Here is a 224,945-nt window from a genome sequence, read left to right as displayed (position 1 = left end):
GACAACCGCAACGTCGCGCGCATGTCGCTGCTGCTCGCGGGTCTGCCGAAGGACGTGCCGGGCTCGACGGTCAACCGTCTGTGCGGCTCGGGCATGGATGCGGTCGGCATCGCCGCGCGCGCGATCAAGTCGGGCGAGGCCGCGCTGATGATTGCCGGCGGCGTCGAAAGCATGAGCCGCGCGCCGTTCGTGATGCCCAAGGCGACCAGCGCGTTCTCGCGTCAGAACGAGGTCTACGACACGACGATCGGCTGGCGTTTCGTGAACCCGCTGATGAAGAAGCTGTACGGCGTCGACTCGATGCCGGAAACCGGCGAAAACGTCGCGACCGACTACAACATCAGCCGCGCCGACCAGGACGCATTCGCGCTGCGCAGCCAGCAGAAGGCGGCGCGCGCGCAACGCGACGGCACGCTCGCGCAGGAGATCGTCGGCGTGACGATCGCGCAGAAGAAGGGCGATCCGATCACGGTCATGCAGGACGAGCATCCGCGCGAAACGAGCCTCGAAACGCTCGCGAAGCTGAAGGGCGTCGTGCGTCCGGACGGCACGGTGACGGCCGGTAACGCATCCGGCGTGAACGACGGCGCGGCGGCGTTATTGCTTGCCAATGAAGAGACCGCGAAGCGTTTCGGCCTTACGCCGCGCGCCCGCGTGCTCGGTGCGGCCACCGCCGGCGTCGAGCCGCGCGTGATGGGCATCGGCCCGGCACCCGCCACGCAGAAGCTGCTCGCGCGTCTGGGCATGAAGATCGACCAGTTCGACGTGATCGAACTGAACGAAGCGTTCGCCTCGCAAGGTATCGCGGTGCTGCGCGCCCTCGGCGTCGCCGACGACGATCCCCGCGTGAACCCGAACGGCGGCGCGATTGCGCTCGGCCACCCGCTCGGCATGAGCGGCGCGCGTCTGGTGACGACCGCGACGTATCAGCTGCAACGCACGCAGGGCCGCTTCGCGCTGTGCACGATGTGTATCGGCGTCGGCCAAGGCATCGCGATCGCGATCGAGCGCGTGTGATGCGTGAGCTGGTTTAGCGCGAGCTTCGGTCTCCGCGCAAGCTGAATAGTGAGAAGCAGAAGGGCCGGCGTCGAGACACGCCGGCCCTTTGTTTTGATCGCGCCTTGTTGCGTCGGGCGCAGGCGTTATGACGCCGCTTCGACGGTCAGATGCATGACCTCATGCACCGGCGCGAGCCGCGCGCGGATCGTCTCGGCCGTAACGCCGCCATGCGTGCGCACACTGACGATCGCCGCTCGCGCCTCCGGGCCGATCTGCCAGACGTGCAGGTCGGCGATCTCGGCGTCGCCGTGCGAATCCAGGATTTCGCGGATTTCGCCGGCCACGTGCTCGTCGGTTTTGTCGAGCAGCACGCCGGCCGTGTCGCGCATCAGCGTCCATGCCCAGCGCGCGATGACGATCGATCCGACGATGCCCATCAGCGGGTCCAGCCAGACCCACCCGAGATAGCGGCCGGCCAGCAGGGCCACGATCGCCAGCACCGAGGTCAGCGCATCGGCGAGCACGTGCACGTAGGCGGAGCGCAGGTTGTTGTCGGACCCATGCGCATGGCCGTGATGATGGTGATGATGGTCGTGATCGTGATGGCCATGGTGCGCATGGCCGCCCGACAACAGCAGCGCGCTGACGATGTTCACGACCAGCCCGATCGCCGCAATCGCCGCGGCCTGCCCGAACGCGACACCGGTGGGATGAACGAGCCGGACCGCCGATTCGATGCCGATGCCAAGCGCCACCAGAGCGAGAATCAACGCCGAAGCGAAGCCGGCAAGCTCGCCCACTTTTCCCGTTCCGAAACTGAACGCGCGGTTTGCCGAGTTGCGTCTCGCGAACGAATACGCGAGCGCGGCAATCCCGAGCGCGCCGGCATGCGTCGCCATGTGGAAGCCATCGGCGAGCAGCGCCATCGAGCCGGTCACGTAACCGGCCCGCGATTTCGCCGATCATCATGACAACGGTGAGCGCGACGACGGAGCGGGTCCGGCGCGCTTTTTCGTCGTGCGAGCTGCCGAGAAACGAGTGCTCGTGTTTGCGGATCTGATTTTCAGTCATACGGAACTTACTTCGAATAGCGGCGGATTGCGCCGATCAATGCATCAACTCCCTTCTTGCGCTGGCTGGCCGTCAGGTCCGGATGCGCGACATGCTCGCGCGCGTGCGCCTCGACGATCTCGTCGAGCAGGCCGTTCATTGCGCCGCGGGTCGCGGCCACCAGGTGCAAGACTTTCTCGCAATCGGCGTCCGACTCCAGTGAACGCTCGATAGCCTGAACCTGGCCCGCGATGCGACGAACGCGCTTCAATAAGCCGTCTTTGTGTGTGCTCAGATGTGCCATACATATACCCCCTATAGGTATATAGGATAGCACGGTACTGAGATGGCGTTTCTGATGGCTGTCGGCGGCCATGCCGATGCATACGTCGGCAAATCGTTCGCGTCATACTGTTGGCCGTGGATGTCCTGTAGGCGCAGCGTTCATGATGCCGGGCACGAATGCTGCGTAGCACGAAGCGATTGCGCTCGACGCGCATGACCGACCGTCAAGCCGTATCGATACCTTGCATGAGGAGAACACGGATGAAAACAGCGACGATAGCTGCAGCATTGGTCATCGCGGTGGTGGTCGCGGCCCCGCCGGCGCGAGCGCAGGACGACATGGCGAGCACCGCGCAAGCGATGCTCGGCGCGGCGCAGCCGGTGCATATGACGGCGGAGATCGTCGCCATCGATGCGGGCAACCGCTCGCTGACATTGAAGGGCCCGCATGGCGACGTCGCGATCGTACTCGTCAGCCAGCAGGTCGCCGGTTTCGATCAGCTGAAGATCGGCGATCGCGTCGACGTGCTGTACAAGAATGCGTTGCTCACCAAGGTCGACAAGGCAAGCAGCGCGGGCAAGGGGATTCGCGAGCGGGTCGACCGGCGGAGCTATGCGCCGGCGTCGGGCGGGTACGAGTCGGCGCGGCAGACCGAGGTGCTCGCCACCGTGCTGAAGATCGATCGCAAGCAGCGCCTCGTGACGCTGCGCGGCGCGTATCAGACCCAGACCTTCGAAGCCGCGCCCGATGTCGATCTGAGCGACGTGAAGGTCGGCGACACCGTGCATGCGGCGTTCGTGTCGGCCGCCGCGGTGCAGGTGACGCCGGTCGGGCAGTGAGCGGCTGGGGCCGCAGTCCATTGCGGCGGCCGCATCTGTTTCGCAATCTATGTCGAAATATGTCGCGGCTCCCGCCGAATGCCCGCAAAGCCTTGCCTGGCGAGCCCGCGTCGCGGCGAAACAGCGCGACATATCTTCCGTGATGATTTCCGCGGTGGGTCCTTCTATAGTCCGTTCGTCGCCACGCGGCAGTGACGCAAGTGGCCTGAATCCAGCAAGGACATACCGTGAAAAATCGTTCATTCGCAGGTTCCGACAGGGTCTGCGCCAGCATGGCACGAGGCGCGCTGCGCAAGGTGGTGCTCGGCGCGGCCGCCGCCGTGCTCGCGCTCGGCAGCGCATCGGCGTTCGCGTGGTCGGGTCACGGCACCGCGTACACGTCGCGCGGCGTCTATAACGGTGCGCACTACGGCTCTTGCGGCGGCGGTAGCTGCTCGCATGCGGGCAGCGTGGCCGGCCCCTATGGCGGCGTCGCGAGCAACACTGGCACGGTCACGCGCACGGCGCCTGGCCAGTTCTCGAACTCGGGTACCGCGACGGGCCGCTACGGCAACTCGGTGCAGCACTCGGGCGACACCAACTGCGCGGGCGGCTCCTGCTCGCATAGCGGCACGCTGACCGGTCCCGACGGCAAAACGGCGACAACGTCCGGCGACGTGACGCGCACCGCGCCGGGCCAGTATTCGTCGTCGGGCTCGATCACCGGATCGAACGGCAATACGGTCAATCATTCTGCGTCGACGAATTGCGCGGGTTCGACCTGCGCGCGCTCGGGCACGGTGACGGGTCCGGACAACAACAACGTCTATCACTCAGGCACTGCGACGCGGGTCGCGCCCGGCGTCGTGACGACTTCGACGAGCGTGACCGGCACGCAAGGCCACACGGTGACGTCGAGCGGTACGGTGGTAACAGGCGGCGTGGTGGTCGCGGGCGGGACCACGACGGCGACGGGTACGACCGTGGTCGTTGCGCCGAAGCCGGTGGTGGTCGCGCCGCCTCCGCCGGTCGTCGTGCCGGCTCCGGTCGTGTACGTGCCGCCGCCGGTCGTGGTGACGCCTCCGCCGGCCTATGTTCCGCCGCCGATGGTGGTCGTGGCGCCGCCCCCGCCGCCGACCGTCTACGTCGCGCCGCGTCCCGTGTATGTCGCGCCGCGGGCTGCGGTCTGGGTGCCGGGCCATTGGGTCGGGCGCGTGTGGGTGCCGGCGCATTGGGCCTGACGATGAGCGCGGCGATGAGGATCAGAACCTGCGTTGAATCGTGGCGCTCACGTCGCGCCGCGCGGTGCGACGCGATGTGCGAAATGGCGGGCTCGTGTCCACCGTCTGCTGAGGCCGTGCGTCACTCGCGAGCGCAAAGGGCTGCGCGGGGCGCGCTGCGCAAAACGGTCGCGCTCGCGACGATCGTCGTGGCGACGTTGCTGGCGATCAACGCAGTCATCGACGCCGGCGACGCTAACGACGGCCTTCGCGCGAACCCCGCCGCCGCTGCGGCGAGCGACTGTTCCGCGCGCTACGCCGCGTTGCTCGATCTGGCCGAACTCGCGCGGCGTGACGGCAAATCGTCCGAGGTGGTCGTGCGTGGCTTGAGCCAGCAGAACGGGGCAATGAGCGAGTGCATACCTGCAGGTCGGGTCAGGCCTGCACCGCCATTACATTGAACGCGGCCGCGTCGGATCGCATTCCAGAAAAGTCGCGCCGGGGATCGGATTGAACACGTAGGCGTCGATGGGCTCGAATCCCAGCGATGCGTAGAGACCGAGCGCCGCTTGCATCGTCGGCAGCCTGTCGAGACGCATGCGGCGATAGCCCGGCACCAGATGCGTGGCAGGCGCAGGGCACAACACGTCGCATCTCAGGCAAGCGCCACCACCACGACTGAGCATAGGCGACTTCGCCGATGAATTCGATGCCGGTGAGCACAAAGCCGTTAGGCCCCATCCAGCTTAATTCAACTTCGTGCAGCGGCGGTAGTGGTGGCCGGTCCGCCGCGCCCGACTGGAAGCGGGCAGTGTGCAGATGGATCATGCGACGGGTCGGGTCATTGAACGCGCAGCGGAAACCGGATCTCGAACGTGGTCCCCACGCCCTCGCGCGACGCAAACTCGATCTGCCCATCGAGCACGCGGCATACCTCCCTGACGATCGCGAGCCCGAGCCCCGTGCCCGGAATCTCGTCGCAAGCCGCGCGCTCGAACTCATCGAATACGCGCTCCGCGTCGGCGGGCGCAATGCCGACGCCGGTGTCGGAGACGCGAATCGCCCAGTGTTCGGCGCCATGCATGGCGAACCGGATTTCGACTTGCCCCGACTTCGTGTACTTGATCGCGTTGGTCAACAGATTGACCGCGATCTGCTTGAGCTTCAGCCGGTTCGACGTGACGACCGGCAGCGCCGCGTCGAACGCGCTGCGCAACGCAAGCCCTTTCGCCTCGATCGACGGTCGCGTCGACGCGACGAGTTCGTCGAAGAGTTCGCGCAAATCGACGTCTTCGAGCACGAGCGGCGCAGAGTCTCCGAGCACGACCGAGTACTCGACCATCTGGTCGACCAGTTGCTTCATGTCGGCGGTCTGACGGTTCGCGAGTGTCAATGCGGTATCGGCTTTCGACGGCGCTCGCTCGATCAGTTGCAGCGCGACCGAAAACGCGTTGAGGAAATTGCGCAGATCGTGCACGACGCTGCGCGTGATCTGCATCCGCGATTCATTTAGGTCGCCGACCAGCCGTTGCTCGAGCGTCAATTCGTGATTCGCGCGTTCGAGCCGTCCCGTGTATTCGTCGATCTTGCGATCGCGCTCGGCGACCACTTCCTTGATCGACTCATACCTGACCACGCTGAATGCTTCGGCGATCAGGCGGCGCGCGCGGCTCTCGTGACGGCGCGTGCACGTCCGGTCGCGTTCGACGAACTCTTCGAGCGCTTCGAAGAGCACCTGCTCAAAGAGGTCCAGTTCGCGCACCAGCTCTTCGCTCCGGTAGCCCTGCTGCCAACGGACCTTGCCGTGCTTCTTCGCGTCGCGTTCGATCGACGTTTCGACGCGCTCGAGATCTTCTGCATCGAGCGCCCGGCACAGCTCGTCGAGAATATCCGGCAGATGGTCGGCCAGTTGCCGATAAGTGAGCTTGCCCGCTTCGACGAGATCGGCGTCGGCGGAGACGGCATGCATCCATTGCCGCGTCAGCCCGCCCCGTTCCGCGCGGATGAAGTTGGCGAAGTTGCGCAGCGGGCTCACGCGTCTGTCGGTCATCACGCGTCTCTCGGTCATGATGGATACCGGAATGGAGTTTCTACAACATACAACGCGCGAACGGTTCGAACGCCTCGATTTGCGCGGGCATCGCAAACCTGTTTCGCTGCCGATCGGCCAGTCCACCCGATGTGCGCCGGCAACCCGCGTCATTATCCGCGCAATTGCCGTTCGTGGAACACCTCTTGCGAGACTTTGATCAGACGAGAAGGCAAATTTTGTCCGCAGAACATGATGTATTCGATATTGCTGGTCGACGACGAACCGGAAATTCTAGCCGCATGGCGGCTGATTCTGGAGAGCGAAGGGTATGAGGTGAGGTGTGCGAGCAACGGCGCCGAAGCACTCGCTTGTGTCGTCGCTCACGTTCCCGACCTGATTGTTAGGACTGGATGATGCCGGTCATGGACGGCGCGGAGTTGTGCCGCCGTTTGAAATCGATGCCGCGATCTGTCAACGTACCGATTTTGCTCCATACCGCGGTGCCGCCTTCGAACAGCGATGCGAAGTACTGCAGCGCATGTCTGCTGAAGCCGATCGGCGCGGATCTCTTTCTGACCACGATCGCGCAGCTCTGCGCGCCACGGTGCTGATATGGCACGCATTGCCGCGTTCACCGTCGTGTGATGACGTCAACGCCGTGCCACGTCATCGACCCGGACGCTTGCTGAGTCGGCTTTCAGAAAATCGACGAAGGCTCGCAGCGGCGCGGGCACATGACGATGGCCCGGATAGTAAAGAAAAGGCCCTGAAAAGCGCTGCCACCACGGTTCGAGAATCGCTTCGAGCGCGCCGCTGTCGAGATGCGGGCGCAGCATGTCTTCGAACAGGTGAATGATGCCGAGGCCCGCGACCGCGCCGCTGACCGCGAGGTCGATCGCGGCGCCGGGCCGCACCAGCAGCGGTCCTGTCGGATTCAATTGCAGCAGCTCGCCGTCGCGCTCGAAGTACCAGGTCGGCATCGCGCCGCTGGCGAATTGCCCGCGCAGGCAGGCATGCGCGAGCAATTCGCCGGGATGGTGCGGACGGCCGTGCGCGTCGAGATACGCGGGCGACGCGGCGGTCGCGAAACGCTGCACGCGCGCGCCGATCGGCACCGCGATCATGTCCTGCTCGAGGCGTTCATCGTAGCGAATGCCCGCATCGCAACCGATCGACAGCACATCGACGAAACCATCCTCGACCACCACTTCGACGCGAATATCCGGGTACTGCTTCAGAAAGCGCGCAAGCACGTCGGGCAGCACGATGCGCGCGACGCTCGACGGCACGTTGAGCTTCAATGTGCCGGTCGGCTTGTCGCGAAAGCCGTTCAGCACGTCGAGCGCCGCTTCCATTTCGCCGAACAGCGGCGTCAGCTTCTCGATCAGACGCAGCCCGGCTTCGGTCGGCGCGACGCTGCGCGTGGTGCGGTTCAGGAGCCGCAGCCCGAGTTTCGTTTCGAGGCGCCGCACCGCGACGCTAAGACTCGACGCCGACACGCCGCTCACGCGCGCCGCGTCGCGAAAGCCGCCGGCGCGGGCGACGGAAACGAAGGCGGCCAGATCATTCAGTTCCATGACGATTGATTGTGCAGAATTTTGAACAACCCGTACACGTTAGACCGCTTTATTCAACAACGCAATTACGGCGATACTGCCGCTCACCACTTCACAAGGAGATCGTCATGCCGAACTTCAGCTCCATCGACACTTTCGCACTAGCCGGCCGCCCGGTGCGGCGTATGGGCTATGGCGCGATGCAGCTGGCCGGCCCCGGCGTGTTCGGGCCGCCGAAAGACCGCGACGCGGCGCTCGCGGTACTGCGTGAGGCGGTCGCGTCGGGCGTCGACCACATCGATACCAGCGATTTTTACGGGCCGCACGTGACCAATCAGTTGATCCGCGAGGCGCTCCACCCGTATCCACGCGATCTGACGATCGTGACGAAGGTGGGCGCGGTGCGCGACGGCGCCGGCGCCTGGCTGCCGGCGCAGGAGCCCGCCGACATCGAGCGCGCGGTGCATGACAATCTGCGCAACCTCGGGCTCGACGCGCTCGACGTGGTCAACATGCGCGTGATGGGCAACGTGCACGAGCCGAGCGAGGGCTCGATCGAAAAGCAGGTCACGGCGCTTGCCGAGCTGCAGCAGCGCGGGCTCGTGCGTCATGTCGGCCTGAGCAACGTGACGGCCACGCAGATTGCCGAGGCGCAGCGCATCACGAAGGTCGTGTGTGTGCAGAACCACTACAACCTCGTGCATCGCGATGACGATGCGTTGATCGATTCGCTCGCGGAGCAGGGCATCGCCTACGTGCCGTTTTTCCCGCTGGGTGGCTTCACGCCGATTCAATCGTCCGGGCTGTCGGAGCTTGCGCGCAAGCTCGAGGCGACGCCGATGCAGGTCGCGCTTGCCTGGCTATTGCATCGGGCACCTAACATTCTGCTGATTCCGGGCACGTCTTCGGTGACTCATCTGCGTGAAAACTTGGAGTCGGCGCAGTTGAAGCTCAACGACGAGGCGCTCGATCGACTGGATGCGCTCGGCGCTGAAAAGGGCTGATTACACCGATGCCGCGATGAACTCCCGCAACCATTGATGCGCGGGATCGCGATGCACCCGCTCGTGCCATAGCATCGCCATCTCGTAGCCCGGCACCTCGACGGGCGGTTCGACCATCCGCAGCGCGTCCGTGCCGCGCACGAGACGCGCGGGCAGCATCCCCACGAGATCCGTGCTCGCGAGCACCGACTGCATGAACAGAAAGTGCGGCACCGACAGCACGACCTTGCGCGCGAGTCCCACCTTCGCGAGCGTCTCGTCGGTGACGCCGAAAAAGCCGCCGCCATCGGGCGACACGATCACGTGTTCGAGCTTGCAGAACTGCGCGAGGGTGGGCCGGCGCTTCAGCTCGGGATGACCCGCGCGGCCGACCAGTACGTAGCGCTCGGCAAACAGCACGCGACGGCGCAAGCCTTCGGGCGCGCCTTCGCTCGTATGAAAGCCGATATCGATATCGCCCTGTTCGGCCTGGCGAGCGAGCCGCGGCGGCACCGCCTCGACGATCGCGAGACGCGTGTCGGGCGCCACCGCGCGCAAGCCCGCGAGCATCGGCAGGATGATCGTCGACTCCGCGTAGTCGGTTGCGGCGATGCGCCAGGTTTGCGTCGCCGCGGCCGGATCGAATGGACTGGTTGGCGCGACCGCGCGCTGCAGTGCGTCGAGCGCTTCGCGCAACGGCTCGCGCAGTGCCTGCGCTTTCGCGGTGGGCCGCATGCCGCGCGGTCCCGGCAACAGCAGCGGATCGCCGAATACGTCGCGCAGTTTCGCCAGATGCACGCTGACCGACGGCTGAGAGAAGTTCAGCCGTTCAGCGGCGCGGGTCACGTTGTGCTCTTCGAGCAGCACGTCGAGCGTGACCAGCAGGTTCAGGTCGAGTGTTCTGAGATTAACCACAGCGATACCTGACATATTGGGAATTCATTTCCAATATACCTCGGCGATGCCTATCGTGACTGTTTTCAGCCACGAAGGTCCCATCATGAACGTTCTCATCATCTATGCGCACCCCGAACCGAAATCGTTGAACGGTTCGCTGAAGGACTTCACTGTCCGCCATCTCGAACGCGCCGGCCATACGGTGCAGGTGTCCGATCTGTACGCGATGAACTGGAAAGCGTCGCTAGACGCGCACGACACCAGCAAGCGTCACAGCGGCGAGCGTTTCTTCGCGTCGCTAGAATCGAAGCATGCGTTCGAGAACGGCTTGCAGAGCGAGGATATCGCGCGTGAGCAGGACAAGCTGAAGTGGGCCGATGCGGTGATCCTGCAGTTTCCGCTGTGGTGGTTCTCGATGCCGGCGATCATGAAGGGCTGGGTGGAACGTGTCTATGCGTACGGTCTCGCGTATGGCGTCGGCGAGCATTCCGATGCGCGCTGGGGCGAGCGTTATGGCGAGGGCCGTTTCGCGGGCAAGCGCGCGATGCTGATCGTCACGGCGGGCGGCTGGGAGTCGCACTACAGCGCACGCGGCATCAACGGTCCGATCGACGACGTGCTGTTCCCGATCCAGCACGGTGTGCTGTATTACCCCGGCTTCGAGGTATTGCCGCCGTTCGTCGTCTATCGCACGAGCCGCGTCGACGAGGCGAAGTATGCCGCGGTCAGCGAGGCGCTCGGGCGACGGCTCGACACGCTGTGGACGGCCGCGCCGATCGCGTTCCTGCCGCAGAACGGCGGCGCGTATGAGATTCCGGCGCTCACATTGCGGGACGATCTGGCGCCGGGGCGGGTGGGGTTTGCCGCGCACGTCGAAGATGCGGGCGCAGAGACGGCAACTGAAGCCGATGAGGCGACCGAAGCCTGACTGGATCGTATGTTTCGCTGAAATTTGGTTGTAAGTCGCCATTGCTACAGTCGTCGACGGACATAGGCCGAGGCATGCCGGGGCGCTCTTCTTCGGATGCCTGACGAACGTAACAGCCGGAAGCAAGCGCAAGGGGCGACCCACCATGAATCCAGTCCATACGTTCTGGCTCATTCTGATGCTGATCGCATCGCCGGCGTGGGCGTTCCAGTCGCGCGTCGTCACGATTCCGAGCGCGGCGATGCATCGTACGTTCGACGCCACCATCGTGCTGCCCGATCGATACGCGCGTGGCAACCAGGCCGCGCGCTTTCCGGTCGTCTACGTGCTGCATGGCTCGGGCGGCGATTACACGGACTGGACCGCGAATTCGCATATCGGCAAGCTCGCCGACCGCTATCACGTGATCCTCGTGATGCCCGACGGCGGCCGCGACAGCTGGTACATCGATAGCCCGGTCGATCCGCGCAGCCGCTATGAAACCTACGTGGGTACGGAAGTGGTGGCCTATATCGACAGCCATTTCCGCACGATCGCGACGAAGCAGGCGCGCGCTATCACGGGTTCGAGCATGGGCGGCTTCGGTGCGCTACGCATCGCGCTCGACCGGCCCGACGCGTTCGGCGCGGCGGGAAGCATCAGCGGTGCGGTGGACCCGCGCGGGAGCGAGGACGAGCCCGGCATCGAGCGGGTGTTCGGCGATCCGATGCAATATGCGGACTTCTGGAACAGCAAGGCGATCGTCGTGAGTGCGGAGGATTTCGGCCGCGACCATATCGCGCTGACGATCGATTGCGGGGTGAACGACTCGCTCGTGCAGTCGAACCGGCTGCTGCACGAGCGGCTCGTCGAACTCGGCGTGCCGCACGATTACGCCGAGCGGCCCGGCGGCCATACGTGGAAGTACTGGTCGAACGCGGTCAAATATCAGGTGCTGTTCTTTGCCGGCACGTTCAGGCAGGCGGCGCGCGGAATGCGTGACGCGCGCGCCGCGGCCGCGGCCTGACGGCGGACGGCTATCCGCGTCAATCGATTCCGTGAAACACCGCGTCGTCCGGTCCCAGGTAGACCGGCGGGCGCCACGCGGCATCGCGCATCGAATGCTGGACCTGTTTGTCGACGCCGAGCAGCACCGCGAAAATCGCCATCCGCACCGGAATGCCGTTGTCGGTCTGCCGGAAAATCGCGAGCCGCGAATCGTGGTTGAGATCGGTGCTCAAATCGTTCGCGCCGGGCCGGCTGTCGCGCGGCAGCGGGTGCATGATCAGCGTGTCGGCGCCGCACACGCTATCGACGAGCGCCTGGTTGATCTGGAAGTCGGGCGTGTAGCCTTCGAACGATTCGTCGGTGAAGCGCTCCTTCTGGATGCGCGTCGCGTATACGACGTCGGCGCCGCGCAAGCCAGTGCGCAGGTCGTGCGTCTGTTCGATCACGTGAGCGTTGCGCGAAATCTGCTCGATGATATAGCCCGGCAATTCGAGCATCGGCGGCGAAATCAGCGTGAACTTGATGCCGCGATAGAGCGCCAGCAGCTTCACGAGCGAATGCACGGTACGTCCGTACTTGAGGTCGCCGACCAGCGCGATGTGCGCGCCGTCGACGATCTTGCCGAGCCGCGAGAACTCGCGCTGGATCGTGTAGAGATCGAGCAGCGCCTGGCTCGGATGCTCGCCGGGACCGTCGCCGCCGTTGATCACCGGCACGTTGGTCGCGCGCGCGAATTCGGCCACCGAGCCTTGCTCCGGGTGGCGGATCACCAGCGCGTCGACATAGCCGCTCATCACCCGGCTCGTGTCGTAGATCGATTCTCCCTTCGCCATCGACGAAAACGTGAAGCCGGTCGTGTCGCACACCGAGCCGCCGAGCCGGCAGAACGCCGCGCCGAAGCTCACGCGGGTACGCGTGCTCGCCTCGAAGAACAGATTGCCGAGCACCGCGCCTTCGAGCACGCGCGAGATTTTGCGGCGCCGGGCGATCGGCTGCATGATGTCGGCGACGCGAAAGAGCGCCTCGACCGAGTCGCGCGAAAACTGATCGACCGACAGCAACTGCGGCTTGCCCTCGAACAGAATCTGGTTTGCGAGCGATTGCGAGTCTACGCTTTGCGTATATCCTTCGCCCGGCTCCGTGTTCGCGACGATCTCCGACACGAAACGCTCGACGATTTCCGGCATCGCCCGCGATTCCTGCGAGTCGTCCGGCAGCAGCCACGTGTCCAGCGCCCTGCGCGACACGCCGATGCGGTTCGCGAACGTATCGCGCGTCATGTTCAGGCGACGCATCGCATCGCGTAGGAAGGCTTGTTGCGGAACGCTCATGAGGGCACCTGTCGCAAAAGTGGGGTCGGCGAGAGTTAGGTAGCAAAACGCGTTAATGTACGCGGTGCGTATATTAGTTTCCGGCGCGTAGAAGTCAAGCGTTTTCCTCCGCGAGCTGGTTCGACGGCCCTCGCAGGACGGCATCGCCCTGCATCCGCGAATTCAGGCGATCAAGGATTGCGCCGGTTCGCTCGACACGACGCTCGCGCTGATTCGCGACGGCCGTCTGCAAGTGCTCGCGGGCAACGACCTCGAGCTCTTCTCGACGGTGTGCGCGGGTGGAAGTGGGGCGATCGCGGCGTCGGCGCATTGGCGGCCCGAGCGTTTCGTCGCGCTTTATCGCGCGTTGACGGACGGGAAGCTCGACGAAGGACGACGCATTTTTCACGCGCTCGTGCCGCAAATCCAACTCGCGTTCGCGGAACCGAATCCCGCGCCGGTGAAGGCGCTGCTCGCGGCGAGGGGATGGGTGCGCAACGAATTGCGTTTGCCGATGACGCGTGCGAGCGAGGCATTGACCGAACGGCTCGCGGCGTTGGGGGAGACGCTGCTCAGATAGAGACTCCGCTTGCGGCCATCATTCTGCCGCGGAGCATTGCGCCGAAGTCGTCGGCGTTGATCGGCTTGCCGAGCAGGTAGCCCTGCACTTCGTCGCACATCATCGAGCACAGCTTGTCGAGCTGCGATTGGGTTTCGACGCCCTCGGCGACCACGTCCATTTCGAGCGAGTGCGCGAGCGCGATGATCGCCGACACGATCGCGCTACCCGCGGCGCCGTTCGCGTCGAGACCGTTGATGAAGAAGCGATCGATCTTCAGTTGCTTCACCTGGAAGCGCTGCAGATACGCGAGGCTCGAATAGCCGGTGCCGAAGTCGTCGATCGAGATGTCGAAGCCGCTCGCGTGAAACGCGCGGATTACTTCGACGGTGCGCGCGGCGTCCTGCATCGCTACGGTCTCGGTGATTTCGAACATGATCTGTTCGCACGCGACGCCCTCGCTCCTGACGATGTCGAGGATCGTCTCGACGAGGTCAGGTTGCAACAGCTGACGCGGCGACAGGTTGATCGCCACCTTCATCGCCGGCAGGCCCTGTTCGATCCAGCCGCGAATGCGCCGGCAGGTTTCGCGCACGACCCAGTAGCCGATCTGCACGATCTGCCCGGAGCGCTCGGCGACCGGGATGAATTCGGCCGGCGTCAGCGCGCCCATCTCCGGATCGTGCAGGCGGATCAGCGCCTCGGCGCCCGCGAGCGCGTCGCCGCCGCGCTGGAACTTCGGCTGGAACAGCAGCGAGAAACGATCATTCGCGAAGGCGTCGTGCAGCACTTGCTGGATCCGCAGCGTGCGCGTGGCGGCCTCGTTCATGCTGCGCTCGAAGAAGCGGTAGGTGCCGCGGCCGGCGCGCTTCGCTTCGTACATCGCGGCGTCCGCGTGCTGGAGCAGCGTCTCGACGCTGTCGCCATCGCGCGGATAGAGCGCAATGCCGATGCTCGGCATCACCTGCAGCGGTTGTTCGTCGCTCCACGTGCCCTGGCGCATCCGGTGAAGCACGCCGTCGGCGAGCGCGGCCGCGTCGTCGCCGCACGTAAGGTGTTCCGTGAGCACGACGAACTCGTCGCCGCCGAGCCGCGCGACGGTGTCGCTCGAACGCACGCATTGCTGCAGGCGTTGCGCGAATGCGGACAGCACCGCGTCGCCGGCCGAGTGACCCAGCGAATCGTTGATCGTCTTGAAGCCGTCGAGATCCATGAACAGCACCGCGAACGCCGTACGCTGACGGCGCGCGCCGCTGATTGCGCGTTCGATCCGCTCGGTCAGCGTCGCGCGGTTCGGCAGGCCCGTCAGCGCGTCGAGCGTCGCGAGCCGCACGATCTGGCCGTTCAGCCGCGTCACCGCGCCGAGCAGGAAGGTGGTGCGCACGTCGAAGCGCGACAGCATCAGCGTGACGATCAGCACCGCGAACGTGAGCAGGATCACCGAGGTGGCGAGCCATTGCGCGTTCATGTCTTTGGCCGCGCCGCAGATCGCGCCCGGCGCGAAGTCGGCGGCGGCCATGCCGGTGTAGTGCATGCCGCTGATCGCGACGCCCATCACCAGCGCCGCGGCGAGACGTTTGCGCGCGATATGGCGCTCGTCTTCGTTGCTGAGCGCGCGCGCCATCCACAGCGCGGCGCTCGACGCACCGATCGCGATCGCGATCGAGGCCGCGAACCATGCCGGCTGGTAGTGGATCGCGGGCGCCATGCGCAGCGCCGCCATCCCGGTGTAATGCATGCCGGCGATAGCGATCCCCATCGCCACGCCGCCCATCAGCAGCCGGACCGGCGTCAGGCGCTGCTGGGTCGTCAGCGAGAGCGCCAGGTACGAAGCGCCGATCGCGAGGGCCAGCGAGCAGGCGGTCGTCGCCGGGTCGTAGCCGAGCGGGATAGGCAGCGAGAACGCGAGCATCGCGACGAAGTGCATCGACCAGATGCCGACACCGAGCGCGAACGCGCCGCCGAGCCGCCATGCATGCCGCCGGCGCGTGGAGCCGAGCAGGAAGATGCGGCCCGTCAGATCGAGCGCGGTGTACGACGCGAGGGTCGCGACCGCGAACGAAATCGCGACGAGCCAGAAATTATATGAACTCTGCATATTATGTCCGCCGGGAAGAGTCCGGCTGGACATGTTATCGGCACTTTTCCGACTTTTGTTTAACTTATTTGCGATTTGCGAACAGGGGGCAAAGCCGACGCGCGGACGGCGCCGGATGCCGCGCTGGAACGCGTGTCGGATTGCGAGTCACGCTATGCGTCAGAGCGTGGATCGGACGGCGGATCGGCGTCCGCGCGGCTCAGTTGGAAGCCTTCGTCCAGCCAGCCGGTGACGCCGCCCGCCATCAGCTTGACGGGCCGCCCCAACTGGGCGAGCCGTAGTGCGCCGCGCGCCGCGCCGTTGCAGTGCGGGCCCGCGCAGTAGGTAACGAACAGCGTGTCCGGCGCATAAACCGCGAGCTTCGACGCGACGATCTTGCCGTGCGGCAGATTCAGCGCGCCCGGCACGTGGCCCTGCGCGAACAGCGCGGGACTGCGCACGTCCAGCAGCACGAAGCCGGGCGCGCCGCTCGCGAGCGCGGCGTGGACGTCGGAGCAATCGGTTTCGAAGCGCAGCGACGTCTGGAAGTGCGCGAGCGCGGCGGCGCTGTCGGCAGCGGGGATTGCGGTGACGGCGTTCGGGACGGTGGTGAGGTTGTCGTGAGTCATGGCAAGCAGGGGTGAGTTGATCGGGTGGTGGGGCGGCGCGTTTCAGGAACGGTCGATTGTGACGAGCGGCGGGTCGCCCGGTAAGTGGCGTGATCGTCAATCTTCGGTAACATTGCGCCATGCACAATCATCTCGTCGTCGCGCTGGCCTACGACCGTCTCTGCACCTTCGAATTCGGCTGCGTGACCGAACTGTTCGCACTCGAACGTCCTGAACTCGGTGTACCGTGGTATCGCTTCGCGGTCTGTGCGAGCGAGCCCGGTCCGATCCGCGCGGCGGGCGGCATCACGCTGGCCGCGCCGTACACGCTGAAGCTGCTCGCGAGCGCCGACACGATCGTGATTCCGGGTTGGCGCGATGCCGACGAGGTGCCGCCGGCCGCGCTGCTGCGCAAGCTTCGCGCGGCTTATGAGCGCGGCGCGCGGCTCTGCTCGATCTGCTCGGGCGTCTTCGTGCTCGCGGCGGCCGGCGTGCTCGACGGCAAGACCGTGACGACCCACTGGCGCTACGCGGACAAGTTGCAGCAGCGCTATCCGCAACTGCGTGTGCAGCCCGACGCGCTCTATGTCGATGAAGGGCAGGTGATCACGTCGGCGGGATCGGCGGCCGGGCTCGACATGCTGCTGCATCTGGTGCGGCGCGATCATGGCGGCGCGGTTGCGAATCGCGTCGCGCAACGGCTCGTGGTGCCGCCGCATCGCGAGGGTGGCCAGGCGCAGTTCGTGCCGCGCCCAATGCCGCACGACGAAAGCGGACGTATCGCGAAGCTGATGGACTGGGTGCGCAGCCATGCGGCCGAGCCGCATACGCTGCGCTCGCTCGCCGGGCGCGCGGCGATGAGCCCGCGCACGCTGCAACGGCAGTTCCGCGACGCGACCGGCATGGCGCCTTATGAATGGCTCATCAGGGAGCGCGTCGCGCTTGCGCGCGAGTTGCTCGAAGCCGCGACGCCGCTGCCGATGGCGCGCGTCGCCGAGCTGGCTGGGTTCGGGTCGGAGGAGTCGTTGCGGCGGCATTTTCGCCGGATCGCGTTGACGAGTCCCGGGGCGTATCGGCGCAGGTTCGGTGGGGAGGGGTGAGTCCAGCAGATCGTAAGCACAATGGATGCGACACATTGATGACATTGGACATCTATTCGAACCAACATTGCGCGTTCGTCAGCAACAGGACCCGCATTGAATTCGCGGCACGCTCCGAGGTCACAGCAGCAGGCATGGAGCTCACGTCGAGCTCGCTCATTGAACGGAACCCGCTATGCCCGATATCGCAAAGATCATCGCCAACTTCAACGCCGGGCGGGACCCCGAACGACTCGCGATGAAATACAAAGCCATGCGCGGCTCGCCGTTCGTGTTTCTGCGCGGCACCTGCCATCTGTTCTATGCGCGTCTGCCGCGCGCGAACGTACTCGACGACGCGCCGCACGTGTGGATCTGCGGCGACATGCACCTCGAAAATTTCGGCAGCTACAAGGGCGACAATCGCCTCGTCTACTTCGACAACAACGACTTCGACGAAGCCTGTCTCGCGCCGGTTCCGTACGAACTCGTGCGTCTGTTGACGAGCGTGCTGGTCGGCGCGGCCAACCTGAAGCTGAGCCGCGCTGAAGCGCTCGCGCTGTGCCACACCGCGCTCGATGCCTACGGCGCCGCGCTCGCCTACGGCAAGTCGCGCTGGATCGAAGCGGAGACCGCGACCGGCATGGTGCGCGATCTGTTCGTCGCACTCGCAAGCCGCACGCGTGCCGCGCATCTGGACCGGCGCACGGTGCTCAAGGGCAAAACGCGCATGCTGAAGATCGACGGCAAGAAAGCGCTGCCCGTCAGCGGTGAACGGCGTGCCGCGGTCGCGCAGTTCATGCAGCAGTTCGCGGTGACGGAGCCGAATCCCGAGTTCTATCGCACGCTCGATGTCGCGCGCCGCATCGCGGGGACGGGCAGCCTCGGTGTCGATCGCTATGTGATTCTGGTCGAGGGCAAGGGCTCGCCCGATGGCAACTATCTGATCGATTTGAAAGAGGCGCTGCCGTCATCGGTGAGTGCGCACGTGACGGCGACGCAGCCGAAGTGGCAGACCGAGGCGCAGCGTGTCGTCGAAGTGCAGCGGCGCAATCAGGCGGTCTCGCAGGCCTTTTTGCACGCGGTGGAATTCAACCAGCGCTCCTATGTGCTGCGGAGTTTGCAGCCATCGGAAGATCGCGTCGTGCTTGCCGGCTGGGACGGCAAGCTGCCGCGGCTCGAGGCAGTGATCAACAGCATGGCCGAGTTGAGCGCGTGGGCGCATCTGCGCAGCGGAGGGCGGCAGAAGTCGGCGATCGCGGACGATCTGATCGCGTTTGGCAGTCGGCGCGATTGGCAACTGCCGTTGATCGATCTTGCGACGCAGTGTGAGGCGCAGGTCGCGGCGGACTGGAAGGCTTATTGCGAAGCTTATGATCGGGGAACCTTCGAGACGAGCGGCACGGGCAACTGAAGCGTTGCATTGGAGGGCCGGCGCGGGCATCAGGGCTGCGGACGGCGTCGCGTTGATCGGCGGCGATCGATGACGACCGGGGAAGTTGCGCGGGTCATGACCGCTCGCGATTGACGAAGCGGGAAGCGGAGCAGGATCACATGTGCGCGGGCCGTACGATCCGCGCGTCGAAAGTCGCGTTGTCTCATACGTGCCCCAGCACCTTCCACCAAAGCGGTCCAACGACCAGCCAGGCCACCATGTAAAACAGGCTCATCAAAAATCCCGCCTTCCACCATTCGCCCTGGGTCACGTAGCCCGCGCCGAACATGACGGGACCGGAGCCGATGCCATATTGCGTCAGGCAACCGTTCACATTGCTCAGAATGCCGAGCGAGACGGCGGCGACGAAGGGCGGGACGCCGGCGGCGACCATCAGTGCCATGGAGAGCGGAAACAGCGCGCTGATATGCGCGGTGGCGCTGGCGAAAAAGTAGTGAATGTAAACGTAGATCGCCGCCACCAGCATATAGACCGCCAGCATCGGAAAGCCCGCGAGATGCGCGCCGAATTCCTTGCCGAACCAGCTCACCATGCCATATTCGTTGAGCTTGGAGGCCAGCATGATGAGCAGACCGATCCAGATCATCGTGTCCCAGGCGGACTTCTCGTTCAGCGCGTCCTGCCAGGTCAGCACGCCGCTGATGAACAGCAACGAAACGCCGATCGCCGCCGCGAGCGTCGCGCCGACGCCGAGATCGTCGCCGAACACCCACAGCACCAGCAAGCCGACGAAGATGCACGCCATGATGATTTCTTTGACCGAGATGGGCCCCATCGTCGTGAGCTCTCGTTGCGCGAGGTCGGTGGCATCGGGGGTGCGTCTGACCTGCGGCGGGGCGATCCACAGCATGGCGATCGGAATCACGGCGAGGCACAGCAGACCGGGGATCGACGCCGCCACCGCCCAGTCGAGCCAGCTGATCGACACGCCCTGGTCCGCGGCCAGCCTGACCGCCAGCGGATTGCCCGCCATTGCCGTGATGAACATGCCCGCCGTGATGATGTTCGCGTGGAAGGCGCAGAGAATCAGGTAGCGTCCCACCTTCACGCGTGATTCTGGATCGTCGGCGTGACTGCCCAGCACGTCGGAAATGGCTCGCGTGATCGGCAACATCACGCCGCCCGCGCGCGCGGTGATGCTCGGCATCGCGGGGGAGATCACCAGTTCGGTCAACACGAGCCCGTAGCCGAGCCCGGTCGTTCGCTTTCCCAGCAATCGCATGAACAGAAGCGCGATCCGGCGGCCAAGGCCGGTCTTGATCACGCCGCGTGAAATGAAAAACGCGAGCATGACGAGCCATACGAGGTCGGTGCCGGTGGATTTGGTGACGTCGGCGAACGACAGAACGCCGACGAGCACGCCAATGGTCGAGCCGATGATGGCAACCACCGACATCGGCAGCGGGGCGGTCATGATGCCGGCAATGGTCGCGACGAACACGGCGAACATATGCCACGCCTTCGGCTGGAGCCCGGCGGGCGCGGGCAGAAACCACAGCACGACGCCGACCGCGATCGGTACCAGATATTTCCAGACGCCGGCCGGCAGTCCGACCGAGGGCTTCGGCGTGGCGGGAGGCGAGCTGGTGGGCCGTGAAACCTTGGCAGGTGTAGGAGCCATGATGGACCTCGTGCCGGCGTGGTTGGGTATTTTGGAGTGCGCGGGAAGGCGTCACCGCTCGTGGAGCACGCTCTCCGTCGCGTCCTTGACGATGCGCGCGCTACCTAGCAAGGTCTCGCGCTCGATAGGGTCGAGTTCCGGATAGGCGATCAACCGCGCGCCCGCGCCATTGACGACCATTGGCAGCGACACGCACACGTCCGGTACGCCTTCCACTTCGGGCTGAACGATGCCAACCGTGAGGATCAGATCGGTGTCGTGCACGATGGCCTCGCAGATCCTTCCTATCGCGCTGGCGATGCCGTAATGGGTGGCGCCTTTGCCTTCCTTGATGAGCTTCGCCGCCTCGTGGACGGAGCGCAGGATCAGATCCCTGCTGGCGGGGCCCAGTTCCTTGCCGTTCCGCGTCAGGAAGGTTTCGAGGGGCATGCCGCAGACCGTTGCGGCGGACCACTGGATCACGGCCGATTCGCCGTGCTCGCCGAGCACATAGGCGTGAATCGCGGAGGCCACCACGCCGAGCCGCTCGGACAGCAGGGAGCGCAGCCGCCCGGTGTCGAGCGAGGTGCCCGTGCTGATGACGCGCTCGCGCTCGCAGCGCAGTTGGTCGTAAACGGCGCCGGTCAGCACGTCGCACGGGTTGGTCGCGATCAGATAGATGGCTTCGGGCGCGAGCGGCGCGATCCGCCCGACGATTTCGATCGCGATGTCCGCATTGGTTCTGGCAAGGTGCAGTCGAGTCTCGCCGGGTTTGACGCCGGCGCCGGCCGTGATCACGACGATGTCGGCGTCACGCGCGTCTTCGTAGTCCCCTGCGCGAAAACGGCTGTGCCCCCAGAATGCCGCGGCGTGGGCGAGATCGAGAACCTGTCCCTCAGCGCGCACTCGCGCGACATCGATGATGACGACTTTCGCGCTCGGAATGGCCAACGCCACGAACAGCGCTGCCGATCCCCCGACCAGCCCCGCGCCGACGATAACGATCTTGGCCTGCCGCATAGCGAACCTCGTCAAGTTCGGGCTTCAGCCCCCTCGGGGCATAGTCGCACGCGTGCGTTTGTCATCAATCGGACCTTGGTCCTACACGGCCGCGGCGCGTTTTTTCACGCGCTCCGCTCAACCCATTGACTCCGCCAATCCGGTGCCTCGAACGGATCCGCAAAATACTGCGTCTCGTGGACGACCTTGCCTTCGCGGAACTCCATCACGCTGACCGTGTAAGCGATGCGCCCCTGATAGTTGATCGTGTACTCGGTGATCCACAGATTGCCCTCGCCTTGAATGCGCCTGATTGCGAATCCCGATGGCTTGCCGGGATGATGGCCGCGCAGCGCCTGCAAATTGGTTCGTCCATGAATTCGCTCGCCCGATTGGGGATAGTCGCAGATCGCATCGTCGGCGTAGATAGCGTGTTCGGCGTCGAGATCGCCGTCCGCCGACGCTCGCCAGTGTGCGTTCAAGGTTTCACGTATCGCTTCTTCGTTCATGGAGCGCCTCCAGAGCCGGGTGTTGCAGTCGACCAGCCGCGCGTGGCCGTCGCGTTGAAATTTCGCCGCCAGCGCATAGTCTGCGCCATAAAATCCCTGGCCCAACCGTTGCTGGAAGTACTCTCCCAGACGTGCAAAAAATGTCTGGCGCCTGCAGGGATTGCTCGCCGAGCAGTCCGGTCATTCGGACTGCCGGCCTGCGCGCGAGGGCCGGGACATCCGTTTGCCGTCTCCTTTGTTGCGGAGTCTCCGAAGAGAAGGCGAGCGCTCGGTGAGCATTGGCGACATCTGTTGCTCCGCCCGCCGCGCGTTCGCGAACTGCTGCCTGGATTCAACCGGCGTCATGTCCTTGGCGGCTTTGAATTGCCGGTTGAAATTCATGTATATCGCTTCGCTGCCGGGCTGCGCGAAGAACGATGCGTATCTGAAGCGGCAACTGCCGAGCTTTCTCGAAGGCAGGAGCCCGCCGGATTTTCCGGCCGATCATTTCGAAGTCGATTTCGTCGGCCGCGCGACGCCAGACGATCTCACCGAGCCTGGCCGTGCGCAAATGGGCTTCGACTTGTGACCGGAAAGGGCATGGCCGCGTCTGGATCGGGAGCAGAACTTGCTGCGCCTTCAGCATGGCAACGACCTAAGGAGGACCGGCCATGGCAACCACACCGAACAAGGACGAAAACCCGATCCGCCCGGATCAGTCCGACGTCGTGCAGACGGATCTGCCCGACCTCGGTCCATCGCAGGACCCGGATGAGCCGCCGCTCGATCCCGACATCGACCCCGATCGCGAGGACGACGAGCCATAGACGAGCGCCTTCGCCCCGATAAAAAAGAATCGAAGCGAAATGCGGGCGTTTCTGATAACCGCGGCATTTCCCCACATGGCGGAATTGCCGCGCGAGTCCGGTTTTGCCATGAGTGCCGCGCATAGCGAATTCAACGGAGACGGAGGTTTGCCCGGAGCGATGCGCTCCGTGACAGCCTCGCTGACGGCGCGTCTCCGCGCGCACAAAAAGATGCACGCGAGCGACACGCGCCAGAGCTGCCAAACAGAAACGTTTGAGCGCGGCGTGTCCCTGAGCCGCTACAACTGACTCTCGATCGCGGCTTTATCGATGACCGACCAGACTTGCTGGATCTTGCCGTCACCAAACTCGTAGAAGACGTTCTCGGAAAACTCCACCCGTTTTCCTTGCACGGGAAGCCCAAGTAACATGCCGATGGGTGTGCAGTCAAAATGCAATCGGCTTGCGATATGTGGCGGCTCGCAAACCAGCATCTGAATCTCGAAGTGCAGGTCCGGAATTTCGCGGAAGTCTCTTTCCAGCATCTCGCGATAGCCCGACAAACCGATTCGTTGGCCGTTGTACCTCACGTCTTCGCCAACGAAGTCTCGCAGCTTTGACCAGTCCTGCGTGTTCAGGCAGGCGATATAGGCGCGGTAGAGTTCCGACAGATCGAGTTCGCTCATCGCAATCGTCTTCCATGCTTCAGTGGATAAGCCGATTGTCGGCGATCCGAGACTTTGCGTTGCACGGCTGCCAGGGATTTTCGTCGGAAGCCGCAACTATCCGTTGCGGTCGGACAACCTCGATGCGCGCCGCATCACCCTCGCACGCGTGCCAGAAACCCCTCCAGACAAACCCGGATTGCTGCGCCGATTTCCCCGCTGCTATCGTTCGCTGGACAGTGTGGAAGCGCTTCCACTTAAGCGTTCACAGTAAGTCTGGACGCCAGCGCCTCGAGCTCCACCACACCCGGTTCAACGACCTCATTGGCAGGAGAGAATCCGTGGTAAACGACGCATCTGCAGTCACCGACGCCGCCCGTCCAACCGCTCACGGCGAACCGCATTCCGATCCATTCACACCGCCCGCCGATTCGTCGCTGTGGCGCCAGGATTTCCTGCTCGGCGCGGCCACCGCGTCGTATCAGATCGAAGGCGCGGTCAACGAAGACGGCCGCCTGCCGTCGATCTGGGACACGTTCTCGGCCACACCGGGCAAGGTGTTGGCCGGCGACACCGGCGCCGTCGCGTGCGATCACTACCATCGCTGGGAACAGGACGTCGACCTGCTCGCGGGCCTCGGCCTCGAAGCGTACCGGCTGTCGACCGCATGGCCGCGTGTGATGGACGAAAACGGCACGCCGAACCGCAAGGGGCTCGACTTCTACAAGCGCCTGCTCGGACGGCTCAAAGAGAAGAACATCACGACTTTCGTCACGCTTTATCACTGGGACCTGCCTCAGCATCTCGAGGATCGCGGCGGCTGGCTCAATCGCGAAACCGCGTACCGTTTCGTCGATTACGCGGATCTGATGAGCCGCGAGCTGCACGGCCTCGTCGATGCGTGGGCGACGCTCAACGAGCCGTGGTGTTCGGCGTACCTCGGCTACGGCAACGGCCATCACGCGCCGGGACTCTCGAACCTGCGTTTCGCCGCACAAGCCATGCATCATCTGCTGCTCGCGCACGGTCTCGCGATTCCGGTGCTGCGCGCGAACGACCCGCGCTCGCACAAGGGCATCGTCGCGAACGTCGGGCGCGGCACGCCGAATAGCGACAGCGCCGCCGACCGTCGCGCGGCCGAGCTGTTCGAAGTTCAGCACAACGCGTGGATTCTCGATCCGCTGTTCAAGGGCGAGTATCCGCAAGACCTGTTCGAGTTGTGGCCAGGCAGCGAGCCGCTCGTGCTCGAAGGCGACATGCAGACGATCAATACGCCGCTCGATTTTCTCGGCATCAACTATTATTTCCGCACCAACGTGGCGAGCGATGGCGGGCACGGTTTCAAGGAGGTGCCGCTCGAGGGTGTCGAGCGCACGCAGATGGGCTGGGAGGTTTACCCTGACGGTCTTCGCGATCTGTTGACCGGTTTCAGGAATACCTATGCCAATCTGCCGCCGATCTACATCACCGAGAACGGCATGGCATCGGACGACAAGGTGATCGACAGCCGCGTCGAGGACACGCAGCGCATTTCGTTCCTGAAGCGCCATCTCGCCGCGGTCGATCAGGCGATCAAGGCGGGCGTCGACGTGCGCGGCTATTTCCTGTGGTCGCTGATGGACAACTTCGAGTGGGCTTTCGGCTATGAGCGGCGCTTCGGCATCGTGCACGTCGACTACCAAACGCAGAAGCGTACGGTCAAGCGCAGCGCGGAGCTGGTGTCGAAATTCCTCGAAGATCGCAACGCGCAAGCGCAATAAACACAATTAAAACGACGCAGCAACGATGTAAAGCTGGGTGGAGCTGGAAGGTATTTCGACTTGACACACGGGCACTGAGCCTGGAGGAGACGGAATGAACAGCAACAGAATGGTCTTGCGAGGCGTAGTTGCGGCACTGGCGCTGTATGGCGTCGTCGCGCATGCGGAACCGCTCAAGGCTAACGTGATTCACTGGTGGACCTCGGGCGGCGAGTCGGCCGCGATTCGGCAGTTTGCCGTCGCGTACGACAAGGCCGGCGGCCAATGGGTCGACAATGCAGTCGCCGGCGGAGATCAGGCGCGTGCCACCGCGATCAACCGGATCGTCGGCGGCGATCCACCCACCGCCGCCCAGTTCAATACGTCGAAGCAGTTTCACGATCTGATCGACCAGGGACTCCTGAATAACGTCGACGACGTCGCCGCGAAAGAAAACTGGAATGGCATTTTCCCGCAGTCGATTCTCGACAGTATCCGTGTGAAGGGCCATTTCTACGCGGCGCCGGTCGACATTCATATGCCGGCGTGGTTCTTCTACTCGAAGCCGGTGTTCCAGAAAGCGGGCATCGCGAGCGAGCCAAAAAGCTACGACGAATTCATCGCCGATCTCGGCAAGCTGAAGAGCGCGGGCGTGATTCCGCTCGCGTTCGGCGGCCAGCCGTGGCAGGAGAAGATCACGTTCGACGCGGTGCTCGCCGATGTGGGCGGCCCGGACCTGTACATGAAGATTTATCGCGATCACGATCAGACCGCGGTCAACTCCGATGCGTTCAAGAAGGTGCTCGTGTCGTTCAAGCGGCTGCACGATTTCGTCGATCCGGGCTCGCCTGGCCGCAACTGGAACGACGCGACCGCGCTCGTGACTTCGGGCAAGGCCGGCGTTCAGATCATGGGCGACTGGGCGAAGGGCGAGTTCGTCGCGGCGAATCAAACGGCGGGCAAGGACTTCGGCTGCTTCCCGGGCTTCGGTCCGCGTTCGCCGTATCTGGTCGCGGGCGATGTCTTCGTGTTCCCGAAGACCGACAGCGCGGCGGCGATCAAGGCGCAGAATCTGCTCGCCACGGTGATGACCTCGCCGTCCGCGCAGGTCGCGTTCAGCGCGAAGAAGGGCTCGATTCCGATCCGGTCTGACGTCGACGAAAGCAGCCTCGACATCTGCGCCAAGGAGGGCATCGCGATCATGAAGGACAAGTCGCGCCAGTTGCCGAATCCGGAAATGCTGCTGTCGCCCGATACGCAGGGTGCGCTGACTGACGTCGTGACGAACTTCTGGAACAAGAACGAGTCCGTCGACGACGCGCAGAAAGCGTTCGCCAGCGCCTTGAAGGGCTAGGCCTCGCCATGCACGCGCTCAAGCTGCCAGCCGAGGGTTCGAAACCACTGGACAAGTCGCACCCCAAACCGCGAAACAAGCCGCTGAACCGGCGGTTTTCGATCGCGGTCTGGCTGGCCTTGCTGCCGATGCTCCTGACCGTCGTGTTCACGTACCTGGGCACGATGGTCTGGACCGCGCGCGTGTCGCTCAGCAATTCGCACACGTTTCCGTCGAACGACTTCGTGGGCTTCACGCAGTACGTGCGGCTCTTTCACAACGACCGCTGGTTGACGTCGCTGCAGAACATCGTGATCTACGGCGCGTGTTTCATCATCGCGTGCATGGTGATCGGCTTGCTGCTGGCGATCTTTATCGATCAGCGCGTGGTCGCGGAAGGCGCGTTGCGCACGGTGTTTCTGTATCCGTACGCGATGTCGTTCGTCGCTACCGGGCTCGTCTGGCAATGGATCCTGAATCCCGCGCTCGGCGCGCAGCAGGTGCTGCGCAATCTCGGCTTCGCGCATGCGCGCTTCGACTGGATCGTCGATCAGGACTGGGTCATCTACACGATCGTGATCGCGACCGTGTGGCAAGCTTCGGGCCTCGTGATGGCGCTGCTGCTCGCGGGCCTGCGCGGCATCGACGAAGAGTTGTGGAAAGCCGCGCGCATCGACGGTATTCCACGCTGGCGCGTGTACGCGAGCATCGTGGTGCCGATGCTCGGACCGTCGATCTCTACCGCGTTCGTGCTGCTGTTCGTGATGGTCGTGAAGCTGTACGACGCGGTAGTCGCGATGACGCAGGGCGGCCCCGGCACCGCGAGCGAAGTGCCGGCCAAATTCATCATGGACTATCTGTTCGGGCGCGCGAACATCGGCCTTGCGTCGGCCGCATCGATCGTGCTGCTCGCGACGGTGCTGGCGGTTCTCGCGCCGTTCTTCTATGCACGCAGCCGTGCGGCGCTGCGCGGGGAGAGAGGATGAACACGCTCGATTCCACGCTCAAAGGCGGCATGCCGCATCGCGCGCGCACGCGGCCCCGCCGCTCGGCGTTTTCGCCGGCACGCCTGGGCATCTACGCGTTTCTGCTCACCGCGGCGGCGTTCTTCCTGCTGCCGCTCTACGTGATGCTGGTCACGTCGGTCAAACCGATGAGCGAGATCCGCCTCGGCAATCTGCTCGGCTTGCCGATGCATTTCACGCTCGACGCGTGGAGCGCCGCATGGCAGTCGGCCTGCACCGGGCTCGATTGCAACGGCATTCGCGTCGGCTTCTGGAACTCGGTGCGTATCGTCGTGCCAAGCACGGTGCTGTCGATCATGGTCGGCGCGGTGAACGGCTACGCGCTGTCGTTCTGGCGGCCGCGCGGCGCGGGTCTGCTGTTCGGCGTGCTGCTGATCGGCGCGTTCATTCCAGTGCAGGTAATGATCTATCCGCTCGTGCGCGTGCTCGCGAGCGTGCATCTGTTCAGCTCGCTGCCGGGCATCGTATTGATTCATACGATGTTCGGCATGCCGGTGATGACGCTGCTGTTCCGCAACTACTACGCGTCGATTCCGCAGGAGCTGTTCAAGGCCGCGCGCATCGACGGCGGCAGCTTCTGGCGCATCTTCTTTCAACTGATGCTGCCGATGTCGACGCCGATCATCGTCGTCGCGCTGATCATGCAGGTCACGAACATCTGGAACGACTTCATTCTGGGCCTTGTGTTCGCTGGCACGAAGAATCTGCCGATGACGGTGCAGTTGAACAACATCATCAACACGACGACCGGCGAGCGGCTCTACAACGTCAATATGGCGGCGACCATTCTGACGTCGCTGGTGCCGCTCGCGGTTTATTTCATTTCGGGCCGCTGGTTCGTGCGCGGCATCGCGTCGGGCGCCGTCAAGGGGTAGGGCATGGCAAACATGGCTAATACGATCGATGCAGCTGGCGTGCCGGGTGCGAGCGCGGACGCTGACTCCGACGCCGCGGCGCTCACGCATCGCGCCAATGTGGCGGTCCGCAATCTGACGATTCGCCTCGGTTCGAACACGGTGATCGAGAACCTCGATCTCGACGTGCTCGCCGGCGAGTTCGTCGTGCTGCTGGGACCGTCGGGTTGCGGCAAGTCCACGCTGTTGCACAGCATCGCAGGATTGATCGATGTCAGCGACGGCAGCATCGAGATCGCCGGCGAGGACATGACGTGGGCCGATCCGAAGGATCGCCGCATCGCGCTGGTGTTCCAGTCGTACGCGCTGTATCCGACCATGAGCGTCGAGCGCAACCTGTCGTTCGCGCTGCGCATCAACGGCACGCCGAAGGCGGAAATCGCGCGGCGTGTCGCCCGCGCGTCAGAGATGCTGCAACTGGGGCCGTTGCTCAAGCGCAAGCCGTCGCAGTTGTCGGGCGGACAGCGGCAGCGCGTCGCGATCGGCCGCGCGATCGTGCGCGAGGCCGACGTGTTCCTGTTCGACGAGCCGCTGTCGAATCTCGACGCGAAGCTGCGCACCGAACTGCGCCGCGAACTGAAGCAGCTGCATCACAGTCTGGGCGCGACGATGATCTACGTGACGCACGACCAGGTCGAGGCGATGACGCTCGCGACGCGCATGGCCGTGATGCGCGGCGGCGTGATCCAGCAGTTCGGCACGCCGGCTGAGGTCTATGCGCGGCCGGACAATCTGTTCGTGGCGACCTTCCTCGGCTCGCCGGCGATGAATTTGCTGAAGGGCGCGCTCGAGACGCGCGACGGCGCGCTTCACTTTTGCACTGGGCAGGTGCGGATCGACGTGTCGGCGTACGCGTTCAAGGGGGCGCCCGCGCAGGGCGTGCGCTGCGTACTCGGCGTGCGCGCCGAAGACGTGCATATCACGGAAGGCCCCAGCCAGCGCGCGAAAGTTTCGCTAATGGAGCCGATGGGCAACCACCGCGTGATCTGGCTCGACTATCATGGCGAACAGATCGCGTCGATCGATCAGACAAAAGCGCCGATTGCGGAGGATGACACCGTGGCGTTCTCGTTCGACGCCGCGCATGTCTCGCTATTCGACGAAGCGAGCGGCGCGCGCTTATAACGCCGCGGCGCGTCACGCGCAAAGCGGCTCGTCGAGACAGGCTTGATGGAGAACCGCGTGGCAACACTTAAGGACGTCGCGGAACTGGCCGGCGTGGGCATGTCGACCGCCTCACGAGCCATTTCCGGCAAGGGACCGATTTCCGCCGATGCCGCGGCGCGCGTGAAGGCGGCGATCGAGGCGCTGAATTTCCGCCCGTCGTCGATCGGCCGGGCGATGGCGACGCGGCAGCTCGGCATCATCGGCATCTTCGTGCCGACCTTCTTTGGTTCCTACTACGGCACGATCCTGAAGCAGACCGACACCGAGCTGCGTGCGGTGGGGCGCCATGTCGTGGTCGCGACCGGTTGCGGCGAGGTGTCGCCGCGCGAGCAGGCGATCGAGGCAGTGCGCTTTTTGATCGGCCGCGACTGCGATGGCGTGGTCGTGATCAGCCACGATCTGCACGACGAAGACCTGATCATGCTGCATGGCATGCATCCGAAGATGGTGTTCCTGAATCGCGCGTTCGAGCAGTTGCCCGAGGCGTCGTTCAGCGCGGATCATCGGCGCGGCGGCGAACTCGCGGCGCGCACGCTGCTCGATCACGGGCATCGCGACATCGCGGTGATTTCCGGGCCCGCTACCGCGTCGGACAACGTGATGCGGATCGACGGCTTTTTCGCCGAGCTCGCGCGAGCCGGCATTGCGCGCGACGACGTCACGCTGATCGAATCCGACTTTTCGCCCGAAGGCGGCTACGTGGCCGCGCAGAAGCTGCTCGAGACGCAGCGGCGCGTGACCGGCCTGTTCTGCGCGAACGACACGATGGCGGTCAGCGTGCTCGCGCGCTTTCACCAGGCGGGCATTTCGGTGCCGCACGACATCTCCGTGATCAGCTACGACGACGACTACTCGGCCGCCTACGCGGCGCCCGGGCTCACGTCGGTGCATATTCCAACCGCGGAACTTACGCAAAACGCGGTGCGCTGGCTCATCAACCAGTGTTACGGCACCACCTGGGAGATCTTGCGCGAGTTTCCGCTCAGCGTGACGATGCGCGAATCGGTCGGGCCAGCGCCGATGCCGAAGAAAAATACGCGCGGCGCAAAGCGGTAGAAGGGTTTGCTAATCGTGGCGGTATGGTGCCTGGCGCGCGGACGCGCGCCGTGGCGGCTGTCGTATGCGGGCGGTGTGCAGACCTGCGAACGAACCAGGGGCGCGGCTGCCAACAATGCGCGGCGGGGTTTTCCTTGAAGTCCAACGGATATTTCCGCGCGGTTTTTCACGCGCGGCAGGTGCGCTTATTCGCGTTTTCACTCACGTATCGACGACTTTTTCAGGCTCTCGTAATCCTTCACAATAGTGCTTTGCGGTTTTCCCTCATTAAACTTGCTTCAAATTTCTTTACACTTGCTGGCAACAAGCTGTTACGGGGTGAGTGTGATGTTGGTCATCTTTCTGATCGCCTGTCCGATCTGCATTGCTGCGCTGTTCGGTTTCGCGCGCCATGTGGACCCGCAGACAGGGCAATTCAAACGGTAGATCTTCTTCGCGCGTTTTTTTCCGCGGCTGCGCCGTGGAGATTTTCGCTTTGCGATTAACGTCCGTTAGTTTGTTGTGCGCTTGAAAGGAGCAATCGTTTGCGTTCTTTCGGTTTGCTTTCTCGTTTTCGTTTTCGTCAATAGCCCGTTCTCCCTTCCATAAGTCTTGCCTTGGCGCGCCGGTTCGCGGCACGATGCGCGATTACCTTCGTTTCAGGTCGGCATCGCGTATGCAAGATTCTCTGCAAAAAATGGCGGCACGTGCCAGCGTGCTGAAGGGCGTTCTTCCTTTGAGCCGGATTGCGGCGGCGCGCGAGGCGCTGGCCGGTGTGCAGCTTGCGTCGATGGATATTCCGCAGGTCCTCGGCTATGCGCGCATTGCCGGCATGCCGGCCGTCACGGGGCTCTACACGGTGTTCCTGCCGCTCGTCGCATTCGCGTTCTTCGGTGCTTCGCGGCATCTGGTCGTCGCCGCCGATTCGGCCACCGCGACGATCTTCGCGAGTCGTCTTTCGACAATGGCGCCCGCGTCGAGCGCCGAGTATGCGGCGCTCGCGGCGATGGTCGCGTTGCTGACGGCCGGGTTGCTGCTCGTCGCGCGCATCTTCAAGCTTGGCTTTCTCGCCGATTTCCTGTCGCGTACGGTGCTGGTCGGCTTTCTTGCGGGCGTCGGCGTGCAGGTCGGCATCGCGATGCTCGGCGACATGCTCGGCGTGCCCGGACATGCGGCGAGCAGCGTGAAACAACTGCTGCTCGTCGTGAGCGACGCTGCGCAGATCAATCGGCCGACACTGGCGATCTCGCTGCTCGTGGTGACCGCGATTCTCGTCTGCAAGCGTTTCTGGCCGCGCCTGCCGGTGCCGTTGGCCGCGGTCGTCGCGGGCATTGCCGCGAGCGATGTGTTCGGATTCGCCGCGCACGGCATCTCCATCCTCGGACCGGTGGAGGGCGGATTGCCGCCGCTGCGGATTCCGTCGGTGACGTGGCAGCAGATGCTCGATCTCGTGCCGGTCGCGGCGTCGTGCTTCGTGATGATCGTCGCGCAAAGCGCCGCGGCGAGCCGGGTGTTCGCCGACCGCTATCACGAGCCGGTCGATATCAACGCAGACCTGCTCGGCATCGCGGCTGCCAATGCGGCGGCGGCGTTTTCCGGCGCATTCGTCGTCAACGGCAGCCTGACTCAGACCGCGATGGCCGATCGCGCCGGCACGCGCAGCCAGTTCGCGCAGCTCGTGTTCGCGGCGGTCGTGGTGGTCGTGCTGCTGTTTTTCAGCCGCTATCTGCAGTATCTGCCGCACTGCATTCTCGCGAGCATCGTGTTTACGATCGCGGTCGGCCTGATCAATCTGCAGTCGCTCTTTTCGATTCGCCGCGAAAGTCCCGGCGAATTCGCGCTGGCTTTGTTCACGGCGGCGGCGGTCGTGCTGATCGGCGTCGAGCACGGCATTCTGGTCGCCGTCGCGTTGTCGTTACTGCGTCACGTGCGACACAGCTACCGCCCGCACACGATGATGCTCGCGCCCAACGGCGACGGCATGTGGGTGCCGGTGCCGGCGGTGCCCGGCGTGGAGACCGCGCCGGGGTTGATCGTCTATCGTTTCGGCGCCGATCTGTTCTACGCGAACGATCATTTTTTCGTCGACGATACGCGCCGCCTGATCGATCACGCACCGAACGCCGTGCGCTGGTTCGTCGTCGATGCGAGCGCGATTACGGATGTCGATTATTCGGCAGCGCGCTCGGTGGGCGAGTTGTGCTCGGCGCTCAAGCGCAATGGGATCGAGGTGGTCTTTGCGCGGGTGAATCGCTATTTGCGCTCGGATATGGATCGGCATGGAATCACGCCAATCGTCGAGGAGCGCTGTATTTTCGGCACGCTGCATGAGGCGCTGAGCATGGCGGGAGTGGAGAATCCGCATGAGCAGGTTAAGGGAGCGCCATAACGGAGAGCCCTGGCTTCGCACTGAGGCGGCGCATGCCGTGAACACCGCCTCGGACGGGCAAATTGCTAGCAAACGTTATCTGCGCCTCATTCCTGGTCGCTTGCCTCGATTATGCTGACCTTCCGCTTCGACTATCAGATATCGATTACAGGAAGATGAATAGCTTCGATTCGTCCATCGAAACATATCTGTCCAGCATACACTTCGGTCATTTCGCGACCCAATCGATACAAGCCATCGCCGACCTATACACCTTTAAAGGCCTGGTACTGATTGCTGTGCTTTGGTGGATCTGGTTTCAGCAAGACGGGCGCCCCGAATGGCGGCGCGAAATAGTTCTCGCGACGCTTCTCAGCGGTGTCGTGGCGCTCTTCGTCGGAAGGCTGCTGGCTCACTGGTTGCCGTTTAGAGTGCGTCCCATCTATAGCGCCGAACTTCATCTGCAGTTCGCGAGCGGCGCGACCCAGGCTGCGCAGTTGTCAGACTGGAGTTCGTTCCCAAGCGATCACGCCATGCTATGGATGGCTATCGCCACCGGTATCTTCCTCGTGTGGCGGAGCATCGGCGTGCTGGCGCTTCTCTATACCGCGCTCTTCATTTGCCTTCCGCGGGCCTATCTCGGCTTTCACTATCCGACCGATTTGTTGGTAGGGGGCGCCGTGGGCATCGTGATTACCTTGGTCCTGACTCGAGATGCGATCCGCGCGCGCTACGCGACCCCGGCGCTGCGATGGATCGAACGCTATCCGGGACCTTCTGCAATGCTGGCCTTCATTTTGTGCGTCGAACTCGTCACGCAGTTCGAAGAACTGCGTGCTCTGGCGTGCGGAGTGTTCAAACATCTATGACCCGCGCGGAGCGCCACGGCGCATGCCGATATTCTTGAGGTTCGCTGGCGCCGCCTTTCAGTGAGCTGCGATTAGCGAGCACACTCTATTGCCATCTCATGCAATATTCTGTCTAATGAATTCAGAATAAAACGTCCGATTTATTCGGCTCGCTGACTTAGTCGACGGGGTTCACTTCATGTACTCTCTGCTGCCGCTCAAGGCCCAGGTGCGCCGTCACGCGCGAACGCTCGCCGGGTATTTTCCAGCTCCATTTTCACGCGACGAATCAAGCAGTGTCGACATCCTCGGTGTCACGACTCCGAGGCTGCTAAACGGGAACACCCTGCTGAACCTCAACTACGGCGAAGTGGACCACTTCACCGCCAAAACCCGCGCGACGGGCACGTTATTCGTCGCAATTGGCGATGACTTCGTGCGCGTCGCCACTTCGGTCAAAAGGCAAACCGGCGAGCGGGCCGTGGGCACGGTACTCGACCGCTCGCATCCCGGCTATCGGATGCTGCGCGGGGGGCAACCCTACACCGGTTACGCGACGCTATTCGGCAAGCAATACATGACACGGTACGAGCCGATCCGGGACAGTTCTGGCGAGGTAATCGGCGCGCTGTATGTCGGCCTCGACGTCAGTGAGGTGTGGAACCTGTCGATCGGAGCCAGAATCGCGCTGCTTACGCTGGCCGCCAATACCGTACTTCTGCTGGGCTATGGTCGGCTGCTGGAGGCAGTGATCCCCCCCGACCGATCGAGCCCGGGAGCGGAGTTGCCCGCTTTCCTGCAAACCAGGGTGATCGGCTTCGGGCTACTCGGCGCGCTGCTGGTCAGCGCGCTGGTCTTCGTGACGACCCGGCGCGGTCTTGGCATGCAACTGCTCGAAGCGAAGGCCGCCGCCGAAAAACTCGCGGCCGGCGATTTGACCGCGCAAGTTCATGTCAGCCGGCGCGACGAACTGGGCCAGTTGATGCAGGCAATGAACGGCATCAGTGTCGGTTTGGCCTCGGTAGTCGGCAACGTCCGACGTGCCTCCGATATGATCGCGCTGGGCGCGCGCGAAATTGCGGCCGGCAACGCGGAGCTTTCGTCCCGCACCGAGGCGCAGGCTGGCTCGCTCGAGGAAACCGCGTCGACGATGGAACAATTGACGGCGATGGTCCGCGCCAATGCCGAACGCGCTTCGCACGCCAACCAACACATCGCCTCGGCCTCCGATCTCGCGGTCAAAGGCGGCACCGTGGTGGGCCATGTGGTGACCACCATGTCGTTGATCCGCGGCAGTTCACACAAGATCGTCGACATCATTAGCATGATCGACTCAATTGCCTTTCAGACCAATATCCTGGCTTTGAACGCGGCCGTCGAGGCAGCACGCGCCGGCGACCAGGGACGCGGCTTTGCGGTCGTCGCCGCCGAGGTGCGCAGCCTGGCCCAACGCAGTGCCATGGCCGCCAAGGAAATCAAGGCTCTGATCACCGACTCGGTCGGCAACGTCAATGCAGGCGGCGAACTGGTCGACCAGGCTGGCCGGGACATGACCGAAATCGTCACGGCTGTCGATAGTGTGGTCACCCTGATGGGTGAGATTACCCACGCGAGCAACGAGCAAAGTACCGGCATCGGCGAAGTCAACCGCGCGATCGGGCAGATGGACGAGATGACCCAGCAGAACGTTGCCCTGGTGGAGCAGGTGGCAGCCGCGGCAGCCAGCATGCAAGAACAGGCGTCCACATTGGAGGATGCCGTGCAGGTATTTCGGCTGGTAGGCGGCGGGCAAACTGACATTCACCCCATACGATGAGCGCTGCGCGCAAGGTACACGCAGGCGTCTCTCGCACTTTCCTGCACTAGAATGGGTTATTGCCGACGTCGTAGACGTATCTGGTCAGCCCGACGTGCGGGATTCTCGTTGGAGGAATGCCATGCCGACTTACCGGTACAGGTGTGAGAAGTGCGGTGAGATGTTCGAACATGCCGAGCATCTTGCTGAACATGAAAACGCTCATCCGGCCTGCCCAAAGTGCGGAAGCGAGAAGGTTCTGCACATACCCACGCCATTTGTGGCGAAAACCTCCAGAAAGAGCTGAAACCTGTCTGACCGGGCGACGGCAAAATCCGGGCCATTTGCAGCCGTTGCCCATGCTTTCGCGCCGACATTCGTGCGTCGGTTCTGCCCTGCCGGCGGATCTTCGCTCGTCGATCCTCCCGTCGCCTTGTGGGATGCCGTATGCCGATTGCCGACTGTGCGGCGCAGTCAAGTCCCGTAACCACATTTCTGTAGGCAATCCATCCGGACAGATGGCATAAGCCATAGGCGCTAATCGCGGCAAGTGGTCTCTTGGAATTGGAGACTGGTATTGGTTAAGCCAACAGCCGGTGGGTGAAGAAGCCGTTTTTATCAAGGTGCAGACCGGCTAATTGCGAAGTGGGGCGGGGCGGCAAAAGGTTTAAAGAGCTACACGTCGGACGTGACTGAAGTTCCGCCCGAACTCTTCGAAGGCGAAGTCGCCATGGCGACTTCGCACGTGGTAGCCGCAGGCGAGTCGGCTGATAAGGCGCGCGGATTCGACCCGAAGGCGCAGACGGTCTACACCCGCAAGGCACGGCGGGTCGCGAAGGTTTATTCGACAGCGGCCACCAAAGCGCGGCAACTCCTGTGGGGCAAACGAGCGGCGACGACGACGCGGTCGAATTGGCCAACACGATCGCGGGACTGCTGATCAGCGAGGGAGGCGCCGACCGGGATAAGTCGGGAGGAGGCGTTTTCATGGCGACCTTCATGCTGCTCGACTTGATTGAGAAGCAAATATGCTATGGGCTAAGCGGCCAGTACTATACCTGGGCGTCGATGTTGATGCATGCCGGCGCGTCAGACGCGCAACCCGCTCCGGACGACATTCCAGGACGGAGCGCGAAACCAGGCCTCAAGCGTAAGATGGCAAAGCATCCGATGGCCGGTTTCGGAACGGTCAATATGGGGAAGTCGATAGCCCAGAATAACGCCAATGAAGCGCGGAATCGCGTCATTTCAATCGCGACTGCGTGGTTGGCTAATTACCTGGCCGAACACGACACAGAAAGCGACTATAAGTACGTGTTTATCAGGAGCCTGAAACGGGATGTCACGCCAAAAACGCCGACTCGTTTGAAATCCTATGCACATCTGCGAGACGTGAGCCGACTTGCGCTCCAGACTCGGGCCGTTTCAACCTCGTGCCTGCTCACGGGCAGCAAGACGAAGGAGATTGGGTATCTCGATGGGAGCGTGCAAATCTGGAAATAGACAGTGCGTGCTGCCAGATTGACGGCGCTCTTCGCGGGTATTGCGGTTATCGGACTCGCATTGACGGCACGCACCGGTAGATTCAAGGCGTAGGCTGGCGTAAGAATGGATCATGCGCCGCGCGTTGAGCGTATTCTATGAAGCTTCGTGCCGAATTCGTCGGCAGGCGGTGAGGGTCCCATGGATACGACAGAGCGGATCATCAAGTGGCGCGATCAGCGGCATGTAGACGGTGTCGGCAGCGAACCGCGCAATCCGCTGCCCGCGGTGTGCGACGTATCGGTGACCAACGTTTGCAACGCGGCATGCGACTTCTGCGGGTTCTCTCGCGAGAAAAATCTGGCGGGGCCACGTCGCTATCTCGACCCTGATGAGTTCGCGCGCGCACTGCCGATCCTGCGCAGACGCCGGATTCGTTACATGACGCTGCAGGGAGGTGAGCCGCTGGTTCATCCCGAGATCGCATCGCTCGTGGCTTCGGCCACCAAGGCCGGCATGCAGTGCGGCGTGATCACGAACGGCTGGTTTCTTCCCCGCTACATCAAGCCATTGGCGGCGGCCGGCCTCAGGCGTCTGCTGATTTCCATCGATAGCGCGGACATGCGCGAGCATGAGCGCAATCGCGGTCTGCGCGGTCTCGAGGCCCGTATCCGCGACGGCATCACTCAGGCCCATAGCTTCGGCATCGAGGTCTGCGCATCGATTACGGTGAGCCGACTGGTCCGTTACGAGTTGCTTCCCGAGACGCTCAACCGCCTTGGCTTCGATGCCGTCGTTTTTTCCTATCCACGGCGCGAGGCGTTTGGTTCTACATCGCTTGTTTACGACGAAGAATCGAAACTCGTCGACCTGAACGCGGAAGAACTACTCGAAGCGTTGAGCGCAATCGCGCGCCTCAAGAAGCATTTCCGTGTCATGGACCCGAGCGCTGCGCTGGCCGAGGTCGCGCGTTTCGTGCGCGGCGAACAGCAACTGGTTCCATGCATCGGTGGCAGCAAGTACTTTTATATCGACTGGAACCTCGATGTTTGGCGTTGCGAGGCGTGGCCTGAGCCGATGGGCTCCGTCTTCGACCTCGACCGCCTGCCCGATCAACGGCAACCCTGCAATGACTGCATGATGGGCTGCTACCGGCATGCCAGCATTCTGATGCACGGTGCCGTCGCCGTGACCGACTCGGTGTACGCGCTGGGCAAGGGGCAGCTTCGGGCTGCTGTCGGCTTGTTGTTCCAGCGCAGCGTTGCGTATTCGCTGTGGGCGCTTTCAGTCGAAGAATTACCTCGGGCGGCGCTCAGTTCGTTCGCAAGACGGACTGGCGGACGCCGTTCCACGCCGCAAACTGAATGAGCTCGATTTCCGCGACTGAGGTCCCTGGGGGAGGCGGCTCGCCCATTCGACCGCCCGTCCGCGTTACTCGACCGGTGGAACCGCGCCGCCCGACAAGGTCTTGATGGGGGCTTCAGATGATTGCGGGCAAGCCGCTTTCACCGCCGAACCCATCGGCTGTGCTCGGCATCGGAAGCGAGAAAACCGTCACTGGACCGATTCCATTGCCTAAGATCAAGCTACGCGCTCCGTGAGGAAGCACCGCGGCTCGCGAACAGCTTCATGGTCGCGCTCCCCATTTCCCGCGCGACTTTTCCACAAGGAGGTCACGATGAAATCAGAGGACAAGGGCGACGTGCGCGCTTTCGTGCAAACGGCCGAGCAGGGTGGCGAGCATGTCTGGGTGATCACGCTGGTCGACTTCGCGGCCCGTGAGGTCAAACGCTCGCTCGTTTCGGACGAGACGTATGCGACCTCCGCCGCTGCCAGAGATGCCGGCGAGGCTCACTTGAAGGCACTGGAGCAAGACCGCTAGGTCCGCGCACTGCCGCCTTGTTTTCGCGCGTGGACGTACTAACGTTGGACTATAAGTACACGGGCGGTAAAGGGGCGGAAGAGGGCAAAGTTCATGGCCAGTACGCAAGGAACCACCGGATCGCCGTTTGCGGTGTCCGTCGAAGCGGGCAGCTATCGCGTCACGCGACCACAAAGCGCAAGCGATGTGATCGGCCTGCTGCAAGAGCGCGATATTCAGATCGTCGATCTGAAATTCACCGACTTGCCCGGACTCTGGCAGCATTTTTCGATCACGCTTCCCGAAGTTCACGACGACCTGTTTAGCGCCGGCATCGGTTTCGATGGTTCATCGATCCGCGGCTTTCAGGAGATCCACGAGTCCGACATGCTGCTGCGGCCTGACCCGGCAACGGCCTTCGTCGACCCGGCTTGCGGCACTCCGACGCTGTCGATCATTTGCGACGTCGTCGATCCCGTGCTGCGGCAGCCGTATTCGCGCGATCCGCGCTACGTGGCGAAAAAGGCGGAGAACTATCTGCGCCAGACGGGCATCGCGACGACGTGTTATTTCGGGCCAGAGCTCGAATTCTTCATCTTCGACTCCATCCGCTTCGGCCAGGATCAGCACTGCGGCTACTACTACGTCGAGTCGGGCGAGGGCGACTGGACCACCGGTCGCGACGAAGGCGCATACGGCGGTGGCAACCTCGGCTACAAGCAGCGCTACAAGGAGGGCTATTTTCCGGTGCCGCCTCATGACACGCTGCAGGAGATCCGCTCGGAAATCGCGCTGACGCTCCAGCAGGCGGGCGTACAGATCGAAGTGCATCACCACGAAGTTGCGACCGCGGGACAGAACGAGATCGACATGCGCTTTGCGACGCTGACCCGCATGGCCGACAACGTGATGATCTACAAGTACGTCTGCAAGAACGTCGCGCGTCGGCACGGCAAGGTCGCAACCTTCATGCCGAAGCCGCTGTTCGCCGACAATGCGAGCGGCATGCATTGTCATCAGAGCCTGTGGAAAGACGAACAGAACCTCTTTTACGACGCGGGCGGCTGGGCGCTGACTTCGGACATGTGCCGCTGGTACATCGGCGGATTGCTCCAGCACGCACCCGCGCTGATGGCCTTCTGCGCGCCGACGACGAATTCATACAAACGCCTGGTACCCGGATATGAGGCGCCCGTCAATCTGGCGATGTCGCAGCGCAACCGTTCGGCCGCGGCGCGCATTCCGATGTATTCGGATTCGCCCAACGCGCGGCGCGTCGAATTTCGCTGTCCGGACCCGTCGGCCAATGCATATCTTGCTTTCGCCGCGATGCTGATGGCCGGCCTCGACGGCATTGAAAACAAGACCGATCCCGGCGAGCCGCTCGACCGCAACATCTACGATCTGCCGCCCGAAGAAGCGCGCAATATACGGCAGGTGCCGGGATCTCTCGACGCGGCGCTGGCGGCGCTCGAAACCGATAACACGTTCCTGCGCAAAGGCGATGTGTTTACCGACGACGTGATCCAGACCTGGATCGACTACAAGCGCAGCCGCGAGATCGACACCATCAAATTGCGTCCGCATCCATGGGAGTTTTATCTGTACTTCGATATCTAGAAGAACGAGGGAAATCGTCGCGATCTTTCGAAGCAGGGGCCGCGCAAGCGCGGCCTCAAAGCTCAAAGCAGGATCGGCGCGCAAATCAGAAGAAACACAGCGATATAAATGACGCCAAAAATCAGCCCGAGTCTCCAGAAATCCCCCGCGGGCAGATACCCGCTGCCGAAGTACACAGGGCTCGGCCCCGTTCCATACGGTGTCAGGATCCCCATGATCCCCAACGTCAGCGAGAGCATCAGCGCGAACGCCTCCATTGGCATGCCGGGAATCGTCGAGCCCACCGCCAGCATGACCGGCAGCATCGCCGTCGCATGAGCGGTGATGCTCGCGAACATGTAATGCGTGAAGAAAAAGATCAGCACGAGGACGATCGCGGCCGTCGTCGGCGGAAAGCCGGTCATGTGGGTCGATATCGTCGCTGCGAACCATTTGACGAAGCCGGTCCTGCTGAGCCCATCGGCGAGCGCGACGAGCGTCGCGAACCACACGAGGGTATTCCAGGCCTGCTTGTTGGCGAGCATGTCGTCCCAACTCACCACTCGGGTGAACAGCATCAGCGCGATCACCATCAGCGCCGCGGTCGTGGGATTGACGTAGTCGTCCGCAAAGACCCACAGCGCGAGAGCGATCAGCACCAGCACGGCGAGCATGATTTCCCGCCTCGTGAGCGGCCCCATCTCCTTGAGCTGCTGGGCAGCCCAGGCCGGCACCTCGGCGCTATGCTTCACTTGCGGCGGATAAAGCACGTAAGTCAGCAGCGGTATGGCCAGCAGCAGCAAGATGCCCGCGGGCGCGAAGGCCAGAAACCACTGCGTCCATTCGAGGTCGACGTCGACCGTTTTCTTGACGAGTTCCGCGGCGAGCAGATTGGGTGCGAGCGCGGTGAGGAACATCGAGCTCGTCACGCAGGTCGTGGCGATAGCGATCCACATGATGTACGACCCGATGCGCCGCGCCGACGGATCGTTCGGCTTCGAGTCGTAAAGCGGCGGCAAACTGCGAATCACCGGAAAGATCGTCCCACCGCTGCGGGCCGTATTGGAAGGGGTAAATGGCGCGATCACGGCGTCCGCCACCATCACCGCATAACCGAGCGTGAGGGTCCGGCGACCCAGCGCCCGCACGAGCATCAATGCAATGCGCCGGCCGAGCCCGGTTTTCTCGTATCCGAGGGCGAACATGAAGGCACCGAAGATCAGCCACACCGTGCCATTCGAGAAACCTGAAAGCGCCCAGCTGAGCCCCGCGTTCGCGACGTTGAAACCGGGCTTGGCGAGTTGTGCGGGACTGAAGAACACCCACTCGCTGAACACAGCGACGAGCGTCACCGCGATGAGACCGATCGCCGCGCCCGGAATAGGCTCCAGCATCAGCCCGACGATCACGCCCGCGAAAATAGCAAAGTAATACCAGGCGTGCTGCGCGAGACCGGGGGGCGCGGGAATCAGTGCGATCATGATCACCACGATCAGAGGAGCGACGGCCTTCCAGAAAGTTTTCATGCCATGCCCCTTTCTCATAACCGTCCTTGTGCTAAGGTTTATATGACCTTTTCGGCGCGTTCGCCAGTGAAGTGTTCACGGCGTGCAAGGAGAGTGCGAGGCCATGGTTCGCGTGAGTATCGAAGGGCGCGAGATTCAGGCGCCGGGCAATTGCTCGATTCTGCAGGCCATGGGGCACGCGGGGCAGACCCTCGTCGAGGGTGTCGGCTGCATGTCCCAGGGCGTGTGCGGGTCGTGCCGTGTGATGGTGCGACGCAACGGCGAGCAGGAAGTCCACACCGCGCTCGCCTGCGAGACCCTCGTCGAAGAGGGTATGCAGGTCGCATTCCTCGATTACTTCACCGAATCGGAACGTCACCTGTATCGAATGGAAGATATCGGTGACAGTTGGCAGGCGCTCAGCAAGATCGCCGAGATCTTCCCCGAAGCATCGCATTGCCGTCATTGCAACGGTTGCGATCGAGCCTGTCCGAAGGGGCTGGACGTGCAGCGCGGCGTGAACCTGGCGGTGGAAGGCAATCTGGCCGCATCGAGCCAGGTATTCGACGAATGCGTGATGTGCAACCTGTGCACACTCGCATGCCCCGAGCATATCCGGCCCAACCATCTGGGCGTGTTCGTGCGCCGGATGATCGCGTCGCTTTCGCTGCGTCCGGCCAATCTGATGCGACGGCTGCAGCAGATCGAGAGCGGCGAGCTGAAGATCGACTTCGCTGCGCCGGGCGCGCAGCCGCCGCGCTGACCGGGGCGAATCATCATGTCCGCCGGCATACCCCACGAAAACGCGCGCCAGCGCTACCGCCCCGGGATGGCGGCCACGGTCCGCGGCGATGACGTTCCGGTCGATGAATTGCTGAAGGCTTATCACCCCGATCATGGGCCGCATGCGCGCGTCACGCTGAGCGTCGGGGTCAATCGCGGCGAGCCGTGTCAGCCCGATCTCGCGCGGCACCTGCAGGCCAACGCGCTGCTCGATGATGTCGACATCGCCGGCGCGCAGCTGATGACGACCGAGGTGCTGGTAATCGGCGGCGGCGGTGGCGGCTGTGCCGCGGCGCTCACGGCGGCGAAGCAGGGCGCGCGCGTGATCCTCGCCACCAAGCTGCGGCTCGGCGACAGCAATACCGTGATGGCCGAAGGCGGAATCCAGGCGGCCATCGGCGAGGATGACAGCCCGCAACTGCACTTCGAGGACACGCTTCGCGCCGGACACTTCTGCGGCGAACCCGAACTCGTGGCCCAGATGGTGATGGATGGCCCCGACGTGATTCGCTGGCTGATCCAGCTCGGCATGATGTTCGATCTGGAAGAGGACCAGCCGATTGGCGGCAATCTGATGCGCAAGAAGCCCGGAGGCGCATCGGCGGCGCGCATTCTGTCGTATCGGGACTATACCGGCCTCGAAATGATGCGCGTGCTGCGCGAGGCGGTGGACCTCGACCCGGGCATCGAATTGTGGAACCGCTGCCCTGTGGTCGAACTGCTGTCGGACGAGCGCGGCGGCTGCGCCGGAGCGGTGATCTACAACCTCGAATGGCGTACCTTCGTGCTGGTGCGCGCGCGCGCCGTGATCCTCGCCACCGGCGGCGCGGGGCGACTGCACCTGAATTCGTTTCAGACCTCCAACCACTACGGCGCCACCGCCGACGGTCTGGTGCTCGCCTATCGGATCGGCGCGCGCCTGCGTGAACTCGACTCGTTCCAGTACCATCCCACCGGCATCGCCTACCCGCATCATCTGGCGGGCGGTCTGATTTCCGAGGCGGCGCGATCCGCGGGGGCGAGACTCCTGAACGGCGAAGGGGAACGCTTCGTGGACGAACTCAAGCCGCGCGACGTCGTCGCATCGGCGATTCTGCGCGAGTGCGCTCAGGGCCGCGGGATCGAGCGCGACGGCCAGGTCGGCGTATTCCTCGATACGCCGACACTAGAAATCGAGCATCCGGGCATTCTGGCCAAACGCCTCGTCACGCTTCGCCATCTCGCGCACAAATGCGGTATCGACGCGGCGCAGGAGCCGTTCCTCGTTTATCCCACGCTCCACTACCAGAACGGCGGCGTCGCCATCGACAAAGACGGCGCCACCAACGTCCCCGGCCTTTTCTGTGTCGGCGAGGTGACGGGCGGCATCCACGGCCGCAACCGCTTGATGGGTAACGCGCTGCTCGACATTCTGAGCATGGGGCGCCGTGCCGGCGCGAAGGCCGCGCAAACCAGCGAGTGGGTGATGGCGAACCGCGCCGGAATCGGTCACGTGCACGCGTGGCAGAGAGAGCTGACGCTGGCGGGACTGCCGCTTCACGTGAAGTCGCCGCAGCTCTTTCCCGCCTATGCCCATTTCGATCTGCGAGTCGATGCGGGATTGCGCGCGAGTGCACGCGGTCGTGTGATCGGCGGCATCCGGTGAGGCGAACCACGGAGCACGCGATGCAAATGCTGAATCAGTGCTTGATGAGGGACGATTTCCGCGTCGGAGCCGACCTCGATGCGTGGTGCGCGCGCGGCGGCGGCGAGGGACTCGCCAAAGCGCTCGAAGACCCGGGGGCGATCCTCGCCGAGATCGCCCAGGCCGACCTGCGTGGAATGGGAGGCGCTGGCTTCCCCGCACATCGAAAGTGGGCGCCGGTCGCGGCTGCCCCTGACGGCGACAAGTACGTCGTTTGCAATGGCAACGAAGACGAGCCGGGCACCTTCAAGGATCGCTTTCTGCTCGAACACACACCGCATCAGGTGATCGAGGGCGCGCTGATTGCCGCGGTGGCGACGCGGGCCAACCATGTCGTCTTGTACGTGAATCCGCATCAGACGGGGTCTCTCGCCGCGACTCGCGAGGCGGTCAAACAGTGGTCGGGGCACGCGCAATTCGCCGCTATCGAGCGTTGGATTGGTGCGCCGGTGTCGCTTGGCGTCGTGCCTGGCTCGGGGCTGTACATCGGCGGAGAGGAGACGGCGGTGATCGCCAGCGTCGAAGGTGGCTTTCCGTTTCCGCGGCGCAAACCGCCTTTCCCGGCCGAGCAGGGCGTGCACGGCGCACCGACCATCGTCAACAACGTCGAGACGCTGGCCCACGTACCCGGGATTCTGCGCCATGGCGCGCAGTGGTACCGCGACCTCGGGGTGGGGAACGCCGCCGGAACCAAGCTCTATTCGCTTTCCGGCGATGTGCTGCGTCCCGGCCTGTACGAACTGCCGATGGGCACGAGCCTGGAGACGCTGGTGTTCCAGCACGGCGGCGGCATGCTGCAGGGTAAGGAGTTCAAGGCGGTCTTCACGGGCGGCCCATCCAACACGCTGCTGACGAAGCGCGATCTCGACGTTGCTCTGGACTTCGACTCGGTGCGTCAACGCCGTTCGCGTCTGGGGACGGGCGCGATGATCGTGGTGTCGGAAGGCACGAGCATCGTGCGCAAAGTCGCGGACTACGTGAACTTCTTCGCTCAGGGTTCGTGCGGCCAGTGCCCGCCATGCAAGGGCGGAACGTTTCAGATGATGCGGCTTCTCAACCGGCTCGACACGGGCCGCGGTGTGCGTGCCGATCTGGATGCACTGGAGAACTTGTGCCGCCTTCTTCCCGGCAGCGGGCGTTGCGGTTTGATCGACGGCGCGGTCACGGTGGTGGAGAGTTCCATCGACCAGTTCCGCGCGGAATATGAAGCGCTATTGATGGCGTAGGCGGGATGAGGATTGCCGCTCGTGGCGACATTGATGACATTTCGCCCGACATCGGAATTCTGAGTGACAGCGAAGTGCCGACGTTGCTACGTCGCAAGCTCGGTCATGGCGTGAGAGCGATTAACGGCGAGCGTCTCGCGACTAATCGTCCGCGAAAAAATGGCCGATGAAGAAACACCCGGCCGCAAGCGCGGCACCCAGCACCGCGACCGTATAAGCCAGTCTGGAGCCGTGCCACAAGCTATCGAACCATTGATGCAACTGCGCCATCAGCACCGCCGCGTTGCCGCCGATTTGCTGTAGCTCGATCTGATAGCGCGGATCGACCATGTTGTACATCGCGACCGCGCTATCCGGCGGCGGCACGCTCACGTAGATGAACACCGCGGCGATCAGGCCAACGACCAGGATCGCCGCGCCGGTGAAATAGAGCCGCTTTTGTAGCGGCGAGCGTTGGGTGGAGGAAGGTGCTTCGTTATCGTGGCCGTTCATCGTTTCGTGGATGGCTGCGCTAGCAGCCGTCGTTCATGGAGCCGAACCGCCAGTATCGCAGAGCGCGGACCAGAGGCAGCCGGGCGCGCCCAATCCACCCTAACTCTTCGACGTCAACAATTTGACCCCCGCAATTCCGAACGTCACCGCGAGCGAGCCATCGAGCCAGCGCCGGATCGCCGTATAGACGCGGCGTGCGGACGCCGTCGAAAACAGCACCGCGTAGCTGCTGAATACCGTCGCGCCGATCACCATGCAGCCCAGCACGACCGGCGTCACGTGCGCGGCGCCGTGTGCCGGCGACATCGCGAGCGACACGATCGACAGCCACACCAGCACCGCTTTCGGATTCGTGAGATGCAGCAAAAGGCCACGCAGATAGAGTCGCCCGAGCGGTTCGTCGACGCGCGCCGCGCTCGCGGCCGGCTTGGCGGCGCTCCACGCCGAGCGTGCGGACTTGAAGCCGAGCCACAGCAGATACAACCCGCCCGCGATCCGGATCGCGACGAGGCATTGCGAGTAGGTGGCGAGCACCGCCGACAACCCGAGCGACGCGAGCAGCGCCCATGAGAACGAGCCCGACACCACGCCGAGCGCGAACACCAGTGCCGCGCGTCGGCCCGCGCTCATCGCGAGCGACATGATCGCGAGATTGCTCGGCCCAGGGCTCGCGGTGCCGACGAAATAGGCGCTGTAGGCGATCAGGACATCGGCGGTGAGCAGAGGGCTGGCGATCATTGGGAGGAGATGTAAGGGCGGAGCGCGTGTTCGACAATGCAATGCAACGCGCCACACAGCCGGTTGAACGAAGCAACGATTCTGCGCGCCGTCGCGCGCGACTCACAGATACAGTTGCGCGTACGTATGGCAGCACACTCGATTCGAACCCGAAGCGAACTGGCATTGAATGCGGCGTGCAAAGCGCTCAACCGTGCGCCGCGCTCGCAATACACTCCGCCAACGCATCGGCGACTACCGGCCGGCTATGCCGCGGCCGCAGCACGAGCCCGATCTCGCGCTCGAAGCTCGCATCGCCGAGTTCGAGTGCGACGACGCTCGCTGGCCATTTGCCCAGCCCGGCCGTATTCGGGATCAGCGCGACACCCATGCCGCGCGCGACCAGTTGCACGATCGCCTGCAATTCGTCGAGCTCGATCGCATCGCGCACGCCAAGGCGCGCGCGCCGCAGAAAACGGTCGACGAGCCGTCCGCCGAACGACGCGCGGTCGTAGCGGATGAACGGCTCGCTGCGCAGCAGTTCGCGCCACGAGCGGCCGCCGCGCGCAAGCTGTTTCGGCGCGAGCAGCACGAACGGTTCGGCGACGAGCGTGCGCCATTCGAGTTCCGACGGCAGCGCGAACGGCGGTTTGATGATGACGGCCAGATCGAGCTCGCCCGAGTCGACCTGGCCGAGCAGCCCCAGCGACACGCCCGGCACCACGCGAATCCGCCAGCCGGGACGGTCGTCGCGAAAGCGCGCGAGCGCGTCGGCGAGCAGCGACACCTGCGCGGACGCGATCGCGCCGACCCGCAGCATGCCGCTTTCGGCGGCGCCGCCGCTGCGCTCGGAGAGCCGCGCATAGAGCGTCATCATTTCCTCGGCGAGCGCGAGCGTTTCGCGGCCCGCCTCGTTGAGCGTCGCAGAGCGGCCGGTGCGGTCGAACAGCTGAAAGCCGAGTTCCTGTTCGAGCCGCTGCATTTGCGCGCTGACGGCCGATTGCGTGAGCCCGATGCGTGCGCCCGCGCCGGAGAACGTGCCGTACTGGCTGACGGCAATCAAGGTTTTCAACTCGCTGAGCATGATTTATCAATCGATTTTGGTGATGGTCAGCTCAAATATATATCGTTTCTCAACATTTTTATTCATGATTAAACTTTGCTTCGACTGAACCGGTTGCCAGTCGTGCCAGTCGTAATTCATCCTCACACCCACCCCAGCGAGTCTTCCTATCATGAGCGTTGCCGAAACCGCTTTGCCGCCGTTCCACCTGGCGTTTCCTGTTCATAGCCTCGCCGCCGCGCGCGAGTTCTATGGCGAATTGCTCGGCTGCCCGGAAGGGCGCAGTTCGGACGCATGGGTCGATTTCAAGTTCTACGGTCATCAGATCGTCGCGCATCTGGCGCCGGACGAAGTCGGTCACCGTCATACCAGCGCGGTGGATGGCGACGCGGTGCCGGTGCGCCACTTCGGCGCGGTGCTGTCGATGGAGCAATGGCAGGCCGCCGCGGACAAACTGCAGAAGGCCGGCATCGAATTCATCATCGAGCCGCATGTGCGCTTCAAGGGCGAGGTCGGCGAGCAGGCGACAATGTTCTTCCTCGATCCGTCGGGCAATGCGCTCGAGTTCAAGGCGTTCGCCGATATGTCGTCGCTGTTCGCCAAATAAGCGTCGCGGGCGTTGACGCCTAGATACGGATAACTGCAAATGAAGGCCGCTCGACCATTCAGGTCGGCCGGCCATTTTTCGTTGAAGGGGACGGCCGCGCGGAGCAAAATCGCCCCGTCTTGCGAATCGCTCTGAAAGCATGTTTCATATTGTTTCGGCCAAAAAAAACGTGCCGCGTATCAGCAAACGTTTCATTAACTGCGCGTAAATTTATTCAAAAAACGTTTGCTTTGTGCCTAATTGGCCGCTAATTCGGCGAGAGCCCTTCGCCTTCAAAAATGGCGCATTTGCTTTCAACAAGCTTCCTGACGATTTCGCCATTTTCGTGCCATGCAGGCGTTGGTGCCATCGATCTAGCATAAGCGGAGATTCAATCCCTCCCTCCACCCGCATTTTCTCTGGCCCGTTTCAATGTGGATCGTCAACGTAGCGCTTAAGCGGCCATACACGTTCATCGTGATGGCAATTCTGATCGTTCTGGCGACGCCCTTCGTGCTGTTCACCACGCCCGTCGACGTGCTGCCGGATATCAACATTCCGGTCGTCAGCATCATCTGGACGTATACGGGGCTGTCGGCCGAAGACATGGCGACCCGTATCACGTCGGTCAACGAGCGCAGTCTGACCACGACGGTCAACGACATCGAACATATCGAATCGCAATCGCTGCCCGGCATCGCGATCCTGAAGGTGTTTCTGCAGCCGAACGCGAACATCCAGACGGCGATCGCGCAGACGGTCGCCATCGAGCAGGCGCAATTGAAGCAGATGCCGCCGGGCGCCACCGCGCCGCTGGTCATCAGCTACTCGGCTTCCAGTATTCCAGTCATCCAGCTCGGCCTGTCGAGTCCGAAACTCTCGGAGCAGGATCTCAACGACACCGCGCTGAATTTCCTGCGTCCGCAACTCGTGACGATTCCGGGCGCGGCCGTGCCGTATCCGTATGGCGGCAAATCGCGGTTGATCTCGGTCGACCTCGACACGCGCGCGCTGCTGGCCAAGGGCCTGACACCTGCCGACGTGGTCAACGCGTTCAACGCGCAAAACCTGATTCTGCCCACCGGCACGGCCAAGATCGGACCGAAGGAATACACGATCGATATGAACGGGTCGCCGCCGACGTTGGAAGGTCTCAACGACATTCCGGTGCGCACCGTCAACGGCGCGACGACCTATCTGCGTGAAGTCGCGCATGTGCGCGACGGCTTCTCGCCGCAGACCAACATCGTGCGGCAGAACGGTCATCGCGGCGTGCTGATATCGGTGCTGAAGAACGGCAACGCGTCGACGCTGTCGATCGTCGATACGTTGAAAGGCATTTTGCCGGCCGCGCGCGCCGCGCTGCCGCCGGATCTGCAGATCACCGCGCTGTTCGACCAGTCGGTGTTCGTGAAGGCGGCGGTGCAGGGTGTGGTGCGCGAAGCGCTGGTCGCCGCCGCACTAACCGCCGCGATGATCCTGCTGTTCCTTGGCAACTGGCGCAGCACTTGCATCATCGCGATCTCGATTCCGCTGTCCATTCTGTCGTCGCTGATCGTGCTGCACGCGCTCGGGCAGACCATCAACATCATGACGTTGGGCGGGCTCGCGCTGGCGGTCGGGATTCTGGTGGACGACGCGACCGTGACGATCGAGAACATCGAGCGGCACCTGCACATGGGCACGAATCTGCACGATGCGATTCTCGACGGCGCCGGCGAAATCGCAGTCCCGGCGCTCGTCTCGACACTGTGTATCTGTATCGTGTTCGTGCCGATGTTCTTCCTGACCGGCGTCGCGCGCTATCTGTTCGTGCCGCTCGCGGAAGCGGTGGTGTTCGCGATGCTCGCTTCGTACATCCTGTCGCGTACGCTCGTGCCGACGCTCGCGATGCTGCTGATGGGCCACGCGCACAAGCCGAAGGCGGGCACCAAGCCGAATCTGTTCATGCGTCTGTATCACCGCTTCGACGCAGGCTTCGAGCGCATGCGCGCGACTTACATCATGATCCTGAGCAGCCTGCTCGTGCGTCGCAAGATGTTCGGCGCGCTGTTCCTCGGATTCTGCGTGCTGTCGATGGGTCTGTTCTTTGCACTCGGCGAAGACTTCTTTCCGAGCGTCGACGCGGGCGACATCCGTCTGCACATGCGCGCGCCGACCGGCACGCGTATCGAAGAAACCGCGCGGCTGGCCGACGAGGTCGAGAAGGTGATCCGCGAAGTCGTGCCGCCCCCGGAGTTGGGCACGATTCTCGACAACCTCGGGCTGCCGTATAGCGGCATCAACCTGTCGTATAGCAATGCGGGCACGATGGGCACGCTCGACGGCGAGATCCAGATTGCGTTGAACGAAGGCCACAAACCGTCGCAGATCTACATGGACAAGCTGCGCGCGATCCTGCCGCAGCGTTTCCCGGGCGTCGAGTTCTTCTTTCAGCCGGCCGATATCGTCACGCAGATCCTGAACTTCGGCCTGCCTGCCGCGGTGGACGTGCAGATTTCGGGCGCGAATCAGCAGGGCAACCTCGACATCGCGCGCAAGCTGCTGAAGCAGGTGCGGCTGATTCCCGGCACCGTCGACACGCATATCCAGCAGAAGCTCGACGAACCGGTGATCGATCTGCACATGGACCGCACCCGCCTGCAACAACTGAACCTGACCGCGAACGACGTCGCGCAGAACGTGCTCGTTTCGCTATCGGGCAGCTCGCAGACGTCGCCGGGCTTCTGGGTCAACAACAGGAACGGCGTGGAATACAAGGTGGCGGTGCAGACGCCGCAGTACCAGGTGTCTTCGATCGACGAACTGTTGCGCACCCCGGTCTCGGCCACGATGAACGGGCCGACGCAACTGCTCGGCAACCTCGTGCAGATCTCGCCGAAGAGCCAGTTCGCGGAAGTCACGCATTACAACATCCGTCCGGTGATCGATCTGTATGTGAGCGTTGAAAAGCGCGATCTCGGCAGCGTGGCGAATCAGGTCGACAAGATCGTCAACGAGGTGCGCGGCTCGCTGCCACGCGGCAGCACGATCACCGTGCGCGGCCAGGTACAGACGATGCGCAGTTCGTTCCTGGGGCTCGGCATCGGCGTCGCGATGGCGATCGTGCTCGTGTATCTGCTGATCGTCGTGAACTTCCAGTCGTGGGTCGATCCGCTGATCATCGTCAGCGCGTTGCCGGCGGCGCTCGCGGGCATCATGTGGATGCTGTTCCTGACCGGCACCCATCTGAGCGTGCCGGCGCTGACCGGCGCGATCATGACGATGGGCGTCGCGACCGCGAACAGTATTCTGATGGTCGCGTTCGCGCGCCAGCGGCTGTCGGCCGGCGCGCCGCCACTCACGGCCGCGCTCGAAGCCGGCGCGAGCCGGATTCGTCCGGTGCTGATGACCGCGTTCGCGATGATCATCGGCATGATTCCGATGGCGCTCGGCCTCGGCGAGGGCGCCGAGCAGAATGCGCCGCTTGGCCGCGCGGTGATTGGCGGGTTGCTGTTCGCGACCGTATCGACGCTGTTTTTCGTGCCGCTCGTGTTTGCGGGAATTCATTCGTGGCTCGCGGGCCGTCATAAGAACGGCGGCGACGACGACAACGGCGGTGGCGACGATGGCGGCAACGGCGGTGGCAATGGCGGCCATCGTGGCACCCCCGCACCGGAACCCAGCAGTGCGGCGACGCCCGCGTAAAGTTAAACGATGGTTGACTGAGATGACCGAAAAAACTCATGCATCGCTAGCGATCCCCGCGCGGGAAACCGAAGAAGGAGAGCACCTGCTGCCGCCGCGCCATCGCGAATGGAAGCGCGCGAAGATTGCCGTCGTGATCGTGCTCGTGCTGCTCGTGGTAGGCACACTTCGCACCGTGATCGCGAACGTGCTGCAAAACCGCGAAGTCGCGGCGATCGCGCAGCAGAATGCCACGCAGTACGTGAACGTCGTCACGCCGACCCAGACCGAGGGCGGCGGCGACACGCTGCTGCCGGGCACGCTGCGCGGCTATGTCGAGTCGCCGATCTATGCACGCGCGACCGGCTATCTGCTGCACTGGTACGCCGACATCGGCACCCACGTGAAGCAGGGGCAACTGCTCGCCGAGCTGGATACGCCGGAAATCGACCAGGAACTCGCGCAGGCTCTGGCACAACGTCAGCAGATCAATTCGAGCCTCGCGCTCGCGAAGAGCTCGCTGGACCGTTGGCAGCAGTTGCGCCAGCGCGATGCGGTGTCGCAGCAGGAACTCGATGAACGGCAAAGCACCTACACGCAGGATCTCGCGAATCTCGCGGCCGCCGATGCGAACGTCAAGCGTCTGCAGCAACTCGAATCGTTCAAGCGGATCGTCGCGCCGTTTACCGGCGTGGTCACGCAGCGCAACGTCGACGTCGGCGATCTGATCGACGCGGGCAGCGGCACGAGCCGTGCGTTGTTCGCGCTTGCTCAATCGGACCCGTTGCGCGTCTATGTGCAGTTGCCGCAGGCCTACGCGCAGAACGTCGAGGTCGGGCAGAAGGTCGTGGTCACGCAGGCCGAGCTGCCGGGCCAGCAGTTCAACGGCAAGATCACGCATATATCTGGCGCGATCGACGTACCCACGCGCTCCTTGCAGATCGAAGTGACGCTGCCGAATCCCGACGACAAGCTGCGCCCTGGTGCGTACGTGCAGGTCGCGGTGCCGGCCGTCGCGCATGCGCGTCTCACGGTGCCCGGCAACGCGCTGCTGTTTCGCGCGGAAGGTCCGCGCCTCGCGGTCGTCGAGGCAAAGGGCAATGTGAGCCTGCGCAAGGTCGTGATCGCGGTGGACCTCGGACAGCAACTCGAAATCGAAAGCGGTATCTCGCCGGGCGATCACATCATCGTCAACCCGAGCGATTCGATTGCCGATGGCGATCACGTGCAGGTGCAGCCGCTGCAGAAGAACGGCAAGGGGGCGTCGTGATGTTCGTGGCTTCACGCCAGGCGCGTACGCGTGGCACTGTCTTCACCGCGCTGAGCGCTTGCGCCGGCGCGGCGCTGCTCGCCGCGTGCACGGTCGGCCCGGACTATCAGCGGCCGCAGGCCGAGGTGCCGCCCGAATGGCACACCGATTCGTTCTGGCGCGTCGCCGCGCCGTCGCATGCGCCGATCGCGCCGGACTGGTGGACGGGCTTCGCCGACCCGACGCTCGCGACGCTCGAAACCCAGGCACTCGCGCAGAACCAGACGCTCGCCGCGGCGAGCGCGCACTACGAGCAGGCGAAGGCGACGCTCGCGAACATCAGCGCGCAGCGCGTGCCGGAAGTCGATTTCAATGCACAGGCCTCGCGCTTCCGTATTTCGCACGACCGGCCGCTGACCAACTACGCGACGCCGACCGAATCGACGGTGCAGAACACCATCCAGCTCGGGCCGACGATCAGCTATGACACCGATCTGTTCGGCCGCATCCGTCGTCAGGTCGAGGGCGCGCAGGCGTCGGCCGAACAGTCGGCGGACGATCTGGCGAACGCGCGCCTCGTGCTGACGACCGACCTCGCCACCGACTACTTCTCGCTGCGTGAGCTCGACAACGAGATCGACGTGCTGAACCAGTCGGTGAAGCTGCAGCAGAAGGCGCTCGACTACGTGAACACCGAGCACGATCTCGGCTCGGTATCGGGCCTCGACGTGCTGCAGCAGAAATCGCAGCTCGATTCGACGCGCGTGCAGGCGCAGCTGCTGCTCAATCAGCGCGCGCAGTTCGAGCATGCGATCGCCGCGCTGGTCGGCGTGCCCGCACCGCAGTTCGCGATCGAGCCGAAGGTGCTCGACATCAAGCCGCCGACCGTACCGCTCGGCGTGCCGAGCGACGTGCTGCAAAGGCGTCCCGACGTCGCCTCGGCGGAACGTGCGATGGCGGCGGCCAACGCGCAGATCGGCGTGGCCAAGGCGGCGTTCTTCCCGAGCCTCACGCTGACGCCGGGCATCGGCTGGGAGAGCACCGAGTTCGCCAATCTGCTGAGCGCGCCGACGCTGATGTGGACGCTCGGCGCGACGGTCGGTCAAGTGATCTTCGACGGCGGCCGGCGCGCGGCCAACGTCCAGTACGCGAGCGCGGGCTACAAGGCGACCGAGGCGAATTATCGGCAGACCGTGCTGAGCGCGTTCCAGCAGGTACAGGACGGCATCACAGGACTGTCGGTGCTCGACGGCGCGGCGAAGCAGTCTCGCGAGGCGGTCGAGGACGCGCAGCGGCTGCTGTCGCTCGCGAACGATCGCTATTCGGGCGGCCTCGTCGCCTATCTGAACGTGATCGACGCGCAGGAGTCGCTGCTGACGAGCGAGCGCACGGACGTGCAGATTCACGGCCAGCAGTTGACGCTGTCGGTGGCGCTCGTGAAGGCGCTCGGCGGCGGCTGGGATGGCGGCGCGCAAGGTGGCGCAATGGCCCGCAACGAGGCTAACCGTACGAACGCGACAGCGAACCTCGCCAGTGCTACGGCATCGCCGCAGCAAGCGCCAGCCGGCGGCGCGCAGCAGAAGGCGATGCCGGCTCCTGCACACTGAATGGCCCCGGCCGAGCTTTCATGCCGAGGGAGTGGGATCGGCGCGAGGCATCAGGGGCGTTTCCTATAATGCAAAATTGACCGCCACAAGTGGCATGGGGACGCGGATGAAATTGCTGATCGTTGAAGACGAGCACAAGGTGGTGGACTACCTGCGCTCCGGTTTGACAGAGCAGGGCTGGGTCGTCGACGTCGCGCTCGACGGCGAGGAAGGCATGCATCTGGCCACCGAATTCGATTACGACGTGATCGTCCTCGACGTGATGCTGCCTAAGCGCGACGGCTTCAGCGTGCTGAAGGCGCTGCGCATGCGCAAGTCGACGCCGGTCATCATGCTGACCGCGCGCGATCACGTGAACGACCGCGTGCGCGGCCTGCGCGAAGGCGCGGACGACTACCTGACCAAGCCGTTCTCATTCCTCGAACTGGTCGAGCGTCTGCATGCGCTCGCGCGCCGCACGCGTTCGCAGGAGTCCACATTGATTTCCGTCGGCGATCTGTTCGTCGATCTGATCGGCCGCCGCGCGACGCGCGACGGCGTACGCCTCGACCTGACCGCCAAAGAGTTTCAACTGCTCAGCGTGCTCGCGCGCCGTCAGGGCGACATTCTGTCGAAGACCGCGATCACCGAACTCGTGTGGGACGTCAACTTCGACAGCCACACGAACGTCGTCGAAACCGCGATCAAGCGGCTGCGCGCGAAGCTCGACGGCCCGTTCCCGTCGAAGCTGCTGCACACGGTGCGCGGCATGGGCTACGTGCTCGAAGTGCGCGAAGAGGCCGAGACATCATGAACCGTTCGATTGCCCGCCGTCTCGCGTCGATGTTCGCGCTGGTCGCGCTGTTCGTGTTTACGCTCGTCGGCACGGGGCTCTTTCTGGTGCTGCGCACGCAGCTCGAACATCATCTGCGCGAGTCGCTCGACGATCGCACGCAGATCGCGCGCATCATGGTCAATCACGCGGTGACGCCCGAAAAATGGCGGATGTGCCGCGAAAAACTCACCGACATGACGCCGCACGACGGCAGCACCGTGTACTCGGTGACGAGCGCGGACCCGAGCTATCACTTCGGCACGCCGGTGCAGGGCGCCGTCACGAAGAGCTGGCCGGGCGGCTATGCGCGCATCGCGCCGGCGGGCGGCGGCCCCGACATGCTGACCTCGACGGTGACCTTGCCCGCCAACGCCGGGCGGCCGCCGGTGCAGTTGCAGGTCGCGTCGAGCTATTCACCGAACCTGCGCACGATGCGCGTGTTCGGCTCGGCGCTCGCGGCGCTGTCCGCGCTCGGCAGTCTCGCGGTGCTGCTGCTCAGCTACTCGGTCACGCGCATCGGTCTCGCACCGCTCACGCGTCTGACGCGCGACGCATCGGCGGTCAGCCCGAACAACCGCTCGCAGCGGCTCAATACGGCGTCGCTGCCGCTCGAACTGAACGACCTCGCGAATTCGTTCAACGGCGCGCTCGAACGGCTCGACGGCGCCTACGGCCGGCTCGAATCGTTCAACGCGGACGTCGCGCATGAACTGCGCACGCCGGTCACGATACTGATCGGACAGACCGAGGTCGCGCTGACCCGCAACCGCTCGGTCGACGATCTGCGCCACACGCTGCAATCGAATCTCGAAGAATTCGAGCGGATGCGCACGATCATCAACGACATGCTGTTCCTCGCGCGCGCCGATCAGGGCGAACGCGCGACGGGGCTCGTCGAGGTGTCGCTCGCGGCGGAACTCGCGCATACGCTCGAGTTTCTGGAGATTCCGCTCGAAGAGGCGCGCGTGCATGCGCAGTTGCACGGCGATGCGTTCGCGCGCGTGAACCGGTCGCTATTCGGCCGCGCGTGCACGAACCTGCTGATGAACGCGATCCAGCATTGCGAGCCGGGCGCGTCGATCAGCGTGACGATCGCGCGCGGGAAAGGACCGATGCGCGACCAGGTGCGCGTCGCCGTGGCAAATCCTGGCGAGCCGATCGCGCCGGACGTCCTCGAACATCTGTTCCACCGTTTCTATCGCGCGGAAGTCTCGCGCACCAATAGCCGCGAAAACCACGGGCTCGGGCTCGCGATCGTGAAGGCGATCGCGGAGATGCATCGCGGCACCGTGTCGGCGCACAGCGCGAACGGCGTCAACACGTTCTCGTTTTCGGTGGCGGCGTCGGCGCTGTCCACGTCGGGCGACGTGCCGGCCATGCGTGCGAACGCGAATGCGACCGGCGTCGCCGCCGATAGCGCCTATTCGTCGCTCGCGAAAGGCAAGTCGGCCTGAACCGGCAGGCGCGGCTTCAGCGCCTGTTCGCTGGCCGACGTCAGCGTGCTGATGCGCACGCCAATAGCCGCAGCTTGCGGTTCCGACTCCACGCGTCACAAACATTCGGTCGCCGCGCGGCGGATTTCGGTCGCGTCGGCGGTCGGCTCGTGGAGCGTCAGGTCGCGCGTGACGGTGCGGAAATCGTCGTAGCGCAGCTTGATGCGGATCGTGCGGCCCACGTGGCCCTTGCGCACGAGATCGTCGGCGACACGCACGCACAGCTTCGTAAACGCGCTCGATAACGCCGGCCGGTCGTGGCGCGGGTGCAGATCGCGCTCGAACGTGGTCTCGCGGCCGATCGACTTCGGCTCCGACTAAAAATCCAGCGTGAACTGAGACGACTCATTGCCGGTTGATTCCCCAGCGGGTTGGAGATTGCCAGCCTTGACTCCCAACAGTCTGATGGGTTTAACAAGATCAATTCTTTTCAAACACTCCGTCGCCGCGCGGCGCAACGCTTTCGCATCAGCAATTGGTTCAGGGAGCGTTACATCGCGCGTAACTGTCTTGAAGTCATTGAAGCGCAGTTTGATCCCGATTTTCCGAGCCAGATAGCCCTTTCTCTGTAGATCGAGCGCCACCTGTTCGCAAAGACGGGTAAAGGCGGCGCCGAGTTCCTGTCGGTGCCGTACGACGTGCAGATCGCGCTCAAACGTCGTCTCGCGACTCATCGAGATTGGCTCGCTGTACGTCACGACAGGCCTATCATCAAGACCGTGAGAGACTTTGCGAAGCCACGCCCCATAGCTTCGTCCAAAGTGCTCCACGAGCCAGGTTTCGTCACACGCGGCGATCTCGCCAATGGTTGCTATTCCCAACGATGCAAGCTTGGCGCTGGCCTTAGGTCCAATGCCGTTGATCTTGTTCGCGGCCATCGGCCAAATTTTGGATTCGATGTCCTCAAACCTGAGGATCGTAATCCCATCTGGCTTTTGTATATCGGAGCACAGCTTTGCAAGCAGCTTGTTCGGCGCGATTCCGACTGAGCATGTCAGACTAGTTGCTTCGAACACCGCCGACTTCAACTTGCGCGCGATTTCTTCTGAATTGCCATTCGTGAGCGAAACATCGGCGTAGACCTCGTCGATTCCAACGTCTTCTATGCACGGGCTAATTGATCGCACTGCGTCCTTGAACAGTCGCGAGTAAGTTCTGTAGAGGTCAAAGTTCACGGGCAGGAGAATGGCGTCCGGCGCTAACCGGGCGGCCTTCATCGCGGGCATTCCGGAATGAACTCCGAGTGCGCGAGCTTCGTATGTCGCGGTCGTAAGGACGCCTCTGCCCACGTAGTCGCGCAACCGGGAGAATTCGCGTGTGCCATCCGAATTTGTTCGCGGCGCATCCGAGCGACGACCAGCAACCACCATGGCTTCGCCTCGTAGCTCGGGGTACTGCGACAGTTCACAAGACGCGAAGAATGCGTCCATGTCGATATGGGCTATGCGCCGATCATCTGGCATGCCTAAGACTCAAAAATAGCGATTAATGCTTCGCCCAACCGAAACGACTGTCCTCAACGGCCTTTTGGGGCACGCAACGAGACCGCGAGATGTCGCGTTTGGGGGGCATTTTCTGAAACCGTACATTTATGGTTCTGTTGCAGTAAGAGGGTCCGCTATTATGGGCGGAAAGACCCGAACGACTGAAAGCGCGATGAAAACGATGAATCCGGCGGTGGCCCGAGTGCTCAAACGCCTGCGCTACCCGCTCGACGTGAACCTGACTTGCGTGCGCTGATACGTGGCCTACCCACTGAGCCTGCGGCACCTTGAGGCAATGATGGCTGAGCGCGCCGTTTCAGTCGATCATTCGACTGTGCACCGCCGGGCCATTAAGCTGTTGCTGCCGGTGCTGGAGAAAGCGTTTCGCCGCCGTGAGCGGCCGGTGGGGAAGAGCTGGCAGATGGACGAGACGTACATCCGTGTCAAGGGGGAATGGCGGTATCTTTACCGGGCCGTCGACAAGGAAGGCAACACCATTGGCTTTCAGCTACGCGCCCATCGGGACAAGACTGCGGCCCAGCGTTACCTTGAGAAATCGATCGCCCAGAACGGTGTACCCGAGACAGTAACCATCGACAAAAGCGGCGCCAATCTCGCCGCGCTCGAAGCGATCAATGCCGGTCGTGAAGCGTCCAACAAGATCCGCCAGTCCAAATATCTCAATACCCGGGTAGAGCAGGATCATCGGGCGATCAAACGACGAACGCGGCCCATGCCAGGGTTCAAAACCTTTCGCTGTGCCCGGATCCTTCTGGCCGGCATTGAGATCATGCACATGATCGCCAAAGGACAGATGCAATGTGTGCGCGGAACCCATCCGTCCGCCGCTGACCAATTCTACGAGTTCGCAACATAAACAGTACTTCTCCTTTCGATATCGCTCGCTCTTTGAATCTTACCGCGACAAAGCCGCGGGACATCATGCGGCTGCCGGCGCGCTTGTCGGCTGCGCTGTCGGTCGCTGGCCGGCGGTCTTCGACGACGCAGGCGCGACTGAAGATGTCCACCGTGGGCCGGCGCAACGTATAGCAATACTGCAACGGCAATCGCGCGCACTGTGTCGACAAACAGGCGGCTCGAGTCCCACTGGATCGACAACATTCGCCCGCCGGCCCGCTCGGTGGCGTCTGTGCAGCGCCGTGCTAAATGGATGTTTCGCCCCAGATCACGTGAACTGCCAGGCGCAGCGCGATTGCTTGCGCGAAGCCGAAACCGGTCCGAACGCTTAGGTCAACGCAACTAACAGTCAAGGTCATCCAGGACCACGAGCGCCTTTACGACGGCGAAAACCGCCGCATCCAATCATTGCCTCGTGAAGGGGTGTGGGCGATATCCAGCGCGAGCGCGCCGTGTTCACAAGGCACGTATGGGGAAGGATGCCGGCATAAGCTGAGAGGCCGCTGGATCTTCGACGCAGCCCGATATAATGCCAAACCATATAAAATCGCGTACGGAGGACTAATGACAACTGTGGCACTTCCCGAACTGGACGCCATCGATTTTCCTGCTCAAATAGCGGCGGAAACGCGCGAGCTGATTAATCGAGGAACGCTAGCGCCGGGCTTGCAGTTGCGGCAGTCCGACCTTGCCGAGCGTTTCGGCATCAGTCGTGTGCCCGTTCGAGAAGCGCTCAAACTGCTGGCGGCCGAGGGGATCATTGAGCATGATCCCAACCGCGGTTTCTTTGTGACCCCCCTGTCGAGTGAAGAGGCGCGGCAGCTTTACCGTATGAGAACGCTCCTTGAAACGGAACTGCTCTCGACTGTTGAGTGGCCCGCGCCCGCCCAACTCAAGTCGCTGAAGGCTCTGCTCGCGAAACTCGACGAATTGCTCCGCGCGGGCGATCGCGAAAGTTGGATCAGGTGCCATCGGGCGTTCCATGACGCGATCTTCGACCTTTCGCCCGACAAGGTGCTCAAGCGCGAGGCGCTGCGTCTGTTGCGCTTGACCGACCGCTATCGCGCGCTGGCTGCGGACGTCGCGGCGCAGCGAGACCATAGAAATGCAAAGATCGATTTACTGCTTGTGAAGGCGCTAGAAACTAAAAACCGGGACCTGCTGCTCGCTACGTATGATCAAGGGCGAACAATGGTGCTCGGGAGTCTAATGGCTGTTCTGGCGGCGCGCGGCGTCTGAGATCGATCCGATGCCGTGGCGGTGGCCCAGAAGTCCTGCGCACCAGCAAACGATCATCGCGTGTTGTCGGCCTTTTTATTCCGAGCGAATTGCGGTGTCACGGTCGGGATAGTCCCCGTGTGTCGCGCTCCCGGGCATACCCTTTCTTACGACCGCGTAAGGAGGACATCAGCATCTCGCGATGCGCCGAGGGTAGGGGGCTGCGCTCGGACATCGATTCCGGGAGAAGTGGCATACCGCGGCACGGGCAGTCGTTCAATCCGCATCGCCGGGGCTCGCATTCGCGTCGCTCGGGTTCGGTCAAGGACATCATGTCCGGTCAGGAGGGAGGTGCCGGCTCGTTGCGGGCGCGGCTCTATCGCATGCCCTACAGCGCATTGCGCCTTTTTCACTCGGTGGCGCGCCGCTCCGCATGGGACGCGCAGCGGTCCGCCTTTACGCAGGGAGGCCGACGCCGCGCCCGCAGTCGCTCGCAGAAGCGGTCTCGCAAATCGATGCGGTTAGCGTGAGGCTGCTCGGTGAAGACCTCGTAGCATTCCGCAATAGCGACAGTGCGATCGGCTTGCTCGAAGAGCAATGTCAGCACCGCCGTGCACCTCTCGCGCTCGGTGACGACACCGAGCTTGACACACGCACCGCTTTTAAGGATGGGTTCGCGAATCGCATACAATATGGTCGAAATTCGAACTTACGGAACCGACGAACTGCGTCGGATGCGGCGAACTATACGACTACACACGTGAGCAAAATCGAACTTAATGATATCGACATTCCGGCGCAGATTGCTGATGAGGTGCGCAAGCTGATCAACAGAGGCGTCCTGTCGCCCGGGCAGCAGATGCGCCAATCGGAACTGGCTGACCGCTTCAGTGTCAGTCGCGTGCCTGTGCGCGAGGCATTGAATCTGCTCGCAGCGTGGGGCGTGATCGTGCATGATCCAAACCGGGGGTTTTTTGTGGGGCCGCTATCGTCGGATGAGGCGGCGCAGCTCTACCGCTATCGCTATTTGGTAGAGCGCGATTTGTTTCAATCGATAGAGTGGCCCGATCGCACTCGAACCGCCGAGCTCAATGGGATGCTTGCCAAGCTCGACGAGTACTTGGCAAGCCATCAGCGAGCCGAATGGCTCGATGAATACTACGCATTCTACGGGCTGCTATTTGATCTTTCACCCGATAAGATTATCCGCCGCGAGGCCCTGCGCTTGATTCGACTGACCGACCGGTACCGCGCACTAGCGACCGAAGCGCATCGGCCGGACGAACGTCCGAAGGCGCACCTCGAACACCGGCTCATGACTGCAATTCGCACCCGCGAGCGTGAAAAAGTCATGCGAGTATACGAACTTGAGCGAGAAAAAATAAACCAGTCGATACTGGCCGTGCTTGCCGGGCGCGGGCTCTAAGCGTCACGTGGTTCGCCTGCGACCAGAGCTGTTTCATGAGCGGCATCGTCGGGCAGCGCAGGCAGGCGAATGCTGATGCGTGCGCTCAGGCTTACACCGCATTCGAGCAGAAAGCCGCGAAGCTGGTTGGTGGTAACCCTGCGTTCGGCTACCAGCGTATCGCGCCGGCTGTGAAGCGAGCAGTGTTCGCTGTTTGGGCGTTGACGGCCGCGAAGCGGACGGACTATCGCAATGCCGCCTCGCAGATAGCCCCCGAGGAAGCGGTCCGATCAGCGTACGGCGATCGGACCGTTTGGTCAGGCTGACTATCTCATTAACGCCCCGCGAGAGGTGGCGTTTTTTTGGGGGCCACGTTAAGAAGCCGTCCATGGATGTGCTAGTTCACATTGAGCGTGGGATCTTGAAGTTTTCGACCAACGTCTGCAGGCGTTCGGCTTCCGAGTGAACGCCACGCGCAGCGGCCGCCGCTTCCTCGACGAGGGCCGCGTTGTGTTGCGTCATCTGATCGATTTCGGCGATAGCCTTATTGATCTCGATGATGCCTTGGTGGCCGTCGTTGGAAGCGCTGGTGATCTCGTCCATCAGGGCGGAAACGTGGGCGAATTCGCGAACCACATCGTTGATTTTCGAGCCCGCATCGCTCACCAGATTGGACCCCTCATCAACGCGCTCTACCGAGTGACTAACCAACTCCTCGATCTCTTTGGCGGCTAAAACAGAGCGCTGCGCCAACGTCTGAACGTACGTCGTGTGAGCGCTGAGAGCTTCCCCCGCAATTTTGAACACTGCGAAGCTCTTGTTGCTGGTGAGAATCCGCTAGGCATCAATATCCGAAGTATCCGACGTCGCAAGATTGTAGAGTTCGTCGTTCATCACAGAAACGCAGCAATCGTTTTCTTGTCGTTTTCAAGATACTGACGATCGTCACCGGGAAGCACGAGTCTCTCGTAGGTGTCGATGTCCCTTTTGAGTCGCTCTGCCGCCATTGGCCAAATCGCGATGTTGATATCTTTGGACTGCTTGTTGTCCGACAGCACGACCCCCAATGTTGAGCGCTGAGCAGCATCGAGATCTCGACGTAGATCGCTGATCGTTTCGACCGAAGTCATCCAAGTGTCTTTAATGTCCAGCAGATGCGACTGAATCTGTTGGCCTGGTAGAGCGCGAAGCCAGCGGCAGCGCACAGCAGCACGATGTCGTAGGACTACAGATAAACACTCAACGACATCGAAGCCATGGTCATCGAACAACGGCCCGGAAGCGGGGCGTGTGTCCGTTCCACGATCCGGAGCTCAGTTCAATCGAGGAGTGTTCAGTCGCTTTCTTTGTTGCTAAACGAGACCGGTGCATGACATCACGCGTCGGCAACGAAGATTGACATATAATACAAAACAGTATTACATTGGCGGCAGGCGAACAGACCTGCCTGTCTGGCGTCCTTTCGAATACGTGGAGACAATTGATCTTGAAGCTCAACCGGAAACTCTTCCTCTCGGCAGTCCTCGCAGCAGACGCACTGATCTCTGGCGTCGCCTTCGCGGGTGCACCTGCTAAACCGACACCTGCACCTGTTCCTGCTTCAGCGGCTAAACCAGCAGCGGCTGCGCCCGTTGCTGCGCCCACGGGTGTTGTCTTGGTCGCTGAAATAGGCAAAGGCGTGTCCGGAACTGACATCAAGGACTACGCCGATCTGATTAGCCGCCTGAAAGACAATCCGGATTGCTACACCTTCGGTACGACAGCTGACAGCGCGCGCGATCTGACCGCGATGACCACATTGCAAAAGCGCAACGGCGTTCGCATGGTCAAGTTATCCTACAAAGACACAGCAGCGGAAATCGAAGGCTTGATGAAAGCGAAGGTGCAAGTGATCCCGGTCCCGTACGAGGTCGCAGCCCCGTACATCAAGAGCGGTCAGATGCGTCCCCTGGTGGTCTTCGGTTCGGCGCGTATACCCGAAATCAAGGACGTCCCTACGGCTAGCGAAGTGATGCCCGGTTTCGTGTACTGATCTCAATCCACGTAGCAACAAACAAAAGCCCGCATTGAGCGGGCTTTCCTTTTTTGGTTAGCCGGAACGAAAAACTCGTTCGAACCGCCCACGTAGCAACAACAAGTCGGCAGAGCATGCTCAGCCGCGTGACTAGGACGACAGAAAGACGCTAAAGCACTAGCGGTTACGGACGGACCGAACAACCTACGTAGCATCCACGGTAGGATTCGTCTGTTGGAAGACAACTGACTAAGGAGTCGATCACCGAATCGCCTTGACAACCTACTTGTGAATATTGTCAGGCGAGACTTCCACGATATAATACCAAAATGAATACGATCATGACACGAAGCCGTGCACCCGCGGCCACCCTCCCGGAACTGGATGGCATTGACTTTCCAGCTCAGGTGGCGTCTGAGACGCGAAAACTGATCAATAGGGGAACCCTCGCACCCGGCTTTCAACTGCGACAGTCGGACCTCGCTGAACGTTTCGGCATCAGTCGTGTGCCAGTGCGCGAGGCGTTAAAACTGCTGGCCGCAGAAGGCATCATCGAACATGATCCGAATCGTGGATTCTTCGTAGCTCAGTTGTCAAGCGATGAGGCCCGACAATTGTATCGGATGCGCCAACTTCTCGAAGCAGAGTTGCTAATGACGGTCGAATGGCCAACATCCGCGCAGATTAGGGAATTCAAGGCCTTACTTGCCCGGCTTGAAGAATTAATCCAAGCCGGTAATCGTGAGGGATGGATTGAATTACACCGTGAACTTCACGATAAGATTTTCGACCTCTCGCCTAATAAAGTGTTAAAACGGGAAGTTTTACGATTGATGCGACTTACCGATCGTTATCGGGCGCTGGCTGCTGATATTTCAGCGCATCCGCAACATCGTAGCGCTGATATCGAAGCCAAACTCGTGAAGGCTTTGGAGAGTAAAGACCGGGAATTGCTGCTCGCAACTTATGAGAAAGGGCGAATGGTTGTTCTTGAGGGGTTGATGAGAGTGCTTGCGGCCCGAGAATAAACGAAAAAAAGACATCCGAGGGTGTAATTCCGTTCAGTTAAGGTCTCTCTTCAGGAATCGAACGGTGTAACGGAGAGGTCTGGATTTGACTGCCCGAGCGCGAGTGCGCCCGGGCCGTTTTTTGTTGGGAAGTTGCTTGAGCCGCTCGCGCAAGCGAGTCAGCAGCGTGGGAAGTTTTCCGTACGAGCGCGTCACGGCCGGCCATGTCATTTCATACTGGATGATATGGGAGGCCCGAATAAAGCTTAGATCCTCAGGCGCGTACCCGGCATCAAGCGCGGCTTTGGCTATTTCCAGACGGATCAGGTTGTAGGCGATCGGAGCGCCCAAAAGCTCCTGGGAGATCCCTTGCACAGTCTGACTGCGAAGCGTCAGCTCCATGATCGTAAAACAGCTTTGTGCGTGAGCACCGCCCACGGCGAGAGCACAAAGACTGAGAGCCATACTAAAAAGGCTTTTTTATAGCCTGATTCATCTCCACTTTCTTATTATTTACTAGAGCGGCCTCAAATCTGAAGTGCAACACCTATCTCGTATAAGGTGTTGCGATGCACGAAAGAACTCAGTACCAGCAACTTCAACCTGAAGAGCGTCTGACCATTGCAAGCCTGCATCTGCAGGGTTCGAGTATCCGGGCCATGGCCCGGATACTCGGGCGCTCGCCGGCCACCGTTAGCCGGGAACTGACGCGAAACAGCTCTCCCGCTGGCTACGCGTCCGTGTCGGCTGAAGCACTCAGTGCCGCACGCCGCAGCGCGGGCCGCCATCCCACAAAGCTTTGCCTGCAAAGCGTCTGCTGGCGTATCGTTCTCACCCTGCTCGAGTGGAAATGGTCACCCCAGCAGATATCGGGCACACTCAAGCGTATGTATCCGACCGACCCGACCCAACAGGTTTCGCACGAAACCATCTACACGGCCATCTATGCCCAGCCGCGCGGCGAACTGCGCCGTCAGCTCATTGCGTGCTTGCGCCATGGCCACAGCACGCGCATGCCGCGTACACGGGGCACAGACCGGCGCGGACAGATTCCTGACATGGTCAGTATTCATGTGCGGCCGCCCGAAATCGAAGACCGACTGCTGCCTGGGCACTGGGAAGGCGACTTCATCAAGGGTGCCGGCAACCAGTCCTCGGTAGGCGTGCTGGTCGAACGGACCAGCCGGCTGGTGCTGCTTGCCAAGATGGAAGACGCCACCGCCGCTTCAGCGCTGGCGGGCTTCTCCGCCAAACTCAATTCGATTGTCGCGCCATTACGGCAGAGCTTCACCTACGACCAGGGCAAAGAAATGTCGCGCCATAAAGAGCTCACCGCCGCAACCGGCGTGAAGGTGTACTTCTGCGACCCCCACAGTCCCTGGCAACGCGGCACTTGCGAAAACACCAACGGGCTACTGCGCCAGTATCTGCCCAAAAGCGCAGACCTTTCGGTCTACAGTCAGGACGAACTTGACGCTATCGCCGACAGTCTGAACAGCCGACCTCGCGCGACTCATGCCTTCCATTCGCCATTCGAGGTCTTCGCCGCGACCCTTGCCTCGGCAAGTCAACCTCAAGGCTCTAAACATTAAACCCGCTGTTGCGCTTCACTCTTGAAACCGCCTAGTCAAACTGTATTTTATATCGCGTGCAGCATGATGCGCGCCGTACCTCCTTCCTAAATTGTTAAATTAGTCTGCACCCCAGTTGGAGATCCACAGCAAATCATGGAAATCGATCGCCTTATTCGTCTGAAATTCGCCGTAGGATCCTTGGGAATACAGCAGCGGCGCCGTTGTTTGGCCATTAATGGCCGTGCCTTCGACATGTCCAAAAATCACGGCATGCGTACCGATCTCGATGATGCGTTCGACGCTGCAATCGAAGTTGACCATAGCACTGGCCAAAGCCGGGGCACCCGTCTTAATTCGATTCCACGTTCCCGCCTGAAATTTTTCTTGCGGCGAAATCGGTCGCGAGAAACGCTGCGCCAATTCCTGCTCGCTGCGCGCCAAGACGTTGACGACGAAGTTGCCAGTGGCCTGCACGTGCGCCAGAGACGAGTTCGCACGATTGATACAGACGAGCAGAATAGGGGGCACCGCACTAACAGACGTCACAGCGGTTGCCGTCATGCCGGCAAGCGGGCCGAGCGCGTCAGAACCAGTCGTGATCAAACACACGTGCCCGGTCAAGCAGCGCATGGCGCGTTTGAATTCAGATTCTTCTATGCTCACTTCAGCTTCCTAATCGTAAAACTGGACGGACAAAATGATAGGGTGGTGATCCTTAGGGACACCACCTCAAGCAATAGATCCGCAAGTCTCGGCCGGTTTACTGGTCCCACCCGAAGATACTGAGCGTGCTCTCGCCCGCCTCGAGTCGCTTCATCTGCTGTGCTTCTGCTGCTTCGCGTCCTTCCGATGCAGTGATCACCTCGGCAATTCGCTCGCGCGGGATGCACACGACACCGTCTTCGTCACCAACGATCAGGTCACCGGCATTTACCGTCACGTCGTCGAATCGAGTCGGTGCGTTGATCCAACCTGTGGCACCGAAATCTTTTCCTGTACCACGGATACAAAGTCCGCGAGCGAAAACGGGAAACCCGATCTCCGACAGCAGTCGCTGATCGCGAACACAGCCGTTAATGACCAGACCGGCAAGCCCGCGGACTTTTGCGGCCGTCGACATGATTTCGCCCCAATACCCATGTTCATAGGCTTCGCTCACGGAGACGACGAGGACATCACCTGCTTGTGCTGAGTAAATCGCACGGTGCAGCCAAAGGTTGTCGCCACCGGGCGAATGAACGGTCACAGCGGGGCCGCATATCTTGAATCCGGGCGCGATAGGCTTGATTTCATAAGGCAGGACTCCGATTTTTCCGGCTGCCTCGTGAAGCGTTGCTGCCGGCAGTTTTGCGGCGGCGTTGACCAGAGCGATGTCCGGCCTCCGGATGTCGAGGCGCGTGGTCTCGTGACGATTGAAAACCGGTCCCGTCATGCTTCTTCTCCGATCCGGCGCGTTTGCAGTTGGTGGTACTTGAATTGCTTGCGAGCCTCGTCCAGGCGCATACCTGTTGCAACAGCCTCACGGATTGCCTTCTCGGCGGCATCGATTTCTTCAGCAGCAGCAAGCACGCGCTCTTCGTGTTCCTTCGGAATCGAGATCACGCCGTCAGCGTCACCGCGCAGCAGATCGCCCGGAGCAACACGCACATTACCGATATTCACCGGAACGTTGGTGGCTTCGACCTGAACGCGGTCCTTGCCCGTTCGCATCCAGTTGTCCCTGGAGAAAACCGGGTAGCCGAGCGACAGGCAGAGGTGTACGTCGCGGTTGACGCCGTCGATCACGGTACCGGCGATACCACGACGATGGGCGATTTCCGTGAGGATGTCGCCCCAAACTGTTGCGTCTTCGCGACCACCATTGTCGAGGACGATGACCGAGCCGGGCGGAACGTCGTCGATGAAGTCACCCACGGTGCCTGCGGGCGATGCGGCCGGGCCGTAGAGAATCGTGAATGCCCGACCGGCCATACGGAACGACGAATCACGCGGCTTGATCTTGTAGCACTGACCGTTCAGGCCCAGGCGGTCCAGTGCGTCGCTCAGGGTGGCCGTTTCGAGTTTCGCTGCGCGCGCAACGTTCTTGTCTTGTGCGATTTCCGACATGGTTAATCCTTAAGCATAAGTTCGTAGTTTCCGCCCATGACTTCATGGATCGGCGTGCCCGCCAATACAGCCTTCGCCATCAAGGCTTCGCGTGCCACGATCGATTCGGCAGTCTCGACCACCTTGGCGATGTTTGCCTGGCTGATGAAGATCACGGCGCTGCTATCTGCGATCACATAGTCGCCGGCTTCTACTACGGCCCCGAACACTTCAACCGGGACGTTCACACCTTTTTCGACGATACGACCACGAGCGGTGAGGGCGGTGAACTTATTCGTGAACACCGGCAGTCCCATCTCGCGGGATTCATCGATGTCGCGAACCGGACCATCGGCGATCACGCCAGCGATACCGCGAACCTTGGCGCCCAACGACAGGATGCCGCCCCACGAACCGGCTTCAATACCGGTACGTTGCTCGACAACGATCACATCGTCGGAGCCGCCGAGTTCGATCGCGGTGGTGCCCAGATGACGCGGTGGGCCCGGAGGCGGATCGCCAACACCGAGTTTCATCGTGATAACGCGACCAGCGATGCGCTTCGAGCCTGAGGCTTGGGCGACGCCGCTCACGACGCCGGACAAGCCGAGTTTGTCGAGTGCGTCCGAGACAGCGCAGCAGTCCAACCGACGAAGGCGGTGGACATATTCGTCTTTGGTTGCCATATATTGATATTTCCTTATTCGGTTTGGGGCTTCCAGTACACAAAGCCCATCGCGTTGCCAGTACCGGCTTCGCTGCGATAGCAGGGCACGTAATCGACCACCGTCATGTCGAAGCCAAGTTCATCCATCATGCCGGCGACGGGAATCCAGTTCTTGATTTCCGAGGTGCCCGCCTGGAAGATTTCCTCGCCCAACGCGAATACCGGGGTTAGGTCGTGCTTCTTCATCGCGTCGAGTATCAGATTGTCAACGCGCTCGTCGATGACAAAGTGCGTCAGGCCCCCGGAAGCGATGACAGCCACGCGCGCGTCCGAATCCCACGATTCGATTGCGCGAGCGATCGAAGCACCGAATGCGTGGCAGCGTGCCACGGTCGGCTGATTCGGCGGATAGAACGTGTTGACGAAAACCGGGACGGTCGGAACGACCTGATCTTTCATCAATTGGCGAAAGACGAAACCGTATGCATGCGGCGTTTCCGTTTCCGACAGGCGGCTGAGCGCGGCCACATCGAAGTTGTCGGCAATCGCGCTCTTGATGATGTGCTTTGCGAGTTCGGGAACGCCTTCATGCGTGGCAGTTTCTGGCTTGTAACCCGGCATCGAATGACGCACGCCCGGAGGCATTTGCATCAATTTATCGTGGCTGATCATGTTGTTTACGATCGTAGGGCCGTGCATGACGCCAAACGCGGGGATGCAATCCGTCGTGAAGATTTCCATCTGATCGTTACCGACGATCACAACGACGTCAGGCTTCGCTTCTGCCAACACCCGCGCCATTTCCTCGATCGCCGATCGGCACTGAGCATGCCGTTCCTTCCACTTCTCGGGCGTGATCTGTTCCGCGAGGTTTTCGCTACGCCGATATTCGACGAGCTCATCGAAGGCCCATTCCCGGCCTTCGAAGTCATGTTTGCTCAGTCGATCATCGGGGACGCGAGCGCCCCAGGTCTCAGGTGGCGTGATGAGCATGGGGCCATGCGACGTTCCCATTCCCAATACGATTTTTGCCATGATTTAGAGTCCTGTGGGCGCCGAAATCATTCGTAATCGGCGAGGTTGAGCTTGAAGAAGTCGCGAGCGTTGCCGAAGAAGATCGCGTCCTTCTCTGCCTGCGACAGCCAGTCGAAGCCTTCGATGTAGGGCTTGATGTCGTCGAACGTGCGGCCGGTGTCCGGATTGGTGGCAGAACCCACGCCCGGGCATTCCGCACCGAACATGCAGCGGTCAGCGCCAACCGTCTTGATCAGCAGACGCAGCGATTCTTCCGAGTAGAGCACAGTGTCGTAATACAGGTTACGCATGCCGTCGAGGAAGTCGCGGCCGGCACGCGAAGCGCCCGACTGGAAGCGACCGATCTGGTAGGGGATCGAACCGCCGCCGTGCGACACCATGATCTTCAGATTCGGGAAGTCCTTGAAGACGTTCGAATTGACGAGGTTAAACACCGCGATCGTTTCTTCGTTAATGAAGTGAACGGTGTACGGTGTACGTGCGGAATGCGAGCCAGTAGCGTGGATGTGCGCCGGTACCCCGAGTTCGCACAGCTTTTCGTATAACGGGTACCAGTAACGGTCACCCAGGCCCGGTGCTTCAGTGCCGCTGTTTTCGAACGGGTCCGGATTCAGCAGGACGCCCTTAAAGCCGAGTTCCTTGATGCAGCGTTCGAGTTCCGGCAGGACGACTTCGATCGGGTCGCCCGACACTTGCGGCAGGCCACCGATGCCAATGAAACGCTTCGGCAGCAACTTGACCGTGCGCGAGATGATGTTATTCGTTTCCTCCGTGAACCAGTGCACGAGTTTGCCCGGCTTCTGGTTGTGCATCATCTGAAACGGACGCGGCGACATCAGCTGGACGTTCGTGCCGACGCGGTCGAGCATGTCCAGGTGGCCAACCGGCGCCATTTCCTTCTTGTTGGCGTAGTGCAGGATTTCCTCGTCGGTCACCTCCGGCATCTTGCGACCGTGTTCGCCCCGATGCGAAAGAATGTGTGCCTTGTATACCCATAATTCTGCGGGTGCGCTTACGTGGCCGTGGCAATCAATAATCACTTACTTGTCTCCTGGATTAACGTGAGATGGGGTACGCGCTATAGGCGCAGAGGTGTTTCTTATAGATCGAGGACGAGACGATCGCCCTTGCAGCCAGAACAGCAGATAATCATCGTCTTGTTCGAAGCCTTTTCGGGCTCTGACAGAATGGCGTCGCGGTGGTCCGGCTGTCCTTCCAGCACGCGGACTTCACATGCACCGCATACGCCTTCTTCGCACGAGTATGAAATCGGCACACCGGCTTCGCGCACGACGCTGAGGATCGTCTTACCTTGTGGGACTGTCAGCGTCTTGCCGCTCTTACACAGCTCAACGACGAAGTTGCCGTCGAGTGCCGCTTCGTGTTTGGCACTGAAGTACTCGACGTGGACTTGTTCCGGGGGCAACGTGTTGCAGGCCTTTTCGAATGCTTCCAGCATCGGGCCGGGGCCGCAGCAGTAGAAGTGGGCCGACGCCGGCTCCTGCTTCACGACGTCCGCGATATTGAGGAATGCGCCGACTTCGGCATCGACGTGAACGACCGAACCTTCGAACGTCTTTAATTCTTCGGCGTAGGCGACGTCAACCCGGTCTCGGCACGAATAATAGATACGCGGCGACTTTCCGATTTCCTTCAGGCGACGCGCCATACACAGAATAGGCGTGATCCCGATACCACCGGCAACCAGAACCGTGTGCTCAGCGTCTTCGTCGAGGGGGAAGTTGTTGCGCGGGGTTTCGACCTGCACGAGGTCGCCGACACGCATCGTTTCGTGGATGTAGCGGGAGCCACCGCGCGACTGCGGGTCGAGTTTGACGCCAATGACGTACGAACGCTGCGTCAGGCTATTGCTGGACTCGAGGAGGGAGTACTGACGCGTCAATCCATTCGGCAGGATCAGTGCGACGTGCGAACCCGCGTCGGCGGCCGGTAGACGCTCGCCTTCGGGGTCTTCAAATGTCAGAGCCAGCGTGTTGCGTGCCAAATATTGACTCGCTGTTAGGCGCAGAGTCATCACATCATTAACTTCAGTCATGTCACCTCCAAAATCGTAGAACGCACGGAACCCCGTAAATGGTGCGCAAGAATTACACATCACGCTTCCTCAGGTACCGGCTTGTTGCATCGCAATCACCAATCATCGAAAGTCTCTTTCAACCCGTTTGACGTGTAATTCTTTTTTGCATATTATTTGGGCTAGACAGAAAAAAGTCAAAGGCTCTTCGGAGCAAAACAGGCGACATCACATGGGGTATTCCCTTAGGAGGAGAAATGATCGCAGTTCTGACCACCAACGGTGGGACCGTTACGCACGGTGATGGCGCGGCAACGACGCTGCTGGTTGCTACGATTCGCGGCATGCTCGTGTTCGAGCGTGCAGACACGAGTGCCCCGTGGAAACTAACGCGCAAGACGCTGGAAGATCGCCACGTGAGCGCATTGCTCTATGTTCCGAATGCCGGCCTGCTGTTCGCGGGCGCACACGGCAAAGCCAGTCTCGTGGTCTCGAAGGATCTGGGCGTGACGTGGGAACCGGCCAGCAATGGCCTGCGTAGCACGCATATCTATACGATGGCGCAGCAGGAGCGCGACGGGAAGACCGTCCTGTTCCTGGGCACCGAGCCGTCCGCGCTCTATCGCAGCGACGATCTGGGTGCTTCGTGGGTCGAAATCCCCGAAATGATGACGGTGCCGGACCAGGACAAGTGGACGTTTCCGCCGCCCCCGCATATTGCACACGTCAAGAACATTTCGTTTCACCCGGCCGAACCGGAAACGCTCTATGTCTGTATTGAACAGGGCGCACTTCTCAAGACCACCGACGACGGCAATACGTGGACCGAACCGCGTTCGTACGAGTCGGAAAACGACAAGTTCTACCACGACAACCACCGCGTGGTAATTCGCCCGTCGAATCCGAAGCAGATGTTCATGTGCGGCGGCGAAGGCCTGCACTACAGCGCAGACGCTGGGGAAACCTGGGTTCATCTGATGACGCGTCAAGACCTTATCGGTTATCCCGACGCCATGTTCATCGACCCACGCAACGAGAACGTTCTGTATCTCGGTGGGCCGGGCAACGCACCGCGTGATTGGGGCGTCCGTAAGTCGGCGAACGCAACTGTTCTCAAGAGCACCGATGGTGGCGTTACCTGGGGACACATGCGCAATGGTTTGCCCGAGGAAGTGATCGGCAACATCGAGGGCATGGGTCTGCACCATTGGGATGACAAGATCATGCTCATCGCCGGTACCGCAACGGGCGAAATCTATGCGACGGAAAACGATGGCGAAAGCTGGTACCTCGTTTCCGACGATGTCCCGCCGATCTCGAAGGGCGGTCACTATCGCTGGTTCCTCGACGCCAAGGAGCGTATGAACGTCGAAGGTCGTTACGGTCGCAACGAACACTGACCGATTTGTAAACAGAACTATTCTGCGCGCCGGGCTCTGTTCCGCGGCAGCAAGTTCTACCAGGAGAATGTCTTGAGCCGTATTAACATCCGCGAGGAAGCCCTTGATATCGCCCGTGGTTTGCATGATGCGATTCGTTCGCGCGTCAAACAGACCGAAAGCGATCGCGTAGTGCCCAAAGAAACGATCGACGCACTCCGCAATTCGGGTCTCTTCAACATCATTACGCCGAAATCGTTTGGCGGTTCCGAATTGGGCTTTACGACGCTGGTCGAAGTTACGGCAGAAATCGCATCGGCCTGTGGCTCGACGGGTTGGGTGTTCGGCGTTTTGGCCGGTCATAGCTGGATGTTGAATCTGTTTCCGTTGCAAGCACAGCAAGACGTGCTTGGCGAAGGCCATGCACTGACGGCGACCGTGTTCCGCTTGGGCGGCACGATTACCGAAGTCGACGGCGGCTACAAACTCGTGAACGGCGACGGTCGCTTTTGCTCGGGTATCGACCACGTGCAATGGGTCATCATCGGAAACGCCGTGCAGCGTCCGGACGGCCCGCCTGAACCGCGCTTCTTCGTGATTCCGCGTTCGGATATCGAAATTGTCGATGATTGGCACACGGCTGGCCTGCGTGGCACCGGTAGCCGCACGATCAAGGTCGCGGAAGCGTTCATTCCGAAGCATCGTTCTGTGTCGGTCAAAGACATGATGACGGGCAACGTCGAAGGCGCTGACGCAATGCGTGCACCCATCTACCGGATGCCGTTCCAGAACGTAACGCCGTTCTCGCTCATCGGTGCACCGCTGGGCATCGCGCGCGCAGCACTCCGGTCGTTCGGCGAAGGTTTGGCGCCGCGTCTCCAGGCAATGCCGGCCGAACAGATGGCAGAACAGTCGGCGACGCTCGAGCGCCTGGCACATGCGACGGCGGACCTCGACGCGGCCTATGCATTGATTCTCGAAGACACGCGCCGCATCGATACGGCAGAAAGCGCGCAATCGCTGACGGCACTCGAATGGTCGCGTATTCCGCGCAATTGGGCGTATTCGGCCCAGACCGCGCGTCGAGCGGCCAACAGCGTGTTCGAAGCGGCTGGCGGCACCAGCATTTACAACGCATCGGAACTCCAACGTATTTGGCGCGACGTCAATTCGGCAGCGCAGCATTTCGCTTTCACGTGGGATTCGGCGCTGACTACCTTTGGTCGCCAGGCGCTCGGCCTCCCGCCTTCGTCGTTCGGTTTTGGTACCAAGAAATAAGGATAGCTATGAACGTGGATGACATTCATTCGATCGAAGATTACTCGCCGCAAACGCTGCGCGAACTGATTGGGCGCGTGGAGAAGTCTAGTACGTTCGAACACATGATTTACCGCGAATCCGAACTCGATGAAGTCTGGCGGGTGCTCGATAGCGATATCGGGGCCGCTGAACGGAAGGGATCGAATGCGCCGGAACTGGCGACCCTTGTTGCTCTGCGCAAACTGATTGTCGAAGCGCACGATTTCATTGGCAACGACAGCAACACCGTAGACGCGCGTGATCGACTGCTGAAGGCCGTCGAACTCGTTTAAGGCTAGTGGGGAGAGCAGGCATCCCACGCATATTCACAGATAAAGAAATTTAGGAGCAAACCCCAATGCTTTCCCGCGAAGATAACGACGTACTGACCCAGGTTGGTAAAGGCACGCCCAACGGCGACATGATCCGTCAATTCTGGATTCCGGCGATGCTGGCGTCGGAAATCAGCGAGCCGGGCGGTAAGCCCGTGCGATTGCGTTTGCTAGGCGAAGACCTCGTGGCATTCCGCGACAGCGACGGAAACGTCGGCCTGCTCGAAGAACAGTGCCCGCACCGTCGTGCGTCGCTCGCGCTGGGCGACAACTCGGAAGGCGGTCTGCGTTGCCTGTACCACGGCTGGAAGTTCGGCGTCGATGGCCAGTGCGTGGACACGCCGACCGAACCCGAAGATTCGAAGCTGTGCTCGCGTATCAAGGCAGTGGCGTATCCGATTCGTGAAGTCGCTGGCGTGATCTGGACGTACATGGGCGACCCGGCGAAAGTCCCGCAATTCCCGGACTTCGACTTTCTGTCGTACCCAGCGGAGAAAGTTGCCGCCTTCAAGGTTCTCGAAGACTGCAACTATGCTCAAGCCGTCGAAGGCACCATCGACTCCGCACACGCGGGCATCCTGCACCGCGAGCAACCGTGGGCAGCACCGGCCAAGTACGAACATGAACGCGATCTGCGTCCGAAGATCGAAGTCGAATACACCCTGTACGGCCTGCGCTACGCCGGCGTCCGCAACTTCCGTGAGGAAGGGAAGTTGCACGCCCGTGTCACGCAAGTGATCCTGCCGTTCTTCACACTGATCCCGCCCGATGGCTTCGGCGTCCGCAAAAACCGTCGCATGGCGAATGCATTCGTTCCGCGCGATGACGAATCGACGTGGCACATTCAGTGGTTCTTCGACGAAACGCAGCCTGTCGATATCGAATATCGTATTCAGGAAGGCGGTCACTGGCTCGATGAAAACTTCCGCAAGGAACTGAACATCGACAACTGGTACAAGCAGGACCGTGAAGCGATGAAGACGTCGTCGATGTCGGGCATCAAGGGCATCCTGACGCAGGACCACGCAGTCAGCGAAACGCAGGGGCGCATCCTCGATCGCACAAAGGAACACCTTGGCACGTCGGACGTCGCGGTCGTTGCATGGCGCCGTCAGATGATCCGTTCGGCTCGTACTTACGCAGAAAGCGGCGAACTGCCGAGGGTGCTGAGAAACACCATTCCGTGGAATCAGATTCACGCTTCGACGGTGATCTTCCCGAACGACCGTACGTGGAAGGAAGAAGTGCCCCTCAATCCGGACGTCGCGCTGAAGGCCTGAGGTTGAGATGATCGTTGATTGTCACGCGCACGTTTCGCCTCATTGGTATGAGCCTGTCGAGACGTTGATCGACCAAATGACTGAGCATGGCGTTGATATGGCCATTCTCACTCAGATGATCGGACAGACGGATAATCGATACCAGCAGGACTGCGTCAAGCGATATCCGGGCCGTCTGTCGAGCGTGGCTTGGGTTGATGTCGACGCCCCGGACGTTGCAATGACAATCGAAAACCTGGCGCGCGAAGGCGTGTCCGGTATTCGGCTTCGGCCGTCATCGTGCCTTCCGGGCGGTCGTCTTCCGGAAGCGTGGCGTGCAGTTCAGGCAACTGGACTGCCCATCAGTTGTGTGGGATCGGCGGAAGCATTCAACGCGCCGGCATTTATCGAGCTGGTCGCGAAGTTGGCAGGGACGACTGTCGTCCTCGAACACTTGGGCGGAACCAGCACGCCTGTCACGACGGATGAGCAGTTCGCAATTCGTCGCCAGGTGTTCAAACTCGCGGCCTACCCGAATGTCATGTTGAAGGTCCCGGGGCTCGGTGAATTGATGCCTCGCGACCCGAAAACGTGCCATTTGGGCCGTCCCTTCGGGGACGCGACGTCACCGCTTGTCCACGAGGCGGTAACTGCATTCGGCACGAATCGCCTGATGTGGGGTTCCGATTTCCCCGTCGTGAGTTCTCGCGAAGGTTATGGCAATGCATTGAAACTCACCCGTCTTGCACTCAACGGATTGCCTGACGAGGATCTCAACGCGATCTTTGGCGCTAACGCACGTCGCATATTTTCGAAACTTTGAGATCGAAAACGAGCAGGAGACAAACACATGACGAAAAAGGTACTGGCCGCGGTCAAGACGGATGTCGAAACCACGGAAATCCGTGAGTTCGAATATCCGACTGTTAAGCCTGAAACCGGAATTCTGCGCATCGAAGCCAGCGGCGTCGGCGGCAGCGATCCCGAGCTGTACCGTAAGGCTGGTCACGTTCCGGTCATCATGGGCCACGAAAACGTCGGAACCATCGAAGAAGTCGGTGAGGTCGCGGCGAAGCGTTGGGGCGTCAAGTCCGGCGACCGGGTTGCTCTTCACGAATATCTTCCGTGCTGGAACTGCGAATGGTGCATGAAGGGCGATTTCCGTCTATGCATGGAAGTCGATTTCTTCAACGTTAAAGACCGACTGAATACCGATCGTTTTGGTATGTCCACCGCCAACAAGGCACCGCACCTATGGGGTGGCTATGCGCAGTATATGCATCTGCCGCTTAACACGGTGATGCACGTGATTCCGCAAGACATGCCAGCCACGCACGCAACGCTGGCGGTGCCGTTCGGTAACGGCGTGCAGTGGGCATGTCTCGACGGCGGCGCAGGTCCCGGTAAGGTCGTACTCGTGTGGGGACCGGGCCAGCAGGGCTTGGGCTGCGTACTGGCGGCAAAGGCCGCAGGCTCATATACGGTGATTGCGGCGGGCATGACTCGCGATCAAAGCCGTCTCGATCTGTCGCTGCGCCTGGGCGCCGACTACGCAATCAACGTCGAAACGCAAGACCTCGAAGCCGAAGTGATGCGTATCACCAAGGGGCGGGGCCTGGACGTCGTGGTTGATACGACCGGCGACCCCAAGGGCGAGATCGTCAAGCAGTCGATCGCACTGGCGGCAAAGGGCGCCTATTTGAGCCTGAACGGCCTGGAGCAGCACGTACCCATCGGCGAGATCAAGAAGCGCTATCTGACGGTTCGTGCACCGCGGGGCCGTAGCTACGCAGCTGTCGAACTGGCACTGCGCTATGTAGGCTCGGGCCGCTATCCGATCGACGAAGTGTGCTCGCACACATTCGGCCTGTCGCAGGTCCACGACGCGATTTTGGCTACCGCAGGCCGGGGGATTCAAGGTGCGATCCACGTGTGCGTGGACCCTTGGAAATAACGCCGCATATCGCTGGCTAAACTGAATTCTATAAAGGTAACCTCATGATCGACAGCCACGCACACCTGATTTCGACCGACTGCGAGAAGTATCCTCCGTCGCCGCTGAGCGGTGTTCTCGAAGAAAACGCGTTCGACAACCCCGTGACCGCCGAGCGCTTGATCGACCTGCTCGACGCATTGGGTATCGATAAGGCGCTTGCAGTGCAACGTGCGCACCTGTACGGCTTCCATAACGACTACGTGGTGGATTCGGCGCAGAAATACCCGAATCGTCTGCGTTCGCTGTGCATGCTCGACGCACTGGCGCCGAACGTCGAGGAAACGGTGAAATACTGGGTCGGCGAGCGCGGGTCGGTCGGCATTCGTCTGACGGAGCCGAAGAAAGGTGCAGACAGCAGCTGGTTCGCGTCAACGGAAGCGCGTCGTGCCTGGACTGCAGTGACGGATCTCGGCGGCTCGGTGCGCTTGCACTTTTATCGCTGGAATCGTCTGGCTGCACTCGAAGCACTCCAGGACGTCGTGAAGGAGTTCCCGAATACGCCGGTCATTCTCGATCACTTCTCGAATATCGTCGTCGAAGGGCCGGAGCCCGACTACGGTGTGGACGAAGCACTGCTCAAGTTCGTGGACAGCCCGAACGTCTTCCTGCTGTACTCCATGATCAACCTCGGCAAGTTGAAGGCGCTCGACCTGCCGTCCGCGCCGGTTGTTGAGCGGGTGGTGCGTTCGTTCGGTGCCGATCGTGTGATGTGGGGCTCAGACATCGCTCAGTCGAAGGGCGAGTACAAGGACATGATTCAGATGGCCAAGGACTCAGTGGCCACGCTGTCGGCTGAAGATCAGCAGAAGGTCCTGCATACGACGGCTGAACGAATCTACTTTAGCTAATGAAGTTGTAAGCACGCACGGCGTTCCAGCAGTTAAACGCCGTTTTTTTGCATTTCAGGGTTATCCCGGTTCATGTCGCGGGGAGCAACGGGATATGATGTAAAGAATACGCTATTGAATACTATATAGGATGCTGATCCGGTTAAGTCTAGTAGGTCAGATGCGCAAACTGGTGGTCGATTGTGCCGCACCTTGTTCTCGATTTATCCGTTCTCAATTCCTTTCTCAGGAGACTGAAAATGAAATTCCTTCGGAATTGCTGGTATATGGTTGGATGGTCGAGCGAATTCTCGGCTACTGATATTGTCCCGTTCACGGTGATGAACGAGACACTGGCGCTCTATCGCAAGGAAGACGGCACGCTGGTAGCACTCGAAGATCTGTGCCCGCACCGCCTGGTTCCGCTGTCGGTCGGCCGTAAAGAAGGTGACGAACTGCGCTGCATGTACCACGGCCTGAAATTCGCCGCGGATGGACGCTGCACGGAAATCCCGGGCACCGATCGCATCTCGTCGAAGGTCTGCGTTCGTAGCTACCCGATCGAAGAAAAGCATGGTGCCGCATGGGTGTGGATGGGTGACGCTGCAAAGGCCGATCCCGCACTGATTCCACCGATCGAAGGTCCGGACAGCGCTACCTTCGCGATGAAATGCTCGAAGAAGGTATGGAAGGGCAATGCGGAAATTGTCGCTGATAACTTGCTCGACCTTTCGCACGCACCTTATGTTCACGAAGCGACGTTCGGCGCCAACAACAAGGTGTCGCTCAAGATTCAGAAGGATGGCGAAGCGAAACGCGGTATCGATACGATCGAGCGTGGCGTCATTGCTGACCGCTGGCACTTGGGCCGCCAATCGAATCCTTACTTCGGTGAAGTTCCCTCCGACGACAACGTGGTCAGCACGTTCCTGGTACCGGGGGTCTTCATCCTCAAGATCCATTCCTACGCACCGGGCGTTCAAGATCGACTCGTCGATGGCAAGCCCGCGGAAGAGCCGATCTTCCGCCGTTGCACGTGCCAGATGATCACGCCGATCAACGATACGGAATCGATGTTCTTCTACAACTTCGGTCCGGATCACGACCATGCCGATTTGGCGGATCACGCTTTCGCGATCGCCGAAGCAGCATTCGCTGAAGACAAGGCAATCATCGAGACGCAGCAGGCAACGATCTCGAAAGTGCCGGATCGCAGGATGATCATGTTGGTGATGGATCAGCCGGTGCTGCGTTACAACGAAATCTACAACGGTCTTCGCTCGGCGGAGGCGGCCGAACGAGCCGCTGCGTCCGCAGCCTAGGTACATCGCACGGCGCTGGTATGTTTTCTCAGACACACGGAATGACGAAAATGGAATTGAACTGGACCGAGCCCCAATGGGATGGGCAAGCCGATATGGTTGTTGTCGGCTACGGCGGCGCAGGCGCGGTGTTTGCATTCGAAGCCGCTGAACAAGGCGCCGACGTGCTCATTCTCGAAAAGGGTGTGCAGGGCGGCGGCAACTCGGTCTGTGTCGCGGGCGGTCTGATCATGACCTCTGTGGATGAACAAGAGTCGTTCAAATATCTGAATTGGCTGTGTGGAGGCCAAACAGATGAAAGCATTCTTCGCCATTTCGTTTCGAGTCTCAAGAACATACCGGCGTGGCAGCACAAACTCGAATTGCCGCTCAAGGACAACCCGCAGCCATTCTCGGCACCCGGATTTTTTCCCGAATTCCCGGGCGCTCCGGGCGGGGAAAGCATCAAGGGTATGAGCGTCGTGGCCGCACCGGGCGGTGCGGGCCTCTGGAATGCGATCTCCGCACAAGCGGAGAAGGCGGGTGCGCGCGTCCAGTGCAATACACGCGTCACCAGGTTGGTTCAGCAGCCGGTGACGAAACGGATTCTCGGCGTTGAAGCCGAACATGGTGGCAAGACGATTGCGGTTCGCGCTCGCAAGGCAGTAGTGTTGGCCAGCGGCGGCTTCGAGGCCAACGATGCCATGTGCAAACAGTTCCTGACTGCTTGCCCGATCTACTTCCTTGGTAGCCCGAATCTGACCGGCGACGGCATTCGCATGGCGCAGGAAGTTGGTGCGCAACTCTGGCACATGAACGCCGTAGCGGGCCCGCTAAACATGGGCATCAAGACGAACGAAGGCTACGTCTACGTGACGTACGATCTGAACAAGATCGCGGGCTTCGGCTACAAAAGCGGTGCCTTCAAGGACGGCGGCAGTCTGTTGTGGGTAAACCGACAGGCGAAGCGCTTCCATAACGAAACGGTGGATACGTCGGTTGTTCAACACGGATTGGCAAACCGCGATACATGGTTGGCAACGACGCCGGGCACCCCGGAATTCACGAACGTGCCGGCATTCCACATCTTCGATGAGAAGGTCCGTGCCGGTGGTGCGGCAATGACGACGCTGAATTCGCGTGTGCCGCCGTGGTCGCAAGACAACCTCAAGGAACTCGAAGAAGGCCTGATCGTCAAGGCCGATACGCTCGAAGAACTGGCGTTGAAGTGCCAGTGGCCGGAAATCCAGGGCGTGTGCAAGGCCGGCCACCTCGATCCGGCCGCACTTCGCGAGACGGTCGAGCGTTACAACGATCAGTGCCGCAACAACCTCGATCAAGATTGCGGTCGCGAAACGTTCCTCGTGCCGCTCAACGACGAAGGCCCGTACTACGCGATCGGGCCGATGCTGCCGACCTATTTGAACACGCATGGAGGTCCGAAGCACGACGCAGGTCAGCGTGTTCTCGATCACCAGGACAAGCCGATTGACGGTCTTTATGCAATCGGGGAGTGCGGGTCGCTATGGGGTCCGTATTACAACTCGATGGGTGACATCGCCGAATTCATCGTATCCGGCGTGACTGCGGCAAAGACCGCGCTCGCCGACAGTGAGGTGCGGGAAAGTCGCTAAACAGTTATACGGATAATTTCAAGGAGACACGGTCGTGAGCGAGACCGCAGAATTGCAAGTGAAGTCGGCACCCGTCGACAACGTGGAAAATATAAAAACGTCCAAAGGTGCATGGTGGATGCTTCTCGTTTTGACGGCCACGTACGTCATCTCGTTTATCGATCGCGGCGCGCTGGCTCTCGTCGTCGGGCCGATCAAGGAAGACCTCGGAATTTCGGATCTTCAGGTCAGTTTGTTGCTTGGCCTTTCTTTCATGCTGCTGTATAGCGTGCTCAGTATTCCGATGGGCATACTGGTCGACAAGTACCAGCGTAAGACGCTTCTCGGCGCCGCGATCATGGCATGGTCGGTCGTTCAGATGGCGTGTGGTCTGAGCACGACCTATCTCCAGTTGTTCTCGATGCGTGTTGGTCTAGGTGTCGGTGAATCGGCGTTGGCTCCCGGATCGCAGTCGATGATTCGTGACGCATTTCCGCCGCATCGTCGCAGTATTGCTTTCGGTATCTACAATATCGGCCCGATGTTGGGTACGGGTTTGTCCTTGGCTCTCGGTGCCGTCCTATTGAAAGCAGCATCGGCAGGCGCATTCGATAACCTGCCCTTCGTCGGTGGCATGAAGCCGTGGCACTTTGTGCTGCTGGTTCCGGGCATCATTGGGATTCCGTTCGCGATACTGCTTTGGCTGCTGCGTGAGCCGGTGCGTCGCTTCCAGACCGATACTTCCGAGGTCACGTACAAGCAGACCATGTGCTTCGTATGGAAGAATCGTGGCGTGTACCTTCAACTCTGGACTGCGATTTGTCTATACGGTATTGCCATTGGTTCGCAGATGGCATGGCTTCCGGAAATCATCGCTCGCACGCTACATGTTGCGCGTCCGGAAATCGGTAAGGCGATCGGCGGCGTTGCACTGCTCGCTTCCCCACTCGGTCTGTTGATCTGCGGAAGTATCGCAGACTGGCTGCGCAAGCGCGGTATGGTCGATGCGCCTGTTCGGGTGGCGGCGGTCACAACGACAATCGCGGCAGTCGCTACGGCATGCTTCCCGCTTGTCCATACGATGAGCGCGGGCATGATCCTTTACTTCATCCAAATGTTCATGTTTGCGATGTTCGCGGTGGCAGGCGGTGCAACGAATGCCAACTTCACGCCGGGTAACATGATGGGCAAGATCACCGCCCTCTATTACCTGATCACGAATCTCGTCGGTTTGGCACTCGGCCCTACCGTGGTGGCGCTCGTCGCTAAATTCTTCGACGGTCCGAATGCACTTGGCGCCTCGTTCGTCATCTGCTACGTGGTCTCCGTCGCATTGGCAGTGATTCTGCTGATCCGCGTCTGCAGTGCATTGCGCCGTCCGGTTGCGCGATAACTGGTAGTTGTCGCGGCGCGTCATTTTTGACGTTCCTTTCTATGAATTCTTAAGAGGCTCAAATCAAGTGAAGATTACCCGCGTTGAGTGTATTCCGATTTCGATGCCACTGAAGAAGCCGATTAAGCTTCCCAACGTCACAATCACTCGCCTGAATACGCTTCTCCTGGCTATTACTGCTGACAACGGTCTCGTCGGCTATGCGGAATCGGGCGATACATCATCGTGGTATCGCGGTGAAAGTCAGGCATCCATGACGGCAATGATTTCCGATGTTTTCGCGCCGCGAATCCTGCTTGGCGAAGATCCGGGCAATATCGAGAAAATCGTCGGCATGATGGATCAACTCGCCCGCGACAACAATCAGGCGAAGGCGTTGGTCGACTGTGCGCTGCATGAGCTGAAGGGCAAATCCTTGGGCGTGCCAGTCTACAGCCTGTTGGGTGGCCGCACTCGCGAGAAGATTCCGCTCGGTTGGGTCTTGTCGGCGGGTGAGCCGGAAAAGGTCGCCGAGCTGGCGATTCAAGTTCGCGATAATGGCTTCTCGGCGTTCAAGCTCAAAGTCGGCCGTCATACATTCGACAACGACGTGGCTACGGTCCGCGAGGTGCGAGCGGCGCTCGGGCCGGATGCCAAGATCACCTTGGACGCGCAAATGGCTCATGGAACTACGAGCAGGCGTTGACGACGATGAAACGCCTCGATCAATACAACCTCTCGTTCATGGAACAGCCACTGGCGCATCAATACCGCGACAGCCTGGCCAAACTGCGTGAGCGTATTAACACGCCGATATACGCAGACGAGGGGGCGCAAGAGTTGGGCGATCTGCGTGAAATCGCAGAGCGTCGTTCGGCCGATGGTGTCGTTCTCAAGATTCAGAAGGTAGGCGGGCTGGTCAAGGCACAGCGATTCCTGGCCGCATGTCGCATGTACGACATTCCCGTGTTTTGCAGCACTCTGATCGGATCGGGCGTCGAATCCGGGCCGAGCACGCATCTCATGGTCGCAAACGACTGGGCATGCCAGTTCATGAGCGAAAGTATGGGTCCGCTCGCGATTCACGCGGCTTGGAACAGTGACGATATCCCGGTCGATCAAGACTTGGCGATCGGTGGCCAGCGCTTTAGTGGCGGCTTTGCCTATCCGAGTGAAGGCGCCGGATTCGGATTCGAATTGAATCGGGAGTTACTGGCCAGGATTCATACGCCGGGACAACAGCATCGGGTTGTCGAGGCGTAATTGCTGGGCAAAAGGCGGCGGACTAGATTTCGCCGCGTTGCACAATCACAAAATGACGGAGGAGATATTCGATGCAGGGGCTTAATTCGCCACCGTGGAAATACGCGGTACTCTGGCTCCGGGTCTATTTCGGTGCCGATCTTTTGTGGTCTGGTTTTCGCTATATCTCCACAGGCTGGGTTCCGTTTATTCCCGGCCTCGCAGGTCAATACGTACAGGCACTCGATGCCATTCACATGTTCTATGCCGTGAAGGCGATGGAAATGCTGGCTGGTATCCTGCTGCTGACGAACCGATACGTGTTGCTCGGTGCGATTCTCGAGTTCCCGACATCGATCTCGATCTTCTGGATCAATACTTTCATCGTGGGAACTCCGCGTCAATTGTTCTCTGGCCCGAATCAGCTGCTGATGAATAGCCTCATTCTGCTGGCGTATGGCGGATACATGGCGAGTGTGTTTAAGCCCAACAAACCCCTCGCGCTATGGGAAGGCTTCAAGGTCGATGTCTGGAAAGAGCACCTGAGGTTGAGTAAAGCTGCTAAATCGGCATCGACAGTTGAAGTATCGGGCGACGTCGCGTAAGGAGAGCGTACATGAAAAGCAATCGGAATATTTATATCGGCCTTGCCTGCTGCGTGATCATGACGTGCTGGGTATTTTTCGGTTCCACAGGACTGGGCTATACCGAATATCGGGCATTGCGTGCACGCGATATGTTCGGTTTGGCCATTCCATGGATCTGCGTCATCATTGTTCTGATTCGCGATCGTCGCAAAGGCATCATCTAGCGGGATCTCAAGCGGTGGTCTAGACCACCGCCTTTGTGATATACCTGCCTCAGGCATATTTTGTCGTAGTGTTGCATTAAATTCTCGGAAATATCCCTATGCAAAGCGCTAACTCTTCCCCCTGGAAGTACGTCATTACGTGGCTTCGCCTTTACTTTGGCGCACACCTTTTCTTCTCCGGCATTCGATTCGTGATCGACGGTTATGTACCGATGGTTCCGGGTCTCGCTGGTGAATATCTGGCCGGTGCCGACGCAATCGGTATGTATCACTGGATCAAATATATGGAAGCGATCTATGGTTTCCTGCTTCTGACGAACCGTTTTGTCTTGCTGACGCTGATTCTCGAGATGCCGACCACCGTCACGATTTTTTGGCTGAACACGTTCATTTCGGCAACGCCGCGTCAATTGTTTTCAGGCCCGCAGGAACTACTAATGAACGGTTTGCTGCTGCTCGCGTATAGCGGCTACATGGCGGCATGCTTCCGTCCGAGCCTGAATCCGATGTGGCTGTGGGAGGGTTGGAAGGGTTTCAGCCTGAAGGGTAAAGGTGGTCTGATGAACACCAAGCCGAGCCTGGTCGGCGTGTCCGTCGAAGAAAAAGAATCAGCTTAAGGAGCCTTCGCATGAAAAAGAATACCTGGATCGCAATTGCCATCTGTATCGCTCTGACGCTGCTGGCCATCGACGGCTCGACGGGTTGGGGTTGGGCGGACTACCGTCCGCTGCGCAACTTCGACTACTTCGGTCTCGGCATTTCTTGGCTGCTTTTTATCTTCGTGCTCATCCGCGACAAGATCAGAGGCGAAGCCTAAGCCACTATCTGGCTGAAATAAAAAGCCCGGAGACAAACACTCCGGGCTTCTTTTATTTCGTCGAGCCTGAACAATCCGGTGCGCCTTATATGACGTGACTTTGGGGCCGAAATGATGTTGTTGGAATTGCAGAGGCCTGGCATATTGATGCGTGAATCCTGCAAAACATGACGAGGCGCAGATGGGTCCGAAGACGCCTGTGACGGAACAAGATTCTTCCGGCAAACGCTGCGAGAACAGATCAACCTGAAGCATCCACTGGTGCGCCGGACTGATCTGCTCAACTGGGAGCGGCTGGACGCATCGATGAGCGAGAGCTTCGTCTCGCACGAGGGGCGACCGGCAACGTCGCCGCGCCTGATTGCCGGGCTGCTGTATCTGCAGCACGCGTTCGACCTGTCCGACGAAGAGGTGGTCTGGCAATAGGTGGAGAACCCGTATTGGCAGGTGTTCACGGGGCGAAACACATTTGCAAACCGAACCGCCGATCAAGCCGTCGAGCCTGACGCGCTTGAGGAAGCGCCTGAGCGAAGCCGGCGTTGAAGAGTTGCTGGCTGAGACGATCGAAGTGGCAAAGCGTGCCGGCGTGATCGGCTGTTTATTCGCGCCGATCGAGGCCATCTGAACGACTGAGTCACGTTAGGGGTTAAGCCTCACGGCACCAACCGGTGTCCAGTTGCGCGTATGACGCGATCAGCGGGCCGGATTGCATGCGCGTGCCTTCACGTACGGTGCGTGACGTGCCGCGAGAAGCGCACGATCGTCGGCGGCATGACGCTGCGCAGGCGTCACGTAGCGGATGCCGCTATGACGATGCTCGAAGTTGTACCACTGCACGAAACCGGCAGCCCAGGCGCGGGCAGCGTTCAGATCGTCGAACCCTGTGACCGGAACCTCCGGCCGGTACTTCGCAGTTCGGAACAGCGCCTCAGCGTAGGCGTTATCGTCGCTGACCCGGGGGGGCGTGATTACGACGGCTTGACACCCAGCCAGTGCAGCATCGCCAGTACGGTGGTGGCCTTGAGCGTCGCACCGTTATCGCCGTGCAGCACCGGTTTGGCCTCAAGGGCGGCAATGCCCTCAGCGAGTGCCGTGCGGCGTACCTGGTACGCTGCGTGTTCGGCCGCGTCGCTGTCGTGCACCTCCCGGCCGACAATCTTGCGGCTGTACAGGTCCAGGATCAGATACAGGTAAAACCATCGACCCGAGACGACGCAGCGCGATCGAACCAGCCGTTGACCACATGAAGAAAGACGGAAGACTGGATCGGAACTGGCTCAAAGGCGCGTTGGGCGATGCGATCCACGCGGTGCTGTGCGGCGCAGGTCACAACCTGCGGATGATCCTCCGGGAACGCGCCAACTTGCTCTCTCTGTATCGCCCCCAGATTCCAATTTGATCCAGGCGACAACCATTGTGACGCGGGGGCGTACGACGGTCATACGCTGACCGAAGCGCTGGAACACGCAGCAATCCTGTGCGACGCCACGCCGGAAGTCGTCATCGTCGACCTTGGATACAAGGGTGTCGCCGGGCGAGCGCGGGGCCACTGGCGATAGGCCCGGCAGCCAAGGAAAGCCAACGTTGTACAGTGGCAGCCCCGATCGGATCTTCGGGTAGCCACGTAGCATCACCATACCGTTTTGCCAAATTCAGACAAAAACAGGCGAACCCGGTGACCGTGGCCAGAAAGAGCGGAAGAATAGACAAGAATAGGTGGGCGGTTTCAAGAGTGAAGCGCAACAGCGGGTTTAATGTTTAGAGCCTTGAGGTTGACTTGCTGAGGCAAGGGTCGCGGCGAAGACCTCGAATGGCGAATGGAAGGCATGAGTCGCGCGAGGTCGGCTGTTCAGACTGTCGGCGATAGCGTCAAGTTCGTCCTGACTGTAGACCGAAAGATCTGTGCTTTTGGGCAGATACTGGCGCAGTAGCCCGTTGGTGTTTTCGCAAGTGCCGCGTTGCCAAGGACTGTGGGGGTCGCAGAAGTACACCTTCACGCCGGTTGCGGCGGTGAGCTCTTTATGGCGCGACATTTCTTTGCCCTGGTCGTAGGTGAAGCTCTGCCGTAATGGCGCGACAATCGAATTGAGTTTGGCGGAGAAGCCCGCCAGCGCTGAAGCGGCGGTGGCGTCTTCCATCTTGGCAAGCAGCACCAGCCGGCTGGTCCGTTCGACCAGCACGCCTACCGAGGACTGGTTGCCGGCACCCTTGATGAAGTCGCCTTCCCAGTGCCCAGGCAGCAGTCGGTCTTCGATTTCGGGCGGCCGCACATGAATACTGACCATGTCAGGAATCTGTCCGCGCCGGTCTGTGCCCCGTGTACGCGGCATGCGCGTGCTGTGGCCATGGCGCAAGCACGCAATGAGCTGGCGGCGCAGTTCGCCGCGCGGCTGGGCATAGATGGCCGTGTAGATGGTTTCGTGCGAAACCTGCTGGGTCGGGTCGGTCGGATACATACGCTTGAGTGTGCCCGATATCTGCTGGGGTGACCATTTCCACTCGAGCAGGGTGAGAACGATACGCCAGCAGACGCTTTGCAGGCAAAGCTTTGTGGGATGGCGACCCGCGCTGCGGCGTGCGGCACTGAGTGCTTCAGCCGGCACGGACGCGTAGCCAGCGGGAGAGCTGTTTCGCGTCAGTTCCCGGCTAACGGTGGCCGGCGAGCGCCCGAGTATCCGGGCCATGGCCCGGATACTCGAACCCTGCAGATGCAGGCTTGCAATGGTCAGACGCTCTTCAGGTTGAAGTTGCTGGTACTGAGTTCTTTCGTGCATCGCAACACCTTATACGAGATAGGTGTTGCACTTCAGATTTGAGGCCGCTGTGCGTTTGACATGATCTAGTCGATTAGTTGTATAGAAGAAAAAGCACCTATCGTGATAGGTTTTTTGAGACTTCAGACAGTTACGCCATTAAAAATGCGTCGCCAAGCCCAAGCCGATTGCCGTCACGTTGGTGTTCAGGCCAGCCGGCGCACCGAGGCCACCGGGGGGATAGATTGCTTGATTGGCGATGCCGCGGTTCCACAGTTTCTTGAAGAAGCCGTAGAGCATTGTCGATTTCGAGAGCGAATACGTGTAGCCGATAGCCGCCGAGCGGATGATCCAGTTGCCGTAGTAGTTGTTCGTGACTAACTGCTTGCCGTCAGGACCGATATTCAGGTCGCTCAGGCCACCATACGAGACGCGGATCGTGCCAGCGGGGCCGGTCGGCACCGTGAAACCGAATTGCCAACCCTTGTCCACCCGGCCCGGATCGTTCGTACGGATCTGACCCGTAGCGTACAGTTCCATAAATTTCAGGTTGTAGCGGATGCCGAGCACGTTTTCGTACGTGTTGCGAGCAACGGCAGCAGACGGTTGCAGGCTGTGGCCGAAACCGTATTCCGTCAGCAGCGGTCCGTTCTGGTAACGGACAGTGACCAACTGGAAATGCTGCGCAGTTTGCAGGCCTTGGTTGTCGCCCCAGGAGTAGGTGGCGCTGCCGCTCAGTCCGTGGAATTCGGGCGACGAGTACTGAATCGTGTTGTCAGAGCGTGCCGGGTCTTGCAGCATGTTGTACAGCCACGGGCGCGGGTTTTCACCGCCCACCGACCCCAGCGGCGATCCCGGTGCGAGCAGCATCGGATCGAACGTGCCGCCCCAGTCGTAACCCATCGTTTGCAAGCGGCCAGCGATCAGCTGACCGTATTGCTTGCTGTCGAGGCCGACATAGGCGCGGCGACCGAATAGTCGGCCGCTCTGGCCGGACGTGCCGTTGTTGATGTTGAAGCCGCTTTCGAGGGTGAAGATTGCGGACAGACCGCCGCCTAGGTCTTCATTGCCATGCAAGCCCCAGCGCGAACCACCGGCACCGCCGCTGTTCAGGCTGACGGCGTGTTGGCCGGTCGAGTTACCGAAGTAGCCGACAAACACGTCGGCAACGCCATACATGGTCACGCTGTTCTGCGCGTGAGCCGCAGGCGCGAAAGCTGCGGCAACAGCGCAGCTGATAAGCAGTTTACGCAATTCAATGTCTCCTACGTATTGTAATTTGATTTGCAAAGTGCGGCCTCCGCTACAACGGCGGAGCAGTCCGCGCACGACGTTAGGCATTCACAATAATATTCGTTTATGCCTACCAAATCAAAGGAATTTCAAATTCGTTGTGCTCAAGGGTATTCCCCTGGATGGCTCTATCAGGACGCTTAATACATGTAGTGCGTGTAGGAGGACGAAGTAAGTGCAAGAAAGGTGGGGAGCGAACGCAACCCGTGTTCACTGCCAGCGCCAGCACAGAGTTGGCAAGCCCCGCCGCCCCCAGACGTCGGCTTCAGGCTCACAGCAAATTCGGGGGAATTCGGCATCGAGAGCCAGAGGGGGAGCCCCGGTCACACAAGATGAGCCGGTATGAATTCGAGTGGGGGTTTTCCCGGCGTTTACATGATCCGTTAGACAGCTATACCATTCAATAGGCTAAATTGAATGCAAAACACGCGCTACCGTTTCCAGTTTTTATAAACGCTCCGAAGGAGGCAGGATGTTGGTTAACCAAGAGGATCTCTCCTCGAATAGCACTGCCACGTGTGTGAACGCGTGGCTCGACAGTTTGCAGGGACGGATGGTCACCGCGCTTCTTGGCGTCTTGTTCATCCTCCAGATCGCTCACCAACTCCACTCTGACCCGCGTTGGCACTGGCACGCTGGCACCGGTAAGCTCCCGCATGAAATCGTTACGGAGTTCATGGACGAGGCTTACACAAAGGGTAAGGGCGTCGAGGCATACAAGACGTACTTTGCAGAGAAGGCCGTGGATAACGCGCCGAACACGATCGATCACCAAGACGGCGAACCGATCCCGCATACGGTGAAGAAACTGATCGTCGAAGGTAACGACGTCGCGGTCTTCCACAAGGTCGAAGCCGCGCGCGGGCAACCTGCGCAAGACGTCGTCGATGTCTACGAAATCAGCGGCTCTGGTTGGATCATTCGCCACGATCGCGTTGCACAGACGAGCGTCGCTGCCCCCGCGACGGCGGAAGCAACGGCCAAGGCTCCGGGCTAACTAATAAAGAGTGATTAGATTATGTATAACGATCAGAAAACGATGCCGCAACTCGTTGGCAAAGTCATTCTCCTGTTCTGCCGCCTGTATCTCGGTGGCTGGATGTGCGTCAGCGGCACAAGCTATTGGCTCGTGGCCACGGGCCACGCACCGATCTTCCCGCAACCGTTCGGCACGTTGCACGCATCGAACGAACTGCTGGTCACGATGGTTCACACGCACTTCTTCCATATTGTGAAGATTTGCGAAATTGTGGGTGGGGGTTTGCCTGATTACCGGCTGCTTTGTGCCAGTTGGCCTGCTGATGCTGCTGCCCGTGTCGTTCGTGGTCTGGTACAACGCGATCGTGTTGAACCATCGCTTCGACAAGATGTTCACGCCTTACATGGGCGTCGGCTGTCTGTACATGAATCTTATCCTGATGGTGTGGTACATCAAGTACTACTTTCCGATGATGACGTTCAAACCGACTCTTGGCCGCATCGCCGACTGGAGGAAGTTGCCGAACATTTTCAAGCAGGACGTCGCGTAAGTCCGGAAATCGGATATACGAGTGCGCAACTGATGTGCGCGAGTGAGGGTTGCTACGTTGCATAAGTGACGTAGCTTTTTTTATCTGCATCAAAGGAAAGCGCCATGAAGATGGCACATGAATCACCGTGGAAGTACCTGGTCATGTGGGCCAGGTTGTTTTTCGCATTCCATTATCTTGAGTCAGGGCTTTACTACGTAATTTTTCGATACGTGCCGGATTTCAGCCACGCGGGCAAAGTGGGTACATATATCGGTGCGATGGCAGATGTCGGCTTCTATCAAATGGTCAAGTATCTTGAGACCATACTCGGTACGTTGCTGCTACTCGATATCGCGGTGCCGCTGGCGCTGATCGTCATGGCCGGTATCAGTGTAACGATCGTCTTTCTGAATCTTTTCGTCTCGCCTGATCCGCGTGAATTGTTCACCGGTCTTCAAGAGTTGCTCTTGAACGGCGCACTCTTGCTGGCATACGGCGGATACTACGCAAACTTTTGCCGTGTCAAAGCGAAGCCTTTTTGGTTTTGGGATGGGATGAAACGCCAAGGCCTTGAGCCGAGGAGTGAGTCATGAAGAAGGATTTCATGGTGGTTTTTGCGGTTGTAGTGGCGGTCACGCTGATAGTAATTTTCACTTCGACGATTTTCTTTTCTCGTCATCTGCGACTTTATGACTATGGTCCGCCCTTGGGCGCCGGGATCATTACTTTGGGAATGATGATCCGGGCCGCGTTGTCAGAACGATGAACGGATAGATGCGCCGTCCACAGCCCCGTCTACACCCTCACTTCACCGGCTTGAAGGATGCTTGAAACATGATAAAGCGATTTGCACGTTTCAAATCGGGATGGTCGCCAAACCAAATTTGCCATGACGTTACCAGAGCAATGTTCGCAACGCTTTTGTTTGCGCAGCCGATATGGGCACATGCTCAACCGGTCCAAACGCTCACGATCATGGAATATCGGTCGCACTTGAACTCGAACCAACCGACAGTGCGCGGCATGATCAAGTTCGCGGAACTCGTGAACGAAGAATCCAACGGACGCCTGGCAGTGACAGTGAGTGGGGCGACAGTTCCGGGATCGCCCGAAGATCAGATCAAGACGTTGCAAGAGGGCGGTCCTGGTGCCCCCGATATGATGCTGCTGGTTACGCCGGCACTGCGTCATGTCGAACCCGAATTCGAGATCATGGACCTTCCGTTCGTGGTCCACAGCGATCGCCAAGCGCATGAGCTGCTGGACGGTCCCTTTGGGCAGAAATTGATGTCAGGTCTCCAAGGCCATGGACTGATGGGTCTCGCATGGTGGGAAAATGGATTCCGGCAGATCACGACGTCGGGGCGGTCGTTCGAACACGCTAATGATCTGACGGACCGTCCGGTTCGGGTGATTCCGGAACCGGCATTCGTCGAGACGTTTAAGGCCTTGGGTGCCAAGGTCGTCGGTCTTCCGTATCCCGAGCTATATGAGGCTCTCAAGTCAGGACGAGTGGCGGCTCAAGACAACTTCTACTCGCAAATCTTGGTCGGCCACCTGTACGATGTTCAATCGGCCATGACGGTCACGAATCATTCCTATAGCGCGATAGCCGTCGTTGCCAACTCCGCAGTATGGAGGAGGTTGTCGGTTCGGGACCGAAATGTTTTGCAACACGCGGCGGTAGAAGCAGGGCGCTATGAACGCGATCTGATTCGAGAACAGGCGAGAACGGACAGGGCCACAATTGCACGTCACGGGATGATTGTTTATAGCCTCTCGCCAAGAGAGATTGCAAAGATGGAAGCGATGACAGAGCCCGTCCGGCAGCAATTTTTCCGCAACTACGACCCCGAGATTCTCGATATCTACCGGCGTCAGATAGCAAAGCACTAGATAATACGGTGATTGACGAAAATATAACCCTCGGGGCAAAACAGGACGCCAAATTGGCGTCTTTCTCTCGGCACACGCGACTGATTCCTATGATCGTCGCTGTGCCGATGTTTTTACAGGCAGTCGATACATCGATACTGGGTACGGCACTTCAGTCCATTGCTGCGTCGTTGAACGTTGAGATACTTCACCTCAATTTCGCTATCAGCGCGTATCTCTTGAGTTTGGCGCTGTTTCTGCCCGCGAGCGGCTGGCTCACGGATCGCTTCGGTACCCGCCGTGTTTTCTGTTCGGCAGTCGCGATATTCTCTCTGGCGTCGGCATTGTGCGGAGCCGCAACCTCCATCACTCAAATCGTTCTGTTCCGGATATTGCAAGGCCTCGGCGGCGCGATGATGGTGCCGGTCGGACGGTTGATCCTCTTGCGCAGCATCCCGCCTGCGCAGTTGGTAATGGCGATGGTGTGGTTTACCGTGCCGGGGACCATCGGTCGTGTCTTGGGACCGCTTCTCGGAGGCTTCATCGTCACGCTGGCGTCATGGCGGTGGATATTCCTGCTCAACATCCCTTTCGGTGTCCTGGGAATCTTGTTGTCACTAAAGTTCGTGCCGGATTCGCGATCCGAAAGAACGGAGCGATTCGACCTGACAGGGTTCGTTCTGATGGCGATCGGACTTTCTGGGGTGGTCTGCGGCGTGGAAACTATCGGGCGCAATTTTGTTCCGCTGAGCGCTACAATTTTCGTCACGAGCATCGGTATCGTGGCGTCGATCGCCTATTGGATCTATAGCCGAGATCGTACTGACGTGATAATCCCGCTTAGCATTTTCGGATATAAAGCATTCAGTATCACAAATATTGGTGGTATGCCGTTACGAATAGCGGTGGGTTCGGCGCCTATTTTCGTTCCGCTGCTTTTGCAAGTGGGAGTGGGATTCACGCCTATTCAATCCGGATTGACGAGTGCCTGGCTTTCGGTTGGTGCCTTTGGAATTCGGCCGATCCTGCGGCGGGCTATTAATAAGTTCGGGTTTAAGCCTCTTATGATTACAGCGACCGTATTGTCGGCTGCTGCATTTGCAACCTATGGTTTGTTTTCGCCGGGAACATCAATTTATTTCATGTCTGCTGTGCTTTTCATGGCGGGCATCGTCAACTCGCTTGGAATGATCACGATGAATACGGTCGGATTTTCTGGCGTTCCGAAGGCTATTATGAGCAAGGCAACAGCACTTTCGACTATGATGCAGCAGACGTCGATGAGTTTTGGTGTCGCTCTATGTGCTTTCTGCTTGACGATCACTGCACAGACTCACGGGCACAGTGCGGAGCATTTGACGATGAGCGATTTTCCGATGACGTTCTTTATCGTAGGGGCCTTGAGTTGTCTGTCAGTGGCTGCGTTCATCAGTCTCCCTGCTGATGAAGGTGCCGAGCTGCGATAAGTAATCGAGGACAAGACGATGAATAAGGGAAATGCATCGTCAGTGGGCAGCGATTACGGACGGGATTTAGGCGAGCATTTTTGTGGCTACGACGCTACAGTCGCTTCCCATGCTTCATACTCCGCCGCATATGACTGTCGACTTGACGTTCTGGAGGGAACACCTTGGACCCAAACCGTTAAACGAATAAGCCCGTCCCGATGAATTGCAGTCAAAAGTTAGACACCGATCTGATGGACCCGCACAACGGTCAAGTTGTCACCTACCAGATGGACCAGCGGCCCAGCTTTGAACTAGACGGTGTTACGAACTTCCAAGTACTGGGATTGCGTGGACAAGCATAAGCATGGCGAAGACGTCAAAATGCAGACCTGCGAGTGTTTCGGGCAAGCGTTCGTAGTCACGTGCGAGGCGTCGAAAGCGGTTGAGCCGTCCGAAGCTGCGCTCGACTACCCATCGACGTGGCAACAGCACGAAACCCTTTTTCGCTTCATCGAGTTTGACCACCTGGAAATCAATTCCCTGAGCGCGCGCGGCCTGCGCAGGAGCTTCGCCCGTGTAACCCTGATCGGCAAAGGCCACTTTCACGGTTTCTCCCGTTGCCTGCTGCACCTGGCGCGCCAGGTCTGCCACCTGCGCGCGCTCCTGCTCGTTGGCCGGTGTCACGTGTACGGCGAGCAACTGACCCAGCGTGTCGACCGCCATATGCACCTTGCTGTCACGCTTGCGCTTGTAGCCGTCATATCCTGCGCCTGGACCGCTGTCACATGTCGATTGCATCGTACGGCCGTCAAGGATCACCGCGCTGGGCTGCCCCTGCCGCCCCTGCGCGACATGGATGATCGAACGAAGATCACTCACCATGCACTCGAAACAGCCGGCCGCCAGTCATCGTTGCGTCTGCTGGTACACGAGTTCCCGCGGCGCAAAGTTGGTCGGCAGCATTCGCCACGCAGCCCAGCGCGAGCCATCCAGTGCAACGCATTGAACATCTCGCGCAACTCGTATTTACGCTGTGGTGCACTCTCATCCATCAACGTCAGATACGCTGCTACGAAGCTCCATTCTTCGTCTGACACGTCTGTCGGGTAGGCTTTACGTTTCTCTCTTGTCATCCCTCCAGGGTGATATGACTTCTCGTGTCAATATGATCGGTTCTGTGTTTTCGATGTTTGAATTTCCTGAGGGCGACGTAGCAGTAAATCTCGACGGTGGATCAAGCTGACATCCGCGGATTGGCTACCGCATTACAGATGTCCGCCCAATGAGCCTTCCGCTACCTACCACCGCAATTCGGATGAGATCCGTTGCCTACCCTGGTCGCGGGTTACTCGTGTGCCGGGCTACGCCGCCTTCAGGAAACTCCTGCACGTGTCGTTACGGTGGATGTCTCGCGCGGTATGGCCAGCGACAAGGAGAGCCGGCAGATGTCCCAGATGAATCCGCTGAGTTCACGGGCAACTGCGACTACGGCGATATTCTTCTGCTTGCCGCGCGCGACGAGTTTGCGATAGCGTCGGCACAAGCGCACCTGTGCGTCCCAGGCTCGATCTACAATCGGTTTAGGCAGACCTTCGTGACGACGCTGAATATCGGGGCTCACACGCGCAGGGTGGCGATAGCTCCATGCGGCTTCAACTAGCAGCTTTCTTGCATAACTGTTGCCGCTTTTAGTGATGCTGCCCTGACGACGCTTGCCGCCCGATGAGTGCTCGGACGGCGTCACCCCGAGCCACGCCATCAACTGGCGTGGGTGCATGAAGCGTGAGAGATCGCCCAGCTCGGCGAGCATGCCCACTGCCGTGGTGAACTGGACACCGCGCATTGCCTGCAGGCCCAGGACGGCGGGATAGAAGCGCCAGTTGACGACTGCCTCACGCAGCGCGGACTCCAGCCGGTCACATTGGGCGAGCCGGTCTTCGATCGCGCGACGTAGCTCTTCAAACGCAAACTGCTGCCACGCACTGTCGAAGCTGTATGCGCTCAGCCAGCGTCGGTGCGCCGGCCCCCAGTCGGCAGAGCCGGTGTAGCGCACGCCGTGCGACAGCAGAAAGGCTTTTACCCGTTGCCGTGCACGCTTGAGGTCGTCCTTGGCAATCACCCATGCGCGGGCCAGATCCCGGAATGCTTCATCGTCGATGCTGGGGACGTATACGGCCGACAGGTCGCCGGCACGCAGCGATCGGACGAGCTTGACGGCATCACGTCTGTCAGTCTTGATGTGCTCACCTGGCTTGCGGGGAATCAGCGAGGGCGCGCAGACCATGCACTGGAATTCTTTCTGGACAAGCTGCCGGTAAAGCCCATATCCGCACGGACCGGCTTCGTAGACGATGCTGACGCATCGCGCTTTAGATTGCAGTCTCTTGCACAACCGTTCCACGTCGGCCTGCGTAGTACCGATCTTGCCGAGCAGTTCAACCTCGCCCGAACCAATGGCATAGGCGACCGTGATCGAATCCTTATGAACATCAAGACCCACGTAAAGAGTGCTATCGTGCTCCACGCTGGCCTCCGCGTCGGAAATCGCCCGGTGCGGCACGTCCGCACCGTGCGGCTCTGACAGCAATGCTAACCCGCGTTTGATTCCGTTGCGGCAGGCCAGCCTCTGTCCCGCAGGAAGTCATACTGCCTACCCGAAAGCGTGCGGTTGACTACCTCGCGGTCATCGCAAAAGCGGCCGTGCAAGCAGGTGTCGAGTGCGATACGGTTGCCACGAACCGCACCCTATTGTCCCGTGAGCTTCACCGAATCCCGGTCCGGTGCGCGGCTCACACCGCCGTCGGCACCACGACGATGCCGGCAACGGTGAACGTGGACTCCGGGCTTTCATGTATGCGCGGAACACATAGGCCCAATACCCTGACAAGGTCGTGCATACAGGTCTAGAATGAAATTGGCGTTGCGTCGTTGGCGAAACGCTTTTCCCGAAACGGAAAGCGGCTGACGACGTGGCCAGGAATCCCCACAGGACAGTGTCGCTCACTGCAAACGTGCGGATTTGGTTTCGATTTAATCAGGACCAAATAGGTCCCGATTAAAACGGGAGACGTTCCTATGTTGCGCATGAGCAAACTTGCCGATTACGGCACGGTGATCATGACCGCGATGGCGCGCGATCCCGATGCCGTCCACAGCGCAAGCAGCATTGCGACGGTGACCGGCGTCGCGATGCCTACGGTGTCAAAGGTGCTGAAAGTTCTGACGCGGGGTGGTGTCGTGGAGTCGCTGCGCGGCACAAACGGCGGTTACCTGTTGCCTCGACCGCCCGGGCGGATCACGCTGGCGGAGGTGATCGCCGCTGTCGACGGCCCGATCGGGATGACCGAATGCAGCACTACGCCAGGCCTGTGTATCCAGGAGGCGGCGTGCGCGGTGCGCGCCAACTGGCAGAAGGTCAATCGCCTGATCTACGAAGCGTTGCAGCAGGTCACGCTGGCGGACATGGCGGGCCCCGCCTTGCGCGCGGTCGATATCAGCGCGATCCGCGCCCGTAGCATCCCCAGCCACCGCGCGGTCGCGATGCCTGCACGCATGTCGACTGACGGAGGCCACGCATGAGCGCATCCACAACCGGTTTCGATGAACTGATCAGCCGCGAATACCAGCACGGTTTCGTGACTGATCTGAAGGCCGATGCGCTTCCGCGCGGGATAAGCGAGGACGTGGTCCGGCTCATTTCGGTGAAGAAAGAGGAGCCCGCGTTCATGCTCGAATGGCGACTCGCGGCCTATCGCCACTGGCTCACGATGACCGAGCCGCATTGGGCGACGGTCGAGCACCCGCCGATCGATTATCAGAACATCATCTATTATTCCGCGCCGATGACGAAGAATCGTCCGAAGAGTCTCGATGAAGTCGATCCGGAACTGCTACGTACCTACGAAAAGCTGGGTGTGCCGCTGAGGGAGCGCGAACTGCTGGCGGGCGTAGCGGTGGATGCGGTATTCGACAGCGTGTCGGTAGCGACTACGTTCCGCGAAAAGCTGGCGGAACTCGGCATTGTGTTCTGTTCGTTCTCGGATGCCGTACAGCATCATCCCGAACTGGTGCGAAAGTATCTCGGCTCGGTCGTGCCGCACACCGACAATTTCTTTGCTGCGCTCAATTCCGCCGTGTTCAGCGATGGGTCGTTCTGCTACATCCCGCCCGGCGTGCGCTGCCCGATGGAACTGTCGACCTACTTTCGTATCAACGCCCAGAATACCGGGCAGTTCGAGCGCACTCTGATCGTCGCGGACAAAGGCGCGTACGTGAGCTATCTGGAAGGCTGCACCGCGCCGATGCGTGACGAAAACCAGCTGCATGCCGCTGTGGTCGAACTGGTCGCGCTGGAAGGTGCACAGATCCGCTATTCGACGGTGCAGAACTGGTATCCGGGTGATGCGTCGGGCAAGGGCGGCATCTACAACTTCGTGACCAAACGTGGCGACTGCCGTGAGGCGAATTCGAAGATTTCATGGACTCAGGTGGAAACCGGCTCGGCGATTACGTGGAAGTATCCGAGCGTGATGCTGCAGGGCGATAACTCGGTCGGTGAATTCTATTCGGTGGCGCTGACCAACCACTATCAGCAGGCCGATACCGGAACGAAGATGGTTCACATCGGCCGCAATACGCGCAGCACGATTCTGTCGAAAGGCATTTCGGCTGGCCGCGGCAAGAACGCGTATCGCGGCCTCGTGAAGGTCGTCCGTGCGGCGGAGGGCGCGCGCAACTACACGCAGTGCGATTCGCTTTTGCTCGGAAACCGTTGCAGCGCCCACACATTCCCTTACATCGAGGTCAAGAACCCGACCGCGAAGGTCGAACACGAAGCATCGACATCACGCATCGGCGAAGACCAGTTGTTCTATTGCCGGCAGCGTGGGTTGTCGCCGGAAGATGCTGTGTCGATGATCGTGAACGGCTTCTGCAAGGAGGTCTTCAAGGAGCTGCCGATGGAGTTTGCTGTCGAGGCGCAAAAGCTGCTCGGCGTCAGTCTGGAAGGCGCCGTGGGATAACCCTCAGCGATTCGAAGGATTCGGACCATGCTTGAAATCAGCAATCTGCAGGTCGAAGTCGACGGTAAGAAAATTCTGCATGGCGTCGATCTGAGTGTAAAGGCCGGCGAGGTGCACGCGATCATGGGCCCGAATGGCTCGGGCAAGAGCACGCTTGCCCAGGTGCTGGCCGGGCGCGAGGACTTCGCTGTCACGGGCGGCGAGGTCTCGTACCTCGGCCGTGATCTGCTGGCGCTCGCACCCGAGGAGCGCGCGCACCAAGGACTTTTTCTCGCGTTCCAGTATCCCGTCGAGATACCCGGCGTGAGCAACATTTATCTGCTGAAGGCGGCGTTGAATGCGCAGCGGCGGTATCGTGGCGAGCCGGAGCTCGATGCGATGGAGTTTCTGCAACGGGTCAAGGAGAGGATAACGCTGATGCAGATGGACGAGAGTCTGCTGTATCGCGCCGTGAACGAAGGTTTTTCCGGCGGAGAGAAGAAACGCAACGAGATTCTGCAGATGGTCGTGCTGGAGCCCCGGCTCGCCATTCTCGACGAAACGGATTCCGGACTCGACATCGATGCATTGCAGATTGTCGCGCAGGGCGTCAACAGCATGCGCAGTCCAGAACGGGCGATCGTGCTCGTGACGCACTATCAGCGGCTATTGGACTACGTCGTGCCGGATCGCGTGCATGTGCTGGCGAATGGCCGGATCGTGAAGTCGGGGTCCCGTGAACTGGCGCTGGAGCTGGAGCGTAAAGGCTATGGTTGGATCGACGATGAAGCGGTGCAACCAGAAAATAGAGCAAGCCAGGAAAGTGCGGGGCATCCATGAAAAACGAATCTCTCGACTCTTTCCATCAGGCTTTTGGGCAACTCGCGAAGACGTTGCCCGGCGCTGAGTTTCCGTGGCTGCGTGCCGCGCGCCGAAGCGCGTTCGACCAGTTCGACGCGCTGGGTTTGCCGACCACGCGGCATGAGGACTGGAAATACACGAACGTGTCGGCGCTTGGCAAGCGTCCCTGGCATTTCAGGGCACAGCGCACCGACCTCATCGACCGCAGCGGCGGTAGCGACGGGCGCCGCATCGTCGATGAACTCGAGCTGGACCCTGCCGGGCATCGACTGGTCTTTGTCAACGGTCGGCATGTGCCGCGGCTGTCGAAGCTCAACGGCTTGCCGCATGGTGTATTCGTAGGCTCGCTCACGCGGGCGTTGAAAGAAATGCCGCAACGGCTGGAGGCGGCGATTGTCTCGCCGGAATATGCAGATGGCTTTGCCGCGCTAAACACGGCGTTTATGACGGACGGGTTTGCCGTCGTGCTGCCGCCAGGCGAGGTCATCGATCAACCGTTGCAGATCCTGTTCCTGACCGATGAAGCGAACCTTGCGGTGCAGCCGTACAATGTCGTGCTCGCAGGAACACGCTCGGGCTGCACGATCGTCGAGCACTTTTTAGGGCTATGCGACGACGCGTACTGGACCAACGCGGTCACCCGCATCGTCGCAGACGAACAGGCGGATGTGCAGCACTACCGGTTGCAGCGGGAAAGCTCGAAGGCTTTTCATATCGCGTCAGTCGCCGTTGCGCAGCAACGTGGCAGTTGTTTTACCTCACATGCGTTCGCGTTCGGCGCCGCGTTGTCGCGCACTGGTATCGGCACAAGCCTGAACGCCGAGAACGCGCAAGCCACGTTGAACGGTCTTTATTTCGTTGGGGGCCGGCAGCACGTCGATCACCACACGCGCATCGATCATACTGAGCCGCACGGCAAGAGTCGCGAATACTATCGCGGCGTGCTCGACGGCGCTGCGCGCGGCGTGTTCAACGGACGGGTCATCGTGCATCGCAATGCGCAGCAAACGGACACGCATCAGGCGAATCACAACCTGCTGCTGTCGCGCAATGCGGAGATCGACACGAAGCCGCAACTCGAGATCTACGCCGACGACGTGAAATGCACACACGGCGCGACGGTCGGTCAACTGGACGACAGCCAGCTGTTCTATTTACGTGCACGGGGCATCGAAGAGCGTATGGGGCGGGCGCTATTGACATACGCATTTGCGCGCGACATTGTCGAACGTGTGCGCATCGATTCGCTGCGTGGCCGGCTCGAAAACCTGCTGTTCGCGCGCACCCCGGAAGGGGAGCGCATCAGGGAATTGCTATGAAGCCGATCGAACAGATGCAGACGCCCGATCCGCGCAATGTCGAGCACTGGCGCGCCGATTTTCCGATTCTGGGAGAGCGCGTGCATGGCCGGCCATTGGTCTATCTCGACAATGGCGCCACTGCGCAAAAGCCTGCCTCGGTCATCTACGCGGAAAACGCTTACTACCGGCATAGCAACGCCAATGTACACCGCGGCGTGCATCTGCTGTCTCAGCGCGCGACCGATTCATTCGAGGCCGCGCGCGCGAAGATTGCACGCTTCATCAATGCGCAGCGTCCGGAGGAGATCGTGTTCGTGCGTGGCACGACCGAAGCGATCAATCTCGTCGCCCAGAGCTATGCTCGCCCGCAAATCAAGCCCGGCGACGAAATCCTGATTAGCGCGATGGAGCACCATTCGAACATTGTGCCGTGGCAACTCGTCTGCGAGCAGACGGGCGCGGCGCTGAAGGTCGTGCCGATCGACGATACGGGCGCGCTCGATGCCGACGCGTACGAGCGTTTGTTGAGTGAACGTACGCGGCTGGTCGCGATGACTCATCTGGCCAACGCGCTCGGCAGCATCAATCCGGTGGAGCGCATCGTTGCAGCGGCACGCGCGCGGGGCGTGCCGGTGCTGCTGGATGGTGCACAGGCAATCGCGCATCTGCCGGTCGACGTCCGCGCGATAGATTGCGATTTCTACGCGTTTTCCGGGCATAAGGTGTACGGACCGACTGGCATTGGCGTGCTATACGCCAAGGCCGCACTGCTTGAAGCGATGCCGCCATGGCAGGGCGGCGGCGACATGATCCGCTCGGTAACGTTCGAGAAAACGGAATACAACGCGATTCCGTGGAAGTTCGAGGCGGGTACGCCGAACATTGCCGGCGCGATTGCGCTGGGCGCGGCACTCGACTATGTCGACAGCATCGGCATGGAAGTCATCGCCGCGCACGAGAACGAACTGCTCGCCTATGCGACGGCCGCGCTGCGGGTGATACCGGGCTTGCGTTTTATCGGTAGCGCACGCGACAAGGCAAGCATTGTGTCGTTCGTGCTCGACGGCGTGCATGCCCATGATGTCGGCACGATTCTCGATCGTCACGGCATCGCCGTGCGTGCGGGCCATCATTGCGCGATGCCGGTGATGCAGCGCTTCGGCGTACCGGCTACCGTGCGCGCGTCGCTCGCCCTCTACAACACGCACCAGGAGATCGACGCGCTGATCGAAGGCCTCGTCAAGGTCAGGGAGATATTCGGAACATGAGCGATCTGCGTGATCTGTATCAGGAGGTTATCTTCGACCACTACCGGCGGCCGCGTAACTGTCATGGACTGTCCGGTGCCAATCACACGGCTGAGGGCTATAACCCGCTGTGCGGCGACCGGATTACGCTATATCTGCGAATCGAGGACGGCATCGTCAAAGAGGCGAGTTTCGAAGGCGCAGGCTGCGCAATTGCGACAGCATCAGCGTCGCTGATGACCGAGGCGCTGAAAGGCAAAACGGAAGCAGAGGCCGAAGCGCTGTTCGGGCGCTTTCATGACATGGTGACAACACCCGCCGCAGGGCAGGCGGCAGCCGCGCCGGAGATGGGCAAGCTGGCGGTGCTGTCCGGCGTGCGTGAATTTCCCGAGCGGGTGAAGTGCGCGACGCTCGCCTGGCATACGCTGCACGCCGCGCTGCACGACGAGGATCGCCCCGTTTCGACAGAGTGAGGCAGACGATGAGCACATTCGACTGGCTGAAGCGCGCCGAGGCCGCACAACCCGGCAGTGACACAACGACAAAACAACTTGAAGAGCGCGTGATCGACGCGCTGCGCACCGTGTTCGACCCGGAGATTCCGGTCAACATCTACGATCTGGGGCTTGTTTATGGTCTTGACGTGGACGAAGCCGAAGGCCGCGTTGGGATCCGCATGACGCTGACCGCGCCCGGCTGCCCGGTTGCGCAGACCTTCCCGGCGACGGTGGAGGATGCGGTGTTCTCGGCGAGCGGAGTCAACGACGTGCACGTTGAACTGGTGTGGGATCCGCCGTGGTCGAGAGACCGGATGTCGGATGCGGCGCGCCTGCAATTGGGGATGCTTTGACATGTCCGACTGGGTCGATGTCGCCGCGATCGGGGATTTCCCCGCTGGGTCTGTACGCAGCGTCGAGGTCGATGGCGCGCAGGTTGCTGTGTTCAACGTCGACGGCACCTGTTATGCAATCGAGGATGTCTGCCCGCACGACGGCGGCATCCTGACGGGCGGTGTTGTGGAAGGCGACGTGGTCGTCTGTCCGCGCCACGGTGCACGGTTTTGCATCAGGACCGGGAAGGTGTTGGCGCCGCCGGCATATGAGGATGTGGTGGCATTTCCGGTGCGGATCGAGGCCGACGTTGTTCAGGTCCGTGACGAGCGATGGGATTGAGGTGCGCTGTTTTTCCGGGTTTTTTGCGACGCCTCCGCTCCAGACGACGTTCTGCCGACCGACGCGAATGCTGATGGGTTCGGCACTGCTGCTGATCGCGGCCATCTTCTGGTCGGCCACTATCGACGCGAACACCGGCGGGCAAAGTTGCTGAAGCACCTGGAGTACCTCCCGCAATGGCCCTGGCGAAGGCATGGCCATTGACGTCGCGGGAGGTCGACAGCGTCGAAGGAACGACGATGCAGCATGAAGGAGGACGCGCTATCCCTGCATGCTATCGAAAGCCGGTAACTACCGTTGCTCTGTTCGCTGCGGCTTCATCGCTAATGCAGCAGGCGTCGCTTTCCATTGCGCGCGAGTCGGACGTTGAGGCTGATTGTTGATCAACAAGGTAAAGGCCGCGGCCGTCCTGACATTGTCCGCAAGTCGTGACTGGCATCATGTGGATGCCGTGGATGCGTCACCCTGCGCGCTCTTTTCGCCAGCTTGAATTGAGTCTGTCGTCCGCCTTTCGGGAGGCAATGGTCGGTCCCATTCGCCGCGCCGCATGGTCGGACCCCGCGCTGGCCACGGCAAACATGACACAGACGTTCCGGCCCGCGTTCGGCGTACCGACGAGATCGCCAGTGTCGGACGACATCTGGATTTATCGCTGACGGATGTAGTGGTCCGATACGACATTGCGTTGATGGATCCATGCAATCGCCAGTTCGATTGCCTGGTCCCACGCTTCTTGCATGTCGCCAAAGTCGCCCTCGACGCCGAGCGTCCGGCTTTCGCTGTCCCGATCCGTGACAATGGCCGCGGCTGCATAGCGCCCCCGCTCCGACATCGTAACGAGCGGCCGGATCACGAAACCACGGTAGGTAATGTCTTCCCTCTGCATAGTGCCTCCCAGTAGCCAAGGAAACGCCGTCACAGCGCTGTGCGCGTCTATCGAGTCGCGCGCCATCATCACGTGACGCAAGCACCGCGCCCGAAGCGCTGCTGCGGGCGTCACGCGATACGCATGACGATCATCGCCCGATGCTGCAAATGAGCAGACTTGATGCCCGCCCCGATGCAGCTCTACAAGCTGAGCTATCGGCCCGGCTAGCCGATATTCATCCGCTACCGGCGCGACTTGCCTGCCCACTAGCCGATATCGATCGTGCGGCTCGCGGATCGCGACGGCTCCGATTTCGGTACGGTCAACGTGAGCACGCCGTTGTCGAACTTCGCAAGGGCGTGCTCGGGGTCGGCGTTTTCCGGCATCGGGATCGTGCGCACGAAGCTTCCATAGGCGCGCTCAAGCCGGTAGCAGCCGTCTTCCTCGCTGCGCACGTCCTGTTTTTTCTCGCCGCGCAGCACGAGCGACCCATCCTCGACGGTGACGTTCAGATCCTCCCGCTCCATTCCGGGCAACTCGGCGGTTACACGCAGTACCGGCCCATCATCGACCACGTCGATGCGCGGCTGGAAGCGCGATGAACTGAAGTCGCCAAACCATCGTTCCAGAGCACCCCGTCCGGCGAACGGATCATGAAAGAACTCTTCGACTGCACGCCACGGTTCGCGCGAGAAGAATCGTGGAATGTCGGAGAACGGGGCCCGCCACTGTTCGCTTGCCGGCGGGCCTTCCGGGCTGTCCGCGCCGGACTTGCGCCCCGCGCCACGCAGGAACTTGAAGGGATTCCACTTCTTCGGGTCGGTGTTCATCGCATCCTCCTCTACGGTCTGGCAGGAGAGCCGGATATGGGTCATTTCACCGAAGCAGCGACTTCGCCGCCTACTTACACTCAACGTGCCACCTCCGGGCCGCGGCGGTCGAGAGGTGGTGGCCAGACGGCCACCACCGGGTTTCCTCCCCGTCGCTGTCGCCCGCACTGCTAGTTCGTGCGGACCTCGATGCGGCGCGGCCGCGCCTCGTCGCGGCGCGGTATCGTCAGCTTCAGCACGCCGTCCTTCAGGTTTGCGTCGATTTTCGAGGTGTCGAACTCGGCACCAAGCGAGAAAGCCCGCGCGAAGTGAGGCTGGCGGATCTCCGCATGCTGTACGCGTAGCCCCGCTGGCGTGGGCACCACCGCCTCGGCCTCGATGTACAGGTTGCCGTCATGCACCTTCACATCGAGCCGGTCCCTTGTTACGCCGGGCAGATCAGCCCACAGGGTGACACCCTGGCTATCCTCGAAGATATCCACGGGCGGCGTTAGCGTGATTCCGCGTTGCGACTGCTCGTCTTCGCGCCGGGACACTGCCGTTTCATCTTTCCGGGCAAGTTCTGTCGTGTCGTTCATGATGTCCTCCTCAGTTCCTTGACGCATTTCATTGAACGGTGATGGCCCGCGGCTTGGACGCCTCCCGCTTGCCGATGCTCACGGTCAGGCAGCCATTGGTGTACTGCGCCGTCACCTTGTCGGGGTCGGCATGCTGCGGCAGTTCAATGACGCGCCGGAAAGAGCCGGTGAAGCGCTCCTGCGCATAGGTACGCGTGTCGTCGCCAGCCGCGTCCGGCTGTGCGGTCCCGCGTTCGCCGCTAATGGTCAACAGTCCTTTGTCGATGGATACGTCGAGGTTCGCCGGATCGATACCCGGCGCGAACGCGACGATTTCAATCGAGTCGTCGGTCGAACCAATGTTGACCTGCGGGAATGCGCCGAAGCGCCCGGAACGGATGCTGGAGGGGAAGCCGCCGAACAGGTTTGCCATCTGCCGTTGCAGACGGTCGAACTCGCTGAAAAGGTCGGTCCCGAAGTAGAGATCACTCATGGTCGTTTCCTCCTATAAACCAGCAGGAAGACGAACTGGCCTACGCGCTCCAGTCCGTCCGCCATGCTGCCGGCAAACAAATCGAAACACGCAGCGCGCCAAAACATCCCGGCGCGACTGCCTGAGCGATATCTAAAATAGGACTGGAAACGGAAATTTCAAGGAGCTATGGCGACTTTTTGTTCTTGAATTCGGATTGCCACACCCCTATTTTCACGACACCCTGCAACACCCTGCGAGGACACCATGGAATTCGAATACGACTGGTTCACCCTTGGCCGGCACCGTATCCGGTTGCGCTCAACAAAGGGTTTCCCGACCGGGACGATGCGCACGGCGGTTGAAGTCATCCGGCTGGCGATCGACAGCAACATGAGCGCCCGGGCGCGGCTGGTTGAAGTGGTGTGCCGGCATGATTCCGCTTACGAGATCGCTGTCGGCACCACGTTCGCCGACGACCGGTTATGCGCGCCGCACCTGGAAGCGGCGGTCGCGACGGTGCTCGGGCTGCAACCGGCGCAGATCAACATCGTTGTGACCGTCGTTACGCAGGAGGAGGTCGACCTGCACTTCGGTGTCTACGAAAGGATGCTGGCCGAAAAACTCGGCGTGGTGCCGCCGATCCAGTAGCGCGCGCGGCAAGGATGGAGCGGTTGATCGGAAACTGATGCGGAAAATAAAGGTCGATTGTCGGCGAGGCAGCCCACGTCGATCTCGTCGATGCCGCGATCCGCGATGCGGTCCGTGAACGTCCTGACGGCGGCCTTGAAAAAACGCGAGTAGTGGCGTTATGAATCGAAGTCGGTCGGCAGCAGGATCGCGTCGGGCGCGAGCGCGGCGGCCTTCATCATGCCCATCGCCGAAAACACGCCGAGCGCGCGCGCCTCGTAGGTCGAGGGGGTCACGACGCCGCGGCCCGCGTAATCGCGCGGCGCCTGCCGCCGTCTTCGAGCACCTGCGGCGCGCTGTTGCCGCCGCCGCCGATCACCTCCGCGCGGCCGCGCAGTTCCGGATAGCGCAGCAGTTCGGCGGACGCATAAAACGCGTCCATATCGAGGTGCGCGATGCGGCGGGTTGGCGAATTCATGGGGATTGACGCGAACGACGGCAATGAACGGGAGCGGCGAAGGCGCGCGTTCCGATCGCGCCAGCCCGTCAGGGTACCTTGCCGCGATTTCCGCCGGTCAGGGCCGCCGCGGTCGGCCGCACGCGTGTCGTTCAACGCAATGTTGAAAAAAAGCGGCTTCAGAAACTTCGCGCTGTCGACGGGCGCGGACCCCGACGAGATGCTCCATGCATGGAAGCGGGCGGGGCGCGTCGATAGCGATGAATGGAACTACGCGGTCGCACGATCGGCGACGCGCGCGCTTGGCGTCGTCGTCAAGGGCCGGCGCACCAGCCTGTTGAGAGACTGGCCCGGCCTGCTGGCGATGTGGCTGTCGATTGGCGTCGCGATGGGCGCCGGGTTCGGCGGCTTCGGCTGGTTCGCGTTCAAACGGATCGCGCGGCAGGTGTCGTTCCTGGCATCGCTCGAATGGGCGCAGGGCTGGCTGTTCGCGAAGGCCATGCGCCGCGAGGAACTGGTCGCATGTCTGCAGGCGCGCCACGCGTCGCACGCGCCGGCGCAGCCCGCGATCCAGTAGTTCGGCGCCCGGCCGTGCCGGGCGCGATGCGCTTACTGCTTGACGCCTTCCGCCTGGATATGCAGCGTGGTCTTCATGTTGAAGCCGTACGCCTTGCCGAAGTCGATGCCGAAATCGTCGCGATTGAACGTCGCGACCGATTCGGTGCCACACACTTCGCGCTTCAGCATCGGGTGCTGGATGCACTTGAATGATTCGATCTTCAGATTGACCGGTTTCGTGACGCCGTGCAGCGTCAGCGTGCCGATCACTTCGACCGGCTTGTCGCCGTCGAAGCGGATCTGCGTGCCCTTGTAGATCGCGGTCGGGAACTTCGCGGTGTCGAAGAACTTGTCGCCGACCAGTTCCTCGTTGAGCTTGTCGTTGCCGATGCCGACCGAGGTCAGGTCGATCGTCGCCTCGACCGTGCCGGTCTTCGCCGCGCGATCGAGCACGACGGTACCGCTGCTTTTCTGGAACTTGCCGCGCCAGATCGACAGGCCGCCGAAGTGGTCGGTCTCGAAGCTCGGCGACGTGTGCGTCGGATCGAGCAGGTAGGTTTCGGCGGCGGCCATCGCGTTGAACGAGCATGCAGCGGCGAGCGCGCCGGCGGCGAGCAGGAAGGATTTCTTCAAGTTGGACTCCAGAGGTCGAAGGGTAAGGCGGTGCTGCGGCGTTGTGGGTTATTTCTTCGCCGCGACCAGATGAAATTTGATGACGACTTCGTCGGCGACCACCGACGTGTCTTTCCATTCGCCGGTGCCGACGTCGAACTGCGTGCGTTTGATCGGCAGCGAGCCGTCGAAAGTTTGCATGGCGCCCTGGCTCGCGATCACGACCGGCACGACGACCGTTTGCGATTTGCCTTTGATCGTCAGCTTGCCGGTCACCTTGTACTGGTTGCCGCCAGCCGGCGCGATCGAGCTCGACACGAAGGTCGCGCTCGGGAAGGCGCCGCTGTCGAACCATTCTTTGCCTTGCGCCTGCTTGTTGTAGTCGTCGGCGCCGAGGTCGTAGCTCGCGGTGTCGATCGACACGTTCGCGCTGCCCGCGGCAGGCTTCGCCGGATCGAAATTCAGTTGCGCGGAGAACTTCCTGAACTTGCCGTCGACGGGCACGTTCATCTGTTTGGTCGTGGCGATGACGCTGCTTTTCGCGAAGTCGACGTCGGCGTGCGCGAGGTTCGCGCCGAGCAGCGCAAGCACCGCGAAAGAAGCGAGCGTCGCGCGATGAGCGGAGTGATAAAAGGGTGTCTTCATGATGGTACGCATCCTATCCGAGCTTCGCGGCCTGATTGCACACCGCGAGGAATTTGATTGCCAACCAGTCGTAACCAATCGACAGGAGTTATGGTTTTCTTCAAGCTTTCGTATCGTCATGCGCGGGTCTTCAGAAACGGCACCATGCGCGCGAGCAATCCGTCGCGATCGATGAACTGATGCTTGAGCGCCGCGAGCACGTGCATCAGTACGAGCGCGAGCAGCGTGTAATTGAGCAGCACGTGCACCGTGCGCAGCGTGGCCTTCAGCGCCTGATCGGGACCGATGATCGTCGGCAGCGGCAGGATGCCCAGATACACGACCTGAATGCCGGCCGCCGAGCTGTAGAAATAGCCGGACAGCGGAATCGCGAGCATCAGCAGATACAGCAGGCCGTGCACCAGATGCGCGGCGGCCTTCTGCCAGGTGGGCGTCGCGGCATCGAGCGCGGGCGCGCGATGCGTCGCGCGCCACAGCACGCGCAGCAGCGCAAGCGCGAACACGGTCACGCCGATCCATTTGTGCCACGAGAAGTACTTGAGCTTCGTCGGCGTGAAGCCGGGGATATCGGTCATGATCCAGCCGATGTAGAAGCCGCAGATCATCAGCGCGGCGACCAGCCAGTGCAGCGCGATCGCCGCGCCGTGGTAGCGCGTGGGAGCGCAAGCGTGTGTTTGCATCGTGTTCTATCCGTTGCTCGCGAGAAGCCGCGTGAGAATGCGGATAGTAGGGATGCCAATTCAAACCGAATAGGCGGGTGCGCGGGAACAGATCGTTGTCGCGGTGATGTCAATCGTGTCGAAAGGCATGCGCGCTGAAGGTACGCGCATGAAGGCACGCACACTGCTGTGGAGCGCTCGCCGTGGTACCGCTGTGGTAATTTGTTGCCCCGAACTACAACGTTGCGCGCTTTGCGCAGCCATCGACATAACCCATTATTCGGGCTTTAAGCCGTGAATTCCATTTTTCTTTCCTGGAGTATTGCCGCGTTCGCCACCGCCGGCGTGATCACACGGCCGTTCAAATGGCCCGAAGCCGTGTGGGCCGTCGGCGGCGCGGTGCTGCTCGTCGCCCTCGGCCTATTGCCCTTGCATCTCGCGGTCGAAGCGATCGGCAAGGGCACCGACGTCTATCTGTTCCTGTTCGGCATGATGCTGCTATCTGAAGTCGGCCGCCGCGAAGGGCTGTTCGACTGGGTCGCGGTGCTCGCTGTCAATCATGCGCGCAGTTCGCCGCGCAAGCTGTTCGTGCTCGTGTATCTGTTCGGCGTGGTGATCACCGCGTTTCTTTCCAACGACGCCACGGCCGTCGTGCTGACGCCCGCCGTGTTCGCGGCGGCGAAGAAGGCGAAGACACCGCCGCTGCCACTGCTGTTCGTCTGCGCGTTCGTCGCCAATGCGGCGAGCTTCGTGCTGCCGATTTCGAATCCGGCCAACATCGTGCTGTACGGCAATCACACGCCGCCGCTGGGACCGTGGATGCTGCGCTTCACGCTGCCGTCGGTGCTGTCGATTGCCGCGACCTTCGCGATGCTGCGCTGGACGCAACGCGAGGCGCTCGCTGGCGTCTGCGAGGCAAATCTCGACGCGGTCGAGCTCTCGGCGAGCGGGCGCGTCGCGCTCGCGGGCATCGCGGTGACGGCCGGCGCGCTGTTGACGGTCTCCGCCTACGACATCCAACTCGGCCTGCCGACCGCGATCCTCGGCACGCTGACCGCGCTCGTCGTGCTGATCAAGGAGCGCAGATCGCCGCTGCCGATGATGCGCGAAATTTCGTGGAACGTGTTGCCGCTCGTCGCCGGGCTGTTCGTGCTGGTCGAGATGCTCGATCACACCGGTGTGATCAACATGTTCGCGGGTGCGTTGCGTCGCGCGACCGAACACAACGAAATGGAAGCGGCTGGGTGGGCCGGCGCGAGTGTCGCGTTCCTCAGCAATCTGATCAACAACCTGCCGGCCGGCTTGATCGCGAGTTCGACCGTGATGCAGGCGCATAGCCCCGAGCGCGTGATCGACGCGCTGTTGATCGGCGTCGACCTCGGGCCGAACCTGTCGATCACTGGCTCGCTCGCGACGATCCTGTGGCTCAACGCGATTCGCCGCGAAGGCGAAGACGTCAGCTTCATGAAGTTTCTGAAAGTCGGCGCGCTGGTGATGGTGCCCGCGCTCGTACTGGCGCTTGGGGCACGGATATTAACTGGCTGAACGGATGCCGGACCCGCCCGCCATCGGCGGGCTTGTGCAGGAGCCGACGCGGTTCGCGCCGGTGAGCTGGTCCAGTCGCGCGCCGACCGAGCGCAGCCTCGCTTCGAGGCGGGCGACGCGCTGGCGTTGCGCAGGCACCATCGACGAACGGTTCAACGCATGCAGCCGACGCTGCCAGTACGACAGCGGAAAACGGTCGCGCCCTGAAAGTGCGTTGAAAACGACTTCGAGGTGGGCGATTTCCTTGTCGATATCTTGGTAATTCATCACAAAGGTCCAGGAAAGAAGGGTGGATAGGGGCGCGCGAACCCGACAGGGATCGCAAGGTCCGTTCCATCCCGCCTATATGTAGTCAATATCAGCCGTGACGGCACAGAGCGCCATATCGGGCGCGCACCTGGCACGGTGCGCGATGGTAAGAAGCGGCAAACTCCATGCAAGTTTTACGCGGCGCTCCACCTTCCAACGGGACAACGGGAATTCACCAGGCATGCCCGCGAGGCGCGTGTCCTATGCTGAGTCAACGGCGTGGGCCGGTCGCGGGGCGATCGAAACCGCCCGCGCGACGGCCCGCGCGCTTTCAACGCGGCGCGATCACGAGCGGTTGCGCATAGCTGACCGTCGGCGCGGGCACCACCGCATAGTTGAGCGCGGGCGGCACCGCGACGATGGTCGCGGCCGCCACTGGCACGGCGACAGGCGGTGCCGATACGTACACGGGATTGACCGGCACCGGGTAGTAGACCGGCCGCGGCGGCGGCGCGTAGACCACGGCGGCGGGCAGGTACAGCACGACTCTCGCGTAGGCAGCGGAAGAACAGGCGAGACCGATGGCGGTGAGAGTCGAGGCGCAGGCGAGACGGATAGTCATTTGGGACTCCTGATACGTGAATGCCGACGAACGGCAGACGGAACGATACGCAGCAGGCCCGCAAAACGAAACCGCGAACTCATTTCGTTCGATGTCACGCTGCAGCGGCACCCGGCGCCGTGACATGATTCGACATGATTCTTGAATTGCGATTGCGCGGCGTCTGACCAAGAATTCGGCCTGTCATCGAAACGGATCGCGGCACCCAGGCAGGCGACGGTCGATGTTCAAACCGAAGGAGTCAGTCATGAAGAAGTTGCTCGCCACCGTGCTGCTGTGCTGCGCGTCCACCGTCGCGTTCGCTCAGGCCGCCGCGCCGCAAGGTATCAGCCAGCAGCGGATGGAGCGCATGGAGCAGCAGTTGCAAACGCGTTTTTCAAGCGCGAACATCACCCACGACGGCAAGCTGACCCGCGACCAGGCGGCGGCCGGCATGCCGATGCTCGCGCGTCATTTCGACGAGATCGACACGCAGAAGGCCGGCTACATCACGCTCCCGCAGATCGAGGCATTCATGCAGGAACGCGGGGCCGCACACTGAGCGGCTCGGTTATCGAGGAGCTTTCGGATGGAACGCCCCGCCAGGATCATCGTGCTCGACGACGAAGCCGAGTTGCGCAACATGCTGCTGCGCTTTCTGCGCGGTCACGGCTTCGACGTGCGCGCGGCCGAGGACGGCAAGCGCCTGAATCGCTACCTGGAGCGCGAGCCTTTCGACCTGCTGATACTCGATCTGATGATCGGCGAAGAGGACGGCCTCGAGATCTGCGCGAAGCTGCGCGCTCAAGGACAGACCTTGCCGATCCTGATGTTGACGGCGAAGGGCGATCCGCTCGATCGCGTGACCGGCCTCGAAACCGGCGCCGACGACTACCTCGCGAAACCGTTTCTGCCGCGCGAACTGGTGGCACGAGTCAATGCGTTGCTGCGCCGCCAGAAGATGGCCGCGGGCGACGTCACGCTGACGTCGCAGCGCGTGCGTTTCGGCGACTTCACGCTCGACATCGGCAAGCAGGAGCTGTCGCGCGCGGGCGAGCCGCTCGAGATTCATTCCGCGCAGATGCTGCTGCTGGTCGCGCTCGCGTCGTCGCCGAATCGTGCGGTGAGCCGCGACAACCTGCTCGCGCGTGCGCGAGGGCGCGACCATGACGCGCTCGATCGCAGCATCGACGTACAGGTGCTGCGGCTGCGGCAGATCGTTGAGGACGATCCGTCGAAGCCGCGTTTCATTCGCACCGTCTGGGGCGCCGGCTATATGCTCGTCGCCGATGTCGAATCATGATGCGCTCACTGTCGCGCGCACTGCTGCCGCGCACGCTGCTCGCGCGCAATATCGCGCTGTTGATCGCGCTCGTGATGCTGAGCCAGATCTGCTCGATCGTCGTGCTGCTGCATTACGTGCAGCGGCCACGCGTCGAACGCGCGGCGGCCGTGTTCGCGACCTACGTGACGACGCTCGACAACCTGCTCGCGGCCACTCCGCCCGCCTCGCGCGCGGCGCTGACCGCGCGTCTCGACGCGCGCGAGCAGTTGCCCCCCGAAGCGACCGACACACCGCCGCACGATCTATTGCGTGTTTACAGCACCTATCAGCGCGGCGTTTTCATCGACAGCCTGCAAAAGCATCTGCCCGCCGATATGCCCGTGCGGTGGCAGACCGAGGGCGCGCAGCGGCTGTGGATTCGCATGCATGCGCCGGCTGCCGGGTCCGACCACGCGGCCGGTTCGTTGGCCAGCGCGCCATACTGGATCGCGCTGCCGGTTCCCGAGGACGCGCAGGGCAGCGGCCTCGAAGCGGCGATCTTCCTGTCGTTGGGTCTTGGCGTGCTCGCCGCGCTCGCCGGCTACGCGATCCAGCTACATCTGAACGAACCGTTGCACGAGCTCACGCAAGCGGCGCGGCGCGTCAGTGCCGGCGACCTGCCCGCGCCGCTGCCGACCGACGGACCCGCCGAAATCGCCGCCGTGGGCAGCGCTTTCAATCAGATGACGCGCGCGTTACAGGACGCCGAAGCGACGCGCGCGTTGATGCTCGCGGGCATCTCGCACGACATCCGCACGCCGTTGACGAAGCTGCGCCTGTCGATGGCGATGGCGATGCCGCAGGGGGCCGACAGCAGTTTCGTGATCGCCGCCGAATCGTATCTGGATCAGATCGAGACGATTCTGCAGCAGTTCATGGATTACGCGGGCAGCGGCGAGCGCGAGGAAGCGCGGCCCGGCGATCTGAATGCGCTGATCGAACGGCTCGCGGGCGACTTCGCGGGGCTCGGGCACGAGTTCGACCTGTCGCTGGGCAGCTTGCCGGCCGTTCGATATCGGCCGATCAGCATGATGCGGCTGCTGATGAATCTGATGCAGAACGCGATCGTCTACGGCGGCAGCGGGCTTGCGGTGCGCACGTGGGCGACGCAGGACGCGGTCACGGTTGCGGTCGGCGATCGCGGTAAAGGTTTGACGGCGGAGGAGTTGGAGAAGCTGAAGGCGCCGTTCCAGCGCGGCCGCAATGCGCGTGCGCATAGCGGCGGCACGGGGCTGGGGCTGTCGATCGTCGAGCGGATTGCGCGGCTGCACGGCGGCGGCCTGCAGTTTCATCCGCGCGACGGCGGCGGCCTCGAAGTGTGGGTCGTATTGCCGGTCAAGGCGGCATGATGGGATGAAAAGGTGGCGTTCTTGCCGCTCACTCGCGATCGAGCCACGCGTCGAGCCCGACCCGAAACGCGACGCCCGCGATGACCGGCACTGTCAGCATCAGGATGATGCCGAAGTTCGGGATCTCGTCGCCGTACATGATCGGGTTGTACAGCACGACGCCCGACACGATCGCGAACATCACGACGCCAATGGCGACCATCAGGAGATTGCGCACGGACATGGACAGTGTCTTGCGCTTCGGCTTGTCCGTCGTGTCGTGAGCGCCGGGTGCTTCGTCGTGTTGGGCAGGCATGATGGTTCTCGTGGCAAGAATGCGGCATCGGAAGCCGTCGCGGCGGGTACCGCGCCCGGCATCATACCCGGAGGCGCGCGGCTGCTGCAGATCGGGGCCGCGCCGTTCAGGGTACCCATCCTTACCCAACAATATATGCCATTCCAGGCCGCGATTTCAGGCGTCGGCAGTCGACCCCGCCGGAGGCGCCGAATCCGCGCGAGACGCCGATGCAAGCGCGCAACCGCTCAGGCCGAGCTCGTCGAGAATCGCGCTCATCAAGCCCGTGCGGCGCCATTGCAGCCACCTGATGTAGCACGTCTGCGACGGCGGAAACGTGCCGGGCAGCCGATACCATTTCTCGTTGCGCGTGACGACCCACAGAATCGCGTCCAGGATCTCGCGCGGAGGACGCGCGGGCCGGCCCAGACGTTTCTTCGGGTCCTGCTTGAACAGATGACTGATGCGCGCCCAGGCGTCATCGGAAAGAGGAAGATCTAGCATGCCGCCAACACCTGACTGACTGGTTTATGTCGATCTTACGGTTTGGGCGGTTCCTTCTAATTCCGGATTTACGCGTGGTTTGGCCCGCTGAACCGCGGATTGCTTCGCGTCCGATGATGCTAGCGTTGCTTTCCAAACCTTCATCAGCGACGCGCCGGGGATTACCGCGACCACGTTGAAGGAGCTGACGCTGCCCTCCCTCATAGCATCTAGGACGCCGCTTCGGTGTGGTCGAGCCATTGCGCGAACTCTTGTCGCAACTGCGCGATATCGAGCGGTTTGCCGAGTAGCCGTGCACCCGGAATCGCCGCCCCGATCTCCGCGCTGCGACCGTAGCCCGACACCAGCAGCACGCGTATTTGCGGCTGCACACGCCGCACCGCGCGCGCGAGTTCGTCGCCGGACATGCCGGGCAGCGTGAGGTCGGTCAACAGCACGTCGTAGCGTTGCGTGTTCGCGAGCGGCAACGCTGCTTCCGCGCTCGCGACCGCGGTGCAAGCGAGGCCCAACGCGCCGAGCAGTTCGCCGAGCGCCTCGCGCGATTCGGTGTCGTCCTCGACGAACAGCACGCGCGCGGCTTCCTGGGCCGCACGCGGCCGGATCGGCTGTTGCGGCTTTTTCTTCGGCTCTTTGTTCGACGTTTTCTGCGGCCTCTTCGCAGTGGCGTACGTGTTGGCGCTTTCGTACGCGGCGGGCGGCACGCATGCGGCGATACGCGCTTCGCGCATCCCGGCCGCGTGGTCCGCGCGCGCGGCGCCCGCGCGTAGAACGTTACGCACCAGACGGGCAAGATCGTCGCGCCGGTACGGCTTCGACAGCAGCGTGATACCGGCGTCGAGCTTGCCGTGGTGGACGATTTCGTCGCGCGTATAGCCCGATGTGAACAGCGTAGGCAGCGGCGGCGTACGCGCGGCCGCGCGTTGCGCGAGCTCGACGCTCTTCAGCTTGCCGGGCATCACGACGTCGGTGAACAGCAGATCGATCGGCATGTCGCTGTCGATGAATTGGAGCGCCGCGTCGCCGTTCGACGCGGTCAGCACCTTGTAGCCGAGCTGCGCGAGCATTTCGACCGCGGTCAGCCGCACGTCGGCATCGTCCTCGACGACGAGTATCGTTTCGCCGCCGCCGACCGATGCCGCAGTGCCGTCGACGGTCTCCGGCGCCTCCGCCTCGCAGCAGCGCGGAAAGAACAGCGACACCGTGGTGCCGTGTCCCACTTCGCTTTCTATCGACACATGCCCGCCGCTTTGCCGCGCGAAGCCGAACACCATGGACAGGCCAAGGCCGGTGCCGTGGCCGTCGGGTTTGGTCGTGAAGAACGGCTCGAACACGCGTTGCAGCACTTCGGGCGGCATGCCCGAGCCGGTGTCGGCAACCGAGAACTCCACGTATTCGCCGGGCGACAACTCCGGCTTGCCGCGGCAGAACGCGGCGTCGAGCGTGCGGTTGGTCGCGCGCACGGTCAGCACGCCGTCGGCGCGCATCGCGTCGCGCGCATTGATCGCGAGATTGAGCAGCGCGTTTTCGAGCTGGTTGCGGTCGACCTGCACGTTCCATAGATCGTCGCTGAGCACCGTGTCGATCCGCACCGTTTCGCCGAGCGCGCGATGCAGCATCTCGCTCATGCCGGTCAGCAGGCGGCGCGGATTCAGCACGGTCGGCGACAGCGGCTGACGCCGCGCGAACGCGAGCAGATGCGCTGCGAGCTTCGCGCCGCGTTTGACGGCATCGGTCGCGGCGGATAGACGCCGCTGCGTGACCGGGTCGTCGTTTGCGTCGGCCGCGAGCATCTGCAGATTGCCGTTGATCACCTGCAGTACGTTGTTGAAGTCGTGCGCCACGCCGCCCGTCAGGCTGCCAATCGCTTCCATCTTCTGCGCCTGGCGCAGCTGTTCCTCGGCGAGCGTGCGCGCCGCGATCGAATCGGCGACGCGCTGCTCGAGCGTTTCGGTCAACTGAAGAAGCTGCTGTTCGGCGATCTTGCGATCGTGAATGTCGATCAGCACGCACGGAAAGCGCGTCGGTTCGCCGTGTTCGTCGAACTGGCAGCGGCCGTTCGCCTGTACCCACATATAGCCGCCGTCAGGCCGCCTGATTCGGTACTCGGCGCGAAACGGCTCGCCGCTGCGGATCGCTTCGACGACCAGGCGGTCGTTGAGCGCCTGGTCGTCGGGGTGGATCATCTGCGTCACGGCATCGCGCGCGACGCCCTTCGACGCTTTGTCGCGCGCAAACAGGAAGGTCCGCGCGAAGCGTTCGTCGCCCGTGACCTCGCCGGTGCGCACGTCGAGCACCCAGGTGCCGAGCACCGCGCCGGTGTTCAGAGCGAGCTGCAGGCGTTCGTTGGTCTCGTGCAATTCGGTTTCGGCTTGCTGGCGCATCCGCTCGGTCAGCACGCGCCCGGTGGTCTCGACGACCATCGCGAGCACGCCGGCCGGCGCGCCGCTGTCGCCCGCGACCGGGCTGTAGTACAGATCCATCCACACGTCTTCCGGCTTGCCGTCGCGCAGCAGCACGAGCGCCTTGTCGCGATACGACAGCGAGCCGCCCGCGAGGCAGGTGACCATCACGTGATGGTTGAAATCGGCGACTTCGGGCCAGCCGTCTTCGACCGGACGGCCGAGCAGATACGGATGCCGCCCGCCCGCGAAGACCGCATAGGCGTCGTTGTAGATCATGTAGCCGGGCTCGCCCCACAACAGCACGAGCGGCACGGGCGAGGCGAGCATCATCTGGACCGTCGAGGTCAGACTGCGCTGCCAGTTTTCGATCGCGCCGAGGGTGGTCGCGCGCCAGTCGAATTCGCTGATGCGTCGCGCCATCTCGCCGCGCCAGCCAGCGCAGCCGCAGTCTTGTGCCGGAAAAGGCATGCAGCGCTCCACGTGAAATCACGTCGAAAATGATTGGCTCTTGACCGAAGCTTCGAGGGTCGCGCGCATTGCGCAGCCTCGCGAACCCCAAAAATATTGTAGGGCACAACGCCTTATCGTTGATGCATCGCAGACGCTATTTGGGGGTTTTGCCGGGTAAGCAACCCTGTCCGAAACCCTACCAATTTGGCACCTCGTTCGATGCGCGGGCAACATTTACCGCGAGGCGCGTTTGCTGCGCGGCGAAAGCGGAAGAAGCGCCCGCATTTCCGGCGTGGCTCGATACCTTCGTCGTCGTGCCCACGGTCCGGTGCGAATCGTGCTGCCGTCCCCGATTCCAGCGCGAGCTTCGAACTTCAATGGAACGCGCCGTACGATGGCGAAGCAAAACATCACACGATATCCACTCCCAAACCCGCCGCGCGCGAGCCGCGCCTGACGCCGGCGGCGTATTGCGAAAATGACGCCGGCGCTATGCGATGGAGTGCGAACGAAGGTGAGGGCGGGGTGACGCGGCTTGCGATTCATCGAATGCAAGCCGCGACCTCACCCAACGAGTGCGTCCGTCAGTTGGACAGCGACAGATACTGCGACGTCAACGGCACCGGCGGGAACGGCTGTAAGCCGGTCTGCCTGTTGAAGCTGTAGCGCACGTACACGACCGCGAGCCACTCGCGATATTCATAGGCATTGCCGAGCGACGCGGTCGCCCCGACCGCGAACTGCGGCGCGAGCTGATATTCACCGACGCCGCTGATCGAATACGACACGCCGGTCTTGCTCTGACCCGGGTAGACGGCGGTCAGACCGTTGCCGGGGGATTGCGCGGCGGTGGCCGCGTCGCCTTGCCGCGTCGAGCCGTCGTTCAGCGGGAAGTAGTTCGACGCATCCTCGCGATAATGCTGCACGCCGATCGAACCCTTCACGTCATATGTAAACAGGCCCGCGCGGCCCGACCATTCGACCGGCAGATTCAGGATCACGTACTGCTGCGGACTGAAGTAGCCGCCCTGGCCGTAAGTGAAGTACGACAGATTGCGGTTGTAGCCCATGATCGTCGTGTTCACGCCGACCGTCAGCGTCTGGTCGGCGTCTTTCAGCAGACGCGTGTAGACGCCGCCGCCCTTGATCGCGTTGTTGCTCGGCACGTTGGTGCCCATATAGTGCTGATACGACGCGTTCACGTACAGGCCGCTCGTGCCGTCGTCCCAGCTGATGCTGGCAAGTGCGCCGTTCGACGTGACGCCGCCCCATTCGAGGCCGGCGGCCGCATCGCGCGCGCCCGCGTACGACAGCAGGCTGTCCGTCACCGCGCGCCGCGCGACCGCGATCGAGTACGAGACCTTGTCGGTGATGCCGCCGTTGTATTGCGCGCCGCCGACGATGTTGTTCTCGCGGAAGCCGATCGGCGTCACGCCGATATCGCCGCTGATGCTGCGACTGTCATAGCCGACGGACAGGCCCACACCGCTCGCGGTCTGGCTGCCATAGTTGTTGGTGCCGTTCTGCGCCGCCGATTACGACGACGCGGTCGAAAGCCCCGCGCCGAAGCGCGCGAGCGTCGACGTGCTGTTCGACGCGGTGCCTGCGTCGAGCGTGACCGGGGTCGCGGTCACGACCACGTGACCGTTGCCCGCCTTGATACGCCCCTGGATCGGCGCCTCGATGTCGGTGAGCGACGACAGCCCGTCCTCGCCGACGCGATTGCGGAAGATCAGGCCGCCCGACACGGTGCTCGACTGCTCGCGATTGACCTGCGCAAGCTCCTCGGCGACGCCGAGCGTCTGCGCGTTCGCGACGTTCGACTGCGGGTTGTTCTGTGCGTTGCTGCCGGGCGGGATAAAGGCGCATTCGAGACACATGAATTGGGTAATTTTTGCTGCTTAAAAGAAATTGAAAGGTTAATCTTCGCCTGGCGCGCGAAAAGGCTTGCGGAACGATAGGTGTATTAGCCGACAATCCGGCCTGTTTGAGCTTTAGTCTTTTAACCATGGATTCGGCGGAAGGTGAGTTGCGCGAAAAATCGGGCGCGGCGTCGTTCGATTCAAATAATTTGCAATGCTCGATTCACTCACTATTCTGCTGGTCACGATCCTGACGGACGCAAGGGCGATGCGCAGGCGCCGAATTGATACGTCGTGTTACGTTAGCCATAAATGTTTATCGAACGTTTGCCGATAACCATTGGCGGAGTGACCGGAAACCCTGATCAGCCATCTATGTCTGCCATCCCGACGCAGCACCTGCCAGAGCCAAGCATGCGTGAGCGCTTTCACCGGCGCTCGCTCGACCATCAGCGGCCGCTTTCCCTCGTGACGATGGGCTTCACAGTGGTTGCGTTCCTGTGCATGGTAACGGCGCGCGAACTGGTCGGCGCACCGGCCGGGCCGCTCGCGTACCGGCTGCTGTGCGCGCTCCTGCTCGCGCTGCTGGTGCTGGCGATCCCGCGCGCAAAGTCGACGGCGCTATTCGGCGCGATCGGCGTCGCGTACGAACTGGTGCTGATCGCCGGGCTTGTGCTGAATGCGAAGGGCCTCGCGTATCCGTTGCCGTGGCTATTGCCCGCATTCGTCGTGATACCGATCTGCGCGGCGCCGCTATGGCTCACGCCCGCGCATTTCGTCACCGGGAGCGTGGTGTTCTACGCGGCGGCCATCGCGCTGCTGCGCGGCAAAGCTCATGCGCCCGAGGTCGACGCGGCCGTGTGGACGTGGGTCATCGCGATCGGTGCGCCGACGGCGGTGGTGTTCCATTTCGGCTTCTACCGATTCCGGCGCAATCACTTTCTGCTCGAGAGCCAGCTCGCGCAACTCGCGGCGACCGATCCGCTAACCGGCCTGCAAAATCGTCGTTCGTTCGTCAAGCACGCCGAGGGACGCCTCGAGACGCTGGCGCCAGGGGCGCAGATCTGCGCGATCTTTCTCGACATCGACAGCTTCAAGTCGCTCAACGACCGCTTCGGTCATGCGGTCGGCGACCATGCGCTGTTCCAGGTCGCGCAGGTGCTGAAGAACGCGGTTGCGCTCTACCAAAGCGTGAGCCGCATCGGCGGCGAGGAATTCGCGCTGCTGCTCGACAATGATCTCACCGGCGCGCTGCAGCTCGCCGAGCGGCTGCGCCTCGACATCGCCGGGATCGAACGGCCGGACGGCCATCTGACCGCGAGCTTCGGCGTCGCCGAGCATCGGCGCGGCGAAAGCTTCATGATGCTGCTCGATCGCGCGGACGAAGCGTTGCTGCGCGCGAAGCAGACGGGGCGCAACCGGGTCTGCGCGGCGCGCGCGCTGCCGTTCGACGCGCTGCAGTCACCGTTCGGCGACCCGAGCGCCGACGCGGCGCGTTACCGCTGGGAAGACTTCTATCTGATCTCGCACTTTCAGCCGCTCTACAGCCTATCGCATCAGAAGCAGGTCGGCTTCGAGGCGCTGCTGCGCGGAGAGCATGACGACGGCACGCTGGTGCCGCCGGTCGTGATGTTCGCGCCGAAGCCTTCGAGCGACGAAGGCGCGCTCGACCGCGCGAGCCACGCGGTGCATCTCGGCAACGCGCGTCGCGCGCTGCCCGGCGACGCGTGGCTGTTCCTGAACATCCTGCCGTCCACCTTCGTCGCCGAAGGCTACGCCGACCAGTTGACGAAGATCGTGCGCGCCGCGGGGCTCGAACCCGAGCGAGTGATTCTGGAGATTCTCGAATCGCATGGCGGCAGCGTCGACGAGATGTCGCGCGCGGCGGCGCGCTATCGCCAGCACGGCTTCCTGATCGCAGTCGACGACTTCGGCGCGGGCCAGTCGAATCTCGACCGGCTGCTGCGGATCCGGCCGGACCTCGTCAAGCTCGACGGCGAGCTGATTCGCGCGACCACGCACGGCACGCAGCAGCCTATCCTGCCGAAACTCGTGTCGCTGCTGCACCAGGCGGGGATGCTGGTGGTCGTCGAAGGCGTCGAGACGGCCGACGAACTGATTCTCGCGGTCGAGTCGAATGTCGATTTCGCGCAGGGCTATCTGCTAGGGCGTCCCGCGGCAGAGATCGCGCCGCCCGAGTCGGTGCATCGCCAGATCGACGATGCGTTCGACGTGATCGCGCAGGGCCGTGCGCATCAGCATGCGTTGTTCGAATCCGAAATGGAGCCGTACCGGCTCGAACTGCGGCGCGCGGCCGACGGCTTGCGCGCCGGCGCCATGATGGACGACGCGTTCGCGCTGCTCGCCACCTTCGAGCGTTGCATCAGCTGTTTCATCCTCGACGCCACCGGCCGCCAGATCGGTCACGAGGTGCGCGGGCCCGCATGGTGCGAGGACGCCGCGTCGCTGCAGCCGGTCGCGAATCCGCGCGATGCGCGCTGGGATCATCGGCCTTACTTCCGCAATGCGGTGCTGCTGCCCGGCGAGGCGACCACCAGTAATCCCTATCTGTCGCTCGCGAGCGGGCGGCCGTGCATCGCAGTGACACTTGCCGTGCAGCTGGCGAGCGGGCGCTGTGTATTGGGGGTCGAGCTGGATTGGTCGGCGCGAGGCTTGCCTTGGCCGGCGGGCGAGTAGGGGAAGTGAAAGGCTTTCGCTTCAATACCCGCCTTTGACCTGCGGCGCGCTCGCCGCCAGGTTCTTGTACGACGCGGCGAGGTCCGCGGCCGCGCGGCTCAGCAAGCCGGTGTCCGTGCCGACCGCGACGAAGGTCGCGCCCGCCGCCAGATATTCGGCCGCCAGCGCGGCATCAGGGGCGAGCACTCCCGCTGCCTTGCCAGCGGTGCGCGCGGTGTCGATGCCGTGGCGAATCGCGTCGCGCACGCGCGCGTCGCCCGGCTTGCCGAGCAATCCCATCGACGCGCTCAGATCCGACGGCCCGAAAAACACGCCATCGACGCCATCCACATGCGCGATTTCCACGAGATTGTCGAGGCTCTGCACGGTCTCCGCCTGCACGATCACGCACAGTTCGTCGGCGGCGGTGTCCAGATAGTCGGGCACGCGATTCCAGCGCGACGCACGCGCGAGCGCGCTGCCGACGCCGCGAATGCCTTGCGGCGGATAACGCGTGGCCGCGACCGCATCGAGCGCTTGCGCGGCCGTGTCGATCATCGGCAGCAGCAGCGTTTGCGCGCCGATGTCGAGCAACTGCTTGATCAGCGCGGCGTCGCTGCGTACCGGCCGCACGACCGGATGCGACGGATACGCGGCGACCGCCTGCAATTGCGACAGCGTGCTGCGTACGTCGTTCGGTGCGTGCTCGTTGTCGATCAGCAGCCAGTCGAAGCCGGCGGTGGCGAGCAGCTCGGTCACGTAGGCGTCGGCGAGCGCGGCCCACAGGCCGAACTGCGGTCTGCCTTCGGCGAGCGCGCGTTTGAAGGCGTTTTTTGGCAAGGACATATTGATGCGTTCAGATGAAATTCAAACCGATGCCGCCGAGCGGGCCATAGTCGATGTGGAACGTGTCGCCCGCGCGGGCGGGAATCGGGCTCGTGAACGAGCCGCTCAGGATCACGTCGCCCGCATTCAACGATTCGTCGTACGGAGCAATTTTGTTGGCGAGCCACGCGACGCCGGTGGCCGGATGGTTGAGCACCGCCGCCGCGAGCCCGCTTTCCTCGACCGCGCCGTTCCTGTACAGCAACGCGCCGACCCAGCGCAGGTCGACGTCGAGCGGACGCACCGGCCGGCCGCCGAGCACGACGCCCGCGTTCGCGGCGAAGTCGGAGATCGTGTCGTGGACCTTGCGCGGCGCGCGTGTTTCGCGATCGAACTGCTCGATGCGCGCGTCGATGATTTCGACGGCCGGGCTCACGTACGCAGTCGCGTCGAGCACATCGAACAGCGTGACGCCGGGGCCCTTCAGCGGTTTGTTCAGCACGAACGCGAGTTCTACTTCGACGCGCGGCGCAATGAAACGATCCACGCGAATGTCCTGGCCGCTTTCGATGAACATGCTGTCGAGCAGTGGCGCGTAGTCCGGTTCGTCGATCTGCGACGAGCGCTGCATCGCGCGCGACGTCAGGCCGATCTTCCTGCCCTTGATTACGTGGCCTTCGGCGAGTTTCAGCTTGGCCCACTCGCGTTGTATCGCGTAGCCGTCCTGTACGGTCATCTCTGGATACTGCGCGGAAAAATGGCGCAGCTGCGTGCGGGTCTTTTCCGCGTGATCGAGTTGCGCGGCGAGGTCGCGAATGGTTTGTTCGTCTAGCATGCTGATGTCAGCCCCTTAACCGCGCGTGCAGATTGTTGTGCTTCCAGGTGCCCGCTTCGCTGAACTCGTTGATTTCGAGCGACAACGCGAGCCCCTGCCGTTCGAACTCAGTGGCGAAGCGCTGCTTGATCAGCGCGAACAGCGCGTCGCCGGTCGCCTTCTTGACGACCTCCGCGCGGCCCGCGCCGATCTTCAGATTCGCGTGCAGGAACGCGGCGTCGGGCCGTCCATCGGCGATGCAGTACTGGTCGCAGCGCAGCGCGCGCACGCGGATGCCGCCGAGCGGATAGACGCGCTCGCCGTTATCGCGCTGCGCGTCGAGGCACTGCGCGAGGTCTTTGCATAGATCGCCGAGGCGTTGCACGTCCGCGAGGTTGGCGCTGTATTCGAGTGTCAAGTGAGGCATGGCGATTCCTTCGCGAATGTCAGACGGGTAGCGGCGTGACCGGGAAGATCGCGTTGATCTGGCCGGTGCCCGAACTGCCGAAATAAGGCGTGACGACTTCGACCTTGCCGTCGTAACGATCCCAGCCGAGCGCACCGAGCAGCATCGCGGTATCGTGCATGCCGCCTTCGCCCCAACATTTCTCGTTGTAGAGCGGCAGCATTTCGCAGAAGGTCTTCCAGTCGCCGGCTTCCCACATGCGAACCACGGTGCGATCCATCTGTTCGAGGAACGGGCTCCAGACTTTGTGCATGAACTGCTCGGCGGTGCCGTTGTTCGCGAAGTGATGCGACAGCGAGCCGCTCGCGAGAATGGCCACGGTACCGTCGTAGCGTTCTTCGATGGCCTTGCGTACCGCGAGGCCGAAACGCGCGCTGGTCGCGAGGTCGTGCCACATGCACCAACCCGCAACCGACACCGCCTTGAAGTGCTGATCGCCGTTCATATAGCGCATCGGCACCAGCGTGCCGTATTCGAGCTCGAGCGTGGTCTCGCTGTGCGCGCGGCTTTTCACGCCCATTTCGTTGGCGACTTCCGAAATCAGTTGGCCAAGCCCGACATTGCCCGGATACGCGTACGGCATGTTCCTGATGAAATGCGGCAGCTCGTTGCTCGTGTATACGCCTTCGAACTTCGGCGCGCAATTGATGTGGTATTCGCTATTCACTAGCCAGTGCACGTCGAACACGACGATCGTATCGACGCCAAGTTCGCGGCAGCGTCGGCCGATTTCATGGTGTCCGTCGATCGCGGCCTGACGGCAACCCTTGTGCGGACCGTCGAGCTCGGATAAATACAACGACGGCACGTGTGTAACTTTTGCTGCCAACGCGAGTTTGCCCATCGCGGTCTCCAGTGTCGACCGGCGTTAGAGCGTCAGCTCTTACTCCGGTCCCATGCTTTAGCAATTTCGTTTGACGTCGCGATTAAATGCCCCAGCGCGGAATATGATGCGAGCCGAGCGACACGCAGACGTTCTTCGGTTCGAGGAACACTTCATAACTCCACGTCCCGCCTTCACGCCCCACACCCGACGCCTTCGTGCCGCCGAACGGCTGACGCAGATCGCGCACGTTCTGGCTGTTCACGAAGCACATGCCGGCTTCGACGGCGGCCGCCACGCGCAACGCGCGGCCCGTGTTCTCGGTCCAGATATAGCTCGACAGACCATACGAAATATCGTTGGCGAGACGGATCGCCTCGGCTTCATCGTCGAACGGAATCAGGCACGCGACCGGTCCGAAGATCTCTTCCTGCGCGATGCGCATACGGTTGTCGACATCGACGAACACGGTCGGCGTGACGAAATTGCCGTGACGCAAGGCGTCGGGCAACTCGGGCGTATCGAGCCCGCCGCACGCAAGCGTGGCACCTTCCTTCGGGCCGAGTTCGATATAGCTGCGCACTTTGGCGAGATGCCCCCGGCTGATCATCGGGCCGACGATCGTGCTGTCCGCGAGCGGATCGCCAACCGTCAGGCGCTCCGCGCGCTCGACGAAGCGCTCGGCAAACCGCGCGTAAATGGAGCGCTGCACGAGAATGCGCGAGCCCGCGGTGCAGCGCTCGCCATTGTTCGAGAAGATCATGAACACCGCGGCATCGAGCGCGCGTTCGAAGTCGGCGTCGTCGAAGATCACGAACGGCGACTTGCCGCCAAGCTCCATCGAGAACTTCTTCAGGCCCGCGGTTTGCACGATGCGATTGCCGGTCGCGGTCGACCCGGTGAACGACACCGCGCGCACGTCGCGATGCGCGACGAGTGGCTCGCCCGCTTCCTTGCCATAGCCGTGCACGACGTTCAGCACGCCCGCCGGGATGCCCGCTTCGAGCGCGAGCTTGCCGAGCATCGAGGCGCTCAGCGGCGACAGCTCGCTCATCTTCAGCACAGCGGTGTTGCCGAACGCGAGGCAGGGCGCCACCTTCCAGGTGGCCGTCATGAACGGCACGTTCCACGGCGAGATTAGCGCGCACACGCCGACCGGATGAAACAGCGTGTAGTTCAGATGCGAGTCGGTCGGGTACGTGTGGCCGTCGACGCGCGTGCACATCTCCGCGAAATAGCTGAAGTTGTCGGCCGCGCGTGGCACCAGCTGCTTGCGCGTCTGCGAGATCGTCTGGCCGGTGTCCTTCGTTTCGGTCTCCGAGATTTCCGGCACGTGCTTCGTGATCAGCTCGCCGAGTTTGCGGATCAGCTTCGCGCGTTGCGCGGCGGGGTTTCGCGGCCCAGGCGGGGAAGGCGCCTTTGGCCGCTTGCACGGCCGCATCGATCTCCTTCGCGCCGCCGCGTGCGATCTCGGCGAGCACTTCCTGGGTGGCCGGGTTGACGGTTTCGAAGTAGTCACTCGAGGTGCACGCCTCACCGTTGATCAGATGGTCGATCGGCATTGCCTTGTCCTTTCGCTGTTCGGTGGGTCTTTGCTGTCCATCAGACGCGGCCGAAGTCCGCGTCCGAGGCGATCGTGTTGACGAGACGGCCGAGGCCGTCGATTTCGCAGACGACTTCGTCGCCCGTGTTGACGTTGACGATGCCTTCGGGCGTGCCGGTCAGGATCACGTCGCCGGGCGCGAGCGTCATGAAGCCGCTCAGGTATTCGATCAGCGCGGGGATGCTCGTGACGAGATCGCGCGTATTGCCGCATTGCTGACGCGTGCCGTTGACGAACGTGCGCAGCTCGAGCTGCGTGACGTCGGCGATGTCGGCGGCGTCGACGAACCAGGGGCCGAGCACCGTGCCGCCGTCGCGATTCTTCACGCGCAGATTCGGGCGATAGTAATTTTCGAGGTAGTCGCGAATCGCGTAGTCGTTCGCGATCATGTAGCCGGCCACGTGCTGCATGGCGTCTTCACGCGCGACGTTTTGCGCGGTTCGCCCGATCACGACCGCGAGCTCGCACTCGTAGTGCATGAACGTGACGTCGGCCGGGCGACGCGTGACTCCGCGATGGCCGAGCACCGTGCCGGGCCCCTTCAGAAACACCAGCGGTTCTTCCTGTTTGCTGAACTGCAATTCCTTCGCGTGCTCGGCGTAGTTCAGGCCGAGCGCGAAGATCGTGCCGACTTCGATCGGCGCAAGCCAGACTACTTCGTCCTCGCGACGCACGCGGCCGTCGGCGAGGCGGACACCCTGCTCGTGCGGATACGCTTCGTGAATCGCTCCCGCATAGGCGACGCGGCCGCGCATCATGACGGTTCTCCGTTGCGTTGATCCATGCCGATGAACGATATGGTCAAGGGCGGCAGCGTGCCGATCGACAGCGTGGCTGTATCGCCGACGTGCGCGACCGGCGAGCCGTGCGGGACGCCGAGCGTGAGCACGTCGCCCGCGTTCAGCGTCATGAAATCGGTGACGTCGGCGAGCAATTGCGCGATGTTGCGCACCGACGTTGCGGTGCTTGCCGTGAACGGTTCGGCGCGGTTCAGCGAGACGGCGATGTCGAGCCGATCCGGCGCGGCGACGTGGCGCGCGGCGACGAGCGCCGGTCCGATCACGCAGAAGCCGTCGCGTGCGCGCAGTCGCACGTTCGGGCGATACACGTTGGTATGCGGCACGCTCAGATCGCCGACCAGCGTATAGCCGGCGATGTAGTCCGCCGCGCGCTCGACGCCGACGCGCGTCGCGGTACGGCCGATCACGATGCCGAGTGACGCGCCGACCTCGACGCCGAGCGTGTTATCCGGCACGACCACGCGCGCCCGATGCCCGGCCAGCGTGTTGCGCGGCTTCAGATACAGAATCGGCGCTTTCGGCGGCGCCTTGTACGGTGCCGCATGCACTGCGTCGCCCAGCGCGTTCAAGGCGGCGCGATCGTTCAGCAGGGTGCCGTACACGGCGCCGCTGACTGGCGCGCGACACGCAACGCCGCGTGCCAGCAACGCGGCCGCGGTGTGCGCGTCCACGTCGCGAGGCAGCGCGTCGCCTTCGGGATGCAGCAGATGATCGGCAAAGGCAAACATGAATGCGCAGCCTCGTGGCGAAAGTTTGGCGAAAACACTAAGATGTTAGTAGTATCCCGCTTGATATCATTGACGGTCAATAGGCTGCCGGTTGATCGCGGGTTTTCCCGTAAGCTTCGACAGCTGTTTTTTTCTGATTCCTTGCCACCATGTCCGCTGCGTCCACCCGAGTTTTGCACCGCAATTTGCCGATGCTGCTGTTACGCGCCCGCGAAAAAATGATGGAGCGTTTTCGTCCGTTGATCACCGCACACGGACTTACCGAACAGCAATGGCGAGTGATTCGCGCGCTCAACGAGCACGGCCCGATGGAGCCGCGCCACATCTCCGACATCTGCACGATTTCGAGCCCGAGCATGGCCGGCGTGCTCGCGCGCATGGAGAGCATGGAACTCGTGACGAAAGAACGTTTCGCGGAGGATCAGCGGCGCGTGCTCGTGTCGCTGACCGATACGAGCGTCGAACTGGTGCGCGTGATTTCGAAGGATCTCGAGGCGCACTATCGCGAGCTCGAGCGCAAGGTGGGACCGGAGATCGTCGAGCGCGTGTATCGCGCGGTCGACGATCTGTTGGCGGGGTTGTCGGAAGAGGATGAGTGACGCGCCGACCTACCAACCGTAAAACCGCTGCCATTCGACGCTGCTGCCGTCCGGCGCAACCGCGTGATACTCGGGGAACTGCGCGCCGGTCGCACAAGCGTGGTTCGGCAGGATGCGCAGTTTCATACCGATCGGAAAGCGCTGCGCGATGTCGTCGGTCTGTGCATTGGCTTGCGCATCGGCCGGAACCGCCGCAAGAATCCCATGCTCCTGATTGGCGCCGCTCACGACATAGTCCGGCAGCAACGTGCCATTGAGCAAACACGGCTGCCCATAGCCGAAATCGTGCGACTGCCGCGACGTACCGCGATCACGGCTTAACGCCATCCAGCCCGCGTCGAGAATCGCCCAGCCTTTGTCTTCCTGATGACCGATCACGGTCGTGAGTACGCTAAGCGCGATGTCGTCGAGCGTGCAAACGCCCACGTTGTGCATGACCAGATCGAACAGCACGTAGACGCCCGCGCGCACCTCGGTGACGTCTTCGAGATGCCGCGCGGCGAGCGCGGTCGGCGTCGAACCGACGCTGACGGCCGGGCATTCGATGCCCGCTTCGCGCAACCGCTCGGCGGCGCGCACGCAGCCCGCGCGCTCCTGCTCCGCGAGCGCGGCGAGCGCTTCAGGTGTATTCAACTCGTAGCTCGAACCCGCATGGGTCATCACGCCGCCGACCTTCACGCCGTTCTCGTGCAGAATCCGCCCGACGTCGAGCAGCGTCTGCTGTTCGGGCTGGATGCCCGAGCGATGTCCGTCCGTATCGACCTCGATCCAGACCTCGAACGTTTCGCCGTGCTGGTCGCCGAACGCGGCAATCGCCGCGGCGGCGGTCGGATTGTCGACCACGAGCTTCAGTTCGCACCCCTGGCGGCGCAGCGCGAGCGCGCGCGGCAGCTTCGACGGAACCATGCTGACCGCGTACAGGATGTCGTCGATGCCGGCCGCGAAGAACGCTTCCGCTTCCTTCAGCGTCGACACCGTGATGCCGCGCGCGCCGGCGGCGATCTGCGCGCGCACGACGTCGATGCACTTGGTGGTCTTCACGTGGGGCCGGAACGCGACGCCGAGCGCATTCATCAGCCCCTGCATCCGCGCGATGTTCTTCTGCATCCGCGCGACGTCGATCAGCGCGGCCGGGGTTTCGATCTGTTCGAGTTTCATGCTTGCACCTGAGGAGCGGGGTGAGGGTGGAGGTTCAGTGACGACGATTGCGGCCAAAGCCCGCGAGCCACGGCACCAGCCCATCGAGCGATGCCGCTTCGACCTCGGGCGCCTGCGCTCCCGTGACGAGCGGCAGGCCGACGTGGTTGTGCCAGTAGGTCCGCAAGCCGACGGCCGCGGTGCCGAACATGTCGTAGCTCGAGCCGGCGACGAACGCGGCGCGTCGCGGCTCGACGCCGAGCTTGTCGAGCGCGAGGCGGTACGGTTGCGGGTCCGGCTTGTAGACGCCGGCATCCTCGGCGGTCACGATCGCGTCCCAGCGCACGGGCAAGAGCGCGGCCGCCTGCGAGCCAAGCCGCGTCGAGCAATTGGTGACGACCGCGAGCTTGCAGTGCGGCGCGAGCGCGCGCAACGCACCGGGCGCGCCGGGCCACGGCGTCAGGTTCAGCCAGTTCGCCTGGAGCGCGTTCGCGGCCGATTCGGACAGACCGACTTGCGTGGCGGCCTCGCGCACCAGTTGTTCGTAGGGAACGTAGCGGCCGCAGCCGTATGTCAGACGCAGATAGGCAGCCCGCCATGCGCGGCCCGCTTCGTCGGAGCCTGCCGCACGGTTCCATGAGGTCCACGAGTCGAGCAGGGCGGTTAGCAGGTCGAACAGGACCGCGTCGGGGTAGGCGGGGGTGTCGGTGGAATGGGCGGCGGCAGTCATGATTGCATGGGGCCGGCTGTTGAGGATGAGTCAATTATAGGTTTTCGATAGTACGTCAGCGTTCAGACAGGTTGACTCTTAGATTCAGATCGACTGAATCATCGCCGCCACGGTGGCAGCGGCCTGAAGCGGCTTTGCAGATACTGCATGAAATGGCGTGTGCGCGCGGGCAGTGCCGCCCGCTGATGCGTGAGCGCGATCACGTTCGCGTCCGGCGCTTTCCAGCCCGGCAGCAGACGCACGAGTTTGCCCTTCGCAAGATCCTCGGCGACGTCCCATTCGGAGCGCAGAATCACGCCGCGTCCCTCGCAGGCCCATTGGCGGATCACGTCACCGTCGTTGCAACTCAGATGCGCGGACACGCGCACGCCGCGGCGCGTGCGGCCTTTGCTGAACTGCCAGAGTGACACGTCCTCATTGTTTTCGCGCAGCACGATGCACGGCAGCCGGCTCAACGCATCCGGCGATTCGGGCTGGCCGATTCGCTTGACGAGCGCGGGCGCGGCGCAGACGAAGCGCGCGTTCGGCGCGATCGTGTAGCCGACCAGGTTCGACGGCGGCAGCTCGCCGATATGCAAAACAATATCGAAGCGGTCGAGCGTTTCGGTCAACGGCCGGTCGGACAGCGTCAGCGCGACGTCGATGTCAGGGTTCTGCTGCTGGAACTCGCCGATCAGCGGCGCCAGATGGCGTCGTCCGAAACCGAGCGGCGCATTGATCTTCAGCGTGCCGACGAGGCCGCCGCGGCGCGTTTGCAGATCGTCGAACAACGCGTCGAACTGCGCGATCAGTTCGGCGCCGCGCTCGCACAGCAGCAGGCCTTCGTCGGTGAATTGCAGACGGCGCGCGCTGCGGTTCACGAGCTGCGTGGCGAGCTTCTTTTCGAGTTGCTGCAGGCGCTGCGTGACCGCCGACGGCGACAGCGCGAGTCGGCGCGCGGCGGCGATCAGGCTGCCGCTCGCGCGCAGCGTGAGCAGGAAGCGGATATCGGCCGAATCGTTCATGGGTGCGAGGCGGGTGCAATGGCGGGAGCGGGGAATCTCGCAGCATAATGCGTCCCGCTCGATCACAGGGTAAAGTGGCGCTTCCGGTCTATTGATTCAATCATTGGAAGAGAAGTCCCATGCCGTTGCCTCATGAGTCGTCCGCGTACGACGCCGCGCCCAATACTCCGCTGAAACAGGCGGTTTTTCTGCACACGGGCTGGCGCAGCGCGGGCACGTGGGTGTGGTCGCGGCTGCGCGAACACGAGCGCGCGGCCGGGTTTTACGAGCCGCTCAGCAATGTGCTCGCCGATCTCAAACTCGCCGACGTGCCCGCCTCGCGGCCGACCTTGACCTCGGGGCACCCGCCGCTCGCCGCACCATACTTCGACGAATACCGCCCGTTTCTGCGCGAAGATGCGCGCGGCGTGGCGGGTTACGATCGGCGCTTCAGCCTCGATCGCTTTACGCGCGAGCCCGATGCGACATTCCCGTCACTGCAGGCCTATCTGCGCGCGCTGAGCGAGCACACGATCGAGCAGGGCCGCGTGCCCGTCTTCAAGTTTTGCCGCACGGGCGGTCGTCTGCCGTGGCTGAAGCGCGCGTTTGCCGAGGCGCTGCACGTGGGCGTGCTGCGCAATCCCGCATCGCAGTTCGCATCGGGTTGGATGCTGCGGCAGCAGTGGAGCAATGCGTTCTTTGTCGCCGCGCCGTTTCGCGTGCTCGGTCTGAATCAGATGGACCCGCTGGTGCGCGAAGCGATCGGCGTGTGCGGCGTACGCCTGCCGCCGCTACCGTCGATGCCCGATGACGCGTATGCCGTGGCCTGCGAGCAATTCGCGCGCACGGTGGACAGCGACAACGCGTATCGAGCGTTCATTGCGTTGTGGATTCTCTGCGCGCTGCGCATGGGCGAGGGCGTCGATTTGCTGATCGATATGGAGCGGCTCGGCGAGTCGCGCGACTACGCGGCCGGTCTGCGCGCCGCGTTCGACGCGCAATGCGGCTTGTCGCCCGATTTCACGAGCGCGCGCGATCTGGTCGAGGAAACGCGCCGCAGCGCGGCGCGTATGACGGGCATCGACGGCGGCGCGTTGCGCGCCGTGCATTCCGCCGCGCTTAAATTCCTGAAGGCGCGGGCGGGCATTGACGCGGCCTTCGTCGAGGCGGTGCGCCAGAAGATGGTGCTGGCCAACGAGTTGACCGAAACATGGCGCTAGCCGTGCGAGGCCAGCGCCGCGCGGCGCATTCCCGTGGCTAGCCCGCCGCCGATACCGCCGCGCGCAGCCCGAGCAGATAGCTGTCCACGCCGAAACCGCAAATCTGTCCTTTGACGATCTCCGCGAACACCGACCGATGCCGGAACGCTTCGCGCGCGTGAATGTTCGACATGTGGATTTCGACCACCGGCACGGTCAGGATCGCGAGTGCATCGCGAATGCCGTAGCTGTAGTGCGTCCATGCGCCGGCGTTGATCAGCACGCCATCGGCGTTGTCGGCGAATGCCTGGTGGATGCGCTCGCACATCGCCGCCTCGCTATTGGTCTGAAAGCTCTCGACCCGCACGCCGAGCTCATCGCCGAGCGCGCGCAGGAGCACGTCGATTTCTTCGAGGGTGATCGTGCCGTATTGCGCGGGGTCGCGCTTGCCGAACATGTTGTGGTTGATGCCATGCAGCATCACGAACGATTTCATAGAGTCATCCTGAGTAAGCCACTGAGTAATCTCGACGCGACTTCAGATTGTTTTAGCGGACGGCCGCCGCGACGGCGCGCGTCGTATCGACGACCGTGCCGGTGCAGGCCGCTTCGACGATCGCCTCGGTGATACGCAGATTCCGCAAGCCGTCCTGCGCGCTGACGAGCGGCGGCTCCTTGCCGTGAATGACGCGCACGAAATGCTTGAGTTGCAGCTTCAGCGGATCGTCGCGCGTCATGTCGGCGACGCTGACGTCGAACGGCTTCCACCACGAGCGGTCCGCGGCTTTGGCGTAGGTCTTCAGGCGCATCGTCGGTACCGCGAGCGAGCCGAACGTGCCCGCGATCACGTAGCAGTCTTCGTCCGGGTACGACGGATAGGCCTTGTTCTCTTGTGACGTTTGCTCCCAACTGCGCGCGCTCGCGGCGGTATCGGACAGCATGAAGCTGCCGAGCGCGCCGTTCGCGAAACGCAGGTTGATCGCAACCGTATCCTCGACCGGAAAGCCGCGCGTCGCATGTGACGAGAAAGCCTGCACGGCGACGATGTCACCGCACAGCATGCGCAGGTTGTGCACCTCGTGAATCATGTTCAGCAGGATCGGACCGCCGCCGGGCTGGCGCCGCCAGTCGGCATCGGCGAAGTACTCGTCGGGTTTGAAGAACACCGCGCTGCCCATCACCGCGACGAGCTTGCCGAGCCGGCCCTCGTCGATCAGCTGCCGCGCGCGCGCCATGATCGGGCTGTGCGCGCGATGATGGCCGATCAGCAGCGGCACGCCGCTGCGCGCTGCGTCGGCGGCGAGCGTTGCCGCTTCGTCGACGCTCGGCGCGATCGGCTTTTCGAGCAGCGTCGGCACGCGCGCCGCGAGGCAACGCGACGCGTGTTCGACGTGCAGCCGGTTCGGCGTAGCGAGAATCACGCCGTCCGGGCGATCGCGTTCGAACAGTTCGTCGAGCGTGCGGAAGAGCGGCACGCCCGCCTCGGCCGCGAGCGCGGCGGCCGCGGGCGACGGGTCGACGATCGCCGACAGCGTGCACGCGTCGCTTTGTTGCGCGACCGCCAGATGGGCGCGGCCGATGTACCCCGCGCCGGCGACGGCGATCCGGGTGCGGTTCATGAGCGGGTTCCCTGAAAGTCCTGATCAAGACGCGTTAAAGGGCAAACGGGCTCAAGCAGCGGCCTTTTTCGCGTCGGCCATGCTCTGCGCGCGCATTGCGTCGTAGCTGAGCTTGTCGAGCGGCACGACGTTCTTTTCACCGAGGTCGCCAAGCCGCACACGGAAGTTCTCACGCGCGCTCCATGCGGCGATTGCGCAGACGATCGTGATGGCGAACGTGATCGCGCCGATCGTCAGCGGCACGTTGTGCGATCCCGGCGGCGCGACGTAAGCGAACAGCGCCGGCAGCAGCGCGGTGATCGTCGTGCCGATGTTCTGGCCGATCGCCATCGCGGAGACGCGCGAACGGGTCGGGAACAGTTCCGGATAGAAGCTCGGGAAGATCGCGTTGTAGCCTTGATAGATGACGCCCCACATCAGGATCGACATCACCATCGCAAGCGGCACGTTGTGGATGCTGATCGCGTACAGATACGCGAAAGACAGCAGCCCTGCGCCGATCGAGCCGACGATGATCGGCATACGCCGCCCGATCCGGTCGGACAGATCGCCCACGTACGGAATCACCAGCACCGCGACGATGTTGCCGATCACCGGAATCCACAGATACAGGCTCTTCGAAAAGCCGATGCCGTACGACGGCTGCACCGCGTACGCCGCGCCGAAGATCGTCGCGACGACCGGGATCACGTTCATCAGCGAGCACAGCACGACGCGCAGCATGTCGCCCCAGTTGTATTTGAACGCTTCGACGATCGGCGAGCGCGGCACGCCGCCGCTCGCGTCCTCCTTCGCGAACGCGGGCGTTTCCTCGACTTCGCGGCGGATGATGTACCCGGCGATCAGCACGACCGCGCTGAGCAGGAACGGAATGCGCCAGCCCCACGCATTGAACGAGGCGTCGTTCATGAAATAGGCGAGCGGCAGGAAGACCGCGGCGGCCAGAATCTGGCCGGCCTGAACGCCTTGCAGCGTGAAGCTCGCGTAAAAGCCGCGTCGCCCGAATGGCGCGTGTTCGAGGATCATCGAACTGGCGCCCGAGATTTCACCAGCGACCGCGAAACCCTGGATCAGTCGCAGCACGACGAGCAGCACCGGCGCGAGAAAGCCGACGTGCTGATAGGTCGGCAGCAGACCGACCGCCATCGTCGACAGACCCATCAGGAACATGCAGACGAGCAGTACATTCTTGCGCCCGTGTGTATCGCCCCAGTGTCCGAGCACGACCGCGCCGATCGGCCGCGCGACGTAGCCGACGCCGTAGGTTGCGAGCGATGCGACGATCGCGATCTTGGGATTACCGGAAGGGAAGAACAACTGAGGAAAGATCAGGGCGGCGGCCTGCGCATAGATGAAGAAATCGTAGTACTCGAGTGCCGAGCCGATCCAGCCGCTGGCGGTAGCCTTGCGCGCCTGCGAGCTATGCCCGCTGCTTGCCGATGCGTTCGTTTGCATGACGTCTCCTGAATGGGAAATGTTTTTGTCAGCTTCTACGGCTGAATCATTGGCGCCTTTAAACGGGCGCCGCGCAAGCCAGGATTTTCCTGGTCTGGTTGCCGCGGTGCGGCACAACGGGGATGGATCGACGCGTGTCACGAGCGGCCGCGATGCACTCCGGGTTAACCACAGCCTGAGTGCGCCGGGCATTGCATTCAAGCCAGCATTCAAACGACTGCCCCTTGCCCAACCAATCCGTCGGCGCTAGGGTAATAGCGTTATGCGCCGACACAATGCGTCCAGATGCAAACTCAGAATGCGCTCACAGCCACGAATGAATCCTTCCTGCGCGATCTGCAGTTGTTCTGCCATATCGCGCGGCGCGGCAGTTTTGTCGCGGCGTCCACGGAGATGGGGCTGTCCCCGTCGCATGTGAGCAAGCGCATCGCAATGCTCGAAGCCGGTCTCGGCGTGAAGTTGTTTCAGCGCACCACGCGCCGGGTCAGCGTGACGAGCGACGGCGAAGCGGCCCTGCAGTGGGCGCAAAAAATTCTCGATGACGTGCAGGGGATGGCCGACGCATTCGCCGATCGCCGCACCGAGCTGAGCGGTCTATTGCGCATCAGCACGAGTTTGCGGCTCGGCCGCAAGCACGTCTCGCCGATTCTCGCGATGCTGCGCGAGCGCCACCCGAAGCTCGAAATCTGGCTCGAGCTGCTGGATCGGCGCGCGGATGTCGTCGGCGAGAACTTCGATATCGACGTGCGCGTGGGCGAAGTGCAGGAGCCACATCTGATCGCGCACAAGATGGTGGAGAGCGCGCGCATTCTGTGCGCGTCGCCAGCTTATCTCGAGCGGCACGGCGCGCCGGTGGAACTCAACGATCTGACTGGCCACGATTGCCTGCTGTTTCGCGGCCGCGACGACCGCTTCGGGGTCTGGCGCCTGAGCGGGCCGCATGGCGAAAGGAGCGTGAAGGTGACGGGCACGGTCGCGTCGAATCTGAGCGACATCGTCGTGCAGTGGGCGAAGGAGGGATACGGGATCGTGATGGTGTCGATCTGGGACGTGGCCGAGAGCCTGCGCGCGGGCGAACTGGTGCGCGTGCTGCCCGACTATCGGCAATCCGCCGATGTATGGGCGGTGACGGCCGAGCGTTTGTCGTCGTCGGCACGGATTCAGGTGTGCATCGAGTTTCTCAGGGAGCAGCTGACGCGCGGACCGTATGCACTGGTGACGCGCGACGTGGGCGGACTCTGAGCTACGCCGCGCCTGCCTGGATCCGGTGCTCACACGCTTGCGCTTTTACACGCTCGAAGCCGTATCCTCTTCCGCCTCGTCCAGCTCGCTACGCTGAACCGTCGTTATGGAGTCGGGAATGACCGTGGTGGCCGTGACGGGCCGCGGATCTTCGATGCTGTAATGCAGGCGCCAGCCTTCGCGATAGAAACGCAGTTGCCGGTATCGCATCAGATAGACAAGTCCGACGAGCGCCGCGCCGAAGCCAGATGCAGCGCCGACGCCGAGCGCCCAGCGTGGCCCGAAACGGTCGGCGACCCAGCCGACCACCGGCGCGCCGAGCGGTGTGCCGCCGAGCGCGATCGCGAGCAGGATCGCGATCACGCGGCCGCGCATGGCCGGTTCGGTGGTCAGTTGCACGAGGCTATTGGTCGAGGTGGTGAAGGTCTGCGTCGACACGCCGATCGCGATCAGCACGATGCCGAACAGCACGTAGTTCGGCATCAGCGCAGCCGCCGTGCAGCCGACGCCGAACATCGCGCCGGCGCCGAGCAGCAGCCCCATGGTGGGCCGCGCGCGGCGCGCGGCGAGCAGAGCGCCGGTGACCGAGCCAATCGCCATCGTCGAGCTGAGCACGCCGTACTCGCCCGCGCCCGCACGGAACGCGGTGACGGACATCGTCGAGATGAAGATCGGGAAGTTCAGGCCGAAGGTGCCAATCAGGAACAGCATCAGGAGCGCCGCCTTCAGATCGGGGCGTGTCCAGACATATTTGAAGCCTTCGACGAAGCTGCCGCGCGAGCGCACATTGCGCGGCTTGATATGTAACTGGTCGAGCCGCAGCATGCGCAGTGCACCGAGCACGGCGACGAACGAAAGCGCGTTGATCAGAAACACCCAGCCACTGCCCACCGACGCGATCAACAGACCCGCGACCGCTGGCCCGAGCATGCGCGCGGCGTTGAACGACGTGGAGTTCAGCGCGACGGCATTCGCGAGATCGCGTTCGCCGACGAGGTCGGATACGAAGGTTTGGCGTGCGGGGGAGTCGAACGCGGTCACACAGCCGAGCAGGCCCGCGAATACGTAGACCTGCCATAGCTGCACGAGCCCCGTGACCGTGAGCAGACCGAGCGCGAGCGCCAGCGTACCCATTGCCGCCTGGGTCGCGAACAGCAGCTTGCGGCGGTCGAAGTGATCGGCCGCGTAGCCGGTGAGCGGCAGCAACAGCATCTGCGGCCCGAACTGCAGCGACATCACGATGCCCACCGCCGTCGCGTTGTGATGCGTAAGCTCGGTAAGCACGAGCCAGTCCTGCGCCGTGCGCTGCATCCATGTGCCGATGTTCGAGACGATCGCGCCGCTCGCCCAGACGCGATAGTTGAATATGCGCAGCGAACGGAACGTGGTGCTCACGACAGGGGTTTCCTCAACGCGGGTGGGGCGCATGCGGGTAGCGGCCCGCTTCGATTCAGGCTTTAAGCGCGCGAACGTTCGAGCAGATCGAGTACTTCCCGCGTCGTGCCGGTTTCGCCGAGGCGCGGGAAGATGCGCGTGATGCTGTTTGTGTGCGCGTCGGCGTTCAGATCGGTCATCGCGTCGACGACGAGCGTGACGTTCAGGCCCGCCTCGCTCGCGAAGCGCGCGGTCGATTCGACACCGATGCTGGTCGCGACACCGACGAGCACCACTTGCGTGACGCCTTGCTGTTGCAGATACGCGGCCAGGTCCGTGTTCGTGAAGGCGCCCCACGTGCGCTTCGTGACCAGATGGTCAGACGGCTGCTGCTTCAGTTCGGGCAGAAGCTCGGCGAAGTCGGGCGGGAAGTCGGCGGAGCGGCGACCCTGGTCGGTGCGGCCCGGTGCGCCGGCGGTGACGTTCACGAGCACGACGGGCAGGCCATGGCGGCGGAACGCGTCGAGCAGCGTAACCGAGCGTTCGACGATTTCGCTGGCCGGATGGGGGGCGGTGGGCAGCGCGACGATGCCGCGCTGCAGGTCGACGACGACCAGTGCGGTTTTGGCGTCGAGAGTAGTGAGTGCCATGAAGTGCTCCTGCGAGTGGCGAGACGCGTGTGCGCGAATCGCGAGTTACAAATCGACGAGGCGTTTCAGCAGATCGACGCCCGTCGCGAGTTGTTGCTGTTCGGCTGCCGTGAAACGCGTTTGAATCGTGCGGTACAGCCAGTCTTCGCGTGCCGCGCGGCTTGCCTTGACCTTCTTGCGAAAGGAGGGTGTCAGCGACAGAACCGTCTGCCGTCCATCGTTAGGATCGGGCGTGCCGCTGACGAGCCCCGCCGCTTTCAGTACCGCGAGCGTTTCTCCCATCGACTGCGGCCGCATGCCGTGCGCACGCGCGAGCGAGGTGACGGTGGCCGGGCCTTCGCGTTCCAGCAGGCTCAGCACCTGCACCTGCGACGGCGTGAAGTCGCCGACATGCGACTCTTCGCGCAGACGCCGGCGCAGCTTGCCCGCCAGCACGCGCAGATCTTCGGCGAGCGTATGAAGTTCTTCCGGCGTAACTGCGGGAGGGGATTTGGTCATGCGGTGAACTCGTGCGATGACATGATGTGAAGGTTTCCTGATAAGGTTACCTTCGTATCTCGCCCGGGTCAAGTTTTGAGGTGGCGGGAGGCCGTACGCCGAAACGTCGCCACGATGGCCTCAGCGCGCCCGCATGCGCCGGTTGAAAAAGCGCCATACCGCTCCGCCGACGAGCATCGCACCGCCGAGCGCGAGGCCCAGCAACACCAGCGAACTCAGATGCTCGCGCACCACCGGCACGTTGCCGAACAGATAGCCGCCCGCGATCAGCGAGACCACCCACAGCGCCGCGCCCGCGGTGACGAACGCGACGAAGCGTGAGAACGTCATGCGCGACACGCCCGCGGCGAACGGCGCGAACGTGCGCACCACGGCGATGAATGGCGACAGCAGGAAGGTCAGGCGGCCGCGCGTCTCGCTGAACACGTGGGCGCGGCGCAGCGCATCGCGATTGAGCCAGTAGTAGTTGCGGGTATAGACCTTGTCGCCGACCGCATGGCCGATTGCGTACCCGACGCTGCTGCCGGCCACCGTCGCGACGAACAGCACGGGCGCGATGATCCACACGTTCAATGCGCCGGTGGCCGCGAGCGCGCCGCAGATGAAGATCAGCGGATCGCCGGGCAGAAAGAACAGCGGCAGAAAACCGTATTCGACGAACACGACGACAAACAGCAGTGCGTAGATTGCCGTGCCGAACTGCACGATCAGCGCGCTCAGGTGCTGATCGAGGTGCAGCGCGATCTGCAGCACATTCATCAGGTTCATCTTGGCGTGGCCTCAGGTGGCGTTCGGATGTGATGAGTGTAGTCCCGCGAGCATGCGTGCAGGGCGTTTGCGCGAGTTTTTGCCATATGCCGCTTGTCGATGTTGCGATGCCGATGTCAAACTCGGGGCGGTCATCATCGGACGCAACGCCATGTCGCACGATTCCGCCATCACCTTCCGTTTTGCCGCGTCGCACGAAGCCGAAACGATTCGTGCCATCGAATTCGAAGCGGGCCTGCGTTTCGTCAGCGTCGGCATGACCGGGGTTGCCGATGCGCCGCCTATGGCGCGCGAGGTCGTCGAGCGCAAGATCGAGGCGCGCGAGATCATCGTCGCGCTCGACCAGCAGACGATCTGCGCGGGCTTCGTGATGTTCGAGCCGCAGCCGACGCGCATCTACGTTCAGGAACTCGATGTGTTGACCTCGCACGCGGGCAGGCGCATCGGCGCGGCATTGATCGAAGAGGTCGCGCGAATCGCGCGCGCGCGACAATTGACACAGCTGGTGCTGTCGACGTATCGCGACGTGCCGTGGAATGCGCCGTATTACCGGCGGCTCGGGTTTCGCGATCTCGACACGTCGGAACTCGACGCGGCGTTGCTCGCGCGGCGCGACGCGCATATCGCGCGCGGGCTCGATGAATCGAAACGGGTGTTTATGCGGCGCGAGCTTGTCTAGCGCACAAAAAGCGGCGGGCGTGACTGGAATTCAGTCACGCCCGCCGCTTTGTCATTTCATACAGCGGACATGAGCCCGCTGACGCTACCGATTACACCGTTTCGAGCGCCGGATAATCGGTGTAGCCGACTTCGCCGCGCGCATAGTACGTCGCCGGGACCGGCTTGTTCAGCGGCGCATCTTCAGCGAAGCGGCGCACCAGATCCGGATTCGCGATGAACAGCTGACCCCAGGCCACCGCATCCGCTTCACCGGCGTCGAGCACCTGCTGCGCGCTTTCCTTCGTGAACTTCTCGTTCGCGATATACGGGCCGCCGAACGCTTCCTTCAACTGCGGGCCGAGGCGGTCGTCGCCGAGCGCTTCACGTGCCGCGATAAACGCGATCTTGCGCTTGCCGAGTTCGCGCGCGACATAGCCGAACGTTGCGGCCGGATCGGAATCGCCCATCGTGTGCGCATCGCGGCGCGGCGCGAGATGCACGCCGACGCGGTTTGCGCCCCACACGCTGATGCACGCGTCGGTGACTTCGAGCAGCAGACGCGCGCGGTTTTCGATCGGGCCGCCGTAGGCATCGGTACGCTTGTTGGTGCTGTCCTGCAGGAACTGGTCGAGCAGATAGCCGTTCGCGCCGTGCACTTCGACGCCATCGAAGCCCGCGGCCTTGGCGTTTTCCGCGCCCTTGCGGAACGCTTCGACGACACCGGCGATTTCATCGAGGCCGAGCGCGCGCGGCGTCACGAACGGACGCTCGGGACGCACGAGGCTCACGTGACCACCCGCCGCGATCGCGCTCGGCGCGACCGGCAGCTCGCCGTTCAGGAACAGCGGATCCGAAATACGGCCGACGTGCCACAGCTGCAGGAAGATCTTGCCGCCCGCGTCGTGCACGGCCTGCGTGACGAGCTTCCAGCCTTCGACCTGCTCCTGCGACCAGATGCCCGGCGTTTCGGCGTAGCCGACGCCTTGCGGCGTGACCGACGTCGCTTCGCTGAGGATCAGACCGGCGCTCGCGCGCTCGGCGTAGTAGCGCGCCATCAATGCGTTCGGCACGCGGATTTCCTCGGCGCGCTGACGCGTGAGCGGCGCCATGATGATGCGGTTCGGCAGCGTGATATCACCAATTTGCAGCGGATCGAAAAGAGTCGGCATAAGAGTTCACCTTTGGCGGCGGGCAAGGCCCGAGCCTCAAAAAACTGCGTGAAAAAGGAAGCGCGGCGATGCGAATGCGGCGCTCAGAGCTTCGTGTTCATGTATTCGAGGAATGCCTGAATGACGGGCTCGTTGCGCTTGAAAAACACCCATTGACCAACCCGTTTCGACGTGACGAGACCCGCGCGCTGCAACGCGGCCAGGTGCGCCGACACGGTGGACTGCGACAGGCCACAGCGCGAGTCGATCTTGCCCGCGCACACGCCGTGGTCGAGCGGCAGCTCCTGATCGGCGAAATGCGCGTGCGGCTCGCGCAGCCAGCCGAGAATCTCCCGGCGGACCGGGTTGGCCAGCGCTTTGTGGATCGCGTCGAAATCGGGCGTCATGTGGATGGTTTTCAGGTGATTCGGCAACCGGCACGCCGCATGGCGCGCGCGACATGCATCGCTACAGAACGAATCATATATCGTAACTTAACGATATGGGTGAAAACACTACTGCGGATGGGGCGATAGGTATCGACATACAAAAAGTCCGCATTTTCGGAGCAACGCTCTAAACTGAACCGCCCCGGATTTGGTGGAGGCTCCAACTCTTGAGAAAAATGGTATGGGCGCCTCCCGCTTGAGGAAATGGTAGGAATTTCGCAGGTAACCAAGGTCGACTTTCACGGGCCTATGGCATGGGCATGCTCATGGTGCAAGATTATGTGGATGTTCAAAGGCAAACTGGAGAGGCCGAGATGAAGCTGACGCCAGTTGGAATCGATATTGCAAAGACGGTCTTCCAGGTGCACTACGTGGACGAGGACACGGGCGAGATCGTGAACAAACCAATCAAACGTGCGGCGTTACTCGAACATTTTGCGAACCGGTTGCCTTGCCTTATCGGCATGGAAGCGTGCGGTGGTGCGCACCACTGGGCGCGGACACTGGTGAAGATGGGCCATCAAGTCAAGTTGATGCCAGGAGAATTCGTGAAGGCATTCAACATCCGAAACAAGAACGACGCAGCGGACGCCCGGGCGATCTGGCTTGCTGTGCAGCAGCCTGGCAAGGCCGTTGTGGTGAAAACTGAAATGCAGCAGGCAATGCTGGCGCTGCATCGCATGCGCGAGCAACTTGTGAAGTTCCGGACCATGCAAATCAACGGCTTGCGCGGACGGCTAACCGAGTACGGCGAAGTTACGGCTAAAGGACGGGCGTCGATTGACAAGGCGATACCCGAGATTCTTGTCCGGGTTGCGGAACGGTTACCCGCAGTGCTCATCGACACGTTGCGTGAGCAATGGAACGGGCTGACGAAGCTGGACGAGCAGATCGCAGCGATCGAACGCCGGATGCGCGAATGGAAGAAGGACGATCATGCCGTAAAGGCGATCAGTGAGATCCCCGGCGCGGGGTTGCTGACCGCGACCGCGGCGGTTGCGATGATAGGCGACGCGAAGGCGTTTCGATCGGGGCGGGATTTTGCCGCGTGGGCGGGACTGGTGCCGAAGCAGACCGGATCGGGTGGCAAGGTAAACCTTCACGGCATAAGGTAAGCGCGGCGACACATATTTGCGAACGCTGCTAATCCACGGTGCACGCGGTGTGTTGATAAATGCGAAATAACCAGGCGCATGGGTCGAGCAGCTGAAAAAGCGGCGGCATCCGAACGTGGTGATTGTCGCACTGGCAAACAGAATGGCGCGGACGATCTGGGCGGTACTAGCCAATGATCGTCCGTACCAGAAGGGATACGTGAGCATACATCCGGCGGAAGTGGGAAACTTCTCGTAAGAAATTGACTCTGTTGAAGTGGAGCGTCGAAGGTTGCGTTGGGGCTCGAGAGTGATGGCAACACAGGTCGGACCGTGATTCGCTAAACCTGAATGGCTCCAAGAGCTCCGAGCTCGTGAGAAAAATGAGGTGCGGGTCAGCGGATTCCATAGTGGCCCGCAGCGGAAGAACCAGCTGCAGCAAGGCCGGATATACAGCTGCAACCCATCCTGTCCGTCTACGCACAAGAGAGCTTGCTCAAACGGGAGACGTTCATATACAAACGACTATCGGCAACTTGAAACAACGGTCGCCGAACTCGCATTAACTTAAACCAACCAGCCTCGATGATTCCGGGGCGGTTCACCGGTGCGCTTGACGTGACTCCACACTTGCCGGTTCACCGGTGCGCTTGACGTGACTCCACACTTGCGCATCTGGATTGCTGTTCGTACGTCAACTCTTTCGTCGACTCTGCGTCCGGAACTCAGTAGGCGACATCGAGAGCTCTTTACGGAAAAGCTTCGACAGTCTCTCTCCGTTGCTAAGACCGGTTCTACGAGCGATCTTGTCCACCGGAAGATCGCTGTTGGCGAGCAGCTTGCACGTAAGATCGAGCCGCGCACCAAGAAGGTACTTTGAAGGCGTAACACCGAGCTCCCGTTTGAACAGACGCAGGAAATTGCGCTCACTCATCGAAGACGTGCGCGCCGCATCGCCCACCGATATGGGCTTCGCGCAGTTCTGGACGATCCAACGCGCCGACGCACGTGCTTTCTCGGCGAGCGTCTTTCCATCCATCTCATCGAACGCGGGGGCCAATGTACGCCCGCCATCCGCGCCGAGACGGTCCGCCACGCGCGCGGCCAAGTCCGCTCCCAGATCCATCTTGAGCAGTGCGAGCGAGGTCACCAAAGCCTGATCGCGATCATGCTCCGCAGCGCTCGCGGATAACGATCGGAGACGGATATCATGCTTCATCGAAGGCCAATCGCACCGCGCCACGCCGGCAGCCGACAAAACCATGTGCCCATTCCCGATCGCGGTGACACGGACGCCTCTTGCACAAACCAGTCGCAACAGATCAATGAGGTTGTCGTCGACGGAGGCGTGCGCGACACCACTTCCGCTGGGAATGAAGAGGTTGTCGAGACGATCGAAATCGCGCGTGGAAAAATGCTCTGTCCAAACCATCATCGATGACGAGCACGCAACCCCTCCACCGCCAGCCGAGATGAGGTTCACGCGATATGTCACGGAATGATTCGAACTTTGAGATTGCAATTCATTAGCGACATGCAGAGCTTCGGCGAGCGTACCGGCGTCCAGCAACGAAAATCCGTCATACAAAATAATCGCCACGTGCTTCACGATTGTCGAACACTGAACAGACCGAATGTCCTGTCTCGGACAATCAAGCGGTGCTAGCGCCTCAGATAAGATTGGCGTCATGCGGCCTCCAATTCAGCAGGTTTCTATTCGTCACACGGAAAGAAGACAGGATTTCCATGTGTCGTCGGACTTCGATTCTCTCGTTTTCAGATTTATCCTTGCCGTTTTAATCGACAAGGTTTCAGGCGAGAAAAATACGTTGCCAAAGGGCGGTGGTGCAAGCCCGGCATCCAGGTCGCGGCGCGCGATAAAAACGACTGTCAGCGGAAAATGCAGCGGCCTTGCCTCAATGTCGAGATGCAAGGTGTCCGTTTCAAAATAGCGGAGGCGTCACTGCAATATAGGCAACCCCGATAATCAGAAAGAAAATAGTAATAACAAGCATCGCCTTCCCGTTTCGTATAACGATATCGGGAGTCTCCGCCTGATGCGAGTCAGCGAGATTTTCATATATCGGTATTCCTGGTTCGAGCGTATTCTTCATATCGTAGACTTTGAAGATAAACTAACGAAAGAATGAGGAGTTGCGCCGCGTAAATATCGTTACATGCCGTAACTTACCGCGTGAAAAAAAATCCCACCAATTACTTTCAGGCTTTATCGGCCGGACAGGGCTAAGTTTTGACTTAATGAAACTACGGCGCGTCCAACTGGCCGCATACCTTGGTGAATTAGTAGGGAAGGTCTGCAAAAGTCCTGGTGTTGACGTCTGGGTGGACGAAAAGCGCTACAAGGCGAAGCCGCTTCAGATCTAGTCCCGGCTAATACATCTGATTGAATCATTCATGCCCATGGCTTCACCGAGTCTCGCGACCGCAACCATACAAATCCGGTCGCCGGCCTCTTCAAGCGTGATGGTCTGTTCTTTGTAGGCCAGTGCGATCGCCTCCACTGCACGCATAAAGAACTCCGACTCCTCATCCGTCCAGTCTACGGGAAGGTCAGCACTAAGCCCTTCTGAATTCATCCCTGCCTCCTTAGAATTCCTTGTGAGGCCCACGAAGCAAGCTGGATCTCGCTCCTTTGCGCTAGCACCGGATCCGGAAGACTGTTAAGTGGGCCTACGTCGTCGCGCGGTCTCCGAGGTCTCGTTTGCCGAGAACTGAGCTGCGAAGCCGTGCCTCAAACTGGAGAAGAATCGTTTCTTGCCGGACAAAGGAAGGCATGTCGAACAAGGAAATCCACCGCTGCCTGAAGCGCTATATCGTCCGGGAGCTGTACCCGCTCATCCTGGCAGATCTGGCCGATTCGACGCGTGTCGCTTGACATAGGAGCGTCAATGCGCCGACCGAGAGTCTGTGGGGTTCGCTGAAAGTAGCACGCATGCATGGACGACACTTCGCCACGCGGCGTTCTGCAATGGATGAGGTGATTGATTGGCTCGGCTTTTACAATGCGCGCCGGTTACACTCGACACTCGACTACGTCAGCCCCATGACATTCGAGAAGAACTGGTTCGCAACTCAGCGAGGCGAAGCCGCGTAATTCCTCCAGCTATGGGATTCGTCAAACGGGGGCAAGGTCATAGTTCCCTTTTCCCGCGAGCGTCCCCGAGTGCATCACTTCACCAACACCTTGATGGCCAATCTCTTGGTCATCTGGAACGTCTTCGGAAAGGTGGTTTCCACTCCCATGACCACTCTGCTGGAAAAACGATCCATGTCCTTGGGACAATGAAATGCCATGCCGTCGAACTCTCGCAGCTGCAAAGGCTTGATTTTCGACTGAAACTGCAGGAACCGATGAGACGCTGGGATGAAGTGCGATGTCAGTGAGCTGCGGGAAAACTGCGGGCGCGTCGTGCGCAAACTGCCGTGAATCGTCTTGGCGTTCCAGAACAGGACGTCGCCCTTTTGCAGGAACGGCGCACGAAACTCAAGCCGATGTTCCGTCAGGATTTTCTTGACCAGTTGCTTGTAGCGATCGTGATTGAACGCCACATCAAAATTCTTCCCGTTCTTCGCCATGTCGATGCGATGACTCTTCGGCACCACGAAGAACCGGCCCGCGCCCGCATCAATGTCCTCGAGGGCGTACCAGCAGGCAGCCATCGTGCCGATGCTCTCGCTGTCGAGGTAATACGTGTCCTGATGGGGCCAGGTTTCCGAGTTGCCCTCGAAATACATGCTCTGAACGAGCGTCCCCTCTTCCGAAAAGAGTTCCCGGTTGACGGACTTAATGGGCGCGCTCGCAAACACACTTACAGCGAGTCGCTTTAGCGGCGCGAAGTCCGCGTCACTCAGTGACTGAAGATTGAGCAACGGATTCATCACGAAGCCGTGCTCGTTGATCCTGTTCTTTTCTGGATTCGCGGTGGCCTGACGGTAGATGTATCCCGGATAGCGCTTGACCGTGTGGTCGAAAGCCCCGCGAATGGAATCGCAGATATCCGGATCGACCACGTTGCGCACAACAACGTAGCCGTTTTCTTCGTAATAGCGCTTGGCGCCGACCAGATCCGTCAATTGGAAGGTAGTCCCGTTCTCGGCCTCAACTTCCGGAATTTCAATTTTAGTGCCAATCGGACTCAGAATTTGATGCATATGCCCTCCAGCATATCAGTTATACGAAATCTCTCCCGCCGACGCTCGGTTTGAGAACAGGTATTTACATTCAGCGACATAGTGCGGCGCTTGAATAATTTGGCATTTGACTTTTACTCTCGTTCTGGGTGATGCATTGGAACCAGCATCGACGCACTGGACAGAGACGGAATTCAAGCAACGAGCCTCAGCGATGCGCGTCTGGACACGCGAATGAGCATGCTTGCGGAACGATTGGCAGTCCAACCCGGCGGATTCCTCGGCGGCAACAGCAATGGAAAACCTGGCGTCAAAACAATCTGACTTGGAGTCAAAGAGGTTCATGTTGCTGTCTAAACACGGCGTGGGTTACGCGTTAAGGGTGATGCCGACATTTATGTATAACTGCATGGCCTAGAAGGCCTAGAAGGCATCACCGATCATACGTGTCATCTCGCTTCGATACTACAAGACCAGATGAACCATTTCCGCCAAATGATTGGCGTAAAACGCTAAAGACGTTAAGGAAACGCTGAACAAAGAAGGATCGTGCAGCGCTGTTCGCACGATGCGGATTCTGTCGCGAACCGCCAGCGGATTTGCCCACTAGCCAGTGCGAATATTCATTTCTGCAGGGCTTTCACCACTGTTTTTGCGCTTTATGCCGCCCCGCAGACGGAGTTCTCCATTGATTGCAACAACGCTTTCTTTGCAATCACCAGATTGCCCAGCGCAAACAAGGTATCGTACTGCGCACCGTTTTAGCCAGGCCCCGGTAGCGAGCCTTCTTGTGGTTGAACAGGTTTGAGCTTGCCCCCGAAAAACGAATCCCTTGCTGAGCAGGTAAACTCAAGCAAGGAGAAGGTTGCGTTGGGAATCGAGAGTGATGGCAACACAGGTCGGACCGTGATTCGCTAAACCTGAATGGCTCCAGGAGCTCCGAGCTCGTGAGAAAAATGAGGTGCGGGTCAGCGGATTCCATAGTGGCCCGCAGCGGAAGGACCAGCTGCAGCAAGGCCGGATATACAGCTGCAACCCATCCTGTCCGTCTACGCACAAGAGAGCTTGCTCAAACGGGAGACGTTCATATACAAACTACTATCGGCAACTTGAAACAACGGTCGCCGAACTCGCATTAACTTAAACCAACCAGCCTCCACGATTCCCGGGGCGGTTCACCGGTGCGCTTGACGTGACTCCCCACTTGCGCATCTGGATTGCTGTTCGTACGTCAACTCCTTCGTCGACTCTGCGTCCGGAATTCAGTAGGCGACATCGAGAGCTCTTTACGGAAAAGCTTCGACAGTCTCTCTCCGTTGCTAAGACCCGTTCTACGAGCGATCTTGTCCACCGGAAGATCGCTGTTGGCGAGCAGCTTGCACGTAAGATCGAGCCGCGCACCAAGAAGGTACTTTGAAGGCGTAACACCGAGCTCCCGTTTGAACAGACGCAGGAAATTGCGCTCACTCATCGAAGACGTGCGCGCCGCATCGCCCACCGATATGGGCTTCGCGCAGTTCTGGACGATCCAACGCGCCGACGCACGTGCTTTCTCGGCGAGCGTCTTTCCATCCATCTCATCGAACGCGGGGGCCAATGTACGCCCGCCATCCGCGCCGAGACGGTCCGCCACGCGCGCGGCCAAGTCCGCTCCCAGATCCATCTTGAGCAGTGCGAGCGAGGTCACCAAAGCCTGATCGCGATCATGCTCCGCAGCGCTCGCGGATAACGATCGGAGACGGATATCATGCTTCATCGAAGGCCAATCGCACCGCGCCACGCCGGCAGCCGACAAAACCATGTGCCCATTCCCGATCGCGGTGACACGGACGCCTCTTGCACAAACCAGTCGCAACAGATCAATGAGGTTGTCGTCGACGGAGGCGTGCGCGACACCACTTCCGCTGGGAATGAAGAGGTTGTCGAGACGATCGAAATCGCGCGTGGAAAAATGCTCTGTCCAAACCATCATCGATGACGAGCACGCAACCCCTCCACCGCCAGCCGAGATGAGGTTCACGCGATATGTCACGGAATGATTCGAACTTTGAGATTGCAATTCATTAGCGACATGCAGAGCTTCGGCGAGCGTACCGGCGTCCAGCAACGAAAATCCGTCATACAAAATAATCGCGACGTGCTTCACGATTGTCGAACACTGAACAGACCGAATGTCCTGTCTCGGACAATCAAGCGGTGCTAGCGCCTCAGATAAGATCGGCGTCATGCGGCCTCCAATTCGGCAGGTTTCTATTCGTCACACGGAAAGAAGACAGGATTTCCATGTGTCGTCGGACTTCGATTCTCTCGTTTTCAGATTTGTCCTTGCCGTTTTAATCGACAAGGTTTCAGGCGAGAAAAATACGTTGCCAAAGGGCGGTGGTGCAAGCCCGGCATGCAGGTCGCGGCGCGCGATAAAAACGACTGTCAGCGGAAAATGCAGCGGCCTTGCCTCGATGTCGAGACGCAAGGTGTCCGCTTCAAAATAGCGGAGGCGTCACTGCAATATAGGCAACCCCGATAATCAGAAAAAAATAGTAATAACAAGCATCGCCTTCCCGTTTCGTATAACGATATCGGGAGTCTCCGCCTGATGCGAGTCAGCGAGATTTTCATATATCGGCATTCCTGGTTCGAGGATATTCTTCATATCGTAGATTTCGAAGATAAACTAACGAAAGAATGAGGAGTTGCGCCGCGTAAATATCGTTACATGCCGTAACTTACCGCGTGAAAAAAAATCCCACCAATTACTTTCAGGCTTTATCGGCCGGACAGGGCTAAGTTTTGACTTAATGAAACTACGGCGCGTCCAACTGGCCGCATACCTTGGTGAATTAGTAGGGAAGGTCTGCAAAAGTCCTGGTGTTGACGTCTGGGTGGACGAAAAGCGCTACAAGGCGAAGCCGCTTCAGATCTAGTCCCGGCTAATACATCTGATTGAATCATTCATGCCCATGGCTTCACCGAGTCTCGCGACCGCAACCATACAAATCCGGTCGCCGGCCTCTTCAAGCGTGATGGTCTGTTCTTTGTAGGCCAGTGCGATCGCCTCCACTGCACGCATAAAGAACTCCGACTCCTCATCCGTCCAGTCTACGGGAAGGTCAGCACTAAGCCCTTCTGAATTCATCCCTGCCTCCTTAGAATTCCTTGTGAGGCCCACGAAGCAAGCTGGATCTCGCTCATTTGCGCTAGCCTACGTCGTTGCGCGGTCTCCGAGGTCTCGTTTGCCGAGAACTGAGGTGCGAAGCCGTGCCTCAAACTGGAGAAGAATCGTTTCTTTCGAGAAATTGGATGCGGCGTATTGCCGTCCGAGAGTGCCAAGGCGCGCACGAAGCGACGGGTCGTCGGCGAGACGAAGGATGGCGTGTGACAACGCCGTGAAAGAGCCGGGCTCGACTGCGACGCCAACCGAGTTGATGACGCTCCATAACTCGGTACCTTCATTCGCAGTCGCAATTACCGGTCGGCTGCTCGACAGCATCGGGCCAAGCTTCGAAGGCATGACGAGATCCGCGGCGCCTGCAAGCTGTGGAAGGACGTGTATGTCCGCAAGCGATAGCAATTCATTGAACCGCTCTTTAGGTTGCAGCCCGAGAAACTTGACGTTCGGTACGTCACGGGCCTTTTCGAGCAGGACATCTTTTGCTGGTCCAGCGCCACAGATCAGGAACATGATGTCCGCGCGCCACGTGAGAAGCTTTGCAGCGTCGACAATGATTTCCAGACCTTGCTTAAGTCCGAGATTGCCTGAGTAGAGGACGACCAGCGCTCCGTGGCCGATGGTGAGCTGCGCGCGATAGGGGTTGTCCGTGCTGTTTGGATGCGCGTGTTGAGTATCGACCCAGTTGGGAAAGGTGAAAGCTTTTTCCGAGGAGACCCCCTTCTGGACGGCGAGCCGTGTCATCGCTGCGGAGGGTGTCGAGACGACGTCGGCGCGTGACATCAACCATCTTTCCACGCGCAAAGCCAGCTTTCTTGCGACATGGCCTTTCAGTATGCCCAGTCGAAACGCTGCGTCGACTTCGTAGTCCTGTACATGAAGCCAACATGAGGCGCTGGCGACGCGGGCGGCGAACAACGCGACGGGAGACGCGAACAAAGGTGGCTCTACGAGCCACACGGCGTGCGGACGCCACGCGATCTGCCATAGGGCGGCCGGACTCGCGAAGACCGCGAAGCTCATCAGATGTAGCACGCGCTTCAGACCCGACGGGCGCTTGGGGCACCAGAAGGGAACGCGTATGACGGAAACGTTGTTGATTTGCTCAGTCGAGTACGTCAACGCGTTATAGCCAGCCTTGATGCGCCACTCAGGATAGTATGGAGACGCGGTTATCACGCGTATCGTGTGCCCCTGTAATGCGAGCCACTCCGCAAGCTCCGCGGAGTATTTTCCCACCCCTGTCACCTCTGGGGCATAGTTGAGCGAGATTATCAGCACTTTCATTGAGTAATCCACATCTTGGGAAAAAGAAGATCAAGTCTGCGTTGGGCACGGGAATGTACGACCCATGCGTTCGGACTCTGATGGAGGCTATCGTTCCGTGGCTTGCTCGCAGTCGCATTCGTATTCGCGTTGTGTCAAAGCTGCGCGTTCGCCTTCCTGATTCGAAGATCGCAGATATCCAATTGCCCGGTCGGACAAATGCTTGTCGTGCCTCGCCTAGATGGGCTTCGCCAGCCAGGACATATGATCGCTAGTCGTGTGGGCGCAGGAGGCCTGGTGCCGGTCTCTTTCCACTCGCGGTGGGCGAAAGCCGACAACTTCTTGCCAATTTCCGTCTTGACCGGGGGCATCAGGGGCGCGGCGCTTATATTCCTTTCACGTCGACGAGATTCAAGTTCGCCACATGCGATAGCGTGAACACGCTGTGCTAACCCATCCAGTGCTCGATATACAGCGGCTTTGACGGAGACCTCATACAACCATGCCATGGATACTGACACGGTTATTCTGGCGGACTACGCACAGACCTTACTAAGAAACTGACGTCTTATCGCCGCGGTAACGCTGATCGTCGGTAGAACATTCTCGTCATTCAATTCAAGGCGCGGGCTTGACGAGCATTTAGCGGGAGTTAATCGTGCAAAGCGTTCAGTTGACCGGGACTCCCATCGTACTTTCGAGATTCATATTCGGCACCGCCAGTCTTTTCAACAGTGGCTCCGAAAAAGCGAGACGACGACTATTATTCTCTGCGGTGGACGCCGGGTTCACCCATTTCGACACGGCCCCCTACTATGGCTTTGGCTTGGCCGAGCGCGATCTTGGCAACGTTCTCAAAGCACGACCGGAGGTCACTGTCACCACCAAAGTCGGTATCTATTCGCCCGGCGGCGAGGAGCAAAGCGGGCCCGCTGTTTTTGTTCGCAAGGCGACAGGGCGCTTCATAAAGGCCGTCTCGGGTCCAACGGTGGATTTCTCAGTCGCCCGAGCGAAGAGAACACTCGAGGGCAGTTTGCGTCGTCTGAAGCGTGACTCTATCGACATCTACGCGCTGCGCGAGCCTGAACTTTCCCTGCTCGATACTGATGAATGGTTGAAATGGCTCGAGAGTCTCCTACGCGACGGAACGGTCCGTACTTTCGGCCTCGCGCTAACTACGGATAAGGTCGAACCGTTCCTCGCTGCCGGCTCCGAACTGACCCGTTTCATTCAGGTCCACGACAGTCTCACCGGTCGGGAGGCTGACGTACTGACCTGCTACCGCAAGCCCTTCCAGATCACTTACGGTTATGTCTCCGCGCCCCGCAAGGAGGGGTCGCCGCTGTCCGTGACAGAGGTTCTGCGTCGGGCACTACTTCGCAATACGAATGGCGCAATCATCGCTAGCACGAAGCAGTTGGCCAGGCTGCAGCAATATGCCCGGCTCGTGGAGGAAACGGCCAATGCTCAATGACCTGGGCGGGCAGGGCGCGATTTCGCGGGCAGCCGATTTCATAGTCATCGGCGCGGGAACCGTCGGCCTACCGATCAGCGTACTACTGGCGCGCAAGACAGGCGCAACCGTCATCTGCCTGGAAACCGGCGGATTGCGCCAGGAAGAGGACACGCATCCGCTCAATGAAGTCGTCCAGCAGGGGATGTTCTACAAGGGTGCCTCGCACGGACGTTTCCGATGCCTGGGCGGTACCTCGATGCGATGGGGCGGTGCCCTCATTCCCTTCCAAAACTCTGATCTCTGCAATGCCCACTGGCCGATCTCACTCGATGAACTAACCCCTTTCATCGGTGACGTCGAGCGGCTATTCTCCCTGGAACCGGGCCTGTATTCCGACGTCTCCTTTCCGTTCGAGTTCGGTGGGACCCATGTCAATCGTTTCGCCAAGTGGCCAGAATTCCCGAAGCGCAATGTAGCGGCGTTGTTGGACGCTGACGTCGCTGCGGCAGCCAACCTTCAGGTCTGGTTGAATGCCCATGTCGTCAAAATCAAAACTCAGACTGAAGGCGTCCGACTGGAAGCGGTATCGCAAAATGGTGACAGGCTAGCTATTTCGGGGAGGAAGCTCATCGTCGCCGCTGGCGCGATCGAAACAACCCGTCTGGCATTGCTAATCGACCGTCAGAACAATGGAGCCGTCTCCGCCCTTACGTCTGCGCTCGGTCATAACTTCGCGGATCATATTTCCGCAGAAGTAGCGGAAATCGACGCCTCCGAAAGCGCTTTGCTAAATAAGATCGTCGGCTTTCGATTCGGCGCCGCCGGTTCAATGCGCAATATTCGTTTCGAGCTAGCGCCACAAGCGGAGGCGCGGCGGCATCTGCCGCCAGGTTTCTGCCACATCGGGTTCGAGGTTGAGAAACCCGGTGGCTTTGATGTGCTACGGGAGATATTCCGGAATGTACAGCGTCGTAAGTCACCGCCGCCACGAGTAATCTTCGATTTGATTGCGAATACCCCCTGGCTTGCGCGCGCCATGTGGTGGAGGCTCGTGAACAAACGTCTACTGTTTCCCGCTCACTCGCGCCTGATTGTCCATGCGGTGGTTGAGCAGCTTCCATCTCCCAACAATCGTATCACTCTCAGCGATACGTGCTGCGACCGCTTCGGCTTGCCACTCGCTGAGATCAACTGGAGGTTGTCCACGGAAGACAAAGAAAACGTAATCGAGACATCGGAACTATTTAAAAAAACTTGGAGAAGAGCAAATTCGCCTCGCTTGGCGTATGGAAATCGATCGAGCCACAGCAAATCTGGGCCAACATCGATAACGCAGAAGGCATCTTCCATCCGACGGGTTCGACTCGCATGGGTGCTTGCCCCGCCGATGGCGTGGTGGACAAAAACCTCAACCTCTTCGGTGTCGCGAATTTCCAGCTGCTTGCCACGTCCGTCTTGCCGACGGGAGGTGGGGCGAATCCAACTATGATGCTCCTGCTGCTGGGGATGCGATGTGTCAATCAGCACGCTGCGGGCAGCACCCCGCCAAAAGCTTGATGCTTTCCGCCAACCGCAGGTATTGAGCCGTGTGGACGCTACGATGGTCCGTTGAGAGAGGAGTCTATGCCTAAAGATGCAATCAACCGGGAAGGCGTTCGTCCGAGCATAATCCTGAAAGGCGTCAATTCGAGACAAGGACCTTCATTTTCGTTGTCGAACAGATTTCGGAGGGTTCTTTGGGGCGTCATCTACATCGTTTTCTTCGTGCCGACGCCGCGTGTCTTTCATGCGTGGCGTCGCTGGATTCTGCGACTATTCGGGGCCACTATAGGCGCAGGTGTTCACGTCTATCCGCGTGTGCGCATCTGGGCGCCATGGAATCTCTCGATCGGCGACTTTACAGGCGTTGCCAATGGAGTGAACTTGTATTCCATCGAACGCATCACGTTAGGTGAGCGTTGCACGATATCGCAGGGCGCGCAGCTCTGTACAGGAAGTCACGACTACAACCATCCGACGTTTCAGCTAACGGCAAAGCCGATTATTGTGGGATCGGACGCGTGGGTGTGCTCTGAAGTCTTCGTTTGCCCTGGCATTCATATCGCACCGGGAGCGGTTGTAGGCGCGCGATCAGTGGTAACGCGGAGTCTGCTGGATGAGTGGACTGTGTATGCCGGCATGCCAGCAAGGAAGATTTCTCTTAGAGTCAAGCACGGAGAGCCCAATGAGCAAAGTGTCTGTACTAGTGCTGACGAAGAATGAAGAACAGGATTTGCCTGGTTGTCTTGAGACCGTCATCGGGTGGTCCGACGATATCCATGTATTTGATTCGCTCAGCACAGACGGGACCGTCGCGTACGCTCGCTCGGTATGCGCGAACGTGATCTCCAGACCATTCGACGACTGGTCTACTCACCAGAACTGGGGATTGAAAAACATCCCATTCAAGCACGAATGGGTGCTGTATCTGGATGCCGACGAGCGCGTTCCCCCATTGCTCGTACCGGAGATTGAAACGGCGGTCTCGAACGCCGGCGATGCGGTGGCGTTTCAGATTAGACGCCGCGACTTCTTCAATGACAGGTGGCTCAGGCACGTGCAGGGTTCACCGTACTTCGTTCGGCTTTTCAGACCCCAGCATATCCACTATGAACGGCTCGTCAATCCCGTCACCGTGGTGGATGGCAAGACTGGCCGGCTCGACGGCTATCTCGATCACTTCCCTTTCAGCAAGGGGCTATCGCACTGGCTTTCACGGCATAACGCCTACAGTTCGCTGGAGGCAGATCAGTTCCTTCGCAATAAGGCGAACGGTAACAAGTTCAGCCTTTCCAAGGCGCTGTTTGTGGCCGATTACCAGACTCGCCGCTATCATCAAAAGCGCCTGTTCTACCAACTTCCATGCCGCCCGTTGATCAAGTTCGTTCTACTTTACTTCGTTCGTCGAGGCTTCCTCGACGGACACCCGGGCTTGGTGTATGCGACGCTGCAGTCGGTCTATGAGTACTTCATCGTTCTGAAAGTCAGGGAAAAGATGAGGGCGGCGAGAACGCAAGTCGATCGCGGTACGTTAAGCGAAGAATTGAAGAGTTGAACCGCGCATGCGCGTTATGATGAATGTCAGTGTCAGCCGGAGATCCCGCCTTGAGAACCCTTCACATTATCTCGTCAATCGAGCGAAGATATGGTGGCCCTGCTGAGGCGCTCAAACGGCTCGCGACGGAGCTCAGGCTTTCCGGACACACTATCGACATTGTCTGTCTTGACTCATCTATTGATGCTGACAAATCGGACGACAATGCTTTCGATCTGGTTGTCAGGCTAGGCCACCACGCTGGCAAATACGCGCTCAACTTCAGGCTTGTTGGGTGGCTGACACAGCATGCGAACCAGTACGATGCAATTATCGTAGACGGCATATGGCAGTTCCACAGCGCGGCGGCCGTTCTCTCGCTTCTTCCGAAAAAGATCCCATATTTCGTGATGCCGCACGGCATGCTCGATCCATGGTTCAACATCGGCCGCCCGTTGAAACATGCCAAGAAGCTAGTCTATTGGATTTTTGTGGAGCGTCATGTCATCAGCAATGCGAAGGGGGTTCTCTTCACCACCGACAGTGAGCGCGAACTGGCGCGCTTGGCGTTTCCGCTGTACAGGGCGAAGGAGCTGATGATGATGATTGGCACGGCACCGCCACCTTCGACGGAAACGTTGGACGTTGCGCAGCGGCATTCGCTAGCGACGCCGGGCAAGATCATCCTCTTTCTCGGGCGAATTCACGAGAAGAAGGGCTGCGACTTGCTAATCCAGTCGTTTCACGATATCCAGAACTTGAGCACCGACTATCGCCTCGTCGTCGCAGGCCCCGATGATCATGGACTCGGGGCGAGATTGCGTCGCGAGGCCGTGCGGCTCGGCATCGCGGATCGTGTTAGCTGGCCTGGCATGGTAACGGGGGCGCACAAGTGGTCCCTGCTGCGCGCTGCCGACGTCATGGTTTTGCCCTCGCATCAGGAAAACTTCGGCGTGGTGGTGGCCGAAGCACTAGCGTGCGGCGTGCCGGTGCTCTTGACCGACAAGGTCGGAATCTGGCAAGAGGTCGTTGCCGATGGAGCCGGGTTCGTGGACGACGACACGCGAGAGGGTATCACCCGCCTTCTGACGCAATGGGCAATGCTGCCGGACGACGAGAAGGTTGCGATGCGATGTTCGGCAAAGCAGTGTTTCAACAATCGGTTTCATATCTCCAGAGTCGCGCAGAACTATATCGCGTTGATGAGCAAGCAGGTAGCGTAAGCATTTCTGCTTTAACACACGCGTGCAGGATGGCTGTCGCAGGAAGTTGAGTTCGTCAGCGCGATTTTACGCTCAACCGTTGCTGCCCCTTCCAGGACATCTCATTCGCGGAAGAGCAGCGTCAGAGGATCACACGCTCCAATGCCGCTTGCAGATAATTTTTTCGTGCGCGCACCGGTTTCCATCCTGCGGCTCTGTTTTCGTCGCTTGCCGTTTGGTATCGGAGCCTCGGAAGGGCGCGACAGGGATCGCTATGTGCGCGCCGCGCGTTCCGCTGCATGCAATGCGGTGAGTGCCGTGATGGGCTTTGCGGTAGTGCTGCTCTCGGTCTCTTTAACGCTTCCGTATCTCGGGCAAGAGCGCTTTGGCATCTGGATGACAATATCAAGCCTCGCAGTGATGTTGTCGGTGCTTGACCTTGGCGTGGCGAATGGCCTCGTCAACCTGGTTGCGGACGCGAAAACGAGCGACGATCAAGAGAAACTGCAGACGATTGTGACTCGCGGCGTACTGCTGCTCGTGGTGATCGGCGCAGCCGCTGGGGCTGTGCTCGTTGGTGCCGTGAGGTTGCTGGACTTCCAAAGGCTGCTCAAGATCGAATCGGCAGACGTCACAAGAGAAGCGGTGGAGTCAACCGTGGTTTTCATCACGCTGTTTTGCGTGAACATCCCACTAAGCGGCGTGAGAAAGGTTTTTCATGGTCTTCAGCGCGCATGGGAGCCACATATCGCTGCTGCGATCGGATACTTTCTCTCGCTACCGCTTCTTTATCTCTGCAACCGCTATCGCGCATCGTTGCCGTATCTCGTGCTTTCTACCTATGGCATGCAGGTCGGCACGACGTTGATTCTCGTTTGGCGTCTTCGACGTGAGCGGATTTTTCGAGTTCATCGCGGCATGTGGGCGGGAACGGGGTGGCAAGACTCGAGGCTGCTACTGCGGACGAGCGGCATGTTCCTGATTCTTCAACTTGGCATGATATGCGGCAGCGCATGCGATCCCCTGATCGTTTCAAACATTCTCGGCGCGAAGGAAGTGGCGAGACTGGCCGTTGCGCAGCGGTTGTTCCAGGCGATCACCGTCGGGATGGCCATGCTGTCGGGGCCGCTCTGGGGTCTCTATGCCGACGCACACGCGCGGGGTGAGAAGGTGTTCATCAGGCACACGCTGAAGGTGTCCATGGGCGTCACGGGCGGCATCGCGGTGCTGACAAGCGCGCTGATTCTGGCAGCTTCCCCCTGGCTTCTGAAGGTTTGGACGGGCAATCACCTGGCTGTACCTTTCTCATTGCTGTGCGCGGCGGGGATGCTGGCGGTGGTTGAAGCAATGGGAAACGCTTTCACCATCTTTCTGAATGGAATGAGCGAATTGCGCCCCCAGTTGCTCGCCGTGCTGATCTTTAGCACGGTATCCATTCCGCTCAAGGTATGTCTGCTCTTGAAGTTTGGCACAGTGGAATGGGTGGTCTGGTCGTCCATCATTGCGAGCATCATCGCCGACTATGGCGTCTATATCGGCCTCTGCAGGAAGCAGATTCTTGCGCACGCGTCGCTGGGTCCGCTTTCGTGACTCTCGCACCCACCTTCTGAACGTATGGCCGACTTCCAGGAAAAGTTGCGGTTGGCGGGGGACGCGCTCAAAAACAGACGTGGAGCCTTGAGGAGAATCATGGCCGCCTGCTTCGGCCTGTCTGGCGCATCTGCACAAGCGGCGCAACGGCAGGCATCGGGACTGCAGCCGTCGCACGCGCAGAGCGGTTCGACCTCGATGCAGCCCGTGAGCGACTTGTCGCCCGACGACAGGCTGATAGTCACCAGGTCTTCGCTCGCATACACCGAAATCCGACACCTCGCTGAATTTGTGCTTGCGCAAGGTCCGATTCAGGGCTACGCCAGCTTGCGTGACTACGGCGGACCGCTTACGAGACTGCTCGTTTTTCAGCACGCTGCGGGCGAACGCGATTTGGATGCTGCATATTATTGGCTCGATCCTACCGACGTCTTGAGCCGGGACAATGGTGGCACAGTGCTGGTTTCGAAGAGCGGAAAGCGTTGGAAGCGCGTATTCGAGGGCGACATCCATGCCCGATGGTTCGGTGCACGCGGTGACGGCACGACGGATGACGGTGACGCGATCAATCGCGCCGTCGCATTCGCAGGATCGCTCTATGCATCGACGGGCCGGACTCAGTGCGTTGTGCTTGATAACGGCACGTTCTACCTTGCAGCCGCGCGCGGAACGCTGGCGATCCCTTGTCACGACGATGGCACGGTTAAGCAGGGAAAAGGCAGGAGACTCCCGTCTGAGCCTCCCATGCGACAGCCCTATTGCGTAGGCGTATGGCCGGGGGTCAAACTATATGGACATAACGCCGTGGTGAAGGGTAACTATCGCTACGGCATGGCGGACGCGTCGCAGCCAGTCACTTTCGGCTTGCTCGATCAATTCGACACGGCGATGGATGCAGGGCTCGAGAATCTGACATGCGTGGATTGCTTCATGGCTTTTGGCGCCCTGTCCGCGACGCTCGCAGGCTGCATCTTTGACAGACTTCACTTTATCGGCTGCGGGGTGGGTATCTATGCGGCTGTGCTGGAACAGTGCACGTTCAGCAATATCGAGGCGCTGCGCACGGGCGTCCCTGTTCTTGTCGGAGGGCAATGGGTCGATCGCAACGACGACTACAACGAACGAGGCGGCTTCGCGGACAAGTGCACCATCATCAACGTACGTAACATCTATGACCGCGTCTATGGCGACGATGAGCGCAAGATCGATCAATGGTTCGATGCCACGTTCTTCAAGTCAATCAACAGCGAGCGCAGACTCAGCGCGCCGACTAATGCCGCGTCACCGGCGAGGGCGTATCCCTATCGGGGCATTTGCGGATTCTGCATACGCGTCATGGCGCGCTATGCGCGCCCTTCGAATAGCAATGTCTTCATGCAAATAACGCACGCTTACTCGCCGCGTCCAGCGGTGCTGGTTGATGCATGCCAATCGGCTGTCTTCAACGGCGTTTATATGGAACGCGTCGGCTATCGCGACCATCGCAAGCGAACCGGTGCCGTTGGCGCCGGATGGGACGATCCTTACCTTGGTCATGGCGTCCTCGTCCCGGGGTTCATAGGAGAACTCGACGTCTCCTCCTGCGTTTCCGGTGTCAACATCCAGCAGTCTTTCGGCGTTTCGGTCGTTCGATCTGACGGCCCTGTCGGATCCGTCCAGTCATCGGACTGTGTTTTCAAAGAACCGCAGCCTCGCTACACCCTGCCTGCCACCACTTTCACCGACGATGTGACGATACGCAGTGGAGCGCTTCGCGCATTGGAGGATGCCAGGCATCGGATCGGTGGATTGGGCCTCTACACCGTGCATTTCGATGGCGGCAGTTTCGACACTGAGATTTCCTGCCCGAAGGACGAAGAAGGGCATGCAGTCATGGTGCTGGTGTCACGCGATGCGAACCGCGTAGAGAGCGCGTCGTCCGGTCTCTATCTGCTGCAGCTTTCGCGTAATAGTACGAGCGCTCCGGTTGGAACGCTCGTGTCGGGAAGCGATGTCCTGCGTTTTGCTGTAAGTCCGCGGAACATGCTGGAACTACGAGCTACTGTCCGTGGCGCACACCACGTCGTGATGATCGGCAACCGGCCGTTCGAGACTTAGACCGACCCCGCATCTGGGGCAAAGCTGATCAAGTCCACCGCAGAGCTACTCCGAGCGTTATAGATCGGAGTGAATAAGGAGGGCAGAACAAGATGAAGCAGCAGACGCTGGCGATGGCAGCTGATGGTATCAGGATGAACGCCATGAACATCAATACTGCGGCGATTGACGATGCTGTCCTCGCGCTTCTCTATTTGACCCTGCATGACCATAGCCGGGCTTGGAAAAGCTTCGATTGGGATGCTCTCAACCGACTGCATGAACGAGGGCTCATTGCCGATCCGGTCAACAAAGCGAAATCCGTGGTGCTGACGGAGGACGGCCTGCGAGAATCTGAACGCCTCTTCAAGCGGCACTTCGTCACCGCTGGCAGAAAAACCAATTAATGAAACGAATTTCCAACTCACGACACCAGGGGTCACGCTACTGGCCAGTGGATCGTTTCATTCTAAACGACCGTCCTATCATGCCCGACAACATCTTGGCGATTTCGGTCTCGACACGGCGCAAGCAGCAGGCTTATCTAAAATAGACTGCGGCGGCGAATGTTCCGCATTCTCGAATTTCAGTCGTTGAAGTAGTAGCAGAGTACCTGTCTAAATGGACGCACGGTCAATGCGTCGCGTCGTCGCTCCCGTAACTGGTTGCCCCTGGCGTTATCCCGCTGGCGGGCGCAAAGCACTCCACCCGAGAAACCATGGCCTCAAGGAAACAGATCACGCGCGATGATCCGCTGCAGGGCGATGAGATCTCCATCTCGGATTACCTTCGCACAATCGGCGAGAGCTGGCGTCTAATCGGCATGATTGCGCTCGGCGTTCTCGCGCTGGGATCGTTGTACGGCCTGATGCATCCGACCTTGTACCGGGCCGATGCGCTCATACAGATTGGCACACCCGCGTCCAGCTCTCCCGAAGCCGAAGCGTTGGGCCGGCTTGCCTCGATATTCGATTCGAGGGTGAAAGCCAGTGCAGACGCCGAGATGGAACTCATTCGCTCACGCCTCGTGGTCGGCGAGGCGGTGCAGCAACTGAATCTCCAAACGACGGCGCAACCTCGGTACTTCCCACTTATTGGTCATTGGATTGCGCGACTCCGCAGCGGATCCGCCAGCATGAAACCCCTGTTTGGACTGCGGCAGTTCGCCTGGAGCGACGAGTCGATCGAAGTATCGAAATTCGATGTTCCTCATGCTGCAGTCGGCCACAAATTCATCGTAAAGGCGGGACAGGCCCCGTACTTCAAGTTGATTGCACCTGACGGCAAAGCGCTCGGAAAAGGGGAAGTCGGCCACGAGCTGGTGGTGCCTTTCGGCGACGGCAAGGTGCATCTTCTCGTCAATAAGTTATACGCTTCTCCCGGCGGTGAATTTACACTGAAGTCAAGTTCGATGGAGGCCACGATCCTCGCGCTGAAAGATGCTTTGGTCATTTCAGAAAGAAAGTCGCAAACCGGCATGATCGGTGTTGCCCTGGAGGGACCCGACCCGGTGCGCACTGCGGACATCGTCAATGCGATTGCTCAGCAGTATCTCGCTCAGGATCTTGCAAGGCGTTCGTCCGAGGCCGAACACTCGCTTCTCTTCCTCGAGGGTCAATTGCCGAAGCTGCGGGACGAATTGCAGCAAGCCGAGGATAAGTACAACGCTTTTCGTAATAGCAATGGAACCGTCGATCTGAGTGTGGAAAGCCGGTTGTTGCTGCAACAGGTTGTCGATCTCGATACCGCCTTGCGCGGACTCTTGCAGCAGCGCGACGACATCTCGCAGCATTACAAGGAGGGTCACCCGCTACTTACGGCGGTGGACTCGAAGATCGCCCGATTGCAACAAGACCGCGAAGCGCTGAGCCAGCGTGTTGCCAGTTTGCCGGATAAGGAGCAAAACGCAGTGCGTCTGATGCGCAACGTTCAGGTCGACACAGACCTCTATACGAATCTCCTGAACAGTGCGCAACAGCTTCGTGTCGTCAAGGCGGGCAACGTAGGCAACGTGCGCATTGTCGATCTCGCGGTGCCCCCCGAGAAGTCGAGCAAGCCTAACTGGCAGGTACTATTGTCGTTGTCTGCCGTGCTTGGGCTTGTACTGGGAATCGTCACCGCGTTCCTTCGCAAGGCGTTGTCTGGTGGAATCGAACGAAGCGCCGAGATCGAGGCAGCCCTTGGAATACCCGTTTGCGCGGTCGTGCCGCACAGCGAACGGCAAATTCGTTTGCAGGAGGCAATGCGCCGCAAGGCTCCGGGCATACATGTGCTTGCTGCGGTATGGCCAGGGGATGTCGCGGTCGAAGGCGTGCGAAGCTTGCGAACAGCGTTGCAATCGATCGGATCGGAAGTCAGGAACAATGTCGTGATGATCACAAGTTCCCGTGCCGGGGTAGGAAAGTCGTTTGTCGCGGCCAATCTTGCAATCGTGTTGGCGACAGGCGGGAAAAAGGTGCTCCTGATCGATGCCGACATGCGCATGGGCGACATACACAGATCCTTCAACCCGGCTGGCGGCCCCGGCTTGACCGAGTTGCTAAAAGGTGCGGCGTTTGACGACGTGGTCGTCCGCGATGTCATGAATGGCGTCGACCTGATCCCGCGCGGGGGCGAGACGCCAAACGCCGCGGACTTGCTCACGACTCGGAGACTGAGCGAGATACTCGATGTTGCATCGCGGCGGTATGACGCTGTCGTCGTCGATACGCCGCCTGTGCTTGCTGTCACCGATGCAACGCTGATCGGCCGCCAGGCCGGTACAACGCTGCTGGTCGTTCGGCACGGTCAGCATCCGGTGGACGAACTGTATGAGGCGCTCAACCGGTTGCGCAGTAGTGGCGTGAACGTGGCAGGAACTCTCTTTACCGATGTTCCGCTCGACAAGGCGCGATACGGTTCAGGCTACGGCAGGTCGGACGGGTACGGCAAAAGCGGCGGCGAGTCCAATGTCAGGACAGCCTGAACGAATCGCAAGAAGTATCACGCACAGCGAAGTATCAAAACAAGGAGAAGGAACCATGTCGAACAAGATTGCACTGGTCACCGGTATCACAGGCCAGGATGGCTCTTATCTTGCTCAATTCCTGCTCGACAAAGGATATGAAGTGCATGGCGTCAAGCGGCGCACCTCGCTCTTCAACACGGATCGCATCGACCATTTATACGAGGACGACCATGCATCGCAGCGCCGCTTTCATCTTCACCATGGTGACCTGACCGACTCGTCGAGCATCTTGCGAATTATTCAGCGGGTGCAACCGGATGAGATCTATAACCTCGCCGCGCAAAGCCATGTTGCGGTTTCGTTTGAAGAGCCTGAGTACACGGCGAACGCGGACGGCCTGGGTGCGCTACGCATACTAGAAGCCGTGCGAATTCTGGGCTTCGAGAAGACGGCCCGGTTCTATCAGGCGTCGACATCGGAGTTGTTCGGACTCGTGCAGGAAGTGCCGCAACGGGAGGGCACGCCCTTTTATCCGCGCAGTCCGTATGCGGTAGCGAAGATGTACGCGTACTGGATCACGGTCAACTATCGCGAGGCGTATGGCATATACGCTTGCAACGGCATTCTGTTCAATCATGAATCACCCGTTCGGGGCGAGACTTTCGTCACGCGCAAAATTACGCGCGCCATCGCGCGTATTGCAATCGGTTCGCAGAATTGCCTTTACCTTGGCAATTTGTCGGCGAAACGCGACTGGGGACACGCGCGCGATTACGTCCAGATGCAATGGCTCATGTTGCAACAGGACGAGCCGGAAGACTTTGTCATTGCATCTGGCGTGCAATACAGCGTGCGCGAATTCGTTCACCAGGCGGCGTGCGAACTCGGCATCAAGCTTCGGTTTGACGGAAGCGGAGTCGATGAAGTCGGGATCGTCGAAAGTGTGAGCGGCCGGGAATGCCGGGTAACGCCCGGGACGGTCATCGTGCGAGTGGATCCTCGCTATTTTCGACCGACAGAGGTCGAGACCTTGCTCGGCGATCCCTCGAAAGCCCACGCGAAGCTGGGATGGGCACCGACCGTGACGTTCGCCGCTCTTGTCAGGGAAATGGTGTTGTCCGACTATCAGATCGCCAAGCGGGATGCGCTGATCACGCTGGCTGGCTACAGGGCGTTGGAGCATCACGAGTAAGGACGAAGTTTGGCCGAGTCGGCATGTAACTCAGGAGCGTGTGGAATGTCGCCGCGTTTCGTATTTTCACTCGCTGTCTTTACGCTCTTCGCGGCAGGCTTGGCACAATACGCGGATCAGGCGCTTGGCGCGCTCGGCACCGGAGCAATCAACGTCTGGAGCTTAAATTCGGCCGCCATGGATGAAGCAGGTGCTGTCAAGTACGTGAAGGACGCGAGCATCGCCTTGATCGGAGTCGGGTGGCCTCTTGCGCTCGGTTTGAATCGCTTTCGGGGGGGAATGCGTACGTTTATTCTGATGTTCTTCACGTGGATTCTTTGCATCGTATCGGTGGGACTCGTGCCGTTCATCGCAGGTTGGACGCCATTGTTCTTCCTACCTGCGGGATTGCGCTGGGTTCTGCTGGTTCATGCGTCATTCGGCCTGTTTGTGTTCGCGAGTTTGCTGCCGGCCGAGAAGCAGGGACAAACGGCCCTCGTCCTCGCGTTGCTCGCGCTTGCCGCATTGGACTTTTACGTTGTCCTGCGACAATGGATTCAACTCGGACAAATACAGCAAGTTCTATTTGCGCAGGATCGGTACACGGGCCTGTTCAGTAACGCGGCGCTAGCAGGCATGTATGCGATTTCGCTTGCAAGCATGGTGCTCGTTCTGGACCGCGCCCGGCTGTTTTATCGGCTTATATTGCTCTCCCTCGCGGTCGCGATTGCCGTCTCTTCGGGAACGCGATTCGCTATGCTCAGTATCGCGTCCATCGTCGGCGTAGTAGTTTGGGAAACGCTTGGGGGACGGCTGAGCCGTAATGATCGGATGCTGCTGGTGGTGACTGCGCTACCGATTGCTATTTGGCTCGCAATCGTTGGCTATTCTCACATGGTGGAAGCGGTCGGCCGCGGTGATGTGCTGACTGATCAACTCGACGAAGGCGGTCGTTTATCCAACCTCGGGAAGATAGCGGAGCAGTTGTCAGAGGCAACTCCGGGAGAACTCTTTTTGGGGCGGGGCCTCGGCGTAGGCACGAACACAGCCGTCATGCTCCTCCAGCGTGCGGGCGTCGACCCTGAGCAATACCGGTTCAATCAGATCATCGACAACGCCTTCGTGACGATGCAGTTTCAAATCGGAATTGTGGGTATGCTAATTTTCGCGACGGGTGCGACGGCGTTTTTCTGGCGCATCCGTCCGCGTCATTCGAGGCGTCAGGCAGTTCGCTATGTGGTGTTCGTTGGGATCACGATTGCAGCCTGCATGGACATCAACCTATTCGAGCAGTATCCACTGGTGACGACTCTGATGGTCTGCTTTGGGGACATCTACGGGTGCTCTCTCGGCGCGTATTTGTCCACGCGTCGATCACGTGGCGTTGACTTGCGTGGCACTGAAGCAGGAGTCGCTGACGTGGAGCAGCAGAAATGCTTGTTTTCATAGCGCCTTACAGCGCCTCTAATCGTGGGGCGAATGTGAATCTGGGCGCCGCACGCAAGGTGGAGTTTTTTCTGGCGTTGGCATCGCAACTTTCCAAGGACGTTCTTTTGATCAATACGGGCCACATAGAGGCAGGATGGTCACGTAGAAAATTTCGGGATTCCGTCATCGGCACGCAACGCATTCGGGAGATTTCGCTTCGCTGCTACCCGGTAAGGCCCATCGGCAAGCTGCTGAACCTCTTCGAAGTCTTCGCGCTGAGCGATGAGATAGCGAAGGTCGGCAAGCCCGAAGCCGTATGGATCTATAACGCGTACGCGTTCGAGTCGATGCTCGCTCGCGTGCTGACGCACCGGTTCGGTGCGCGTCTGATCCTTCAGTTCGAAGATTGGCTGCTTTCTCGTCGCCGCTGGCATCCGAAGCCGTTGCTCGACTTCGTCGCATGGCGATATGTGTTACCCGCTCCATCGTTATGTCTTGCGGTTAACGATCACTTATCGACACGCGAACATCAACGCAGCGGTTGTCCCGTGGTGTTGTGTCCGGGCGTGGTGTCGGACGATCTCATTGAAGCTTGTGGACAGCGGCGTCCATTCTCGCGAACGGCAGATGCTAGAACGATGGTTGGCTATTTCGGTGGGCTGAGCGTCGAGAAGGGTGCTGACGTGGTTCTCGACCTGATCCGGAAGTCCGGCGGACGTTTCATGTTTCACGTCTGCGGAACGGGTCCGCTGGCATGCGAGTTCGTCAGGCTGTCCGCCGAAGATTACCCGGTGCACTTCCACGGTCGGGTGGACGAAAGAGTCTTGTTCAAATTGATTTCCGACTGTGACGTGCTGGTGAACCCGCATGTTTCGATAGAGAAAATGGGTAACGGGGTCTTTCCTTTCAAGGTTGTCGAATATGTCGCGTCGGGAAGATTGGTCATTTCCACCGAACTTCCCCCGATGAGCATGAAGGAGATTCACGACGCCATATGCTTTGTTTCCGCGGATGCAAGGTCCATCGCCGATGCGTTGGCAAACGCAGAGCAGACGTATCGCCGCAAACGCATGAGCATCGAACGGGCAATGAAAGCAGCCGCCCAACTTCTGACGCGAGACGCACTAGAAAGGTCGATATCCAGGGCTTTGAGCAGTCGAATCAAGGACTAGTCCATTGAACCAATGAAATTGCACTGATCTAATAGTGCATGGGTAAAATGAATCTGAGTGAAACCGAGCGCGAAGAGCTGATGTCGATGAAGCGCAGCCGCACGATGGCCGTTGGCCAGGTGAGGCGTGCGCGGTTGATCTTGCTGCTCGACGAAGGAGCCTCGCGTGCGGCGATCATGGCGGAATTGCGTTGCGATTCGCGTTTCATTACAACGTGGCAAATGCGTTTCACCAGTGAGCGTTTGGCTGGGTTGTACGGCAGGCATCCAGGCCGGGCACCGCGACCTGACCTGGCGGTCCTTGAAGCGAGAGTGCTCGACTACACGCTGCGACGTAAGCCGGCCGACGGCTCGACACACTGGAGCAGCCGAAAACTGGCGGCACAGTTGGGCATGGCCTTCGTGACGGTGCAGCGTATTTGGCGCAAGCACGACATTCGGCCACATCGTCTCGATACCCACATGGTGTCCAACGATCCCGACTTTGAGGCGAAGGCAGCCGACGTGATCGGGCTGTACCTCAATCCGCCGTTGCATGCGGTGGTGTTCTGCGTGGACGAGAAGACAGCCATCCAGGCGCTGGATCGCAAGGACCGGATGTTGCCGCTCTCGCTTGGACGCGCCGAGAGCCATGGCTTTGAATACAAACGCAACGGCACCCTGAGCCTGTTCGCCGCATTGAATGTTGCCACCGGTGAGGTGCTGGGCAAAACCGCGCCACGCCATACCAGTGCCCAGTTTGTTGCGTTCCTCACGGAGGTGGTATGGGCACAGCCGCGCGGAAAGGAGATTCACGTGATCTGCGACAACGTGAGCAGCCACAAAACCAACGCCGTTCAAACATTTCTGGCTGACCATCCGAAAGTGTCGATACATTACACCCCGACGTATTCGTCATGGCTTAATCAGGTCGAGAACTGGTTTGCACGCATCCAGCGCGACGACATTGCGCGTGGCGTATTCACCAGCACCAAGGATCTCAACAAAAAGCTCATGCATTATATCTGTCAATACAACAAGCAGGCGCGCCCATTGAAATGGAAGTACTCCGATCCATCGCGGCGAATCCGGTGCAATTCATCCGGTTCAACGGACCAGGCCGACGCTTTGATCAAGCCGCTCTAACCGGAATGACCTGTCGTGGCCTTGAAAGTGACATGATTTGCTGGCATTGAGGGACAGGAACCGCAGTCGGCAGACGGGTACCCTGGATACCAGGGGCGGAACTTCAATCCGTGGTGCAGGATCGCGCGCGCCGCGTGAATTCGTCAAGCGCTGGCGAGCCCGGTACGCTGCACGTCATTCTCGAAGTCGGCGTAGGTTGAGGCGATGCCCTCTCTGAGCGTAATCGTGGGCGCCCAACCCAGAGCGGCGAGCTTCGATACGTCGAGCAACTTTCGCGGCGTCCCATCGGGCTTCGACGAGTCGAATCTCAGCGATCCAGAAAAACCGACGACATCGCAGATCAGTCGTGCGAGGTCGGCAATCGCTATGTCCTTTCCATATCCGACATTAAACATGCCCTCGACCAGGTCGTTGCTCAGCAGGAAGAGAACCGCGGACGCCAGATCGTCTACATGAAGGAATTCCCGTCTCGGCAATCCGGAGCCCCATACGGAGAGCGATTCGAGTCCGTTCAGCTTTGCCTCGTGCGCCTTGCGGATGAGCGCGGCCAGCACATGGCTGCCTTGAAGATCATAGTTGTCGTTGGGGCCATAGAGATTCGTGGGCATCACCGATATGAAGCGCGTTCCGTATTGCTTGTTATACGCTTCACAAAGCTTGTGACCCGCGATCTTTGAGATGGCATAGGCTTCGTTGGTTTGTTCGAGAGCGCTCGTGAGCAGGTAATCCTCTTTTATGGGCTGAGGGCAAAGCTTTGGATAGATGCACGATGAACCGAAGAAGACGAGCTTCTGCGTGTGACTCTTGAATGCTGCATGAATCACATTGGTTTCGATGACGAGGTTCTCGTAGAGAAACGAAGCCGGCTGAGTCGAATTGGCATGAATTCCGCCGACTTTGGCTGCGGCCAGGAGGACGACGTCTATATGCTCTCGAGTGAAAAAATCCATCACGGCGCGCTGATCCAGCAAGTCGAGCGACTGTCTCGAGGCTGTGATCACCTGATCATATCCGGAACTGACAAGGCGCCGAAGGAGAGCCGAGCCGACCATTCCCTTATGTCCGGCGACATAGATGCGAGAGTTTTTGTTCATGTGAATGGCCAATAGTCGAGAGAGACACGTCGGTCGGAACGTGAGTTGCCCCGCCACTTGATTCAAAGGGCTCGACGTGCGATTTCATCAGCTTAGCAACGCATATGGACCATTCAAGGTCATGGCGGACGGTGCCAATATATTGGCGCGGTCTGTGTGCACCTCTCCGCGGTCGTTGCCGAGGATATAAAAATGCGCGAGGTGACGCTGCAACGTAATACCCCGGTCAGCCAACTTCATTCCGTATTCGGCCATCTGACCGTGTGGCCGCCGAACCGATCCTAAGCTTCGGGGGGGACGCATGAAGGACCTCCGTGGGCCAATTTATGTCGTAAGCGGCCTTGCTCCCGGAAGGTTCGGTGTGTCGGGATACTACGGGCTCTCTTCGAGGAACAAAAATGGAAGCTCTATCGATAACGGGAAACGCAGAGGTCGTTCATGACTCGAATTTCGAAGTAGTCTCGTTCGAAGGTGAAACGCTCGCCATGATCATCCGGGATTCGTTCTCGAGAAGTGGTGTGAGTTTCTTTACTCCGAAGGAGTTTCCTCAGCAACTCGCGTACATGGAACATCCCGCCGGAAAAGTGATCGACGCGCATCTTCACTGCAAGTTGGTGCGGCAGATCGAATGGACGCAAGAGGTGCTCTTCGTCAAGCGTGGCCGTGTCCTGGTGAAGTTCTATACGCCCGGTAAGGACTACCTGTCGAGCCGTGTACTGTACGCGGGCGATGTCATCTTGCTGGCGTCGGGCGGTCACGGCTTCGAGATGCTTGAGGACGCGTCTTTCTTCGAAGTCAAACAAGGGCCCTATATGGGAGAGCAGGAAAAATTGCGCTTCGCGTCCGCACACCTGAGCCGATCCAGTGAAGCGAGTAACGGCCCAGGCGTCGAGCTTGAAGTTAAGGACGGCGCGCGATGATTCCGGTCAACGAACCCCTGCTCGACGGAAAGGAGCGCGTCTATCTGAACGAATGCATTGAAAGCGGGTGGATTTCTTCGGACGGGGCGTTCGTCGAGCGTTTCGAACGTGCGATGGCGGGTTACGTCGGCCGCAGACACGCGATTGCCGTCGCGAACGGCAGCGCTGCGTTGGACGTGGCGGCGGTGGCTCTGCGGCTCGGTCCCGACGACGAAGTTATCATCCCCACGCACACGATCATATCGTGCGCATCGGCCATTGTTCGCACCGGTGCCCGCTTGAGACTGGTCGACTCAAGTCCGGATACGTGGAACATGGACGTGACGAAGATCGAAAGCGCTATCACAAGCCGGACGCGGGCGATCATGGCCGTGCACACTTTCGGTCTGCCGGTGGACATGGCTCCGTTGCTGGATATCGCAAGGAAATACGGCCTCGTTGTGATCGAAGATGCTGCGCAGGCAATCGGACAAACCTATAACGAAGCGAAGTGCGGCAGTTTCGGCGATATATCGTGCTTCAGCTTCTACGCCAACAAGCACATCACGACGGGGGAAGGGGGCATGATCGTCTGCGACGACGACGAGCTGGCTACGCGCGCGAGAAGTTTGCGAAACCTGTGTTTCAAGCCAGAGAGGCGATTCGTCCACGAAGAGCTTGGCTGGAATTATCGGATGAGCAACCTCCAGGCGGCTGTCGGGCTAGCGCAATTCGAGAAGCTGGATGCGCACGTCGCGCGAAAGCGCGAGTTGGGCCGCCGCTACGAAAACCTTTTGCGGGGAGTGCCGGGAATCGGGATGGCGCCGGTGGCATTGCCATATGCCGAGAATATCTATTGGGTCTTCGGGATGGTATTGGACGACAGCTTGCCCTTCGGTGCCGACGAGCTCCGGTCCATGCTGGCGGAAGCAGGTGTCAGCGCGCGGCCGTTCTTCTGGCCGATGCACGAACAGCCGGTTTTTCTCAAGCAAGGGATGTTCAAGGGAGAGAATTTCCCGATTGCCGAACGCATGAGTCGCAAGGGATTGTATCTGCCGAGTGGTCTCGCGCTTACCGAAGCACAGCAGGACTACACGGTGGGCGTGGTGCGCGACATGCTGGCCACCGCCTTTTCGCGAAGTTTCTGCAACAGCAGGTCAAGTTCAGCGCGGTGCTGACCGACTGCTCGCCGCAGCAAATATGGCCCGTCACGCAACGGAACAAACACTTAATCCGGGTGGCAGGTGGTGGCACGCGGCTTTCGGCGAGCCGCTTTGACGCGATGCGCTTAGCCAGCGCAGGACTGCCTGGCGGTTCAGTCTCGACTCATCGACGAAGCTGGCTATGACATGCCATTCGTTGTATTTTCCGACGTTTTCTCGCTCGGGCTGTTTCCGAGCATCACCGTTTTCTCGCGACGAATGTCGCTGAGAGATCGGTAGCACTCAACTCGCCGCCCATGCACTTCAAACTGTCCAGGACCTCGAATCCGCTGAGGTCCAGCATCAGTTCGATCTCGGGCTTGAACATGTAGCGCATCACATGCGTCTCGAGGACGGTCTCGACGGACTGCGTTTTCAAATCCGTTAGCAGGACGGTGTAGTTGAACGCGACAGTATTGTCATGAGGACGCATAGTGGGCTCGGCGATTCGTATCACCGCGGTTTCTTCGCTGGAGGCGCGTTTGATGCGTACTTCGGGCGGAGCGGCGAGGACCGCGGGACCGTACCAGCAATCGAACACGAACAGTCCTGATGGCCGCAGGTGCGTCGCAGCAGTGTGACACATCGCCATGAAATCGGAGTTGGTCGTTTGATAGCTCGCAACATGGAAGAGCGAGACGACTGCGTCGTAGAGTTCACTCGTGCGGACGATCCGCGCGTCGCCTTGCTGAAACGTCAGTCGCTTCGCTACTGCGCCTGGCAGAGTGGTACACCTGGCAGCGGCTCGGGCAAGCATATCGGCGCTCATGTCAACGCCAGAAACACAAAATCCCGCGGCTGCGAATTCCGCCGCGTGGCGTCCGGTGCCGCAACCCAGATCCATCACGTGACCTCCAACTATTCCGTACCGCCCGAGCAATCCGGTGACAAACGACGCTTCCGCCTTGTAGTTCTTGTCATGATAGAAAAGATCATAGTATTGCGAATATCTCGTGCTGAAGCTCATGAAGCGACTCCATGTCTGGTCGTATGGCGGTGGCGAAGTCCACGCGTGACGCGAACGCGCTCTTGTTTATTCGAAGGCAACCAAAGCCAAAGCTCAGGGTGCTCATGAGAAAGGGTATCTAGCGGGGATTTTCAGACTACATGCATGACCGTTTTCAGCAAGGTGTTGACGGGTCGTTTCCTTGCTGAAGCGTTCGCCGTCTGATCGGTCTATCGCTCAGCAAGTCCAGTGGGTCGGGAAACCCTGATGAGCGGCTTTATGGTTTTCACTTTCAGCGCTGAAGAAATCAGACGATGGTTTGGTCTTGTTGATACTGGGAGCGACGTTCTCGGCCAGAAACATGCTTTTGGCGGACACCGCGGCAATGGTGGATCGAATATGGCGCTAAGCTCACGAGGTCATACGCTTTCCACAGCGTTCCAACGCAAGCCAGAGCAGCGATCTAGAACCGAAGCAAAATGGAGGTAACGGCATGTCCCACGCTACTAGCTTAGGCGATGCAGGAAATAACGGTATTTTCCACCGATTTAAAGAACGCGCGGTCAAGCTCATAGGAATTTTGTTGTACGACGGTTTTTCGCTGCTGGAAGCGGGCACCCTTGCCGAGGTGCTTCATATCGCCAACGAGATTCAGTCTCGCAGTCTGAGAAGAAACGCACCTTACAGCGTCCGTCTGGTCTCTGCCTGCGGTGGGATGATAGCCTGTTCGTCATCCGTTTGCGTTTGGACCGAGCGCCTGGGCGGCCAGCGGTTCCAAGGCTTCGACGCACTGTATATTGCGGGCGGACCCGGCGCAAAGCGTGCAGCCGCCGACGAGGTGCTCATTGGGTTATTGACCATAGCATGTTCGCAGACCGGCGTCGTCAACCCTCTCGGCAACGGCGACTTGCTGCTGGCGGCAGCGGGCATTTCTCGCCGCGACTGGGCTTCGGTCGATCCGGGCATCTGGAGTCCGGAGACCTCTAACGTTGCGGCGTCGACCGAAGGCGGCGATGCGCTGATCAACTCGCTCGCGCTCGTGAAGCGGGACCTCGGATACGACATCGCGACAGCGGTTGCCGATCACTTCACCGTCTCCAAAGATCAGAATTTGACGACCATGCTGAGCACCATGGGAACGAACACGCAGGCGGAAAAGGCACAGGAATCCGCGCGCTGGCTCGAGCGAAATTGCGGACGCCCGGTTTCAATAGGCGACGCGGCTCGTACGGTGGCGATGAGCGAGCGGAACTTCCTGCGTCTGTTCAAGCGCGAGATGGGAGTGACACCGTCGCAATATCTTTTGCGAGCGCGCCTCGATCTCAGTTGTGAACTGTTGGTCAGAAGCGACTTGCCGATAGACAAGATCGCTCGCAGGGTTGGACTGACGAATGGCGAGCGGCTTTCGAAAGTGTTCAGGAGGCAATTCTCGATGTCGGCAACGGAATACCGCTGTCGAAAGAAAAGCGGCGCCACGGCCGATTCTGTGGAGAGGTCCGCTTAGGAACTGGCCAGGTTTCGAGGAGAAACAGACCTTCACGCATCTGTTCGCCGCCTCGGAAGCTCGATGTCCGAGGGCCGCATGAGCGTCATATGAGCCTTGCACAAGGGCTTTTCTCAGGAAGCCGTCGGACCGGCCAAATACCTGCCTTAATCAGTCACGAACGGCGCCAGCAAGCTCGCGCAATCTAAATTCAAACAGAGCGCGAGAACCGTTGTCGAGCGCTGCAATCGTCATATAGATGGCCAAGAAACGTGGAGCGAGGAGTGACGAATTCAAACGGTTCCTTGGAACGGCCTATTCGCATGGTCGCATTTATAGACTATGAACATACCTCTGATGGGGTTATCAGCAGGCGAAGAATGCTGCCTTGCTGCTAAAGAGTCTTCCGCCGGAACTTTGCGCGGTTGAGTTTGTGACGACGCGGCGATCCACCATCGATGATCTGCGACGCAGCGGCATTGAGCCTATTTTTTTCCCGGTGCCCCGCTTGCGCGGACTGGCGGCGAGACTCGGTTCAATATATAGCCGTGTAGGCCCGCGCGCGTTTCTGCGGAAACCGGGCAAGATCGCTTCGGTGGACCGCTTGCTGTCGGTGATGCGCGCGGACATTGCGTACTTCACAACGCCGTCCCACCTCGCACTGACGATTGATCGATTCAACTACCTGTTCACCGTTTGGGATCTGTCACACCGCGACGACGTCGAGTTTCCCGAAGTCCGGATCAAGCACGAATTCGAGCGTCGCGAATTTCTGTACGGATCTGCCTTGAAGAAGGCCTGCGGCATCTTCGTCGATTCGCAGGCCGGCCGCGAGAAGGTTGTCAGGCGATATGGAGTAGACAGCGAACGCGTGCATTTGATGCCATTCTCGCCCGGCCGCGCGACAGTGCTTTCCGAAGAGGCGTACGTGGAGCACTTCGGCGATGTCAAGACGAAGTACAAAATTCCGCGCGATCTGAAATACGTCTACTATCCCGCGCTGTTCTGGTCGCACAAGAATCATGTGTTTCTGTTGAAGGGACTGCACGCGCTGGAGTCCCGCTATGGCATCCGTGTAGGTGCGGTCTTCACAGGAAGCGATTTTGGCAACATGAGATACGTGCGTTCGGTCGCCGCCGATCTCGGTCTGGGCGACCGTGTGTTCTTTCTCGGTTTCGTTCCGGACGGCGACGTGCCTTACTGGTATCGCGAGTCGATCGCGTTAGTGATGCCCACATATTTCGGCCCGACCAATCTGCCGCCACTCGAGGCGTTCAGTCTGGGCGTACCGGTCCTTTACCCGGACCTCGAGGCGCTGCGCGAGCAAGTCGGCGACGCGGGACTGCTGGTCGATCTGGCTCGGCCCGACAGCATGGCGGATGCGCTTTTCAGTCTGATCGACCAGCCTGCATTGCGCCAGTTGATGATCGAGCGCGGCACGCGGCGTCTTGCGAGCAACGATGACGCAGCCCGCTTGTCGACGCTAGAGCGGGTGCTCGAACGATATCGCACCCGTGCGGTGTGTTGGGGAGAGGAAGCCTGGATGAATTAGAGTACGGTGAGGTCACAGACGAGACGGGCGAGATCCGCGATTGCAGTGTCCCCGTCCGTATCCGATATTGAAGACGCCTTCGGCCCCGTCGGCGTCGAGCAAGGCCAGCGCGGCCGACCCGGGGTCGTTGACGTGCAGGAGCTCCCGGTTCGGAGAGTCGGAGCCCCAGACGGAAATCGACTGAACGCTTTGTGCGCCCAGGACGGCGAGATGATGGGCGACCGACGCGCCGATGACACCAGCGCCAATCACGATGAAATCGTAGTGGCTCATGTGGACCTCTGTGTGGGCAATGAGGCGAATTCTAGGAAAACGTTGGCTGCACCAATTTTGTATTAGGGCAATGCTGATCAAGTCCACCGAGTTGGTACTTCACGCGTTATATAGATCGTGTTTAAAGAGGCAGGCAGAACAGGATGAAGCAGCAGACGCTGGCGATGGCAGCCGATCAAGGTGCGGGTTTCGAGACCCACCGCAAACGCACGCGGCGCGACGAGTTTCTCGACACGATGAATGCGATCGTGCCATGGCCGCAGTTGTGCGCGGTGATCGAGCCGCATTATCCGAAGCGCGGCAATGGCCGCCCGCCAATTGGTCTGGAGCGCATGCTGCGGATCCACTTCGTGCAGCACTGGTTCAATCTGGCCGACTTCGCTTGCGAAGAGGCCCTCTGCGACAGCGCCAGCCTGCGTCGCTTTGCCGGAATTGACCTGGGTTGTGAAGCCGTACCGGACGCGACGACGCTGCTCAAATTCCGGCGCCTGCTGGAGACGCACAAACTGGGCGAGCAATTGTTTGCCGAAGTCGGCCGGGTGCTGCAGGCCAGCGGCATGAAGCTCAAAAGCGGCACCATCGTGGACGCGACGATCATCGGCGCGCCGGGTTCGACGAAGAATGAGCAGAAGGCGCGCGACCCCGAGATGCATCAGACCCGCAAGGGCAAGCAATGGTACTTCGGTGCCAAGCTGCACATCGGTGTGGACAGCCAGAGTGGCCTAGGGCACAGCGCGGTGCTCACGCCGGCCAACGTGCATGACAAGCATCCACTGCCGCAATTGCTGCACGGCCAGGAGCGGCGCGTCTACGGCGACAGCGCCTATGCGAGCCAGAAGGAACTGATCCACAGCAAGGCGCCCAGGGCGCGCGACTTTACCAATCAGCGCACGCGCCGTGCGGGCGGCGAAGTCGACGAAGTGCAACGGGGCAAGAACCGCAACAAGTCGAAGATCCGCGCCCGGGTGGAACATGTCTTCGCGGTCGTGAAGCGACTGTGGGGATTTACGAAGGTGCGCTATCGCGGGTTGGCAAAGAACGCCAACCGGGCGTTCGTCGCGCTCGCACTGGCGAACGTCTACCTGTCGCGAAAGAAACTGATGGCACCGGTACGCCCATAGTGGGCGAAAGGCGGGCAAAGTGCCCGCCCAACAGGCCTGCGAGGGCCGAAAAGCAATGGCTTAAGCTCGGCCTCATGACTTGGCGACGTTCAAGTCGCTGACACGTCGCCGATTTAGTGGCTTGTTCAGCTTAGCCTTAGGCAAACTTATGCCGAGCCAATGCAATTACTCATCCTGCACACCAACCCTGTGAACCCCGGCACCATGCTGTCGTGCCGCACAGGATGACCGGCAAGTCACCCATGCGAGCGGAGCATTTCAAGAGACGAACCCCGACCCCGATCGATCTGCGCGCGCTACAGGCATTCGTCGCCGTGTGCGAAAGCGGCTCGATGACGTGCCGCGAAGCAGCTCGGCCTGAGCCAGAGCGCGGCCCGAATGTAACGGGGCGCGCGTTGGTGGAGTTGGCGGGGCCATTGATCGAGCATGCGCAGATGGTCAGAGCCCGCATCGGCGATGCCTCGCATACGGGCAAGATGCCGGTGCGGCTGGGTTGCGTCGATTCGTTCGCGGCGACTTTGCCACGATTTCACGATTCTTGCTCGTTCTTCCATAAACAGCGGATCAAGCTATAGCCTGGTTGGATACGAGGCGCTCCAGTGCCTCGTCAAACAACGGCCGAAAGTCAAGAAAGTTGTCAAAGCAACTAAGTGCGCGCCTTCGGTAACCTTCGTAATCTTCTGCGATGCGAGAGAGCGCATCCAGTATCTCGGAGGGCTGACTGACAGCGATTCCGCATCCGCTGACATCCATCATCCGCTGTAGCGAAGGCAGATTTCGCACTACGACCGGGATCCCGTTTCGCAGGCAAAATGCCAACTTCCCAGATGCCGCTGCCATCTGGTGAAAGTTTGGCCCTATATCGTCCGCGTAATAAACCACCCCTGCCCATGCGGATGCGTAGATGCTATCGAGCTGGTCATAAGGAACTGGATCAAGTGACAAGATAGCCCGATTCTGGCTCGCGTTCGAAACTTCGCGGATGTACGGATCATCGATGGTACGGCGGCGCCGTTCATGAAATAGCAATCGATAGGGGTCTGGCCACGAAGCTGCGGCGCGAGCCAGTTCAATGGATTGCATTTCTCGAGAAATCATGCCTGCATGTAAGACGATCCTGATATTGGGCGGCAGTGAAAATCGGCGATGAAGAAAAGCAGTGTCGACACCGCCTGGACGACCCATAGGGGAATTAGGCACATATGCTATGCGCTGCTCAGTGAATCCGTTCTCGAGAGCTAGCGAACGCCCCCGCTCTTCGTCTTGAGCTATGACGAGGTCTGCTCCACGACTCAGCGAGATCTCGCGCTTCTTCGCCCAGCGTATGACTGGGTTTCGGATAGTGCTGAGTAGATATATTTCGAGTGACCAGTAAGCCAGGCGACGAACCTTTGATTTACGAGCCACCGTGTTTGCCGCTATCAAACCAAATAGGTCAACACCGAATGCGACTTCGTAGGATCGTCCCCGCAGCTCGTCTACCGCTCCGAACGCGAAATCATGTACGCTAACCGCCAATGCTGCGCAATTCAATGCGCGTCGTATCCACGCCGGGCACCATCGCTGGCTTTCTAGGCCCCGGTTCTTTTTCTGCAGAGCTATGATCGTCACACCCGCTGGGAACCCGGGCGCGTCCGGATAATCCGCACCAAGATCTCGCACGACTACGTCGACTCGATAGCCATTTTCAGCCAACCGACGGATCGCATTGATGATGCTCGGGGCCGCCCCGATGTACTCTTCCCAAAAACAGATCAGCGCTCGCGGGGCGGGCGGGTTCGGCATGGTGGTCTCCGCATTCGTTTGTAGCGAAATCTTAATGTAACTTCAGGTTCAGCCGGCGGTACTGGCGGATAATGGCAAGTAGTTGGCCGACGACGCGGCGCGTTTGCAATAGCAATGTGAAACAGACGGCGCGATCAAATCTGAACTTCAACACCTTCCTCGTGTAAGGTGCGCACATGCAAAAAAGAAGAACGTATCAGCAGCTTCAGCCTGAAGAGCGCGTGACCATTGCAAGCATGAAGCAGCAGGGTTCGAGTGTTCGGCCATGGCCCGAACTGTGAGCCGCGAGCTGACCAGAAACACGTGTTCTGTCGTGGGCTATGCGTCTGCCCCGGCGGAGTCGCTCAGCACGAGCCGACGCCGGCAATCAGTCTTCCGTCGGCGTGCTGGTTGAGCGCACCAGTCGCCTGGTGCTGGCGAAGATGGAAGACGCCACCGCCGCTTCGGCACTGGCGGGCTTCACTCCCAAACTGAATTCGATCGCCGCCCCACTGCGCCAGAGCTTCACTTACGACCAGGCTAAGGAAATGACCCGGCATCAGGAGCTCAGCGCCGCCACCAGCGTGCGTGTGTACTTCTGCGATCCGCACGGTTCATGGCAACGCGATACCTGCGGGAACACCAACGGGCTGCTGCGGCAGTATCTGCCCAAGGGTACTGACGGCACTATCACGTTGCTGAGACGGTCGGGTAAGCTTGGTACAGAACCATACCTTTGACAGGTGAGGCACAAGCGAGTCCATTAAAAGGCTTCTCGGAATCTCTGTCTCGCCGCAGTCCTCGAAGTTTTTATTCAGTTCCCGACCAATGACAATATCAGGGAGTTTCGCATCGAGGCAACGGCGCAGCGCTTCGATGATCTGTTTATTGAACTCTAACCCACGCTTATAGCACCCTCGAAAATGTGCGCGATATCCAGTTCGCGCATTGAAGAACCAATCGAATAACCCAACGCCCACGGCGAATTGGACAACAGCGCGGGAGTCGTCCGGTTGGGCCTCTGCGTGTTCGCGTCCGAATCGCACTACGCCGAGACCGAACGCCTCGTCCAATGCCTTCACGGTTGCCTCCAGCAGTGCGCTTGGCGGTCCTGCCATTTCGAGTGTAAAGGCTCGATTAGGGTCGGAGCATGCTATCTGGTCAAAGCGCCAGCTTGAGTTGTCCGGAAGACCTGTGCACCGGGGATCGGGCATTGCGTAACCCGCATGGCGAGCATCCAATAACAGCTACGACCTTTCAACGTCCCACTATCCCCCAACGTTTCTCGCACAAACTGCATAGCACACGCCGCTTTTCGTCATTTGCAACTAATTCGAGCAGGCGGCGATTGCAAGCCGGGCCGGCCGAATGCAAGCACAGTTGCAGGTAATCCGGGCACGCGCGGCGCGTCAGTTGCAGTTAATTCGAGCCGGAAGCCGCATGGATTGCAAGCACGGCCAGTTTCAAATGCAAGTCGCTACACCTAAAGGTCAGGATTTCGGGGACGGACTGTCCAGCGATCGTTTGCCTGTCTAGTGGTAGACCAACATGCCAAAACAGTCCGCCTTGGGATGTAAAATCCGCCGAAACGCAGTTTTTGCAGGTAGCTCGACCGCCTCTGCATCGCTAAAGGTCAGGGTTTCGGGGATAAAAGGTCAGGGTTTCGGGGATGAAGTTTTGTCAAAAACCCGGCGCTAAGCCCCGTTAGAACAGTGTTGCAGCATGGAGCCATCTTGAAAAAAGTATTCGTCACCGTGTTTTTAGTGTCGCTCGCGGCGTACGCCAATGCCAGTTCGGCCGATACGCCCTCGCAACAGGCCGCTGATAGGGGCTATGGGAACCTGCACAGCCAATCCCTCGCACCCATTAAACCGTCCAATCGGGCTCCGCAATCCGGTGCAAAAACGAGCAAGCTGACGAAGCAGCAAGCGGCAGACAGGATCTATGGAAATATTCACAGCAACAGCATGAAGCCGCTCAACAGATAAACCGAGCCGGATTGCGGGAAAGGTCAGGGTTTCGGGGATGGTTTTTCAGGGTTGTATATCTCAATGCAAGGCAAGCCCGCGACGCGGGCGCGTCAGCCCGTAGGGAAAGCATCGCGGGGAGTCGGTGTGCAACATTGGAACCCCGGCCCTCTGGCCGACGAAACCACAGGACGCTTCGTCGTCGCCGAGATAGTCAGCGAAATTATTGAACGCCCACCACGAAGCGCGCGCGAGTTCCACGTTCTGGCGCACCGAATAGTGCGTGCGCAACAGGCCGGACGACTGTTACGTGCTGCCCGCGCCGATCATGCCCTGTTCGATAATCAGCACCCCGTTGAGCTTTGCCTCGTGTGCCGTACGGATGAGCGCAGCCAGCACATGCCCGTTCTGCAAATCATCGTTGTCGTTCGGACATCACCGATATGTACCGCGTTCCGGCCTGTCGGTTATACCCCTCGCAAAGCTTGAGCCCGGCGACGTTCGCGATAGCGTAGGCTTCGTTGGTATGCTCGAAGCTGCTCGTGTGCAGGTACTCTTCCTTTATGGGCTGCGGGCAACACTTTGGATAAGTGCATGATGAACCAAAGAAGAGCAGATCGGGTGGTGATAGCCGTGACTGGCAATGCGCCGGAGAAGGCCGAACCAACCATACCCTTGTGTCCAGCGACATAGATCCGGGAAGTCTTTATTCATGTTGGTGCCCAATCGTCCATTGAGGCGCATTGATCCGAAGGTGATTTCAAGCGGAGCGTGGATCCTGAAAGGCCCGACGTGCGATTCTCAGGTTAGTGACGGGTGTAGACAGGTCTCAGCCTGTTGCGGCCGGTGCCAGGATCTTGTCGCGACCCGCGCTTCCTCTCACCGATGACATCGGCGAAATGAATGCGTGTGAGACCACCTCGTACCGCGAGACTCGCTTCAGCCAACGTCATGGCATATTCGGTCAACCGGTCTAGTGACCCTGGAACTGCTCCTATGCTTGCAGACGCGTGAGGTCGTTCTCTCTTCATCACGCGGGGCCGCACGATGGTCAAGCTCTATACGGCCGATCGAAAATTCCTGATGAGCCGCGTGCTGTGCGCGGGTGATGTCATCTTGCTGGCGTCAGGTGGGCACGGGTTCGAGGTCATCGACGACGTATCTTTCATCGAAGTCAAGCAGGGCCCCTATGTGGGAGAGCAGGAGAAAGTGCGCTTCACGGCGAACCCATAACCGATGAATCGAATTGGCGATGCCGGGAAGTACGTGTTCGACGCAAGACCAGAGGGGTGGATGATGGAAGACGCGGTGAGTTCTGAAGACGCAATGGCAGCGGCGATCGCAGAAGCGTCGCTCGGGCACTCCTGTCGGCGCATCGTCCCGGTCATTCTCGCAGGCGGATCGGGCACGCGCCTCTGGCCGATGTCGCGTGAGCAGTTTCCAAAGCAGTTGATCGGCGTGGTCGGACGGGATTCATTGCTGCAGGCTACCGTCACACGGATGGAGGGTTTCGTCGGCGGCTTCGACGTCGACACTCAGCCGATTATCGTGTGTGGGGAGGAACACCGGTTCCAGACAGAAGAGCAGGTGCGGGCGTGCGGCGTCTCCGCGAAGATTATCGTCGAGCCTGCGCGGCGCGATACGGCGCCGGCGCTCACGCTCGCGGCGCTCGCAGCCGTTAATCAGGATGACGACGCGATCATGGTGGTGATGCCGTCTGACCATTCCATCTCAGACATTCCGGCGCTGCATCGTGCGATCGCAATTGCCGCTGAATATGCCGAACGCTCCATGATCGTGACGTTTGGCGTTGCGCCCACACGGCCGGATACCGGCTTTGGCTACATCCGAATCGGCGACGCCCTCGAAAACGGCGCACATCTGATCGACCGCTTCGTCGAAAAGCCCACGACCGAACTCGCCGCGCAGTACGTCGCTGCAGGCACCTACTGGTGGAACAGCGGCATCTTCATCGTGCGAGCGGGCGTGTGGCTCGAAGCGCTAGCCAAGCTCAACGGCGACATGCATGCGGCCTGCACCGCGGCGTTCGTGGAAGGCAAGGCGGACGACAACTTCATTCGTCCTTGCCCGTTTCAGTTCGGCCGTGTGCCGGCGGATTCCATCGACTATGCGGTAATGGAGCACATCGGCGCGGCCGGCTCGCCTTGCAAAGGCGTGGTCGTGCCATTGGCGGCGGGATGGTCGGACCTTGGATCCTGGGATGCCGTGTGGGAAGCGATGGAGAAGGACGGGCTCGGCAACGTCGCGAGCGGGCGTGTCGTTTTCGAAGGCGCGACCTCGAGCTATGTGCGCGCCGAGGGCGGGCGGCTGGTTGCATGCGTTGGCACCTCCAACGTAGTCGTCGTCGACACGGACGACGCCGTGCTCGTCGCGGACCGCTCACACGCGCAGGACATCAAGACGCTGGTGGCGCGCTTTCGCGAGCAGCGCGCGCCTGAAGCCGAGACGCACCGGAAGGTGCGCCGTCCGTGGGGCTTCTACGATGCGATCGAGCGCGGCGAGCGGTTTCAGGTGAAGCGCATCGTGGTTGCGCCAGGCGCTCGCCTGTCATTGCAGATGCACCACCATCGCGCCGAGCACTGGGTCGTCGTGCGCGGCACCGCGCTCGTGACACGGGGCGAGGACCAGTTTCTTCTTTCAGAAAACCAATCGACCTTCATTCCGCTCGGCGTGCAGCATCGGTTGGAGAATCCGGGCAAAGTGCAGCTCGAAATCATCGAGGTTCAATCGGGCAGTTATCTCGGCGAGGACGATATTGTGCGCCTGGACGACTGCTACGGCCGAATTTGACCGTATCGCATTACATAGTGCATCGGAACCCAATCCTATCGACTGGCGTTCGTCGGACTCGAATCGGACCGCTACGGCGCGATGATGCTCGGCCGGCAGATGACGCCGATGTATCGCTACTTCCTCGCGCTCGACCCGCTCGGTTATTCGAGTTACGGCCTTTCCGCGCAGGACGCGCAGTTCGTCGGTCGCGCGGATAACGCGGTGTCGTATCTCGGCCATGTGGGACCATTCGAGCTGAATGCGCTCTACAGCCTCGGCTATGACGCAGTCACCTACAACCGGCTTCGCTTCGTGGCGCATATACGGCGCCAGAAATACCTTAAGCTGGCTGATACCGCCTTCGTAGCCGGCTTCCTGCAGTTCCCGAAGCAGCGCTGTCGCCGAATCCAGTACGGTCGTGCAGCGACGACATACTCGAGCAGATAGTCTTTGAACGGGTCGAGCTTGGTCGGGCGTGGCTCGCGTTGCTTGTATCGGGCCGCCTGCTCATCGCGCAGATAGCGGCGCACCGTGTTGTGCGACAAGCCCGTTTGCCGCGCTATCTTCTGCACCGCCGTTCACGGTTTGCCAATGTCTTGATTTCCCCTGCGTGCTCCGGAGTCAGCATCGGCGGCAAAAAGCCGCCGTCTTATCCTAGGTGGATCAGGCTTACTTCGGCGGGTGGGTCATGGTCGTCGATGACTGCAACGACGGCGTTGTTCGAGTGCAGATCGATGCCGCTGTAGGGCATTTCGGCCTCCTCTTTGAGCTGGTTGAGCGTTGGAGTTCAACTGTAACCCTGGCCGCGCCCCCTGCCTAGGGCGGCCAGGAGGGCCTTTCAATGATTATCAGTTTCACATCGGGCCTAAAAACTATCGCATTCAATCTGTTCGTGAGTTCTTAAATCACAATCGCGGCGAATATGACCCCATTTGTATGTATTGCTCTCGGGCTTATCGGAAGCGGCAGGTGCGAACTTGTGTTCAGAAAATCATGTCTACCGCATCGAAATCGGCGTTTGAGTTCATAGTTTTGCTGGTTTGCGATCGAGGGTTAGACGCGCTCAATGGCGTCGCCACTGGAAAGTGAAGTGCGTACTTTTTTGTGTGTACAGAATAGGTATCGGCGGCGTCGATGCAATCGCCTGCGCTGGCGCAGGTTATCTCAAAAATCGGATCGGGCTGATATTCGTGGCTAACCGCAATCCATAGCCTTGAGGTTCTTCCTACTGGGTTGTGTGGCGCGAAGGAGGAGCCTTCTGTCAGTCAGGTTTCCGGTACGTCTCAAGCAACGTCACTCATGCCCACGGCGCCCTTGTTCCGACTGTGAGGTATTGAAGCGATGCGGTTGTCCTATCTATGTCATGCCTGCGCAAGCGCTCAGGCCATTTCCACCAAAGTGAGTCATTTGGTGCATTCCCGATTTGAATCTGTGGCGCGCGCCGTGTTGCTGTGCGGTGTGGTTGCGGTGCTGAGTGTGTCCGCGTGGGTGACGGTATCCGAGATAGTCAGTCGCGCGAACAAATCCAGCGCGTCCCAACCGACCTTGGCTTTGGAGATGGCTGCGCCGGCTACTGACAAATTGGTTACTGAAACCGGGAATAGTCAGCTATCTGACGCTGGACCTTTTGTCATGTCGGAATCTTACAGTGGTGCATACGCGGGACGCATCAAGGGTAACTTGCTCGACACCTTGGAGCGGGCCAGCGTGCCGGTCGAAATACGGGAGCAGATCGCGCGTATTTTTGCCTCCCGGCTCGACCTCGCCGCGCCCGCGCATAAGGACGACACTTACCATGTTCTCTACGCGCGCGACGAGACAACCATACAGCGCAAGCATCTAACGGCCGTCGAACTCCGGTCGCGCGGTGAGACCTATCAGGCCATGTGGTTTACCCCGCCGGGGCAAACTGGCGGAGACTACTATTCATTTGACGGACGGCGGCTTGCCGCTGAGCCATTCTCGATGCCGCTTGATTACGTTCGGATAAGTTCGCGATTCGGTTACCGAACCCATCCGGTCACGGGCAGGCACCTGATGCACACAGGTGTGGACTTTGCCGCCCCGAAGGGGACCCCGGTTGTCGCGGCTGCCTCGGGAACCGTGCAGTTCGTTGGCATCCGAAGCGGATACGGCAAGATCGTCGTGCTCCGTCATCCGCGAGGCTATACGACGTTCTATGCTCACCTGTCGGCCCTTGCGCGCGATTTGCGCGTAGGCGCGCCGGTGACTGAAGGGCAATCGCTCGGCGCGGTAGGCGCCACTGGGACGGCCACCGGAGCCCACCTGCATTTTGAGGTGCGCAAGAATAATCAACCGATCGATCCAATATCTGTGACGAGCCGAACTGGCACCATGCCGCTCACTACCATTCAGCGAATCGCGTTCGACAGCGCGACGGGCGCTCTGCGCGAGAAACTCGCGGCATTGCCCGTGGATATTCCGACGACAAGGATGGCGTCGAATGCTGAAGGCACACCGAATCGATCTGGAAAGCCGGAGGGCTCCTCGGTTTGAGGAGAGAGACGATGCGGAGATTGTCGCATTGACGAAGTCAACGGAATTCGTCGCGCAGTAACGTAGATGAGCATGATGGCAAAGACGAGAACGCCGGGCATCGCGCCGGCTTTGGAGGGTAGAGAAGCGTCTCACTGCTCATTGGAGATGATTCCGCTGTGTCTCGCCATTCGGACGGATCACGACGGGCGCGGTTGTCCGTATCGTGCGCGTGTCCGATGGAATGTCCGATGCGACGAGTTCTTGATGTCTGGAAGCGAAGCCGCGCGTGCTTCAGCCGCCGTGCTGCTCACACCGGTAACCGGCGTCGCTGCATTGACTATTGCGTCGTCGCCGCTGTCCAACGACGAAACATCGCACACACACGCGTCGGTCAGATGAACAGCTCGGTCGCACAGGGCGTACAGCCGGCCAACAACGCTAGCGACCAGTTGCTTAACCCAGGCAAACCAGGCTATCGACGATGTCGCCGAAAACGCTTATGCCGGCATCGCAGCGGCAATGGCTATGCCGAACATAATGCCGTCCGGTTCCTCGCGCACGGCGCTCGCGGGGCGCGTGATAAACGCACAGCCAGAGGCGTGAGGTTTCGGCTTCAGCCCTGAATCAGCGGGAGCCTGAGCAAAGCGTCGACTTTTCTGACGACGCTCCCGGCGTTGGCCAGCGCCTTTGAGGCCGATTTCACCGACGTGCCGTACCCGGCGGCCGTCCAGTTTCCCCTTGATGCCCAAGCGCACGCGACAGATTGCCCACCTCGCGCTTGAGCAGCTCCGCGAACTGCGCGACGCGCTCATCGGTTACGCGCACGCTTCGGCCCGAAGATGCACACCGAACCTGCCACCTGGTTCGCGCCGTTGAAGAACGGCGCAACTACCGTGACTGCGCCGGCGATCAGCTCGTGATGGCTGGTGCCGAAGCCTCGTGCGCGGACCGCGTCGAGATCGGCGGCTAGCGCCGCGACGTCCTGATCCGGATCGGTCAGATAGCGCCGCAGATCGTCCTCCGAAAGCGGCATCTGCGAAAGAATCGTGCGGCCGCTCGCGCCGAGCACGAGCTTCTCGCGAGAGCCGACCCCGCGCCGGAAACTCAGCGGCTGCGGACTTTCCAGTTCGGCCACGCAGATCCGGTACGTCCCCTCCGGCACGAACAACGCGACCGTCTCCGATGTCGCTTCCCAAAGCTCGCGCAGCATCGGCTGCGCAAGCTGCGCGATCGTATTGTTCGCCATCCACGCATGCGCGAGTTGCGCGACCGAACTGCCGAGCCTGAAGCGTTGCGGCTCGCCCGACGAGGCGAGAAAGCCGTTCTGTTCGAGCGTATTCAGCAGCCGGTACAGCGTCGGTCGGCTCAGGTCCACGCGTGTCAGCAGCTCTCAATCGCTCAGCGCGTCGCGATGATCGCGCGGGCCTTTCGCCGACGCGTAATACCGCTGCAAGGCGTCGGTCGAGCGCGCGCTCAGCGCGCGGATCTGCGCGTGCCAGTCGGTTTCCACTGGCCACTCACCGGCGATCACGCGTGGATAGATCTGGCGCGCGTAGCGATGCAGTGCCTTCGCGCCGATGTTGCCGCTGACGCCAAGCAACGCGTGCAAGCTCGCGTGCGTCGCCTTGATATCGACGGCCGCGCTGTTGCCTGCGAGGCGCACGACGAGCGAGCGAATCTGCTCGATGCCGTTCAGGAACGATTCGTCAAGCAGATCGAGCGAGACCAGTTCCCCGAGGTGCGCTTCGTCGAGCAGGCCTTCTTCAGCGATGGTCGCGGCCGCGGCCGCGCTCGCAGTGAGGGGCAATGCCACCGGCATCGCCGCAAAATCCGTTTGCGCGGCTCCGCCCGCGGTTTCCGTGATTCGTTGTGGAGCGTCCGCAACCAGCGCGCCCCGTGTGCCGAACTGCCGCGCGAGACATGCGTACAGCGAGCCGGCCTGCACCGGCTTGATCAACACCTCGTTCATCCCGGCGGCAACGCAGGCCTGCACCGCTCCGGCATCGGTGTGACTGGTCAGCGCAATGATAGGCAGCGTCGCGTAGGCATCGGTGCGCGCGCGAATCGACTTCGTCGTCTCGATGCCGTTCATGCCCGGCATGTTCACGTCCATCAGGATCGCGTCGATGAAGCCGTCTTCGTGCAGTTTGGTCAGGACCGCCTGACCGTGGTCGGCCTCGACGACGCTCGCGCCGCAGCGCTCCAGATACGCCTTCGCGACAAGCCGGCTGTAGGTGTCGTCGTCGGCGATCACAAAGGTTCTGCCGGCGAAGACATCGGGCAGTTCGCCCGGCTGATGATGCGCACCGTTGTCGAAGAGGGTCTGCAACGCGTTGAGCAGCTCCTGCACACTCGACGTCTTGCTGATGATCTCGTCCATGCCGGCGCGCCGCGCGCGCAGTCGCACCGCGATGCCCGGTTCGGCGGTATAGGCGGCGATCAGCACGTTGCGGTTCGGGCAGTCTCTGTCGGCGCGGAGGCGCTCGGTCGTCGTGTAGCCGTCCATCGCGGGCATGCTGATGTCCATCAACACGAGGTCGTAGAGCGGCGCGCGCCGCAACGTGGCGAGCGCAAGCTCGCCGCCCGACGCCTCGCTGACATAGGCGCCGGCCTTCGTCAGCACGCGGCGGGTGCGGGCGCGCAGCGTGTCGTCGTCGTCGACGACGAGCACGCGCTTGCCCTTGAACGCCGGCATCGCGCGTTCGAACAGGCGCCGCTCGTGCTCCTCGACCTCGTTGGCCGCTACCGGCGGAAAGCGCAGCGTGAACGCGGTGAACCTGCCGAGTTCCGATTCGCAGTCGATGCTGCCGCCGAACGCGCGCATCGCGCGCTGGCAGTACGCAAGCCCGAGCCCGGTGCCGCCCGAGTTGCCGGCCGTGCGAAACGGCTCGAACAGATGCTGCAGGATCTCCGGCGCGATGCCGGGGCCGGTGTCGCGTACGATCACCGAGTCGCGGTCGACGGTCAATGTGAGCGTCGCCTGCGGATACGCGACGATGTGATGCAGCGCGTTCTTGATCAGGTTGAACAACGTGAACAGATAGACCGTCTCGTCGACCTTGAACACGAAGTCGCGCCTGACGACGACGCTCACCTTCGCGCGTTCCTTGTCGTTGTCGAAGCCGTATTCGGCGAGCGCCTTGCGCGTGGTCGCGCCAGCGTGGAGGTAGCTGAGACTATCCGGGCGGATCGATTTCGCGGCGACTTCGTCGAGCGTCATCGCGATGATGCGCAGGCCGCGCTCGATCGACAATTGCCCCTGCGCGAGGTGGTTGTACATCAGCGAGGCCGTGCCGTCGGTCAGCGTCGGCGCCGCGCCCGCTTCGGTCGCCGCGGGCAGCGCTTCCTCGACGCGGTCGAGCACGTGCCGCAACTGGCTCAGCGGATTGCGCATCTCGTGCGCGATGGACCCCGCGAGCGCCTGCAACGCGCGGTTCTTTTCGACGAAGATGCGTCCCTTGCTGATCGCATGACTGAACGCCATGCTGCACAGCACGACCACCGGCAGCAACGCGAGATTGGACTTGTCCTGCGCGCTGAGAACGACCGGCGTCGGCGCGCTCCACACGCCGGCGAGCCCGCCGGAAAACACGCCAATACCGATGCAGGTTATCAGCAGCAGGGGGTTGTCGATACACAGCGCCAGAATGAAGATCATCATGACCTCGGTCATCATCCACATCGTGGAGAAACCGTTTCTTACGGTCAGGAACGTGCAGACGAACGGCAGCACGTAAATCAGACAGCAATGCCAGTAGATCAGCAGCGCAGGGTTGTAGCGCCTCGGCCAGCGCGCCTGGAACAGCAGGGGAACGCAGACGGCCGCCGCGCTGAGCCGCAGCAGCAGGTTGTCGTAAGGCTGCGGAAGAATGTAGGTCCAGACGACGTAATAGATGGGGTGACACAGGAGGCCGAGTGCGCCTCCCCATCGAATTGCGAACCTGCTTCGTTCCAGCATATCCCGCATGCTTTCGCGCGGTATCGCCATCAGGCCTCCGAGTTCATTAGGAACCCATCATTTCATGCGTATTGAATTGCTGTGATTCGACGACTTCGGCGAGCGAATCGCCGTTCTTGCCGTGAAACGGTCCGACCGAAAAGCCATACTTCTTCAGGAGACCATGAGTATAAGAGACCGACCACACGGGCGGGCTGCCAATGATGAAATCGGAGGCGATACCCTCCTGCCATGCCGAATAGCCTTCGGCGAAGCAGGTATAGCAGTCGCGGGTGGATGGCAGCCTGAACGGGAACGCGGTGTCGAGTCCGGCGGGCCCGCGCGCGAAGCATTCAATATAGAGCGTATGACCGCGAGAAGCGAGTTCGGCTTCGACGCTTGCCGCGCGCGGATGCGAGTCGTCGATCCAGAATTGCGCGCGTTTCAGATCGGCGGCGCTCAGGTAAGGCACGCTCGTGCTGCTCGCGAGAATCGCGCCGTCGAAGTCCGGCAGCGGCGTGTCCGGGCTGAACGTATGCACCGAAACTTTCGATTTGCCGAGCAGGTCCGACGCAAGCAGCTCGTTCGCCTGATCGATCAGCAGGTTGATCTTGTCGGGCAGATCGATCAGCACCAGCTCCTTCGGCGCATCCTTGTAGAGCAGATACTTCGCGACCGTCGTGCCGAGCCGGCCGGCCGCGCCGAACAGCGCGAGCTTCGTGTTGCCGAGCTCGAGGTCGAGCTGCTCGCAGCAATGGATCGCCCAGTCCTTCAGCATCGCCGCGGTCGCCGCGTGACCCGTCGTGATGTGAGGCGGCTTGACCGGTCGGGGCAGCGCGCCGTAGTTGCACGCGTAGGGCGTCGACGCGCCCATCGCGACCATGTTCAAGCCCGCCTTTCGGGCGAGCTCGAGCGCCGGAAAGAATTGCGTCTCGCGAAAGCGCTTGATGCCGCGCGGGCTGCCGAGCCACATTTCGAGCGGCACCGGGCAGGCGATATTCGCGCCAATCACCTGCGCGCCCGAATAGATCGGCGATGCGATGAAAGGCCTGGTTTTCCACAACTCCTCTTCGAACGATTCGCTTCGTTCGCGAACGTTGTGAAAAGAAAATGAAAGGGTTTCCCAATCGGTCGCGTGGAACAGAAAGCCGACTCCCCCTTGACGGGCCGGCAGGCTATCCCGGATCTGTTCCGGGTGAATTTCGTGCTTGAGCGCAAGCGGTGCACTATTCCGATGCAAAAGAAGTCCGGTTGACTCGTTTGAAACAGGCGACACGTCTTTAAGGAGAGCAGTTTTCATTGGTTTTTCCGTGGTTTTGATTAGACGCTGGAAAATTCAGCGCGCGGCGTGGCCAGCCGGTTGGACCGGCGACCTTACAACTCTAGAGAAATCCACACCGATATGCCCGTCTGTTCGTGCACACAGCATTCACGAGCGGTCCATGACGGGTTGCCCGCCGGGTGGGGGTCGGCTTTGGGCAAACTTCTGAAAGGATTACGGCAGGACTTTCGATGTATTACGGCGCGTCGTGGGCCGTCAACGAATGGAAAAGGGCCGCTCGGCGGCCCTTTGCTTGCATGCCAGGTGAATTCCGGATTAGCGTGTGATGCTATAGCCGATTCGCGCGATCCAGCGATGCTGGTTGTAGTCGAGAATGTCCTCGCCATAACCGCTGAAGAAGCCGAGCCACAGATAACCGCCCCAGCGGCTATTGATCAGCTTCGCCAATGGATAGGTGAACTGCGTATCGACGCTGCCTTTGCCGCCTTGCGTTCCTTTGCGCAGCGTCGTGTCCAATTGCGCGCCGTCGGGGCTGCCGTAGATGAACCGCAGATCCACATAGCCGCGGTAGTCGGCGATGTCGTGGTTCTCGCCGGCGATGTGCGTATAGTAATAAATCTTCGGCTCGATGGTCAGATGGTAGCCGTTGATGTCGCCGAAATCCCAGATCGGCTTGAGGAACACATAGTCGACGCCGCGCGATTCCGGACCGTCGCGTCCATTCGATTCGTGTTCGTAGCCGGCCATCACGCCCATTCTGCTCCACCACGTGCTCTTCCAGCCGGTGTCTTCGAGGTAATAAAAGAGTGCCGGCATATAGCTGGTGTCGCGGAACGGCGCCGAGTACTTCTTGATATCCCACAGCGAGGTTTGCGTATAGGCGAAGTACAGGTTGTCCGCGAAACCACGCGAGCGCGGGTCGTCCGGAACGACGAGGCGGAACTTGAAGCTGAGCTGGAATTTCGCGAGGGACTCGCTACCGCCGCCATCGGCGAAATACGTCGGTTCGAAGGCGGAGAAGCGGCTCAGGAAAGTGTTGATTTGCGGCACCGGCGCATCCGGTCGCAATGGCGCGGGCGACGACGCGATCAGGCTCGTCGACGACGGTGCGCCGCTCGCGGTGCCCGCCGCCGTTGCTCCATTGGCGCTCCCGGCCGACGCGAGCGCCGCGTCCTTGCCGGAGCGCGGCGGACGCGTCAGCAGCACGTACGATGGCGACACGTCGAGATCCGGCACGTCGATCTGCATCGCGCCGCGCGCCCATTCGGGCCACGTGCCGATATAGCGCACTGTCTTCAGTTCGCCGGCGGCGAGCTTCAGATGCTCGGGTGCGCCGCTTTCGCGCATGAGCGCGAGCCGATGCGGTACCACGTCGGTATTGCTGATCGCGATGTTCAATTGAGCCGGCACGTCGACTTCGGTGCCATCGGGTTGATCGCCGGCATAGACGATCGTCACTTCGAGTGGACTGCTCGATAGCGCTTCGCGCGGCGGACGCAATACGGAAACGCCGGCGACGCCATACGCGGAGTAGCTGCCGAGCACCAGCGCAGTCATGCAAAGCGATAACCGGGGGAGAAGCCTGGAAAGCGAGCTGGAAAGCGAGCCGGAAAGCGGACTTGAAGATAATCGGGAAACACGCGAGCGGAGGCTGCGAACGGCGGACTGGCGGTCTTTCTTCACGCGAGACATCGATCGATTCCGCACACGAAGCTCCTGGTGGACTACGAGTTCAGCTCGCAAAGAGACGATAGCGTTAATGCGTGCAATTGGGCAGAAAATCGCGGCCGCCGTGTTTCATTGCGGAAATGGCGACGCATGCCGGTTCCCGCTATCTGGCGTTCTGCTCATTCTGCCAGTGCGATTACGGATTGCGTGAGTGGAAAAATGAATCAGGCGCGCTATCGGTGCAAATAGCGGGGAGGAAGTGGGGATAATGCCGGTGTGTCGTTGCATTTGCGCAACGAAGACTTAAATGTCAAATCGATTGTCGTTCGTGACACCGTGTATCCCCGCTTCGCCTCAGTCATTTCCGTTATGGCAATTGCGCGTCAATTGGCGATTCGCTTTCGTGACAATTCGTTGCGCGGCCAATGCGGCGACTGAATGCTTTCTTCAATAGGCGAATTTCCGGTATTGCTCCGGCGCGCTTGCATTGTCGAGTTCGCTCACGCGCGGCATATGGCGCAGCAGGCGTTTCGCCCGTGGCGCCAATTGCTGATAGACGGCGCCGGGTACGTCGATGTGGACTTCTGGTCTGAAGTACCAGCTGCGGCTATAGCCGATCACGACCATCGGACGCGGCAGCGCCGTCCGGTTCGGCGTGCCGCGATGGAGCGAGCGCACATCGCGAATCATCACGTCACCGAGTTCCATCGTGATCGCATGCAACGGCAGGCGGCCGTCGCGCCATGCGTTCAGCGCGTCTTCGGCGCGCATCCGATGCGTGCCGAGCGTCGTTTCGAATGGGCCGTTCTCGAGCGTGACGTCGCATAACGGGAAGTTGACCGCGAGCTGGAACGACGGGGTTTCCGCTTCGCCGTCGAACAGCGCGGGCGTGTCGCGATGAACCTCCTGATACGTCGAGCCGTTCAGTGGCGTGTCGGTGCCCAGTTGGCACATCACGGGGTCGTCGCCGGCCACGCGCTCGACGATGCCGAGGACGTCCGGATCACAGAAGATCGACTGATCGGCGAATACGCCCGTGAACGGCAGCGTGATGTAGTGCCGGTTTTCGCCGCGCACGGCGGTCGCCTGCGCGGCGATCTGTTGCTGCAACAATGGCGCGAACGCGTCGCGCCATGCGAGCAGCGTCGTCTTCGGGAAATGCTGACGCAGAACGACCATGCCGTCGCGTTCGAATGTCACTGCGTAGTTATCGAGTTGTTCGGTCGAAAAGCGGCCCACGGTTGTCTCCTTTATCGAATCGTTGACTTGGGGATGCCTGAGATGCCTGACGGTGTCTGGATGTACAGCTCATTGCCTCGGCGAGACCAGCAGCGACACCGGCACGCCGTGACAATCGACCTCCGCAAGAACCGTCGCGCCGAGCTCGGCGCCCGACCTGGTGGGCGCGTCGAGCGGGCTCGCGTCGTGATCGATGTGCAGAATGTTCAGCGGCCAGGACGGCCGCGTCAGCCGCTCGTGCGCGAACGCGCCGACCCACAGCGGCGCCGCGGAGGTGCCATTGTCTACCATGTAGCCGCTCGGCCAGAAGCGAAGCACGTAGCGTTCCTCGCGCGAATTGCCCGGTCGCATGACGACCAGCGACGACGGCACGCCATTGTTCAGCTTCGGCAGCACCGGCAGCGACACCGCCGCGACGTCGGGCGAAGCGAGCGACAGCAGGCTGTGCGCGGACACGTCGGTGCCCTCGACCCAGCCCTGCGCGCGCAACCGCTCGCGTATCGAAGCGAGCTCGGAGACCCATTGCAGCGTCAGCGGCTCCTTGCGATCGCCGCCCATGTCGGAGCGAAAGCACGGCAGCCGCTTCCACCCGGAGAGCTTCCACTGCGTCTGCGTGAACTGCACGGGGGGTGGTTGCGGCGCGCTGTCCGGCGGCGTCGGCATTGCGACGCCGAGCTGCAGGCCGACACTGAGCACTACGACCGCGAGCACCACGAGCGGCATGAAACGGCGCGGCGGCGGCGGCCGCGGATGCCGCCAGATCGCCGTCAGCGCAATCAGCGCGACCCACACATACGCGAGCGCCGCGCCGCCGATCGCGTCGGATACCCAGTAGCGGCCGAAATAGACGCCCGCGAGCGCGACCACGATCACGACGATGATGCTGGCGGCGGCAACCAGCACGCCTCCGAGCTTGCCGATCCGGCGCGCGAGCAGAAACGCGAGAAAGCCATAGATGATCACCGTCGCGGCGACGTGATTGCTCGGAAACACGAAGTGGCCACTCATGAGTTCGTTGGGCGGGGCGCGGCGCATCGCGAGTTGCAGGCCGAGAATCAGCAGCTGCGAAAACACGACCGCCGCGAGCCAGTAGACGATCGTGCGCCAGCGCCGCTCCCACACCATCCACAGGGCAACCGTGACGATCAGCGCGAACAGTGTGATGCCGCTGCCGAGCGTCGCGAGCGCCGCGAGCACCGTGTCGCCCCACGGCGTGCGTATCGATTGCAGAAAGTGATAAACGGACAGGTCGACGGTCGTCAGCGGATCGCCGCTGACGACGTCGTCAAGGACCCCGAAGAAAAGCGCGCCCGCCACCAGCACGACCAGCGACGTCGCGAGCAGGTGGGTGGCATCGGGCGTGTCGGGGTCGAGCATGCGGCGCGCGATGCGGCCGAGCGGACCCGGATGGCGGCATGCCCAGCTGCCGAGATGACGGCCTGCCGCGCTCGACCACGCATTCGCGTGCGACACCAGAAACCCAGCGCCGCGAAAGCTGAGCCACACGATGCACGCCAGCATCGCGATGATCACGACGAGCCGGAACGACACCGCCCCCGCGAGCAGCACCGAGGCGCCGAACACGACGCCGGGCAGGATGTGCGCGGGCGCCCACAGCAGCGCGGAGAGCACGTTGATCGAGAGGAAGCGCAGCGGCCGCATCCCCATCATGCCCGCGACGACCGGCACGATCGCCCGCAGCGGGCCGATGAAGCGGGCGAGCACGACGCTTTTCGCGCCATGCTTCAGAAAGAAGCGCTGGCCCGCGTCGAGTACGCCGGGGTGTGCGCGGAACGGCCACAGAGTGACGATGCGCTCCCTGTAGCGATCGCCGAGCCAGAAGCTGGCGCCGTCGCCGGCGACCGCGCCGACGATCGCCCACACGAAGACCCAGGCAAGGCTCAGCGAGCCGGTGCCCGTCAGCGCGCCGGCGAGGAACATCGCGGTGCTGCCGGGGACGAAGGTGCCGATGACCGCGATCGCTTCGAAAAAAGCGGCGAGGAAAACGACCGCGAGCATCCACGTCGCGTGGCCGGCGAGCAGATGCAAAAGGTGGATGTAGGCGTGCTCCATCGTGCGCGATCGGCCGTTCGGGCGTAACGATCGATCATAACGCGCACGGACACGTCGCGGGCGCGGGAGAGAGCGGCGCCGCTGCATCGGTCGCGCGATCGGCTCAGAATAGATATCGTGTTCGGCGGATCGATGCGATTGGGAGTAGCTATGAAGACAGCAACAGGTGGGATCGTGTGGGCGGCGTTGCTTGCGGCGCTGTTGACGGTGGGGGCCGCTGCAACGGTAGAGGCCCAGCAACCGGGCAATCCTGGCGGCAGCCAAAACGGCACTCATGCGGGCACGAACGCGGGCACCAGCGGGGGCAGCGGAAATGCGGCTGTCGGCGGCGCGATGGGCATCGGTACCGGCGTCAGTCCGAGTGCCATGCCGGGGCCCGGCATTTCGGCGGGCGGTTCGTATGGGCTCGGCTCGGGTGGCGCGACCGGCTCGGGCGCCGCGCTCAACAACATGCGCGCGAACGGCACGGCGCTCTATATGAATCCCGACCCACGCGCGCCGAACGTGACCGGCCGCGCGGCGCCGCCGCGCTAGTGTGGCGCGGATGGAATGCAGGTCCGATTCGACCAAAGGGGAAGCGAATGGCGCACGGCGAGCACAAGTACCACGTATCGGTGAAATGGACCGGCAACCGCGGCAGCGGCACCTCCGGCTACCGCGACTACGACCGCGATCACGTGATTTCTTCCGGCGGCAAGCCCGACATTCCGGGCTCGTCGGATCCGGCGTTTCTCGGCGACGCGACGCGCTGGAATCCCGAGGACCTGCTGGTCGCGTCGGCGAGCGCGTGTCACAAGCTGTGGTATCTGCACCTGTGCTCGGAGGCGGGCATCGTCGTGCTCGACTATCGCGACGACGCCGAAGGCACGATGCTCGATACCGCGCAGGACGGCCGCTTTTCGCAGATCGTGCTGCGCCCGCGCGTGACGATCCGCGCGAGCGGCGATGTCGAACTGGCCACGCGTCTGCATCACGTCGCGCATCAGAAGTGCTACGTCGCGAACTCCGTCAATTTTCCGATTCTCTGCGAGCCGGTGGTGGAGACGGACGCGCGTTAAGGCCCATGCGGCGGCGCGAAGCGTGCGAGCCGGCTGGCGAGCGTGGCGCCGGCCAGCCGCTCGCTAGCGCTCAACGATTGCCGTCGAGCAGATCGCCGAGCAGTTCGTCGAACGCGGCTTGCGCGTCTTCGAGTTCTTGCAGCGCGGCGTCGAAAGTCTGCAACGCAAATTGCGAGGGTTTGCCGCTGCCTGCCGGCGGGAATTGCGATTGCAGCGACGCGAACGCGGTCTGCACACGCTGGGTGGCGATCAACACGCGTTCCATTGCGGCGGTTTCTTCGGCTCGCGCCTTGTCGTGATCCATGAGAACTCCGGGGTCGTCGGGGCGCGTCGGTACGGCTCGCGCCGCTTCAAAAGGGGACTAAAAGGGGTGACTATGCCACGTTCGCGCTCAGGACAGCGGCAGACCGCCAAACGCTTTCACTTCGCGCAACGATAAGGCCGATTCCACTGACGTCACGCCCGGCAGGCCGCGCAGTTCGTCGCGCATGAACGTGCCGTAGTCGTCGAGGTCGCGCGCGACGATCTGCAGGATGTAGTCGGCACTGCCCGACACGTTGTGGCACGACAGGATACGCGGGATCGCCTGCACCTCGCGCTCGAAGCGCGTTGCCACCACGCGGTCGTGCACCGCGAAGCGCACGAGCACGAACGCGATCACGCCCAGACCGAGCCCGGCGCGCGACAGCACTGCGCGGTAGCGGTCGATGTAACCATCGTTCTCCAGACGTTTCAGACGCCGCGCGCAAGGCGTCTCGCTAAGGCCGACCATCTCGGCGAGACGCGCATTCGACATGCGGCCGTCGTTTTGCAGCGCGGCGAGAATCGCGCGATCGGTTTTGTCGAGATCGTCAGTGGACATGGTTGGGAGAGGGTTTCTGCGGGTTGGTGGAAGGCGTCGCCAGTTGTCGAAATATTAGCGCATTCCGCTATTTGTTGAGTGCGGATGAATGAAAATCGCCAGCAAACCCTCCACATCCGATATCAACATGGAACCTCGAACAACAAGGAGGCTCCGATGATTTCCGCTCACCTGCTGACCGTCTACGTGGCGGCATTGATCGTCGTTTATGCGGTGCCTGGGCCGGACATGGCGCTGATCCTGCAAACCAGCATCGCGCGCGGCGTGCGCAGCGGCTTCGCGGCCGCGGCGGGGCTCGGCGTATCGCGCGCGACGCACGTGACGCTGTCGGCGTGCGGCATGGCGGCGCTGCTGCGCAACGCGCCGTGGCTGTACGACGCAGTGCGCTATGCCGGCGCGATCTACCTCGCGTGGGTGGGGATTCAAATCTTCCGCTCGCCCGGGTTCGCCTTGCCGGCCGGGTCGCGCGACAGGCAAGCGGCCGGCGCGCCGCGAGTGGAATCCACTGCTTCGAGCGATGCGGGCAATGCGGTGCGGCCGTTGCGGACCGCGTTCGTCAAAGGTCTGCTGACGAACCTGCTCAACCCGAAGGCCCTACTGTTCTGCTCGGTGCTGTTGCCGCAATTCGTGCGGCCGGAAGCGGGGCCGGTAGCGTGGCAGATGATCGAGCTTGGTGTCGTGCTGCTCGTGATCGGCGCATGCTTCGACGCGTTGTATGCGATCGGCGCGGCGCGCATCGCCAACTGGATGCGCGTCCATCCTTTGGCGCAGACCGTACAACGGTGGACCTTCTCGGCTGCGTTGATCGGCTTCGCGCTGCGGCTTTCGCTGGACTGAAACCCGGAGCTGGCGTGAGTTTGCGTGAGCGACCGACCGGCGACGCCGGCCGCTCACTTCTTCAGCTTGCGCTCGCGCCGCGGCCGGTCCTCGATAATTTTCTTGCGTTGCTTGTCCTTCATTTTTTTCCAGCTTTTGCATTCGTCGCGCGTGCGCATACAGCCGATGCAAAGGCCGGTTTTGTCGTCGAACTTGCAGATGTCGACGCAGGGTGACTCGATGCTCATGACCGGTGGCCGTCGGAGTTGAAGTAGCGCGACTGTCGCACGCGCAGCACGCGCGGTGCCAAGTGATTGTGTTAATAAAACCAACAGCGCAGCCGGCAGCGACGCCGCTGCGCGCCAGAACAGGCGGCCGCGCGCACGCGCGGCGACACAACCACCTTCTCACGCTCATCGATGAAAACCTTCCTGCTGTATGTCGTGACCGCTGTCGCCGAGATTCTCGGCTGTTACCTGCCGTGGCGCTGGCTAAAGGAGGGCGGCTCCGCGTGGCTGTTGCTGCCAGGCGCGGCAAGCCTCGCGCTGTTCGCGTGGCTGCTGACGCTGCATGGCACCGCCGCGGGCCGCGTGTATGCAGCCTACGGCGGCGTGTACGTGGCGGTCGCGATTGCGTGGCTGTGGGTCGTGGACGAGGTGCGGCCCACGCTGTGGGACGCGGCAGGCGTCGCGCTGACGCTGGCCGGCATGGCGGTAATCGCATTCCAGCCGCGCCTGCACGCGTGAGGGCGGCCGCGCGATCGACGACCCGGCCGCTCCGTTTACTGTTGCATCCCGCCCAGATAGTCGAGCTTACCGAGCTCGACACCGTTGTGACGCAGGATGTCATACGCGGTCGTCACGTGGAAATAGAAGTTCGGCAGCACGAAACCGAACAGATATGACGCTCCGGTGAACTCGATCGGACCCAGCCGCAGTTTCAGCGTGATGGTGCGGCTGTCCGAACCGTCGATCTGCGCCGCGTTGAATTCCTTCAGGTAATCGATCGTTTTCTGGATACGGGCCTGCAGTTCATCGAAAGTCTGCTCGACGTCGTCGAACTTCGGCGGCTCGACGCCGGCGAGGCGCGCCGCGCAACCCTTGGCGGTATCGCTCGCGATATACACCTGGCGCACGAACGGCAGCATGTCCGGCGCGAGCCGGGCATTCGTGAACACCGACGGTTCGATCTGCTTTGCGGCCGCGTGCGCTTCGGCCTTGCCCAGGATGGCCTGCAGGTTCGTGAGGCCGCGAATCAGCACAGGCACTGATGCTTGATACATCGAAATTGACATGGGTTCCTCTGATTTCTCGATCGTGCGCGCAGGCGGCGCGCGCGCCAATGAAACGGCGGGAATGCCGCTGCAGCATCATAGCTTGTCGCATCCACGCCGCGCATTAGACCCTAGCCATGCGGACGACTGTCGCGCTGGCCGGAACTGTGTTCGAATGCTTTGGTCGGACGCTGGGACGAAGTTCTTGAACAATCCCTGCCGCGTATCGCCAAGATGCGCTTCATGCAGGCGCGTGGCGTGCTTGCGCGCCGCCGGGCCGCGCGGTCGTGCATGACCGCGTGCGAAGCCACGCTAACAGGAGAGTCGATACCATGGTCATCAAACATCCATTGCCGGGCAGCGAGCGAAAGGTCGCGCAGGGCACGACGGTCATCGGGCAATGCGACCCCGCCGAGCGGATCGAGGTCTTCGTGATGCTGCGCCGCCAGCAGCAGGCGCAGTTCGACGCCTTGATAAAGCGCATCGAAGCCGGCGACGCGAGCGTGAAGCCGCTGTCGCGCGAGGCGCTCGCCCAAGACTACGGCGCCGCGCCCGATGACATCGCGAAGGTCCGCGCGTTCGCGGCTGCGCATGGGCTCACCGTCGCGCGCGAGGATCCGGCGGCGCGCTCGGTGCTGCTGAGCGGCACGATCGCGCAATTCCAGAGCGCGTTCGAGGTCAAGCTCGAGCTCTACCAGCATCACGCGGCCGGGCAGTTCCGTGGCCGCACCGGCTCGATCAGCGTGCCGGACGATCTGCATGGCGTCGTGGAGGCGGTGCTCGGACTCGACAACCGGCCGCAGGCGCGTCCGCACTTTCGCATCCGGCCGCCGTTCGTGCCGGCGCGCGCCGGGCAGACGTCGTACTCGCCGCCGCAGCTCGCCTCGCTCTACCAGTTTCCGCAAGGCGACGGCGGCGGTCAGTGCGTCGGCATCATCGAGCTCGGCGGCGGCTACAACGCGTCGGACCTCAAGACCTATTTCTCTAGCCTCGGTGTAAGCGAGCCGACCGTGACCCCGGTCGGCGTCGATCAGGCTGGCAACGAGCCGAGCGGCGATCCGAACGGCCCGGACGGCGAGGTCACGCTCGACATCGAGATCGTCGGCGCAATCGTGCCGGCCGCGGCCATCGCCGTGTACTTTACGCAGAACAGCGACGCCGGCTTCATCGACGCGGTGAGCCGCGCGGTGCACGACACAACCAACAAGCCGTCGGTGATCTCGATCAGTTGGGGGGCGCCGGAATCAGTGTGGACCAGCCAGTCGATGCAGGCGCTCAACAGCGTACTGCAATCGGCGGCGGCGCTCGGCGTGACCATCTGCGCAGCCTCGGGCGACAGCGGGTCGAGCGACGGCTCGGCCGGCGGCGACGCGGTCGACTTCCCGGCGTCGAGCCCGTACGTGCTCGCCTGCGGCGGCACGCACCTGAGCGCGTCCGGTTCGGCGATCACGCGCGAGGTCGTTTGGAACGACGGCGAGCAGGGCGGGGCCACCGGCGGCGGCGTGAGCAGTGCGTTTCCGGTGCCGGCGTGGCAGCAGGGTTTGTCGGCCACGGCGACGGGCGGCGGCAGCCGGCCGCTCGGCGGGCGCGGCGTGCCGGATGTCGCGGGCGATGCGTCGCCGTTGACCGGCTACGACGTGCTGGTCGACGGAATGCAAACGGTGGTGGGGGGCACCAGCGCGGTCGCGCCGCTGTGGGCGGCGCTGATCGCGCGCATCAACGCGGCGAAGGGGCAGCCGGCCGGCTTCGTCAACGCCAAGCTGTACAAGGCGCCGGGCGTCTGCAACGACATCACGCAAGGCAACAACGGCAGCTTCGCGGCGTCGAAGGGGTGGGACGCCTGCACGGGACTAGGCAGCCCCAATGGCGGGAAGGTGGCGGGCGCACTATAGTCTGCAACACAGCGCATAACACAACAACGAGACGTAAGAACGAGGACGCACGGCAAGTAAAACGAACCCTTGGAGCGATCATGACGAATACAGAATCAGCTTCCGGTAGCCAGCATTCGCCGCACAACACGCATGCCACGGCCCCGGCAGGCGCGTCCACCGCCACGAGCGCGCCGCACAAGGCCGGCGACCAGCCGCTCTTCGACCCGGTCGCCTATGGCAACGGCCCGGACGATTCGGTTACCGATACAGTCGAGACAGCCGCGATCACGCATCATTCGGTGACGATCGGAGGTCACAAGATCGACTACACGGCGACCGCGGGCCATCTGGTGATCGTCGATCCGAGCAGTTCGCAACCGTCGGCGAGGATGTTCTACGTCGCGTTCACGCAGGACAATCAGAAGGAAGAAACGCGGCCGGTCACGTTTTTCTATAACGGCGGGCCGGGGTCGTCGTCGGTATTCGTGCTGCTCGGCTCGTTCGCGCCGCGCCGCATCAAGACGTCGATGCCGGGGTTCACGCCGCCCGCGCCTTATTCACTCGAAGACAATCCGGACAGTCTGCTCGACAAGAGCGACCTGGTGTTCATCAATCCGGTCGGCACCGGCTATTCGGCGGCGATCGCGCCGAAGAAGAATCGCGACTTCTGGGGCGTCGATCAGGACGCGGATTCGATCAAGCAGTTCATCAAGCGTTTCCTGACGAAGAACAACCGCTGGAATTCGCCGAAGTATCTATTCGGCGAATCCTACGGCACGGCGCGTAGCTGCGTGCTCGCGTACCGGCTGCACGAGGATGGGGTCGATCTGAACGGCATTACGCTGCAATCGTCGATTCTCGATTACACGCAATCGGGCAATCCGGTCGGCGCGCTGCCCACGGCGGCCGCTGACGCGTGGTATCACAAGAAGCTCGGCGTCGCGCCGCGGCCGACCGATCTCGGCGCGTTCGCCGAGGAGGTCGCGCAGTTCGCGCGCACCGACTACCTGGCCGCGCTGCGCAAGTTTCCGACCACAGATTCCGCGACCACCGAAAAGCTCAGCGAATACACCGGCATCGACAAAACGACGCTGCTCGCGTGGAGCCTCGACATCGCGGGCTACGACAGCCGCGGCAATTCGCTGTTCCTGACCACGTTGCTGAAGTCGCAAGGCCTCGCGCTCGGCGCCTACGACGGCCGCGTAACGGCGATCGACACCGGCATCGCCGGCAAGATCGACCCGAACTCCGGCGGCAACGATCCGACGATGACCGCGGTCACCGGCGTCTACACAACGATGTGGAACGTCTATCTGAACGAGCAGTTGAAGTACACGTCGAACTCGTCGTTCACCGACCTCAACGATCAGGCGTTCAAGTACTGGGATTTCGGCCATATCGATCCAACCGGCGCGCAGAAGGGTCTCGACTCGACAGGCAACATCATTCTGTACACGGCCGGCGACCTTGCCGCTGTGATGGCGCTCAATCCCGACCTCAAGGTGCTGTCGGCGAACGGCTTTTTCGATTTCGTCACGCCGTTCTATCAGACCGTGCTCGATCTGCAGCAGATGCCGCTGGTCAGTCACCAGGTGCGGCAGAACCTGTCGGCACGGTTCTATCCATCGGGGCATATGGTGTATCTCGATGGCGGTTCGCGCACCGCGCTGAAAGCCGACCTCGCAAAGATGTACGAAGAGACGGTGTCGAACGCGCAGGCGCTTGGGCGGATCCGCGCGTTGCAGGCGCGGGTGGCGAAGTAGCGGCGGCGGCGGGGCGCCCCACTCATCGCGACGTCGCGCGGGGTCGGTCTGCGCTGGCTCGCGGCGGCTGCCGCGAGCCAGCAAACGGCGCGCCGTCATGTCCGGCTTTTGTACTCATCCATATTGAATGTGTTTTAATTGCCTTGCGAATTGAACTACCGCGTGCCGCCGCCGGCGCGCCGACGAATGAACGCAGGCATCGCAGACACGCATCGGCGCGGTCTTTCCCGCGACACGACCAGCATCAATGACGCGGCCAACGCGCCGCGGCTCGGACGCAGGCGCGTCCTTCGCCCGCGCGTGCGTATCACGCACCGTGCGCTGCTCGTCACCGTTGGCGCACTGCTGGCGCTGCGCATCGGAGATGCCGCCGCGCAACCGAGCGCCGTGCTCGACGAACGCGTGACCCAGCAGTCGATCGGCCAAACGATTTGCCGCCCCGGTTATGCGGAAACCGTCGCGCCGCCGTTCGACGAGCTGATGGCGCACAAGGATCGCATGCTTGCCGCACGCGGCATCGATGCGGATGACGTCGCCGCGTTCGCGCTCGACCGGCGTGTGCCGGTCATGCTCGGCGGATCGCCCGATGCGCCGGCCAATCTCGATCTATTGCCGTGGTCCGGCCCGCAGGGCGAGCGCCGCAAGGCACGCGCGGCGGCGATGCTCAAGCGCTGCGTCTGCGAAGGCAAGCTGAGTCTCGCGCAGGCGCAAGCGGTGATCGTCGGCAACTGGTCGGCGGTGTATGCGGGCTTTGGCCAGGCGTCCTGCGACGTGAGCCGGCTCGAGTTCGCGACTCGCGACGACGATGGCGTCGACAGCGAAGACAGCCGACGCGGCGACGCGCATGCCCGCGAGCGTTGAGCGCGTCACGTGCTCGCGCGTCCGCACGCTGCGCATTCCTCGCGGAACCGCGGTTCGCTGCCCCTTACTTTTTTCGGAGAAACACGATGACCCATTCCCGTCTCGCCGCCGTCGCGCTGACGATCGGCTGCCTGAGCGGCAGCGCCGCCGCGGTTGCCGTCGCGCCCGCGCATTGCGCGCGCGCCAATGAGCTCGAGATTCGCGGCGACGTGCCCGCGGCGCTCAGCTTCGACGTCTATCGCCAACTGCGCCCGCTGGATGCGCAGCGAATCGCGCTGTTCGAGGCCGCTGGCGAAGTGAAGCGTCTGCCCGACGGCCTGCCGGTATGCCAGATCGCCGACGACGGCGTCGAGGATCCTTCCGCGGTGCTGGTCCGTCTGCCGCAAGGTAAGAATGCGTGGTGGGTAAGCGCGGCGAACGTGCAAGCGGCGGACTGATCGGCGCGATCAGTCCGCCTTTGCCTACGTCCCCCGCACGATGCTTTCGACGATAGGTCTGCGTGCCGGGCCGGAGCTGGCCAGGCATGCAAGGTGCTGAGGCAGCCGATGTTTTCCCAGGATTGGCGCGGCTGATTCAGGTACAGTGCATCGACGGGGATGTTTCGCCATTGCCTACGACACTGCGTCACAGTGTGTTCGCTGTCGAAGCGGGCTATCCTGACAACAGGATGAAATTCGCACAGGAGATTTGAACGATGGCCTTCTACTTGTCATGGCTCGCTATGGGGTTGGCCGGCGCGACCGGCGTGGTCGCACTTCGCGCACTCGGCGCGACTCAGACGAAGCAGCGAGCCGCGCTGCGACCGGTGCCTATCGCAAGCCCTGACCGACGGACGGACCGCCAGGCGCGGCGAGGGTAGGCCGCATGAACCTGACCGTGCGCAATATCGCCGAATCGTGCAGCGAGCAGGACGTGCGGGAATTTCTGAAGCGCGAACTCGGCCATTACGCGAAACACGTCGAGGTGGTGGACGCCGGCAAGCCCGGCGCCTACGCGACGGTCGAGCTCGACGCGAGCGTGCCGTATGTCGGCGACGTGATCGCGCGGCAGATTCACGGCAAGCAACTGGGTGGCCAGCCGCTCGAAGCGAGCGCCGATCTGTTCAGCGACGAACCGCCGCCGGAGCAGTAAGCGCTGCGGGCGGTGCAGTAAGTTGTATTGTTTTCGAAGGCGGTGGAAAGGCGCGACGACGCGCGCATGTCCACCGCCTTTATTCGTTTGAGAGTGCCGTTCGCGGGCGCATCATTGCCCATCCGGCGACGCCGGCCAGTCGAACGGCGTATACGGCAGCGCCCGCTTGTGACGCGTCGCGTTGTAAAACTGCAGGACCACGTCACGCACGGTATCGCTGACCGGCTTGCCTTCGAGAAAATCGTCGATCGCGTCGTATGGGATGCCATATGCGTCTTCGTCGGGACGAAGCGGCCGCAGCATCTCGAGGTCGGCGGTCGGCACTTTGTGCGCCAACGCGTCGGGCGCGCCGAGCGTATTCGCGACCGCACGCACGCGGCGCTTGCTGAGCCCGGCGAGCGGCAGCACGTCGGCGCCGCCGTCGCCGAACTTCGTGAAAAAGCCCATCACCGATTCGGCCGCGTGGTCCGTTCCGATCACGACCCCCGAGCGCGCGCCAGCCACCGCGTATTGCGCGATCATCCGCTGGCGCGCCTTGATATTGCCGTGCACGAAATCCCGCTGGGATTCGTCCTTGAGCGACACGCCGCTTTTATCGAGCGACTCGAGCATTGCATCGGCTGCGGGTTTGATATCGATAGTCAGATTTTCGTCGGCGCGAATGAAGCGTAATGCCTCGAGCGCATCCGCTTCATCGCGTTGTTTGCCGTAAGGCAGACGGACGGCGACGAAACGCGCGTCGTAATGGTTCGCCCGCAAACGCTCGACCGCGAGTTGCGCGAGACGCCCGGCCGTCGTCGAATCGACGCCGCCGCTAATGCCGAGCACATAAGTACTCAGGTGGCTATTGTGCAGATAGTTCGCCAGAAAATCGACCCGGCGCTCGATTTCGCGGCTTGCGTCGAATTCGGCGGCGACGTGCATTTCGGTCGCGATGCGGGCCTGGCGCGCGGCTGGATCGGATTGAGCCATGGTCGTTGTTGTCCTCGCGAGAGAAAGAGCGATTGAAGTGGCTTGAAACAGATTGCAAGCAGGTTGAAAAACGGCGTGAGTATCGGCACGTGCTGCCGTCTTCGGTCTACTTTCGTCGAAAGAAATCGTATATTGCCTTTTGGGGTTTGAGTTTCCAACGACCGATTTAATTGCGTATTAATTCCCTTTTCGCTGGCATGTAGATTGTCGAAAAATAGCCGATCATTTTTGAAGAGTTCGCAGGTTAGAAGGTATTTTCATCGACACGCCTCGATTCGCTGATAACATCGATCATTCCGAACGCCGCAGGGACCCGGCGTGCAGTCAATAATAATCATGTTTGCTCCAAGACGCGATGAGATACCCAGATCGGCCTGGCCAGCCTGGATTGAACCGCCTGAGGTTTTGCGCATGGGTTTGCGCAGCCGTCGTCTCGAGTGCCGGTGCGATGGCGGGGCGGGTTCATGCGGCGGCGCCCGGTAGCGCTCAGTCGCCTACATTCGCGACATCGGCGGCGCATACGGTGAATCTGGCCAATCCGGCCAACGCGTGGAATGGCGCGAGCCGGCCGTTGCCCACGATCGACGCCGCCACCGTCGCCGCGCCCGACGCGGCTGGCGTCGTCGATCCGCGCCGCGCATTCCTGCTGCGCGACGTATTCGTGCAGGACGTGACGCGCCGGCTCAGACTGCCCGTCGCGGAGCAGCGCGCGTACGCCGACCGTCTGGAGACGGCGCTCAATGAGAACGAGCTTGGCAATCTGTCGGGCGAGTACGTGGTGCTCGTCGATCGCAATGCGAACGTGCAGGCGCTCCTGATTTACTTCCGCCCGGCGCCCGCCGACAACTGGCAGATGATCGGCGCATCGCCGGTATCCACGGGACGGCCCGGCGAGTACGACCACTTCATCACGCCGCTCGGCGTGTTCGAACATACGCCCGACAACATGGATTTCCGCTCCGAGGGCACGCAGAACGAAAACCATATTCGCGGCTACGGACGGCGCGATATGCGCATCTTCGATTTCGGCTGGGCGCAGGGTGAACGCGGGTGGGGCAAGGGCGGCATGTCGCAGATGCGCTTCCAGATGCACGCGACCGACCCCGAGCGGCTCGAACCGGTGCTCGGCATTCGTCATTCGAAGGGCTGCGTGCGGATTCCCGCATCGCTGAACACGTTTCTCGATCACTACGGGATTCTCGACGCAGAATATGAGCAGGTCGTCGATTCCGGCCAATCGCTGTGGGTGCTGAAAAGCGACCGGCAGATCATGCCGTGGGCGGGGCGTTTTATCGTCGTGGTCGATTCGCGGCGCAAGAGTCGGCCGGCGTGGTCGCCAGCACCGGGCGCGGTTGCGCGAGCGAAAATGCCCGCGCGAGCGGATACGGCCGACTGACGGGCGCTTTGTAGCAATACTGGCGCGCGCGGCGCCCCTCACGACCTCGCCAACAACACGCCAGCCAGCGCGACCGCAAACCCGGCGATCTGCACTGGCAGCAGCGTTTCGCCGAACCCCAGATACCCTTCGAGCGCGGCGAGCGGCGGCGCAAGAAACAGCAGAGCAGTCGCGCGCGCCGCATCGCCGCGCCGGACCATCCAGACGAGCAACGTGACGCTGATGCCGGACAGCATTACGATGCCCCACGCGAGTGACGCCCACAGCGTCGGCGACGCGATCCAGCGATGCTCACCGAGCGCGAGCACCCCCGCGACTATCGCCGCGCCGACGTTCTGCACGGCGCTCGCGCTGCGAATATCGGCCTTTGCAAGCGAGGTCTTCTGGAACAGCGTGCCCGCCGTGATCGCCCCCACCGCGACGATCGATATCAGTACGACCAGCCACGCGGGTGCGTTGCCGTGCGTGGGCGGCGTCGCGGCAGCGAGCTTCGGCGCGAGCACCAGCACGACGCCGGCGAGGCCGAGCGCCATGCCGCTCCAGCCGCGCCGCGACAAGCGCTCGCCGAACAGCGGCGCGGCGACGGCGGCCGTCGCGAGCGGCTGCAGCGCGCCGAGCAAGGCCATCACGCCCGCGCTCAGACCTTGCGCGACGGCCCAGTAGCCGGCGCCGAGATAGACGCCCTGCAGCAGTGCGCCCGCGGCCAGGTGTTTGCCGAAGTTGCGTCCGGTCGGCCAGGCCGAGCGCGCGACCAGCGCGGCCAGCGCGAAGACCAGCGCGGTGCCGCCGAAGCGGGCGAGCAGAAACAGATTGGGATCGGCGTAAGGCGTGATCGCGCGGGCGACCACGAAACCGGTCGACCACAGCACGACGAAGACGGCGGCAAGAAAGGCAGCGAGCATCGAGGCGGGAGGCGTGAAAAAGCCGCCATGTTGGCGGCATGGGCGGCGCGCGTCTTGTTCAAAGCTGCAATGCGCGCGCGGGCCCGTCACCACGCGAGCAGCGTCATTCCCGCTCCGAGAACGCCGCCACCGACGACGCACGCCCACAGCAGCCAGCGCGTGCGCCGGTATTCGCGCGCGAGATCCGCGAGCAGTTGCGCGTTCTGCTGCGGGGTGCCGGTGCGATCGTGCTGCTGCAGATAGCGCACCGCCAGTTGCGGCACGCGCGGCAGCATATGCGCGAGATGCGGCAGCTCGTGTGACAGTCGCTTGAGCCAGCCGCGGTGATCGAGATCGCGTCGCGCGATATCGGCGAGCACCCCGCGCGCGATGTTCCATGTATCGATGCCCGGATGCAGCGCCCGCGCGAGCATCTCCGCCTGCTGGAACGAGCGCTGCGCGATCGCGAGCCGGCCCGGCACGTGGCCGTCGAACGGTTGCACGCCGTGCAGCAGATGATGAAACAGCGAACCCGCCGAGCGATCCTCGGGCGCCGCCGCGAAGTGCGCTTCGGCGCGCGTGCGCAACTCGGCTTCGAGCAGCTCGGCGCGCGTGTCGTCCGGCACGTGGCCGGCCTCGCGATGCATGTCGGCGAGCCGCCCGTAGTCCTGGTCGAACAACGCGGTCGCGCCGTGCACGAAAAATTCGCGCTCGCCGCTCGACAGCGTCGCCATGATCGAGAACTCCGCGAGCACGAGGCGCCCGAGCGTGTCCGGCTCGATGCTGGCGCGCACGCGGCGCGCATCGAGCGTCGCGTGGAAGAAGCCATGCTCGAATGCCTGCTCGGTGACGACCTCGACGATATGCGCGGCGAGCGGCGCCAGCTTGATGCCGTGCGCGTGCAGACCGGGCAGGTCGCTCGCGGGCAGCGTGTTGATGCGCTGCATCGTCAGCGTGTGCTCGGTGCACAGTTCCCAGATCACGTCCGGCACGACGATGCGCTTGTCGCCGTCGAAATGGTGGCCGGTCTGACTCAGGTTCGCGGCTTCGGCGCGCAGGTCGAAGCGGCGCAGGACGTCGTCGGTGAAGGTTTGCGCGAGCGCGCGCAACTGCAGCCGGCGCGCGACGCGCGACAGCTTTTCGAGCCAGCGCGCGACCCAGCGCAACAAAGCGAGTTCATCGCCGATCTGTTGCAATTGCTGCGCACGCACGAGCTTGACGGCGACTTCGTGATGACCTTTGACCGGCATCGCGAGCCGCGCGAAATGGGTCTGCTCGGCGAAGCCGCTGCGTACCGGCACGAGGTCGACCGCGCTGAACAGCTCGCCGAGCGGCCGGCCGAACGCGCGAGTCAAAGCCAGCGCGGAGTCGTCCGGCGACAGCGGCACTTCCATGTGATCGATGGCGTCCAGCGCGTCATGCAGCGTGCCGCTCGCGAGCTCGGGGCGCCTGGCGAGCGTCTGCGCGAAGCGGCTCGCGAGCGGACCGAGCGCCGGCAGCAGACCATGCAACTGCGCGCCGCTGCGCTCCGACGCATGCACGCGGCCGATCAGTTCGATCATCCAGTGCAGCTTGTGGTCGGGCGGGGCGGCGAGCCAGATCAGGCGCGCGCCGTAACGCAGCGCATGGAACAGCAGCAGTAGACGGCGAAACAGTGGCGGCATCGGCGGTTCGGTTGACGGGCGAGGCGTTGTGCGCGGGACTCGGCCGGGCGGCGGCGTTGCGTTCGCCGCATGGCCGGCGAGTCCAGCCGTCAAGGTTAGCAGGTCGGCGCGATGGCTGGCGTGTTCGCGCAAGGGCGGCTCGATGCAAGCCGAGCGCGCCATGAACGCGCCCTCCACGCCACCTGAGCGCCACCTGAGCGCCACCTGCACGCCAGCACTAACAACGCGCAATACGCGTAATACAATACGGCGGCCTGCCTCAACCACGGCGAAACCCAAGCGTGCCGGCTTTCGGCCTTCTCAGATGCTCGCAGAACAACGTCATCAATACATCCTCGCGCAAGTCGCAAAGAACGGCGCGCTGTCGGTCGCCGAACTGGTGCGCGAACTGAACGTATCGCGCGAAACGATCCGTCGCGACCTCAACGCGCTGGCCGGCCGCGGCCTGCTTGTGACGACACACGGCGGCGCGTTGTCGAGCGATCGGCGCGAGCCCGATCTCGATACGCGCGAAGCCGAGAACGCCGGCGCGAAGCGTGCGATCGGCGAGCGCGCGGCCGAGTTCGTGCCGGACGGCGCGTCGCTGATCATCGATTCGGGCAGCACCACGCAGTCGGTCGCGCGCGCGCTGCTCGACCGGCATCGGCTGACGGTCTACACCAACGACTGGCGCATCGCGCTGCTGCTCGGCCGACGCAACGACAATCGCGTGACGCTGCTCGGCGGCGAGCTGTCCGATATCGAAGACGCGACCTTCGGCCTCGACACGGTTCAGCAGCTCACGCAGTACCATGCCGATTTCGCGTTCATTGGCGCGGGCGGAATTTCGCCGGACGGCTATCTCACCGACTACAGCCGCATGGCGGCCGAAGTACGCAGCCGCATGATCGCCGCGGCTGACATGGTGGTCGTCGTCGCCGATCACTCGAAATTCGGACGCGTGACGCCGGTGCGCATCAACGGGATCGAGTCGGCGCGGTATCTGGTCACCGAACTGGCGCCCGAGCACGCGCTTGGCAAGGCGATCACCGCGCATGGTCCGGAGATTCTGATCGCCTGAGACGGCCTGGCGGGGCGGTTCCCGCCGCGTTCGTACCCAGCTCGCGCTGAGCGACATTCCGCGCCCGCCAAAATCTAAAGAAAAAAGCCACCCGCCCCCTCCGCAATTTCCCGACGCACCGTGCATACATCGTCATTTTCGCCATGTACGATCCACACGGGATCGGCGCGCGGGGTCCGCTTCTGGGTGGCGCGACGAATTCCATCGGTTGGCGCGAGTTGGCAATTTGTGTCTTTTTTTGGAATTCGGCGCAATCGTCATGGCCTTGTCATCGAAACCTGTAATTCTTGCCGTGCCCGCTCAGCGCGGCAGACAGCGCGGGTGTGGTAGGGGCTGTCAGTCAGACTGGGCGAGAAGCGGCAAAGTTGTCTGCAATCTGCAATCCACGACACACCGGCGCGGCAACCGCAGCGGGCAACACGCAAGCGTGCCGCCGTTCAATCACTACAGGTATGGGTTATCCCGACCGTCTGGTTTTTAGCTTCGGAGAGAGCGACATGAAAAAGACGAATTCCCTTCACGCTGCGGCCGGCCTCGCGCGCAAACTGCTGCCGGCGCTGGTCGCCGCGGCCGCGTTCGGCGGTGCCGCGATGCAGGCTCATGCGGCCGACGCCGTCGTGCTGTACACGGCCGACGGCCTCGAAAATCTGTACAAGGATGTGCTGCCGGCCTTCGAAAAGAAGGAGGGCGTGAAGGTCAATATCGTCACGGCGGGTAGCGGCGAAGTCGTGAACCGCGCGACCATCGAGAAGGATCAGCCGAAGGCCGACGTGCTCGTCACACTGCCGCCGTTCATTCAGCAGGCCGACCAGAGCGGCCTGCTGCAGGCGTACCAGAGCGCCAACTACAAGAACGTGCCGGCCATCGCGAAGGCGTCGAACGGCGCGTGGGCGACCTTCGTGAACAACTACTTCTCGTTCGCGATCAACCCCGAAGTTACGAAAACCCAGCCGAAGACGTTCGCGGACCTGCTGCACCCGGACTTCACCGGCAAGGTCGCATATTCGAATCCGGCGACCGCCGGCGACGGCATGGCGGTGATCATCCTGACCTCGTCGCTGATGGGCGAAGACCAGGCATTCGACTATCTGAAGAAGCTCGAGCAGAGCGCCAAGTTCCACACCAAGGGCACGGGCTATCTCGACGTACTGCTGTCGCGTAACGAGATCGCGGTCGCCAATGGCGATCTGCAGATGGATCTCGACGACGCGGCCAACGGCGGCCTGTCGCTGAAACCGGTGTTCCTCGCCGCCGCGCCCGGCGGTCAGCCGACCACGTTCCAGCTGCCGTACGCGATCGCGCTGATCAAGAACGGTCCGAACCAGGCCGAGGGCAAGAAGCTGATCGACTATCTGATGTCGACGCAAGTGCAGTCGAAGGTGCCGGACATCTTCGGCATTCCGGCTCGCAGCGACGTGCCGCTCGCCGGCAAGAACGGCGAAGCGGTCAAGCAGGCGATCAGCGGCGTCAAGCTGATTCCGGTCGACTGGAACCACGTGATGGCGAAGAAGGCCGACTGGACCGCGCGCTGGAAGAGCGACGTGATCGGTTCGTCGGGCAAAGAGATCGAAGTGGTCAAGCCGAAGTAAGTCGATTCAGTCGGCGCTTCGCACGTAATGCGCGGCGCCGCATCAGCATTAATCCTGTTGGAGGACGACTCCGGTGAATACGGCCAGTCTCGCTCACCCCACTGCGCCTGGCGCTCCGCTGGATGCGCTCGACGCCGCGCGTTCGGACGCGCCCGGCGGCGTGCAGATCGATCACCTGACGGTGCGCTTCGGCGCGCGCACGGTGCTCGACGATCTGTCGTTGACCATCCGGCGCGGCGAGTTGCTCACCGTGCTCGGGCGCAGCGGCTGCGGCAAGACGACCTTGCTGCGCTTCATCGCGGGCTTCATCGAGGCCGACGGTCTGGCCGGCACGCTGACGGTGGCCGGCCGCGATCTGACGCACATGCCCCCGCACAAGCGCAACCTCGGACTGCTATTCCAGAGCTACGCGCTGTTTCCGCATCTGACGGTATTCGAGAACGTCGCGTTCGGGTTGCGCGCGCGGCGTATTCCGGCGCGCGACGTCGCGCGCCGCGTCGCCGAGGTGCTGAAGCTCGTGCAGCTCGGCGATGCCGGTCACGTGATGCCCGCGCAACTGTCGGGCGGCATGCAGCAGCGCGTGGCGCTCGCCCGCGCGCTCGTGATCGAGCCCGACGTGCTGCTGCTCGACGAACCGCTGTCCGCGCTCGATGCCAATCTGCGCGCGTCGGTGCGCTCCGAACTGAAGGCGCTGCATGAACGTCTGCCGAATCTGACGATCGTCTGCGTGACGCACGATCAGGACGACGCGCTCGTGCTGTCCGACCGCACGCTGCTGATGCGCGATGGCCATATCGCGCAGCTCGGCACGCCGCAGCAGCTGTACGACTCGCCGGCCGACGGCTTCGTCGCGCGCTACCTCGGCGCGGCCAATCTGCTGCCGCCGCAGGTCGCGTTCGGCATGGACGACGCGCGCTACAACGAGCGCGAACGTGTCGCGTGTCTGCGTCCGGAGGCGCTGCGCATCGTGCCGCTCGGAGAGGGGCAGTTGCACGGCGCGATCGCGTCGGTCGAGTGGTACGGCGCGGCCTTGTCGGTATCGGTCGTGCTCGATGCGCTGCCGAACGACCCCGTGCTCGTCACGATGCAGCGTGGTCTCGGCATGACGCCGGAGAAGGGCGCGCGTGTTTCCCTGCGTTACGAGGCTGGCGATGTCGTCCTTATCAAGCCCTGATACGTCCAACCCGCTCGACCTTGCCACCCAAGCCGAGGTCGAAGCCGCCGCCGCGCGCCGTCTCGCGAGCGCGGCGGCGCACGCGGCCGCCGTCAAGCGGCGCGAGCGCCTCGCGCAATGGCATCTGCTGTTCATTGCAGTCGTGGTGCTCGGACCGCTCGTCATCTATCCGCTGGTGCGGCTCGTGATGCTGAGTCTGACCGGCGCGCATGGCCTGTCTGGCCACGCGTACGTAATGTTCTTCGGTAACCCCGAAACGCGCGGCGTGATCGGCACCACGCTCGGCATCCTGTTCGCGAGTGCGAGCCTGGCGTCGCTGCTCGGCGTGGCGCTCGCGTCGCTGCTGTTCTTCAAGCCGTTTCCGGGCGCGCGCCTGGTCACGCGCTTTCTCGAACTGTTCGTCGCGTTCCCGTCGTTTCTGGTCGCGTTCACGCTGATCTTTCTGTACGGCTCGCAAGGCTCGGTCAGTATCGGGCTGCAGCGGCTGTTCAATCTGCAGGCGCCGCCGCTCGATTTTCTGTTCGGCATCGGCGGCGTGATTCTCGCGGAAGTCGTGTTCTATGCGCCGTTCGTCGTACGTCCGACGTTGGCATCGTTCGCGCTGCTCGACCAGCGACTGATCGAAGCCGCGCGCAGCCTCGGCGCGAACGGCCTGATCGTCGCGTTCAAGGTGATCCTGCCGCTCGCGTGGCCGGGCATCGCGGCCGGCACGATCCTGTGTTTTCTGCTGACGCTCAACGAGTTCGGCATTCTGCTGGTGCTCGGCAGCGCCCATCTGATCACGCTGCCGGTCGCGATCTACAGCGCCGCCACCGTCGATCTCGATCTGCCGACCGCGGCCGCCGGCGCGGTCGTGATGCTGCTGATGTCGTTGTCGTTGTACGCGTTGTACCGGCGCGTCAATCGTCGCAAGGTGAAAGGAGCCGGTCATGGCCGTTGAACTCGATCCGACCGTGCTGCCGGTCATGCACAAGAAGGGCCGGCCGGTGCGGCACAGTCTCGCGGTGCGACTGCTCGGCGGTCTGTTTCTCGGCTTTGCCGCGCTGCTGTGCTTCTGGCTGTTCGTGCTGCCGGTGTTGGTCGTCGCGCTATCGAGCGTCGCGTCGCACTGGTCCGGCACGATCCTGCCCGACGGCTTCAGCATGCGCTGGTTCGAGCGCCTCGGTTCGAGCGACTTCGACGCGCTGACCACCAGCCTCGAAGTCGGCATGGGCGTCGCGGTGCTCGGCACGATCCTCGGTTTGTGGCTCGCGCTCGCGCTCGAAGGACGCGACCGGCGCGGCCTCGGCGCCGTCGTCGACACGATCGCGATGATGCCCAACGGCGTGCCGAGCGTCGTGCTCGGCCTCGCGGTGCTGATCGCGTATCACAAACGGCCGCTCGATCTGTCGAGCTCGGCGGCGATCGTGGTGTTCGTGCAGCTCGCGCTGGTACTGCCGTTCTGCTACCGCTGCGCGGCCGCCGCGCTGCGCCCGGAGCTGACCGTGTTGCGCGAAGCGGCCGCGAGCCTCGGAGCGCCGCCGTCGATGGTGCTGCGTCGCGTCGTGTTGCCGCAACTGGTGCCGGCGATACGCGCGAGTCTCGCGCTCGGCTTTGCGCTGTCGCTCGGCGAACTCGGCGCGACGCTGACCGTATATCCGCCAGGCTTCGCGACGGTGCCGATCGTCGTCGTCGGGCAGGTGGAACGCGGCTATTACCTGCCGGCTTCCGCGCTGTCGCTGATTCTGCTGCTGGTCTCGCTGGTCGCTCTGCTGCTGATCGCGGCGCGCGCTCCGCGGCGCCGGATCGACTGAGCCGACTGAGCCGACTGATCGGCGAACGATTTGGTTGATCCGAAGCACGCGCGCGAACCGGTGAGCATCGATGTAGATGTGGCAAAAGTTGCCAAAATGACCGAATATATGCACTCTGCTTCCGTCGATCCGATCGAGGTCGTGCGCCGCCACTCGCTGACGACGCTGGTGCGCGACGAGATCGAGCGGCATATCGTCGGCGGCATGCTGGCGCCGGGCGACAAGCTCAACGAAGCCGACTGGGCGGCGCGATTGCTGGTGTCGCGCGGGCCGGTGCGGGAGGCGTTTCGCGCGCTAGAGCAGGCGGGTCTGGTGCGCACCGAGAAGAATCGCGGCGTGTTCGTGCGGACGGTGTCGCTCGCGGAGGCGGACGAGATTTACGCGGTGCGCGCGGTGCTCGAAGAGGGGGCGTGCCGGATGCTCGCGTCGAGCATCGATGCGGGCAAGCTCGCGGTGCTGCGCGACTGGGTCGACGCGATGCGCGCGGCGCTCGCGTCGCACGATCACGATGCGTATGCGCGCGCGAACCTCGCGTTTCACGATGGGCTGGTCGCGGCGGCGGGCAACACGAAGTTGTACGACACGTATCGCAGGCTCGTCAGCGAGTTGAGCCTGTTTCGGCGAGCGGCGCTAAACGTGCAGGCCGACGCGATGGCGCTCTCGCTCGCCGAGCATCGCGCGATTCTGACAGCGCTTGCGTCGCGCGATGCGGAGCAGGCCGCGCAGTTGATGCGCGCGCATGTGCAGGGCGGGTTGCAGCGCGCGCATGCGGCCTGCGAGGCGGCGGGCGATGCGGCGCACGAGCAGCGCCTCCCGGCGGGCACGCGAGCGGCCGGCTCGCGCGGGCGATGACGGCGCGGCGATGAAGCCGAGGCAAGCGCACCGGCAAACGCCGCGGCAGCTTCGCCCACGAACAGACAGCCCGGCGATGAAGCCTTCAATGACAACCCGGCAATGGAAAACCACGCGATGACACACCCCGAGCAACGCACGATCGAAGTCAACGGCCGGAGCTACCGGCTGCCTTCGCAACCGACGGTCGTCGTCTGTGTCGACGGCGGCGAGTTTGCGTATCTGGAAGCGGCGGTCGCGGCCGGCGTCGCGCCGTTCATCGGTTCGATGCTCGAGGGCGGCGCGGTGTTTCGCGGCGACTGCGTGATCCCGTCGTTCACGAACCCGAACAACCTGTCGATCGTGACCGGCGTATTGCCGTCTGTGCATGGCATCTGCGGCAACTACTTCTGGGACACCCACGCGAACGACGGCGCGGGCGCGGCGGTGATGATGAACGATCCCGCCTACCTACGCGCGCCCACGCTGCTCGCGGCCGCCGCCCACGCGGGCGCCGCGGTCGCCGTCGTCACCGCGAAGGACAAACTGCGCGGGCTGCTCGGCTCGCAGTTGAAGGGCATCTGCTTTTCGGCGGAGAAAGCCGACAAGGTGACGCGCGAGGAAAACGGCATCGACGACGTGCTCGATCTGGTTGGCCTGCCATTGCCCGACGTGTATAGCGCGGGGTTGTCGGAATTCGTGTTCGCGGCCGGCGTGCGGCTCGCGCGGACACGCAAGCTCGACCTCATGTATCTGTCGACGACCGACTATATCCAGCACAAATGGGCGCCCGGCACCGAAGGCGCGAACGCGTTCTACGCGATGATGGACGGCTATCTCGCGAAGCTCGACGCGCTCGGCTGGGTGATCGGCCTCACCGCCGATCACGGTATGAACGCGAAGCACGATCCGCAAACCGGCGAGCCGAACGTGATCTATCTGCAGGACTTGCTCGACGACTGGCTCGACGCCTCGACGGCGCGCGTGATTCTGCCGATCACCGATCCGTACGTCGTGCATCATGGCGCGCTGGGTTCGTTCGCGACGGTCTATTTGCCGCGCGAGGTCGATGCTGCGTCCGTGATTGCGCGGATCGGCCGCCTGCCGGGAATCGAAGTCGTGCTCGATCGACGCGCCGCGTGCGCGCGCTTCGGGCTGCCTGAGGATCGCATCGGCGATCTGGTCGTGATCGGCACGAAGCATGTGGTGCTCGGCACGCGGCGCGACGAGCACGACCTGTCCGGGCTCACCGTGCCGTTGCGCTCGCACGGCGGGATTTCCGAGCAGGAAGTGCCACTGCTGTTCAACCGGCGCGTTCAGCCATCAGCCACCGGCAGCGAAGGCAAACGGCTGCGCAATTTCGATATCTTCGACGTCGCGCTCAATCGCGTGTCGACATCATGAACACGGCGCCGCGGGACCATCCTGAGTTCCGCGCCGAAGCGCTGCGGCTGAGCGGCGAGCGCGCGACGCGCGCCCGGACGCTCGACGTGTTCGATCCTTATACCGGCATGCGCGTCGGCACGGCGCCCCTCGCCAGCATCGACGATCTGCGCGCCGCGTTCGACTACGCGCTCGCGTATCGCGCCGACGCTGTCGCGCTACGAGCGTTCGCGGATTCTCGAGCGCGCGGCGGTGCTGCTGCGCGAGCGGATCGAACAGGCGTCGGATCTGATTTCGCTCGAGTCGGGTCTGTCGAAACAGGACTCTCGCTACGAGATTGGCCGCGTCGCCGACTTGTTCCGCTTTGCCTCGTTCGAGGCGTTGCGCGACGACGGTCAGAGTTTCTTGTGCGATCTGACGCCGCATAGCAAAAGGCGTCGCGTGTTCTCGCAGCGCGAGCCACTCGCGGGCGTGATCGTCGCGATCACGCCGTTCAATCATCCGATGAACCAGGTCGCGCCGGTCATCGCGACGAATAATCGCGTGGTGCTGAAGCCGTCGGAGAAGGTGCCGCTGTCGGCGCTTTGTCTGGCCGATCTGCTGTATGAAGCGGGGCTGCCCGCGCCGATGCTGCAGGTGCTGACCGGCGATCCACGTGAGATCGCCGACGAGCTGGGTGTCGCCGGTCATCGCGTTCGACACGCTCGACGATGCGATTCGCATCAGCAACGCACGCCGTTAGGGCTGTCGTCGTGCGTGTGTACGAACCGGCAGGACGCGATCACGCGGTTCATTAATGAGCTGCGCGTGGGCACCGTCGACGTGTGGGAAGTGCCGGGCTACCGGATCGAGATGACGCCGTTCGGCGGCATCAAGGATTCGGGGCTAGGCTACAAGGAAGGCGTTCAGGAAGCGATGAAGAGCTTTACCAATCTGAAGACGTTTTCATTACCTTGGGAGTAACAGGTGGCATTGAGTCTCGACGATATCCGTGTGCTCTTCGAGCGACACGGCAGCCTCGCGTATAGCGGCGAGCCGGTGACGCAGCTCGAACACGCGTTGCAGAGCGGCGCGCTCGCCGAGGCGGAAGGCGCGAGCGACGAACTGGTCGCCGCGGCGTTCTTGCACGACCTCGGCCATCTGCTGAACCTTCAAGGGGAGACGCCGACGGAACGGGGTGTCGACGATCTGCATCAGTATTTCGCCTTGCCGTTTTTGCGGCCGGTGTTGTCGGATGCGGTGCTGGAGCCGATTCGTCTGCACGTCGACGCGAAGCGCTGCCTGTGCGCGATCGACGCCACCTATTTTGGCCAGTTGTCCGCCGACTCGGTGCGCAGCTTGCAATTGCAGGGCGGGATCTTCAGCAGGGAAGAGGCGCAGGCATTTATGCAGAAGCCGTACGCCGAAGACGCGATGCGTTTGCGCCGATGGGACGATCGCGCGAAAGAGAACGATCGCGCGACGCCGGGGATCGACCATTATTTGGCCGTGGTCGAACGGGCGATGCGCGCGCATGCGACTGCATGAGTCGAGGTGATTTGGGTCGCGGTAGGTTGCGCGCCGCGCGGTCAAAATATCGCTTGCAAGTCCCGATGTCGGCGACTAGAATTCCGCTCTTTCGTGCTCCGGACGCCGGGGTGCGGAGAAGCGGGAAGCCTTTGATGGCGAGGGTTTCAGCGGGGTGGGCAGGTTAAGCGGGTGATAAAACCTGTTGACGATCCGGCGGAAGTTCTCCATAATCCCGTTTCTCTGCTGCAGACGCAGCGACGCAAACGAAGCAGTGCCGGGCAGGAGTGGTTCAGGCGCGGCGGGTTTGGCGGACCGATCTTTAAAAACTAACAGCCGATAAGTGTGGGCGCTTGATGCGGAATGCGGCGGCGGATTCTCCGGAGTCTGCTGCCAGGCAGAAGTATCAGCAGCCTCACACAGTATTAGAGGAAGGTTTGTCTGTCGGAAGACGGACTGATCATCGTCAGTACGTTGAGTGAGCGACCGGGTTCGAGAGAGCCCGAAAACAGTAACAGGTTTGAACTGAAGAGTTTGATCCTGGCTCAGATTGAACGCTGGCGGCATGCCTTACACATGCAAGTCGAACGGCAGCACGGACTCCGGTCTGGTGGCGAGTGGCGAACGGGTGAGTAATACATCGGAACGTG

At 61.5% G+C, this 224,945-nt stretch carries 209 protein-coding genes, 1 rRNA gene and 25 pseudogenes (2 of these 235 cut by a window edge); 136 read left to right on the top strand and 99 right to left on the bottom strand.

From position 1 onward, the window contains the following. On the top strand, positions 1–1,017 hold the 3' portion of the coding sequence (pcaF, locus tag OKW44_RS08595; RefSeq protein WP_018424818.1) for a 3-oxoadipyl-CoA thiolase. The gene continues 186 nt to the left of window position 1, outside the view; only the last 1,017 of its 1,203 coding nucleotides appear in the window; its start codon lies off the left edge, out of view; its stop codon occupies positions 1,015–1,017. 125 nt (positions 1,018–1,142) lie between these two features. Here the strand turns inward: pcaF and dmeF are convergent. Next, positions 1,143–2,070: pseudogene (gene dmeF / locus OKW44_RS08590) on the bottom strand (CDF family Co(II)/Ni(II) efflux transporter DmeF). A gap of 7 nt (positions 2,071–2,077) precedes the next feature. Next, a complete protein-coding gene (locus tag OKW44_RS08585; RefSeq protein WP_026226594.1) occupies positions 2,078–2,353 on the bottom strand; it encodes a metal/formaldehyde-sensitive transcriptional repressor in 276 nt (91 codons plus the stop codon). Between the two features lie 242 nt (positions 2,354–2,595). On the opposite strand from OKW44_RS08585, the gene OKW44_RS08580 reads away from it, so the two are divergent. The 3 genes from OKW44_RS08580 (at position 2,596) to OKW44_RS08570 (ending at position 4,834) form a co-directional block, all read left to right on the top strand. After that, positions 2,596–3,174 (top strand): hypothetical protein, encoded by a 579-nt coding sequence (locus OKW44_RS08580; RefSeq protein WP_018424821.1) that lies wholly within the window; start codon positions 2,596–2,598, stop codon positions 3,172–3,174. 272 nt (positions 3,175–3,446) lie between these two features. Next, entirely contained in the window at positions 3,447–4,394 is a 948-nt protein-coding gene (locus OKW44_RS08575) for a hypothetical protein (RefSeq protein ID WP_018424822.1), read from the top strand. Positions 4,395–4,582: 188 nt separating this feature from the next. Further along, positions 4,583–4,834: a hypothetical protein gene (locus OKW44_RS08570; protein WP_429409841.1), complete on the top strand. Its 252-nt coding sequence runs from the start codon at positions 4,583–4,585 to the stop codon at positions 4,832–4,834. Here the strand turns inward: OKW44_RS08570 and OKW44_RS08565 are convergent. Next, entirely contained in the window at positions 4,826–5,020 is a 195-nt protein-coding gene (locus OKW44_RS08565) for an N-acetyltransferase (RefSeq protein WP_018424824.1), read from the bottom strand. The two genes, OKW44_RS08570 and OKW44_RS08565, sit on opposite strands and share 9 nt — an antisense overlap. Before the next feature lie 194 nt (positions 5,021–5,214). Then, a complete protein-coding gene (locus OKW44_RS08560) occupies positions 5,215–6,423 on the bottom strand; it encodes a sensor histidine kinase (protein WP_018424825.1) in 1,209 nt (402 codons plus the stop codon). On the opposite strand from OKW44_RS08560, the gene OKW44_RS08555 reads away from it, so the two are divergent. Further along, on the top strand, positions 6,337–6,819 hold the full coding sequence (locus OKW44_RS08555) for a response regulator transcription factor (RefSeq protein ID WP_429409837.1): 483 nt from the start codon (positions 6,337–6,339) through the stop codon (positions 6,817–6,819). The genes OKW44_RS08560 and OKW44_RS08555 overlap by 87 nt on opposite strands. Here OKW44_RS08555 and OKW44_RS08550 read toward each other — a convergent pair. Then, positions 6,806–7,024, bottom strand: a complete 219-nt coding sequence (locus OKW44_RS08550; RefSeq protein ID WP_018424826.1) for a hypothetical protein — start codon at positions 7,022–7,024, stop codon at positions 6,806–6,808. The genes OKW44_RS08555 and OKW44_RS08550 overlap by 14 nt on opposite strands. Positions 7,025–7,055: 31 nt before the next feature. Next, on the bottom strand, positions 7,056–7,982 hold the full coding sequence (locus OKW44_RS08545) for a LysR family transcriptional regulator (protein ID WP_018424827.1): 927 nt from the start codon (positions 7,980–7,982) through the stop codon (positions 7,056–7,058). Positions 7,983–8,089: 107 nt separating this feature from the next. Here OKW44_RS08545 and OKW44_RS08540 point away from each other — a divergent pair, with 107 nt between their 5' ends. Next, positions 8,090–8,965 carry an aldo/keto reductase family oxidoreductase gene (locus OKW44_RS08540; protein ID WP_018424828.1) on the top strand — a complete coding sequence of 292 codons (876 nt, stop codon included), beginning with the start codon at positions 8,090–8,092 and terminating at the stop codon, positions 8,963–8,965. On the opposite strand, the gene OKW44_RS08535 is transcribed toward OKW44_RS08540, so the two are convergent. Then, a complete protein-coding gene (locus OKW44_RS08535; RefSeq protein ID WP_018424829.1) occupies positions 8,966–9,874 on the bottom strand; it encodes a LysR family transcriptional regulator in 909 nt (302 codons plus the stop codon). Positions 9,875–9,944: 70 nt separating this feature from the next. Between OKW44_RS08535 and OKW44_RS08530 the strand changes: the two genes are divergently transcribed. After that, positions 9,945–10,769 (top strand): NAD(P)H-dependent oxidoreductase, encoded by an 825-nt coding sequence (locus OKW44_RS08530; RefSeq protein WP_018424830.1) that lies wholly within the window; start codon positions 9,945–9,947, stop codon positions 10,767–10,769. A gap of 145 nt (positions 10,770–10,914) precedes the next feature. Continuing rightward, a complete protein-coding gene (locus OKW44_RS08525) occupies positions 10,915–11,775 on the top strand; it encodes an alpha/beta hydrolase (RefSeq protein ID WP_018424831.1) in 861 nt (286 codons plus the stop codon). A gap of 19 nt (positions 11,776–11,794) precedes the next feature. On the opposite strand, the gene OKW44_RS08520 is transcribed toward OKW44_RS08525, so the two are convergent. Beyond that, positions 11,795–13,087 (bottom strand): aspartate carbamoyltransferase, encoded by a 1,293-nt coding sequence (locus tag OKW44_RS08520; protein WP_026226595.1) that lies wholly within the window; start codon positions 13,085–13,087, stop codon positions 11,795–11,797. A gap of 142 nt (positions 13,088–13,229) precedes the next feature. Here OKW44_RS08520 and OKW44_RS08515 point away from each other — a divergent pair. Next, positions 13,230–13,646: pseudogene (locus OKW44_RS08515) on the top strand (dihydrodipicolinate synthase family protein); the annotation flags it as partial. Here the strand turns inward: OKW44_RS08515 and OKW44_RS08510 are convergent. Together OKW44_RS08510 and OKW44_RS08505 are read right to left on the bottom strand one after the other, a co-directional pair. Further along, a complete protein-coding gene (locus OKW44_RS08510) occupies positions 13,639–15,723 on the bottom strand; it encodes a putative bifunctional diguanylate cyclase/phosphodiesterase (RefSeq protein WP_018424835.1) in 2,085 nt (694 codons plus the stop codon). The pseudogene OKW44_RS08515 and the gene OKW44_RS08510 overlap by 8 nt on opposite strands. A 152-nt stretch (positions 15,724–15,875) precedes the next feature. Then, positions 15,876–16,331 carry a rhodanese-like domain-containing protein gene (locus OKW44_RS08505; protein WP_018424836.1) on the bottom strand — a complete coding sequence of 152 codons (456 nt, stop codon included), beginning with the start codon at positions 16,329–16,331 and terminating at the stop codon, positions 15,876–15,878. A gap of 119 nt (positions 16,332–16,450) precedes the next feature. On the opposite strand from OKW44_RS08505, the gene ftrA reads away from it, so the two are divergent. Beyond that, positions 16,451–17,410, top strand: coding sequence for a transcriptional regulator FtrA (gene ftrA, locus OKW44_RS08500; protein ID WP_018424837.1), 960 nt, complete (start codon positions 16,451–16,453; stop codon positions 17,408–17,410). A 175-nt stretch (positions 17,411–17,585) separates the two neighbouring features. Further along, a complete protein-coding gene (locus OKW44_RS08495) occupies positions 17,586–18,803 on the top strand; it encodes a DUF2252 domain-containing protein (RefSeq protein WP_018424838.1) in 1,218 nt (405 codons plus the stop codon). Positions 18,804–18,987: 184 nt separating this feature from the next. On the opposite strand, the gene OKW44_RS08490 is transcribed toward OKW44_RS08495, so the two are convergent. The 4 genes from OKW44_RS08490 to OKW44_RS08475 all read right to left on the bottom strand — a co-directional run bounded on the left by OKW44_RS08490 (position 18,988) and on the right by OKW44_RS08475 (position 22,334). After that, the gene (locus OKW44_RS08490) at positions 18,988–20,466 is read right to left on the bottom strand and encodes a DASS family sodium-coupled anion symporter (protein WP_018424839.1); all 1,479 of its coding nucleotides are present in this window, start codon (positions 20,464–20,466) and stop codon (positions 18,988–18,990) included. Between the two features lie 51 nt (positions 20,467–20,517). Next, positions 20,518–21,465, bottom strand: coding sequence for a lactate/malate family dehydrogenase (locus OKW44_RS08485; protein ID WP_018424840.1), 948 nt, complete (start codon positions 21,463–21,465; stop codon positions 20,518–20,520). Between the two features lie 104 nt (positions 21,466–21,569). After that, positions 21,570–21,953 carry a nuclear transport factor 2 family protein gene (locus OKW44_RS08480; RefSeq protein ID WP_026226597.1) on the bottom strand — a complete coding sequence of 128 codons (384 nt, stop codon included), beginning with the start codon at positions 21,951–21,953 and terminating at the stop codon, positions 21,570–21,572. A gap of 180 nt (positions 21,954–22,133) precedes the next feature. Next, on the bottom strand, positions 22,134–22,334 hold the full coding sequence (locus OKW44_RS08475) for a hypothetical protein (RefSeq protein WP_018424842.1): 201 nt from the start codon (positions 22,332–22,334) through the stop codon (positions 22,134–22,136). Between OKW44_RS08475 and OKW44_RS08470 the strand changes: the two are divergent. The 3 genes and pseudogenes from OKW44_RS08470 to OKW44_RS08460 all read left to right on the top strand — a co-directional run. Continuing rightward, positions 22,333–22,521 (top strand): annotated as a pseudogene (locus OKW44_RS08470) (YbiU family protein); the annotation flags it as partial. The gene OKW44_RS08475 and the pseudogene OKW44_RS08470 sit on opposite strands and share 2 nt — an antisense overlap. Positions 22,522–22,603: 82 nt before the next feature. Next, entirely contained in the window at positions 22,604–22,759 is a 156-nt protein-coding gene (locus tag OKW44_RS08465; protein WP_018424844.1) for a hypothetical protein, read from the top strand. Between the two features lie 39 nt (positions 22,760–22,798). Continuing rightward, complete coding sequence (locus tag OKW44_RS08460) at positions 22,799–23,047, top strand: hypothetical protein (protein ID WP_018424845.1); 249 nt, start codon at positions 22,799–22,801, stop codon at positions 23,045–23,047. Here the strand turns inward: OKW44_RS08460 and OKW44_RS08455 are convergent. Continuing rightward, the gene (locus OKW44_RS08455) at positions 23,038–23,424 is read right to left on the bottom strand and encodes an ester cyclase (protein ID WP_018424846.1); all 387 of its coding nucleotides are present in this window, start codon (positions 23,422–23,424) and stop codon (positions 23,038–23,040) included. The genes OKW44_RS08460 and OKW44_RS08455 overlap by 10 nt on opposite strands. Positions 23,425–23,744: 320 nt before the next feature. Between OKW44_RS08455 and OKW44_RS08450 the strand changes: the two genes are divergently transcribed. From OKW44_RS08450 to glnA, 14 genes are all read left to right on the top strand, one after another. After that, on the top strand, positions 23,745–25,163 hold the full coding sequence (locus OKW44_RS08450; protein ID WP_018424847.1) for a GH1 family beta-glucosidase: 1,419 nt from the start codon (positions 23,745–23,747) through the stop codon (positions 25,161–25,163). A 94-nt stretch (positions 25,164–25,257) separates the two neighbouring features. Next, a complete protein-coding gene (locus OKW44_RS08445) occupies positions 25,258–26,496 on the top strand; it encodes an ABC transporter substrate-binding protein (RefSeq protein ID WP_018424848.1) in 1,239 nt (412 codons plus the stop codon). 8 nt (positions 26,497–26,504) lie between these two features. Further along, positions 26,505–27,461 (top strand): carbohydrate ABC transporter permease, encoded by a 957-nt coding sequence (locus tag OKW44_RS08440; protein WP_018424849.1) that lies wholly within the window; start codon positions 26,505–26,507, stop codon positions 27,459–27,461. After that, positions 27,458–28,375, top strand: coding sequence for a carbohydrate ABC transporter permease (locus OKW44_RS08435; RefSeq protein ID WP_018424850.1), 918 nt, complete (start codon positions 27,458–27,460; stop codon positions 28,373–28,375). The genes OKW44_RS08440 and OKW44_RS08435 overlap by 4 nt, the downstream gene beginning before the upstream one ends. 3 nt (positions 28,376–28,378) lie before the next feature. Then, positions 28,379–29,539, top strand: coding sequence for an ABC transporter ATP-binding protein (locus tag OKW44_RS08430; RefSeq protein ID WP_018424851.1), 1,161 nt, complete (start codon positions 28,379–28,381; stop codon positions 29,537–29,539). 45 nt (positions 29,540–29,584) lie between these two features. Beyond that, a complete protein-coding gene (locus OKW44_RS08425; protein ID WP_018424852.1) occupies positions 29,585–30,637 on the top strand; it encodes a LacI family DNA-binding transcriptional regulator in 1,053 nt (350 codons plus the stop codon). Between the two features lie 655 nt (positions 30,638–31,292). Continuing rightward, positions 31,293–33,005, top strand: coding sequence for a SulP family inorganic anion transporter (locus tag OKW44_RS08420; RefSeq protein WP_018424854.1), 1,713 nt, complete (start codon positions 31,293–31,295; stop codon positions 33,003–33,005). A 155-nt stretch (positions 33,006–33,160) separates the two neighbouring features. Then, a complete protein-coding gene (locus OKW44_RS08415) occupies positions 33,161–33,853 on the top strand; it encodes a phosphatase PAP2 family protein (protein ID WP_018424855.1) in 693 nt (230 codons plus the stop codon). Between the two features lie 178 nt (positions 33,854–34,031). Then, the gene (locus tag OKW44_RS08410; protein WP_018424856.1) at positions 34,032–35,648 is read left to right on the top strand and encodes a methyl-accepting chemotaxis protein; all 1,617 of its coding nucleotides are present in this window, start codon (positions 34,032–34,034) and stop codon (positions 35,646–35,648) included. Between the two features lie 121 nt (positions 35,649–35,769). Then, positions 35,770–35,934, top strand: a complete 165-nt coding sequence (locus OKW44_RS08405; protein ID WP_018424857.1) for an FmdB family zinc ribbon protein — start codon at positions 35,770–35,772, stop codon at positions 35,932–35,934. A gap of 605 nt (positions 35,935–36,539) precedes the next feature. Further along, positions 36,540–37,130: a hypothetical protein gene (locus OKW44_RS08400; protein ID WP_162634102.1), complete on the top strand. Its 591-nt coding sequence runs from the start codon at positions 36,540–36,542 to the stop codon at positions 37,128–37,130. A 180-nt stretch (positions 37,131–37,310) separates the two neighbouring features. After that, positions 37,311–38,477 (top strand): radical SAM protein, encoded by a 1,167-nt coding sequence (locus tag OKW44_RS08395; protein WP_018424859.1) that lies wholly within the window; start codon positions 37,311–37,313, stop codon positions 38,475–38,477. Positions 38,478–38,787: 310 nt separating this feature from the next. Continuing rightward, entirely contained in the window at positions 38,788–38,991 is a 204-nt protein-coding gene (locus OKW44_RS08390; protein WP_018424860.1) for a hypothetical protein, read from the top strand. 93 nt (positions 38,992–39,084) lie between these two features. Then, entirely contained in the window at positions 39,085–40,590 is a 1,506-nt protein-coding gene (glnA, locus tag OKW44_RS08385) for a type I glutamate--ammonia ligase (protein WP_018424861.1), read from the top strand. Positions 40,591–40,652: 62 nt separating this feature from the next. On the opposite strand, the gene OKW44_RS08380 is transcribed toward glnA, so the two are convergent. Then, on the bottom strand, positions 40,653–42,095 hold the full coding sequence (locus OKW44_RS08380) for an anion permease (RefSeq protein ID WP_018424862.1): 1,443 nt from the start codon (positions 42,093–42,095) through the stop codon (positions 40,653–40,655). A gap of 103 nt (positions 42,096–42,198) precedes the next feature. Between OKW44_RS08380 and OKW44_RS08375 the strand changes: the two genes are divergently transcribed. The 3 genes from OKW44_RS08375 to OKW44_RS08365 are packed head-to-tail and all read left to right on the top strand — an operon-like array spanning position 42,199 to position 45,767. Beyond that, complete coding sequence (locus OKW44_RS08375; protein ID WP_018424863.1) at positions 42,199–42,837, top strand: 4Fe-4S dicluster domain-containing protein; 639 nt, start codon at positions 42,199–42,201, stop codon at positions 42,835–42,837. Positions 42,838–42,852: 15 nt separating this feature from the next. Further along, on the top strand, positions 42,853–44,502 hold the full coding sequence (locus tag OKW44_RS08370) for an FAD-binding protein (RefSeq protein WP_026226599.1): 1,650 nt from the start codon (positions 42,853–42,855) through the stop codon (positions 44,500–44,502). A gap of 20 nt (positions 44,503–44,522) precedes the next feature. Further along, on the top strand, positions 44,523–45,767 hold the full coding sequence (locus OKW44_RS08365; protein ID WP_018424865.1) for a complex I 51 kDa subunit family protein: 1,245 nt from the start codon (positions 44,523–44,525) through the stop codon (positions 45,765–45,767). Positions 45,768–45,908: 141 nt separating this feature from the next. Here the strand turns inward: OKW44_RS08365 and OKW44_RS08360 are convergent, their stop codons facing one another. The 3 genes from OKW44_RS08360 to OKW44_RS08350 all read right to left on the bottom strand — a co-directional run bounded on the left by OKW44_RS08360 (position 45,909) and on the right by OKW44_RS08350 (position 48,060). Next, positions 45,909–46,259 carry a hypothetical protein gene (locus tag OKW44_RS08360; RefSeq protein WP_018424866.1) on the bottom strand — a complete coding sequence of 117 codons (351 nt, stop codon included), beginning with the start codon at positions 46,257–46,259 and terminating at the stop codon, positions 45,909–45,911. Between the two features lie 99 nt (positions 46,260–46,358). Beyond that, positions 46,359–46,997 (bottom strand): LysE family translocator, encoded by a 639-nt coding sequence (locus tag OKW44_RS08355; RefSeq protein WP_018424867.1) that lies wholly within the window; start codon positions 46,995–46,997, stop codon positions 46,359–46,361. 187 nt (positions 46,998–47,184) lie between these two features. Further along, positions 47,185–48,060 (bottom strand): LysR family transcriptional regulator, encoded by an 876-nt coding sequence (locus OKW44_RS08350; RefSeq protein WP_018424868.1) that lies wholly within the window; start codon positions 48,058–48,060, stop codon positions 47,185–47,187. A 151-nt stretch (positions 48,061–48,211) separates the two neighbouring features. Here OKW44_RS08350 and OKW44_RS08345 point away from each other — a divergent pair, with 151 nt between their 5' ends. From OKW44_RS08345 to OKW44_RS08320, 6 genes are all read left to right on the top strand, one after another. Then, entirely contained in the window at positions 48,212–48,646 is a 435-nt protein-coding gene (locus OKW44_RS08345; RefSeq protein ID WP_018424870.1) for a VOC family protein, read from the top strand. A gap of 411 nt (positions 48,647–49,057) precedes the next feature. Further along, positions 49,058–52,312, top strand: a complete 3,255-nt coding sequence (locus OKW44_RS08340; protein WP_018424871.1) for an efflux RND transporter permease subunit — start codon at positions 49,058–49,060, stop codon at positions 52,310–52,312. Between the two features lie 22 nt (positions 52,313–52,334). Beyond that, entirely contained in the window at positions 52,335–53,561 is a 1,227-nt protein-coding gene (locus OKW44_RS08335; protein ID WP_018424872.1) for an efflux RND transporter periplasmic adaptor subunit, read from the top strand. Continuing rightward, a complete protein-coding gene (locus tag OKW44_RS08330; RefSeq protein WP_018424873.1) occupies positions 53,561–55,147 on the top strand; it encodes an efflux transporter outer membrane subunit in 1,587 nt (528 codons plus the stop codon). Before OKW44_RS08335 ends, OKW44_RS08330 begins: the two co-directional genes overlap by 1 nt. A gap of 106 nt (positions 55,148–55,253) precedes the next feature. Continuing rightward, the gene (locus OKW44_RS08325) at positions 55,254–55,940 is read left to right on the top strand and encodes a heavy metal response regulator transcription factor (RefSeq protein ID WP_018424874.1); all 687 of its coding nucleotides are present in this window, start codon (positions 55,254–55,256) and stop codon (positions 55,938–55,940) included. Beyond that, positions 55,937–57,415, top strand: coding sequence for a heavy metal sensor histidine kinase (locus OKW44_RS08320; RefSeq protein WP_018424875.1), 1,479 nt, complete (start codon positions 55,937–55,939; stop codon positions 57,413–57,415). The genes OKW44_RS08325 and OKW44_RS08320 overlap by 4 nt, the downstream gene beginning before the upstream one ends. Here the strand turns inward: OKW44_RS08320 and OKW44_RS08315 are convergent. Further along, positions 57,382–57,771, bottom strand: a pseudogene (locus tag OKW44_RS08315) (DinB/UmuC family translesion DNA polymerase); the annotation flags it as partial. The gene OKW44_RS08320 and the pseudogene OKW44_RS08315 overlap by 34 nt on opposite strands. Continuing rightward, complete coding sequence (gene dinB, locus OKW44_RS08310) at positions 57,772–58,917, bottom strand: DNA polymerase IV (protein WP_026226600.1); 1,146 nt, start codon at positions 58,915–58,917, stop codon at positions 57,772–57,774. A 193-nt stretch (positions 58,918–59,110) separates the two neighbouring features. On the opposite strand from dinB, the pseudogene OKW44_RS08305 reads away from it, so the two are divergent. The 5 genes and pseudogenes from OKW44_RS08305 (at position 59,111) to OKW44_RS08285 (ending at position 62,805) form a co-directional block, all read left to right on the top strand. Next, positions 59,111–59,815: pseudogene (locus OKW44_RS08305) on the top strand (IS6 family transposase). 605 nt (positions 59,816–60,420) lie between these two features. Next, positions 60,421–61,095 (top strand): GntR family transcriptional regulator, encoded by a 675-nt coding sequence (locus tag OKW44_RS08300; RefSeq protein WP_018424881.1) that lies wholly within the window; start codon positions 60,421–60,423, stop codon positions 61,093–61,095. Positions 61,096–61,507: 412 nt separating this feature from the next. After that, positions 61,508–61,699, top strand: a pseudogene (locus tag OKW44_RS08295) (Rieske 2Fe-2S domain-containing protein); the annotation flags it as partial. Positions 61,700–61,834: 135 nt separating this feature from the next. Beyond that, the gene (locus tag OKW44_RS08290) at positions 61,835–62,500 is read left to right on the top strand and encodes a GntR family transcriptional regulator (RefSeq protein WP_026226601.1); all 666 of its coding nucleotides are present in this window, start codon (positions 61,835–61,837) and stop codon (positions 62,498–62,500) included. 35 nt (positions 62,501–62,535) lie between these two features. Further along, positions 62,536–62,805, top strand: coding sequence for a hypothetical protein (locus OKW44_RS08285; RefSeq protein WP_018424883.1), 270 nt, complete (start codon positions 62,536–62,538; stop codon positions 62,803–62,805). A 76-nt stretch (positions 62,806–62,881) separates the two neighbouring features. On the opposite strand, the gene OKW44_RS08280 is transcribed toward OKW44_RS08285, so the two are convergent. Both OKW44_RS08280 and OKW44_RS08275 read right to left on the bottom strand, forming a co-directional pair. Beyond that, entirely contained in the window at positions 62,882–63,286 is a 405-nt protein-coding gene (locus OKW44_RS08280; protein WP_018424884.1) for a methyl-accepting chemotaxis protein, read from the bottom strand. Between the two features lie 86 nt (positions 63,287–63,372). Further along, positions 63,373–63,609 (bottom strand): hypothetical protein, encoded by a 237-nt coding sequence (locus OKW44_RS08275; RefSeq protein WP_018424885.1) that lies wholly within the window; start codon positions 63,607–63,609, stop codon positions 63,373–63,375. A 356-nt stretch (positions 63,610–63,965) separates the two neighbouring features. On the opposite strand from OKW44_RS08275, the gene OKW44_RS08270 reads away from it, so the two are divergent. Together OKW44_RS08270 and OKW44_RS08265 are read left to right on the top strand one after the other, a co-directional pair. Then, on the top strand, positions 63,966–64,511 hold the full coding sequence (locus OKW44_RS08270) for a tripartite tricarboxylate transporter substrate-binding protein (protein WP_162634103.1): 546 nt from the start codon (positions 63,966–63,968) through the stop codon (positions 64,509–64,511). 311 nt (positions 64,512–64,822) lie between these two features. After that, positions 64,823–65,521, top strand: coding sequence for a GntR family transcriptional regulator (locus tag OKW44_RS08265; protein WP_018424887.1), 699 nt, complete (start codon positions 64,823–64,825; stop codon positions 65,519–65,521). A gap of 33 nt (positions 65,522–65,554) precedes the next feature. Here OKW44_RS08265 and OKW44_RS08260 read toward each other — a convergent pair. Next, positions 65,555–65,899 (bottom strand): annotated as a pseudogene (locus OKW44_RS08260) (IS4 family transposase); the annotation flags it as partial. A 170-nt stretch (positions 65,900–66,069) separates the two neighbouring features. Here OKW44_RS08260 and OKW44_RS08255 point away from each other — a divergent pair. Further along, entirely contained in the window at positions 66,070–67,092 is a 1,023-nt protein-coding gene (locus tag OKW44_RS08255; RefSeq protein WP_429409801.1) for an IS30 family transposase, read from the top strand. 99 nt (positions 67,093–67,191) lie between these two features. On the opposite strand, the gene OKW44_RS08250 is transcribed toward OKW44_RS08255, so the two are convergent. From OKW44_RS08250 to OKW44_RS08220, 7 genes are all read right to left on the bottom strand, one after another. After that, complete coding sequence (locus OKW44_RS08250; RefSeq protein WP_026226603.1) at positions 67,192–67,737, bottom strand: flavin reductase family protein; 546 nt, start codon at positions 67,735–67,737, stop codon at positions 67,192–67,194. Positions 67,738–67,834: 97 nt separating this feature from the next. Beyond that, positions 67,835–68,506 carry a 4-carboxy-4-hydroxy-2-oxoadipate aldolase/oxaloacetate decarboxylase gene (locus OKW44_RS08245; protein ID WP_018424891.1) on the bottom strand — a complete coding sequence of 224 codons (672 nt, stop codon included), beginning with the start codon at positions 68,504–68,506 and terminating at the stop codon, positions 67,835–67,837. Further along, complete coding sequence (locus tag OKW44_RS08240; protein ID WP_018424892.1) at positions 68,503–69,180, bottom strand: RraA family protein; 678 nt, start codon at positions 69,178–69,180, stop codon at positions 68,503–68,505. Before OKW44_RS08240 ends, OKW44_RS08245 begins: the two co-directional genes overlap by 4 nt. 2 nt (positions 69,181–69,182) lie before the next feature. Continuing rightward, positions 69,183–69,845 (bottom strand): RraA family protein, encoded by a 663-nt coding sequence (locus tag OKW44_RS08235; protein ID WP_018424893.1) that lies wholly within the window; start codon positions 69,843–69,845, stop codon positions 69,183–69,185. A 14-nt stretch (positions 69,846–69,859) separates the two neighbouring features. Further along, positions 69,860–70,861, bottom strand: coding sequence for a DODA-type extradiol aromatic ring-opening family dioxygenase (locus OKW44_RS08230; protein ID WP_035471857.1), 1,002 nt, complete (start codon positions 70,859–70,861; stop codon positions 69,860–69,862). 26 nt (positions 70,862–70,887) lie between these two features. Continuing rightward, positions 70,888–71,901: an amidohydrolase family protein gene (locus tag OKW44_RS08225; protein ID WP_026226604.1), complete on the bottom strand. Its 1,014-nt coding sequence runs from the start codon at positions 71,899–71,901 to the stop codon at positions 70,888–70,890. A 59-nt stretch (positions 71,902–71,960) separates the two neighbouring features. Then, positions 71,961–72,917, bottom strand: coding sequence for a PDR/VanB family oxidoreductase (locus tag OKW44_RS08220; protein WP_026226605.1), 957 nt, complete (start codon positions 72,915–72,917; stop codon positions 71,961–71,963). Positions 72,918–73,153: 236 nt separating this feature from the next. On the opposite strand from OKW44_RS08220, the gene OKW44_RS08215 reads away from it, so the two are divergent. From OKW44_RS08215 to OKW44_RS08135, 17 genes and pseudogenes are all read left to right on the top strand, one after another. After that, on the top strand, positions 73,154–74,296 hold the full coding sequence (locus tag OKW44_RS08215; protein ID WP_018424897.1) for a WD40/YVTN/BNR-like repeat-containing protein: 1,143 nt from the start codon (positions 73,154–73,156) through the stop codon (positions 74,294–74,296). 72 nt (positions 74,297–74,368) lie between these two features. Continuing rightward, a complete protein-coding gene (locus OKW44_RS08210; protein WP_018424898.1) occupies positions 74,369–75,553 on the top strand; it encodes an acyl-CoA dehydrogenase family protein in 1,185 nt (394 codons plus the stop codon). An 8-nt stretch (positions 75,554–75,561) separates the two neighbouring features. Further along, a complete protein-coding gene (locus OKW44_RS08205) occupies positions 75,562–75,867 on the top strand; it encodes a hypothetical protein (protein WP_018424899.1) in 306 nt (101 codons plus the stop codon). 65 nt (positions 75,868–75,932) lie between these two features. Next, positions 75,933–77,186, top strand: coding sequence for a Rieske 2Fe-2S domain-containing protein (locus tag OKW44_RS08200; RefSeq protein WP_018424900.1), 1,254 nt, complete (start codon positions 75,933–75,935; stop codon positions 77,184–77,186). Positions 77,187–77,193: 7 nt separating this feature from the next. Next, positions 77,194–77,988, top strand: a complete 795-nt coding sequence (locus tag OKW44_RS08195) for an amidohydrolase family protein (RefSeq protein WP_018424901.1) — start codon at positions 77,194–77,196, stop codon at positions 77,986–77,988. A 27-nt stretch (positions 77,989–78,015) separates the two neighbouring features. Then, positions 78,016–79,119 (top strand): zinc-dependent alcohol dehydrogenase, encoded by a 1,104-nt coding sequence (locus OKW44_RS08190; protein ID WP_018424902.1) that lies wholly within the window; start codon positions 78,016–78,018, stop codon positions 79,117–79,119. 44 nt (positions 79,120–79,163) lie between these two features. Then, entirely contained in the window at positions 79,164–80,009 is an 846-nt protein-coding gene (locus OKW44_RS08185) for an amidohydrolase family protein (protein ID WP_018424903.1), read from the top strand. A gap of 239 nt (positions 80,010–80,248) precedes the next feature. Further along, complete coding sequence (locus tag OKW44_RS08180) at positions 80,249–81,310, top strand: Rieske 2Fe-2S domain-containing protein (RefSeq protein ID WP_026226606.1); 1,062 nt, start codon at positions 80,249–80,251, stop codon at positions 81,308–81,310. 20 nt (positions 81,311–81,330) lie between these two features. Next, positions 81,331–82,923 (top strand): FAD-dependent oxidoreductase, encoded by a 1,593-nt coding sequence (locus tag OKW44_RS08175; RefSeq protein ID WP_026226607.1) that lies wholly within the window; start codon positions 81,331–81,333, stop codon positions 82,921–82,923. Positions 82,924–82,957: 34 nt separating this feature from the next. After that, positions 82,958–84,295 carry an MFS transporter gene (locus OKW44_RS08170; protein WP_018424906.1) on the top strand — a complete coding sequence of 446 codons (1,338 nt, stop codon included), beginning with the start codon at positions 82,958–82,960 and terminating at the stop codon, positions 84,293–84,295. A gap of 67 nt (positions 84,296–84,362) precedes the next feature. Next, the gene (locus tag OKW44_RS08165) at positions 84,363–84,980 is read left to right on the top strand and encodes a mandelate racemase/muconate lactonizing enzyme family protein (RefSeq protein WP_429409793.1); all 618 of its coding nucleotides are present in this window, start codon (positions 84,363–84,365) and stop codon (positions 84,978–84,980) included. 5 nt (positions 84,981–84,985) lie between these two features. Beyond that, positions 84,986–85,537: an enolase C-terminal domain-like protein gene (locus tag OKW44_RS08160; protein WP_429409791.1), complete on the top strand. Its 552-nt coding sequence runs from the start codon at positions 84,986–84,988 to the stop codon at positions 85,535–85,537. Positions 85,538–85,608: 71 nt separating this feature from the next. Further along, positions 85,609–86,121: a hypothetical protein gene (locus tag OKW44_RS08155; RefSeq protein ID WP_018424908.1), complete on the top strand. Its 513-nt coding sequence runs from the start codon at positions 85,609–85,611 to the stop codon at positions 86,119–86,121. Positions 86,122–86,132: 11 nt separating this feature from the next. Next, the gene (locus tag OKW44_RS08150) at positions 86,133–86,327 is read left to right on the top strand and encodes a hypothetical protein (RefSeq protein ID WP_018424909.1); all 195 of its coding nucleotides are present in this window, start codon (positions 86,133–86,135) and stop codon (positions 86,325–86,327) included. Between the two features lie 98 nt (positions 86,328–86,425). Then, positions 86,426–86,944, top strand: a complete 519-nt coding sequence (locus tag OKW44_RS08145; protein ID WP_035471860.1) for a hypothetical protein — start codon at positions 86,426–86,428, stop codon at positions 86,942–86,944. Between the two features lie 11 nt (positions 86,945–86,955). After that, the gene (locus OKW44_RS08140) at positions 86,956–87,144 is read left to right on the top strand and encodes a hypothetical protein (protein WP_018424911.1); all 189 of its coding nucleotides are present in this window, start codon (positions 86,956–86,958) and stop codon (positions 87,142–87,144) included. A gap of 181 nt (positions 87,145–87,325) precedes the next feature. After that, positions 87,326–87,736 (top strand): annotated as a pseudogene (locus OKW44_RS08135) (transposase); the annotation flags it as partial. Between the two features lie 104 nt (positions 87,737–87,840). Here OKW44_RS08135 and OKW44_RS08130 read toward each other — a convergent pair. Next, positions 87,841–88,355: pseudogene (locus tag OKW44_RS08130) on the bottom strand (transposase); the annotation flags it as partial. Here OKW44_RS08130 and OKW44_RS08125 point away from each other — a divergent pair. Next, positions 88,352–88,543: pseudogene (locus OKW44_RS08125) on the top strand (IS5/IS1182 family transposase); the annotation flags it as partial. The pseudogenes OKW44_RS08130 and OKW44_RS08125 sit on opposite strands and share 4 nt — an antisense overlap. A gap of 131 nt (positions 88,544–88,674) precedes the next feature. On the opposite strand, the pseudogene OKW44_RS08120 reads toward OKW44_RS08125, so the two are convergent. The 3 genes and pseudogenes from OKW44_RS08120 to OKW44_RS08110 form a co-directional block, all read right to left on the bottom strand. Beyond that, positions 88,675–88,858 (bottom strand): annotated as a pseudogene (locus tag OKW44_RS08120) (thioredoxin domain-containing protein); the annotation flags it as partial. A 37-nt stretch (positions 88,859–88,895) separates the two neighbouring features. Next, the gene (locus OKW44_RS08115) at positions 88,896–89,918 is read right to left on the bottom strand and encodes an IS30 family transposase (RefSeq protein WP_026226609.1); all 1,023 of its coding nucleotides are present in this window, start codon (positions 89,916–89,918) and stop codon (positions 88,896–88,898) included. Between the two features lie 138 nt (positions 89,919–90,056). Beyond that, complete coding sequence (locus OKW44_RS08110; RefSeq protein ID WP_084754427.1) at positions 90,057–91,238, bottom strand: porin; 1,182 nt, start codon at positions 91,236–91,238, stop codon at positions 90,057–90,059. Positions 91,239–91,662: 424 nt separating this feature from the next. On the opposite strand from OKW44_RS08110, the gene OKW44_RS08105 reads away from it, so the two are divergent. The 6 genes from OKW44_RS08105 (at position 91,663) to OKW44_RS08080 (ending at position 96,042) form a co-directional block, all read left to right on the top strand. Next, the gene (locus OKW44_RS08105) at positions 91,663–92,187 is read left to right on the top strand and encodes a hypothetical protein (RefSeq protein WP_018424917.1); all 525 of its coding nucleotides are present in this window, start codon (positions 91,663–91,665) and stop codon (positions 92,185–92,187) included. Positions 92,188–92,473: 286 nt separating this feature from the next. Next, positions 92,474–92,719, top strand: a complete 246-nt coding sequence (locus OKW44_RS08100) for a hypothetical protein (RefSeq protein WP_429409787.1) — start codon at positions 92,474–92,476, stop codon at positions 92,717–92,719. A 104-nt stretch (positions 92,720–92,823) separates the two neighbouring features. Beyond that, positions 92,824–93,294: a hypothetical protein gene (locus tag OKW44_RS08095; RefSeq protein WP_018424919.1), complete on the top strand. Its 471-nt coding sequence runs from the start codon at positions 92,824–92,826 to the stop codon at positions 93,292–93,294. Beyond that, positions 93,291–93,467, top strand: coding sequence for a hypothetical protein (locus OKW44_RS08090; protein WP_018424920.1), 177 nt, complete (start codon positions 93,291–93,293; stop codon positions 93,465–93,467). The genes OKW44_RS08095 and OKW44_RS08090 overlap by 4 nt, the downstream gene beginning before the upstream one ends. Before the next feature lie 68 nt (positions 93,468–93,535). After that, on the top strand, positions 93,536–94,597 hold the full coding sequence (locus tag OKW44_RS08085) for a DctP family TRAP transporter solute-binding subunit (protein WP_239499262.1): 1,062 nt from the start codon (positions 93,536–93,538) through the stop codon (positions 94,595–94,597). 89 nt (positions 94,598–94,686) lie between these two features. Further along, positions 94,687–96,042, top strand: coding sequence for an MFS transporter (locus OKW44_RS08080; protein ID WP_018424922.1), 1,356 nt, complete (start codon positions 94,687–94,689; stop codon positions 96,040–96,042). A 303-nt stretch (positions 96,043–96,345) separates the two neighbouring features. Here OKW44_RS08080 and OKW44_RS08075 read toward each other — a convergent pair. Both OKW44_RS08075 and OKW44_RS08070 read right to left on the bottom strand, forming a co-directional pair. Then, positions 96,346–97,157 (bottom strand): annotated as a pseudogene (locus tag OKW44_RS08075) (IS5 family transposase). 239 nt (positions 97,158–97,396) lie between these two features. Further along, a complete protein-coding gene (locus OKW44_RS08070; protein WP_429409784.1) occupies positions 97,397–98,548 on the bottom strand; it encodes an IS110 family RNA-guided transposase in 1,152 nt (383 codons plus the stop codon). Between the two features lie 551 nt (positions 98,549–99,099). On the opposite strand from OKW44_RS08070, the gene OKW44_RS08065 reads away from it, so the two are divergent. The 8 genes from OKW44_RS08065 to OKW44_RS08030 are packed head-to-tail and all read left to right on the top strand — an operon-like array spanning position 99,100 to position 105,605. After that, positions 99,100–99,603 carry an SUF system Fe-S cluster assembly regulator gene (locus tag OKW44_RS08065; protein ID WP_018424925.1) on the top strand — a complete coding sequence of 168 codons (504 nt, stop codon included), beginning with the start codon at positions 99,100–99,102 and terminating at the stop codon, positions 99,601–99,603. Beyond that, the gene (gene sufB / locus OKW44_RS08060) at positions 99,600–101,045 is read left to right on the top strand and encodes a Fe-S cluster assembly protein SufB (protein ID WP_018424926.1); all 1,446 of its coding nucleotides are present in this window, start codon (positions 99,600–99,602) and stop codon (positions 101,043–101,045) included. The genes OKW44_RS08065 and sufB overlap by 4 nt, the downstream gene beginning before the upstream one ends. Before the next feature lie 27 nt (positions 101,046–101,072). Further along, positions 101,073–101,864, top strand: a complete 792-nt coding sequence (gene sufC / locus OKW44_RS08055) for a Fe-S cluster assembly ATPase SufC (protein ID WP_018424927.1) — start codon at positions 101,073–101,075, stop codon at positions 101,862–101,864. Continuing rightward, positions 101,861–103,204, top strand: a complete 1,344-nt coding sequence (gene sufD / locus OKW44_RS08050) for a Fe-S cluster assembly protein SufD (protein WP_018424928.1) — start codon at positions 101,861–101,863, stop codon at positions 103,202–103,204. The genes sufC and sufD overlap by 4 nt, the downstream gene beginning before the upstream one ends. Beyond that, positions 103,201–104,454 carry a cysteine desulfurase gene (locus tag OKW44_RS08045; protein WP_018424929.1) on the top strand — a complete coding sequence of 418 codons (1,254 nt, stop codon included), beginning with the start codon at positions 103,201–103,203 and terminating at the stop codon, positions 104,452–104,454. Before sufD ends, OKW44_RS08045 begins: the two co-directional genes overlap by 4 nt. After that, entirely contained in the window at positions 104,451–104,906 is a 456-nt protein-coding gene (sufU, locus tag OKW44_RS08040) for a Fe-S cluster assembly sulfur transfer protein SufU (protein WP_018424930.1), read from the top strand. Before OKW44_RS08045 ends, sufU begins: the two co-directional genes overlap by 4 nt. Before the next feature lie 8 nt (positions 104,907–104,914). Next, entirely contained in the window at positions 104,915–105,283 is a 369-nt protein-coding gene (locus OKW44_RS08035; RefSeq protein WP_018424931.1) for an SUF system Fe-S cluster assembly protein, read from the top strand. A 1-nt stretch (position 105,284) separates the two neighbouring features. After that, a complete protein-coding gene (locus OKW44_RS08030; protein ID WP_018424932.1) occupies positions 105,285–105,605 on the top strand; it encodes a Rieske (2Fe-2S) protein in 321 nt (106 codons plus the stop codon). A gap of 646 nt (positions 105,606–106,251) precedes the next feature. On the opposite strand, the gene OKW44_RS08025 is transcribed toward OKW44_RS08030, so the two are convergent. The 4 genes from OKW44_RS08025 to OKW44_RS08010 form a co-directional block, all read right to left on the bottom strand. Further along, positions 106,252–106,491: a hypothetical protein gene (locus OKW44_RS08025; protein ID WP_026226611.1), complete on the bottom strand. Its 240-nt coding sequence runs from the start codon at positions 106,489–106,491 to the stop codon at positions 106,252–106,254. A gap of 248 nt (positions 106,492–106,739) precedes the next feature. After that, positions 106,740–107,303 (bottom strand): Hsp20/alpha crystallin family protein, encoded by a 564-nt coding sequence (locus OKW44_RS08020; RefSeq protein ID WP_018424934.1) that lies wholly within the window; start codon positions 107,301–107,303, stop codon positions 106,740–106,742. Positions 107,304–107,473: 170 nt separating this feature from the next. Continuing rightward, positions 107,474–107,881 carry an Hsp20/alpha crystallin family protein gene (locus tag OKW44_RS08015; protein ID WP_018424935.1) on the bottom strand — a complete coding sequence of 136 codons (408 nt, stop codon included), beginning with the start codon at positions 107,879–107,881 and terminating at the stop codon, positions 107,474–107,476. A 28-nt stretch (positions 107,882–107,909) separates the two neighbouring features. Then, positions 107,910–108,353 (bottom strand): Hsp20/alpha crystallin family protein, encoded by a 444-nt coding sequence (locus OKW44_RS08010; protein WP_018424936.1) that lies wholly within the window; start codon positions 108,351–108,353, stop codon positions 107,910–107,912. 246 nt (positions 108,354–108,599) lie between these two features. On the opposite strand from OKW44_RS08010, the gene OKW44_RS08005 reads away from it, so the two are divergent. Then, positions 108,600–108,983: a hypothetical protein gene (locus OKW44_RS08005; protein ID WP_018424937.1), complete on the top strand. Its 384-nt coding sequence runs from the start codon at positions 108,600–108,602 to the stop codon at positions 108,981–108,983. 80 nt (positions 108,984–109,063) lie between these two features. Here the strand turns inward: OKW44_RS08005 and OKW44_RS08000 are convergent. Next, positions 109,064–109,440, bottom strand: a pseudogene (locus tag OKW44_RS08000) (Y-family DNA polymerase); the annotation flags it as partial. A 124-nt stretch (positions 109,441–109,564) separates the two neighbouring features. Here OKW44_RS08000 and OKW44_RS07995 point away from each other — a divergent pair. Then, positions 109,565–109,996: a hypothetical protein gene (locus tag OKW44_RS07995; RefSeq protein ID WP_429409778.1), complete on the top strand. Its 432-nt coding sequence runs from the start codon at positions 109,565–109,567 to the stop codon at positions 109,994–109,996. A gap of 32 nt (positions 109,997–110,028) precedes the next feature. Here the strand turns inward: OKW44_RS07995 and OKW44_RS07990 are convergent, their stop codons facing one another. The 3 genes from OKW44_RS07990 to OKW44_RS07980 form a co-directional block, all read right to left on the bottom strand. Next, positions 110,029–110,610 (bottom strand): YceI family protein, encoded by a 582-nt coding sequence (locus OKW44_RS07990; RefSeq protein ID WP_018424939.1) that lies wholly within the window; start codon positions 110,608–110,610, stop codon positions 110,029–110,031. Positions 110,611–110,658: 48 nt separating this feature from the next. Continuing rightward, positions 110,659–111,234, bottom strand: coding sequence for a YceI family protein (locus OKW44_RS07985; RefSeq protein ID WP_026226613.1), 576 nt, complete (start codon positions 111,232–111,234; stop codon positions 110,659–110,661). A gap of 116 nt (positions 111,235–111,350) precedes the next feature. Next, positions 111,351–111,914: a cytochrome b gene (locus OKW44_RS07980; RefSeq protein WP_018424941.1), complete on the bottom strand. Its 564-nt coding sequence runs from the start codon at positions 111,912–111,914 to the stop codon at positions 111,351–111,353. A 273-nt stretch (positions 111,915–112,187) separates the two neighbouring features. Between OKW44_RS07980 and OKW44_RS07975 the strand changes: the two genes are divergently transcribed. After that, the gene (locus tag OKW44_RS07975; protein WP_018424942.1) at positions 112,188–113,438 is read left to right on the top strand and encodes an arsenic transporter; all 1,251 of its coding nucleotides are present in this window, start codon (positions 112,188–112,190) and stop codon (positions 113,436–113,438) included. On the opposite strand, the gene OKW44_RS07970 is transcribed toward OKW44_RS07975, so the two are convergent. Beyond that, a complete protein-coding gene (locus OKW44_RS07970) occupies positions 113,427–113,705 on the bottom strand; it encodes a hypothetical protein (protein ID WP_018424943.1) in 279 nt (92 codons plus the stop codon). The genes OKW44_RS07975 and OKW44_RS07970 overlap by 12 nt on opposite strands. Positions 113,706–114,018: 313 nt before the next feature. Then, entirely contained in the window at positions 114,019–114,309 is a 291-nt protein-coding gene (locus OKW44_RS07965; protein WP_018424944.1) for a hypothetical protein, read from the bottom strand. 247 nt (positions 114,310–114,556) lie between these two features. Here OKW44_RS07965 and OKW44_RS07960 point away from each other — a divergent pair, with 247 nt between their 5' ends. From OKW44_RS07960 to OKW44_RS07950, 3 genes are read left to right on the top strand one after another with little or no spacing between them, the layout of a single operon-like run. Then, complete coding sequence (locus tag OKW44_RS07960; protein WP_018424945.1) at positions 114,557–114,850, top strand: EF-hand domain-containing protein; 294 nt, start codon at positions 114,557–114,559, stop codon at positions 114,848–114,850. A gap of 27 nt (positions 114,851–114,877) precedes the next feature. After that, the gene (locus tag OKW44_RS07955; protein ID WP_018424946.1) at positions 114,878–115,591 is read left to right on the top strand and encodes a response regulator; all 714 of its coding nucleotides are present in this window, start codon (positions 114,878–114,880) and stop codon (positions 115,589–115,591) included. Beyond that, complete coding sequence (locus tag OKW44_RS07950; RefSeq protein ID WP_026226614.1) at positions 115,588–116,961, top strand: ATP-binding protein; 1,374 nt, start codon at positions 115,588–115,590, stop codon at positions 116,959–116,961. The genes OKW44_RS07955 and OKW44_RS07950 overlap by 4 nt, the downstream gene beginning before the upstream one ends. 28 nt (positions 116,962–116,989) lie before the next feature. Here the strand turns inward: OKW44_RS07950 and OKW44_RS07945 are convergent, their stop codons facing one another. The 4 genes and pseudogenes from OKW44_RS07945 to OKW44_RS07930 all read right to left on the bottom strand — a co-directional run. Next, positions 116,990–117,256 carry a hypothetical protein gene (locus OKW44_RS07945; RefSeq protein WP_018424948.1) on the bottom strand — a complete coding sequence of 89 codons (267 nt, stop codon included), beginning with the start codon at positions 117,254–117,256 and terminating at the stop codon, positions 116,990–116,992. Positions 117,257–117,412: 156 nt separating this feature from the next. Further along, on the bottom strand, positions 117,413–117,739 hold the full coding sequence (locus OKW44_RS07940) for a transposase (protein ID WP_018424949.1): 327 nt from the start codon (positions 117,737–117,739) through the stop codon (positions 117,413–117,415). Positions 117,740–117,948: 209 nt separating this feature from the next. Beyond that, the gene (locus OKW44_RS07935) at positions 117,949–120,609 is read right to left on the bottom strand and encodes a response regulator (protein ID WP_429409772.1); all 2,661 of its coding nucleotides are present in this window, start codon (positions 120,607–120,609) and stop codon (positions 117,949–117,951) included. Positions 120,610–121,175: 566 nt separating this feature from the next. Then, positions 121,176–122,420, bottom strand: a pseudogene (locus OKW44_RS07930) (cellulose synthase subunit BcsC-related outer membrane protein); the annotation flags it as partial. Between the two features lie 408 nt (positions 122,421–122,828). On the opposite strand from OKW44_RS07930, the gene OKW44_RS07925 reads away from it, so the two are divergent. After that, positions 122,829–125,150, top strand: a complete 2,322-nt coding sequence (locus OKW44_RS07925) for a bifunctional diguanylate cyclase/phosphodiesterase (RefSeq protein WP_026226615.1) — start codon at positions 122,829–122,831, stop codon at positions 125,148–125,150. A gap of 21 nt (positions 125,151–125,171) precedes the next feature. Here the strand turns inward: OKW44_RS07925 and hpaI are convergent, their stop codons facing one another. From hpaI to OKW44_RS07890, 7 genes and pseudogenes are all read right to left on the bottom strand, one after another. Continuing rightward, a complete protein-coding gene (gene hpaI / locus OKW44_RS07920; RefSeq protein ID WP_018424954.1) occupies positions 125,172–125,975 on the bottom strand; it encodes a 4-hydroxy-2-oxoheptanedioate aldolase in 804 nt (267 codons plus the stop codon). Between the two features lie 10 nt (positions 125,976–125,985). After that, on the bottom strand, positions 125,986–126,789 hold the full coding sequence (gene hpaH / locus OKW44_RS07915) for a 2-oxo-hept-4-ene-1,7-dioate hydratase (RefSeq protein WP_018424955.1): 804 nt from the start codon (positions 126,787–126,789) through the stop codon (positions 125,986–125,988). Positions 126,790–126,796: 7 nt separating this feature from the next. After that, positions 126,797–127,195, bottom strand: a complete 399-nt coding sequence (locus tag OKW44_RS07910) for a 5-carboxymethyl-2-hydroxymuconate Delta-isomerase (protein ID WP_018424956.1) — start codon at positions 127,193–127,195, stop codon at positions 126,797–126,799. Positions 127,196–127,214: 19 nt separating this feature from the next. Continuing rightward, on the bottom strand, positions 127,215–128,078 hold the full coding sequence (gene hpaD / locus OKW44_RS07905) for a 3,4-dihydroxyphenylacetate 2,3-dioxygenase (protein ID WP_018424957.1): 864 nt from the start codon (positions 128,076–128,078) through the stop codon (positions 127,215–127,217). An 82-nt stretch (positions 128,079–128,160) separates the two neighbouring features. Beyond that, positions 128,161–129,619, bottom strand: a pseudogene (gene hpaE / locus OKW44_RS07900) (5-carboxymethyl-2-hydroxymuconate semialdehyde dehydrogenase). Between the two features lie 40 nt (positions 129,620–129,659). Then, positions 129,660–130,418 carry a fumarylacetoacetate hydrolase family protein gene (locus tag OKW44_RS07895; RefSeq protein ID WP_018424959.1) on the bottom strand — a complete coding sequence of 253 codons (759 nt, stop codon included), beginning with the start codon at positions 130,416–130,418 and terminating at the stop codon, positions 129,660–129,662. Continuing rightward, positions 130,415–131,188: a fumarylacetoacetate hydrolase family protein gene (locus OKW44_RS07890; RefSeq protein WP_018424960.1), complete on the bottom strand. Its 774-nt coding sequence runs from the start codon at positions 131,186–131,188 to the stop codon at positions 130,415–130,417. Before OKW44_RS07890 ends, OKW44_RS07895 begins: the two co-directional genes overlap by 4 nt. Before the next feature lie 191 nt (positions 131,189–131,379). On the opposite strand from OKW44_RS07890, the gene hpaR reads away from it, so the two are divergent. Next, complete coding sequence (gene hpaR, locus OKW44_RS07885) at positions 131,380–131,787, top strand: homoprotocatechuate degradation operon regulator HpaR (RefSeq protein WP_018424961.1); 408 nt, start codon at positions 131,380–131,382, stop codon at positions 131,785–131,787. A 9-nt stretch (positions 131,788–131,796) separates the two neighbouring features. On the opposite strand, the gene OKW44_RS07880 is transcribed toward hpaR, so the two are convergent. The 3 genes from OKW44_RS07880 to OKW44_RS07870 form a co-directional block, all read right to left on the bottom strand. Further along, positions 131,797–132,945 (bottom strand): DSD1 family PLP-dependent enzyme, encoded by a 1,149-nt coding sequence (locus OKW44_RS07880; RefSeq protein ID WP_018424962.1) that lies wholly within the window; start codon positions 132,943–132,945, stop codon positions 131,797–131,799. Between the two features lie 34 nt (positions 132,946–132,979). Further along, complete coding sequence (locus OKW44_RS07875; protein ID WP_018424963.1) at positions 132,980–133,654, bottom strand: HAD-IA family hydrolase; 675 nt, start codon at positions 133,652–133,654, stop codon at positions 132,980–132,982. 98 nt (positions 133,655–133,752) lie between these two features. Then, positions 133,753–134,658 carry a LysR substrate-binding domain-containing protein gene (locus OKW44_RS07870; protein ID WP_018424964.1) on the bottom strand — a complete coding sequence of 302 codons (906 nt, stop codon included), beginning with the start codon at positions 134,656–134,658 and terminating at the stop codon, positions 133,753–133,755. 119 nt (positions 134,659–134,777) lie between these two features. Between OKW44_RS07870 and OKW44_RS07865 the strand changes: the two genes are divergently transcribed. Then, positions 134,778–135,857 carry a hypothetical protein gene (locus OKW44_RS07865; RefSeq protein WP_018424965.1) on the top strand — a complete coding sequence of 360 codons (1,080 nt, stop codon included), beginning with the start codon at positions 134,778–134,780 and terminating at the stop codon, positions 135,855–135,857. A 37-nt stretch (positions 135,858–135,894) separates the two neighbouring features. Here the strand turns inward: OKW44_RS07865 and aroQ are convergent, their stop codons facing one another. The 3 genes from aroQ to OKW44_RS07850 are packed head-to-tail and all read right to left on the bottom strand — an operon-like array spanning position 135,895 to position 138,910. Beyond that, complete coding sequence (gene aroQ, locus OKW44_RS07860) at positions 135,895–136,332, bottom strand: type II 3-dehydroquinate dehydratase (RefSeq protein WP_018424966.1); 438 nt, start codon at positions 136,330–136,332, stop codon at positions 135,895–135,897. Positions 136,333–136,384: 52 nt separating this feature from the next. After that, positions 136,385–137,455, bottom strand: a complete 1,071-nt coding sequence (locus OKW44_RS07855) for a Gfo/Idh/MocA family protein (RefSeq protein WP_018424967.1) — start codon at positions 137,453–137,455, stop codon at positions 136,385–136,387. Between the two features lie 51 nt (positions 137,456–137,506). Continuing rightward, positions 137,507–138,910, bottom strand: a complete 1,404-nt coding sequence (locus OKW44_RS07850) for an MFS transporter (RefSeq protein WP_018424968.1) — start codon at positions 138,908–138,910, stop codon at positions 137,507–137,509. A gap of 285 nt (positions 138,911–139,195) precedes the next feature. On the opposite strand from OKW44_RS07850, the gene OKW44_RS07845 reads away from it, so the two are divergent. Beyond that, positions 139,196–140,152 carry a LysR family transcriptional regulator gene (locus tag OKW44_RS07845; RefSeq protein ID WP_018424969.1) on the top strand — a complete coding sequence of 319 codons (957 nt, stop codon included), beginning with the start codon at positions 139,196–139,198 and terminating at the stop codon, positions 140,150–140,152. A 45-nt stretch (positions 140,153–140,197) separates the two neighbouring features. Here OKW44_RS07845 and OKW44_RS07840 read toward each other — a convergent pair whose 3' ends face one another. From OKW44_RS07840 to OKW44_RS07825, 4 genes are all read right to left on the bottom strand, one after another. Next, positions 140,198–141,547: an MFS transporter gene (locus OKW44_RS07840; protein WP_018424970.1), complete on the bottom strand. Its 1,350-nt coding sequence runs from the start codon at positions 141,545–141,547 to the stop codon at positions 140,198–140,200. A gap of 62 nt (positions 141,548–141,609) precedes the next feature. Next, positions 141,610–142,176: an isochorismatase family protein gene (locus tag OKW44_RS07835; RefSeq protein ID WP_018424971.1), complete on the bottom strand. Its 567-nt coding sequence runs from the start codon at positions 142,174–142,176 to the stop codon at positions 141,610–141,612. Positions 142,177–142,221: 45 nt separating this feature from the next. Continuing rightward, positions 142,222–142,674, bottom strand: a complete 453-nt coding sequence (locus OKW44_RS07830; RefSeq protein ID WP_018424972.1) for a MarR family winged helix-turn-helix transcriptional regulator — start codon at positions 142,672–142,674, stop codon at positions 142,222–142,224. Between the two features lie 120 nt (positions 142,675–142,794). After that, positions 142,795–143,442: a VTT domain-containing protein gene (locus tag OKW44_RS07825; RefSeq protein WP_018424973.1), complete on the bottom strand. Its 648-nt coding sequence runs from the start codon at positions 143,440–143,442 to the stop codon at positions 142,795–142,797. A gap of 151 nt (positions 143,443–143,593) precedes the next feature. Here OKW44_RS07825 and OKW44_RS07820 point away from each other — a divergent pair, with 151 nt between their 5' ends. Next, positions 143,594–144,121, top strand: coding sequence for a GNAT family N-acetyltransferase (locus tag OKW44_RS07820; RefSeq protein ID WP_018424974.1), 528 nt, complete (start codon positions 143,594–143,596; stop codon positions 144,119–144,121). Between the two features lie 91 nt (positions 144,122–144,212). Here the strand turns inward: OKW44_RS07820 and OKW44_RS07815 are convergent, their stop codons facing one another. Both OKW44_RS07815 and OKW44_RS07810 read right to left on the bottom strand, forming a co-directional pair. Then, positions 144,213–145,271 carry an alkene reductase gene (locus OKW44_RS07815; RefSeq protein ID WP_018424975.1) on the bottom strand — a complete coding sequence of 353 codons (1,059 nt, stop codon included), beginning with the start codon at positions 145,269–145,271 and terminating at the stop codon, positions 144,213–144,215. A gap of 83 nt (positions 145,272–145,354) precedes the next feature. After that, positions 145,355–145,657, bottom strand: coding sequence for an ArsR/SmtB family transcription factor (locus tag OKW44_RS07810; RefSeq protein ID WP_018424976.1), 303 nt, complete (start codon positions 145,655–145,657; stop codon positions 145,355–145,357). Between the two features lie 356 nt (positions 145,658–146,013). On the opposite strand from OKW44_RS07810, the pseudogene OKW44_RS07805 reads away from it, so the two are divergent. Beyond that, a pseudogene (locus OKW44_RS07805) lies at positions 146,014–147,052 on the top strand (IS110 family RNA-guided transposase). Between the two features lie 435 nt (positions 147,053–147,487). On the opposite strand, the gene OKW44_RS07800 reads toward OKW44_RS07805, so the two are convergent. The 3 genes from OKW44_RS07800 to OKW44_RS07790 form a co-directional block, all read right to left on the bottom strand. Further along, a complete protein-coding gene (locus tag OKW44_RS07800; protein WP_239499263.1) occupies positions 147,488–148,393 on the bottom strand; it encodes a GlxA family transcriptional regulator in 906 nt (301 codons plus the stop codon). A 120-nt stretch (positions 148,394–148,513) separates the two neighbouring features. Further along, entirely contained in the window at positions 148,514–148,726 is a 213-nt protein-coding gene (locus tag OKW44_RS07795) for a hypothetical protein (RefSeq protein ID WP_162634104.1), read from the bottom strand. Between the two features lie 448 nt (positions 148,727–149,174). After that, the gene (locus OKW44_RS07790; protein ID WP_018424979.1) at positions 149,175–149,390 is read right to left on the bottom strand and encodes a hypothetical protein; all 216 of its coding nucleotides are present in this window, start codon (positions 149,388–149,390) and stop codon (positions 149,175–149,177) included. 164 nt (positions 149,391–149,554) lie between these two features. Here OKW44_RS07790 and OKW44_RS07785 point away from each other — a divergent pair. Beyond that, positions 149,555–149,689: pseudogene (locus tag OKW44_RS07785) on the top strand (IS110 family RNA-guided transposase); the annotation flags it as partial. Positions 149,690–149,701: 12 nt separating this feature from the next. Next, a pseudogene (locus OKW44_RS07780) lies at positions 149,702–149,908 on the top strand (IS3 family transposase); the annotation flags it as partial. Between the two features lie 74 nt (positions 149,909–149,982). Here OKW44_RS07780 and OKW44_RS07775 read toward each other — a convergent pair. The 6 genes and pseudogenes from OKW44_RS07775 to OKW44_RS07750 form a co-directional block, all read right to left on the bottom strand. Then, positions 149,983–150,966, bottom strand: coding sequence for a phytanoyl-CoA dioxygenase family protein (locus OKW44_RS07775; protein ID WP_018424982.1), 984 nt, complete (start codon positions 150,964–150,966; stop codon positions 149,983–149,985). A gap of 638 nt (positions 150,967–151,604) precedes the next feature. Next, positions 151,605–151,750, bottom strand: a pseudogene (locus tag OKW44_RS07770) (IS5/IS1182 family transposase); the annotation flags it as partial. A gap of 426 nt (positions 151,751–152,176) precedes the next feature. Then, positions 152,177–153,091 (bottom strand): GlxA family transcriptional regulator, encoded by a 915-nt coding sequence (locus tag OKW44_RS07765; protein ID WP_239499264.1) that lies wholly within the window; start codon positions 153,089–153,091, stop codon positions 152,177–152,179. Between the two features lie 111 nt (positions 153,092–153,202). Further along, on the bottom strand, positions 153,203–153,415 hold the full coding sequence (locus OKW44_RS07760) for a hypothetical protein (RefSeq protein ID WP_162634105.1): 213 nt from the start codon (positions 153,413–153,415) through the stop codon (positions 153,203–153,205). A gap of 447 nt (positions 153,416–153,862) precedes the next feature. Next, positions 153,863–154,078: a hypothetical protein gene (locus OKW44_RS07755; RefSeq protein ID WP_018424979.1), complete on the bottom strand. Its 216-nt coding sequence runs from the start codon at positions 154,076–154,078 to the stop codon at positions 153,863–153,865. 66 nt (positions 154,079–154,144) lie between these two features. Beyond that, positions 154,145–155,398 (bottom strand): glycosyltransferase WbuB, encoded by a 1,254-nt coding sequence (locus tag OKW44_RS07750; protein WP_018424984.1) that lies wholly within the window; start codon positions 155,396–155,398, stop codon positions 154,145–154,147. 637 nt (positions 155,399–156,035) lie between these two features. Here OKW44_RS07750 and OKW44_RS07745 point away from each other — a divergent pair. The 13 genes from OKW44_RS07745 (at position 156,036) to OKW44_RS07685 (ending at position 172,616) form a co-directional block, all read left to right on the top strand. Further along, on the top strand, positions 156,036–156,851 hold the full coding sequence (locus tag OKW44_RS07745; RefSeq protein ID WP_051103851.1) for an aldo/keto reductase: 816 nt from the start codon (positions 156,036–156,038) through the stop codon (positions 156,849–156,851). A 1,350-nt stretch (positions 156,852–158,201) separates the two neighbouring features. Then, a complete protein-coding gene (locus OKW44_RS07740) occupies positions 158,202–158,390 on the top strand; it encodes a GMC oxidoreductase (protein WP_429410836.1) in 189 nt (62 codons plus the stop codon). Between the two features lie 66 nt (positions 158,391–158,456). Then, positions 158,457–159,095 (top strand): LbetaH domain-containing protein, encoded by a 639-nt coding sequence (locus tag OKW44_RS07735; protein WP_343219857.1) that lies wholly within the window; start codon positions 158,457–158,459, stop codon positions 159,093–159,095. Then, a complete protein-coding gene (locus OKW44_RS07730) occupies positions 159,058–159,927 on the top strand; it encodes a glycosyltransferase family 2 protein (RefSeq protein WP_018424985.1) in 870 nt (289 codons plus the stop codon). Before OKW44_RS07735 ends, OKW44_RS07730 begins: the two co-directional genes overlap by 38 nt. A gap of 50 nt (positions 159,928–159,977) precedes the next feature. Beyond that, complete coding sequence (locus tag OKW44_RS07725; RefSeq protein WP_035472324.1) at positions 159,978–161,129, top strand: glycosyltransferase; 1,152 nt, start codon at positions 159,978–159,980, stop codon at positions 161,127–161,129. Positions 161,130–161,270: 141 nt separating this feature from the next. Next, positions 161,271–162,698 carry a lipopolysaccharide biosynthesis protein gene (locus OKW44_RS07720; protein WP_018424987.1) on the top strand — a complete coding sequence of 476 codons (1,428 nt, stop codon included), beginning with the start codon at positions 161,271–161,273 and terminating at the stop codon, positions 162,696–162,698. A gap of 99 nt (positions 162,699–162,797) precedes the next feature. Then, a complete protein-coding gene (locus tag OKW44_RS07715; RefSeq protein WP_018424988.1) occupies positions 162,798–164,795 on the top strand; it encodes a putative phage tail protein in 1,998 nt (665 codons plus the stop codon). Positions 164,796–164,938: 143 nt separating this feature from the next. Then, the gene (locus OKW44_RS07710) at positions 164,939–165,181 is read left to right on the top strand and encodes a DUF6429 family protein (RefSeq protein ID WP_026226619.1); all 243 of its coding nucleotides are present in this window, start codon (positions 164,939–164,941) and stop codon (positions 165,179–165,181) included. 311 nt (positions 165,182–165,492) lie between these two features. Continuing rightward, entirely contained in the window at positions 165,493–167,739 is a 2,247-nt protein-coding gene (locus OKW44_RS07705) for a polysaccharide biosynthesis tyrosine autokinase (protein WP_018424990.1), read from the top strand. A gap of 55 nt (positions 167,740–167,794) precedes the next feature. Beyond that, the gene (gmd, locus tag OKW44_RS07700; RefSeq protein WP_018424991.1) at positions 167,795–168,913 is read left to right on the top strand and encodes a GDP-mannose 4,6-dehydratase; all 1,119 of its coding nucleotides are present in this window, start codon (positions 167,795–167,797) and stop codon (positions 168,911–168,913) included. 45 nt (positions 168,914–168,958) lie between these two features. Continuing rightward, a complete protein-coding gene (locus tag OKW44_RS07695; RefSeq protein WP_018424992.1) occupies positions 168,959–170,341 on the top strand; it encodes a hypothetical protein in 1,383 nt (460 codons plus the stop codon). Then, positions 170,326–171,492 (top strand): glycosyltransferase, encoded by a 1,167-nt coding sequence (locus tag OKW44_RS07690; protein WP_018424993.1) that lies wholly within the window; start codon positions 170,326–170,328, stop codon positions 171,490–171,492. The genes OKW44_RS07695 and OKW44_RS07690 overlap by 16 nt, the downstream gene beginning before the upstream one ends. A 38-nt stretch (positions 171,493–171,530) precedes the next feature. Continuing rightward, the gene (locus OKW44_RS07685) at positions 171,531–172,616 is read left to right on the top strand and encodes an IS630 family transposase (RefSeq protein ID WP_026226620.1); all 1,086 of its coding nucleotides are present in this window, start codon (positions 171,531–171,533) and stop codon (positions 172,614–172,616) included. A 143-nt stretch (positions 172,617–172,759) separates the two neighbouring features. Here OKW44_RS07685 and OKW44_RS07680 read toward each other — a convergent pair whose 3' ends face one another. Beyond that, positions 172,760–173,710 carry a GDP-L-fucose synthase family protein gene (locus tag OKW44_RS07680; protein ID WP_018424995.1) on the bottom strand — a complete coding sequence of 317 codons (951 nt, stop codon included), beginning with the start codon at positions 173,708–173,710 and terminating at the stop codon, positions 172,760–172,762. A gap of 398 nt (positions 173,711–174,108) precedes the next feature. Here OKW44_RS07680 and OKW44_RS07675 point away from each other — a divergent pair, with 398 nt between their 5' ends. Both OKW44_RS07675 and OKW44_RS07670 read left to right on the top strand, forming a co-directional pair. After that, a complete protein-coding gene (locus OKW44_RS07675) occupies positions 174,109–174,630 on the top strand; it encodes a cupin domain-containing protein (RefSeq protein ID WP_018424997.1) in 522 nt (173 codons plus the stop codon). Then, positions 174,627–175,787, top strand: coding sequence for a DegT/DnrJ/EryC1/StrS family aminotransferase (locus tag OKW44_RS07670; RefSeq protein WP_018424998.1), 1,161 nt, complete (start codon positions 174,627–174,629; stop codon positions 175,785–175,787). Before OKW44_RS07675 ends, OKW44_RS07670 begins: the two co-directional genes overlap by 4 nt. 223 nt (positions 175,788–176,010) lie before the next feature. Here OKW44_RS07670 and OKW44_RS07665 read toward each other — a convergent pair whose 3' ends face one another. Further along, complete coding sequence (locus OKW44_RS07665) at positions 176,011–176,778, bottom strand: class I SAM-dependent DNA methyltransferase (RefSeq protein WP_018424999.1); 768 nt, start codon at positions 176,776–176,778, stop codon at positions 176,011–176,013. 472 nt (positions 176,779–177,250) lie between these two features. Here OKW44_RS07665 and OKW44_RS07660 point away from each other — a divergent pair, with 472 nt between their 5' ends. Together OKW44_RS07660 and OKW44_RS07655 are read left to right on the top strand one after the other, a co-directional pair. Beyond that, positions 177,251–178,261, top strand: a complete 1,011-nt coding sequence (locus tag OKW44_RS07660; protein WP_018425000.1) for a GlxA family transcriptional regulator — start codon at positions 177,251–177,253, stop codon at positions 178,259–178,261. Positions 178,262–178,835: 574 nt separating this feature from the next. Then, entirely contained in the window at positions 178,836–179,792 is a 957-nt protein-coding gene (locus OKW44_RS07655; protein WP_162634106.1) for a glycosyltransferase family 4 protein, read from the top strand. Positions 179,793–179,804: 12 nt separating this feature from the next. Here OKW44_RS07655 and OKW44_RS07650 read toward each other — a convergent pair whose 3' ends face one another. Next, positions 179,805–180,065 (bottom strand): NAD-dependent epimerase/dehydratase family protein, encoded by a 261-nt coding sequence (locus tag OKW44_RS07650; protein ID WP_035471868.1) that lies wholly within the window; start codon positions 180,063–180,065, stop codon positions 179,805–179,807. A 143-nt stretch (positions 180,066–180,208) separates the two neighbouring features. Between OKW44_RS07650 and OKW44_RS07645 the strand changes: the two genes are divergently transcribed. Together OKW44_RS07645 and OKW44_RS07640 are read left to right on the top strand one after the other, a co-directional pair. Next, on the top strand, positions 180,209–181,186 hold the full coding sequence (locus tag OKW44_RS07645; RefSeq protein WP_429409754.1) for an IS5 family transposase: 978 nt from the start codon (positions 180,209–180,211) through the stop codon (positions 181,184–181,186). A gap of 224 nt (positions 181,187–181,410) precedes the next feature. Further along, the gene (locus OKW44_RS07640) at positions 181,411–181,761 is read left to right on the top strand and encodes a LysR family transcriptional regulator (RefSeq protein ID WP_239499265.1); all 351 of its coding nucleotides are present in this window, start codon (positions 181,411–181,413) and stop codon (positions 181,759–181,761) included. Here the strand turns inward: OKW44_RS07640 and OKW44_RS07635 are convergent. Then, a complete protein-coding gene (locus OKW44_RS07635) occupies positions 181,751–182,971 on the bottom strand; it encodes a glycosyltransferase family protein (protein WP_162634107.1) in 1,221 nt (406 codons plus the stop codon). The two genes, OKW44_RS07640 and OKW44_RS07635, sit on opposite strands and share 11 nt — an antisense overlap. Positions 182,972–183,336: 365 nt before the next feature. Between OKW44_RS07635 and OKW44_RS07630 the strand changes: the two are divergent. Then, a pseudogene (locus tag OKW44_RS07630) lies at positions 183,337–183,633 on the top strand (IS30 family transposase); the annotation flags it as partial. 1,050 nt (positions 183,634–184,683) lie between these two features. Continuing rightward, complete coding sequence (locus OKW44_RS07625) at positions 184,684–184,938, top strand: hypothetical protein (protein ID WP_018425007.1); 255 nt, start codon at positions 184,684–184,686, stop codon at positions 184,936–184,938. A gap of 156 nt (positions 184,939–185,094) precedes the next feature. Here OKW44_RS07625 and OKW44_RS07620 read toward each other — a convergent pair. Both OKW44_RS07620 and OKW44_RS07615 read right to left on the bottom strand, forming a co-directional pair. Next, positions 185,095–185,250 (bottom strand): annotated as a pseudogene (locus tag OKW44_RS07620) (NAD(P)/FAD-dependent oxidoreductase); the annotation flags it as partial. Positions 185,251–185,268: 18 nt separating this feature from the next. Beyond that, a pseudogene (locus tag OKW44_RS07615) lies at positions 185,269–185,533 on the bottom strand (NAD-dependent epimerase/dehydratase family protein); the annotation flags it as partial. A gap of 431 nt (positions 185,534–185,964) precedes the next feature. Here OKW44_RS07615 and OKW44_RS07610 point away from each other — a divergent pair. The 3 genes and pseudogenes from OKW44_RS07610 to OKW44_RS07600 all read left to right on the top strand — a co-directional run. After that, positions 185,965–186,150: a hypothetical protein gene (locus OKW44_RS07610; protein WP_018425010.1), complete on the top strand. Its 186-nt coding sequence runs from the start codon at positions 185,965–185,967 to the stop codon at positions 186,148–186,150. Positions 186,151–186,243: 93 nt separating this feature from the next. After that, complete coding sequence (locus tag OKW44_RS07605) at positions 186,244–187,728, top strand: mannose-1-phosphate guanylyltransferase/mannose-6-phosphate isomerase (RefSeq protein ID WP_018425011.1); 1,485 nt, start codon at positions 186,244–186,246, stop codon at positions 187,726–187,728. A gap of 81 nt (positions 187,729–187,809) precedes the next feature. Beyond that, positions 187,810–187,944: pseudogene (locus OKW44_RS07600) on the top strand (porin); the annotation flags it as partial. Positions 187,945–188,004: 60 nt separating this feature from the next. On the opposite strand, the pseudogene OKW44_RS07595 reads toward OKW44_RS07600, so the two are convergent. Continuing rightward, positions 188,005–188,338 (bottom strand): annotated as a pseudogene (locus OKW44_RS07595) (IS21 family transposase); the annotation flags it as partial. A gap of 1,004 nt (positions 188,339–189,342) precedes the next feature. On the opposite strand from OKW44_RS07595, the gene OKW44_RS07590 reads away from it, so the two are divergent. Next, positions 189,343–190,227 carry a M23 family metallopeptidase gene (locus OKW44_RS07590; protein ID WP_113062028.1) on the top strand — a complete coding sequence of 295 codons (885 nt, stop codon included), beginning with the start codon at positions 189,343–189,345 and terminating at the stop codon, positions 190,225–190,227. Between the two features lie 790 nt (positions 190,228–191,017). Here OKW44_RS07590 and OKW44_RS07585 read toward each other — a convergent pair. The 6 genes from OKW44_RS07585 to OKW44_RS07560 form a co-directional block, all read right to left on the bottom strand. After that, positions 191,018–191,584: an IclR family transcriptional regulator gene (locus OKW44_RS07585; protein WP_018425015.1), complete on the bottom strand. Its 567-nt coding sequence runs from the start codon at positions 191,582–191,584 to the stop codon at positions 191,018–191,020. A 15-nt stretch (positions 191,585–191,599) separates the two neighbouring features. Beyond that, complete coding sequence (locus OKW44_RS07580) at positions 191,600–194,197, bottom strand: ATP-binding response regulator (RefSeq protein WP_018425016.1); 2,598 nt, start codon at positions 194,195–194,197, stop codon at positions 191,600–191,602. 16 nt (positions 194,198–194,213) lie between these two features. Next, positions 194,214–195,446 (bottom strand): hypothetical protein, encoded by a 1,233-nt coding sequence (locus OKW44_RS07575; protein WP_026226624.1) that lies wholly within the window; start codon positions 195,444–195,446, stop codon positions 194,214–194,216. Positions 195,447–195,743: 297 nt separating this feature from the next. Next, positions 195,744–196,985, bottom strand: coding sequence for a phospholipase A (locus OKW44_RS07570; protein WP_018425018.1), 1,242 nt, complete (start codon positions 196,983–196,985; stop codon positions 195,744–195,746). Between the two features lie 558 nt (positions 196,986–197,543). Next, on the bottom strand, positions 197,544–198,335 hold the full coding sequence (locus OKW44_RS07565) for a phytanoyl-CoA dioxygenase family protein (RefSeq protein WP_018425019.1): 792 nt from the start codon (positions 198,333–198,335) through the stop codon (positions 197,544–197,546). A 69-nt stretch (positions 198,336–198,404) separates the two neighbouring features. Beyond that, on the bottom strand, positions 198,405–200,408 hold the full coding sequence (locus OKW44_RS07560; protein ID WP_018425020.1) for a bifunctional DedA family/phosphatase PAP2 family protein: 2,004 nt from the start codon (positions 200,406–200,408) through the stop codon (positions 198,405–198,407). A 150-nt stretch (positions 200,409–200,558) separates the two neighbouring features. Between OKW44_RS07560 and OKW44_RS07555 the strand changes: the two genes are divergently transcribed. After that, a complete protein-coding gene (locus OKW44_RS07555) occupies positions 200,559–200,942 on the top strand; it encodes a hypothetical protein (RefSeq protein WP_018425021.1) in 384 nt (127 codons plus the stop codon). 47 nt (positions 200,943–200,989) lie between these two features. After that, positions 200,990–201,466, top strand: a complete 477-nt coding sequence (locus OKW44_RS07550; protein ID WP_018425022.1) for an OsmC family protein — start codon at positions 200,990–200,992, stop codon at positions 201,464–201,466. Positions 201,467–201,536: 70 nt separating this feature from the next. On the opposite strand, the gene OKW44_RS07545 is transcribed toward OKW44_RS07550, so the two are convergent. Both OKW44_RS07545 and OKW44_RS07540 read right to left on the bottom strand, forming a co-directional pair. Beyond that, entirely contained in the window at positions 201,537–201,770 is a 234-nt protein-coding gene (locus OKW44_RS07545) for a hypothetical protein (RefSeq protein ID WP_018425023.1), read from the bottom strand. 87 nt (positions 201,771–201,857) lie between these two features. Next, the gene (locus OKW44_RS07540; protein WP_018425024.1) at positions 201,858–202,328 is read right to left on the bottom strand and encodes an Lrp/AsnC family transcriptional regulator; all 471 of its coding nucleotides are present in this window, start codon (positions 202,326–202,328) and stop codon (positions 201,858–201,860) included. A 156-nt stretch (positions 202,329–202,484) separates the two neighbouring features. Between OKW44_RS07540 and OKW44_RS07535 the strand changes: the two genes are divergently transcribed. Then, positions 202,485–203,165: a LysE family translocator gene (locus OKW44_RS07535; protein WP_018425025.1), complete on the top strand. Its 681-nt coding sequence runs from the start codon at positions 202,485–202,487 to the stop codon at positions 203,163–203,165. Between the two features lie 53 nt (positions 203,166–203,218). Here OKW44_RS07535 and OKW44_RS07530 read toward each other — a convergent pair whose 3' ends face one another. Further along, the gene (locus OKW44_RS07530) at positions 203,219–203,392 is read right to left on the bottom strand and encodes a DUF1289 domain-containing protein (RefSeq protein ID WP_018425026.1); all 174 of its coding nucleotides are present in this window, start codon (positions 203,390–203,392) and stop codon (positions 203,219–203,221) included. Between the two features lie 171 nt (positions 203,393–203,563). Between OKW44_RS07530 and OKW44_RS07525 the strand changes: the two genes are divergently transcribed. Further along, entirely contained in the window at positions 203,564–203,890 is a 327-nt protein-coding gene (locus OKW44_RS07525; RefSeq protein ID WP_018425027.1) for a YnfA family protein, read from the top strand. A 35-nt stretch (positions 203,891–203,925) separates the two neighbouring features. Here OKW44_RS07525 and OKW44_RS07520 read toward each other — a convergent pair whose 3' ends face one another. Beyond that, complete coding sequence (locus tag OKW44_RS07520; protein ID WP_018425028.1) at positions 203,926–204,438, bottom strand: DUF1993 domain-containing protein; 513 nt, start codon at positions 204,436–204,438, stop codon at positions 203,926–203,928. Positions 204,439–204,749: 311 nt separating this feature from the next. Here OKW44_RS07520 and OKW44_RS07515 point away from each other — a divergent pair, with 311 nt between their 5' ends. From OKW44_RS07515 to OKW44_RS07495, 5 genes are all read left to right on the top strand, one after another. Further along, positions 204,750–206,309 carry a S53 family peptidase gene (locus OKW44_RS07515; RefSeq protein ID WP_018425029.1) on the top strand — a complete coding sequence of 520 codons (1,560 nt, stop codon included), beginning with the start codon at positions 204,750–204,752 and terminating at the stop codon, positions 206,307–206,309. Positions 206,310–206,389: 80 nt separating this feature from the next. After that, positions 206,390–208,054: a S10 family peptidase gene (locus tag OKW44_RS07510; RefSeq protein WP_018425030.1), complete on the top strand. Its 1,665-nt coding sequence runs from the start codon at positions 206,390–206,392 to the stop codon at positions 208,052–208,054. Between the two features lie 186 nt (positions 208,055–208,240). Next, entirely contained in the window at positions 208,241–208,915 is a 675-nt protein-coding gene (locus OKW44_RS07505; protein WP_018425031.1) for a hypothetical protein, read from the top strand. An 86-nt stretch (positions 208,916–209,001) separates the two neighbouring features. Further along, positions 209,002–209,352, top strand: a complete 351-nt coding sequence (locus OKW44_RS07500; protein ID WP_018425032.1) for a hypothetical protein — start codon at positions 209,002–209,004, stop codon at positions 209,350–209,352. A gap of 427 nt (positions 209,353–209,779) precedes the next feature. Beyond that, positions 209,780–210,046, top strand: coding sequence for an RNA recognition motif domain-containing protein (locus tag OKW44_RS07495; protein ID WP_018425033.1), 267 nt, complete (start codon positions 209,780–209,782; stop codon positions 210,044–210,046). A gap of 111 nt (positions 210,047–210,157) precedes the next feature. Here the strand turns inward: OKW44_RS07495 and nadE are convergent, their stop codons facing one another. After that, positions 210,158–211,018 (bottom strand): NAD(+) synthase, encoded by an 861-nt coding sequence (nadE, locus tag OKW44_RS07490; protein ID WP_018425034.1) that lies wholly within the window; start codon positions 211,016–211,018, stop codon positions 210,158–210,160. 448 nt (positions 211,019–211,466) lie between these two features. Between nadE and OKW44_RS07485 the strand changes: the two genes are divergently transcribed. Next, positions 211,467–212,414 carry a L,D-transpeptidase gene (locus OKW44_RS07485; protein WP_018425035.1) on the top strand — a complete coding sequence of 316 codons (948 nt, stop codon included), beginning with the start codon at positions 211,467–211,469 and terminating at the stop codon, positions 212,412–212,414. A 38-nt stretch (positions 212,415–212,452) separates the two neighbouring features. Here the strand turns inward: OKW44_RS07485 and OKW44_RS07480 are convergent, their stop codons facing one another. Beyond that, positions 212,453–213,316, bottom strand: a complete 864-nt coding sequence (locus OKW44_RS07480; RefSeq protein WP_026226626.1) for a DMT family transporter — start codon at positions 213,314–213,316, stop codon at positions 212,453–212,455. An 86-nt stretch (positions 213,317–213,402) separates the two neighbouring features. After that, positions 213,403–214,959 (bottom strand): ABC1 kinase family protein, encoded by a 1,557-nt coding sequence (locus OKW44_RS07475; RefSeq protein WP_026226627.1) that lies wholly within the window; start codon positions 214,957–214,959, stop codon positions 213,403–213,405. 304 nt (positions 214,960–215,263) lie between these two features. Here OKW44_RS07475 and OKW44_RS07470 point away from each other — a divergent pair, with 304 nt between their 5' ends. The 10 genes and pseudogenes from OKW44_RS07470 to OKW44_RS07425 all read left to right on the top strand — a co-directional run. Beyond that, the gene (locus tag OKW44_RS07470; RefSeq protein WP_018425038.1) at positions 215,264–216,019 is read left to right on the top strand and encodes a DeoR/GlpR family DNA-binding transcription regulator; all 756 of its coding nucleotides are present in this window, start codon (positions 215,264–215,266) and stop codon (positions 216,017–216,019) included. A gap of 497 nt (positions 216,020–216,516) precedes the next feature. After that, the gene (gene phnS, locus OKW44_RS07465) at positions 216,517–217,608 is read left to right on the top strand and encodes a 2-aminoethylphosphonate ABC transporter substrate-binding protein (protein WP_026226628.1); all 1,092 of its coding nucleotides are present in this window, start codon (positions 216,517–216,519) and stop codon (positions 217,606–217,608) included. A 73-nt stretch (positions 217,609–217,681) separates the two neighbouring features. Beyond that, positions 217,682–218,782 (top strand): 2-aminoethylphosphonate ABC transport system ATP-binding subunit PhnT, encoded by a 1,101-nt coding sequence (gene phnT, locus OKW44_RS07460; protein ID WP_018425040.1) that lies wholly within the window; start codon positions 217,682–217,684, stop codon positions 218,780–218,782. Beyond that, positions 218,760–219,722: a 2-aminoethylphosphonate ABC transporter permease subunit gene (locus tag OKW44_RS07455; RefSeq protein ID WP_018425041.1), complete on the top strand. Its 963-nt coding sequence runs from the start codon at positions 218,760–218,762 to the stop codon at positions 219,720–219,722. The genes phnT and OKW44_RS07455 overlap by 23 nt, the downstream gene beginning before the upstream one ends. Next, entirely contained in the window at positions 219,712–220,575 is an 864-nt protein-coding gene (phnV, locus tag OKW44_RS07450) for a 2-aminoethylphosphonate ABC transport system, membrane component PhnV (protein WP_018425042.1), read from the top strand. Before OKW44_RS07455 ends, phnV begins: the two co-directional genes overlap by 11 nt. 96 nt (positions 220,576–220,671) lie before the next feature. After that, positions 220,672–221,427, top strand: coding sequence for a phosphonate utilization associated transcriptional regulator (locus tag OKW44_RS07445; RefSeq protein ID WP_026226629.1), 756 nt, complete (start codon positions 220,672–220,674; stop codon positions 221,425–221,427). A 117-nt stretch (positions 221,428–221,544) separates the two neighbouring features. Further along, a complete protein-coding gene (phnA, locus tag OKW44_RS07440) occupies positions 221,545–222,810 on the top strand; it encodes a phosphonoacetate hydrolase (RefSeq protein ID WP_113062030.1) in 1,266 nt (421 codons plus the stop codon). Continuing rightward, positions 222,807–223,752 (top strand): annotated as a pseudogene (locus tag OKW44_RS07435) (aldehyde dehydrogenase family protein). The gene phnA and the pseudogene OKW44_RS07435 overlap by 4 nt, the downstream one beginning before the upstream one ends. A gap of 3 nt (positions 223,753–223,755) precedes the next feature. Continuing rightward, positions 223,756–224,316 (top strand): phosphonate degradation HD-domain oxygenase, encoded by a 561-nt coding sequence (locus OKW44_RS07430; protein WP_018425045.1) that lies wholly within the window; start codon positions 223,756–223,758, stop codon positions 224,314–224,316. A 501-nt stretch (positions 224,317–224,817) separates the two neighbouring features. After that, positions 224,818–224,945, top strand: a 16S ribosomal RNA gene (locus OKW44_RS07425); it runs 1,405 nt beyond the window's last position.

Origin of the sequence: Paraburkholderia lebeckiae (genome assembly GCF_050436325.1) — a bacterium.
GTDB lineage: Bacteria > Pseudomonadota > Gammaproteobacteria > Burkholderiales > Burkholderiaceae > Paraburkholderia > Paraburkholderia tuberum.
Note: the sequence above shows the minus strand (reverse complement) of the source record. Positions and strands in the feature narration are given on the sequence as shown.

What these genes read in the sequence shown, in the direction of transcription:
- glnA (WP_018424861.1), top strand. Translation starts at nt 39,085, where the DNA reads ATGGCCAGTACGCAAGGAACCACCGGATCGCCGTTTGCGGTGTCCGTC.
- OKW44_RS07640 (WP_239499265.1), top strand. Translation starts at nt 181,411, where the DNA reads ATGACCGGCAAGTCACCCATGCGAGCGGAGCATTTCAAGAGACGAACC.
- OKW44_RS07670 (WP_018424998.1), top strand. Translation starts at nt 174,627, where the DNA reads ATGATTCCGGTCAACGAACCCCTGCTCGACGGAAAGGAGCGCGTCTAT.
- OKW44_RS07855 (WP_018424967.1), bottom strand. Translation starts at nt 137,455, where the DNA reads ATGAACCGCACCCGGATCGCCGTCGCCGGCGCGGGGTACATCGGCCGC.
- OKW44_RS08145 (WP_035471860.1), top strand. Translation starts at nt 86,426, where the DNA reads ATGCAAAGCGCTAACTCTTCCCCCTGGAAGTACGTCATTACGTGGCTT.
- OKW44_RS07665 (WP_018424999.1), bottom strand. Translation starts at nt 176,778, where the DNA reads ATGAGCTTCAGCACGAGATATTCGCAATACTATGATCTTTTCTATCAT.
- OKW44_RS08520 (WP_026226595.1), bottom strand. Translation starts at nt 13,087, where the DNA reads ATGAGCGTTCCGCAACAAGCCTTCCTACGCGATGCGATGCGTCGCCTG.
- aroQ (WP_018424966.1), bottom strand. Translation starts at nt 136,332, where the DNA reads ATGAAATCGTTCGTGATGCTGCATGGCATCAACCACAACATGTTCGGC.
- OKW44_RS07735 (WP_343219857.1), top strand. Translation starts at nt 158,457, where the DNA reads ATGCCTAAAGATGCAATCAACCGGGAAGGCGTTCGTCCGAGCATAATC.
- OKW44_RS07750 (WP_018424984.1), bottom strand. Translation starts at nt 155,398, where the DNA reads ATGAAAGTGCTGATAATCTCGCTCAACTATGCCCCAGAGGTGACAGGG.
- OKW44_RS07695 (WP_018424992.1), top strand. Translation starts at nt 168,959, where the DNA reads ATGTCGCCGCGTTTCGTATTTTCACTCGCTGTCTTTACGCTCTTCGCG.
- OKW44_RS08035 (WP_018424931.1), top strand. Translation starts at nt 104,915, where the DNA reads ATGAGCACATTCGACTGGCTGAAGCGCGCCGAGGCCGCACAACCCGGC.
- OKW44_RS07485 (WP_018425035.1), top strand. Translation starts at nt 211,467, where the DNA reads ATGGCGGGGCGGGTTCATGCGGCGGCGCCCGGTAGCGCTCAGTCGCCT.
- OKW44_RS08330 (WP_018424873.1), top strand. Translation starts at nt 53,561, where the DNA reads ATGTTCGTGGCTTCACGCCAGGCGCGTACGCGTGGCACTGTCTTCACC.
- OKW44_RS08265 (WP_018424887.1), top strand. Translation starts at nt 64,823, where the DNA reads ATGAATACGATCATGACACGAAGCCGTGCACCCGCGGCCACCCTCCCG.
- OKW44_RS08415 (WP_018424855.1), top strand. Translation starts at nt 33,161, where the DNA reads ATGAATAGCTTCGATTCGTCCATCGAAACATATCTGTCCAGCATACAC.
- OKW44_RS08325 (WP_018424874.1), top strand. Translation starts at nt 55,254, where the DNA reads ATGAAATTGCTGATCGTTGAAGACGAGCACAAGGTGGTGGACTACCTG.
- OKW44_RS08230 (WP_035471857.1), bottom strand. Translation starts at nt 70,861, where the DNA reads ATGGCAAAAATCGTATTGGGAATGGGAACGTCGCATGGCCCCATGCTC.
- OKW44_RS08485 (WP_018424840.1), bottom strand. Translation starts at nt 21,465, where the DNA reads ATGCGGCAGGCCAAGATCGTTATCGTCGGCGCGGGGCTGGTCGGGGGA.
- OKW44_RS08365 (WP_018424865.1), top strand. Translation starts at nt 44,523, where the DNA reads ATGCAAATGCTGAATCAGTGCTTGATGAGGGACGATTTCCGCGTCGGA.
- phnA (WP_113062030.1), top strand. Translation starts at nt 221,545, where the DNA reads ATGACACACCCCGAGCAACGCACGATCGAAGTCAACGGCCGGAGCTAC.
- OKW44_RS07510 (WP_018425030.1), top strand. Translation starts at nt 206,390, where the DNA reads ATGACGAATACAGAATCAGCTTCCGGTAGCCAGCATTCGCCGCACAAC.
- OKW44_RS07895 (WP_018424959.1), bottom strand. Translation starts at nt 130,418, where the DNA reads ATGATGCGCGGCCGCGTCGCCTATGCGGGAGCGATTCACGAAGCGTAT.
- OKW44_RS07870 (WP_018424964.1), bottom strand. Translation starts at nt 134,658, where the DNA reads ATGAACGATTCGGCCGATATCCGCTTCCTGCTCACGCTGCGCGCGAGC.
- OKW44_RS07815 (WP_018424975.1), bottom strand. Translation starts at nt 145,271, where the DNA reads ATGCCGACTCTTTTCGATCCGCTGCAAATTGGTGATATCACGCTGCCG.
- OKW44_RS08320 (WP_018424875.1), top strand. Translation starts at nt 55,937, where the DNA reads ATGAACCGTTCGATTGCCCGCCGTCTCGCGTCGATGTTCGCGCTGGTC.
- OKW44_RS07470 (WP_018425038.1), top strand. Translation starts at nt 215,264, where the DNA reads ATGCTCGCAGAACAACGTCATCAATACATCCTCGCGCAAGTCGCAAAG.
- OKW44_RS08015 (WP_018424935.1), bottom strand. Translation starts at nt 107,881, where the DNA reads ATGAACGACACGACAGAACTTGCCCGGAAAGATGAAACGGCAGTGTCC.
- OKW44_RS08155 (WP_018424908.1), top strand. Translation starts at nt 85,609, where the DNA reads ATGCAGGGGCTTAATTCGCCACCGTGGAAATACGCGGTACTCTGGCTC.
- sufU (WP_018424930.1), top strand. Translation starts at nt 104,451, where the DNA reads ATGAGCGATCTGCGTGATCTGTATCAGGAGGTTATCTTCGACCACTAC.
- OKW44_RS08200 (WP_018424900.1), top strand. Translation starts at nt 75,933, where the DNA reads ATGCTTTCCCGCGAAGATAACGACGTACTGACCCAGGTTGGTAAAGGC.
- OKW44_RS08510 (WP_018424835.1), bottom strand. Translation starts at nt 15,723, where the DNA reads ATGCAGAGTTCATATAATTTCTGGCTCGTCGCGATTTCGTTCGCGGTC.
- OKW44_RS07500 (WP_018425032.1), top strand. Translation starts at nt 209,002, where the DNA reads ATGACCCATTCCCGTCTCGCCGCCGTCGCGCTGACGATCGGCTGCCTG.
- OKW44_RS07910 (WP_018424956.1), bottom strand. Translation starts at nt 127,195, where the DNA reads ATGCCTCACTTGACACTCGAATACAGCGCCAACCTCGCGGACGTGCAA.
- hpaD (WP_018424957.1), bottom strand. Translation starts at nt 128,078, where the DNA reads ATGGGCAAACTCGCGTTGGCAGCAAAAGTTACACACGTGCCGTCGTTG.
- OKW44_RS07605 (WP_018425011.1), top strand. Translation starts at nt 186,244, where the DNA reads ATGGCAGCGGCGATCGCAGAAGCGTCGCTCGGGCACTCCTGTCGGCGC.
- OKW44_RS07850 (WP_018424968.1), bottom strand. Translation starts at nt 138,910, where the DNA reads ATGCAAACGAACGCATCGGCAAGCAGCGGGCATAGCTCGCAGGCGCGC.
- OKW44_RS07660 (WP_018425000.1), top strand. Translation starts at nt 177,251, where the DNA reads ATGTCCCACGCTACTAGCTTAGGCGATGCAGGAAATAACGGTATTTTC.
- hpaR (WP_018424961.1), top strand. Translation starts at nt 131,380, where the DNA reads ATGCTGCTGTTACGCGCCCGCGAAAAAATGATGGAGCGTTTTCGTCCG.
- OKW44_RS08455 (WP_018424846.1), bottom strand. Translation starts at nt 23,424, where the DNA reads ATGAGCGAACTCGATCTGTCGGAACTCTACCGCGCCTATATCGCCTGC.
- OKW44_RS07590 (WP_113062028.1), top strand. Translation starts at nt 189,343, where the DNA reads ATGTCGGAATCTTACAGTGGTGCATACGCGGGACGCATCAAGGGTAAC.
- OKW44_RS08380 (WP_018424862.1), bottom strand. Translation starts at nt 42,095, where the DNA reads ATGAAAACTTTCTGGAAGGCCGTCGCTCCTCTGATCGTGGTGATCATG.
- OKW44_RS08375 (WP_018424863.1), top strand. Translation starts at nt 42,199, where the DNA reads ATGGTTCGCGTGAGTATCGAAGGGCGCGAGATTCAGGCGCCGGGCAAT.
- OKW44_RS08350 (WP_018424868.1), bottom strand. Translation starts at nt 48,060, where the DNA reads ATGCTCAGCGAGTTGAAAACCTTGATTGCCGTCAGCCAGTACGGCACG.
- OKW44_RS08025 (WP_026226611.1), bottom strand. Translation starts at nt 106,491, where the DNA reads ATGCAGAGGGAAGACATTACCTACCGTGGTTTCGTGATCCGGCCGCTC.
- hpaH (WP_018424955.1), bottom strand. Translation starts at nt 126,789, where the DNA reads ATGCTAGACGAACAAACCATTCGCGACCTCGCCGCGCAACTCGATCAC.
- OKW44_RS07950 (WP_026226614.1), top strand. Translation starts at nt 115,588, where the DNA reads ATGATGCGCTCACTGTCGCGCGCACTGCTGCCGCGCACGCTGCTCGCG.
- OKW44_RS08475 (WP_018424842.1), bottom strand. Translation starts at nt 22,334, where the DNA reads ATGAATTTCAACCGGCAATTCAAAGCCGCCAAGGACATGACGCCGGTT.
- OKW44_RS07535 (WP_018425025.1), top strand. Translation starts at nt 202,485, where the DNA reads ATGATTTCCGCTCACCTGCTGACCGTCTACGTGGCGGCATTGATCGTC.
- OKW44_RS08425 (WP_018424852.1), top strand. Translation starts at nt 29,585, where the DNA reads ATGGAGAACCGCGTGGCAACACTTAAGGACGTCGCGGAACTGGCCGGC.
- OKW44_RS08445 (WP_018424848.1), top strand. Translation starts at nt 25,258, where the DNA reads ATGAACAGCAACAGAATGGTCTTGCGAGGCGTAGTTGCGGCACTGGCG.
- OKW44_RS08205 (WP_018424899.1), top strand. Translation starts at nt 75,562, where the DNA reads ATGAACGTGGATGACATTCATTCGATCGAAGATTACTCGCCGCAAACG.
- OKW44_RS07980 (WP_018424941.1), bottom strand. Translation starts at nt 111,914, where the DNA reads ATGCAAACACACGCTTGCGCTCCCACGCGCTACCACGGCGCGGCGATC.
- OKW44_RS08180 (WP_026226606.1), top strand. Translation starts at nt 80,249, where the DNA reads ATGAAATTCCTTCGGAATTGCTGGTATATGGTTGGATGGTCGAGCGAA.
- OKW44_RS07740 (WP_429410836.1), top strand. Translation starts at nt 158,202, where the DNA reads ATGGGTGCTTGCCCCGCCGATGGCGTGGTGGACAAAAACCTCAACCTC.
- OKW44_RS07530 (WP_018425026.1), bottom strand. Translation starts at nt 203,392, where the DNA reads ATGAGCATCGAGTCACCCTGCGTCGACATCTGCAAGTTCGACGACAAA.
- OKW44_RS08435 (WP_018424850.1), top strand. Translation starts at nt 27,458, where the DNA reads ATGAACACGCTCGATTCCACGCTCAAAGGCGGCATGCCGCATCGCGCG.
- OKW44_RS08190 (WP_018424902.1), top strand. Translation starts at nt 78,016, where the DNA reads ATGACGAAAAAGGTACTGGCCGCGGTCAAGACGGATGTCGAAACCACG.
- OKW44_RS08580 (WP_018424821.1), top strand. Translation starts at nt 2,596, where the DNA reads ATGAAAACAGCGACGATAGCTGCAGCATTGGTCATCGCGGTGGTGGTC.
- sufB (WP_018424926.1), top strand. Translation starts at nt 99,600, where the DNA reads ATGAGCGCATCCACAACCGGTTTCGATGAACTGATCAGCCGCGAATAC.
- OKW44_RS07710 (WP_026226619.1), top strand. Translation starts at nt 164,939, where the DNA reads ATGAACATCAATACTGCGGCGATTGACGATGCTGTCCTCGCGCTTCTC.
- OKW44_RS08405 (WP_018424857.1), top strand. Translation starts at nt 35,770, where the DNA reads ATGCCGACTTACCGGTACAGGTGTGAGAAGTGCGGTGAGATGTTCGAA.
- OKW44_RS08460 (WP_018424845.1), top strand. Translation starts at nt 22,799, where the DNA reads ATGCGGGCGTTTCTGATAACCGCGGCATTTCCCCACATGGCGGAATTG.
- OKW44_RS08465 (WP_018424844.1), top strand. Translation starts at nt 22,604, where the DNA reads ATGGCAACCACACCGAACAAGGACGAAAACCCGATCCGCCCGGATCAG.
- OKW44_RS07445 (WP_026226629.1), top strand. Translation starts at nt 220,672, where the DNA reads ATGACCGAATATATGCACTCTGCTTCCGTCGATCCGATCGAGGTCGTG.
- OKW44_RS08555 (WP_429409837.1), top strand. Translation starts at nt 6,337, where the DNA reads ATGCATCCATTGCCGCGTCAGCCCGCCCCGTTCCGCGCGGATGAAGTT.
- OKW44_RS07965 (WP_018424944.1), bottom strand. Translation starts at nt 114,309, where the DNA reads ATGACTATCCGTCTCGCCTGCGCCTCGACTCTCACCGCCATCGGTCTC.
- phnV (WP_018425042.1), top strand. Translation starts at nt 219,712, where the DNA reads ATGGCCGTTGAACTCGATCCGACCGTGCTGCCGGTCATGCACAAGAAG.
- OKW44_RS07570 (WP_018425018.1), bottom strand. Translation starts at nt 196,985, where the DNA reads ATGACTGCGCTGGTGCTCGGCAGCTACTCCGCGTATGGCGTCGCCGGC.
- OKW44_RS08575 (WP_018424822.1), top strand. Translation starts at nt 3,447, where the DNA reads ATGGCACGAGGCGCGCTGCGCAAGGTGGTGCTCGGCGCGGCCGCCGCC.
- OKW44_RS07705 (WP_018424990.1), top strand. Translation starts at nt 165,493, where the DNA reads ATGGCCTCAAGGAAACAGATCACGCGCGATGATCCGCTGCAGGGCGAT.
- OKW44_RS08530 (WP_018424830.1), top strand. Translation starts at nt 9,945, where the DNA reads ATGAACGTTCTCATCATCTATGCGCACCCCGAACCGAAATCGTTGAAC.
- OKW44_RS08115 (WP_026226609.1), bottom strand. Translation starts at nt 89,918, where the DNA reads ATGCACGAAAGAACTCAGTACCAGCAACTTCAACCTGAAGAGCGTCTG.
- OKW44_RS07935 (WP_429409772.1), bottom strand. Translation starts at nt 120,609, where the DNA reads ATGCCTTTTCCGGCACAAGACTGCGGCTGCGCTGGCTGGCGCGGCGAG.
- OKW44_RS08010 (WP_018424936.1), bottom strand. Translation starts at nt 108,353, where the DNA reads ATGAGTGATCTCTACTTCGGGACCGACCTTTTCAGCGAGTTCGACCGT.
- OKW44_RS08495 (WP_018424838.1), top strand. Translation starts at nt 17,586, where the DNA reads ATGCCCGATATCGCAAAGATCATCGCCAACTTCAACGCCGGGCGGGAC.
- OKW44_RS07715 (WP_018424988.1), top strand. Translation starts at nt 162,798, where the DNA reads ATGGCCGCCTGCTTCGGCCTGTCTGGCGCATCTGCACAAGCGGCGCAA.
- OKW44_RS08175 (WP_026226607.1), top strand. Translation starts at nt 81,331, where the DNA reads ATGTTTTCTCAGACACACGGAATGACGAAAATGGAATTGAACTGGACC.
- OKW44_RS07560 (WP_018425020.1), bottom strand. Translation starts at nt 200,408, where the DNA reads ATGGAGCACGCCTACATCCACCTTTTGCATCTGCTCGCCGGCCACGCG.
- OKW44_RS08245 (WP_018424891.1), bottom strand. Translation starts at nt 68,506, where the DNA reads ATGACGGGACCGGTTTTCAATCGTCACGAGACCACGCGCCTCGACATC.
- dinB (WP_026226600.1), bottom strand. Translation starts at nt 58,917, where the DNA reads ATGCCAGATGATCGGCGCATAGCCCATATCGACATGGACGCATTCTTC.
- OKW44_RS08285 (WP_018424883.1), top strand. Translation starts at nt 62,536, where the DNA reads ATGAGCGGCATCGTCGGGCAGCGCAGGCAGGCGAATGCTGATGCGTGC.
- OKW44_RS07845 (WP_018424969.1), top strand. Translation starts at nt 139,196, where the DNA reads ATGCAAACTCAGAATGCGCTCACAGCCACGAATGAATCCTTCCTGCGC.
- OKW44_RS08430 (WP_018424851.1), top strand. Translation starts at nt 28,379, where the DNA reads ATGGCAAACATGGCTAATACGATCGATGCAGCTGGCGTGCCGGGTGCG.
- OKW44_RS08585 (WP_026226594.1), bottom strand. Translation starts at nt 2,353, where the DNA reads ATGGCACATCTGAGCACACACAAAGACGGCTTATTGAAGCGCGTTCGT.
- OKW44_RS07480 (WP_026226626.1), bottom strand. Translation starts at nt 213,316, where the DNA reads ATGCTCGCTGCCTTTCTTGCCGCCGTCTTCGTCGTGCTGTGGTCGACC.
- OKW44_RS08525 (WP_018424831.1), top strand. Translation starts at nt 10,915, where the DNA reads ATGAATCCAGTCCATACGTTCTGGCTCATTCTGATGCTGATCGCATCG.
- OKW44_RS08045 (WP_018424929.1), top strand. Translation starts at nt 103,201, where the DNA reads ATGAAGCCGATCGAACAGATGCAGACGCCCGATCCGCGCAATGTCGAG.
- OKW44_RS08095 (WP_018424919.1), top strand. Translation starts at nt 92,824, where the DNA reads ATGAAGATGGCACATGAATCACCGTGGAAGTACCTGGTCATGTGGGCC.
- OKW44_RS08410 (WP_018424856.1), top strand. Translation starts at nt 34,032, where the DNA reads ATGTACTCTCTGCTGCCGCTCAAGGCCCAGGTGCGCCGTCACGCGCGA.
- OKW44_RS07635 (WP_162634107.1), bottom strand. Translation starts at nt 182,971, where the DNA reads ATGCCGAACCCGCCCGCCCCGCGAGCGCTGATCTGTTTTTGGGAAGAG.
- sufC (WP_018424927.1), top strand. Translation starts at nt 101,073, where the DNA reads ATGCTTGAAATCAGCAATCTGCAGGTCGAAGTCGACGGTAAGAAAATT.
- OKW44_RS08235 (WP_018424893.1), bottom strand. Translation starts at nt 69,845, where the DNA reads ATGGCAACCAAAGACGAATATGTCCACCGCCTTCGTCGGTTGGACTGC.
- OKW44_RS07680 (WP_018424995.1), bottom strand. Translation starts at nt 173,710, where the DNA reads ATGAACAAAAACTCTCGCATCTATGTCGCCGGACATAAGGGAATGGTC.
- OKW44_RS08220 (WP_026226605.1), bottom strand. Translation starts at nt 72,917, where the DNA reads ATGACTGAAGTTAATGATGTGATGACTCTGCGCCTAACAGCGAGTCAA.
- OKW44_RS08340 (WP_018424871.1), top strand. Translation starts at nt 49,058, where the DNA reads ATGTGGATCGTCAACGTAGCGCTTAAGCGGCCATACACGTTCATCGTG.
- OKW44_RS07960 (WP_018424945.1), top strand. Translation starts at nt 114,557, where the DNA reads ATGAAGAAGTTGCTCGCCACCGTGCTGCTGTGCTGCGCGTCCACCGTC.
- phnS (WP_026226628.1), top strand. Translation starts at nt 216,517, where the DNA reads ATGAAAAAGACGAATTCCCTTCACGCTGCGGCCGGCCTCGCGCGCAAA.
- OKW44_RS07455 (WP_018425041.1), top strand. Translation starts at nt 218,760, where the DNA reads ATGTCGTCCTTATCAAGCCCTGATACGTCCAACCCGCTCGACCTTGCC.
- OKW44_RS08275 (WP_018424885.1), bottom strand. Translation starts at nt 63,609, where the DNA reads ATGACTTCGGTCGAAACGATCAGCGATCTACGTCGAGATCTCGATGCT.
- OKW44_RS07505 (WP_018425031.1), top strand. Translation starts at nt 208,241, where the DNA reads ATGAACGCAGGCATCGCAGACACGCATCGGCGCGGTCTTTCCCGCGAC.
- OKW44_RS07495 (WP_018425033.1), top strand. Translation starts at nt 209,780, where the DNA reads ATGAACCTGACCGTGCGCAATATCGCCGAATCGTGCAGCGAGCAGGAC.
- OKW44_RS07645 (WP_429409754.1), top strand. Translation starts at nt 180,209, where the DNA reads ATGAAGCAGCAGACGCTGGCGATGGCAGCCGATCAAGGTGCGGGTTTC.
- sufD (WP_018424928.1), top strand. Translation starts at nt 101,861, where the DNA reads ATGAAAAACGAATCTCTCGACTCTTTCCATCAGGCTTTTGGGCAACTC.
- hpaI (WP_018424954.1), bottom strand. Translation starts at nt 125,975, where the DNA reads ATGTCCTTGCCAAAAAACGCCTTCAAACGCGCGCTCGCCGAAGGCAGA.
- OKW44_RS07880 (WP_018424962.1), bottom strand. Translation starts at nt 132,945, where the DNA reads ATGAAACTCGAACAGATCGAAACCCCGGCCGCGCTGATCGACGTCGCG.
- OKW44_RS07875 (WP_018424963.1), bottom strand. Translation starts at nt 133,654, where the DNA reads ATGACTGCCGCCGCCCATTCCACCGACACCCCCGCCTACCCCGACGCG.
- OKW44_RS08440 (WP_018424849.1), top strand. Translation starts at nt 26,505, where the DNA reads ATGCACGCGCTCAAGCTGCCAGCCGAGGGTTCGAAACCACTGGACAAG.
- OKW44_RS08540 (WP_018424828.1), top strand. Translation starts at nt 8,090, where the DNA reads ATGCCGAACTTCAGCTCCATCGACACTTTCGCACTAGCCGGCCGCCCG.
- OKW44_RS08065 (WP_018424925.1), top strand. Translation starts at nt 99,100, where the DNA reads ATGTTGCGCATGAGCAAACTTGCCGATTACGGCACGGTGATCATGACC.
- OKW44_RS07890 (WP_018424960.1), bottom strand. Translation starts at nt 131,188, where the DNA reads ATGTTTGCCTTTGCCGATCATCTGCTGCATCCCGAAGGCGACGCGCTG.
- OKW44_RS07970 (WP_018424943.1), bottom strand. Translation starts at nt 113,705, where the DNA reads ATGAATTACCAAGATATCGACAAGGAAATCGCCCACCTCGAAGTCGTT.
- OKW44_RS07835 (WP_018424971.1), bottom strand. Translation starts at nt 142,176, where the DNA reads ATGGCACTCACTACTCTCGACGCCAAAACCGCACTGGTCGTCGTCGAC.
- OKW44_RS08195 (WP_018424901.1), top strand. Translation starts at nt 77,194, where the DNA reads ATGATCGTTGATTGTCACGCGCACGTTTCGCCTCATTGGTATGAGCCT.
- OKW44_RS07940 (WP_018424949.1), bottom strand. Translation starts at nt 117,739, where the DNA reads ATGCTAGATCTTCCTCTTTCCGATGACGCCTGGGCGCGCATCAGTCAT.
- OKW44_RS07675 (WP_018424997.1), top strand. Translation starts at nt 174,109, where the DNA reads ATGGAAGCTCTATCGATAACGGGAAACGCAGAGGTCGTTCATGACTCG.
- OKW44_RS08335 (WP_018424872.1), top strand. Translation starts at nt 52,335, where the DNA reads ATGACCGAAAAAACTCATGCATCGCTAGCGATCCCCGCGCGGGAAACC.
- OKW44_RS07730 (WP_018424985.1), top strand. Translation starts at nt 159,058, where the DNA reads ATGAGCAAAGTGTCTGTACTAGTGCTGACGAAGAATGAAGAACAGGAT.
- OKW44_RS08480 (WP_026226597.1), bottom strand. Translation starts at nt 21,953, where the DNA reads ATGAACGAAGAAGCGATACGTGAAACCTTGAACGCACACTGGCGAGCG.
- OKW44_RS08090 (WP_018424920.1), top strand. Translation starts at nt 93,291, where the DNA reads ATGAAGAAGGATTTCATGGTGGTTTTTGCGGTTGTAGTGGCGGTCACG.
- OKW44_RS07550 (WP_018425022.1), top strand. Translation starts at nt 200,990, where the DNA reads ATGGCGCACGGCGAGCACAAGTACCACGTATCGGTGAAATGGACCGGC.
- OKW44_RS07775 (WP_018424982.1), bottom strand. Translation starts at nt 150,966, where the DNA reads ATGCATCAAATTCTGAGTCCGATTGGCACTAAAATTGAAATTCCGGAA.
- OKW44_RS07515 (WP_018425029.1), top strand. Translation starts at nt 204,750, where the DNA reads ATGGTCATCAAACATCCATTGCCGGGCAGCGAGCGAAAGGTCGCGCAG.
- OKW44_RS08140 (WP_018424911.1), top strand. Translation starts at nt 86,956, where the DNA reads ATGAAAAAGAATACCTGGATCGCAATTGCCATCTGTATCGCTCTGACG.
- OKW44_RS07825 (WP_018424973.1), bottom strand. Translation starts at nt 143,442, where the DNA reads ATGAACCTGATGAATGTGCTGCAGATCGCGCTGCACCTCGATCAGCAC.
- OKW44_RS07610 (WP_018425010.1), top strand. Translation starts at nt 185,965, where the DNA reads ATGGTCAAGCTCTATACGGCCGATCGAAAATTCCTGATGAGCCGCGTG.
- OKW44_RS07650 (WP_035471868.1), bottom strand. Translation starts at nt 180,065, where the DNA reads ATGAGCCACTACGATTTCATCGTGATTGGCGCTGGTGTCATCGGCGCG.
- OKW44_RS07685 (WP_026226620.1), top strand. Translation starts at nt 171,531, where the DNA reads ATGGGTAAAATGAATCTGAGTGAAACCGAGCGCGAAGAGCTGATGTCG.
- OKW44_RS08030 (WP_018424932.1), top strand. Translation starts at nt 105,285, where the DNA reads ATGTCCGACTGGGTCGATGTCGCCGCGATCGGGGATTTCCCCGCTGGG.
- nadE (WP_018425034.1), bottom strand. Translation starts at nt 211,018, where the DNA reads ATGGCTCAATCCGATCCAGCCGCGCGCCAGGCCCGCATCGCGACCGAA.
- OKW44_RS08005 (WP_018424937.1), top strand. Translation starts at nt 108,600, where the DNA reads ATGGAATTCGAATACGACTGGTTCACCCTTGGCCGGCACCGTATCCGG.
- OKW44_RS07580 (WP_018425016.1), bottom strand. Translation starts at nt 194,197, where the DNA reads ATGGCGATACCGCGCGAAAGCATGCGGGATATGCTGGAACGAAGCAGG.
- OKW44_RS08390 (WP_018424860.1), top strand. Translation starts at nt 38,788, where the DNA reads ATGAAATCAGAGGACAAGGGCGACGTGCGCGCTTTCGTGCAAACGGCC.
- OKW44_RS07925 (WP_026226615.1), top strand. Translation starts at nt 122,829, where the DNA reads ATGTCTGCCATCCCGACGCAGCACCTGCCAGAGCCAAGCATGCGTGAG.
- OKW44_RS08160 (WP_429409791.1), top strand. Translation starts at nt 84,986, where the DNA reads ATGAAACGCCTCGATCAATACAACCTCTCGTTCATGGAACAGCCACTG.
- ftrA (WP_018424837.1), top strand. Translation starts at nt 16,451, where the DNA reads ATGCACAATCATCTCGTCGTCGCGCTGGCCTACGACCGTCTCTGCACC.
- OKW44_RS07555 (WP_018425021.1), top strand. Translation starts at nt 200,559, where the DNA reads ATGAAGACAGCAACAGGTGGGATCGTGTGGGCGGCGTTGCTTGCGGCG.
- OKW44_RS07475 (WP_026226627.1), bottom strand. Translation starts at nt 214,959, where the DNA reads ATGCCGCCACTGTTTCGCCGTCTACTGCTGCTGTTCCATGCGCTGCGT.
- OKW44_RS07545 (WP_018425023.1), bottom strand. Translation starts at nt 201,770, where the DNA reads ATGGATCACGACAAGGCGCGAGCCGAAGAAACCGCCGCAATGGAACGC.
- OKW44_RS07690 (WP_018424993.1), top strand. Translation starts at nt 170,326, where the DNA reads ATGCTTGTTTTCATAGCGCCTTACAGCGCCTCTAATCGTGGGGCGAAT.
- OKW44_RS07865 (WP_018424965.1), top strand. Translation starts at nt 134,778, where the DNA reads ATGCCGTTGCCTCATGAGTCGTCCGCGTACGACGCCGCGCCCAATACT.
- OKW44_RS08490 (WP_018424839.1), bottom strand. Translation starts at nt 20,466, where the DNA reads ATGGCTCCTACACCTGCCAAGGTTTCACGGCCCACCAGCTCGCCTCCC.
- OKW44_RS08355 (WP_018424867.1), bottom strand. Translation starts at nt 46,997, where the DNA reads ATGATCGCCAGCCCTCTGCTCACCGCCGATGTCCTGATCGCCTACAGC.
- OKW44_RS08300 (WP_018424881.1), top strand. Translation starts at nt 60,421, where the DNA reads ATGACAACTGTGGCACTTCCCGAACTGGACGCCATCGATTTTCCTGCT.
- OKW44_RS07575 (WP_026226624.1), bottom strand. Translation starts at nt 195,446, where the DNA reads ATGAAAACTGCTCTCCTTAAAGACGTGTCGCCTGTTTCAAACGAGTCA.
- OKW44_RS07945 (WP_018424948.1), bottom strand. Translation starts at nt 117,256, where the DNA reads ATGCCTGCCCAACACGACGAAGCACCCGGCGCTCACGACACGACGGAC.
- OKW44_RS08080 (WP_018424922.1), top strand. Translation starts at nt 94,687, where the DNA reads ATGATCGTCGCTGTGCCGATGTTTTTACAGGCAGTCGATACATCGATA.
- OKW44_RS07955 (WP_018424946.1), top strand. Translation starts at nt 114,878, where the DNA reads ATGGAACGCCCCGCCAGGATCATCGTGCTCGACGACGAAGCCGAGTTG.
- OKW44_RS07810 (WP_018424976.1), bottom strand. Translation starts at nt 145,657, where the DNA reads ATGACGCCCGATTTCGACGCGATCCACAAAGCGCTGGCCAACCCGGTC.
- OKW44_RS07525 (WP_018425027.1), top strand. Translation starts at nt 203,564, where the DNA reads ATGAAAACCTTCCTGCTGTATGTCGTGACCGCTGTCGCCGAGATTCTC.
- OKW44_RS07820 (WP_018424974.1), top strand. Translation starts at nt 143,594, where the DNA reads ATGTCGCACGATTCCGCCATCACCTTCCGTTTTGCCGCGTCGCACGAA.
- OKW44_RS08345 (WP_018424870.1), top strand. Translation starts at nt 48,212, where the DNA reads ATGAGCGTTGCCGAAACCGCTTTGCCGCCGTTCCACCTGGCGTTTCCT.
- OKW44_RS08240 (WP_018424892.1), bottom strand. Translation starts at nt 69,180, where the DNA reads ATGTCGGAAATCGCACAAGACAAGAACGTTGCGCGCGCAGCGAAACTC.
- OKW44_RS08150 (WP_018424909.1), top strand. Translation starts at nt 86,133, where the DNA reads ATGAAAAGCAATCGGAATATTTATATCGGCCTTGCCTGCTGCGTGATC.
- OKW44_RS08255 (WP_429409801.1), top strand. Translation starts at nt 66,070, where the DNA reads ATGCACGAAAGAACTCAGTACCAGCAACTTCAACCTGAAGAGCGTCTG.
- OKW44_RS08545 (WP_018424827.1), bottom strand. Translation starts at nt 7,982, where the DNA reads ATGGAACTGAATGATCTGGCCGCCTTCGTTTCCGTCGCCCGCGCCGGC.
- OKW44_RS08360 (WP_018424866.1), bottom strand. Translation starts at nt 46,259, where the DNA reads ATGAACGGCCACGATAACGAAGCACCTTCCTCCACCCAACGCTCGCCG.
- OKW44_RS08395 (WP_018424859.1), top strand. Translation starts at nt 37,311, where the DNA reads ATGGATACGACAGAGCGGATCATCAAGTGGCGCGATCAGCGGCATGTA.
- OKW44_RS08085 (WP_239499262.1), top strand. Translation starts at nt 93,536, where the DNA reads ATGATAAAGCGATTTGCACGTTTCAAATCGGGATGGTCGCCAAACCAA.
- OKW44_RS07520 (WP_018425028.1), bottom strand. Translation starts at nt 204,438, where the DNA reads ATGTCAATTTCGATGTATCAAGCATCAGTGCCTGTGCTGATTCGCGGC.
- gmd (WP_018424991.1), top strand. Translation starts at nt 167,795, where the DNA reads ATGTCGAACAAGATTGCACTGGTCACCGGTATCACAGGCCAGGATGGC.
- OKW44_RS07755 (WP_018424979.1), bottom strand. Translation starts at nt 154,078, where the DNA reads ATGAATTCAGAAGGGCTTAGTGCTGACCTTCCCGTAGACTGGACGGAT.
- OKW44_RS08420 (WP_018424854.1), top strand. Translation starts at nt 31,293, where the DNA reads ATGCAAGATTCTCTGCAAAAAATGGCGGCACGTGCCAGCGTGCTGAAG.
- OKW44_RS07790 (WP_018424979.1), bottom strand. Translation starts at nt 149,390, where the DNA reads ATGAATTCAGAAGGGCTTAGTGCTGACCTTCCCGTAGACTGGACGGAT.
- OKW44_RS08505 (WP_018424836.1), bottom strand. Translation starts at nt 16,331, where the DNA reads ATGACTCACGACAACCTCACCACCGTCCCGAACGCCGTCACCGCAATC.
- OKW44_RS08020 (WP_018424934.1), bottom strand. Translation starts at nt 107,303, where the DNA reads ATGAACACCGACCCGAAGAAGTGGAATCCCTTCAAGTTCCTGCGTGGC.
- OKW44_RS07830 (WP_018424972.1), bottom strand. Translation starts at nt 142,674, where the DNA reads ATGACCAAATCCCCTCCCGCAGTTACGCCGGAAGAACTTCATACGCTC.
- OKW44_RS07540 (WP_018425024.1), bottom strand. Translation starts at nt 202,328, where the DNA reads ATGTCCACTGACGATCTCGACAAAACCGATCGCGCGATTCTCGCCGCG.
- OKW44_RS08560 (WP_018424825.1), bottom strand. Translation starts at nt 6,423, where the DNA reads ATGACCGACAGACGCGTGAGCCCGCTGCGCAACTTCGCCAACTTCATC.
- OKW44_RS07720 (WP_018424987.1), top strand. Translation starts at nt 161,271, where the DNA reads ATGCCGCTTGCAGATAATTTTTTCGTGCGCGCACCGGTTTCCATCCTG.
- OKW44_RS08105 (WP_018424917.1), top strand. Translation starts at nt 91,663, where the DNA reads ATGTTGGTTAACCAAGAGGATCTCTCCTCGAATAGCACTGCCACGTGT.
- OKW44_RS07985 (WP_026226613.1), bottom strand. Translation starts at nt 111,234, where the DNA reads ATGAAGACACCCTTTTATCACTCCGCTCATCGCGCGACGCTCGCTTCT.
- OKW44_RS08370 (WP_026226599.1), top strand. Translation starts at nt 42,853, where the DNA reads ATGTCCGCCGGCATACCCCACGAAAACGCGCGCCAGCGCTACCGCCCC.
- OKW44_RS08215 (WP_018424897.1), top strand. Translation starts at nt 73,154, where the DNA reads ATGATCGCAGTTCTGACCACCAACGGTGGGACCGTTACGCACGGTGAT.
- OKW44_RS08535 (WP_018424829.1), bottom strand. Translation starts at nt 9,874, where the DNA reads ATGTCAGGTATCGCTGTGGTTAATCTCAGAACACTCGACCTGAACCTG.
- OKW44_RS08185 (WP_018424903.1), top strand. Translation starts at nt 79,164, where the DNA reads ATGATCGACAGCCACGCACACCTGATTTCGACCGACTGCGAGAAGTAT.
- OKW44_RS08110 (WP_084754427.1), bottom strand. Translation starts at nt 91,238, where the DNA reads ATGCCTAACGTCGTGCGCGGACTGCTCCGCCGTTGTAGCGGAGGCCGC.